This window comes from Runella sp. SP2, from assembly GCF_003711225.1.
Classification (GTDB): domain Bacteria; phylum Bacteroidota; class Bacteroidia; order Cytophagales; family Spirosomataceae; genus Runella.
In genome coordinates, this window is the sequence record NZ_CP031030.1 from 3801941 (window position 1) to 4032626 (window position 230686).

A 230686-nucleotide genomic window follows, 5' to 3' on the forward strand; every position below is an offset into this window, starting at 1 on the left:
CCTACGGTGCCTTACGGCTAATCGACTATTGGGAAAGCCTTATTGGGCCAATGGCGAAAGGACAAACTTTATTCCTATTGTTTGATTTATCAGACCAGTACGTCGGAGGATTTCGAGTTACGAAAGTAAAATATGGGTATCAGTTTGAAGAGGTCTTTTCTGAACAAACAACAGGCTACGCTATCAATAAATCGACGCTTGACTCCGTTCTTCCTCTAACATCGCTTCAAACAAGCAAAAACTCTCCTGCTGGATGGCTGATTAGTGAAGAAAGGCTGCGAGAGGGGCTGAATTGGAGTAGAAAAGAAATTTTAAATTAAAATCCCTGACCAAAGTTTTTGTTTTAACGACATTTGTTGTATCTATTTGTAAAATCTTTTCTTTCAAACTATATCCTCTGTTATCCCAATGAAATCAGACAAGAAAAAAGCAGTGACCGATATTGCGCAGAAAATATCAGCTGCCCTTACCACCGAAAATGTTTCTAAAAAAATAGCCAAGGCGATTGAAAAAGCCTCTGAGAAATTGGCTAAAAAGCTCCTAAAAATCAGCAAAGAAGCAAAAAAAGCCCAAGAAGCTGCCGAAAAAGAAGCGGCAAAAAAAGCGAAGAAAGCTGCCGAAAAGGAAGCAAAAAAGGCTAAAAAAGAGACAAAGAAGAAAAAAGAACCAAAAGTAGTGACGCCCAAAGTGGAGGAGTCTGTAAAAGCCGTCACTCCTGAAGTGGCACCTGCTGCTCCCAAAGCACCAAAACCTGCGGCTGCTAAACCTGCGGCTCCTGCCAAACGCCCCGCTCCGAAGAGAGCCCCTGCTGCTTCGAAGCCAAAAGAATCGGATACGCTAGCCGAAAGCTAGTTTTCTCATTGACTTCTTAAAGACGGTCTGACTATCGTCTGACCTGGTCGCGGTCAGACGATAGTCAGACCATAAAACCACAACAAAGGTCAGACGATAGTCAGACCGTAAAACCACGGAAGCCTCCCAAAGACAATGCATCGCATCAAACTCTTTGGGAGGCTTTCGTTTATTGTTACCTTTTTTATTCTTGTTTTGGCTTCTTCGGCACAAAAACAGGCTTAGGTCTTGCCCCCGTTCCCCCAATGGGGGCTGTTGCGTCAGATTTTTCTTCCGTCGGCGGTGGACTATCGACTATGGACGATAGTCAGACCATAAAACCACAACAAAGGTCAGACGATAGTCAGACCGTAAAACCGCGAAAGCCTCCCAAAGACAATGCATCGCATCAAACTCTTTGGGAGGCTTTCGTTTATTGTTCCTTTTTTATTCTTGTTTTGGCTTCTTCGGCACAAAAACTGGCTTAGGTCTTGCCCCCGTTCCCCCAATGGGGGCTGTTGCGTCAGATTTTTCTTCCGTCGGCGGTGGACTATCGACTATGGACGATAGTCAGACCATAAAACCACAACAAAGGTCAGACGATAGTCAGACCGTAAAACCGCGAAAGCCTCCCAAAGACAATGCATCGCATCAAACTCTTTGGGAGGCTTTCGTTTATTGTTACTTTTTTATTCTTGTTTTGGCTTCTTTGGCACAAAAACAGGCTTAGGTCTTGCCCCCGTTCCCCCAATGGGGGCTGTTGCGTCAGATTTTTCCTCCGTCGGCTGTGGACTATCGACTGTGGACTGTGAATTAGATTTTTCTTCCGTCGTCGGTGGACTATCGACCGTGGACTGTGGACTTGAAATTAGCTTCTTCGGCACAAAAACTGGTTTCGGGCGAGCAGCAGGCTTTTCTTCCATCGTCGGTGGACTATCGACTGTGGACTCTGAATTAGATTTTTCTTCCGTCGTCGGTGGACTATCGACCGTGGACTCTGGACTTGAAATTGGCTTCTTCGGCACAAAAACAGGTTTCGGGCGAGCAGCAGGCTTTTCTTCCTTCGTCTGTTGACTATCGACCGTGGGCTCTGAACTTGAAATTAGCTTCTTCGGCACAAAAACTGGTTTCGGGCGAGCAGCAGGCTTTTCTTCCGTCGTCTGCGGATTTTCGACTATGGACTGTGAATTAGATTTTTCTTCCGTCGTCTGCGGACTATCGACCATGGACTGTGGACTTGAAATTAGCTTCTTCGGCGCAAAAACTGGTTTCGGGCGAGCAGCAGGCTTTTCTTCCGTCGTCTGTGGACTACCGACCGTGGACTGTGGACTTGAAATTGGCTTCTTCGGCACAAAAACAGGTTTCGGGCGAGCAGCAGGCTTTTCTTCCGTCGTCTGTTGACTATCGACTATGGACTGTGGACTTGATATTGGCTTTTTAGGTGCAAAAACTGGTTTCGGGCGAGCAGCAGGCTTTTCTTCCGTCGTCTGTTGACTATCGACAGTGGGCTCTGAACTTGAAATTGGCTTCTTCGGTGCAAAAACTGGTTTCGGGCGAGCAGCAGGCTTTTCTTCCGTCGGCTGTTGACTATCGACTGTGGACTGTGAATTAGATTTTTCTTCCGTCGGCGGTGGACTATCGACCGTGGACTGTGGACTTGAAATTGGCTTTTTAGGTGCAAAAGCAGGTTTGGGACGAGCAGCGGGGGTTTCTTCCGTCGTCTGTGGACTATCGACCGTGGACACAGGATTTGCCTTTTGCTTTTTCAACTCTTCCTTCTCCCGCATGAATTGCTCATACAAAGCTTTCTTTTCGTCAGCTTCCTCGGGCGAGAGATTTGAGTAATGATAATTCATGTCTCGCACATCAAACTCGCTATAATCGAAGGTTTTGGTCATGGTCAAACACTCCGTGGGGCAAACTGTCGTGCACAGGCCACAATAGCAGCATTTGGCCATGTCAATGTCAAACTTGGCCGCGTACAAGCGAATGGGTGAGCCATCAGATGCTTTTCCGACTTCTCCCGTTGCTTTAATTGGCTCAATATCAATACAATCGACGGGACAAACCTTGGCACATTTATCACAAACAATGCAATCATCCATTTCATTGTGTAAGCGATAGCGGCCATTATCGGGAATAGGCATCACCTCAAGTGGGTACTGCAACGTCACCATTCCTTCCTGTTCATTAAAATAACCACTTGTACCAACATTGTGGTTGCTTCGACGATTTCGCGCTTGCCACAGGTGCCTAAAGGTGAGCTTTAACCCTCCCAGAGTCGTACGAATACCGTCGTTGATATGTTCAAAATATGTTTTCAAAGAATTTGTTTTTAACTTTTCCCAAATCGTTTCAACCAATCCATTAACCTTTCAACATCAGCGCGGAGAAAAAGTTGCGTTCCTTCGTTCATGGTCGCAGCCGAACCGCAAGCCACCCCCCAGCGAATCATTTCGGAGTAAGTCAGTCCTTGGGTCAGTGCCCACGTCATTCCTGCTACCATGCTATCGCCCGCACCTACCGTACTGCGTTTCTGAACGGGTGGAGCGGGTACGTGCTCACACAGGTCTTTCGTCACCAAAATAGCTCCTTTAGGCCCCATTGATACAATCACAACTTCACATTTTCCGTCCCCAATGAGCATTCGAGCGGCATCATCCACGTCGTCGATTTGCAAATCTTTCGCACCGACCAACGCTTCCAGTTCTCCGATGTTGGGTTTCAACAAAAATACACCTTCGTCACAAGCAGCCCGAAGGGGTTCTCCCGAAGTATCTAACACCAGCCTTGCTCCTATTTCTTTGCTGATAGCCGCTACTTTTTCGTAAAAATTGACGTCCATTTGTGGAGGCAAGCTTCCACTTGCTACGATGTACTCAGCTTTTGATTGCCGTAATGTTTCCAAAACCGCCTCAGTTTCAGCCTCACTCAAAGCAGTTCCAGGCATCCCGAAACGATATTGAGCGTTGGTGGAAGTTTCGGCAACAATAAAATTCTCCCGCGTCCATTGTTCGGTCTGAATCACCTCACAATCAATCCCTTCTTGAGATACTAAATCGCGGAGAACTTGTCCTGAAGGACCACCCGTCGTAAAAATAGCGGTACTTTTTCCTCCCAATCGCTTAATCGCTTTGGAAACGTTAATACCTCCCCCTCCCGCATCAAAACGTGGCGTGTCACAACGCAGTTTTTGTTCTGGAATCAGTCGGTCGATGTGGGTGCTTTTATCTACCGCAGGGTTGACGGTTAGGGTGACTATTTTCATCGTGTGTTTTGTCGTTATTTTAGGATAATAGACTTATTTGGACGCCTTATTCCACTCCTCAATTTGAGCCAAAATATCTTGTTGCCCCACTCGTTTTTCCGACGAAGTAACAAAAATAAGCGGCAACTCTACCCACGTTTCTAAGAGGGTCTTTTTATAGTTTTCAAGTCGAGTTTGCAACTGGTTCGCAGTCAGTTTATCTGCTTTTGTAAACACCAAACAGAACGGCACGCCTTTTTCTCCCAGCTTTTGCATAAACTCAAGGTCTATTTTTTGGGGCTCGATGCGGGAATCAATAAGCACAAAAGTACACGTAAGGCTTTCACGGTTGAATAGATAATCGTCTATCATAATCGACCACTTTTGGCGTTCGGTTTGCGATACTTGGGCATATCCGTAGCCAGGCAAATCGACCAAATACCAAGCATCGTTTATCATAAAGTGATTGATTACCTGCGTTTTACCTGGCTTACCTGAGATTTTAGCAAGGTTTCCGTGGTTGGTAAGCGCATTGATAAGCGACGATTTACCCACATTCGACCGACCGATAAACGCGTATTCGGGACGGTCGGGCTTAGGGCATTGCTCATGCTGCGAAGAGCTTTTGACAAAAACAGCGGTTTTGATTTTCATAGTGCAAAATTACAAATAACTCACCAATGACGTCGGGATTTGTTTGTTTTGGCCAAATTAGTTTTCGTAAAACTCAATCGGAAGACCGTCGGGATCGGCGATAAAGAAAAAACGTTTGTGGGTAAATTCATCCACCCGAATCGCTTCACATTCAACACCTTTTTCGGTCAAATAGCCGTGCGCTTGCGAGACATCTGCCACACTAAAAGCCAAATGCCGCAGTCCAGCGGCTTCGGGGCGAGAAACCCGCGCAGGAGGATTCGGAAACGAAAACAACTCGATTTGATAATGGTCATTGATAGCCAAATCAAGTTTGTACGAATCGCGTTCGGCACGATACACTTCCGCGACTACCCTTAAACCCAACAATTGTGTATAAAAATGCTTTGAACGCTCATAATCGGAACAAATAATGGCTACGTGGTGAATGTTTTGAAGTGAAAGCATGTTGTTATTTTCCTTGTTTAAAACCTCGTTGGTTGTCTTTTGCTCAAATTTAAAAAAATTTAGCCATGCCCCATTTACCCGTTTACGACACTCGTCTGCAAGCCGCACCATTGGCCGAATACCTTCAAACACTGTATCCATTTTTAGACATAGTCGAAGCACGAATTCTCAAAACGGGTATTAATCATACGTACTTACTTCGCACAGCGACTGATTCGTACATTTTTCGGTTGTACTTTTATCAATGGCGCACTCGATTAGAAATCGAAGAAGAGGTTCGACTACTACTTCACTTAAAAGCATCAGAAGTACCTGTTTCCTACCCGATTGCCAACAAAAATGGGGTATATATCCAAGAAATAGAAGCACACGAAGGCTTACGTTTCGGCGTCCTTTTTTCATTTGCAGAAGGTGAGAAGGTTCGTTTTTTTAGCTCCGAACACAGCTACACCATCGGACAAGCGATGGCACGTTTTCACAAAGCAACTCAGAGCTTTGATTTACAACGCATTACATACAATTCTGAGATTTTACTCAAACAGTCATTGGGACGAATCCGAACGTTTTTTTCTCCCGATTCGGAAACCATGAAATACATTGAACGAATTGTTCCTTTGCTAACCGAAGTATTGGATTCAACCGACACAGCTTCGATTCGTGCGGGGGTCGTTCACCTCGACATTTGGTTTGACAACTTGAACATTGCTCCCGACGGAAAAGCGAGGTTCTTTGATTTTGATTTTTCGGGAAATGGCTGGCAATGCCTCGACTTAGCCTATTTCAACATTCAACTGTTTAATACCGAACCTGACACCCATCGCTACGAAGAAAAATTAGCTCGTTTTTGGGCGGGTTATGAAGCGATACAATCTGTATCTGACGAAGAAAAAGCGCTGATTCCTCCGCTTGCCGTGTGCATTTGGTTGTTTTACTTAGGTACCCAATGTCAACGCTACGACGACTGGTGCAACCTTTTTATCAGCGAAGATTACCTAAAACGCTTTATCGGCATGGCGCAGCGTTGGAGTGACAAGCATGGTTTGTTTGGAGAAGGGTAAATGGCAAAGGGGCAAGAGACAAAAGGCGAAGGGCAAGAGGCAAATAGGCAAAATTTTCTACTGTGTGAAGACTTTCCAAGTTTGAGTCTTGGAAAGTCTAAGTGAACAAAATAGCAAACAGCCAATCCTATTCTACCGAAAGCATTTTGGCATTCACTTCTTTTTCGATGGTGATATAGCCTGGGTAATTGATTTGTGAATTACCAATCCCTAAAGTAGGTCGTAGTTTGATGGTCAACTTAGAGGGTGTCGTGTTGGCTTTTCCAGACAAATTTTGCATCATATTGACGATGGCTTCGCGGGCTTTGCTGTCGGTAATAAACCGATACGCGTTGGTGGTCAGTTGCATCGGAACGCGGGTAGTTCCGCCTTTGGGTTGAACTTCAATACGTTGGTCGTACAGCCCCGTAAACAACTCATTTTCTGACAAAAACACCTTGTACTCAAACTGATTGATACCCGCCAAGTTTTTGGTTGGGTTGGTAATATCAAGGTTAAGACGGAGGTTAAGCGGGACATCTTTGGTCAATATCGCTAACCCTATTCTTGGCGACTGTGACAAATCAAGATTTTGTAGGCTTCTAACATCTACGCCTGCTAACGTAATATTATCGGCCGACGCAACAGTGTATCTGCAGTCGCCAAGGGTTTTTACTTCTGAAATCTGTTTCGTAACGGCGCAGCGCTGAAACAGGCCAATCAAGGCCAAAATCACTACCAAAAGGCTAATTCTTTTCATTCTAGTACGGATGTTTGATGTACCCAACGTTTATTAGCCCGTAAAATTGCGACCAAGAACAGTTACTGACAAATCTTTTGCAGCACTTTTTCCGTTGCCTCATCAAGTTGCTCTCGTTCCTCTTGGCTACGGTAAGTGGTTGCAAAAAGGCTGTCCATTGTTTTTGTAATTTTGTCGGCCAACTCTCCCGTCCGAATGGTATAACTTTCTTTCACCGAATCAATTTCTGCTATTTTCTCTGGTGACAGTCGAAGTTTATTTTTGGTCAACGAATCTTCCATAAACCGAATATCGTTGGCTACTTTAAAACGCTCTTCTTTCAATTGACGGGCTTGGCACTCCAATTGAGCCATAAGTTGAGCGTCGTTTTCCAGTTGGGCTTGGTTATTTTTTTGACAACCTAGCATCAACAAACTACCCAACATTACCCCCACTCCTATCAGTCTCTTCATCTTCATTAGGTGTAAAATACTATTTAACATTCTGTGGCCACTGAATCGCACTAAGTACATTGTTACCAATACCGCGCCCCATCAACAAGCCATTTTCGTTGTCCATTGCGTAGTGGATGCCACCGTACAAACGTGAATTGGCACATTCTTGGGCCATGGCTGAGAAGTTGGTAAACTTACGCGGCTGGAAACCATGCTGTACTTGCGAACGGTCAGTAAAGGTATAATTTCCGTCACCGTTGGTAAATAACTTGATAAAAATCCGCTCTCCAACGCCAATTTCCGTGGCATGTCCCGATGTGTAAGCAGGGAAAGCAGGAGTTCCAATCACCGTTTTAAAGGAAGGATCAATGTATTTTTGGATATAAGAAACTGGGCGAATCAAAGAATAATCGTATTTCGCTTTCCAACAAGCGATAAAAGCATCAATTTCGGCAATACCCAACATGGCATAGCCCACGACGGCCTTCTCAAGCGTAGCATTTGTTTCTTCCAACAGCTGAGTAAGAATGTTAAATGTGTGTCCCGTAGGCGTACAAGTAGCAAATGGATCATCGGCCCAAAACTTCGTAATTTCAACCTGCTCGGCCGTATTATTTTTCACCTGATTATACACGTCCAACGCTTCTTTGTAAAACGCAGAACTTTTATCTGTCGAAAAAGGAATGGGTTTTACTGGGTTGGCATAGGTCATATCAGAGGCCAAAATAGGGCGGCATTTAAACCAATAAGGACTCAGAGGCGTCGCATTGTTGGCATCAGTTGGCACCCATTTGTCCACCCCTGTTACGGGTGTAAAAGGTCGTGAAAACGGATTTAAGTACGAATCGTGCCCACCATCGGTCATCGAATATTCATAAATCGACTGCGAAACGGCCCGCCCATGCTTTACCGACTCATCAATCAACAACTTTGAGGTTGTTTTCAGAAAAGCCGCTAGGTTATCGGCTTCCATCTGGTTAATTTTTGCTAGGTTGTCGGCACTTAATTTTTTGTCAAACATCTTACGCATCATGTCAGCCACGGCGGCATTTACCACCGCCCCCCAATGATAACGTACATTGAGCGGAAGCGGCACGGGCATAGTTGCGGTCATCAAACGGTTGATTTGACCAGCCAACGGCTTTCCATTAGGAATTCCACTGTAAACAGCTTCGTAGGCTGTAATACCCACATACCCAAAAGCCCGAGAGGCTTGTGGAGGTAAAAAGCCTGCGGTCTCTTTCACAATTCGGCACTCAAGCTTCATCCACTCACGCAGAAAATCAGCCGAATAGTCCGACACGTTATTTGTTTTGGCGGGTTCTACCACCTCAGGCGTTGTTGTACATCCTGCCAACAAAGCCACAAAAAGCGCAAAGCATAGTAAACGTTTCATAATCATTAAAAATTTTTTATTTTCTCATTACAATTTCACACCGACCGACAGCGCCACACTGCGCCCATCCGAAGGCCAAATACCAGGCCCTGGGTAAAAAGTAGGGCGTTTGGTAAAATAAGAGGCGTTCAAAAGGTTGTTCACACTCAAGCGCACGGTGTATCGCTCGCTGAGTCGAATCGTCGAGTTCCAGTCGATAATGGTATAACTTGGAACCACTCCTTTCGCTCCGTTGGCCGAAGGCTGCACTGTATTGAGGGCGTCGGCAAACGTTTTTGACACATAACTACCCAACAATGTTGTACTCAACCAACGGTGGTTAAACTCAATCCCGTTGCGACTTGTCCACTCAGGCACCGACTCTACGCGGTTTCCCACAATGCTCTGGTTTTCTTTTCCGTTGCTCACTTTTCCTTTTACGTAACGGGCATCAATATAGGCCGTTGACGTAAATACCGACAAGCGGGTACGGCGGTTACGCAAAAACTCGTATTCTAAGTACATCTCAACGCCTTTGTTGAGGTTATCTCCAATGTTGGTACGAAAAATATACGAAGTGCCGTCGGGGTCGCTCAAAATCAGGCTACCAAGGCGATTTTTGTAGCTTAATACAAAGCCAGTGATGTCGTAATGTAGCTTGCCAGTACGGCCGCTCATTCCTACTTCAAGATTGTAACCTTGGGCATCTTTCAGATTTTTGTCAGCCCGCTCTAACACTGAGGCAGGGATAATATCTTTCAAAATCACGGGACGATACGCCTGCGACCAGCCCGCGTAGATGCGGTTTTGTTCGTTCAAACGGTACTGCGTACTAACCCCAAACAACGGAAAGCGGTGCGGAATGCTGTTGGGTACTACCTCAGGCTTGAGATAACGGATGTATCCCGAAAAATCGGTTTGACCACTCTCCAAACGGAAACTTGGCGAGACTGTCCAGCGGCGGGTCAAATACAATAAGTTTTCGGCAAATACTGCAACGTTCTTGGTTTTAAAGTGCATGTCACGTCCCCAGCCGTCGGTGCCTACGAGCGTCAGGTCGTAATCGCTACCTGTGGTACCTTTGCCCATTTGTCGGCGGTTTAGGTCGTTGTTCATCACTTGCACACCTGCGATAAGTACAGAACTCATGCTACCCACTTGATAATCGTGTGATAGTTTAAGTTCAGACGTAAAACTGTTAAACTTGTCAACATCGACTTGGCGGTTTTTGTACTGCAACGTACTGGCTTCGATGGCATCTTTGACCGTGGCAAAAGCATCAATCATCACGCTATTTCGCGCTCCAAGTACCATCGAGTTTACCCATTGCAAACGCGTCCGAGGCGTGATTTCCCAGCGCAACGTGAGCGAAGGCAGGTAGATGTCTGGTTCATAATAATTGCGCGAACGGGTGGACATTCGTGGATTGGCCAAAAACATACTGTCGGTCAGCGGCCCAGGAATTTGATACACATAATCGGTATGTCCTACTTCCGCTTTTAACGACAATTTTGGTATAAAATCGTATTGCAAACCAACGTACTGCGACTCCGATTCGGAACGGCTGTTCTGACGATAACCGTCTGACTTACGGCGGTGGTAATACGCATAATACGTCAGCTTTCCGACTTTTCCACCTATGGCATTGTAAGAACTCAACAAGCCAAAAGAGCCCAACGAACTGATATTTTCAAACCCAAACTTGCGGGTAGTATCAGCTTGCTTACTCACGTAATTGACCATTCCGCCAAACTGCGCTCCGTATTGGAGTGAGCCCGTGCCGCGCACCACCTCAATCCGCTCAAACGATTCGGCAGGGGGATTATAGTGGCTGGCAGGGTAGCCATACATGTCGGTATTGCCAATAACGCCATTGTAACGGACATTAAACTCCCAGCTACGGTGCGGGTCAAGCCCCCGCGTGGCAATGTTTATTTGGTTGCCCGAACCGTCCATGTCATACACAAAAATGCCAGGAATTTTGGCAAAAAGTTGACGAGGATTGCGTTCGGCGATGTTCGCATTTAGTCCCAATAAATGAATCACTTCGCTCTTTTTTCCTGCGGCAATCAGCATTTGATGCACGTCGGGTAAGCGTTCGATTTGGATTCGTTCACGCAGTCCAACCACCTCTACTTCTTTCAAGTTTTGAGTGGTGTCTGGCTTTGTTTTTTGGGAATAAGCCTGTAAGCTAAGGCACAGCCCCAGCCACAGGAATGATGTATTTTTTATCATTCAATAGCTCCCTAATAATTGGTTAGTAAACTTTTTTAGTTGGCACAAAGCCAAAAAATCACGCAAGTTTACCGAACTCGGGAGGGGGCGATAAAAGATAAAAAAAGGAATCTAAAGGTATTTGTGACGAAAAACAATAAACGGATTTAGGTAAATAACCCGCAAAAAGCAACGGAGGCCACGCTAACTCTGCGTTGGATACGTAGGTTTTGGATAATCCCAAAAATAACGCGATTGTCTTTTTCACAGGATTCAGTGGCGCTTTGGACGTAGCATCCAACGACTCCTGAATTTGATTGGAAAGTTCGGTAAAACGCTCGCGGGCGTCGTGGTTGGTTTTCAGGACAATATAAAGCGTATCGTCTTTGTGATACTGCTTCACGATATTATAGAAATCGCCATCTTTACGAATTAGCCCTTCCTGTTCAGCAGGGATTTCTTGGTAAGAAACGTACGGCAATTCTTGAAGAGGTATCTTAATTATATCCCATTGGTCATTTTTGGCGACGGGAGAAGCGCTTTGGTATTCATCTTCAAAACACAACAACGCCACCGACAGCCCAAACATGTGATAGAGCAGTACGATTAATAGACCGATGGAGAGTAGTTTTTTCAATGAAATTGCACAATAACGGGTACAAATTTAAGCTACCAATTATCATGCCAAAAATTATTTATACCTTTTTGTATCGGGATGAAACGTTTTCCAACTGTGCCAATACTCTTGGTACGCATTGGCTCTTTCCAAATCAGGGATACCTTTTCGGTGCGACTTGCCCAGCAAATCATACACACAGCCTCCCTCATCATACAGTGAATCGTTTTTCATACTGAGCTTTTGCCCAGGTGTTGCCCGTTGCAATGCCACAAAACTCTGTTTATCAGACGTAAGCACAAGCGTTACGGGCAAATAACCAATCATATCATTGATAATTTTTTCTTTCTGCAATTGATTCCAATCATACGCTTTTGTTCCTCCATTGACCACCACACCCACTACCCACGATTTGTCTTTCCACGAGCCAAAGTCACGTTTGGTCAATTCTCCTGTCCGTTTGCCCGTTTCGTATTTGCTCAATGAATCATATTTTTCTTGAAATTTCGCATCGGGTTGCATCACCAAAGTCGTTGGGTGCAACTCCATCCATTTCGCCAAAGTAACTTGCATCACAGGAATTTCGGGCAAAAATTTCCCTTTCAGCTCGCCCGCTATCGCCTCCCCGTTGGCCTGCCGCCACCAGCTACCCGTGGTTTTATCTTCAAACATGGCGTTGAAATGATCCATTCCCACCAATCGAAACATTTCCTTTTTGCCGTCCACTAGCGGCTCAAATACCCTACCCGTGCGGCAAACCGTGCAATAAGTCACGATAATAGGTTTTCCTCCCAACGTATCTTGTACTTGGTGGTGATACCCAATGTATTGTATCGGGTACGCCCGCGCTTGCCCATCGACTTCCACCCCTATCACTAGGCGTTCTTTAGCCACTTTATTATCTATTCTATTTTTCAGTGTCAATACTGAAGGCTGATAAAACATCGAATCGGCCGCCATTTTGAAATTTGCAATGTAAACAACCCCTGCCAACACCACAATACTCCCAAGTAAAGCCCCCATTGGGGGTTTGGGGGCTGCCAATAGCATTACCCCAAACAAAGCCCGAAAGACCCACCGCCACGTATGTAAAAAATAGGCCACGTCGATGCTGTTCATGCGTTGGCTGCCTGGCATGGGCATGATGAAATACACGTTGGCGATTTCAAAAAGAATCAGGCCAACAATACCGATGTAAAAAAGTTTTTTCATAAAGATTCTAAGGGTTAGGCACCATCAATTTGTTTGCCGAAATCTCACCGCTCGGAATAGGCCAAATGTAATTGCTGGCCGTGGATAAAACCAATGGGGCTGTCCCGATGCTTCCCGTTTTAGCGGGCAAGGTCAGTCCACGGCGTTGTAAATCATGCAGTCGAAAACCTTCGCCCAGCAATTCGATACGTCTTTCGTTAAAAATAAGGTTGAGTATAGTCGCTTTAGAAGTAAGCTCTGTTTCCGCAAAAATATGACTCGGATTTGACCGATTTCTCACGGCTTTGAGCAAGGCAACTGCCATTGGCAAATCGTTTGTTTGGGCGGCGGCCTCTGCATAGTTGAGCATCACTTCGGCATAACGAATTACAGGTACGTAATCGCGAAACGGCGCCGTAGTGATGTTGAATTTGCGTAATACTTTCTGACCAGCAGTGTTGGTACCAATCAAGCCCGTGCGGGCATCGGCAACATTGGTGAGGGCAGGGTCGCTCACAATCCCTGCCGTTGCCAAAAATAAAATAGGTTGCGATACGTAAGTAAAAGCCAACGAGCTCTGCGACGGGGGTGTTTCGGTGGTAGTGTTGGCAAAGGGAATCGAAAAAATAGCTTCAGTTCCCGTGTAACTACCTCCAAAAACAGCAGCAATGTTGGTTTCCAAACGATGCGTTAGCGAGCCAGTAGTGTATTGAAAAGGAGCGGTTTTAGGCACCAGTTTGGCTGCTTCTTCAGCCACTTTTTGAAATTCGTTTTGTTGCAAAAACACCCTTGTTTTGAGCGCAATCGCCGTACTTTTCTTGGCACGTGCGGTGTTCAACAAAGGCGTTGTATAGGATGCTGGCAAATCGACCTCTGCTTCATTTAAGTCTTTGATAATCTGCGCATAAACATCCGCAACAGAGCTACGCGCCAAGTCGTTGTTACCTTCAGTTGTGATGGCCTTGAGGCGCAGCGGTACACCCAATGCGTTTTTGTCCACGTTATAAGGTTTAGCGTAGGTTTGTATCAACGCCAGATACGACAATGCCCGTACAAACTTAGCTTCTGCCACGTACAGCTTGGCATCAGCCGCTGACACCACAGTGGTACCATTAAGCCGCTCCATAAGTACGTTTGAGGCGTTAATCGCCGAATAGGCCGCTCCCCACACGTTGTTGATAAATTCGTTGGTAGAAGCAACATTCTGGTTCCAAACCGCTGAACCTGTAGCGGCGTTACCATCGTTTTGTCCAAACTCATCGCCGCGCTGCTCGTTAAAAATGATGTATCGCCCCCCGTAAAAAGTCGCGTTTTGGAGTTGACCGTAGAGGTTATTGACCTGCGCCAGTATTTTGCCAGGGGTACTATATGCGGCCTCTTCGGCTACAGTAGTTTTAGGAACGGTATTGAGAAAACCATCATTACAAGCTGTCAAACAGACCGTTGCAAGCGAGAATACAAGTATTTTTGATTTCATTTTGTTCAATATTTGTGTTGTAGAGAGTGGATTTAGCCCCCTCTTACATCGGGGTGACAAAAGCTTTAAAACCCAACATTCAAACCTACCGAAAGCACCTGGGCGTTGGGTGGTACGTTTTGGTCTTTGCCCGAATGAATCGAGTTGCCGTTGATCGATACTTCGGGATCTGAACCACGGTACTTGGTTAGCGTAAACACGTTGGCCGCTTGCGCATATACCCGCGCCGAAGCCACCCTGCCGCGCAGTAGAGTGCTTTTTTGAACAGGAATAGTATATCCCAAAGAAATATTACGTAATTTCAGGTATGCGCCATTTTCTACTTTTGAAGTAGCCGCAAATGAAAAACCCGCCGACACATTGTCGCCATACTGCAGTTTCTGAATCTCAGTTACATCACCTGGCTTTTGCCAACGACTCAAAATGAACGTACCATTGTTAAAATACCGCTGATCAGAGTTGGTAGCGCGGGTACCATTGTAGAGTTTATTGCCCGCAACAAAGTTAAAAATCAAGTTCAAATCAAAGTTTTTATAGCTAAAACTATTGTTGAACCCACCAAACAAGCGCGGTAACGAGGGTCCTTGAATCACCCCATCTTTCAGGTTATCAATGGCTGGAGCTGCGGTACCGTCTTTGTATGTCCACCGTGGCGAACCAATGTGGTTGTACTGCACTTCACGGCCTTCGCTGTTGACAAACACCATCAAACCATTGTCGGGGTTTACGCCCACGGTTGGCACGGCAAAAATTGAACCGATAGAGTAGCCCACCCGCGTCATGTTTTGAACACCAAAAACACTCGGCACATACACATCACTCACGAGCGAAGTGACCTCGTTTTTGAGGGTTGAGAGGTTAAAGCCTGTATTCCATTTAAAATCACGATAATTGGTCACAATGGCACTGATGCCCAACTCAATACCACGGTTATAAAGGCTTCCGACATTGGCATTAATAACGTTGCCTGGGATGCCCGCCGACAATGCCTGCGGTGCTTTCAGAATCAGGCCGTCCACCTCGTTGTTGTAATAATCAAACTCAAACGTAAGGCGGTCGTTGAACATTGAGAAGTTGAGGCCAATGTCTAACTTTTTTGATGTTTCCCAGCGTAGGTTGGGGTTGGCTGCTTGCGAAAATGCCAAGGTGGGCATTCCGCCGTAGGTGTTTGAATTATAAGTGCCAATTGCAGGATAGTCCCCAATTTCACTGTTTCCCACTACCCCATAACTGGCCCTAATTTTGAGGTTATTAACAACGCGTGCTAGCTCACTGTTTTTAAAAAAATCTTCTTCAAAAATATTCCAACCTACCGAGCCTCCTCCAAAATTTCCGTACTTATTACCCGTCGCTAAGGCCGAAAGTCCATCGCGACGAAAGTTGAGACTCAACAAGTATTTTTTCTTGTAATCGTAGGTAATATTGGAAAAATAAGACAACAACGCATTCTCCATCAAGATATTACCACTGGGAGCAATGTTACTAAAACCACCTTGAAAATTGGTATAAGAAGGGTCTGTCACGTTGGTTTGTTGTGCTCCCCAGCCATCGGTAGTCGTTTTAATCACTTCATGGCCGAGCAAAACGGTTATGTTGTGCTTTTCGTTAATGCTGGTGCTATACAACAAGGTATTGACCCAATCGCTACGGTAAAACTTCGTAAAATTGTTGGTAGCGACACCATTAGAAGCAGCCCCTCCTCCGTGAATGGGATTAAGAAATGCCTTATTGGTCACTTGTAGGTTATTAAGCCCGTAGCTAGTTCTAAATTTGAGGTTTTTCAGGATATTCCATTCGCCATAGACATTGCCAATGAGGGTATTGTTTTCCGACGAACTCAAATCCAGCGTTTGCACCATGGCCAAGTTATAGGCATTGATGGTGCCGATTGTACTTGGGTTATTGGCACCATAGCCCACACTAATGCCGTTTTGGATGCTGTATGAGCCATCCGAACGGTAAACAGGCACGTTGGGGGGCAACACGTAGGTCATACGAGCAAGGGGTTCATTGGTGATGTACTGTGAGTTATAGGCCGACGATGACATCGAGTTGCTGGGCACTGCACCCGTATTAGGGCCGACATTGGTGCCATTGCTGTAGGTAATGTTGGCCCCAAATGTGATGGATTTATTGAGTTGGTGACTAAAATTCAACCGCGCTGCCAACCGCTCAAACGTATTGTTTTTGATAAAACTGTTTTGGTGCGTATATCCCGTCGAGAAGAAATAACTCGTCGCATCGTTCGCGCCTGACACGCTGATGTTATGGTTATGAGAAATTCCTGGACGAAACGCCACGTCGTACCAATCCGTATCTACCGTACTCCCATCGTCATTTTTCATCAGGGCATAGCCAGGTGCACGTCCCGAGTTGACCATTGCCTCATTTTTAATCATTGTATATTCCTCTGCCCCAAGCATTTTGGGCATATTGTAAGGCGTGCTACGACTCACCCAAGTATCATAACTGACTTTAGGTTTTCCTTTACGGCCTTTTTTGGTCGTAATCACCATCACGCCATTGGCTGCCCGCGAGCCATAAATAGCCGCTGCCGAGGCATCTTTGAGCACGTCAATCGCTTCAATGTCATTGGGGTTTATATCGGCCAAGGGGTTGTTGCCAATGCCTCCGCCAATGGCCCCCACAAAAACCGTTACCCCATCCACTACCACCAATGGAAACAAACCTGACGTGATGGTATTGATACCACGAATGCGCAACACAGGGGTAGCATTGAGGATGCTCGTAGGCTGAATCAAATCAATGCCCGCCGCTTGTCCACTCAATAGCTGATCAAAACTAACGGCAGGGCGGTTTTGTAGCTGTTTGGCTGCCACGCTCGACACTGCACCAGAAAACTCGCTCCTATTTTGAATCGTATAACCACTCGAAACGACCACTTCGCTCAGGCTCGTCACCGATTCTTGGAGTACAATGGCATTAAATGCCAACGAATTGACCACAATTTCTTTGGCTTCAAAACCAACTGAGCTCACCAATAAACGAAACGGTGGTTTTGGCGCATTGGACAGGGTAAACTCACCTTTGTTGTTGGTCAATACAAAGTCTTTTCCATTCTTTATTTGTACAGTCGCGCTCACCAATGGGTTCCCGCTTTGGGCATCGGTAACAATGCCTTTCAGGGTTGTGTCCTGCGCCAATACACGACCAACGCATAAAAGCATCAGCAATAGGCAGGCTATTTTTTGGGTAAAAAAATGTCTCATACTTAATGATTTGATAATTGGGTGGTACAATGACTTACAAACGCGTGGCGTTCAAATGACAAAACCCAAAGGTGTAATTTGGTCTTGTCTTTTTCATCCAAATGAAAAACTGTTCCGTCAATACCGATTTTGTGATTATCTAAAAAGTTGCCTTTCTCATCAAGCAAAAAAGAATAAAACGGGTTGTCTTTTGTCAAGTGTTGTTGTTGATAGTCAAAGGTTTCGTAAAATGAATGATTGGCTACACCCATAGAAGCGCGGGCGCCATCATTGGCATTTTCAAGCGAAAGTGCAGGTAATTTTGCTGGTTTAAGGCCACCTACGACCAAGCGCGTAATGGTCTCGGCGTCTTTGTTACTCACAAAAACATACTCTATTTCTAAGGCATCTTCTTTGGTAGGCGTTATGATTTGTCTTTCAATCACTTTGGTAAGCGTTCCCAACCGACTTAAATAAGTAACGCGGGGGTCTTTGGTGTCATAAAATCCAGGTTGAGCAAACGTCGCAAACCGTGTGCTATCGCTCAACAAATCGCCCATTTTTGTTACTTTTTTCGGATAGACAATGTTCTTGTATTTGCGCTCCAGTTCGCCCTTCAACGCGTACATTTCATCGTTGCTTGACACAAACGGAACTACTTTTTCGGATTTTACTTCACGTAACAAGCTCAGGTTAATATTTTTTGAAGGTGGGTCAACCCAATTTTCCAGTCCTGCACGGTAGGGTTCTATGCTTAGCTTATTGCGTTTTACAAATAGTTCTTCGTACAAATCTTTCGGAAAATCAAACCAGCATTGCCAATATAATTTATCCTTACCATCGGTATCTTTGGCATAAACCAACATTTCCCAGAGATACGCATTAAGGCAGTTTCGTGCCAAATCCACGCGCGAAATTTGGACTTCAGCTCCAGCTGTTGCCTCAAATTGCCCTACATTAAATTGCACTTGTTGACGATTCCATTCTTGATTTATGAGTCCGATGTACGTCAAATAATCATCTTTTTTAATCCAATCCACCGCAGTCGGCATCCATTCTAAGAGCGGTATGCCTTTGATTTTGATGGTTGGTGTTTCATTTTTTTGGGGAAGTAGCTCAAGGTCAAACTTGTCGTCAGCTTGTCTCTGAATGGCAATCGTTTTGTACAACACTTGTTGCGCCTTGGGGTGTCTGGACGTTAAATTGGGATTATCGGGATATTGTTCATCCGTCATTTCTTTTACAGGCATCTGCCACTTATCTGCTTTATGGCAGGCATTTAACAAACATAAAACAACAAATAGAGGTATAAGGTACTTCATTTCAGTTTGGGTTACTAAATTGGAGGCATTGCTGGAGGATTTTAAAAAGCCCCAATCAAGTAAATTGGGGCTTTCTGTTCACTCCAACCTATGATATAATATTTTCGGAAGTATATTTCCCTTCCGCCGAATATCCTTTTTCAACAACGCGGGTCGCTCTAGCGCGATATACCTCAGGGTTTTGAGGTGCAATTGTCGCCAACCCATCCACGTACCGATTAAACATACAAAAAGCGGCTGCAATGAGTACCGTGTCGTGGATTTCACGGTCGGTGGCACATTGCGCTTTTGCGGCCTCTACTTGTTCGGTCGTAACGTGTTTTCCACCTTTTTGTACGCTACCCGCAATCGCCAACAATGCCTTCATTTTATCCGAAAGTGCGGTTTGCTCGTAATCACATTTTACGGCCTTGACAAACGACCAGTCGTCGTCTCCCAAATACTCACTTGCCACCGCTCCGTGAATGGTTTGGCAGAAAAAACAGTCATTTTGGGATGAAACGAAGGTGGCTATCAATTCACGTTCGCCTCGGCTCAGACCTTCGTCGGTTTGAAGCAGCGCATTGGCCAGTGCATTCATCGGTTCGGCCGTATGTGGGCTAAAATTCATGGGACCTAAAATCCCTGGTAAGTCGTTTTGAAATTGTATATGTGGCATGGCCAGTATTTTATTTAGCGGTTTACAACTTTTAGACCTTATAGGTTTTTGAAGCCTATAAGGTCTAGGCTTGTGGCTTAGGCGGCACATAGCCAAGCGTCCCCATACGTTCACCCATTGGGATATAATCAGCAACATCGGTAGGTGTCACGGTCGCCAAGCCGTCCACGTAGCGATTGAACATGCAAAACGTAGCCGCAATCAGCACCGTGTCATGGATTTCGCGGTCGGTGGCTCCGAGCAGGCGAGCATTCGCTACTATTTCTTCCGAAACGGTGCGGGCGTCTTCTTGAACGCATTTGGCAATGGTCAGCAACGCTTTCATTTTATCCGAAATCGGTGCGGTGTGGTAATCCGCAATGACTGCATCGACGACGTCTTGGTTGCTTTCAAACAGAAAACGGGCAGCAGCAGCGTGGCTGCACGTACAAAACGTACATTGATTGAGCGACGAGGTAAACGTGGCAATCAACTCCGCGTCAGCTTGCGAAAAGGCCGAATCGCCCCTCAAAAGCGCTTCCGCCAGCGCGTACAAAGCCGCCCCCGTATCAGGACGATAAGCCGCCAAACTACGGATTCCAGGAAAACCTTCGGGTAATGAAATATGTGGCATAGATGTATTTTAAGTTAACAAGGGTTGTTTTTTGAATAACTTTTTACGCTTATTTCCGCCAGCGTAACGCGTTGATATTCTGGCCAATTTTAGTCCCTTCTGCGAGGCCAACGTCATTATCATGACGCGTATGAATCCCGCCTTTCAGGCGCGACTCCGCACATTCTTTGGCTGCCTCCCAAAATGAGCGATAGTGGCGTGGCTGAAATTTTACTTCTTTTTCAAGGTACTCGGGCATATAATCTCCCATTGCTAACAAATCTTCATATTTGGCAGGAAGCGGTTTGACTACGTAGTAACGTTTGGGACTGCGCCCCGCATGAGTAGCGTCCGTGAATGAAAAATTTTCGCCGTACATTTCGGTCAAAACAGTAGCCGTGGCTGCCGACTGCACAGCATGACCTGAATAAAACGCAGGGAAAGGTGGCTCTAAAAAGAACGGCAACCAATTAATCATTTCTCCTGGATACCGCTCCTTTTTCCGAAGAGTTTGCCTGATAAACGACGACGGGCGCTGAACCATGTAGGAAAACTTTGCTTTCCAACAACAAATAAACGCATCTGCCACGGCCATCCCGACGCGGGCGTAAGTTTCGGCCGCTTTGATAGCATCAGCGTTGCTGTTCAGAATGGCGATGGTCGCCAAATGATACGAATGCCCTGGGGGTGAGCACGTTTCGGTAGGATCATCGCCCCACCACATGACTATCGCTCGGTCTTCTTCCGTTAGTTTTCTTTTTTGTTCTGCTACTTCGGTATATTGTTTATAATACTCACTGGTGGTGTCTGTTGAATAAACCAAAGGCTCGGGTAAAGGCAATTGGGCATTTTTTGCCGAAAAAGTACGGTTCTGTCCCCACGTTGGGTGCATGGGAATTTTAGAATTTGATTGACCAACGGTAGGCGGCACCCACTTTCCTTGTCCCTCTGGTCGCTTATAATCTTTGGGGAAATTTCTCAAATACCCCTCATGCCCACCGTCTAACTTGGCCCATTCATAGATACGGTTCGCCAACGCCCGACCGTAAGCTACCGAAGCGGCGGCGACCGCAGGCGAAACATTGACAGAGTATTGTTGGTAAATGGCATTTTCCAACGAGTCGATGCCGCTCGTTTTTTGAGCATAGCCATAAAAAGCCTTCACAATCTGCGCTTGGCCCGCATTCAGGGCTAGTTCCCACGAATATTTTTTACTGGGTTTGGCCAGCGACAATGTATCACAAAGCGATTTCGCAATGGAACGATGCGTTGAAGACGCAGGCACCAACGTTTCGTACATCGTAAGCCCAATGTACCCCAATGCCCTGGAGCCATACGTAGGGGTATTGTTTTGCGCTTGCGCCATTATTTGCACGGTCATTTTAGCCCATGCCGTAGGCAGCGAGGCATCTTTTAGGTTGCCTTTATCTCTGTTTTGAGCCTGAAGCAATGGCGTCACTGAAAGGATGATTCCCAAACCCAACCAACTGCTTACTTTCGCTATTGTCTTCCGTTTTTTATCCATTTTTACCAAACGTTCTACTTATTAGGTTTTGATAAAAAACAGGCTTATCAGGCGATAAGCCTGTTTAAGTCATCAATTACCTATCAATTATTTTGTATTGTCTTTGACGCTAATTCACTGGCTTCCATTTTATTGCATTCACTTTTCGACCCACATTGTACCCCATTCTCAGCCCTTCGTCGCAGTCCATGCGGTAATGCACCCCGAGCAAAATCCGTGAGATGGCATTTTCATAGGCCATCTCGTTGAAGTTGTGGAAGCTCCGAGGTTTCCCAATAAACTCCACCCGAAATTCATGGCTTCTATCGGTCATTTCATATTTATAGCCAAAGATGTTTGACAGTATCTCGGCAGCCACCGCCCCAAACGTCGAGTGCCCCGACGGATAGGCGGGAAAGGGTGGCGTCACTCCCTTTACTTTTTTGACAGTATTGTCAAGCAGCGTTATCCATTTCGGATTGATGGAGCGATTGATGTAGGAAATCGGGCGTTCTACGTTGTAGAGGTATTTAGAATTCCAACAAGCCACACCCGCATCACTCAGCCCCATTCCTAGTTTGGCATAGGTATAAACGGCCGTTTCGAGGTGGGCTTTTTCTTGTATCATCACTTGATTGGCAATCGCAATCCAACGGGCTGCGGGCTCGAACGTCTGCTCAAAAATATCATCGCTCCAAAACTCACCAATCCATCGATTTTCGTAATTATCTGGAAACGAGCATACTTCCAGCGCTTGCGCAAAAAACTGCGACGTGATTTGCGAACTAAATTCGATGGGTGGCTTCGCTACTTTGTCTTCGGCCGTAATGGCAAAAGTGCGCGTGCGCCCCCAGTAGGGCAACAAAGCCCTCGTAAAATCGGGTTTGGTGGGCTGCCACTTTCCAACTCCCACGGGTGGTACATAATCCGTTGGATGCGGATTCAAATACGCCTCGTGTCCGTTTTTATCCGTTTTTGAATACTCAAACATGACCGAAGCCACGCTTTCGCCCAACGCCCTCGAACGCGCAAATGTTTCTGCATCGGTTTCTGCCTGAAACTCCTTGAAGAGCGATTCGCCCAACTGATTTATTTTTGCTTTTTGGTCAGTGCTCACGTGCGAAAAAAACTTCAACATCATCGACTGGTACGAGGCATTCACTGCCGTTGGCCAATGGTACGCTTTTCCCGCTTCGGCTTTTGGTATGCTTATTCCAGCATAATAAGGTGCAAGCGATTGGTATTCTTTTGTGCCCGACACCACTGTTTCGTAAGCCGCTAGACCAATGTAGGCAAAAGCCCTCGCCGCCACGGGCGGACGGTAGCCTGGCGCATAGCGATCAAGTTCTAAAAACAACTCCCCCCATTTCAGCACGACTTTCGCGTCGTATTCATTCAGTTGTTTTTGGGGAGTAACGTCTTGGGAGCGATTACAGGCGGCCACGACCGCCATTAGCATCATCCAAGCTATCCATTTTTTTATCAATGAGTTCATAATTGATTCTTTTAGATTTGAGTCATCAAATTCTGTATCAATTATTTATGGGTTATAAAGCAACCCCTGTTCGTCATCTATTTTTATTGAGAATAGCCCCCACCAAAGCGACTACAAACGCCGCTGAGAATGTCAGTAGGGCATTGCCTAAACCTCCCAAAAAGGAGACCATCGCCCCTACAAAAAAGACGGAGGTTGCCGTAAAAAATCGGCCAATGTTAAAACAAAAGCCCGTGGCTGTGGCGCGTACTGCAATCGGAAAAAGCAAGGGAATATAGCTCGAAAGCGTACCTTGACTTATCCCAAAGAAGAGCGACAAACAGGCCATTTCGATATATACCAATTGACTAAAATGCCGATTGGTCAAAAACAATATCAAAGACAGAATAGCGCATCCCAAAAACGTTAAAATTAAGGTGGAGCGAACGCCCAGTTTTTTGATTAAAAAACCCGATAAAATCCCGCCAACGATGCCTCCCGAACCGAGCAACATCATGGTGACACCACGTTCTTGCTGACCGCTTTGTCCTTCGGGTAGCAACGACTGAACCCAAGTTGGAATCCATGAAAAAATCCCCCAAAGTCCAATCAATACCGACCCGAAAATGACCATACCCATCAGCAGATTATAACGATTTGACGTACTCCACAAGGGGGATTGTGAGGTGGTTGAAGTCATTTTTGATTCTCCCCAAGCCCCTGATTCTGGAAGCCACAGCGACATGGCAAGCGCCGTTCCGAGGGGAATCAGTCCTAGCCAAAACGCGTGACGCCATTCGTCAAAAAGTACGTTTAGACCACCCGTAGCTACAATGCCAATCGGGAAAGCCACCGCCAATATGCCCAATGCGATGGGGCGAGATGGTACGGGCCATATTTCTGAGATGTAAACCGTTGAAATCAACAACACTCCTCCAATGCCCATTCCCGCAAAAAAACGACAAACCATCAGCGAGTACCAGTCTGGAACAAAGGCTGTTAGCAAAGTGGCTATCCCATATAGCCCCGTCACCAAGGTCAATGATTTTGCGCGACCGATGCGGTCGCTTACCAAGCCCAAAAGTAGTCCTCCAAGCCCCCAACCGTACAAAAAAGCCGCTCCCACGTACGCCCCAATTTCGCCCAAGCGCGCTTCGGGAAGTCGGATTTCCCCCAATAGTTCTGGAATGGCCACGGGCAAATAGACCGACATGAGCGTAGCCGCCGTTCCGCCAAATAAATAGCTAATAAAACAGAGAAAAAAAGCACCCAAACTCGCGCTGTTTAGCGTTCCGATGGGAGCTTTTCCAACAAAAGTGCTTAAAGGTTGTATCTCGTTCATAATTTTTCGCATTTATTCCCCCATTGGGGGTTAGGGGGCTAACGTCAAACTCACGTAATACAAGCCCCCTACCGCTGGCGAACCAAACGCCTGCACCACGTAGTTGTTCCCCAAGTTAGAAGCGCCCAACTTGAGCATCGTTTTTAGCTTCGTCAATTTGTACGAAACCTGCGCGTCAATCAAACTGTAGGCGGGTACAGGCCCTGGGCGGTTTTCGGTGAAAGTACCGTACCACAAAAAGGCGTCTTGCCAATGCCACGCTACGCTAAAACCAACTTTATCGGTCAAGCGAGCATTGCTAAACGTGACGTTGGTTTTCCACTTGGGAGTGTTGAAAGCTGGAACGTTGTTGGGGTTGGCATCCAAAATATTGAACTGCGCCCAGGTGGCATTGGCGGCCAAGCGATAGCCTCTGTCCAACAACACCGTCACTCCCCCGCTGGCCCCATCGGTCGATACTTTATCAGCGGCATTGGTATATAATTGGAACGTTTGACGCGTAGTAGTGCTCAAAATTTCTTGGGCTGCGGCAGGATTAATGCTTCCATCGGCCGACAACACCGACGCTGAGTTGGGACGAATCACCACTTGGTTAATCAGGAAGTTGGTATATTTTCCGTGATAATAGCTTACATCAAACAACAAACGATTGTTAATCACACCTTTATAACCAATTTCAAACGCCTGCATTTGCTCAGGGCGAATGTAAGGAACATTCGACTTTACCAGTTTGTCTTTGTGCTTCGCAACGGCCTGAGCAAACGGTGTACCTGCCGCTGTTTCCTGTCCAAAAGCCGCTCCAAAAGCGCCCACCGAAGCTGCCGTGAAGGAGTTTTCGTAGGCGTTGAGTCCTGCCGAGTTAGAAGGCGCACCGCCCAACAAAATCAATGGACCGACGTTCAGTTTAATATATTGGTCAACGACCGTTGGGTTACGAAAACCCGTCTGGTAACTTACCCGAAAATTGTGGTTGGTATTGGGTGAAAAAACAGCCGAAGCGCGGGGAGTAAAGTTACCCGCAAAACTTTGGTTTTTATCGTAACGACCTGAAACAGTCAACTTTAACTTATCTTCAAAAAGCGTTTTCGAAGCTTGCACAAACGCACCGTATTCTTTGACCCGCACCTTATTTACTTTGTCGTCAAACAATGTACCATTGGTATTCATGTCGTAATAGCGCAAGTTCCCACCTGCTTGGATACTCACCCACTCAAAGTGCGGCGTAAAATCGTACAAACCTTCTACGTGGTACATTTTGCACAAACTCAATACACCTGCGCCTTCCAAACCGTACAAGTGGCTGTACTTATCTTTGGCCGCGTCAAAAGCAGGTGTTCCTGGCAAAATTCTGCCTTCATCGGCAAATGCCCGTGCCGCCGTGTGGTTTTGGGAAGTAATCCCGTTGACTTTCCCGTTGTAGGCCGCTCCATAACGCTCAAACCAAGTGGCATCTGCTTTCCCGATGGGCACCACGTTTCCGCTCAAATCTTTTACCCAAGTACGGTTGATAAACTGCCCCAACGAGCGAGTATTGTACGCATTTTGGGAGTTTTCAGCCACCGAATAAGCTCGAATAAAGAAGTTAGCTCCTTTCAACTCCAAACGCTGTTGCGTAAAACGGAAATCGCGCAACATATTACGGCTACTACTGGTGTAATTGGCCGTGCCTTGGTTGACGTTGATTTGATAAATGGCCTCAATTTTTTCCGAAATGCGGTAGTGAAGCGCGGCATTGGCTTTGAGGCTATACACATCGTAAGTGGTTACGTCTTTTTCCAAATAACCCGTACGAGATACGCGCCCGATGCCTGGTAAGGTCGAAGCTACTTCGTCTCCGTAAACGTTTAGCCCGTTTTTTCCTGGGTTATTAACACCTCTATTTTCAACGGGTGTATTGGGGTCAATGTCGCTATAATCCGTTGCGTACCAATCAGTTCCTTTGATGTACGAAGCATTCAATTTAAACGCGAAACGGTTGTTAAAGGCTTTGGCATAACGAATTGCCGTTTCAGAAAATGGCTTCGCTCCTCCTCCGTTGGGGTCATTGACGTGGTTGATTCCTACTTTTTGTTGCACCGTAAGTCCTTGAAAATCAAACGGACTTTTGGTTTTTGTCATCAACAAACCATTAAACGCCGTCGGGCCGTACAGCGCCGACGCCGCTCCAGGAATTAGCTCAATCGACTCCACATCTAGGTCCGAAACCCCGAAAAAGCTACCCGCTGCAAAACCCAAACCCGCCGATTGGTTATCGACGCCGTCGGTAAGCTGTAAAAAACGACTATTTCCGATGTTGTTAAAACCACGGGTATTCACTTGGCGTAGCGTGAGTCCACTAGTGACCATGTCCACACCTTTTAGGCTGTTCAGGGCTTCGAAGGCCGTGGCCGCAGGGGCTTGTTGAATGGCGCGGGCTTCCATTTTTTCAATGGTTACGGGCGTTCTTAAACTGCTTTCTTCCACCCGTGAGGCCGACACAATCACTTGATTTAGCTCAGCCACGTCCGATTTTAGGGCAATCGCCAAGGGCTGATTTTCTTTCACCACTACTTCTTGACGTTCGTAGCCTACCATCGAAATCACCAAGGTGGCTGGCGTGGCCGTAGCCAATTCAAAACGCCCTTTGGCGTCGGTCACCGTCCCGATTACTTTGCCTTTCACCGCTACCGACACTCCCACCAACGGCTGCTGATTTTCGGGGTCAGTGATTGTGCCTGTCAGGCGCGTTTGCTGGGCCAATAATAAATTGGTAGTCAATCCGAGACAGCTCAGAAAGACTAAAAATGATATATATTTTTTCATTGAATTTAACGATTTTGACAAAGAGGGTACATTATTTAGGCGCCACAAAACCACCTGGTGGACGGGTATAACCACGTCCCACAATCCGTTCACCCAACGTTTGATAGAATGCTGGATCAGATGGCGCGACCGTTGCGAGCCCATCCACGTACTTGTTGTAAAGGCAAAACAAAGCCGCAATCAACACCGTGTCGTGAATTTCAAGGTCGGTAGCCCCCGCCAAGCGAGCGCGTTCAACCGCTTCGGCAGTTACGGATTTTCCGCTTTGTTGCGTCAAGGCGGCGATGTTCAGCAAAGCTTTCATTTTGTCGCTCACGGGAGCGGTTTCAAAATCTTGCTTTACCAAACGCGCCGTTTCCGATTCGCCCAGCAGCAAATCAGCAGCTTTGGTATGGGCAGCCTCGCAAAAATTAGTGCAGTTTCGGGAAGAAACCAACGTCGCAATCAGCTCGCGTTCGCCTTGCGTCAGAGTAGAGTCTCCGCGCAGCAAAATCTGCGTAAGGTCACGAATCGGCAGCGCCGTGTCCAAACGGTATTCGAGCAGCCCTGTAATACCAGGCAAATGCTCAGGAAGAGGAATATGTGGCATGAGTTAATGTCATTGATTTTCAGGAAATAGTCAATACTCCACCCAATACCCTACAAAGGGCAAAGGGAAACGAGCAAAACCAATAAAAGCTAAAAATCAAGCCAACTCGGGGGGAGGAGAAACAACTCGCAAAGCGCGAGTCATAAGAGAAGAAGTGTTGTTTTCTAACGGTGTGGAGTCGGTCAGCCATTCTACGACGTAAAATACGTGTAAACGTTGAAACGATACGTATTCTTTTAGCCACTGCCCAGCCCAAGACTTTGACGGTTTTGGAAGTTCAGTAGTCTGGTTTTTAATGTGTTGATCAATGTGTTCTGACAACGCCTCAAAATTGGCGCGGGCGTCACGGTTGGGTTTACATTTGATAAAAAGTGTATCATTGAGCATGATTTGCTCCACCATTTCGTAAAATTCGTTACCAGCTTGTATGGTACCCTGAACAGGTTCGGGAGCGGTCCAATCGGTTTGATACGGCAGCGAAACGGGCACTTTTACGGTGACAAAATCGCCTTCTTGTACAGCAGAAAGAGGTTCGTCTTTTTGTACTTCAAGCGCCACATTGCCCCCCAACCAATAGACTACCGAGTAGCCTACCATGTTGTAGAGCAAGAGCCCAAAAAGTAGTATAGAGACGAACCTTTTCACTTTGTTAGTGCCTTGTTTTTAGTTATTTTTTCTCAGGAAAGGCCGAAACGTGTTGTTCGATAATGAGCCATTTTCCGCCTCTTTTTTCATATACAAATAAATAACGGACGGGCTTTTTTTCGCGGCTACCGTCGGCGGCATTCACGTCAAACATCCACGTTCCTGAGCTTGTAGCTACATCCCCAAAAATGCGAATCCGTTGGTCATTGTTAACAGCAGCTACGGGCTTTTTGGCAATCAAGGTTGTCAAGAATGCTTTACGCGCTTCGGGGGTATTGGCACTATTGATAAAAGTCGGAAAAAAGACTGCGTCGCTCGCATACATTGCGTTTACTCCGTCTAAGTCTCCTTTTACCAAGCCATTGTGCCAGTTGGTCAATAATTGTGAAATTTCTGAAGGTGTGGTTTGGGCTGCTACAAACGTGTAACTAGCTACCGTCAAAAGTAAAGTAACGATTAGTTTCATTGGTTTTTTATGACATCGCTTCATCAAGCGAGTTTTTAAAATGAGTAATAAGGTGAGTTTTTCATAGAGCGTTAAATAAGTCTTTATAAGCCAGAACCGTCGGCTTTTCCGCGAGCAATCGCATACTCACCGATTTTACGACCGTGTACCAAACCTAACTCACAGTCGATACGGTAGTGAATCAATCCATAAATGCGAGATTCAGATGCTTCTTTGGCTTGGGCGTTAAATTTCTCTGCTTGGTCTGGGAAAATATATGCCAATACCGTAGCCGCTGCCGCCGAAAACGTAGAGTGCCCCGACGTGTAAGATGGGAAATTAGGTAATCCCACTGAGGTTTTTAGGCCAAACTGCTGAGGACGAGGCGTATAGTAATAATATTTTGTTTCCCAACAGGCAATACCCGCGTCCATTTCGGCCGTTCCGACCAAAGCTAAAGTACGCGCCATTTTGATTTCGCTAAACTTAGCCTCGTGCGCTGCATTGGCAGCGGCACGGTGCCAGTGACCTGGCGGCGTGTAGCTACCTGCTCCGTCGGCCCAATAGTTGGCGATGCGCGCTTGTTCGCGCGTTTGTTTGTTTTGGATGCTCTTCAACTCATCCAACTCTTTCTGCCATTCTGCCGAACCTACCACGTACGGCATTACTGGACGAATTTGCTCCAACGTTTTACGGTCAAAATTCCACGTTTGTACTGCTCCGAAGTTAGGCAACATCGGCGGACGAGCAGGCGCTTCTTGGCTTACCCACGGCTCTTTGATACCACGGCTTTTGGCCGCTTCAATCATACCTGCGGTCAGTGCCTGGTTGTTGGCAGCACCCATTCCGTCGGTTCTAGCACGACCCATTACTTTGGCCGCTACGGCATTGCCGAGGTTGGTGCCTGCTGTCAAATCAGAGGTAACGTTCATTCCTGCCCACTGACGACTTGCCAAATGTTCCTTTAATTTTGCATCCAAATAGGGTACTTCACCAGGAAACATCGCCTTTAAAATCGTCACCGAAGCCGCCGCCACCACCGCATCTTCGGAAGGGTAACTTGGCAAAGCCGATACGGGCAACGCTGCGGGAATACTTGCATCCACTTTTGAGGGAGCAGAGCGCTTAAATTTGTACTTAAAATTCCACGCCGACACCAACGCATCGTACTGAGCTACTGACAAATACGCCAATGCACGCGACGTATAAGGCGGGTTAGCAAACGGAAACTTAGGGTCAGCCAATGGATTTGCCGCATCAGGCACAGGGTATTTTCCGTCGGCATTAGACGCTGGCGGAATGTTATAACGCGCCGCTAACTCACGGGCGATTTCGTTCCAACGATACACCGCTCCAGCTCCCCAATACACCACGGCTTCTTTTTGCTCTTGGCTCAGGTTACTGGCCAAACCTTTCAAAGCGCTTAATTCCGCCACATAATCCGACGACGTCACGGCCGTAGGTGCAGGTACACTGATTTCCTCAGCAGAAGCTAACAAATAGGTTTTCCACGCCCCTGCTTTTTCATCGACACTGGCAGGTGCATAGCCTACTCGTTGTGGTTCTTCGATGGTTTTGTCGCAGGCAAACACACCTACTAAAATTGCCAACGTAATGCCGCTATACTTCAAATATGGAAAATATTTTTTCATGGCCATTATTACTTTTTGAAATTAAACAAATACAATACCCCTACCATTATGCTCGTACTTTGTCCCATGTTGAGGCCGTTGGTTACGTAGCTTACGCGGGCATTCATACCCAAAGCCTTGGGCTGAAGTTTTCCGTACCAGCCCACAGTAGTTGCCTCCATTTTATTAGTTGGGAAAGGCATGTCATTACGGCGAATGTTATCCCCGTTTACACAAGAAAAGTTTTCTACAAATACTTCCGTTTGCCATTTTCTTTTCAAAATCCCTACCCTTGCGCCCCAATCCGTGGCATTAGGAACACTCACTTCGTTGGTATTATAGACACGGTCATCGGCCTGATACGCATCACGATCCACGTAAATATTGCTGCGCCATGAGTACGTCCAATGCCCCGTCACATACGCACCTGATTTGTGCTGAAAACTAGGCAAAATACGCGCTGACACCGTACGGCACTGAAGCCCAATCGACATAGGTAGAAAATCGGGAACATACTTGCTTACTGGAATTGAAGCTCCAATTAAACCATTTAAGGAGAATCCTTTCACATCAACAGCTTTCCACTTAAGCCAGCCCGACAAATCTTGTAAACCTTTCTGCCCCATTAAGTTACCAGCCGATGTTTGTGTCCAAACATAAGGCAAAGCCAACATCACGTTTAGGCGGTTAGTAATACCAATGGCAGGCATCACCATCACGCTCTGCGTGGTATGTGTCCCAATGTTGAGGTTTTCGCGCTTGAGGGTATTTTCCCAATATTCTTTCCAAGAACTATTGGTGTACATGGTAGCTACACACACTTGGCCTTTCGACATGTAAATCGCGTCGTTGGGCATTTGAGCCATGGACGACAATGAGAAGCAAATAGCTGCTATCGTCGATAAAAGAGGCAACTTTTTCATTCGATAATCTATTGTTATGTAATTGTAATTCATCAAAAAAGATAACGCTTTATCTATACGTTAGAACCAACGCGTTAAATTTACCGACACCGAGTAATCAGCAAAGGCCGCATCGCCGTGGCGTACACCAAGCGGATCAAGGCGGTCAGAATAACTCTTGGTGCGGTTGCGATAAAGTGCATAAGGAACGTTAACGGCTGCCGAAAATTTACCTTTCATGTAAGCAACCCCTGGTTCAACCGAAACGATATAGCCAGGACGACGGAATCCTTTGCTTCCACCGATGGCATCAATGGCTGGTACGCCTTCTACCCGTCCGCCCAACATTACCGAAAGTCCTTTCCCAATGGATTGGCTGATGCCAACACGGCCCGCAAATTGGTCAGCTACCGAAAAGTATCCCGTTACTAAGTCGATGGTCGTTGCTTCTGGGCTACGTAATACGTTGTTGGTTTCTTTAGGATTGAACAAATAATAGCCATTAAAATAAGCAGTAGTCGTTTTAGTAAGCTGGGCATACCCTTGTAGTTCGAGGCTGAATCCTACACCGCCGTCGCCCAATTGAATCGACTGGTCAACGGGCTTATTGATAACGTAGTCTTGTTTTTCTTTGTTTAATTTATGAAAATCGCCCGTCACGCCTGGGTTTCCAGTAGGAAGTTTAAGTCCAGCGCCCAAGGCAAAATTAAATTTCGGTAATTTATAAGGATTGAGCATCCAATAACTAGCCGTCAGGCGCATGTCGCCAATGCCTTGCGAATACGTATGAAAACGTTTTTGGTCAGGATTGGCCGAAACCGCATTACCATAATGCTCATAAAGCGACGAGCGGTCGTTGTATTGAATAGGTAAATTGATACCAAACGACAACCGCGCACTGGGCTGGTAGCTAATCCCTAAATCTAGGGCATGGGAAAGATTGATTACTTCGGTATTTTGTTCCAAGCGTTCGTGTTGCTCAGCATCGCCTTTATAGTGACGGAATGACCGAAAATAGCGGTAGCCCATACTTACCTGCCACTGTCCATTTTTTTGTTGAAAAAACTCTGAAGAAGTTGCTGCATTTGCCGCAGTACAACTCATGTGACGAACCGCTACGCAACCTTGCGAGAAGCTTTCATTGGCTAAAAATAAACCGATTAGAGAGTATATAATTTTTTTCATCTGGTTATGATAATCTTAGGCTTCCGTGTAAAAACGAAAAGCTACGTCAGAAAGCAATTTGCTCAATAACGATGGGCTTTCGTCAGCTTACGAAAGGGGTTGTTGAAAATGATTTGTTTTCAACCCAGCATTAACATAGATGAATTTGTTACAGGAGCATTACTGTACTACCTTTTCTAGCTGCGCCATTGGCAAAGCACACCCCACTGGCGGTATGTCTTTTACCGATGCTTCACTGGTTGTTGAAAGGCTAAACGTACGAACTTCGTTCGGACGAGTACATAATTGCGCGCTTTTACTAGACCACTTTTTAGCTGCTTGCGTATCTCTACAGGTAAGCAGAGCCGTAGCCAATAGTAATAGTACCCCTATAAGTGTCTTCATTATGAGCTTGGGTTAATGAAAAATGGTTGTCAATAGGCGATAAATAGCCTATTTGAATGAGCTACCCTTAGGGCAGTCTTCACCCACAAATTTCATTAAACTTGCTCTGGAGGCGGACAATGAAGCAATAAGACAGCTTGAAGTAAAGAATGCGTAGGAGTGGCGTAGTTTTCTTGGCTTAAAGCTTTAACCACCTGAGCAGCAGGCCATTCCATGATAGAAGTGGGAAGATAAACTTTCAATAAATCGGACAAGAGCTTCACCGCTTTCCCCATTGGGCTATCGGGCGACTGCGCCGTTTGGTCAGTCATCTCTTGAATTTGGTCGGCCAACTCAAAAAAGCGATCACGCGCTGTTTGGTTGGTTTTCATGGTTACGTACAAGGTATCATTTTCGTGACGTTGTTCGGTCACGTTATAAAACTCATCCCCGTGTCTAATTAATCCTTCTTGCCCTTCCGCATTTTCCCAGGTTGTATTGTAAGGAAGCGTCGGCAGGTGCATTTTGAGGGTTTGCCACTCGTCGTTTTCGGCGGTCGGCGATGCTGTTCTAAAATCCTTGTCAAAAAGCAAAACGGTCACTGTCAGCCCAAACATATTGTAGAGCAGCAGTAGTAAGAGACCGATTGCAGTTAATTTTTTCAAGGAATAATGAAATTTTACCCCAAAGGTATTGAAAACTTTAAAATACTATCATACAAACAACAACAATTTTCGTGCCTAACTTCTCACAAATACCACCAATATTGAATATCATTCCAATTAATTGTGTGGTAAATATTAAGTTGTAGCAAATTAAACAAACGGTAGTCTTGGGCTTTATTACGTACCAAAGCTTGAAAACAATATCCCAATTCTGCCCGAGTAAGTCCAAAATTATATCCTCCGCCGAGGTGCATCCAGTTTTCCGAAACCAACGATCCATTGCGTGAGCTCACTGGGCCGTTTGTCGCTCCTTTAAAGTATAAAAATGCTTCGTTAGAGGCCGACAAGAAAAAGCCTTGTTTTTCTTTTTTGGGATCGTACAAAGGCAAGGTTGCCCATACTTGATAACGACCAATGGACGCCTGAGAAGTGATACGGGTCTGTAAGTTAGTGGGTTGCCGCCACTCGTAGCGACCACGGTGGGTGATGATAAAATTACCAAGTTTGTGTTGGTAAGTAGCTTGTGCAATTAAGCGGTGTTCATTTTCACGGAGTCCAAAAATATTGTGTCTCCCAAAGGCGTATCCAGCGGCAATCGTTAGCGGTTTTGAAAGCTGATAAGTTGCCAATCCGTGTAAAACAAGGTGCGTATGCCCACTTGGAAAACGTTTTCCATCGACGGTTTGGCTAAAGGCGTTCATCACCGAAGAGGCGTTTATATTGTACCCTAGCTTTTTGGTAAATTTCCCTGCTTGGGAATAACTGGGCGAAATTCCGTACAACATTAAATCTTGGGCTTGAGTAGCAATGCTCAATGCACACCCTAACACTAGAAGTAGCTTTTTCATCAAATAATGGGTCTTAAAATGGTATAGAAACCCCTTCACAAAGAGCGTGCCAAAAAACTCCGCGATTCGTTTGTATCTTTGCCCCCATGAGAATCTTGAATATTTGCGCTTATACCTGGGCCATCGGTGGCCCCGCCCGAATCATTTACGACCATACCACGGTGGTGCTCAAGCTAGGGCACGAAGTTGATATTTTGAGCCCGATTACACCAGGCGACAAGGTGTATCCTGCCCCCGAAGGTGCTCGCGTCATCGTGTGCAAGCGCACTACGCCCATAAGCCGCTTTTTTCCCGAATTCTCGCTCGAAGCGTGGGATTATCTTCGACAACACATTCACGAATACGACGTGGTGCATTGCCACGGAATTTGGCACTTTGGAAGTGTTGCGCCGTTTTTGTTTAAAAACAATACCCCCAAAGCCATTACCATCCACGGCTTGCTCGACAAATGGGCGATAAATCACGGTTATTGGAAAAAGAAGTTGTTTGGAATCCTGTTCCAAAAACGTTTTTTGAAAAAAGCGCAATTGATTCAAATCAACAACCACGACGAGCTCAACGACTTGCGCCAATTTTTAGGTTTTCAGCATCCCAACGTAGCTATTATCCCCAACGGTATGCAGTTGGATGAATTGGCACAATTGCCTCCAAAAGGGACATTCCGAAGCCAATTTAACTTGCCCACTGATAAAAAACTGGTTTTGTTTATGGGACGCTTGAACATCAAAAAAGGCTTGGATTTGTTGTTACCTGCGTTTAAAAAATATACCGAAAAACATGACGATGCTTTACTGATTTTGGCAGGCCCCGACGACGGCTACCAAGCTGAAACGGAGCGTTTTATTGCCGAACATCAATTGCAGGATAAAATGATTATGGTAGGGATGCTGACGGGTGAAGCCAAAAAAGCAGCTTTGGCCGATGCCGATATTTTTACGCTTCCCTCCTACTCCGAAGGCTTTTCTATTGCCGCCCTCGAAGCCATGACGGCGGGCGTGCCATCACTCGTTTCAGACCGCATTGGGTTTGACGGGACAGTGGCAAAATACAATGCCGCCCACGAAGCCCCACTTACCGTCGAAGATGTTTACGAGGGATTAAGAACAATGCTCCAAAACCCTAAATATGGCCAAATACTAGCCCAAAACGCAAAAAAGATGGTATGGGAGCTTTACGACATCAACATTGTGGCGGGGAATTTGGCCAAGGAATTTGAGAAAATTCGTCGAAAATGAGCCAACTTTCGGGAAGCTTCGAGCTTCCCGAAAGTTTTATACGTGCAACACCCCGTCGAGTCCCAATTCAGCAATTGGCTGGAGGTTTTCTTCTACGATGCTATCGGGAACGAAGATAAATTTTTTGTCAAAAATCTTACTGCCGACGTAAAAACTTACCCAATACTCGTTGTTGAGGTGAAACACGTCGGGCATGATGGTTTCTACTTGAACCCACTGCCCCGCCCCGATTTCAGTAAAAAAGTGGCGTAAGGTAGAGGTTCGTTCTTGGTCGGCTTTCGATTTAGCATCATCGCCCGAATACCCTCTGGAAGTCACAAAAACGTTGGTGATGATCGTTTCATTCTGATTGATCAAATACACGCCCCACTCGGCTTCGTTTAGTTCGTTGGTACGGCGGGCAATGGTCACCACAACACCCGCAACGGGGGTAAAATCGATGTCTTTTTTCATTTTTCTTGGTAAATAAAGCCTCAAAATTAACCCTTTTTGGAGCTACATTCCAAGTGATGAGAGAGGAGTAATGAACGATGAGTGCTTTTATTTTTGGGGAGAAAGCATTCTGTACTGTCTCAAATCAATAAAGTATTCTGTGGGAGAAAGGCTTTCCAACTTAAAAGTTCCGTCGGAGACAATCAACTGGTTTTTAGGCAAATAGCTTGGATAATCTATCTGATTAAAAATGGGTAAATAATGCTCAATACCCAACAAAAAATTGTAGGCATACAACGGACGGCAGTCAAATGGTACGGTTGACAAAAATACTTCTTGGGTCATTCGTCCTGCGTTTATTTCAAATAATTGGGCTTTGAGCGTAGGCCAGCCGTAGTTGTTTTTTCCAAAAACTTGGGTTTTCCCCAACGCTCTTCCACTCACTTTTGACGTATTTTTTCGTGCTAATGGCATGTCAAAAGTTTGACATATTTTGTGGTCGCTGTCATCTATTCCACCAACCAAATACCTCCCATTAGGATAAGCCACCACAAACTCTAAACCATCGGCTGTACCTTCAAAACTATCGGCATTAGTAAATAGCCAAATCGAACTACGGCGGTCGAGGTACACACTGAACTCCTTCTTTTGCCCCTCTTTTTGGTACGAATAAGTAAGCTGTTCGGTAAATTTCAAGGTTTTTTGGGCGAAGCCTACGCAAGTAATGCCAAAGCATAGCATTATTAAAACAGGGAAATAATTAGCTTTCATCAGTTAAATACAGGGCTTGAAGAGAACAAAGCGTTAAAGTTGGCGGGAATGGTTTCTTTGATATTTCGGACGCTTACACCTCCAAACATTTTGAGCGGGAATCCTCTCATAAAGTGATCCACACCCATGCGCAATTGGCCCGTGTTGAGCGGCACAAACAGCCCTAAATCAGAAAACCGCAAGGGGATTTCGGTGGTGGAGTCCCAACTGATTCCTCCTTTGAGCACGTAGCGTTTTGCTAAATACTTGCCCTGATAGAGGTAAGACCCTTTGATATTTTCTTTGTCAAATTCTCGCTTGCCTTTTCGTCCCCCCCAAAATGCCTTTTCGGTGGTCAAATGAGTACCATCGCTCAATTCTTTGAGATTTTTCTTGGTTTCGTTGGCCGCTTTGCGACCTTCTGCCAAGTATTTTTCTACTTGGGGAATCACTTCTTTTAATTCCGCTTTCCGCTCGGGCGGTGTGGCTGGATTACGAAGCTCGGCTTTTGCTTTTTCAAGCGCCTCTTCATTCATTTGATCCATCACGGGCTCGATTTCTTCCATTTTATTATAAATCGTTCCCGCCCAGTTTTTAGGAATGGTCAAATTTTTCACCCCTTCCTCATCTTTCGATACAACGTGCATAAACGCGCTATTTCGCTCAGAATAGGTTTTTACCCAGCCGTCTTCCGTACGCACTACCGACACGATGCTATCGCCTTTGACGTAAAAGCGAATGGCTTTGTTAGGCTCAGGGTCATACGTCCAGTCAAAGGTCAAATCCATACAACGGGCGGGGGCATCATCAAATACGCCCACGGCATACCATGCGTGCTTAACGCGGTGCGTTTCGGTAGCGCACTTCCCAAACATCTGTTCAGCCGTTTTGACGGTCGCTTCCGCAAAACGTTCAAAGTTGGTGTAGGGCGTCAGGCTAAAGAGCGTTTGGTACACCAATTTAGCTGCTTTTTGGATACCAATTCCTTTTTCAATATTGTAAGGCTGATTATGGTCGTTTGTGCCTTTGCCCCCTTCCGACAACAGATAAAACCAGTGCGAGGCAACCGTGCTGTTGTTATGAACCCAACAATTACCATTTTTTTTGTCTGCTATACAGCCATTCGTATCTTGCCAATACTTCCCTTCGTAGGTATCAGGGTGCGGGAGAGATGTTCTGCTTTGAAAGGTTGTTTTAGGCCATTTTAGGTTTCGGATACCATTGGGCAAGACATACGGCGCAATCACCCAATCAGGCGTAGCGGGATATCCCCAATGTTTGATGGCAATCCCCAGCATATCAGCAACGGCTTCATTGAGCGATCCAGACTCTCCTTCACTGATAAAATCGGCCACTCCCGAGCGTATAACCCCATGGGTAAACTCATGTCCAATCACCTCCAACGTTACCAAGGGTTTATCTACATAATTTCCAAAACCGATACGATTTTTCTCAACTTCCCAAAAAGCACCTTCCCTTAAATTGCCATCCTCATCGTAAGCCCGACGTAATACAAGCATAGAGCCTTGGTCATCAAAACTGTTACGTCCTAGTTGCGTTTTGTAGTAATCTATTGTTTTTTTCCCCGCAAAAGCCGCATCAGCAAGCCCTTCTTTGGTGAGGCGCGGATCAGTCCATTGGGTAGTAGGATAGTTGACAACCCATTTGGCCGTATCATACACTGACACAAAAGGTTCCTTGTGTGATACCAATATATATTTAGCAGAATCGTTATTGACGTGAATTTCGATGTTTTGAGGCCCATAATGGAACGTTTGCATCGTCGTAATCGTGGGCTTTTTATCTTCTTTACGAGTGGGTGTGTGTGAATCAAGACATTCTAAAATGAGCGACTCACTCCGTACGACATCCCCTCGATACGCATCCAAATAGTACCTCGTTTTTCCTGCAATAATTTGGTGCGCAAGGCGCAACTTTTGGGTAGCTACATTCAGACGCTCAGGGACAATGATTAAACTTTCGTAAATAGGAGCCGCAATTTTGGACTCTTTGGGCAGCTTTTGAAAAATTTGATTTTCATTAATCATTTTTCCCGTAAGCTCAGGCCAACGCGTTTTATCAAAAGCATCGCCCGAGGCAAAAAGGGCTTTACCGTTTGTCTCGTGTCTTACCTTAAAATAAGCGCCAAAAACGGGGTAATCTTCGATAAACTGCTGAAATGTGGTAATTTTTGAACCCGTTGGGAGTGCAACCGTCTTTTGTTTTCGTAGTTGAACTCCGTATTTTTTCTGCATAAAAGCCGCAAAGGTTTCAATCGTCACTTCGCTTTCCCGATAAAACTGAAACGACGAAGGAACTTTAGAATACGGGCTTTCCACTTCATCAAAATTGGTTGGTACGGGCTGTTCTACTGACTTAGGTGCGGGGGCAACTGTTTCGGTTGGTTCGCTTGGTTCTTCGGGTTGGGTGGGTGCAGGTGCTCCGCCCCCCTTGGCCATTTTAAGCATTTCAGCCCGCGCTTTTTCCAATTCCCTCAATAACTCAGGCGTGGCATGTCCCTTGGCTTTGAGTTCTTTGATTTGCTCATCGAACATCTTATTGATGTACGCAGGATCTTTGAGCTTGGCCATTTCGGCTTCGGTTTCTTTGACCGCTTTATCAAGTTCGGCCTGTTGTTGCTTCGACGGTTTTTGCTGCGCCAAAACCTCAACAGAAAGTCCCAAAAACATGACCATTAACCAAACGAGCTGTTTTGATTTCATGACTTTTATCGAAGTTTTGTCGCAGCCTTTAATTATAAATTGATCACAAACGTGCCCGATTGTATTACTGCATTTGCATTGAGGAAATCAGTCACTTGGGCGTCAAACGTTCCTTCAATTTTTTTGTTGGTAAACGTCGAGAAGCGTACTTTCCCACTTTTAGCAAACAAGGGACTATTCTGCCTTTTAAAGGCCAGATTGGCATTTTTGTTGGTTTCATTGGCAGGAATTTCAAACAAATAATCTACGCCCGTTTGGATGTCTTTTCCCACCATTTGAATGGAGATTTCGTTTGCATCGTCTATTTTTCCAGCGATAGTTAGCAACCCTCCAACTACGGCAACGCCTCCTGCTGCGGTCGTAGCTTTCCAACTTTGACCATCAACGGTCGCCGCAAAAGAGTTGGAGTTTCCCGATGGCGTTGGGTCGTCCTCTTTCGACGTCCCTAATTTACAAGCACTTACCAGCACCACTAAAGCTACCAGTGAGACAATAGATTTAAGATTTGTTTTCATTTTTGTGTGGTTTTTGGATAACTGTACGATTTTATTTTTCCAGCTTGGTCAACAACATCGACGACTGCTTTTTCCCTTTTTCGTCAAATTGATCTTGTTTTACAACCCCAACCCCTTTGGCCAAATATTCGGAGCAGACCAATTTTCGGTCGCCAAGAAGTTTCATTTTGGCATCCATGACATACGTAATTTTCAGGCACTCAAATTTTCCTGCGGGAGTTTCCACAGTCTCCATACTTTCCACTTTTCGGTTTGATATTGTGGCGTTGATATTGATGAGGTTCATGCCACTTGCCAACGTTGATGTGATATTTATGGCCGCATCGGGGAGTTTATCACCGACTTTCATTCCTGCGGGATACACCATTTTATCGCCGTCAATATTGAGTTTAATATCGGCCGATTTGGGAATCATATCGCTACTAATGTTACGAATATCAGTGACATAGTCGCCCTTGTTGCAAGTTCCAGATGCTTGTCCCTTAGCTAAAAGCCGCCCCTTGGTATCAAAAGTTTGAGAATCTAAAACCAACAACATACCACCATTAACGGGCTTCATGTCCACTACTTCGGTTTTCACGGTAGCGGTTGGTTTGTCTTTCTTGTCGTAGCTGACCATTTCAATTTTCATCCCTTTCGAGAGCTTGAAATATTCTGAACACTCTTGAGCAACCAGCTGATACGAACAAAAGAATGAGAGTAGGATTAGGATTTTTTTCATTGAAATAGGTTTTTTATTTACACTTAGCCAGCACTTCGGCGGCAAGTTTTTTAGCCAATTCGATATTTTCGTTGTCATTATTACTGATTTCCACACTCACTTGAAAGGTAATTTTACCCACCAACACCGTCAGTTCTTTTTCTTTGATACGCCATGAAGCTGCATCTCCTATCCCAGCAATTTCTTTAAACGTGATGTCATCGCCCGATAAGTCTTTGGCCATCTTCGTGGCGGTTTCGGTGGTTTTTGCATCATAGCCTTTTTCTTTCATTGACTCACCCGCTTTCTTCAAAGCGGCCTCCTTTTCGGCGGCGGTGGTGTTTCGATAAAATGCCCTGAAATTTTCCAAGGGAGTCGGTTTTCCCATGATTGTAAACAAGTCACTTCCTACCCATCTGAGACCTATTCGATTGGACGAAGGGTATTCTATTTCACGGCCCGAAATCATCATTTTCCGCACCCTGTCGCTATCCCACGTGTATTCGTAGGTGTCTTTGTCATGCTTTTTAGCCTCTGAGCGGTAGCTATAACTTTTCTTGGCCTGCGCAGGAATAGTGTAATGTTTCTTAATGACATCAAGCGGCAGCAGTTGGTCGAGCGTCCCTTTATCAGCATGTGATTTGAGGCAGTCAGCGTTTCCAGCAGTCGAAACAGCCTCCGTTTTCTCTAATTCGCTGACACTTTTTTCGGTGCTGTTGGCCGTAGTGTTGTTACAAGCTGTGATGGCAAAAGCCACAATAACAGGCAGAAGAATGGATGATTTCATGGTTTATTCGCAGTCAATGTCTTTGATTTGATCTTCATATACTTTTCGCTGGGCGGCTGTATAAACACTACACGACCGAATAATGTCGCTCAACGATTTTTTGACAGCTTCGCATTTTGTCTTATTGCCAAGGTCTTGCGACCAGGCGGTGAGTACCTTTTCATACTCGGCAGAGGCTTTTTCGCAGGTAGTACCCGTTGGGTCTAAAGCCCCTTTTTTACAGGACAACACTGCCAACAAACAGATGAAAACGATGAGTTTTTTCATAGAATTTTAAGTTTTGTTAGTATAGAAATGGATTACCGGTGCTGATACGTAATGACAAGGCTATGAAATCTGAGTGTGTCTCCCGTCCAGTTTCCAACCGACGAGATATTGACATAATACGAGTTGTTCTGATTGTCCACCGTTTCTGTCACCGACGCGGCTACACTTCCAATCGTGGCCACGTTCGTTGAAGTCTGCGCCGTTGCGATGGTTGTAAACGCATTGGTCGTGTGCGTGTTTCTACTAAATACAAAAGAGATATTAGAGGCTGAGTTGTCCAACACGTACATTCTTACGTTGGTAATCACGACGCCATCAGGGAGGTTTACGGGCAAATACATGGTTTTTCCAGCGTTTGTCGAATTAAACCACGCGTAGCCACTTCCTTTGCGGAGTTGGTCGTCCCAGTCCTGTGCTTGTACGCTGCTAAAATTGTAACTCTGGTAGTAGTTTGACGTATTGGAGACGCGCAGAATCCCGTCTTTGTCAGCAAACACAGGGCGCCGTTCGCTATCGGACACTTGGTTAAAATCAAGCTCCCTTGAGCGGATGGTTCCTATCCCATTGGTTCCATCTACGTCCAACGCCGCTTTAGACTTCCCAGATTCTCCCACAAAGAAGCTCCCAAATTCAAAGTGAGCCGCTGGAATATCATCAATCTGAAATTCCAGTCCTTCATACCCCCAAATTTTCAATAGCTTATCTTGCCCATACATCCCGCCAACAAACGTGTTGTTTTTGGTATATAGTGGTAACATGATGAAACTCTGATCACTTTGTAAGGTCAAAGGCACGGAGCTTTTTCCGCGAATGACAACGGAATCCGAAGTGCTATTGTGAAGAAATGTGCTTTTAGAGGGGCTAATGACGACGCTTTGGGCGTAGGCAATTTCTCCTAAAAAAAAGAAAAAACACCCTACCCAAAAACAACGAACTACCGCAAAAATGCCAACACTTTTGTTTCTATTTTTCATTGAATATAAGCCGTTTACTTACGCTTAAACGTAAAGTTCGTTGTTACTTCGCAGGCAGCTTGGGTCGGTATCTGAAACGATACGTGGAGTGCTCCTTTGATTTCTTTGGTAGTGACTACCTCAAAATCATAAACACTTTTAATCGTTGGCTTCGTTTCGGGCAAAATAATTGCCTTGTAGCTATTAGGGGCATTAGTAACCCAAGGTGTTTTGGGTGGCAATAAGTCCTCGGGCGTAAAAGGTTTTTTAAATGTTTTATTCCCACTTTTTAGTCCTGCGGTACTTTTTAGCTGGGTCGCGAGTTGAGGGGAGCAGTTCTTAGTAACAGCGGGTTCGGTAATGGCCACCCAATTCCCATCTTCGGGCTGAATCACCGCCTCAAACGGAACGGTTCCACCCTTGGCCACAGGAGGCTCTCCTTTTCCTCCAAAATACGCGTGTAACTCCTTCAAATTACGTTTTGTATCGGGATAATGTACATCCTGATTTTGCTTATTTTTGAAAAAAACCAACGTGCCTTTGTCCTTCTCAAAAGTTCCCAAGTAATTAAACATTCCATCGAGCTGGGCGTAGGTGTATTGGGTTTGGTAAAACTTACAACCTCCCCCCAACTTACAGTACGCAATCGTCACTTGGGCACGAAGCTGCATCCCTAACGCTAAAGTAACGGTAAGTAGTAGAGCTATTTTGTTGCGTGTTTTCATGGCGCTGAATGGCTATAGTTTGACAAACTCCACGCGGCGGTTATTCGCTTTTCCTTCAGCAGTCGTATTCGGCGCAACGGGCTGCGACTCGCCTTTGCCATCCGTTTCCATGCGAGCGGCTTCAATGCCAAACTCCGTTTGAAGGGCGTTTTTGACCGATGCAGCTCGGCGTTTCGACAAGTCTAAGTTTTTGGCATCTTCGCCATCAGAATCAGTATGACCGATGATGCGGACTTTAACCGTGGCGTTTTCTTTTAATACCGTACCCAATTCTTTTAAAACACCGTACGATTCGGGCTTGATTTTATCCGAATTGACGTCAAACAATATCCCCGTCGTGCTAAATTTCCCTTCGGTGATGAGCTTGGAGCGGGTATCAGGAGCACCCACGGCTACGCGCAGGTTGGCTAGATAAACCGTTCCTTCAAAGATGCTGGTCGCAAAAAGCATTGAGTATTTGAGAGAAGAATCAAACGCCTTCGGCAAGTCCCATATCTTGGTTTCGTTTACGTAAATCCGTAAGCGGGTTTTCTGTTTCCAGATAGACACGCGGTTGGCAACGTTGCTTTTCCAAGCCAACCGATTGGTATTTTCTACCACCTTCTCACTGTTTTTGTCGAATACCCACACACTGCTGCTACTGCTTTCCCCGTCGGCCGTTGGGTGAATATCAATACCTGCCTGGGCTGATGAGTTGAAGTTTTGGTCGAAGGTCAATTTTCTTTCTTTAAACTCAGGAAAAAAAACTTTCAACCCTGACATATTGACGCTCAAGTCTTCAGAGGCCAACATATCAAACTCCATTGTAAAGTTCTCGGGCAGTTCTTTCACAAATTCAGGATAATAAACGCCACTTTTGGCAAACTGCAAGAACTTTGCACCTTCCATTGTCACGACCTCTCCACTGGCATTGGTATTCCATTTGGCAGGAAAATCGCCCACGGCATCTTGCGAAAAATCTTCGGTAGCGACGATTTTTTCGCCTGGCACAAAATCAAACTTAGAATATGCCTTCATAGCCAGCCCCCCCGCCCCCGATGGGGGAGTTTGTTTAGAAGTTTTTAGCTCGTCTTTTTCTGGTTGTTCTTCAGATTGAGCATCTTGTCCATCCGTTGTCTGTTTATTTTTGCCCCCATTGGGGGTACGGGGGCGTTTTTTAAAGATATTCCCAATCCCCTCTTCAACTTTATCGAGACCTTTGTTAATACCTTGGTCAATACGGCTATTTACCCGTCCTTCTACGCTTCGTTCAGTCGTTTTTTTGGGGTCTTCTACCCGAATTTGCGCCGTGGCCGAAATCGCCAACATGGCTCCAAAAAAACTACTTAGGCCAATTCCTCGAACCTTGAAAGCTACGTTGATTACCATAGTGTGTATGTGTTTGAATAAAAATCTGATGGGGCCAAAGTTGAGTAATCTCTTTTATACCATTTGGCTTCATTTCATACATCACGATTTTCGCTCCATCAAACCGCCATTTCAATCAATAATTTCAATTTTCAACGCCCATTGATTCAGACCGAGGCTTAATCAATTCAAAACCTACCTACATAGAGTGATAAAAGGAGATTGGAGAAAATTTGTCTTTCTTTGAGGATATAATTTGATTCGCTCTGCCACTATGTATCGTCGGTTTGTGTTTTGGGTGTTTTTTCTTGTGGGGTTGCCACTTTGGGGCAAATCCGACACCCTCTATGTCAGTCACATTCACGACCGTACGATGCTGTATGACATCGCCTACTGCACAACCAGTTTGCTCAGTAGCAACGAAGATTCTCTTCAGCGTTTGCTTCGGCAGCCACAACGTTGGCAACGGCTTACTTCAAAAACTCCCAGCTTTGCCCAACGTTCGCACTGGCTTCGCTTTTTCTTGACCAACGATACCGACACGACGCAGGCGTTTTACGTTTACCTCACCAACGCCAACCAACGGGTAACGCTCTTTTACGCCCACAACGGCCAGTGGCATTCTACCACCAATGGTACTATGGTTCCCACTTCGGCTTGGGCGGTGCCTTATTCTGACAACTATGTTTCGTTCAAAATTCCTGCTCGGGCTACCTTTACGATAGTAAGTCGAATTGCCCACGAACAAGGTCTGCTGCCTTTTTGGACGCATTTTGCCAATCCTAAACCCTCGTGGGGGCTTCAACTCCAAAAACCCGAATACCACGCCGAACGCATCCTTGATGAGTATCGTCGCAATATGCCTGAGTTTCAGTACCGAAGCTGGATTCAAGGAGCTTTGGCACTGGTTACGCTCTTTTTGGCACTGCTTTATTACCAATACCGCCACCGAATTTATGCCTATTATGGAGCGTATGTCTTGTGTAGTTTCGTATTTTCTTTGCTTAAAACCCGCGCTTATACCCCACTGGGTCAGGCACTTGGCGAGTGGCCGTTGCTCAAAACCCACCTGATGGAGTCGCTGCTGTGGTGGGGAATTGGAGCGTACCTTTTTTTTATGACGGAGTTGCTCGACTTGTCCAAAAACCACCCCACCATGAAAAAATGGTTTTTGCGGCTGGCGCTCGTCTTGAAAGGTTACGGGGCATTGTATTTGGTGGTAATGTTGCTTACCAACGACCTTGGTTTTCAGCAATTTTCGTTTTGGGGCGGACGTTTTGTGGCTTTCCCGATTTACATCCTCACACTTTTTTGGATTCGTCGCAGCGTTCGTTCTCCGATGGTGCCGTATGTCATTTGGGCCAATGTCGTCTTGGGATTTTTTGGATTATTGGCGTGGCTACGGGCGGGGCGGGTTATTTTGGAAGGGGTCAAACTTCCCGCCAACGTCGATGATTTGTTGACACTTTCGTTTGCCGTAGTGATGGAAATTTTGGTATTATCGTTGGCCATTGCGCATCGTTTTCGATTAAACGAAAAAGAAAAAACCGAAAGTCAACGCGCTTACTTTCAAGAACTTCAAAACAAAGCCGCCAACGAAAAACGCATTGCCGAAACCGAAATGCTGGCTTTGCGGTCGCAAATGAATCCGCATTTTTTGTTCAATAGCCTCAACTCCTTAGAATACCTGATTGTTGCCAACGACGAACAAAAAGCGACCCAGTACCTTTCTAAATTCTCCAAACTACTTCGGATGATTTTATCGCACTCGCGCGAAGAAGCCATTTCGCTTGATGAAGAACTAAATGCCCTCAATTATTATTTAGAAATCGAAGCTACTCGCTTGGGCGAAGATTTTACTTACCGCCTAGAGGTTGATTCTAGCATTGACACGGCTTCGGTGATGATTCCTCCGTTGTTGTTGCAGCCGTTTGTTGAAAATGCCATTTGGCACGGACTCATGCCCAGCGACGAGCCTGAAAAAAAATTGGCGATTCGGATTACGCAAAAAAGCGAGCAGCTGCTTGAGTTTGAAATTGAAGACAATGGCATTGGTCTAAAAAAAGCGACCGAAATCCGAAACCGTTCTACGATGCGTCGGAAGTCTCACGGGATGGAAATTACCCAACGACGCATTGAATTATTTAACCGAAATTACCCCAACCAACTCGCCATCGAAGTATTTGATTTGAAGAAAAACAACCACACAGGAACGTTGGTGAAGATTGGGTATAATTTGTAACTAATGTCAAACATGATACGCGCTATTCTCATTGACGACGAAAAACCTGCCACGGAGTTGTTGGAGCTTAAACTCAAACGACTCAACATGGGCGTGCAAGTCGTTGCTAAATTTAACCAGCCCGAAGCGGCCGTGGAGTTTATCCGAATAACGCCGTTTGACGTACTTTTTTTGGACATTGAAATGCCCCGCCTCAACGGCTTCGACTTGCTCGCTCAATTTGCTGATTTTCACTTTGATGTCATTTTTACGACGGCCTACGACCAATACGCCATTCGGGCGTTTCGCGTAAGTGCCTTGAGTTATTTGCTAAAACCCATTGAAGAACACGACCTCCGCGAGGCCCTTGGACGGTGGCAACAGAAACGCATCAAACAACTACAAACTCCTCAAATTCAACTATTTCACGAACATTCATCACCCAAACAAGCACCGCAAAAAATAGCCCTTCCGACCAACGAAGGGCACGAAATCATTGAGATTGCCAACATCGTTCGGTGCATGGCCGACGCTAGTTACACGCATTTTTACCTGAATGATGGCCAAAAAGTAATGATTTGCCGCACCCTCAAAGAAGTAGAACAAGCCCTCGACCCCAACGGTTTTGTGCGTGTACACCAATCCCACCTGATTAATCCTCAGTTTTTAAAGAAAATTGTCAAGCAAGAAGGCGGCTACTTACTGATGTCCGATGGGGCACAAGTACCTGTTACCAAACAAAAGAGGGATTGGCTCGTGGAACAATTTCATGGCCTAAGTCGGAGTTAAAGCCTTTGGCTTTGTTATCTGTTAGTCGTTATCAGTTAACCGTATTGATTGACTGATAATGTATTAAACATTTTTATGCCTTAAATACTTTTGGATAAGCGACCCGATAAATGCAAATAAAAATCCGTTTAAAATGGCAGCAATTAACACCATCCCTGGCGCTATTTCGTCGTTAGGTGGAATGGTTGGCAGAACAAACACTTTGAATACCAATAAGAAACCTGCTAACCCAAGTACAAATCCACTGATTTTGACAATGTTCTTTTTCATGGCTGTTGTTGTTTTGTGATTGATATGCAAAGGTAAATCAATTCACTTTGTTTTTCAAAGTACTTTTTATATTTTATTTTTCAACTCAAACGTTTTTTCGCAACGAATACGGTATTTCAGAAGGGTTTTGTACCTTTGCACCTTAGAAATACGTCTATGACCGAACAAATCCTGATTCTTGATTTTGGTTCGCAATATACCCAACTCATCGCTCGACGCGTCCGCGAACTAAACATTTACTGTGAAATTCACCCCTACAACAAAATTCCCGAAATTACGCCTGCTATCAAGGGAGTCATTCTTTCTGGTAGTCCTTGCTCCGTGCGCGACGTCGATTCGCCACGCGTTGACTTGGATTTATTTCGGAATAAACTGCCGTTGTTGGGTGTTTGCTACGGTGCCCAGCTCATGGCGCATACCCTTGGAGGCGAAGTAAATGCCTCTAAGCACCGCGAATACGGCCGCGCCATTCTCAACCATCCCGAACACTCACTTTTGTTGGATTCGGTTTCGCCGACTACCCAAGTTTGGATGTCGCACGGGGATACTATCACCAAAATTCCAGATAATTTTGAGTTGATTGGCTCTACTGATTCGGTGAAAGTAGCCGCGTTCAAATTGACGGGTGAACAAACTTACGGCATTCAGTTTCACCCAGAAGTGACCCACTCTACGGAGGGCAAAACGATTTTGAAAAACTTCGTGGTGGACATCTGCGGTTGTACGCAAAACTGGACGTCGGAGTCGTTTGTAGAAAGCACCATCCGTGACTTGAAAGAAAAACTTGGCGACGATAAAGTGGTGATGGCGTTATCGGGCGGGGTTGACTCTACGGTGGCGGCATCGTTGGTTCACCATGCGATTGGCAAAAACCTCTACTGTATTTTTGTTGACAACGGACTTTTGCGCAAAGACGAGTTTGAAAGTGTTTTGCACTCGTACCAAGACATGGGACTCAACATCAAGGGGGTTAATTCGAAAGACCATTTTTACGGTCTATTAGAAGGTTTGACCGACCCTGAAGCCAAGCGTAAAGCGATTGGAAAAGCATTTATTGATATTTTTGACCAAGAAGCACACCTCATCGAAGATGTAAAATGGCTTGGTCAAGGAACGATTTATCCCGACGTCATTGAGTCGGTTTCGGTCAAAGGCCCTTCAGCGACTATCAAGTCGCACCACAACGTAGGTGGATTGCCCGATTTTATGAAACTTAAAATTGTTGAGCCGCTCAACACGCTCTTCAAAGACGAAGTTCGTAATGTTGGACGTACCCTTGGAATCTCCGACAACATTCTCAAGCGCCACCCGTTCCCTGGTCCAGGGCTTGCGATTCGTATTTTGGGGGATATTACGCCCGAAAAAGTAGCCATTTTGCAAGAAGTTGATGCCATCTTTATCAATGGTCTCAAAACGCGCGGCCTTTACGACCAAGTTTGGCAGGCAGGCGCCATGCTCCTACCCGTACAAAGCGTGGGTGTCATGGGCGACGAACGTACCTATGAGCGCGTGGTAGCACTGCGGGCCGTTACGTCAGTCGATGGCATGACCGCCGACTGGGCTCACTTGCCGTACGATTTCTTGGCCGATATTTCCAACGAAATCATCAATCGTGTCAAAGGCGTTAACCGCGTTGTTTACGATATTTCGTCAAAACCACCCGCAACGATTGAGTGGGAATAAAGTAGGATGTCCACGGTCGATAGTTGATAGTCCACGGTTTTAAACCATAGACTATGGACTATTGACTATGGACTATCGACCATCGACTCCAATGTTAAGTTTCTTTCGCGTTAATGCTCCTTATCAAATCTTGAGTTTCATCGTAGTGTTGATGATACTACAAGTTCCTTTGTACATCAGTTCGCCTGACTTGTTAATTCCAGAACTCCAATGGATGCTGGTAGGCGAAAAAATGTCCCAAGGATTTATGCTTTATCGCGATGTGTGGGACAATTTGAGCCCGTTGTCGGCAGCCGTTTATTGGGGAATGGATGAGCTCTTTGGCCGCTCTCCTTTGGCACATCGAACGGTTGCCAATATTCTTATTCTTTTTCAGGCCATCTACTTCAATTATATTTCCAGCGAGCGACAGCTTTTTACCGAACGCAACTACGTCCCAGGAGTTCTCTACATTTTATTTTTAAACGTTTCTTTCGATTGTAGTACGCTGTCGCCTGCCCTGATGGGTACGACTTTTATTTTGCTGGCTTTCGGCACGCTCATTCGCCAAATGCAACGCGAAGGAGTGACCGACGAGGTTTTTGAAATGGGCTTTTACCTGAGTGTAGCTACCCTATTTTATTTGCCCATGGGGCTTTTTGCCCTTTGGACCTTGGCATCCATGCTTTTGTACACGGGCGCTACTTTTCGTCGGCATACCTTGGCATTTTTTGGATACATTTTCCCTTTAGCACTCTTATTGCTCTTCTACTTTTTCCGTAATGCACTGGATGATTTAAGTCAAAATTTGCTCACCTCAGCTTTTCGGACACGGCGTTATAATTTTAACGACTTTATTGGTGTGCTTGGCGTGTTGGGAGGCGTATTTTTGATGGCGGGCTTGGGCTTTTTTCATACATTAAGTTACCCTCGGTTTATCAACTATCAAACGCGTGTTCACCAAATCATGATGTTGTGGACAATCACTGCCGTGATTTCGATTGGCTTGATGCCGTTTATCGCTCCGATGCAGTTTTGTGTGTTTATACCGCCGCTGGTCATGTTTTCGGTTAACTTTTTTATGCTGATGAAACGTCGCTGGATGGCAGAGGTTCTTTTTTTTGGTCTTTTTGTCATCCTATTTTTCTTTCGTTATCAGTCAACATTCCTTGATAACGCATTCAGTATCAACGAATCTACGCGTCTGGAAAACCTAAAAATTCAACCGTCATTGTTGCCTGAACAAATTCGTCAGCAAAAGATTTTGGTGATTGGTGAAGATGAAGGTGAATACAAAGACAATTTTCCTGCAACGGCGTACCTCAACTGGGAACTTGCTCGTTACGATTTTGATAACTTAGATAGCTACGAAAGCGTAATTAGTATTTTTGATAATTTCCAGGCTGACCCACCCACCTACGTCATCGACAAAGAAAAACTCTTGCCTGTCTTGTTCAAACGCCTTCCTGAGTTGGGCGAGTTGTACCAACCCACCCAATGGAAGGGAATCTATCAGCGCAAATCTTCTAATCTTTCAAAGTAAAACGCACAGCGTACCTCACCACGTACCTGAGGTTGCTCACAGTACTCGCCTATATTCGCAGCAGCGTCAGGTTGTGAGCAACCTGAATCACCGCGTGCCTGAGATTGCTCATAACCTCAGTAATCGTCCATATTCGTAGCAGCGTCAGGTTGTGAGCAACCTGACCACAACGTGCCTGAGGTTGCCCACAACCTCAGTAATCGTCCATATTCGTAGCAGCGTCAGGTTGTGAGCAACCTGACCACAACGTGCCTGAGATTGCCCACAACCTCAGTAATCGTCCATATTCGTAGCAGCGTCAGGTTGTGAGCAACCTGACCACAACGTGCCTGAGGTTGCTCACAACCTCAGTACTCGTCCTCATCATTCGCAGCAACGTCAGGTTGTGAGCAACCTGACTCACGGCGTAAGAACCTGACTCACCTTAGCACTCCGTCATACTCAGAGCCAAGCCCGCTTCGGATGTCTCTTTGTATTTTTTGGACATATCACGCCCCGTGGCACGCATGACTTTGATAACACTATCAAACGAAATTTTTTGCATTTCGGGGTCAATCGTCATGGCCAATAAATAGGCATTGTAGGCTTTGGCAGCCCCCATGGCGTTGCGCTCAATACACGGAATTTGTACATAACCACCAATGGGATCACAAGTCATCCCAAGATGGTGCTCGATGCCAATCTCCGCCGCTGCTTCCACTTGGCCCATCGTTCCGCCATACGCATACATCAACATCGCCGCCCCCATGGCCGATGCCGTCCCGATTTCTCCCATACACCCCATTTCTGCTCCCGAAATACTGGCATTGTGTTTGACCAAAAAACCGATGGCCGCCGCCGCCAGCATCCCTTCACGCATCTTTTGAGGCGAGTAATGGAAATGGTTCTTCATCAAATACGTCAACCCTGGAAATACCCCAGATGCCCCCGAGGTTGGCGCCGTCACAACAATACTTCCTGCTGCGTTTTCTTCCGAAGCGGCCAAGCAATAAGCGTTTAAAAACATCAAAAAACTATCCGTTGTAGCGGCATGGAGTTTGGCTTTCTCGTATAACAAAGCTGCTTTCCGCTGCAAGCGAATACTGCCAGGTAACAGCCCTTTGGCACGAATTCCCCGCTTGACAGCCTTGTGCATAAACTCTAAAATCTGGTCGATTTTTCGTATAATTTCTTTTTCGGATACCCCCGTAATAGCCTGTTCATTTTGAATCATCAACTGCGCCAACGTCAGCTGGTGTGTTTTCAAATGTTTTTTTAATTCATCCATCGTACTGTAAGGATACTTAGGCTCACCTTGGGCTGCTCCTTCGGGCAATTGACCTTTTTGTTGGATAAACCCCCCCCCTACCGAGTAATATTCCCCTTCCAGTAACACCTCTCCTTGTGCGCTGCACAACCGCAAAATCATGGTATTTGGGTGCGGGAAGTTGGCTTTACCTTTATGATAAATGATGCTCTGCGCCGAAATGGGCACTTCTACTCCCTGAAAAGTGACGTAGTACTGTTCATCTTCTTTTTTCATCAGGTCGCTCAAGTTTTTCGGGTCACAGGTATGCGGTTGCCATCCCAAAAGCCCTCCTACGATGGCTCGGTCGGTACCGTGGCCTTTACCCGTAGCACTAAGTGAGCCATACAAGTGAATTTCGAGCGTGGCAGCACTTACGGCCGTTTCGATGGGCAATAAGGCTAAATCTTGTAAAAAGCGATACGCTGCCTTCATTGGGCCAATGGTGTGTGAGCTCGATGGCCCAGGCCCCACTTTAAATAAATCGAACAGCGAGGTAGTGATGGTATTTTTGGAAGACATATAGTAGTTTGTAAAATGAAGTGCGAGATTGTTGCCAAAAATACAAGAAAAAACGCGAACAAATCAGCTAGATTCGTTCGCGTTTTAAAGTATTAGATGCCTTATTTTTCTACTCTTCGATTCCTTCTTCGTAGGTACTTGTGCGTGAAAATATAGCATCTCTTAGTTTCTTTTGCTTCCATTTAGGAATAATGTTCGGGTTTTTGAAAATTACTTGCAACAATAATTTTTGCGTAATCGTCAAATATCGGCTCACTTTTGGTTGGTCCATCCCAAAGGTTTCGGCCAATTCCTCTTGCAAAACACCTCCTTTGAGGTACGTCAGCACGAACAGAAGTGCATCTCTCGAGTCACTGAAAATGCTGTTTTTACGGACAGAAATTTGCTTTCTTTGGCGCTGCTGCCCTGTAAATGTGAAAAAGTAGAAATACAATTGCCATTCTTCGCGAAAAGCATAGTACAAAGCCAAAAACTCTTCGTTTTTAAGCCCCGTCAGTCTCCTAAGACCTTGTTCATCGGCCTCAAGCTCGTTGTAGCGCCTTACTGGCATAAAGTTCATTGTCATGATGATGTAAAATTGAGAATGGGTGTGTTTGATTAATTTTTGAAAATGGGTTGATTATGAAATATAGGTTAGCTTGCGTTTCGTAACATTGTTGACGGGTTGACCAAAAACCTTTTCTTAAAAGCTTTATCAAAATTGGCCGTACTGGTATAGCCCAACTGCGACGCTATTTCTGAAATTGTCCACTTTTTTTCCAACAATTGGTTTTTTGCTTCGTCTAGTTTCAGGTTTAAATAATACTCATACGGGGAAGCACCAAATCGAATTTTGAAACACTTCTTAAACTTTGAGATACTCATACCCGCCTCTTTTGCCAAGAAATCAATCGAGGGTAAAACCTTGTTTGCTCCAAAAAACTGTGCCTCTATAGATTCTATTTTCTGTAAATCCTGCCCATTCAACTGGCAGGCAACCGACTTTTTTCCTCTCAACTGCGAACTTAAATCCGCAATTAACTGCAAGCACTTTGCCTGCAACATCAGTTTCCAGTTGAATGCCCCTACGTTATCAACCAAATCCTCAATCCAGTCGGGATAAGTACTGATGCACAAAAAACTCGCTGATTCTGACATCAATAATTCCCGTAACTTAGATTCATCAGGTTCGACCGACTCGCTAATTCCTAGTTGCTCGCACAGCCAATCCCTGTGTAGATTTACCGACAGTACACTGGTTTCTTGACTGGCCTCTAGCTCCAAATCGACAATCATACTTGAACTAAAAAAAACGCCAGAAGTACGTGATTCGATTACTCTTACCTCTCCTGATTCGTTTATTAATTCCAACTTGTGTTTTCGAGACGACTTGACTAATTGGAGCGTCCAATATTCATTTGTCCCAAAATTCTCCTTACAAAAACCCAATGGTTGCTGAGTCACCAATTTTCCAACAAATGGAATGAAGTTTTTGTTATAAGGCACCGTGTTGACCCTCAAAAAAGAGTCTTCATAACGAACTGTAAAGGTTGTCGCAGTTTCGGGGATTGTACCTAGCTGCATAGCGAGTTCTTCTAACCATTTTTCGGATGGTTGAATCTTAAAATTGATTTTCATTTTGGTACATACTTATGGTGCGTGAAACAAATGTGTTTTAAAACATAAATTTTCGACCAAAGTTCGGGTAAAGTATGTAGCACAAATGAACATACAAAAGCGCAACAAACACTCTAAAATTATAATTCTGAAGTAGATTTTATAGAATCTTTGAATTTTTTGGGAGAAAGACCCGTGTTTTTTTTGAAAACTGTGTAGAAAGATGACTCCGAATTGAAGCCAGAGTCAATCGCAATGGCAAACATAGTAGCTGTTTCGTTGCCAGGTTCTAACAACAACTGCTTGGCACGGTTGATGCGATATACATTTAGAAGTTCATTAAAATTAAGCTCCCATTCGCGGTTAATGATATAAGATAGGTGGTGCGGGTTCATGCCAATTTCTTTGGCAAAGTCGCTGAGAGATAACTTTACGTTTAGATATAATTCTTTGGTTTCAAGGGCTTCTTTTACGCGTTGTACGTATTCTTCTCGCAACTCTGGCGCTAATTCTTTTTTCGGACTAAGGGTATTGGTCGCACTGGCAATACGAACCGCGTGAAATCGCTCGTCTTTGACTTCAATAGGCAGCGATACCGCAGGAACCCCCGCCTGAAACCATTCCATTGTCACGGCCAAAATAGTCAGTGCACTTATCAAACCTACCACAGTTAAAGAGACATATTGGGGTACAACAAAGAATACCTCAACTCCCATAATTAAAATACATGTTAATATACCACCAATCTGTCCCTGAATACTATAAAAAAGTTTGTCTTTGGTAGCTATTTCGTAATGTTTAAATACCAAAGTCTCAAGGTATATGGCCGTACCGACATTGAACAGAAAAGCCCCTCCGAGTGCCGTAAAGAAGAACGTACTTTGGTAAAAATTATCGTGTTGAACCATTCCAGCAGCATACATATAAGAAAACGCCTTCACATACAAGCCCGCTGGTACCAACAACCACTTGGCCGAAAACGCCTCAGTCCGCCCCAATGCAGTCCGAACCGACTGTACAAGGGCCACAGGAATCAACAACAACAGCGTTTCGGGAATCCAGCGCATAAATCCTTTCATCATACTGATTGGAAGCAAAGAAAAAGCCTGGTGGATGCCCAAAATCACAAAAATAGCCCCTAAATAGTAGGGGTAGCTCTCTTTTTTAAAGCGAAAACAAAGCACACTCGCCCACAAGCACAGCCCAATATTGATGATGTTTGCTCCCATTTTCTGTGTAGCGTCAGCTATTTTGTATATAAAAAAACTTCGGTTTAAAGACGTTTATATTCCAAAATAAACACATTTTAATTAAATTTTCATGTTTTAATTTCTTTTTTTAACCTCTTGGGCTATTCATCTTCATTTTTTTTCAACAAAAATAAAGCCCCCTTTTCAGAAGGCTTTATTCATACTTCTCCTATCTTCAATGAACATTATTTATTCATCAGATAGTAATAATATTCGTTGGGGGAAATCAAGCCGTTTTCGTATGAACCCGACCCACCTTCGGGCTTAAAGTAATACTCCGCACTGGGCAAAAACTCATCCGAACTTCCACTCGCCACATGTACTGCTTTTTTTACTCCGTTTTTAAGGCTTGAAACCGTGATTTTATATTTTGTGGCGGGAATATCATTCAAATAATACGCCTGCCCAACCCCTGAAGCAATCGTAAATTTGCGCTCAATAGTTTTACCAACCGCCGATGTGCCGTCAAGGTATTTAGCTTCTGCTACGGGGGTAAACAAAACCGACACTTCGGTTCCTGCGGGCATCTCGTCGGTAAAGGCGTTGTAGTTGATAAATTTGATGGTACCGCCAAAATAACCTGTACCGTTTTCTTTGCTTGCGACCCTGTCAGGAATTCGTCCGCTCAGTTTCCAAACAAAATCTTTCGTTGTACCACTTGCGGGTACATTAAACGCGTCATAATCGCTTTCTTTTTCCATTCCCAACCTGATTTGGTAGAGTTGGTCTTCAAACACTGATTCTTTCCAAGCGTATATTTTGTACCCTCCAATAGCGCTGACCGTCACACTATACTTACCCGCCTCATTGGTAGTGGCTGTATAGTGTATATTGTTTCCGTTTGGGTTTTCGACTCTAATCCTCGCTCCTCTTATTGGGTTGCCAGCGGCATCCTTTACAGTACCGCTAATGGTGTAAGGTTGTGCATTGTCGGGGTTCATGGGAGTAACCTCGCAAGACATTACTAATAATCCTGCTAACAAAAAAAAGAGTGCTGTTAATGTTGACTTTGTCATTGTACGTTAATGTTTTAAAATTTTGTAAATACGGTTGAGCAAGCTTTCATTGTCTCAACCAGTTGATGGCTGCTTTTACTATTTCATCCTGCATCAATTCCTGAAAGGACTCTTGACCGTGGATGGGGCTATTGGGGTAGATGGTCTCTGGGAAACAAACCTTCGACGCATCGGCAATACGAGCGGTAGAAATAAGGAAATAAGTCTTGTTGTCGTTGAAAACAAATCCATTGGTGGCATTCGCTAGACCCGCTGTAGGCGCTCCCATAAGTACGGTGTTGGTGCGTTTGCTGAAAACTGCCGCAGTTATCTCACCTGAACTGGCAGTGCCTGGCCCTATCAGTACGGCTACTTTCGCAGCTGGAAGTTGGACCATTTTGTCTTTGATAATCGCCTGCACTTGACCATCTATCAAAAAATCACCATTTTTAAACGATGCCTCGTCACTAGCTTCCCCATTTTTACTGATATAATAACTGACGACCCCCTCACTAAAAAATGGAGCCAAGCCTGCTAACATAGGTCGAATATTCCCGCCGCTATTCAGACGTAGGTCTATCATCCATCCTTTGGGGCGTTGTTTGTGGAGTTTGGCCACTTCGTCATACAACCAGTTGGCATACCAGTCAATCTGCTTTTGCCCTTTTGCCCCCATAAAGGGTACTACAAAATAGGCAAACCCATCAATCATTCGGGGGGCAATCTGCGGCCCGCGTTTCCATGCTGCTTTGAGCGAATCCGAATACCTTTCAACCAGTGCTGCATTGTCTAGCCTAAACGAGTTATCCTCATGGTAGAAAGCCGCGTGCATGTCACCTAGTGATTCAAAAACTACTTTCAGCGCCTCGAAGGCTTCTGCCTTTGTTTTGGCTTTTGCTCGTACTTCAGCTTCTTTTTCCTTCCAATTGACACGATTGGCATACAAGGCGTTGTTTTTCAATACGATCAGGCAGGTATCAAGGTACGTTTGCACCGAGTCAGGCATCTGGGCTTTCCCTTGGTAGGCAAGGACAGTCAGCAATAATACCGTCATCAAGCAGTTATATTTGCTTCGCATACCAGCCGATTAAATGGTCTTTTTAAATCTAAATTTGCCAGATAGGCTTTTGCTCGAAGGTTTTTGGCAATACCCAAAACTAAACAGTGTGACCGTAAACTCCCCCTCAAAATACTCTCCTTTTCTGTTCGGAACCGCTTTCATGTTTAGAGCTCCAGGTGAAAAATAGAGTTCTGGGTCTTTACCGCTACAGTCTTTGGGGCGCATTACAATCATGCCACCTTTTCCCTCACTTTGTGTCAACTCAATGACCGCAGCCCCTGGCGTACCGTGAAGATTGTATTTAAACCCTCCCACGCTTCCGTCATAGGTATATAAAGAAAGATTATAACCATTAGGAAAGTGAGCGACAAGCTGCGAACCAACTAGCTGTATAAATTCGCCCGAAAAATCAAGCGCTGACATTTCACTCCCGTTTTCACTTATTATAAAATACCCCTCTGGATAAATAACCACGGGCTGAATTATCTGCATTTGCTGCACGGTATTTCCGAGGTTATCTTTTCCAAGATCTCCATTGAGTGTAACATTTATATAAACCCGCTCAATCTTATCTACTTTTGCAGGGGCTTCATAAACGATGGATGCTGCACCAGAGTTAACCATCAACTTGCCCTTTTTAGGGCTGTAATCCCAGCTTGCTTTCTTTATGACATGACCATAACCTACATCAGGCAACTGAATCTGACTGTAATCCTCATCATATTTATCTTGAAGAGTAGCTTTCAATTCGATGGCGATTTCCTCTCCCTGATCAAGACTTATTTCCCCGTTCAGAAGTTTGTTATCTGAGTACAAATCATATTGTGAATAAAAAGTCCAATCGCTGAAGTGCGACGTTTGTACCGTCAACGTTTTATTTTGACGGTTGCCTTTGGTTTTATTGGCCCAATAAAAATTCCCATCCTTATCTTGGTAAGCCAAAAACAACATATCGGGATTGGTACCCTCCATCGAGATTTTATCGTAATGATAGGTAAGAGTAACAGGTTTTTTGAAGTCCACATTCTCGGGCAACAACCTAAAAGACTTGCTCCTAGATTTGAGGACATTTTCAACTTCTTGTACGCTAAAAGTCGTGGCTACATCGACAGCACCCGCAGGAACCTCAATCGTCATGGTACCGTCTGTACTGGTCAGTATGCCACCCTCTTTACCTATCTGTGCCGTGGCAGTTTCACCGATAGGCTTGCCATGTGGCAGCTGCAAAGGAGGACTAGGCGTGTCTGGATTTTGGGAATTGATGTTGTTTCTCTCGCACGAAAAACAAATAAACAGTGCACACAAAACACTGAAAGAGAAGAAGAAAGCACGCCATAAGCTGGGCTTTCGGGGAGTTGTTTTCTTGGATTTCATACCTATTTTTTTTGTACAAAATTATGCCCATTGCCACTCAGCAGCAATGGGCATATCCCCTCAAATTCATAGGTAGTAATGCTTATAATTAGGCACTTATGTGCTCAATAGCAAAGCGAAGTAGGCTATTTTTGCCGCTGAGATCCAATTTTTTGGCAATATTCATTCGGTGGTTGGAAACCGTCTTTTCACTGATAAACAACTCTTCGGCTATTTCTTTGGTGGACTTATACTGCGCCACTTTTTCCAAAATATTCATTTCGGAAGGCGTGAGCGATTCGAGTCGAAAAGAGACATCGTTTCGGTTTCGGTTTTTGTGTTTCAACAAAAAAGACGACATTTCTGGACTGATGTACGATTGATAACGGTTGACGGCAGCAATGGCATTGATGATGTCCACCACTGCATTTTCCTTTAATACATAGCCCGACACCCCTATTTCCAATGCCTTCAAAAAGCCATCCCTTGCTTTGTGCATGGTAAGCAAAATAATAGCGACCCCAGGTTTCTTGGCCAGAATCTGCTCCGCTACTTGCAATCCATTAGCCCCAGGCATGTCTATATCTAAGATAGCCATGTCAATATCATAAATCAGGGCCAAACGAATAGCCTCTGTGCCATTATCTGCTTTACAAACCACCTCCAATTGGGGTTTGTCCTCGATCACTTCCTGCAACCCTTTCAGAAAAATCGGGTGATCGTCAGCTATCAGAATTTTGATTTTTTCATTGTCCATAAGAAGTATCAGTTAGCAGTGGAATGACAAATTCAAACAGCGTTCCTTTGGGCTGCTTGGTGGTCACGGTCATTTTTCCTTCTAAAATTTGTAAGCGCTCTTTCATCCCTTTTAGTCCGAAGCCTGCGTGATTGAGATTATCATTAAAACCGACCCCATCATCGCTAATCATAATTTTAACTTCGCCGCTTTGGCGTTTGATATGAACATATACCTGGGAGGCATTCGCATGTTTGACGATGTTGTTGACACATTCTTGAATAATTCTGTAAATGTTAATCTGTGCATCGTTATCAAAAAGCGAATCAACATTGTCTAAATAAATTTCGTAGTCTATCTGCGCAGCGTCAAGCGTCTCTTCAACCAGACTATTTATAGAACTACTAAGTCCCAGCAAATCAAGCTGATAAGGTCTCAACCCGTATGAAATATCCCTCACTTCCTGTATTGCCTCAGCGACATTCTGCGACAATGCCTCGCCCGACAAGTGAATAGAAGCAGCTGCCCCTGGCTGCGCCGCTCGTAGTATTTTATTCTTAATCAGAATCAGTTTTTGCCCCAGTCCATCGTGCAGTTCGGAGGCGATTCTTTTTCGTTCAGCTTCCTGCATACTTATCAGTTCCCGAGCAAAACGGGTCGTTTGGCGATAGGCTTCTTGCTGCAAGCGCTCCTTTTCTTTTTTGTAAAAATTGAATTTGTCGGCAAGCGCAAAAGAAAGAATGACCGCCTCTATGGCTGCGCCTATAAAGAGAGAGGAGTCTGTCCAGTAGCTTTCCTCCAGCCAACCTTTCATTTTTAATTCAAACACCACACTCATCAGTACCAACGCTCCAAAGCCAATGATGTAGAAAATTGCGGGCGCAAAGCCCTTGCTATACACCCAAATACCCGCAATAAGCCAGTAGATAAAGAGGATAAAAATAAAAATAGCGGCCAAAAGGATTGCCATTTTATAACTCTCAACGGCATAAAACACCAGCGGTAGCAGGCAGATAGCAATCAAAGGCCATCGGATTTTGTAAATGAAAGGGGCGTAGGTTTGGGTCTGTAAAAATGAGTTGGTAAACAAAATACTAAAGAAAGAAATAACAGGGAGTATCGTGGTTGTATTCAACACATCAAGCCAAGGCAGAAACAATTGTACATGACCAGCCACTAAATTGGTATGTAAAATCGCCGTAGATATATACCCAATGTAGTAGAGATAGACTTTTTCTCGCAAAGAAAAATAAACAAACAAATTGTACAACAACAAAGCGACTGCTACCGCCGTAAAAAAGCCATCTCCGTAAGAAATACGGATATTGTCTTCATACAATTTCTGCATTGTATTCAAACTCATAGAGGTCCGAATCAGCGTTTTACTGGTGGCCCGAACGTAGATTTTCAATTTTTCGCCAGAAGCCACAGGAATCGGAAAAACGAGGTTATTTGAAAACACGGGTCTCGACCGAAAATCGCCATCACCGCTTAGCTTTAGTGCCTGAAAAGCGCCCGTTTTATGTTGCTGATAGACAGTCAGGTGGTGCATAAAACCTCCCTTAATTTCAAGATACCAATCGGCGGTCTTGCTTTTATTTATTACATCAAATCGGTACCAAATTGCTTTTGAAAAATTCCCAAGAAAATCGGGGACTTTGTCTCTTGATTTGATAAACCCTTCTTTTTCAACCTGTTTGACTGTAAAAGAAGCACTAGGATCTTCTAGGTACGAAGGATACGAGATGTCATATTTTTGAATGGTATCCGACAACGTAATCACCTGCGCAGCAATGCGCAGGCTACTTACCAAAAACAATAGAAATAAAGCGGATATTCTCATAGTTTCAAATATAACAAGTATTGTAGCTAGGAGTGATTAATTTGCCAGTTTCGTGGCAATTTCTTCCATCATCGCTGCAATCTTTTCCAACACAGGCCCTCCGAGTTCAGCACCCGCATTGACACCAATAAAAAAGCTAACGTCCGTTTTTGGATTATAGAGTAAGAGCGTTCTTCCCCCAAAGCTACTACCAGCATAGCCGTACATTTTAGAGCCATTTTTCTCATAAAATTCTAATCCTAAACCATATACATCTGCATAGTCATTTCCAGCATATTCCTTTTTCATCTCCGAAAAAGATTGGGCGTTGAGTAACTTACCATGCGAAAGACCATGAATAAAATCTACAAAATCTTTGGGTGTTGCAAAAATGCTATTGCTTCCTGATTCGTTGCGAAATTGCACATACGACAAATCCGTAAAGTCGATTAGCCTACCCGCCCCTTCTACGTCAGCATACAAACGTGGTGTATCTTTTACCAAGTTAGTAGGTAATTCTTTATAGAAAGTATCCGAAAGTTCGAGTGGATTATAAATGTATTTAAGAAAGGATATTTCGTGCCTCTGATTGGTGATGTGGTCGATAATGAGCGACAAAATAAGGTAATTGGTATTGGAATAATACACATCTGTTCCTGGCTCAAAAAATCGTCTCTTACCTGCCTCCAAGTAATCGCCCACCTCGTAGGTACGGGCGGGGTTTTCCACGTAACCCTCAACATACTCAGAATTATGCCAATAGTCTTCAATGCCAGAACTATGATTCAGCAGCATTCGGATGGTTATTTTGTTCGCATCAGGAATTTTGGAGAGCAAATTGGCTGGTAAGCAAGTATTGATTTTTTGATCAAGCGAGATTTTTCCAAGTTCAGCGAGCTTTAAAATAGCGGTGGCGGTGTACATTTTAGTGATACTGTAGCCAGGCCATACTAGGCAAGGTCTCATGGGTTTCCCCGAGTCTTTGTTCAGTACTCCACTGTTGTACTGCCAATATTTATCTCCTTTCCGTGCCAGAAATGTAATCCCTGGAAGTTGATTGGACGTATAAGAATCAATAATAGTTTTCACTGCCGAAGCAGGAATGATTCCCTCATTAATCGCATTTTCCGCTAGGCATGTCGTAGTCGGATTAGGATCTACATTGTTGTTTTTGCAACCAGTAAACATCAAAACTGGTAGGATAATCATCAAATAGCGTTTCATATTTGTATTGCTGTAAAAATTATGAGCGCAAAATTACTTGATGCCAAAACCCTAAAACATAGGCAGAAATAGTCAATTTCATAGGTAATATTGCCCAAATAGCTGACTGCCGCTACTGGTTTTACTTTAAATCTGTAGTCAAAATAAATTTTTACACAAAAAATACCGTTCGGTATTTTTTATCCATTATATTTGCATCATCATGAATGAGACACTATCCAAAGCAGAAAGGACTAGACAATTTATTATTGAAAAAACGGCTCCTATTTTCAATGAAAAAGGGTACGCTGGGACATCCATCAATGACCTTACCCAAGCGACAGGTCTAACGAAGGGTAGCATTTATGGAAATTTTGAAAATAAAGATGAGGTTGCGCTGGCTGTTTTTGATTATAACCATACGAAAGTCAATGACTATATCAAAGAAAAATTGATGGCAACCGAAAATTCCATTGAACGATTACTTGTTTATCCAGCTATATACCGTAATTATTTAAAAATACCTTTTTTACGGGCTGGTTGTCCTATTTTGAATACCGCAACTGAAGCAGACGACACTCATCCCCTTTTGAAAGAAAAAGTTACCAATGCCCTTTCTTTTTGGAAAGTATCGGTAGAAAATCAGGTTAAGCGAGGAATAAACCGAGGTGAAATAAAACCAGACACCGACCCTACAGAAATTGCGGTTATTCTTATATCACTGATTGAAGGGGCATTTATGCAAGCGAAAGTAACTGATAGTTTAACAGAACTTAAGATTGCGATGAATTTTTTAGAAAAAATAATAGTGAGTTTGAAAGATTAATTTTTTTAGCCAAACGAGTAGCCTCACTGGATTTATCATAACACTTTCTGACCAAAAAGATGAAAAAAATAGGGCTTTTAGGCGGTATCAGTTGGACTTCAACGCTGGATTATTACCGATTTATCAATGAAGAAACCAATAAAAGATTAGGCCATCTAAATTTTGCTGAATGTATTATTTACTCGGTCAATTTCGAAAATTTCAGCACATACAATGCTGATTATAACTGGGAGGGCACATTTCAGTTATTGTCAAACGCTGCATCAAGATTAAAAGACGCGGGTGCTGAAGTTATCCTACTTGGTGCAAATACTGCCCATATTGTTGCCGAACGAGTTGCCCAAAAAGTGGGCTTACCACTTATCGACATCAGAGTAGCCACTGCCAATGCCATTCATAAAAGACAGTTAAAGAAAGTCGGCTTGCTGGGTACGGTTTACACCATGGAATTGGATTTCTACAAAAAGAAACTTTCCGAGGAAGGATTGGAAATAATCATACCTGCTACCAAGGCAGAAATAGATTTCATTGAAGAAACCCTTCTGCACGAATTGGGCAAGGGTATTCTTCTTCAACGTACAAAACAAGAATACATCTCCATCATAAACAGGCTTATTGAACAAGGTGCAGAAGGTATCATATTAGGTTGTACCGAAATTCCCTTACTCATTTCTCAAGAAGACATTTCTGTCCCTGTTTTCAACTCTACCCTGATTCATGCACAGGCAGCCGTTGAGTTTGCTTTAACAACCACCTAGCTTGGTTTATCGGATAAAACAAAGCCCAAGTAATCTATGAACAGCAAGGCTATTTTCATCGTTGGAGCTGGCGCCATTGGAAAAGCACTGGCCGCTTTTTTAAAAAGTGAGGGCAAAGAAGTTGTTTTACTTCGCGGACATCTCGACGACCATTCGGCTTACACTGAGCAAATTGAAGTTGTATTAAAAAACAGCGAAGTGATAAAAGCAGAAGTCCCCGTAAGCACAATAAGCAATTACTCAGAACTGAATGGCCTTGTGGTTTTAACCAATAAGTCGTACGGAAATGCGGCTATTGCTCAAAGGCTGAAGGCAAAAATCAATGCTACTCCAATCGTAATTTTACAGAATGGGCTAAATGTGGAAAAACCATTTATCGAACATAAATTTCCACAAATCTACCGCTGTGTTCTTTTTGCAACATCCCAGCTTCTGTCAGAAAACAAATTACAGTTCATGCCAGTTTCAGATTCTTCGGTGGGCATTATTTCTGGAAACACCGAGGGGTTACTTAGCATAGTTAATGAAATAAATACGCAGCATTTCAAGTTTAAAACGGAGCCGAATATATACGCTAAGATATGGTCAAAAACCATTGTTAATTGTGTCTTTAATTCCGTTTGCCCACTATTGGAAATTGACAATGGGATTTTCTATCGTAACTCAGAGGCATTAAGTATAGCTAAGAGAGTAATAAACGAATGTATTGCGGTGGCAGCCACCCAAGGCATCTTATTGAGTTCCGAAGAGGTCATAAATAGCCTCTTGCTAATCAGCCAACATTCTGACGGCCAGTTGATTTCTACTTACCAAGACATCATTAACAAACGGGCAACGGAGATTGACACATTAAACGTCGCCATTGCTACTATTGCCGATAACTTACAAGAAAAGAGACTGGCCAAGGAAACAAGTCTTTTGGGCGAATTGATACAAATTAAGTCTCAAATAGCGTTGTCTTCTCTGTCTTCTTAAACTGCACCCAAAAAACAATATAGCCCTCTAAACGGCAGACTATCTTGTTGGCTTCACCGTATTCGATGCTACAAAAAAAATGAAGCTACCAGCAATGCCAGTAGCTTCAACGAGTACAACAAAACCACAGTCAATAGGGCATGCCCTCTGTGGTCTCGTTGTAACTTTTCTATTTGGTTTTTAAGCTTCTACCAAGAATTCATCGTGTTGGCTAATATCCAACCCAACTTTCTCGTCTTCTTCTGATACACGAAGTGGCTCGATGAAGTCTGTAATCATTAAAATAACGTACGACATTACAAAAGCGAATACCGACACCAACACAAGGGCAATCATGTGGTTTTTGAAAAGGGTAAATGTGCCGTATGCCAACCCTTCGTCAACTACCGCTCCGTTTACACCTTTTGAAGCAAAGATACCCGTCATGATCATACCCATCATACCACCTACACCGTGGCAAGGGAATACGTCAAGCGTATCATCCAAAGTAGTTTTTGTACGAAGGTGTGCCAAGTAGTTTGATACCATTGATGAAATTGTACCGATAAAAATCGACTGAGGAATCGTAACGAATCCACATGCTGGTGTAATAGCAACCAAACCTACAACGGCTCCAATTGAGAACCCAAGAGCTGATGGCTTTTTGCCTTTTGCTGTATCGAACAATACCCACGCCAAACCTGCTGCGGCAGCTGCGGTGTTGGTAGCAGCCAATGCTGAAACTGCCAATGGACCTGCACCTACTGCCGAACCTGCGTTAAATCCAAACCATCCGAACCACAACAAACCTGTTCCTAACAATACGTATGGGATATTGGCTGGTGGCAAAAAGTTTGCTTCTTCGTGTGAACGACGACGCTTCAAGTACAACGCACCCGCCAACGCTGCCCAACCTGCCGACATGTGTACTACAGTACCACCAGCAAAGTCAAGTACACCAAGCTTAAACAAGAAACCTTCTGGGTGCCATGTCCAGTGTGCCAAAGGAGCATATACGAAAATGCTGAACAACACCATGAACAAAATATACGAACGGAATTTGATACGCTCTGCCAGCGAACCTGTAACAAGTGCAGGCGTGATTACCGCAAATTTCAATTGGAAGAAAGCAAACAATGCCAATGGAATAGTAGGAGCCAATGACCAAGGCTTTCCGTCTAATACACCATTGAACATGAAGAATGTCATAGGGTTTCCTACCCAGCCACCGATTGAATCACCGAAAGCCAAACTAAAACCAACTACAACCCAAACGATACTGATTACGCCCATTGCAATAAAGCTCTGAAGCATTGTTGAGATAACGTTTTTGTGGTTTACCATACCTCCGTAGAAATAGGCCAAGCCAGGTGTCATCAACAATACGAACGCCGTAGCAACAAGCATCCAGGCCATATCGCCTGAATTTAACCCTTCGGTTACAATTTGGGTTGGGATAGCTGGCATTAAGACTCCTAAGAGGCTAACTACCAGCAAAATCACGAGTGGGATTAAATTTTTCATAGATTTACTTGACTGGTTTTGGTTGTACTTTTATAATTATCAAGGATTTTAAGTGGAGGCGTTGAAGGCTCCACTTAAAACTAGGAATCAATTATTAGAACTTGTAAATGAGTGCGAGACCAAGCGTTGACTGTGAATTTTTAGTGAAAGCACCTTTTGAATCTTCAAATTGCTGCTGTCCGCTTTCGCCAGCACCTGTCAATTTTTTGTATGAATCCATGCGGAACTCAGGCTTGATCAACAAGTGACCATCAGCAACGGTAAAGTTTCCAGTAAGAGTCAATGAATTTACCGATGTTCCATTTCCAAGGCGGTTGAGGAGCGCACGAGCACCTGCCGTGTTATCGAAGTATTCGTAACGCGCACCAATGCTGAACAAATCAGAAGCGGCGTAGCTCAAGTAACCCGCTGCACCACCCCAAGGTGTTGACTCTGTCAAGACAGCGCCACCTTGGTAAGAACCTTTTTGTGAACCAAATGCTGCGTTTGCACCAATCAAAAGCTTATCAGTTGCTTGAAGTGTCGATACAAAATCAAATACGCGATAGTGAGCATCTGGCGTATTTCCTTGGTCATCAGTGCTTGCTTCGTTGCTGTTAATGAAGTTAAGATATACATTCCATCCTTTAGCAGGATTCAAAAACAACTGTGACACAAGCCCTTTTTTACGGTTGTTATCGTTTAAGTTATCTACGTTGTTTACCAAACCAAGCATCAAAGACACTTTGTCAGAGAAAGCGTACGTACCTTTCACCCCAACGTGGTAGAATGGACCGTTGTTGAAAAGGTTTGACAATGAATAGTTGAAGTTTACTGGAGCATCAATTACTTCATAACCGATGTGGGTACCAAACTGACCCGCCGTGAGCGTCAATTTGCTAGATGCTTTCCAGTTAAAATAAGCTTGTTTGATGGCCAATGCTGTACTTCCTGAACCAAGTGGCCCGAGCAAGTTTCCGTAGTTTCCAAGGTCAGCATTTGGACCGAAAGTCAAGTCAACAACTACATCTGACTTTTCGTTGCTGTATTGCATTTTTGTTTGTACCAAACCCAACGAAATTTGCCCCGACTTCTGATCAAACACGCGGGCATAGTACGCACCCAAGTTTGAACGTGAAGCTGGTTTGTTGAAATTGGCACTATAGTAAGAATCGATATATCCCGAAAATGTAAACGACCCTTTCTTCTCTTCTTCTCCTTCCGTTTTAGCTTCGGTCTTAGCTTCTACTTTAGCTTCGGTCTTAGTTTCTGTTTTAGCGTCTGACTTTTTCTCCTCAATTCCCTTAGGAAAAGCCAAAAACGTCGAAAACAAACATAAAACAAGTAATTGTAGCTTTTGCATAATATTATTTTGTTTAAGGTGGGCAATACGTGGTTTTGTTTTCCGATACAAACATGGAGCTATTTTTGTAAACATCCAAATTTTTAGTATAAATTTTGAGTATTTATTAGTAAAAAACTGCAAAATTTTGATTTTTAAGTTTATTTACGTTGAATAATTTAAGATTATATCGAAATTATTATATTTTTTATTTTATTCTGTTTTTAAGCATTTTATCAAAATATTATTTCTAAACACCCAGCGACTAAAATCAACAAAACATTCAAATAATTATATTTTATTCATACTAAACCCATAAGAGATAGATATACCAAAACACAAAAAAGCCCAGCTACCGAAGTAACTGGGCTCTGAAAGGCGTTAAAACGCTCGAAAACTAGAGGTTTTTCTTCTTCAATTCATCTACTGCAAACTTAGAAGCACGTGCCGTGAAAGCCATATAAGTCAATGAAGGGTTCACGCAAGAAGCCGAAGTCATAAATGCCCCGTCGGTCATAAAGACGTTTTTGCAATCGTGCAATTGGTTATTTTTGTTCAACACCGACGTCTTTGGATCTTTACCCATGCGCGCCGTTCCCATTTCGTGGATACCGATACCGAGGTTTTTGCTGGTATCATCGTACGAACGAACGTTTTTAAGTCCTGCCGCTTCGAGCATTTCTGCGGCATCGTTGGCCATGTCTTTACGCATCTTACGTTCGTTTTCGCCGTAAGCAGCATCGAACACGACAATTGGCATTCCCCATTTGTCTTTTTTGGTTGGGTGTAATGTAAAGCGGTTGTTTTCGTTTGGCAATACCTCTCCAAAACCACCAATACCCATCGACCAACCGCCGACTTTGCTCAAATCGTCTTTGAACGAAGCACCGAAGCCTTCCATACCTACGCCACGTCCCCAACCGCTACGGCTTGCACCACCTTGGTAACCAAATCCGCGTAAGTAGTCGCGCTTGTCGTTCCCCCAGTTGCGATAGCGAGGAATATAGACTCCGTTTGGACGACGTCCGAAGTAGTATTGGTCTTGGAAACCATCAAACTCGCCCGAAGCACCTACCCCAAGGTGGTGATCCATGATGTTGCGGCCTACCTGATCGCTGTCGTTGCCCAAACCGTTGGGGAAACGGCTCGATTTTGAGTTAAGCAAAATAGACGCCGACGGAATCGCCGAAGCGTTCAAAAAGATAATTTTTGCGTAGTATTCTTTTACTTCGAGGGTATTTTGGTCGATGGTACGAACGCCCGTAGCACGGCCTTTTTTCTCGTCATAAATTACTTCCGATACAATCTTATTGTTAACCAACGTCAAACGCTTGGTTTTCATCGCCGCTGGCAACGTCGCCGACTGCGTACTGAAATAAGCTCCAAACGGACAGCCACGCATACACATGTTGCGGTACTGGCAAGCGGCGCGTCCAAGGGCCGTATGCCAGCTTTGTGGTTTTGAAAGGTGAGCTACCCGTCCGATGGTAATCGTACGGCCCATTTTCTTCATCACTTCCGACTTCACGTGTTTTTCGAGACAGTTAAGCTCCATGGCTGGCAAAAATTGCCCATCAGGTAGTACCGACAGGCCGTCTTTTGAACCGCTGATTCCTGCAAAACGCTCGGCGTAGTCATACCAAGGTGCAATTTCTTTGTAACGTACTGGCCAATCCACTCCGATACCTTCTTTTCCGTTAGCCATGAAATCTTCTTCGTTGAAACGGTAGCTTTGACGTCCCCACAACAACGAACGACCTCCCGTGTGGTAGGCACGGATCCAGTCAAACGGGCGGGTTTCGAGGTACGGGTTTTTGCTATCATTTTCAAACAAGTAGCGGTGTTCTTCGTTGGCCGTATAGCCCGTACGCATTCCTGCCCAATATTCTTCGGCAGCCATGTTATCGGGGCGGCCACGGTGAGCAAACTCCCACGGCGCTTTCATGGCCGTTTCGTACCCTTCAACGTGCTTGATGTCGCGACCGCGCTCAATACAAAGCACGCGCAAGCCACGCTCAGTTAATTCTTTGGCAGCCCAGCCACCACTTATTCCTGATCCTACGACGATGGCGTCGTAAGTCATTTCTTTTTGTGCATCTATATTCAAATACATTGGACTCTTGAATTGAAATTTGGAGAATGTGAAAATTAAAGCGCGTAGGCTTTTTGGCCTGGTTTGAGCGGAATACACGCATCATAACGCCCAGGAATAGGCACATATTCAAGGGCTTGAGTCGCACCTTGTTCGGATGTGAAGTAGCCAAATAGCGTTAATTCTTTCAACAAACGCCAGAACGGTGTTCCTTTGAGTTTTTTAGAACTTACCACTTCTTTGTCCACGTTATCACCGACCTTTACTTGCTGAACGTTGGCGCTCTTCATCAATTCAATCGTATCTTTTTCGACTTGCTTCAAAATCGCGACTTGTTCGGCCGACGAGGTGTCCAAAAATTTCTTTCCGTGCGCTTTGGTTGCTCTTTCGTCAAGGTCTGCCAAGCCGTCCAAAAAGTTTTGTTGCTCTTGCGGTTTGTAGCAATCCGCCAACATCATTTCAATAAAAGGCCCTACGCCTGCTTCTTTGGCGCCTGGTGTGCTTGTTTTAGGAATAATGTGCTCTGCGATTTCAGCAACGAGGGTTTTCTGCGCACTCGTTAGGCTAAAAGCAGCGCCTACCACCTGTTTAGCGGAGGATCCTTCGCCAAAAGCCATCAACGAAGGCGCCGAAAGAGTTCCTCCCATGAGAAGGGCCACCCGCGCGATTGCGTCTCTGCGATTCATCATAGTTTTTAAGGTTAGTTGTTACACGTTTAATTATTGGGCAGGTGTAAAATTACATACGAAATGTACAATTTTTACGCATTACAAACGGTTTTTTCTCCAAACCCATATACATCTACGGTATTAAAGTTTTGAATTTGAGCGCATTTACTTGATTTGCTGCTATCTACGGCTTTTTAATGCAGTTAAAAAAAATCCTTTTTTTTCTTTTGGTAATACGCAATAAGCACCCTCCAATCCTTCTGACGATTTCCCTTTCATCCATTTTATCTTTTGTTTTATGGCTTCCCAACCTTTTACTTTCGCTTTCGCACTAATTGTTGGTTTGACTTTGAGCTTTTCACTCTTCGCCCAACACCAGCCTATTGCCTCAGGGGTATATGTATGGAAAGACCTGCCTGTATCGAAAAAGGCTTCCGTAGAACAACGTCAAATTTTAGAAGGAACAACGCCTGCTTTCAAACACCTCAAAGTTCATGCAACAACCCTTAAACCTCAACAAGCGCCCCACCCTAGCCACAAACACAGCGACGAAGAACTTGTGATTGTAAAAGAAGGAGAACTGACGGTGACGATTGAGGGAAAAACCGAGACGCTCGAAGCGGGTAGCATTGCGCTCATTATGCCTGACGATGAACATGGATTTGAAAACAAAACCAATGCCCCTGTCACCTATTATATCATGCGCTACGAGGCCGTAGAAGGAGCAGATTTGGAGCGTGGCAAAAAGGCGGGAGGTTCGTTTGTGGTTCATTGGAACCAAGTAGAGTTTAAGCCACATGATAAAGGAGGGCGTCGTAATTTTTTTGACCGAGCTACTGCCCACGCCAAGCGTTTTGAAATGCACGTGACGACACTCAACGAGGGTTTGATGAGTCATCCGCCGCATACCCACAAAGCTGCCGAGATATTACTACTCACTCACCAACAAGCGGAAGAAAGTATTGATGGAAAATGGCTTAGTTCGGACGTAGGTGACATTATTTTTTTACAATCAAACGTCCCTCACGCCTTACGAAATACCAGCAAAGGCAGCTGCACTTACTTTGCTTTTCAATTTGAGTAACAAATGGCATTTTTTCCCCGCAGAACACGCAGATTTAAAAGCGCTGACTTTCACAGAAAATCGGCGCTTTGTGACCCCGTCTGCGTTCATCTGCGGGCAAACTTTACAAACGAAGTTGCGTTAACGCTTCTGCTGTTTAAGGAAATCGGCGACATCCACCAAAGGTGCTACCCAAATGTCTTTTTCGTGTTGTTTGAGGAAATGTACTAATTCGCGGTGCGCCGCCAACGAAACATCCAGCGAATGCTCCCCTCCTACGCCGTGAAACACAAAAATCAGGAGCGTATTGGTTTGCATTGCCTTTTTTACCAAAGAGGTCATTTTCTCCCCTGAGTCGTTGTTGACAATATACCCATCGGTGTAGTATAAATCAATCTGATCTACTGGGTGCATTTCACCCCGTACGCCACGCGCCGCCATCAATTCCCCCTTGAGGCCATCCATAAAAAACTGCGTTCCCACTTTGGCATCGCCGCAAGTATAGGCAAACGTCCGACTTTTTTTGCCGTCAATGGCTTCTAAAAGTACATTAGTCACTTTGATTTCTTCGGTGATGCGTTTGAGGGTGTATTTACTCAAATCATTTTCGGGATTAACCCACTGACGGCCAGGCAAGGACGCATCACAGGGATGAAACAGGGTGTGATTTCCAAGTTCGTGGCCGCGTTGAGCCGCCTTTCGCCAGTCTTGAAGGCGCTGGGTAAAACCTGGAAAAGAGCCTGAAATGTAAAATGTTCCTTTAAACCCCGCCGAATCTAAAGCAGGAATGGCATTGTTGAGGTGGACGTTTAGAGCATCATCGTAGGTAAGTACGACGGCGCATTTTTTGCCATTCCAAGGTTGTTGAGCAAAACTCGCAAGTGATACGCCTAAAAAAAGACAAAGTAAGCGGATAGAATTCATGATTGTTAGTGATGAGTTATGAGAGTTAAGTGATGAGGAGGACGGTGCAAAGGGAGTGTGGAGGGTTTCTCAAAACCCGATTGTGCAAAGGGTTTCTCAAAACCCGCTTCGTCGCATCGTGAAGACTTAGTAAGTTTCAAAAACTTACTAAGTCTAGTTAGCGTTTTGCAGGTTCATCCGTTCGGAAGGGTGACGCAGGAAGTCCTTCTTTGTTATAAAAATTGACATTTTCGGGGTTATCGGCCCACGCATACCGCACGTACAAAGGTGCAGAAATAGTGTCGTTCCAAACGACAATTTCGTTTTTTCCTTCAATGCGTGCTTGCGCCCACACAAACTTTTTATCGGCTCCTGCTATGGAAAACCAACGCAGTTCTTCATCGTCTTTGGAAATAATACCACTGCCTACTTGGTCAAAACGTAGTCGAATTTTACCGTTTTCTGGCGTGACTGAACTTAAAATCGGCCCCGAATGCACCACATTTTGGTCGCCGTAGGCTAGTTTTTGGGCAGCCAATGATAAACGATACCCAATGTCTTTTTTGTTCAACGGATGAATATCATTCCACTCACCGAGGTCAATCGTAACGGCCAAAGCGGTATTGGGAACAGATAATAGGTTCAACTGTCCTTCACGTAACACCGCCCATTGACTTTCGGATGGCAAATAATCGACCTCCATAAAATTGGCCAATTGTACCCCAAAGAAAGGCAAATCACCCAGTCCCCAGTGGCTACGCCAATCCTGCACCAAGGCAGGAAGTAAGTCACGATAAGGCTCGGGATTTCCCGTATTAGACTCCCCTTGATACCACAAAAAGCCCTTGGCGGCGGTAGATACCAGCGGCGCTATCATGGCATTAAACAAGGCAGAAGGCTGATTTTGAGCCGAAAAATTCATTCCATTTTCCTTTACAGGAGAGAAAACTTCGCCCACTTTACACCACCAATCCCCCTTGATATCAACTACTTGGCCATTTGCAGTCAATGAATAGTTTTTATCAGGAACAAATCCACCTTTCCCCGACTGATTAACCACGCGCACGACAATGGTATTTTTACCTTCTTTCAACACCCCCGCAGCAATTTCGTAACGACGAGGAGGGTATTGATAGGTAATGTTTCCTACTTGTTTGCCATTGATATAGGCAATATCCGCGTCCACGATTCGCCCCAAAAACAGTTTAGCAGGCACGCCCGTCATGGAGGCAGGGACGTCGATTTCTTTACGGTACCATACCACGCCATTGAGGTCTTTGATGCCTTGGTCTTCCCAGTAGCCAGGCACGTTCATGCGCCGCCATCCTTTCGGAACGTAGTCTGCTGAATACCAAGGGACAGCTTCGCTCATGCCTTTGTCTTGCGATTTTCGGGGGGTATTGGCCACTGCCATTTGTTTCAGCAACGACTTTATGTAAAGACTGTCTTTATTTTTCTGTAAAGTGGCCGTCAACTCTGGAAACTTCTCCAATCCTTCCTCGCCAATCCACGCTTCGATGGGTGTGCCGCCTACGCTAGAGTTTATTAAACCAATCGGAATGTGGTATTTTTCGTATAAATTTCTTGCAAAAAAATACGCAACGGCCGAAAACTGAAGCACATCTTTTGGATTAGCCACTTTCCAGCTTCCCGACGGAAAATCGTCCCGTTTTTTTTGCAAATCAGTCAAAGTAGCTACAAAAAACAATCGAATTTCGGGGTAATTGGCCGACGCAATATCTTCGGGATATTTTTCTTTTACGCGTTCCATCGGTATCACCATGTTCGACTGCCCCGCACAAATCCAAACGTCACCAAAAAGTACATTGCTGACTTTCACTTCATTTTTTCCCCGAAAAAGCAAATCGAACGGCCCTCCTGCGGGTTGAGCTGGCAGCTTAATTTCCCATTTGCCCGTGGCGTCGGCTTGGGTTTTGTACTGTTTATTTTTAAACAAAAGGCTTACTTTTTCTTGGGGAGAAGCCCAGCCCCACAGCCGCAGTGGTTGCTCACGTTGAAGCACCATGCCGTCGCTAATGAGGCGCGGCAAACGAAGTTGAGCCACACACAGGGCATGGCTCAACAGCAAAATTCCAAGGACGATTTTTAGTATCCTCATGGTTTGAATAGTACGATGGCCTCTCGCAAGTGGATGACTTTCCAAAGGCCGTTAACGATAGGTTAAAGAAACGAAAGTAAGTTTATTTGTAAGGCTCAATTGTCTGAATAGAGCCATCCGAATTGTGCTTTAATTCAGTGACTTTGATGTTGCGCAGGTGTGTTTTTCCCGTAAGTTGTACGTCGTGATAAAACAAGTACCACTTCCCTTTAAACTCCACAATCGAATGGTGATTCGTCCAGCCTTGCACGGGTTTTAGAACAATTCCTTTGTACGTAAAAGGGCCATAAGGCGTATCCCCAACGGCATACGCAATGTTGTGCGTGTCGCCCGTCGAATACGAAAAGTAGTATTTACCGTTGTACTTGTGTACCCAAGCTGCCTCAAAAAAACGTTTCTCTTTATCGTCTTCCATGAGTAGTTTGCCACTTTCGTCCAAAATTTTCACTTCTTTCACCTCCTCGGCAAAGCTTTTCATATCAGCCGACAATTTAGCCATCCGTGGTAATAAAGCGGTTTCTCCTTTTTTGGGATAATCCGTTTTTCCCAAATACGTATTTCCTTTCCAACGTTGCAGTTGTCCACCCCAAATTCCGCCAAAATAGAGGTAATAGTTCCCGTCAGTGTCCTTAAAAACCGACGGATCGATGCTATAACTTCCTTTGATTGGTTCTTTTTCGGCTACAAAAGGCCCTTCTGGTTTTTTGCTCGTCGCTACACCGATACGAAAAACATCTTCTTTGTCTTTGGCAGGAAAATAAAGGTAATACGTCCCGTTTTTAAACTCCGCATCGGGCGCCCAAAGCTGACGACTCACCCAAGGAACGTCTTTGATGTCAAGCGCCACGCCGTGGTCTGTCACCTTGCCGTCGATGGCATCCATGGAAAAAACGTGGTAGTCTTTCATGTCAAAATGCCCACCATCGTCGTCACGTTTGGTGTCAGATTCAATATCGTGCGACGGGTAAATGTAAATTTTACCGTTAAAAACGTGAGCCGAAGGGTCAGCCGTAAACAAATGAGACACCAACGGTTGCGAAATTGGCGTTTTTTTCTGCGCTTGTCCTGTCAAAGCTCCTGCCAAAAGCAGCGAAATTCCAACGTACTTGAGTTGCATTATTTATAGTAAAAGGGTTAGTTGTCAATCAGTTTTAATAGCTCGTTCAGGGTATCAGGTGAGCTTGGGCGTGGCGCGTCGGGCGCAATGATTTTACCATTTTTATCAATAATCACGTAGCGAGGAATACTCGTCACCATCAATTTACGCAACATAGCCGCGTTATCAGCGGGTTTTACGTGGCCATTTTCACCCTGGAGCTGCAGTTGTTCCAATGCTTTTTTCCAAGCCTCTTCTTTTTCATCAATGGAAGCATAAAGAAACACGATTTTCTTTTTTTGCTTGTCGGTCAACTTCTCTTGCATGGCTTTGGAATGAGGAAATTCGGCACGGCACGGTCCGCACCAACTCGCCCAAAAATCAAGATAAACGACCTTTCCTTTAAAATCTGACAAACGAAACGTTTTTCCTTCGGCATTTTGCATGATAAGTTCGTCTTCCTTCCCTGCCTTCGAAGCTACCTCGGCTGGTTTCTTTTCCTCTTTGCGGGTAAGCACCTCGTTACATTTCTCGGTTGCCAAACGCGCGTATTTTTCCGATTGAGGCGTAATTTTCAACAAATCCAACGTACTTACTACGGCATCTTTGGGGGTATTGGCGCAGGTTTCGCGCATGAGTCGGCACAAATAATAGGGCAATGCCTGCGAACCCGCAAGGTATTTTTTGGCAAAAGCCGCTTTGTCGTTCATGGCCGCCCCCATGTCGGAGTATTTATTAAAGGCATGGTCACGCGAGTTGAAATAGGTCACAAAAACCACCAAAAAATCACGGTACGACGCCGTCAGGAAGGCTTCTTCGTTCGCAATTTTTTTAGGGTCCAACGCTTCGGTCATAACGGCGGGCAACGACGACATTTTCAAGTTTTTGGTATCGGCATTGCTCCGTGCCACGGCGTGGTTAAGCACCCAATACCAATAATTCCAACGAATGGTGTTTTCGACGTAGCGTTTGAACGGATCCGAAAGCTTGGCCGCATCAGGGTAGTTTTTCAGGAAATCTTGTTGCTTACGGCGTTGGTTGAAAAGGTCAATTTCTCGTACGTCAATGTTCTGAGAAAAAAGCAATTCGGACTGTTTTTTAGTATCAAAATCTGCCGCAAATTTCTGTTGAAACTCATTCCAAAATGACTTGTGAGCAGCGTCATTCCAAAGCGCGTTGTATGCCTCCAACACCGAAGCAGGCGCTCCTTCTTTAAAAATATCCAACGAATCTTTGGCCGCAACGGCTACCGTGGCCTGCGCCAAAAGCGTTTGTGCCCATAGTAGCAAAACCGATAGTAATAATCCAATTCTCATGAGATGGTCAATGGTTGTAAAAGTGACTTTACCCACCTAAACGCATTTTTCGTACCAGAAGTGCAGAAACGCCTAAAAACCAATCGAATTACCACCGTCCACGGGCAAAGATACCCCCGTCACGTACTTGGCTGCGTCCGACGATAGATACACTGCCGCCCAGCCAATGTCTTCGGGTTTGCCAAAATAACCCATTGGGGTACGGTCGAGGGCTTTGTTCATGCGGTCGGGATCGCTGCTCATGGCAGTTTTCATCATGGCCGTTTCGATAAAGCCAGGCGCAATGGCATTGACACGAACGTTGAACTTCGAAAATTCGGAGGTAAGCACCTGTACCATTCCCTCCACCCCCGATTTGGAAGCACCATACGCCACCACGCGGTCGATGCCGTAATAGGCCGCCATGGATGAAATCATCAAAATAGAACCGCTTTGGCGTGCTACCATGCGCTTGGCACAAGCCCGCGTGAGGGAAAAAACCGCACTTAGATTGGTATGAATGATTCGGTGGAAATCTTCGTCTGAAACCTCCAGTGCTGGTTTTTTCATGTTGATACCTGCGTTGTTGACCAACACATCAATGGGGCCAATCGTGGTTTCGATGTGTTCTACTAGCGCCTCTAATTGCGACAAATCGGTAACGTCGTTTACCACATAATGCGCTTTCTCACCCAACTCTGCCACGGCTTCTTGAAGTGGGGTTTCGCGGCGGCCAGTTATTACGACGGTTCCTCCTGCGACAATCATACATTTTGCGATGGCGTTGCCAATGCCACTACCACCGCCAGTAATGAGGGCGATTTTGCCCTCTAATGAAAAAATCGGGTTCATTTATTTGGTAATTTTTTGGATTCGGTTTGACATCTGTGGGATAAAAATTTCAAGAACAAAACCTTTATCGTAAATGATAAATCTCCGTCAGCTTTTTGACGTCATCTAAGGTTCGGGTAGGAGGTACAAGCGGCTTTGGAATCGGTAGTTTTGAAAATTCGCCGAAGTACAACACACAAGCATCTCGCCACCACAACGCCTCTTTTTCTTGGATTTTCAAACGCCCTTTCACGTCCTCAAACGTCTCTTTATCAACGTCTGACTTCACACTCTCCCAAGCCGATTGCAGCTTCCCGACTTGCCCAACCCCATCATAATAACGGTGACAAAGTTCGTCCCAAAGAGTACGTCCAGTGCTTAGTTTTTGGGTCCAAGATACGTGATGAAACCAAAGCAAATAGTCGAGCGGACATTTTTCAGGATTCCCCCAAAGTTGCTGAACTTCGGGGCTATACAACTGAAGCGCATTGCTCACTTTGCCCGTTCTGTCAAAGCCCAAACCCATCGAATCGGCACGGTGATAATAAATGGAAGTCCAGTCGGGGCGGGCGGCTTTGGTAAGCCACGGTTCGGGTCCGTAGTGGTGCCCCTCTCCCATCATGTGCGACGTTCCCAACGGGTAAGTATAACTCACGTATATCGGGTGCGACTTGAGCATAATGTCCGTAATTTTTTGCACCGACTGCGGCTTTTGGGTCAACGTCATGCGCGTCCATTCTGTCGCAATTTGTTCCGACGACAGTGTGTAATCCCACGCCAAGCGACCAAATGCGTACCAATTGCTTTGATTAAACGGATGACCGCACCAGTTGGCGTCCGAACCTGTGTTGGCTACCCCAGCCATGAGCGAAAGTGAGTGATTTTCAGCACTCCCATCCACAATTTTTGCAACTGTCGTGCCTTTTCCTTTCACGTAAGTATCCGTATCCAAACATTCTTTGAACATGGGTGCGAGGTAGGTCAAGTGCGTTGACTGTCCCAAATACTCTTGCGTAATCTGAAACTCCATGCCTAAGGTTGTTTTTGGGAAAGCCCCAAACATCGGGTGAAACGGCTCGCGAGGCATAAAATCAATCGGACCGTTTTTGACTTGGACAATCACTTTGGGGTCAAATGTGCCATCCAAAGGCTTAAATTGGGCATAACCTTCTTTAAAACGGTCGCCTTTGGGGTCAGCATTATAGACAAACGCCCTCCAAATTACAATTCCGCTAAACGGTCGCATGGCTTCGGCCAGCATATTGGCCCCGTCGGCGTGGGTACGCCCGTAGTCCTGCGGCCCTGGCTCGCCTTCAGAATTGGCTTTGACCAAATACCCCCCAAAATCAGGGATATAGCGGTGAATTTCTTTGGTTTTCTCGTTCCACCACTTGCGCACTTCGGGGTCGAGGGGGTCAGAAGTTTTAAGCCCTCCCAAGGTACGAGGCGAACGGAAGTTGACCGAAATAAATACTTTGATACCATAGGGGCGAAGTACGTCCGCAACGGCTTTGATTTTTTCGAGGTATTCTTCGGTCAAAAAGCGTGAACTTGCATTGACGTTGTTAATAGAGGTCGCATTGATGCCCAACGAAGCATTGGCGCGGGCATAGGTAATGTAACGAGGGTCAATCCGAAACGGGAGTTCAGTCCACTTCCACATCGACGAGCCTGCATAGCCCCGTTCGACGGTTCCGTTGGCATTGTCCCAGTGATTCAGCATCCGTAATTTGATTTTTGGGCTGCTTTTCATCGAAAGATTTGTCAATGATTTCCCCGTTTGCAGGTGACGAAGTAACTCAAACGCACCGTACAATACCCCCGCTTCTGATTTAGACGAAATGACGATATTTCCTTTTTCCGAAAACAACTCAAAGCCATCCTGAGGCAAAGTGGAAGGGGAATTGGGGGCAACATTCAAGATAATTCCGCCCGATTTGGTAGCGGTTTGCAGAAGAGCAGGTGCTTTTCCCAACAAACCTTTTAAGCCCATTTCCAACTCCTGTACCGCTACTTTGATGGTCGGGTGCGAAGAATTAGTCGCCACAAACTGCGTCGATTTTAAGTACGTATCACGCTGTTGGGCATCGGCCAAAAGGTCATATTTGAGCCAAAGGCGAGAGCCATCATCGGCAAAGGCACATACCGAAGATAGCAGGAAAAATAGAAACAAATATTTTTTCATAAGTAAACAGTTACCTAGTTTTTACCCGCAGAATACCGCAGATTAAAAAACGCTGATTTTCGCAGATTAAAACAAAATCAACGTTTCTCTGCGGCTTTCAATCGGCGTAAATCAGCGGGGAATGGTTAACAATACACTAAACCTGAAAGTAATTTAAAGCATAAGCCCTTTTTCAATGGCCATTTCTAAGCCTCTCAACTCGGCCAATCCTTTGAGGCGGCCAATCGCCGAATACCCAGGATAGGACTTATGTTTGCCTGTTTTATTCAAATCATCCAGTATCTGATGGCCGTGGTCGGGACGCATCGGAATCTGGGCATCCTCTAAGCCTGCTTCGCTTCTTTTTTTACTTTCCAACACAAACGCTTTCACCACTTCATACATATCCACGTCGCCCGTAAGGTGGTTAGCTTCGTGAAAAATCAATTGATTATCAGGCGATTTCTCTCGCTTTGTAGCTCGTAAATGAACAAAATGAATTCGGTTTCCAAAACGCTCGGCGATTCCTGCCAGGTCGTTGTCGGCACGCACTCCCAACGAGCCTGTGCAAAAAGTAATCCCATTGGCACGCACATCGCAAGCTGCCATCAATTGTTCCAAATCGCTTTCGGTGCTCACTACACGCGGCAAGCCCAGCAGCGGCATCGGTGGGTCATCGGGGTGAATACACAGATTGACACCAACTTCCTGCGCTACGGGAGCGACTTGCTGAATAAAATAGTAGAGATTCTGACGTAACTCTTTGTCACCTATGTGTTTATAATTGTTTAACAGCCCTTGAAAAGTAGCCAACTCAAAAGCCTCGTTCGAGCCTGGCAAGCCTAACAACACCGTATTTTGCAAGGTAGCGACTTCTTCGAGACTCATTTGCGCAAATTTAGCGCGGGCTTTGGCCTGAATTTCTTCTGAATAATCGGCTTCGGCGTTGGGTCGTTTTAAAATACATAAATCAAAAGCCGCAAAATCTTCCCACACAAAACGCAACGCCAGTGAGCCATTGGGCATTTGATAATTCAAATTGGTGCGCGACCAATCGAGCACGGGCATAAAGTTATAACAGACCGTTTTGATACCACAAGCGGCCAAATTACGCACCGAAATTTTGTAGTTTTCGATGTATTTTTCGCGGCTGGGGAGTCCTTTTTTGATGTCTTCGTGGACGGGTAAACTTTCTACAACATCCCACGTAAGGCGGGTATAACGATGATTATCTGCTTCAATGAGTTGAATGCGTTGTTTGATTTCTTCCACACTCCACACTTCCCCAACGGAGATTTGGTGAAGCGCCGACACTACGCCCGTACACCCTGCCTGACGAATATCCATCAACGAAACGGGGTCGTTGGGGCCAAACCAACGCATAGTTTGAATAAATGCCATAAGTATTGTATTTGCTTGGGTCAGACGATAGTCAGACTCGAAAGATTACTTTGTTGTGGTCTGACTGCCGTCTGACCATGGTTTATTCACTTTTATATTTTTCAAATAACTGAGCGACGTTGGCCGCTTTGTAATCGCCAGCATGGACCAAAACGCGGTAACGCAACGCTAACTTATCGCCTTTTTTTAAGACCGTAGCTTTATCGTCTTGCGGCCAATACATGGGCGTTGGAGAAAAGAAACCATAGTCACGCGTAAACCAAGGCGATGGATACCAAGGATTAGAAGGATGCTGCATAATAGTCATTCCTTCTACTTTATCGCCACGTTTGCCATAGCAATCAATCCACGGTGATTTCACGCCAAATGTCCCCTTTTCTCCCGTGTTTCCTTCGGCGTTCACCATCGTTCCACCATTGATAACAGCCAAATCGGGATCCATTCGCCCACTAAAAAGCGAGTGATTGGTTTTCAAAATTGTCACATCCATCAGCATTTCCATCGTCACGTCGAAATCAATTTGGTATAGCTCCTTTGAGGGTGCTGTGATGGTAATTGTACGAAAATCTTTTACGGGCGCATTGGCGTTGGGACGACGCCAAATGCACTCATTTTCAATCACAACTTTTTCTCCACCCGACTGCACAATATCAGTACGGAGCGCAATGATTTGCCCTTTTTCCAAACCTTCTTGCCAATAATTACCCTCATTGACTCGGTCGCACCCAAAAAACAAAGAGCTATGGTGCGGATAGTTCCCATTTCGCATCGACGTTACACTGGCATTTGAAGGGCCATTGACGGGGAAGAAAAAAGGATATTTTTCATCCTGCGAAAAAATGTAACTCGTGAAAAAGTTATTATTAATCGTAATGTCAATCTTCGAATTATACTTCGTAGCAGTAATTTTTGTTTGAGAAATCGCTACGCTACTCGCCAACATAAATGCTGCTATAAACTGGTAGAAATGGGGACTTTTCATTTTCATCGCGTAAACCTGTAAGGTTTTTGAAACCTTACGGTTTGGGTTTTACTTTGTTAAGGTAATTTTTTGGGCATTTTTCTGCGCTTTGATGGCCAACTCCATTGCCAAAAGACAATGAGCTTGTGGCATAGCCGTTTCAGTACGGTTCAGAACGTCGTCCACCAACAATCGACCATAAGGTAAATCTTGCTGCGTACAATCAATGTATCGAGTCTCTTTTTGATCCACCAAAAACAAGTGATTTCCTCCCGAACGACCGCCAATGTCGGTATTCTTACGAATTTCAATGAAGCCTTCCGTTCCTAAAATCGTCAAGCGGCCATCGCCCCACGTATTGAGGCCATCGGGGGTAAACCAGTCCACGCGAATGTAGCCCATCCCGCCGTTTCCGCGTAACATGACATCGCCAAAATCCTCAAAATTAGGATATTGAGGGTGGTTCGTATTTCCAATTTGCGAAGCAACAATTTCGCCCTGCGTAGAACCCGTAAAAAACAAAAATTGGTCAAACTGGTGAGACGCAATGTCACAAATGATACCGCCAAACTGTTCTTTATTAAAAAACCACTCAGGACGCGTTTTGGGGTTCATACGGTGTGGCCCCATTCCAATGGTTTGAATGACTTTGCCGATTGCCCCTGCTTTTACCAGTTCTCCCGCTTTTACGGTTGCTCTATTTTCAAGACGCTCGCTGTACATGATGGAATAAATACGACCCGTTTGCTTCTGCACTTTACGCACTTCAGCCAGTTGCTCAAGCGTCGTAATGCCAGGTTTATCCGACATATAATCTTTGCCACTTTTCATTACCCGAATCCCCAACGGAGCGCGTTCATTGGCAATGATGGAACTCAATACCAACTGAATAGACTTGTCGTCCAAGATTTCTTTTTCGCTTGACGCCAGCTTTGCCTTGGGGAAACGTTTTGCAAACGCCGCTACCAAATCAGGTTCTTTGGCATAAAACGAAACCAGCTCTCCGCCTCCACGAACTACCGCCTCTACTTGACCATAAATATGGCCGTGGTTCATGCCAATGACTGAAAATTTGATACGCGGCGTATCGTATTGAGGAACAACTATGGGGGCAACCGTCTCGGTGATTATATTTCCGTAAGCCATTGAAGGAAGCATCGGTAAAGCCATCATCCCTGCGGCAGAAGCAATGGATTCTTTCAAAAAGGTACGGCGTTGATTGGTTTTCTTTTTCATGTTCTTTATGCTTAAATAGTCGGGTTTTGAGAAACCCAACGCACGTTACATTTTAATATTTGTAGTTCCGTAAGGTTTACGTTGAGAGCGGCTCAACATCGCGTTGGCTTCTTTATCGTTCACAAAACGTTCGGTTTTAGGATCCCACTGCAACTTGCGTGGCAATTTCATCGCAATGTGGCTAATGAGGCACACCGAACAAGCACGGTGGCCAATTTCTACGGGCGAAATCGGTGCTTTGCGCGTTTTGATACATTCAAGCCAGTTGCCGTGTTGCTCATCGCTTTTATAGAGGTGAATTTCGTTTTCGCCAATCACCGAGGTAAGAATCTTAGGATCGCTGGCGTCAAGGGCTTTGCTGCTTTTTTCTCTCGATACTGGGTCGCTCGCCGAAGCCACATAGTCACCACGGGAAACCCAAATCCAACCTTCAGTTCCTTCGTAACGAATACCGTTCGGGAAGCCTCCGCTGGTGTACATCGTGATGCCGTTGGCGTATTCGGCCTTCACCATAAAGTCGCCGTGAACATTCCACAAACCTGATTTTGGAAACTCTGCCACGGCTTGTACCGAAATGGGACCCGTCAGTTCGGTGTCCATTCCCCACGCTGCCGAATCGAAGTGGTGTTGCCCCCAGCCCGTAATCATCCCCGCGCCGTACTGCTCAAGACGCAACCAACCTGGGCGTCCGTAGCCTTTTTGAGGATGCACGCCTATTTCAGTATATGGAACTTCGGGGGTAGAGCCTAGCCACATGTCATAATTGAAGCCCACTGGCACAGGCATCGCAGGAGCTGCTGGCCCTGATGGGTCGCCTGGAAGACCTACTTTTACGGTGTGAAGTTTTCCGATACGGCCATTCCGAACCAACTCCGCCGCAATCCGAAACTGCGGAGATGAGCGTTGTTGCGTGCCCACCTGAAGTACCGTACCTTTTTTCTGAATAATATCGCTCAACATCCGTCCTTCCGCAATCGTCAACGACGTTGGTTTTTGCAAATACACATCTTTTCCTGCCAAAGCCGCTTCAATCGCAGGTTGCGAGTGCCAATGGTCGGGCGTACTGATAATCACCGCGTCAATGTCTTTATTGAGCAACATTTCACGATAATCGTCGTACATTTTGGCGTCCACGTAGTTGGCATTGCCCGTCTTTTTGGCGTAGTAACTTTCAACCAACTTTTTACCATCCACCAAACGGTTTTTATCCAAATCGCACACCGCAATCATCCGTGCGGCATCGTGCTGCATCGTACCAACCATGTCGTGGTCACGGCCAATACGTCCACAACCAATTTGGCCAATGTTGATTTTATTACTCGGGGCATTTTTGCCAAAAACCGAAGCGGGTACAATCGTTGGCACGCCAATGACCGTTGATGCTGCTGCTCCTTTGGCAGTCAGTTCAAGAAATTTTCTTCTTGAAACAGAGGGTTGAGATGTGGTTGACATAAAAAGGCTTGGGATATAAAGGTATTTTCTAAATCGACTTCCTGAAAAAATACAATTCAGTACAGAAAAGCACTGTGAAAGAAACGCTTGTTGCAAATCACACTCGTTTAATTCTAAGCTAATGTTACTACAACAAGCCCATTTCACCAACTTATTTACTGTGTTGTTTTGAAAAAAAGCCTAAAATATCTATCGAAAACGTTTCCGAAAACGCCACCGATAGGTATTTTTTTATTACTAAATTTATATATTTTTGTGCAATTAAAGTATTTAACCACAACGTCAGCCATAGCGTAATCGCTAGACCCATTTTGCGACTAACTAGAAAAAAGACAATTATATGGTGGAGTGCAGACAATGCCAATCGGCAGCCGAAGTAGTGAAAGCTGGTTTTTTAAGAGGGCGCCAAAGATTCTATTGCAAGACGTGCCAAGTACATTTTACGGTAGAATTACCTTCCGTTTCTCCTCAGAAAGTCGTTCGCCAAACTACCATCATCGACATTGCAAAATCGCTCGGAGTCGCTCCTTCTACCGTCTCGCGGGCCTTAAATGGTAGCACCGACATCAATTCGTTGACGCGGCAAGAGATTCTACGGGTTGCCAACGAAATGGATTACCGACCTAACCTACTGGCGCAGAGCCTTCACCGTGGCGAAACCCACACGATTGGAGTGGTGATTCCTAACATCGAACGGCCTTTTTTTGCGGGAGTTTTAGCAGGGATTCAAAACGTAGCGACGGAAGCTGGCTATCGCGTGATGATTTGTCAATCAAACGAATCACATTCGACCGAAACCCTCAACGTTCAGGCGTTAATTGCCAGTCGGGTGGATGGTCTATTAATCAGTCATTCCAAAGAAACAACTTCGTTTGAACACATTCGTTTGCAGCTCAAAAAAGGACTTCCGATTGTTCACTTTGACCGTGTTTGTAACGAAGTGGAGACGGCCAAGGTGGTTCAAGAAGATTTTGAAGGAAGTTTTGCGCTGGTCGAGCACCTCATCCAGCAGGGTTGTCGCAGAATTGCCGTTTGTGCGGGGCCACCCCAATTATTAATCAGTCAAACGCGCTTAGAAGGCTACAAAGCTGCCCTAAGATACTACGGGCTTCCTCTCGACGAAACGTTAATTTACCACACCGAATTTAAGCAAGAAGAATCGTTGGCAGCACTTAACCATTGGCTTTCACTTCCCAATCCTCCCGACGGAATTTTTGCGGTTCATTACGGCAATGCCATTGAGCACTTGGTGGAACTCAAACGTCGTAAAATTCAAACTCCCGCCGAAATCGCCGTTGTAGGTTTTGGAGACGAACTCATTGCCGAACTCATTGAGCCTTCATTGACGGTCTTTCACCTTTTTCCGTTTGAAATGGGCGAAACGGCCGCATCATTATTGATTGACAACATCATTCACCGCGATACCTTTAGCCCAATCATCAAAAAAATGCGAGGGGAATTACGGATTAGAAAATCGTCATCGCGGCGGTAAACCACAAACGCCACAAAATGTATCGTCAAAGTATGGCCAATAGTTTGATAAATTGGCCCATGGAGACAATCGTAGTATTTTGATACGTCTCTAAACTCAGTAAATCATCATCGCCTGTCACCAAAAAATGGGCATCACAAGCATCACATACTCCTAATAAGTAGTCATCCTAACTACAGAAGGTATTGAGGAAATTTTTACTTCTTTTAGAAACAATGTTGCTAAGGAGATAAATCTCATTACCTGATTTGGTAGGATAGTTTTTGAAAATTTCTTTCGCGAAATAACCCCTTCAAACTCACGCAACAGTTCTTTGGAATAATACACTTGTAGATGTGGATTTCTAAAAACTCTGTAATACAACGTCCTACGAGAATTTTTACTGATACAAGCCGAAATGTACCAGTTAGCATCAACTACTACCCTAATTTTTTTTCGCATTACGGAATGCTTTTATCTCCTCCTGAATCTCAGCAGTTGAAATATCCATATCTGGCAACTCAGCATCTAATTCGTCAAAAAGCACATCTGCCATTTGCAACTGGATTTTTTTTGCAATTGCCAATTTTTCTTTTGCTGAAAAAGCATTAAATGTTTGTATAAATTCAACTTGTGTCATTGCCTTCATGTCTTTCTACCTTAGATGATACTTAAACAAAAATATCATTTTTTACCCCAATTCTCAAACCACCCAAGTTATAACCCCCGCGGCTCTACCATCACTACTTCTTCTTTGTCTAGCACTACTTCACCTTCTGGCAATCCTTTGGGCTTACGCACAAATTTTTTGGGCGTGACAATCACGGGGCAAAGCGTTTCCGTTCGCCGCTTTGAGTACCAAGCCGCCAACTGCGCTGCTCGTTCGATGACACTGTTCGGAATTTTGCGCCCTGCCTTGTATTTCACCACCACATGCGAGCCCGATACGTCACGGGCGTGCAACCACAAATCTTCTTTGTAAGCGTATTTTTTGGTCAATAAATCGTTGTTTTTTGCATTTTTTCCAATCAAAATCACGTAGCCTTCAAACTCAGTATGTTTAAATAATTGGGTAGGAGAAAGGATAGGCGCATCGGTCAGCAGGCTATTGTTTTTCAAATACTTCCGCAGCAACTTCAACGATTCAAACGCTTCTATTTCTTGTAAATGGTTCTTCAAGTCCTCTAGTTCTCCCTCGCGCAACGCGATGTTTTCTTGCAGTTTTTCAATTTCAATCCGTTCGTTTTTCGCTTTTCGGTAATACGTTTCGGCATTTCGCTGGGGCGAAAGGTCAGGCTTTAACTTAATGTCAATATCTTTATCTCGGTAAAAATCAAATAAAGTAACTCGTTCGGCACGCTCAGGAATTTGATGAAGATTGGCCATCAAAATATGCCCAATTTCCTCATTTTTCACATCTCCATCCACCGTTACCAGTTTTTGGAACGCTTCCTCCAAATAATTTTCGGTGCGTTGAATTCGCTTTTGAAGCATCCGAACCGCTTCCGATTTTTCCTTGGAAATGACCCCAATCCGATTGTAGGTCAAATAAAAATCGTTGAGGGCCTCAATCGGGTTGGTATGACTGCGAATGACCTCGCCCAGCGGCACCAACGAAAACGTAATTTGGTACTGCCACGTAGCAATGTAATACGTTGGATGCTCTAGCTTCTGAAGTACGTCTTGAATCAATGTCCACTTTTCTAAGCCAACTGACGGCTGACTAGTGAGTGCTGACGGCTGCTCTAAATACGCATTGACTTCCTTCCCAAAAGTCGGAAATAGCTTTCGATGATCGTACCCAGCCGCTTCAAATGCCTCCCAAGTTTGGTCGAGTTCGCGGTCGAGTTTGGATAGTTCTAATGTGTTGTCCGAAACGAGTTTGTTATGAAACAAATCAATCACGGTTTCTTCCTGAAACAACACCGCATTGGAACGATTTCCAAAGAGTTTAAAGACCAAGGTATAATTATTTTCCAGCACCAACCCAAAGGCTCGTTCGTTTTTAAACTGCCGCACGTCAACCACTTCCAAATCGTACAATATCTCAAACAAATCAACGCTGTTGTGGCGCGCGCGGCTAAAATCCTCGGGAAAATGCAGGCAAGCAAAGTCGGGACGCAGGGTAGCACGGAGAAAAAACGGACGGTAATAGTTGTTTTTGCCTCGGGCGTGCGCCAAGACAATCACCAACTCGTCTTTCTCTTGGCTGAAACATTCCATGAACTTCAACCCAACCACCAACGGCCGCAACGCTTGGCTCAACTGCCGCAAAAAATGATAATTCTGATACATACCGCAAAGGTAATGAGGAGTTGGCAGTTTACAGTAAATAGCCCAACTTAGCCAACGATGTTTTGGTCAAAAAACAAAAAACGCCAGTAGGCTTACAACCCACTGGCGTTCATTACAAAGAGGTTAGCTTATTTCTCTCTTACCAAAACTTCGTCGATAAGACCGTACGCTTTTGCTTCTTCGGCGCGCATCCACTTATCGCGATCAGAGTCTCTTTCGATGGTTTCAATCGTTTGTCCTGTGTGATTAGCCAAAATTTCGTACAATTCACCACGTAACTTCACGATTTCGCGGGCAGTGATTTCGATGTCAACCGATTGCCCTTGTGCTCCACCCGACGGCTGGTGAATCATGATGCGAGCGTGTGGAAGTGCCGCACGCTTGCCAGCAGCACCACCCGCCAAAAGCACGGCTCCCATCGACGCCGCGAGGCTCGTACAGACCGTGGCTACGTCAGGACGAACGTACTGCATCGTGTCATAAATACCCAAACCTGCATACACCGACCCACCTGGGCTATTGAGGTACATCAAAATATCTTTCTTAGGGTCAGCCGATTCCAAAAACAACAATTGTGCTACAACGATGTTCGCGATTTGGTCATCGACAGGCATACCAAAGAAAATGATACGGTCGGCCATTAAACGCGAAAATACATCTACTTCACGGAAGTTCATGGGGCGCTCTTCGATGATAGCGCGGGTCATATTTTCGACGGTGTGGTTCATGTATCCATCTACCGTAAGGCCATTCATGCCGAGGTGTTTTACTGCGTACTTTCTAAATTCTTGTCCGTGATTCATGGTAACTTAACTTTATATGTTTATTTTGTGTTTACTGAACATAAAATGCAAACGCTTGGTTCGACAGGCAAAAATGCAGAATTTAGCGTTTGCTTGTTGTCAGTTAAACCAACAAATTATCGGTGGAAGCGAGATTAGCGATGTGGAACATTCTGGAACGTCATGTTCCAGCCCCTTCTGTAGCCTATTGTTACGACCTATGGGAACGTTATCAGTTTGATTTTGTGGTGACTCGTCCGCGACACACCCGTTTGGGCGATTTTACGGCAAAACCCAATCAACGTGAGCGAATTACGGTCAATAACAACCTCAATCCTTATAATTTCCTCATCACGTACCTTCACGAAATCGCCCACCTCGAAGTGCATCGTTCGTACAAACGTCGCCAGCCTCCACACGGAAAAGCGTGGAAAACGCATTTTCGCGCATTATTACTGCCTACCCTGAACGAACAAACATTTCCCGCATCGATTTTGTCCCCGCTTACGCTATATTCTCATAACCCAACCGCCTCTACGGGTACTTTCTTACCACTCATGCAGGCCATCAAAAACGTGGATGCACCGCATTCGGATTTGGTCATGGTAAGTGAGTTGTCGGAAGGACAAGCGTTTCGATTACAGCAAAAAGTCTTTATCCGAGGCACGCAGCGCCGCACTCGCATCGTTTGTATTGAAAGAACCTCGCAAAAAAAATACTTAGTCGCCGCCCACGCTTGGGTAGAACGGCTGTAGTATTCTTTGGGAAACGATATACAAAAGCAGCATCTTATTCGTGAAATTTTTACTCACATATCGCTTTATTGGAAAGGTGCTAGGCGCGCTCCTCCTATCCTTAGTATTATTGGCTACGACAAGTTGGGGGCAAAATCAAAATTCGGTTCTTGCAAGTGGAAAGTGGTTTAAAATTGGAGTTACGCAAACGGGAGTCTATCGACTTGATGCGCCATTTTTTAAAAAACTGGGAATTCCTCTCAACGAAATTAACCCAAAAAACATCCGTTTGTTTGGAAATGGCGGGTATATGCTTCCTCAATCAAACGCCCAAAACAGGGCAAGCGATTTAACCGAAAATGCTGTTTTCGTTAAGGGGGAAAACGATGGCAAATTTGACGAAGGTGACGCCCTTTGGTTTTGGGGACAAAGTCCGCACGAAATTCGCTACAACACAGCCGAAAAACGCCTTAAACACCAGCTCAATCTCTACGCCGACACTACTTTTTACTTTTTACAACTAGACGCTACCCAAGCGGGGCTTCGACTATCGACCTATCCCTCAGGAAATTCGGGAGCGATACAAACTACCTTTGACGATTACGTTTTTCGGGAAAGTGAAATTTATAATCGGGTGCAATCGGGACGAGAGTGGTGGGGTGAGTATTTTGGCAATCAAACACGTCAAGATTTTTCGGCCGATTTGGAAGGTTTACTTCCTAACAGCCCCGTTAAAGTGACGGTCGCCAGCGTAGCCGCCGCGCAAGTCACGACCAAATTTGTGGTGGGGATCAATGGGCAAACCTTAGGCGAACAAACCATGGGAACGGTCACAACTTATCGCTACGATTCCAAAGGTTTGCGAACCCAAAAAACCTACGATGGCCAACTTTCAAACGCAACCACGAGAGTCACTACCTCCCTGACCTTCGACAAAGCAGGACAAGCCAATGCCGAAGGGTATTTAGATTTTTTTGGATTGCAAATTCAGCGCAGCCTTCGTTTATACACCCAACCCACTGTTTTTCAATCCCTTGCTTCGTTAACCCAAGATTCAGTTCGCTATCAGATAAGTCAGGCCAATGCTCAAATGCAACTTTGGGACGTGACCAATCCGCTACGTCCTGCCGCCCAATCATTTCGCTTATCGGGAACAGAGGCTATTTTTGGTACTTCAGGAAAAATACTTCGTCGGTTTGTGGCTTTTTCGGAAACACAATTGTTGACTCCAATTTCTGCACAAGCTGTTTCCAACCAGAATCTTCGCACTCTTTCAACTCCTAACTTACTCATCATCACGTCACCCATCTGGCTTAAACAAGCACAACGGCTCGCTACTTTTCGCCGTCAAAACGATGGGTTGGATGTCATCGTCGTCACCACAAATCAAGTCTATAACGAGTTTGCATCGGGGCAAGCTGACCCGACCGCCATTCGTGATTATGCTAAATTATTGAACAATCGCCAACCCAATACCCTCAAGTATTTGTTGCTTTTTGGTGATGCAACGTATGATTATAAAAACAACCTCAAGGCATTTTCACCGCTTGAAATGACCTATTTTGTGCCGTCTTACGAAAGTCGCGAGTCGGGGCACCCTGTACTGAGCTTTACGTCCGACGACTATTTTGGGTTTCTTAAACCTACCGATGGAGAATGGATTGAGGATTTTAGTGGGAATCATTTGCTCGACATTGGCGTAGGACGTTTGCCCGTCAAAACTACTGCCGAAGCCGAAACTGTAGTGGATAAATTAATCAGATACGTAGCGAAACGAAGTAGAGGAAAGTGGCAGCAAAAAATTGCGTTTGTCGCTGACGATGGCGATGCCAATTTGCACCAACAAGATGCCGAAAACTTATCGACGCAAATTGCTTCGAAGACAACCTCTTACGAACTTCAAAAGGTCTATGTCGATGCTTTCCCCCAAATTGGCACTCCCGTGCACGCCCCCGAAGCAAGCAAAACCATCGACAAACTGATTGACGAAGGCGTTTTGATTATGAACTATACAGGTCACGGTGGCATTTCCATTTGGGCTGATGAACAGATTGTTACGCTTCAAAATATCCTAAACTGGCGAAATCTCGACAATCTGCCGTTGATGATTACGGCCACCTGTGAATTTGGCCGATACGATAACCCTGGCGAAGTGTCAGGCGCCGAATTGGCCGTTTTGAGTCCAAGGGGTGGCGCCATTGCCATGCTGACCACCGCACGCCCCGTGTATGCCAGTACCAATTTTTTATTGAATGAAGCATTTTACGAAAGCGCCCTCGAACGCACCAGCGGGGATGTACCGCGCTTGGGAGATTTGATGCGAATGACCAAAAATAAAAGCTTCAGCGGCATTTTTAACCGAAACTTTACGCTTCTCGGTGATCCTTCATTGCGCCTCAACTACCCCGATTTTGACGTTGAAATAACAACACAGGACACCCTAAAAGCAGGCGGAAAGGCCCGAATAAGCGGCCAAATTAAACTTGGGAATGCCATCGTGAACGATTTCAATGGAGTGGCAAGTATCAGTGTCTTTGACAAAGAAAACCAGCTAATGACACTCGGTAGCGAAGATAGCAAAATGCCTTACAAGCAGTTTAAAAGTAAGATTTTTGAAGGAAAAGTAAGCATTAAAAATGGCTTATTTGCCGTCGATTTTGTTGTCCCCAAAAACATTGACACAAAACTCGGAAACGGGCTGGTACAAGTCTATGCCATCAACGCCGACAGTAGCGCCAGTGCCTTGGGAGGAAGCCGTAAAGTAGTGGTGGGCGGAATCAACACCAACCTCAACGACACCCAGCCTCCCGTGGTTCAGCTTTACCTCAACGACGAAAACTTTGTGGAAGGCAGCCAAGTTGATGACAGCCCACTTTTCATCGCAAACCTTTCCGACGACAACGGAATTAATGTGCTGCAACCTATGACGTTAACCCTCAATGACACCCTTTCTGTAGTGGTAAACGATTATTTTTCGGCTAGTCAAGACAATTTTAAACGCGGTACCATTCGTTATCCCTTAAAAAAATTACCTACAGGTGACTACCTCCTCCGACTAAAAGTCGCAGACACATATACTAATTGGAACGAAAGTACGTTAAGTTTTAAGATAGGCAAAGAATCGGCTATTGTGAAAAACATCATCGCCTATCCTAATCCATTTGTAGAACAAGCCACCCTACAAGTAGAGCTGGTCAATGAAGGAGAAGATGTCGAAGTAACAACAACAATTTTCGACGTCAGTGGGAATTTGGTACGAAGCGAAACACAGACCATTTACAATTCGGATGATATCCTAACCACCATGACTTGGAACGCCGCTACGCACTACCGCCAACCCGTACCCGCTGGCGTTTATGTGTATCGAGTTACTGTGAAATCACTTACTCGCCAACAGGCTCAAACCGTGGGTGGTAAGTTAATAAAACCAAAATAGATTTTGAAAATAGGAATTACTATCTTTGCGTGTTTTAAAATAAATGTACGTCTCTTGACACAGTCACATTTCTTCCATTTCCTTATGCTAAGAAAAACCTCTCCCGTCGTCGCTTTGGTGGGTCTTTGTATTTCTTTCATCTCTTCGGCTCAAGGTCCAACTACTGCAGGCCAAGACAGTTCTGGAATTAATCCAGTAATTGCTTCCGTTCCCTTTGCGGCTTTTACCCCTGATGCTCGTAGTGCTGCGTTGGGAGATGCGGGTGCTGCCCTAAGCCCAGATGCAAATGCTATGTACTGGGGTGCGGCTAAATTAGCTCAAGCAACCAAAAACTACGGAGTCTCTTTTTCATATACACCATGGCTTCGCAACGTAACTGAAGATATGTATTTTGCGTATCTATCTGGCTTCAAAAAAATTGGCAAAAACCAAGCAGTGGGTGTTAGCCTTATGTATTTTGACCACGGCATGTTTCAGGCGCGTAATACCTTTGGAACTTTGCTAGGCAACTATTACTCTAACGAATTTTTTGCCTCAGTAGCCTATTCTCGTAAACTTTCGGATAAGTTTTCAATGGGCTTGAACCTCAAATACATCAACTCCAATCTTGGGGGAGGTGTTCAAGTAATGGGGAACTCTGCCCTTAAACCTGGTACAACTGCCGCGGGTGACTTGAGTGCTTTTTACCAAACTGAAGACATTGACCCTGGAACTGGCAAAGGCTGGGGTTATTCGTTCGGCTTAATGCTTCAGAACATTGGGGGTAAGGTAAACTATGGCGGTACTGATAGTGGCTTTATTCCAACGACCTTTAAATTCGGTGGGGCAGCAACTCGCCACATCGACCCTTACAACAAGATTACCTTCACCATGGATTTGAACAAGTTGATGATTCCAACGCCCCCAATTCGTGACGCGTCAGGAAGAATCACGTCGGGTAAAGACCCCAACCGTAGCAGCATTGCCGCCATGTTTAGTTCATTTTCGGATGCACCAGGTGGCACAAGCGAAGAACTTCGTGAGTTTATGATTTCGGCAGGAGCTGAGTATTGGTATAACGAAGTATTTGCCGTACGGGCAGGATACTTCAATGAAGCTAGAACCAAAGGAAATCGCAAGTACTTTACCGTTGGTTTTGGGGCACGTATCCAACAGCGTTATGGTATTGATTTTGCTTACTTGATGCCACAAACACAAGGTAGCCCATTGGCCAATACCTTCCGCGTATCACTCATCGTAGATATGTTCAAAAAAGCCGCCGATATGGCGATTGATAACAACGAAAGCGAGAACTAATCATACTCGTTTTTCAAAAAGAAGCCGCTTACGAAATCGTAAGCGGCTTCTTTTTTTGGGGTTATGAACAACCTTCGGCGCAGAATTCGGGTTGTGAGCAACCCTCAACACAGAGCGAGCAACCCTCAGCACGGGTGGCGCGGTTTGCTCACAACCCGCGCTTCACCCGAATTTCTGTCTTGATATAATGCTCCGAATGACTGATTACCCAGCGCTTACACGCTTCTTTTTTTCCGTAAAGACTTGAGTACCATCCCTCTTCTTCCGAAATATCCAGTAAATTACTTTGTTTATCAAAAGCAGTCAACTCAACGCTGTTTTCGGCTATTTCCGACGGATGCCAAATTTGGTGCATGGGTAGGTCGGCAGGTGCATTTTCTAGCCAATCTTCGATTACCCAGACCAATTCACCTTGTTTTTTCTGCACTGTTCTACGGTGAATAATACCTTTCCCTACCTGCGCAAAAGCTTCTATTTGTCCTTCAAAAATCCATGTTTCGTCTTGTTGTTTCCAAGAAGCCTTGGCTTTTTTCACCCAGTCATACCACACAAAACGAGGCCCTTTTTGCATTTGGTCGTGGAGTCCAAGCATCACGGTGTTGTGCGAGGCCGTTCCTGCAAAATAACGCGTCCATTTTTCATCGGTATTGTACAAGTAAGAGCCCGCATCGCGCAACAGGTTTTGACCGTTGACCCAAATATCTAAATGCAAGTTATCGGCTTGAAAAGGGCGGTCTTTGTACGCTCCGCAACGAATAAACGTCACACTCTCATCCACATCGCGCACGACGTAGTAACCTCCTTTTTCAAATGAAAAAGTACCTGTAAACGATTTTTGAGCGGGTTGAGAAATCATCGTTATTCCAAACCAAAAGCAGTCTTCTGTCATTTGAGTTGGAACGCCCAATACTGCTTCCAGCGCCGACAATTGCGGTCGGTAGTCGCGGTAGTACGCCGAATTGAGCGGAAAAAACAAAGCGCCATCGTTATTGCCATAATTGGGCAACCAGCCCGTTTGGGTATCCTGGCACGTTTTTAAAAAATGCAACGACGCTTTGGCACGGTGATACACCACTTCAGAAAAAGTTTCCCCGTTGAGTTCACTCAAACGTATGGCCCACGTAAGCAATTGAATCACAACGCGGTGGTAGTTCATCGAAAACTGCAAAAACGTTCCGTCTTCGTAGATTTGGTAAGTAATTTCTTCTTCAAACCACTTTTTTCCAAGTTGTTTCCAGCGCCGAGCTTCGGGGAAGAACGGGTACAAAAGCCCTACAAGGTACAAAGCCAAAGTTTCGGTAATAGCGTGATTATTACGTACGGCAATGCGTGAGAAATTTATATTTTCTTCCACGTGCCGCATTTGCCAATACAACACGTGCATTATTTTCTCAAAACGAGCTTCCGTCAGACTTGGTGAGTTTTTATAATAATGCAACGCAAAAGTCCAGTTCAGCACCCGCAGCGAAATTTCTTGGCTACAACGCCAGTTAGGGCCACAGTTGATAGGATTGGCGTCTATCCAACTTTCAATTTCTTGAAAAACCGTTTCAGCATTGTTTTCTCCCAAATGAAAATCACCGCGAATCAACGGATATAAAAACGCGAATCGTGATTTTTCCCACACGTATTTAATGTCTCCCGCTACGGGCGACAAATCAGGAATGTCTGTCCAGTGTTTAGTGGCGTCGTAGCGGTAGCCGTTGGATGGGTTGGTTAGCCAATCATTCACTTCGTAGTACGTCGCGCTGAACATCAAAAAGCGACCTTGTCGATATTCGCGAAGGTGGTCAATCAACCGTTTTTGTTCTTCTTTCGAAGGTTGAAAAGCCTTGTTTAGGCCCTCTTTCCCTTCAAAAAGGAAGCGAATCTTAGACTCTTTCCAAGTCGCCAACGAAGCCCATCTTCGATATGGCGGTTGCTTAGGAAAAGCTGCTTTGAGCAGACCAGTTCGGCGGCGGGCTTCGTACCACAGCCGAAAAGCTACGTATCTCGGGCCCATATTGGCCAACATATTGAGTACTTTTTTCATAAAAATTCCTCAAAAGAAAAAGCCGTGATGGATGTCACGGCTTCTACGATTTTTTGCTAGTCGCTTACTTAGCTTCTTCTTCGGCAGCTTCAGCGGCTGGTTGTTCTTCGGCTGCTGGCTCAAACACTTGAGGTACTTGAACCAAAAGAATGTTGTACCAAGAAATAATCTTACGAATATCTGAAAGGTAAACACGCTCGGTATCGTATCCTGGCAACACACCACCCATAAAATCGACCAATTGATAGTCTGACATCGCTTTAGGGTCAAGGGCTTCGCCTTGGTATTTGCTGTGAATGTTTTCAAAAACAGTAGCAAGCGGCGTCGCTTGGTCCGAATCTGCCATGAAGATGGAAATATCTTTCAACACAGAAACACGCGCCGAAGCTCCAATCATTGATTTTTCACGCTTTGCGTCCAAACTTTCTACGATTACTCCTCCGCGTCCTGGTTTTAGGATGCGATACAAACCCGACTTACCCGAGAAGTTGGCAATCTCTTTCAACAATTCCATATGTCACTAATGATTTTTTCGGTAGTTATTTTTCAGAATGAGGCCACAAAAGTAATGCTTTTTCTTGAAAAACACGAAAGTCGTCGGCTGCTTGAAAACAACTGACGACTTTTTCGTTTTGGAAACTTAACTTCACTAAAAATGGCTGTAGGATACAATTATTTTCGGGTCTTTGTTTCAGTTACTCCGTTGGTAGTCACTGTATAAGTACGGTCGCAAGCTCCATCCCCATAATCCACAATTGTTTTTGGTTTCTCTGGACGACTAATCTCGATGGTTCCCGCCACAGGAAAACCTCCGCTTGTGGCCTTACACGCTATTTTTACGATAATTGATTTGGTAATGGTAGAAGAAAACGTTTTTCCATCGCTGCCAGTAGCGGTAGTAGCACCTGTAATGACGATTTCGTCGTCGCTGAAATTTAACGGTGTGCCTTTAGTATCCGTTTTTCTGGTTTTGGTACTGTTAAATAAGATTGTTTTGCCGTTTTCGGTTGTGATGGATGTTTCGGTAAAACTCTCTTTGGTGACTAATTTACCATTTTCTAACACCAAACTAACCACATGTTTCCCCGTAATTGTTCTTGGGCCACGTTGAAAGTTTTCGTAGGTAATGGTCTGTGTCAACAACCCCGAAGCATTGGTAGCAGGTCGAAGAGGCATCTGAATCGTCATTTTTCCACCTACTTTTCGTCCGTCACATTCTTTGGAAGTTCCATAATCTACAACGACGGTTATGACGCCATTGGCTTGAGTTCGAGTGATGGTCGCGCAGTTGTCTTTTTTGAGAGGACGCATTCCCACACCAGTGCTATCAGTTCCCGTAGTAGCCGCCTCGCGTGCTCCCGAAAAACCACCGAAGAGGTCTTCATTGTACGTAAAAACGGCTTCGGTTTCATCCACAATCGCCTGATTATCTTCGGCAGTTACGTTTTCAGTTTCAGGACTTACGGATGAATTGTCCTGATTACAAGCTCCCATTGTAACGATAAGTAAACAGATAGTGGCAAGTTTTTGCCCATTCAGATTCAGTTTCATGGAACTTTTGTTTTTGGATTTAACATTTGTTTTTTGACTGTTTGTGTCCACCTTTGTCAGGGTTCACTGGTACTTAGAATTTTTATCCTATCAAAGGTTTAATCGCCTCGTTAACAAAATTTAACAAAATATGCTTACGCCCGAAGAACTGAAACGTTATAGCCGACATTTGCTCATTCCTGACTTGGGAATAGAGGGCCAACAAAAGCTAAAAGCGGCCCGCGTTTTGGTCGTTGGGTGCGGTGGACTAGGCAGCCCTATTTTGCTGTATTTGGCGGCGGCAGGCGTAGGTACAATTGGAATAGTGGACGGCGACCGCGTGGATGATAGCAACCTACAACGTCAGATTATGTACGGCAGCGAGTCGGTAGGAAAACCCAAAGTGGAAGAAACTCAGCAGCGGTTACAATCGCTCAATTCGTTTGTGCAGGTAAACCCGTACTTTGAAAACCTGACCTCTCAAAATGCCCTTTCTATCATCGAATCGTACGATTTTGTGGTGGATGGTTCCGACAATTTCCCGACGCGCTATCTGGTCAACGATGCCTGTTTACTTCTTAACAAACCCTTAATTTACGGTGCTATCTACCGTTTTGAGGGACAAGTAGCGGTTTTTAATTACCAAAATGGCCCCAATTACCGCGATTTATTTCCGACTCCTCCCCCACCCGAACTCGCTCCCAACTGCGCCGAAGCAGGGGTATTGGGCGTACTGCCTGGCATTATCGGCTGTCTGCAAGCCAACGAAGCCTTGAAGTTAATCACGGGGATTGGAGACGTTCTTTCGGGGAAATTATTCATTATGGATGCCCTCACGATGATTAGCCGCACGATTCGGATTCCCAAACTACCCGAGCGGCCAACTGTCACTCAACTGATTGATTACGAAGCTTTTTGTGGAATCACAAACGATATAGAAAGCGATATTTCGCCTGAAGAATTCCAGGAGTTGATTACTAACGGCATTGATTTTCAACTGATTGATGTCCGCGAGCCTCACGAATATGAACTAGATAACCTCGGCGGTGAGCTTATGCCGCTTTCCAGATTGGAAGAATTTGTGCCCATGATTCAACGTAATAAGCGGGTTATTGTTCATTGTCAAAGTGGAATGCGCAGCCAGAAAGCAATTACCCGACTGAAAGATAAATTCGGATTTACTCAGCTTTCCAACCTAATTGGAGGAATTGTAGCGTATCGAAAATTGTAATTGCTTTTAATTGTAAGAAAAGTTTATTTTTGTACAAACAATCACTATTATGACTCTTGTTATTCCTGACGAAATCCTGTTAGAGGCGCGCTTATCACCTTCCGAATTAAGGGTAGAATTGGCCGTGTACCTCTATGAAAAAAAACGGATAAGTATTGGCAAAGCGCGTAAAATGGCTGGCTTGAGTCTGATTGATTTTCAAAAAGCGCTCACCCAACGCAACGTTTATATTCACTACGACGTGATAGAATTAGAAACTGATTTAAAAAATCTCAATTTGACGTAATGCTAATTGTTAGCGATACCTCCCCAATTACCAATCTTATTCAAATTGATTTACTTCCAATTTTGAAAGACATTTATGGAGAAATCATTATTCCTGAGTCGGTTTACCAAGAACTCTGCGAAATTGAAAATCAACAAGCAGTGATTGATCAAATGTCTTGGATTCAAGTAATTACTCCTCACGATTTTAATTTAATCAAACAACTTAAACAGGAACTAGACCAAGGGGAGTCCGAATCTCTTGCACTTGCTATTGAACTAAATGCCGATTTTGTTATTATCGACGAACTTAAAGGGCGTCAAAAAGCACAGGCTATGGGTATCAAAGTCATTGGTCTTTTAGGTACACTTTTAAAAGCGAAACAGCTTGGTATTATTCCTTTTATCAAACCTGTCATTAACCAACTCATTGAAGAGGCAGGCTTTCACATAAACCCTCAACTTAAAGCACATATATTAAGTCTTGCTTCTGAGTAATAAAATGACCACTCAACTTGTCCTTACTGCTGACGGGTCCCATACTTTGCTCAATGAAACCCTGAATGTTCATTACCACTCCATTCACGGCGCGCTACAGGAGTCGCTACACATTTTTATCAACTTGGGTTTCAAAGAAATTCTTCGCCAACGACAAGAAGTTAATTCAAAAGCCCCAATTTATGTCTTTGAAATGGGATTTGGAACTGGGCTAAATGCCCTACTTACGTGGCTCGAAGCCGAAAAAAACAGCATTCCTGTTCATTATGTGTCTATTGAAGCCTTTCCTATAGCTCCTGAGCAAGCACTCCAACTTAACTATGACGGGCTCCTTTCTAGCACCCAACTTGCTCATTTACACCATGCTCTTTGGGGAAAAGCGGTTGACTTATCGCCTTATTTTACAATAGAGAAACACCTAACTACGCTCCAAGATTTTGAGCCCCTACATTCATTTGATGCTATCTATTACGATGCCTTTGCCCCTACGGCTCAACCTGAACTTTGGACGGAGGACATTTTTCAGAAACTAGCTCCTTGGCTGAAACAAAACGGGAACCTAACTACCTATTGTTCTAAGAGTTACATACAACGTAATTTAAAAGCCGCAGGATTAACCATTGAAAAGCACCCTGGCCCCAAATACAAGCGAGAGGTGATTCGGGCGGTGAAATAATGTAAAACACCAACTTCCCGAAAGCTTTACAACAAAAAAACTTCCCGAAAGCTTAAAGCTTTCGGGAAGTTGGTGCCTACTACGCTTTACCCGTCAGGATTCTATTCCAATACAACCAGGGTAACACGTATTTTTTCAGCACCCACATGCTCCATCTCGGTACTGTTTGATCAAAAGGGAAGGTCATTTTAGGGGTGTTGCTGTAATCAAATTCCGCCAGCATCAGTTTGCCATATTGCGTCGGAATCGGACACGCGCTGTAGCCATCGTATTGTTCTTTGAGGCTTTGTTGTTTGAGGTAAGAAAGCAAATTACTAACCACCACAGGTACTTGCTTACGAATCGCCGCCCCCGTTTTACTGCAAGGAGCGTTGGTACAGTCGCCGCACGCAAAAACATTAGGAAAGCGACTGTGCTGCATTGTATTTTTATTAATTTCTACGTAGCCAAACGGATTATTAGGGTCGGCAAGTGGGCTATTTTTGATAAAATCAGGCGCCGATTGTGGTGGCACGGTATGGCACAAATCAAACTTTATTTCCTTACGAACCGTTTCGCCTTGCTCATTTTTTGTTTCATAATACAGCGTTTGATTTTCTCCATCAACCTCCACCGTATTACTCAAAAAATGGGGCTTAATATTGTTACGATTTACGACGCCCGTCAGGGTTGCGGCGTATTCTTTTACGGCAAAAATAGCTCCCACGCCCGAGATATAATGAACATCACATTTGTCTAAAATTCCTTTTTTACGCCAATAATCGCAGGCCAAATACATGATTTTATGGGGAGCGCCACCGCATTTGATGGGGCTAGAGGGGTTGGTGAAAACGGCCGTTCCGCCCTCAAAGTTTTTGATTAACTCCCACGTATAGGGAGCGGAATCGAACGAGTAGTTACAAGAAACATTGTTCTTCCCCAGGGTATCTTTTAACCCTTTTATTTTTCCCCAATCCACCTGAATTCCTGGCGCCACAATCAGGGCATCATAGGTATATTTTGTACCGCTTCGGCAAGTTACTTGGTTTTGTTCGGGTTGGAATGTCGCCACCGCATCTTTGAGCCAAGTCGTTCCTTTGGGGATAAAATCGGCTTCGTCTTTTTCGGTATCTTTAATATCAAACTCACCTGCCCCAACAAGCGTCCATGCGGGTTGGTAATAATGTTTTTCGGAAGGTTCAATGATACCAATTTGCAGCGATGGGTTCTTACTTAACAACTGAGAAGCTGCTGATAATCCTGCATTGCCGCCACCAACGATAAGGGTTTGGAAGTGTGTAGTAGTCATGGGAAAAAGAGGAAGGTTGTTATTGAGGTCAAAAATCAACATTCCCTTCTCTTTTCTTTGTAACAAATATCACACAAGCAAGAAATTTAATTCATTTTTCAAGAAAAAACCCTTCTCGAAAGTTTTAAAACTTTCGAGAAGGTTGGGAATCGACTCTATTCGGGTTTTAAGCAACCCTCAACACGGTATTTGAGCAACCCTCAGCACGACAAAAAACCTCTCGAAAGTTTGAAACTTTCGAGAGGTTGGCTAATTGATACTTTCTTTTACTTTTTTTGATTTGTACTTCACAAAAATATTTATCCAAATACGCCGTCCTATCCGAAAATACAACGGCATCAACAAAATAAGTGCTGGAATCAAAAAGGCCAAGAGTCGTAGCTCATCTCCGCCGAGTAACACCACATAGCCCAAAAATGACGTCACGATGGTCGCCACATATAGCCCATAACTGGTGTACATAGCTCCGAAATAAAAACCTGGCTCTCGCTCAAAATCTTCGTCGCAGTGCAAGCAACGTTTGTGCATTTTATCGAAGTTTTTGAGATCGTAAGCCGTTTTTGTTACAAAAAAATCTCCTTCGTGGCAGCGTGGACACTTGTTGAAGAGAATACTGTATAGTTTGGTTCCTTTTAGCATAATTGTACCAGTTTTTGGATAATTCATCGGGTTGTGAGCAACCCTTAGCACGTTTACACGTTTAGTTCGGCAATCTATCTTTTAAGAGCCCGTACGTCCAAGTTCCTGCAATCGCACTCAGGAGGGTTACAATCACCGCCACGTAGCCACTTCCGATTTGGGCAAACAAAGGTCCTGGACAAGCCCCCGTGATTCCCCAACCTAAGCCAAAGAGCAATCCGCCGTAGATTTGTCCCCGCATAAATTTCTTAGGGTGGAACTGCACAGTTTCGCCCGAGATGGTTTTAATGTTAAATTTTTTAATCAGAAAAACCGAAATCATCCCTACCACTACCGCCGAGCCAATCACGCCGTACATGTGAAAGCTATGAAGACGAAACATTTCTTGAATACGAAACCACGAAATGATTTCCGCTTTGACGAACACAATGCCAAACATTACCCCCACCACCAAATACTTGAGGTTGCCGAGGGTGCTTTCGCGCTTCACCATGTCGTTGGGCGCGTCGCATACTAAGTGTTCAGGGAAAGATACTGTATTTGTATTTGTTTGATTCGTTGCCATGAGATTCGTTGATTGAAGGTTAGAAAAGTTTGAAAATGAAAGGAAGAAGTACTTGTACCATCACAAAGCCGCCAATCATAAAGCAACAAGTTGCAATCAGCGACGGGAGTTGCAGGGTTGAAAGCCCCATAATCGCGTGGCCTGATGTACAGCCACCTGCCCAGCGCGTACCAAAACCTACCAAGAAACCACCAAACACAAAGAAAATAAAGCCTTTGAGCGACAAAATATTTTCAAGTGCAAACAAATCGGCGGGCATCAAACCTGCAAAATCACGAATACCCAGCTCTTGCAAAGCGGCAATGGTTTTTTCCGAAATCACCATTTGGTTAGGATTTGCAAGAAATTGAGTGGCTAAAAATCCGCCGATCAATACACCTGCCACGAAGAACAAATTCCAGACTTCTTTTTTCCAATCGTATTTAAAAAAAGAAATGTTAGCAGGAAAACACGCCGCACAGATATGGCGCAAAGACGACGAAATCCCGAATGATTTATTGCCAATGAGCAACAAGGTTGGCACTGTCAGGCCAATCAACGGCCCTGCTACGTACCACGGCCACGGTTTTTTAATGAGCTCGATTAATTCCATAAGTCAGAGAATGAGTTAAATATGTAAATGAATGATGATTAATAGTGATAATTGAGAATGAAGTTACAGTGCGTCAGATTTACCTTGTTGAACACGTAGCGATCATTGTCGTAAGTAGTTCCGATGTTATCTTTCCGAACAATCAAAAGCTGGGCGTCTAACCCTTCCAAAAAACCTTTGAATTGATAGATTACTCCCATATTTAGCTGTGAATAAGAAGGCAATCCGTACTTGTTTAATAACACGTTTTTAACGTCTGAAAGTTTATAATAGCCCCAACTTACTTCCCATTTCAAATTTGGCTTTGGTTTATAAAATGCGTTCAAAGAAAACGCATTGACATCTCCCATCCCTTCGTTTCGTTCGCGTGGCATAAACGTATAAAACGGTTCTCGCCCCCATTCTCGGGGCATCAAATAGCGTCCTTCGGCTGTAATGCGCGTCGCGTTTATGTTGACATCGTATTTGGGCGAACGATACCCCACTCTTCCCGAAAAAACGGCCGAACGGCTATCTGGTGCCATATAGGCTTTGGTTACGTCATGATTTCCTCCGTCTCCGACCGACTGCTGACGAACGGCTTGAAAGCCTGCCACCCAGCCATGTTTATTTTTAAACTTCGACTTCCAATCAACTTGCAAGAAAGCGGTATTGAAGACATTTTCAACGTAAGTATCCCACGCCTGAACCGTCACAGAACCAATCGTTTGGGTGATGCCGCCTACCAATATGCCCTTTGATTCTACGTTGTTGGCATAGGTAGAAGGTTTTCCATCCACCCCCACTCCAACGGGATAAATTCCCATACTTTCTCCCACTCTAAACCACTCAACGGTCGAACGAGGCGAAATTCGGAAGACGTATTCTAGTTGAACTTTGGTATTTTTCCATTCATTAAACTCTACAACTGCGGCTTCCGTCAGTGTTGGGCGCATTCGGCCATCCTGCGGATTGATGAAAGGCGTGCGAGGTACTTGTCGGCCAACGGTTATTTTCGACTTTTTTCCAAAATGATAGCGAAGATATAATTCTTCCAAGCGGTCTAAATCCTCGTGGTCATTAGGCCGTCGAATGTCAAACAACCCCACTTCGTAGCGATTGGTTTGCCCAGTTTTAGCATCAGGTTTGGCTAAGTCAGAAGACATCAAGTTGAACATAAAAAAACCGCTTAGTCCTACTTGAAAACGGTTTAAAATCCGCGGAGTTTCGTACCCAATTCCAGCTCCTATTCCCCAGGCATAGAAATCGCTTAAACCACCTACATTGTTTGTTGCCATGAAGTACGAACGAGCATGTCCATGAAAATGGCCTTTGGCAAAAAAATGGTTTAGGTCTCTCGTTGAGTCTGCGGGAGTTGTCTTGTGCTTATATTGCTGGTCACTATGTACTTGAGCAATTGCTTCATGGAAGACACAAAAGACACTCAACAGCGGAAGTAAAAACGGTACTTTCATACAAATTGCGAGAATTTTATACAAAAGTACCGCCTCTTATTCCCCTATTCCGTGACAATTGTTACACTGTCACAAAAATTGATAATCAACCCCGTGAACCTGCGATAAGAGCGTCTGAGGGGCATCCAAGACCTTCGCTGCTTGTCTCATTTTTGGACTTACGGGCGAAAACTCTTTTAAATATTCTTTCATTACACTATGAAGCGTATAAGAGGTATTCGAGGCTGCTTTCACACCTTTCATGCGGCAAAGCATATCCGCAGGGTCGCCGTCACGCTCGCAGGCGGCAATCGTATAGTTTTTTTCTAATTCAAGTGGTTTGCCGCCAATCATGACTTTTTTTACCCGTTGCCCCACGCGTTCAAAGGCTTTAAACTCTACTTCCATGCCCTTGAAACGCACCACCCATCCGCCAAAACGCTTGGTAGCATCTTGGGCAAATACGTTTTGAAGTTCTTTTTCTAGCCAATCAACCAGCTGCTGACCCGTGGCTTTCCCCACGCGCACGGTCGCATCGACAGGCAACATATCAAAAAGATAGCCTTCCGTAATGGCCACTTTCCCCGAAGCATCAGGCACGCGCGGCGGACAGAACCGAAAGCCATTAGAAAGCACCACTTCGGTATTAACTTTCCATTTGAGGGCATCCACGATGAGTGTATCAATCGTATTTTCAACCACCATATTTCGGTACAAAGGCTCGGTGCTATAGCCAATCACTTGATTGATTTGGTCGTGGTAAGGTTTTTCAATTTCCTCCACCAACTTTTTAATTTCGGGTTTGGCGGGGTATTTTTTGGGATTGACTTCAATAAGTTCGTATTTCTCTCCCACAATTTTTCCGTCAGTTACTTGCAAATCAAGACGCCCAATAAATGACCCAAATGCCCCAGGTTCTACGACTTTGGCATACTCACACTGAATTGGTTTTCTAACCCGCTCGTGGGTATCGGCACCAAAAACATAATCCACTCCTTTGGCATCGGGGTGATTGGCTAAAGCGATTTGCTGCGACAACCCAATGTGCGCCAACACTATCACAAAATCGCACTGTTCTTGCTGCTTCAATACCTCTACCCAGTACTTGATGTTGTCTTCGGGTTTGGTATAAATAATACCTTTGCTATAATAGGGCGACTGTCGAATAGGTACGAGGTGGTCGGTGTAGCCTAAAAAGCCAATTTTAACGCCCAGTTTATGAATAATATGATACGGCTGAAAAACCAGTTCTCCCTTTTTTCCCTCGCCTACATCGTGGTACATGTTGGCGCAAACTTTGGGCGCCATCAAACCTCCCATCAGTTTTTGCATATTTTGTTTGTAGTACACCACTTCCCAGTTGCCAGGCAAATACAAATCATATCCAATGGCATTGAGTAAAGGTACAAATGCCTGTCCCGACGTTTTTACCGAAAGCATACTCCCCTGGAACATATCTCCAGTGTCCATCACAAACGTATTCTCAGGGTTTTGTTTTCGGAGTTGGTCGATGGCCGTCGCTAAATGGGCGTAGCCACCTGCTTTGCGAAAAGCGAGTTGATTATTTTCCCAAAAAAGCTCATCGTGTGCATGAAGTTGGCAATGCACATCGGTGGTTTGGAGCAACGTAATGGTTCCATTTTGGGTCAAAAATGGTTTCATTTCGCTCTTTTTCTCGGCCAATACCTCCGAGCTTTCCGTTACTAATCCAGCCAATAGGCTTGCTTGAATGAATTTTCTTCTTGAGTGCATAAGGTTAGGGTTTAGATTTCTCGTACCTCGAAATGACAAATTAACTCCCTAAAACCCCGCTTTGATATACGCCCAGCCTTCCTCTTGTTTTAGGACTAACTCAGCAATACCAACGGGTACAAAAACCGCACCTGGCAAAATCTCCGATTTGTCGATTTTACGTTGTTTCAAGGTATTTTCACAGACTGCGAACGTCACACCTCGGCCTTTCAATGCTTCAATTTCTTTAGCAGTTTTGGCCTCATTTTTTTTCATAAAACCAATTCCATTGTTATGAACGACCACTTCAATTTGGGCATTTTTCCAATAATCCAATACATTAGCCACTTGTTTGGCCAATGCTTTATGAGCTAACGTATCGCTGGTAGCTAGGTGAAATACTATTTTGTGAACTTTATCGGTTTGTTGGGCAAAACTTTGGTTAACAAAAGCCAAAACGACAACTAATAAGGCAATTAGGTTCTTTTTCATTGAGAACTATGTTAGAGGTTTACGATTTCTTCTTGTGTTTTTCTTTCCACTCTTTGATGGGCTTAAAAGGGCCGTATTTATGTTGCTGTTCCGAAAAAGGGTCGGCATACGGACCAAAAGGATGGTCGAAGGGCTTTCCTGCAATATTGGGCCAATCTTTACTCAAATCTTTGCTAGGACGCGGCATCGAATTGACAAAAGCCGCCACGTCCCACGCTTCTTCGTCCGATAATTGAGGGCGTTCGTAGGTTGCGCCAAAAGGCATGTTGTATTTTACATAGCCCGCCAAATTGGAAAGGCGAAACAAACCTGCACCGTTGTTGTAGCTATGCTCACCCCATAGCGGCGGATAGGTATATGCTCGTCCATCTTGCACCATCACTCCCTCGCCGTTGGCTTGGTGACAGCTTTCGCACTTTTGTTCATACACTACTTTCCCTTTATCTGGGTCGGCGGCGCGCTTCATTAGTTTGAGTTTGTAAATTCCCGAGCCGCGTGGGGTATATTTTTTAGGAACATCACCTCCAATCCATTTGATATAGGCCAAAATTGCTTGCATTTCGCGGCTGGTAGAATCGAGGGCTTTCCCATTAAGGCTACGTTCAAAGCAATCATTTACTCGTTTTATTTGGTTTTCAACCGTTCCTGAGCGTTCACGAAATTTGGGGTAATTGGCTTGTACCGCAAAGTAATTATTGCCCCACGGTTGCGTGCCCGCATTGAGATGGCAGTTTTGACAATTCATCCCGTTGGAGCTTGCTCTTACTTTTCCTTTAGGCCCAAGGTATTCGGCGGTGTGCGCAATTAGCTCTCGGCCATATTCGATTTTTTGTCGCTGCTCGGGTGCGAGTTTTTCCAAACGCCAATCGGCAGGCTGCGTCCAAAGCGCGTGGAAGTTGGTATCATAAGGAGCAACGGCGGTGGTATCTGCCGTTGCGGAGGAGGCAGTATAATTTTTTAGCCAATCTGACGTGCCCAAAATATACGAGCCAATAAGACCTACCGCATACAAAGCGACAGCGATAATTAGCACGGTAAGTACGCGCACAACGTTAAGCAATTTCATACGAACGAATGAGGTTGTAATCGAGGTTGCTAAATTCTATATAATTTTATCCTTGAAATGTGACATTTGTTACAATCAACAAAAAAAGGTGGCCTCTACTAGAGAGACCACCTTCTAAAATAGTGATTTACTTGCTATTTATTAGTAGCTATCGTTTTGTTTAAGATACCCTACTAGGTTCGACGCTCCGTCGATGGCCGTTTGAGGAATCGGGAAAATACGTTTTTTCGGGTCATTGTTGGTCTTTTCAGTCCAAGTTCCTTCATATTTACCGAAACGAATCATGTCCGTACGGCGTTGAGCTTCCCAGTAAAACTCAAATCCACGTTCACGGAAAAGTAAATCGAGGGTCATGCTGGTCAAAGCTGGTGCAGGCGTACCTACTGCCGTGCGAGAAGCCCGTACGGTATTTACATCTGCCAAAGCTCCAGCGGCATCGTTGCTCTTGCGAAGTTTGGCTTCAGCACGCATCAAATACGCATCTGCCAAACGGAAAATCACGAGGTCAGCATCACCAAGGTTACGACCAGACGATGATTTTTTGCTAAACTCATACTTTAATACACGATAGCCAGTGTTGTAATCGCTACCTGCCACGGTAAAGTTTACTTGTTCTGTAAAGTTCACGGCCAAAGTTGGGCGATTACGCGTTACGTTGAAAAGTTTGCCTACTCGGTAGTTGTTTCCACAACGAACAAAAGCACCATTCACGCGAATCAATCCGTACTGCGTTCCGCGCAAAATTCCACGGTTCATTTCAAACTTATCCGCTGCAATACACGAGTCAGCTGGCATTGTCCAGTTTTGCTTAAAAAAGCGAGGATCAATGCCCGCAGGATCCTTTCCTCCGTTTGCCTGAACCCAAGTTTGGTAAAAATCAGAGGTAATGGCAGGGCCGTCGGTTCCGTTTGCAGCAGGGAAAGCAGGCAACGGGAACTGGTCACCCGACAACGAGAAATACGCCATACGGTTGTGTCCGTTGAGTTCGGCGCGTTGTTCTCCTACAAAAATCAACTCTTTGTTCGTATTATTATTTGAGTTAAACATCGAGAAATAATCAGCCGACAAACTATACTGACCTGAGCTGATGATTTTGTCGGTATATTCTATTACTTTATCCATGTCCTCAGATTTGAACTGGAAGCTGGTAGCGTAGCGATCACGATATACAGCGGCGTTGAGGTGCAAACGTGCCAACAAACCCCAAACCGCGCCTTTGGTAAGACGACCTGGGCCGACAGTTGTCAACAAACTCGGTTCAACAGCCAGAAACTCCGCTTTCAAGTACTCAACCGCTTGCTCTCCACGCAAAATCACCGAAAGGCCATTAGGGTCTTCTTTTGAGAAAACCAAGCCAAACAAATCCAACAACAACAAATTATAGTAGGCACGCATCCCACGGGCTTCGGCGATGTAGGTCTTGGCGTTGGTGTCGTTGATATTTGGCAACGCACTCATGGCCGTTACTGCACGTGAAATCCCTTGCGTAAGTAGCAACCAAGTATTTCTTAGGTTAGGATCTGTGCTGGTGTGCGTGTGCTGGTGCATATTCACATAAATTCCATTGTCACCCCAGTCGGTACCTCCCCGATAAGGCAAGATGGCTTCGTCGGTCGAAATTTCTTGGATGGCAAAGTAGTTGGTATGCAAGAAAATGTTAGGCAACTGTGCGTACACAGGGGCAAGGCTACCGTCGGCCGCTTGCTTGTCGGTCAAGCCCGATGCCGATGATTCATCCAGTACTTTTTCAACCAAATCAGTACAACTGTTGAGGGTTAAAAGCGCACAAGAAATGAAGGATATGATGAGTATTTTTTTCATGTTCTTAGAAAGTTAAATTCAGGCTAAAAATAAACGAACGGGCTTTTGGATAGCTCAAATAGTCAATACCAAACGACGAAATACCATTTACCGTACGATCGGTATTTACTTCTGGATCGTAGCCATTGTATTTCGTAATGAGCCACAAGTTCTGACCAGTAATTGAGAATCTCGCCGCCGAAATCCAGTTGTTGATTCCGATTTTCTTGGTGTCGAGGTTATAGCCCAATGTAAGGTTATTAAGGCGGAAGAATGCCCCATCTTTCAAGAAGCGCGTCGAAACTGGCGCGGCGTTGTTGATAGATTCGTTAGGCTCACCTGCCGATTCTGCAATCCCGTTCAAGTTTTTCACCAAACGAGCTTTGTAGAAATACGCGTTTGCGGTGTTGTCATAGATTTTATTCCCTGACACCCCGTTAAAGTTCGCGCCTAAATCAAAACCTTTGTACGCAATACTGGCGTTTAAATTAAACTGACGCGTCGGCAATGCGCTACCCGCTGCGATACGGTCTTTGTCAGTACCACCTGTACCGTCACCGTCGATATCTGCGTATTTGCTCACGCCTTTATCATCAATTCCGATGTACTGACGCAAGTAGAACGTACCAATAGGCTGTCCATTTACATAACCGTTCACGGTAGCAGATGTCAAACCTGGCCCAGTTGCCGAGCCTGAAGTAATCACGGTGTAAGGCGAGTTGTTTACTACGTTTTTGATAAAGGTGATGTTACCACCAATGTCGAAACGAAGGCCACTTTGGGCAATGTGGCGATAGTTCACATCCAACTCCACCCCTTGGTTGGTGATGGTCATGTCAGGAACGTTTGTCCAGTAAGTTGAAGCAGGCTGAATAGGGTCAGCAGGGATAACTTCCAACAAAATTTTGCTCGATACTTTACGGAAATAGTCAACAGACCCCGTCAATGCACCTTTGAACAAACCAAAATCAAGTCCTAAATCCATTTGAGAAGACACTTCCCATTGAATGTCTGGATTGGCTAGGCGAACGAAAGTTGTTCCTGCTGGATAACTCGTTGAAGCATCCAAAGGATAACTTGTGTTTGCCGCTGTACTTGAAGTAAATAGCGCTTGCGTAATTTTTGAGGGAATCTCTTGGTTACCCGTTTGTCCCCAACCTGCGCGAAGTTTCAAATCAGTAAAAGGGCCTGACTGCATGAACGACTCTTCTGACAAGCGCCATCCTGCTGAGAACGACGGAAATACACCGTATTTGTTATTGGCTCCAAATTTACTTGAACCATCAGCACGCACGGTCGCAGTAAATAAGTAGCGGTCTTTGAAGGTATAATTCAAACGAGAGAAAAACGACTGTAATTCGTTGATAACCGCAAAGCCTCCTGGGCGGTTGGTTGCCAGCGTCAGTTCTTGTCCTAAACCTGGGTTATTGGCAGGCTCGATGGGCGAAACTGCAAATTTATTGATACTCCAGTTGCGTCCTGCCAATGTAAACTTCTGGTACGAGTGACCCGCTAAAGCATTGATGCTGTGGTCTCCGAAAGTTTCATTGAACGTAAAATAGTTCTCTACCAACACGTTGCGGTTGTCCAAATAAGTAGCATCCAAACGACCATCTTGCTGCGGCACTGTGCTTGGGAACACCTGTACGTCACGCGTAGAGCTTGAGTTGTCCACCCCAAGGTTCAGTTTATACGTCAAATTTTTCAAGATTTTGAACGAAGGCGAGACACTTCCTACGATACGATTAATCGTAGTAAGGTCTTTGTTCAAATCTAAGGCCAACAACGGATTTGTAAATGCCTGATACCTAGCTGGCAGACCATTTGCATCGCGTGCAGGAAAAGTAGGATTGGCAGAAAGTGCCGAACCTAAAATACTCTCTACTGGAGGCCGATTTGTAATGGTTTGTGTTGCTGTCAGGTTCATATCCACCACTAAGCGCCCATCCATCATTTTCTGCGAAGCATTAAAACGACCAGTATAACGCTTGAGCGAGCTATTTTTAATAATACCTTCTTGGTTTTGAGCCCCCACAGAACCATAATAAGTGAGTTTGTCCGTACCTCCACCAAACGACAAGTTATGGTCTTGGGTAATGGCCTGGCGTGTAATTTCTTTCTGCCAATCGGTATCTGCTTTGAGGTCCTCAAGCGCCCCACCCACAGCCACTACTTGCTTGCGGAATTCATCGGCAGTAAACAAAGGCAAAGCCCTTGCGACGTTAGAAACACCGATGTTTGACGAAACCGAAATGTTAGCCGTTCCTGCTTTTCCTTTTTTGGTAGTAATCAACACCACTCCGTTGGCACCACGTGCACCGTAAATGGCCGTTGCCGACGCATCTTTCAATACGTCAATGGCTTCGATGTCTTGCGGGTTAAGGAAGTTCATTGGGTTGGTCGAGCCACCCGTGCTTGAGTTATCGAGAGGGATTCCGTCAAGTACAAACAACGGCGTACTTCCCGTACGAACCCCACCAGGCCCACGAATGGTAATTGACTGACGACCACCTGGTTCACCACTTGCCGAAGTAACGTTTACCCCTGCCACACGACCTTGAAGAAGTTGCTCAGGAGAGTTGACAATACCACGGTTGAAGTCAGTGCTTTTGAGGGTTTTAAGCGCCCCCGTTGCGTCTTTTTTAGTGGTAGTTCCGTACCCAATTACCACCACTTGCGAAAGCTCCGACGCCGACGATTTGAGAGCTACCTCTACATTGGTGCGGCTTCCTACGGCAATTTCTTGTTTTTCATAGCCAATAAATCCAATCACGAGCACTGCTTTCTCGTCCGAGACCACAATGCTAAAATTTCCGTTTGCGTCGGTATTGGTTCCTTTTTGAGTACCTTTTACCACCACGCTACATCCCACAAGCGGTTCTTTGGTGTCCGCATCCGTCACACGGCCTTTGACAGTGATGTCAGCCACGGAGCGCGGTGCTGCTACGGGCATGTTGGCCTGCACATTGGTAGAAAAAAGCCCCATACATCCTAGCATCAGAATGCTCAATAGAAGCTTTAAAGGAGGAGAATCGAAAAAGTGTTGCATAAAAAAAGGGTTGTTTGAAGTGTTGAATAAGATAATAATAAAAACTTCGCCCATTTGAGGCCGCAAAAGTGGGCAATATTACCCACTGAGACTATCCCTGAGATGTTATGAAATCTTTAAATTATGATTTGTGTATGACAACTGGCTCAATGTCAAGCCATGCCAGTACGGGCATAGCGAAGTACGTTCAAAGTAGGTAATCACAGGGTCGTTTTTGGTTAAATCAGGCACAATGATATAATAATATTTTTTATACGAAAAGCAACATCGTCCTATCTCAAGATGCAAACGTTTGCAATTTTTATTCTTTGGCAAATTGGCATATTCCTCAAAACACAAAACCCCAGTACTACTGCCTAGGCGGCTAGTAATACTGGGGAAAAACTAATTGTTCCCTAAAACCTTACTTTCTAGCTATTTTTTTATCCCTTTATATTTCTACAACTTCTTCAAAGTACTTGGGCACACGTAGTCGGTCAACGTAAAGCGACCCGATTTTGAAATCGCTGCGAAACCGCCAGCAATGTCAATAAGATTGTCGTACCCACGTGACTTGAGAATCGACGAGGCAATCATCGAACGATACCCACCCGCACAGTGAATGTACATGGTTTGGTCTTTTGGAAATTCTGCCATTAACTCACTGATGTAGTCCAACGGTAAGCTTTTAGCGCCGTCAATGTGCTCGGCTGAAAACTCGCCTGGGCGACGAACGTCAATGACCATCACTTTTTCCTCCGCGATTTTATCCGCAAGCTCATCGGGCGTAATCGACGTTATCGTGTCCACTTCTTGTCCTGAGGCCACCCAAGTTTCGATGCCTCCTTCAAGGTAGCCAATCACGTTATCGTAGCCAACGCGCGCCAAACGCAAAATGGCTTCTTCTTCTTGACCTACTTCCGTCACCAGCAAAATTTCTTGCTTCACATCGGGTACCAATGCACCTACCCACGGAGCAAAATCGCCTTTAAGACCAATATTAATAGAATTTGGAATAAACCCTTTGTTGAACACTTGGGCACCGCGCGTATCGAGAATCACCGCACCCGTTTCATTGGCAGCAGCTTCAAAAGCTGCGGCACTCAATGCTTGGGCACCACGCTCCATCACGACGTCAATGCTTTCGTAGCCTTCTTTGTTCATCTTCACGTTTTGCGGAAAATATTGAGGTGGTTTTGCCAAACCGTTGGTTACTTCTTCAATAAACTCCTCTTTGGTCATATTTGCCCGAAGTGCGTAATTAAACTTCTTCTGGTTTCCTAGCAAGTCGGTTGTTTCCTTGCTCATGTTTTTACCACAAGCTGAGCCTGCACCGTGCGCGGGGTAAACCACCACGTCATCGGGTAATGTCATTACTTTGTTCCGAAGTGAATCGTACAGATGACCAGCTAAGTCATTAATGGTCAAATCTGATTTTTGTGCCAAGTCAGGACGACCCACATCCCCAATGAAAAGGGTATCTCCGCTGAACAACGCTTTTTCTTGGCCGTTTTCGTCAATCAACAAATAACAAGTTGACTCCATGGTGTGGCCTGGGGTATGTAACACTTTAAACTTCACTTTTCCCAGTGGAAACTCTTCGCCATCGGTAGCAATGTGTGCCTCAAAACCTGTTTTGGCATTGGGACCATAGACGATTGGCGCTCCCGTTTTTTGAGACAAGTCCAAGTGCCCCGAAACAAAATCGGCGTGAAAGTGTGTTTCAAAAACGTATTTAATTGTTGCGCCGTCTTTGGCTGCACGCTCGATGTACGGTGTCACTTCACGAAGTGGGTCAATCACGGCTACTTCGCCTTCACTTTCAATGTAATAAGCTCCTTGGGCTAAACAACCCGTATAAATTTGTTCGATTTTCATGCGCTTTTGAGAATGTTATTGTTTGTGATGTAAAATTCCAACTTTTATTCGTCTTGTACCGTGACATTGGTCACACAAGTATTTTTTTTAACTGAACATGAGTTCTTTAGCAATGATATATACCCCCATTACCAATACAAACCATCCAAAGGACTTTTTAAGTTTCTCCCCAGGAATGTATTTTGACATGTAAGTCCCGACAAAGATACCCACCACTGACAATGCCGTAAATTCGAGCAAAAAGGGCCAATCGACTTGCATGTTAGACATGTCACCTACGAAACCTATGAGTGATTTGGCTGCAATAATGAGCAACGACGTCCCCACGGCCATTTTCATGGGTAAACGTGCCAATAACACCAAAGCAGGGATAATTAAGAAGCCACCACCCGCTCCAACAATTCCCGTCAAAATTCCTACCACACCGCCTTCAAGGGCAATCAAGGGGTAATTAAATTTCAGTTCTTCAGAATCATTTCCTTTGGCTTCTTTTTTATCTTTAATCATAGAATAAGAAGCAGCCAACATCACAAGGGCAAAAAAGACCATGATGGCAATATTTTTGGTCACTTCAAAGCCGCCTACTGTAAACAATGAACTCGGAATCGAAGGCACCAAATACTTACGTGTAAGATAGACTGCAATGAACGACGGAATCGCGAAAACAATCGCCGCACGGTAATTGACCAACTCCTTACGCATGTAAGAAAACGAACCGACCAACGACGTTGACCCTACGATAAACAGCGAATAAGCCGTTGATGTAACTGGGTTAAGATGAAGAAGATACACTAAAACGGGAAGGGTAAGAATACTACCTCCTCCTCCGATAAGACCAAGGCTAACCCCAATCAAAATAGAGGCTCCAAAACCGAAAATTTCTAACGTGCTCATACGCTTGCAGAAGGATTGAATGATGCTGCAAAAGTAGAGCGACGCTTACGGGCAGTAAGTGATAATTATCACAAAGGCTCTTTTTTTTACAATAATTCAATTTTATTGCGTGAAAGCTTTACACGACCGAGTTTTTCGAGTTGTTTGAGCAAACGTGAAATTACTTCGCGCGACGTAGCCAATTCGCCCGCAATTTCTTCGTGCGTTACCGTAAACACGCTGCATCCGCATTGTTTTGATTTGCGTTGCAATAAGCTCAAAAGACGTTCATCGAGCTTTCGGAAGGCAATTTGGTCGATGGCTCCCAACAAATCGTCGAATCGTTTTTGGTAAGTAGAAAACACAAATTGTTTCCACGAGGAGTATTTCGACACCCATTCTTCAACTTTCTCGACGGGAACAGAAATTAGTTTTGTTTTTTCTTCCGCTACGGCGGTGATTTCACTTTTACGACGGTTCAAACAACAAGTTAATGACATCGCGCACGAATCCATTCCTCCTAAATAATATAGCAATGCCTCTCGACCGTCGGTATCCGAACGCAAAATTTTGATAGAACCACTCAAAATAATGGGTACACTACGAATATAAGCACCTGGGCGCATCAGTACGTGCCCTTCTTCGATTTCCATGTAGGTGCCTACTTGGGCTAATTCTTTGAGCATATTTAGCTCAAACAAACCGTTAAAACGCGAGTGAAGAAATTCTATGTCTATTTGCATGAAATTTGCGATTGGGGTGTTTTTTATCAATAACGCCGTTCGCAAAATAATTAACTTTTTTTGATTTGAGTTCCAAAAACAGCCTTGTAGAGTCTGATTTCCTTTCCCAACTACTCATGCGGTCTGACCGAGACGGTGGTCAGATGACAGTCAGACCACCCCAATTTGCAAGAAACACTCATGCGGTCTGACTATCGTCTGACCACCCCGATTTGCAAGAAACTACTTATGCGGTCTGACTGTCGTCTGACCGAGACGGTGGTCAGATGACAGTCAGACCACCCCACGCACTACATCGCAGGAGCTTTCACAATGGCATCAAAAATCCCCGTCAAAACCTGCCCGTTTCGCTTGATTTGCAAGAAAATACGGTATTGTCCTTCCTTGGGAAAAGCGTACGGGAACACAATTCGGTTTTCGTGTTTCATGCTGCCCATTTCGTGCGCGTTCATGCCCGTCATGGTTTGCATCAACAATTGGTCACGCTCCGAAGGTGTCATTGCCTTGAGGCTTGCCACGTAGCGGTCGATGCTATCTCGGAAAATCTTAGGAGAAGTTGTAACGCGATAAATTTTGGTTGTATCAGCAATTCGACTCTGCATACTTTGTTGGGCGGCCATTGAGTACGTTCCTACAGGATGCAAATGAATATACACTTTCCCGTCCGACTTCACAATAGCCGCGTGGCCGTTCATACCCAAATACGGCTCCAAAACCGCAGCTTTTCCACTAGGGTCAAACACTTCAAATGCCAATTGGTAGGGTTTTCCTGCTTCAAAAGCGACGTTCGATTTTCCCTCCCACACGACCGTAGAGCCATCTTTTAGCTTGGTGCTTGTTCCAGGTTTTCCGCATATTACCACGTTTTCATCCACAGGAATCCGCTTGGGGTTGTTCAGCGGATCCGATACTACGTATGTATCTTCAGGGTCTGTTTTGGGAAAAATGTTTCCTTGAATGGCAGGAATTTCGACTGTATCGGTGATGGTTTCCGTAAATCCCGAGCGTTGCACAATATCGGCATAGACGAGGTACTTACCTCCGGGAAGTTTTGGCAAATACGCCTCAAACGTAGCAGTATCTCGTCGCTCGGGATGAAGATGGGCAAAGGCGTCTAAGGTGTGTTGACGTACCAAAAATAAGTGCATCAATTTCCCGTGATCGGGTATCAAAAAACTCAGGGTGGTTCGTTGCCGCGTTTTGAGTAAATGCGTCGTATCAATTTTGAGCTGGAAAAGTCGCTCACCGCTTTGGTTCACCACCACAGCTTTCCCTTCTAAAGGTTTGTACAAATGTTGTTTATAGTCATCAGCCCAGCTACTCCACCAGCTACTTCCGCCGTACAAAATGAGCGTACAGGCCACCACAGCAACGCCCATATTGATTAATCGAGCGCGTTTTTGCTTGGTCGTCAACGATTCTCCTGCTTTCAATAACCCATCGCTGGCACTGGCGCCGATTGTAGTTACTAGCAGCACCACCAACAACAATCCCAGCACGCTCAACAACACCCCCAAACCCGCAGGCATCTCGCGTTGAGCCGTTGAAATAGCCGCAATGGGCACCACCAATTCACTTTTCCCTTTATCTCCTTCGATGGTGATTTGGACACTTGACGCCCCTCCCGCCATCAACCACACAACACCCTGAAATTGACCAACTTGACCAGCAACAGCCGAAAGTTCATCGGCCGAAGGAGCGCCTTCATCTCCCGTTCGGAAATAAATCGGGCGCGCCATTACTTTTTTGGCATTTCCTTCTTCCACGTACACCGTCACATTCGCCGTTCCTGGAATCACATCGGGTGGCATCAAACTCACCAACACCCGATACCCACCTGCTTGTCCTTGGTACAACACACCCGAACTTCCAACGTGCGCCTGCACTTGCATGGCTAAAAACAGGGCAATAATGCCGAAAAAAGCAGCAACTTTTCTAATTTCTATCCTTTTCATACGTATCTTCTCCCCTCTTTTATCGTTGAATAGTTCGCATCCATTTTCCCCACGCCAAGCCAATCCGAGACGACACGTAGCCGAAGCCCAACGCATATACCATTCCCAGCGCAAACTGTGAAGTGGTTTGTAATGTCCAAGGGGCAAATTTGTAGCGGTATTCCCAGTTGGGGTCGTTCCCAAAATAATAATAGTGTGTTCCAAAAATCCAGTTACGAGAATAGGGAGATTCGCGTAAAAAGCTCCCAAAAGGCCATTGTACCAACAACAAAACAAGTACAAAGGCCAGGCTCATAAGGGCGGCCAACTTCCAATCGTTTAGGTATGCAAAGCGGTGCATGAGCCAGTCCATCGCTAATGCAGGCAGTAACAACAAAATTGGGAAAGCGAATCCTTGGTAATGGTCAAAGTGATTCCAAATGGGACCTAATTTAGGTTCAGCAGGAAACAACGGAATAATCCAGAGCGTCAAGCACATCAAAGCAGTGTAAACGGCCGTCACGGAAGTCATCGCCCAACGTCCACCATTGCCCCGCCCTAGTGCCAGCAAAAAGATAGGAAACGCCATGGCCGACAATTTATAAAAACTCGCGTTGTGCATTTCCCAGCTCCCAAGTTCTTCCGACAACAAAGTGTACCACATCGTCATCAAAAAACCGCCCGAAAGCGCAAACATCAGGTTGAGGCGTTTAAGCCGACGTTGTGAAAAATCTGTGTCTATTTGCCCAGTTTTCATCTGGTTTTTAACCGACATCACGCTCACAATTGCTCCAAATTGCACCCCAATGATTCCCAAAGCCAATACCGTATGTGGCGGGGAGAGAATCTGAACATCTAGGCCGTAAGTATCGTGCCACCAATCATCGAAAGGAGCCGATGTAAGCATCATCATCGCCCCCCAAATACAAAACAACGCCCCCAATGAGCTGTAGAAAAAGCCCCAAATCTTAACGCTTTTGGCTTTTTCGCCTGTACTGCCCTTGAAAGTAGTATATAACACTTGGTAGCCCGAAAAAAGCCCAGACACAACCGCTCCCACGTAAATCACCACGTGCGGAGGCGACAGCAGCCCATCGCGGCCAATGCTCATGTGCCAACAAATGTCCCAAATCAAGCCCGTAATCACACAGAGCGACGAAAACACAACGGCGTATAAATAAGGGGGAATGTTAAGAAAAAAATCTCGGCTCGAAACAGCGGATTCATAACGAGAAGATTCGCCTGCGGCAGGCGACAAAGAACTGTCCATAACTGCAAGGGTTGTTGTTAGGTGTTATTGATGAATACTGGCTCTAAACAGAATTAGGCCATGAAACTACGAAAAACCTACGACAACTCTGTACGGTTATTCCCCCATCCAAAGCCGAAATTCTCCCGATTTATCTCGGCTGATAAACACTTCTTCGACAGTAGCGGGTTTTAAGTCGAGTTTTAGGCGGCTATTAAAATGTAGGTGGACCTTATCCACGGCTTTGGCACAAAGAATAATCTGGCGGTTGGCCCGAAAAAAACAACTAGGATTGAGGATACACTCTAATTCATCCAAAGTATAATCAATCACGTACGAACGTTCGTCCCAAGTTTTAACAAATGTCAGACGTTCTTGGCTGTAAAAATAGGCAATATCTTCAACCGCAATAGGAACCAAGCGAGAGCCTTGTTTCAACAAAAAACGTTCGCGATAGTCGGTTTGCGGCAGCTTCGTTTGTTTAATTGCATTCACCAGCTCATTGATGCTCAACGAATTATCCGACGTATTTCCGTAGAGTTTTTTTAGTTCCTTAAATTTTTGCAAACTGCGTTGAAGGGCTTTTTCATCAATGGGTTTAAGCAGATAATCAATGCTATTGACCCGAAATGCCTGAATCGCGTATTCGTTGTAGGCTGTCGTAAAAATGACGGGGCTTTTTACTTCTACTTGATTGAAAATCTCAAAACTTTGCCCGTCCACCAGCTCAATGTCCATCAGCAACAAGTCAGGGCTTTCATTGGCCTGCAACCACGCCACCGACGCCTCCACGCTGTCGAGCATGGTCAAAACCTCGATGCTTTCGTCGCATTCTTGTACCATGGCCTTTAGTTGTCGAGCCGCCAAGGCTTCGTCTTCAATAATGATTACTTTCATAGTCGGTTACACTCAATACATTGCCCCCGCTGTCACAGCTACGTCGATGAGGGGGAGTTTCACTTCAAACACATCTTCTTTCTTGTATATTTGAACCTGTGGTTGGCGCAGGAGGCTGTATTTAGAAGTAATATTTACCAACCCTTTTTGGCTCGATGGCATAGCATTATTGGGTTTACACTGCAAGTTATTTTGCACCACCAACTCCCCCATCTTATTCGTAAATATTTTGATATGCAGAGGTTTAGAAACCGAAACGATGTTATGTTTTACGGCATTTTCAACCAAAAGTTGCAGCGTCAAAGGTGGAATGTGCGCGTACCGAAAAGCGGGGTCAATATTAACCTCAAGCGAAATACCATCTTCAAAACGGGTTTTTAACAGCCCAAAATAGGCGTGAGTAAATTCCAGCTCTTTTTCGAGCGAAATCAGCTGTTGTTCATTGCTTTGTAACAAATACCGATACACCTGCGACAAGTCTCCGATAAACTTCACCGCCGTTTTGTTTTCGTTGGACTTCACCAACGCTTGAAGCGTATTGAGGCTATTGAATAAAAAGTGTGGTTGCACTTGGTTTTTAAGCGAATCGAGTTGCATTTCTAAGTTGGCGCGGCTCAATTCTTCCGTTTCTCGCTTGCTAATCAACCATTCACGAAAGAAATAACGGCTTTCATACACCGCAAAAATGATGGCCAAATAAAACAAATTGAGCCCAACCATGAATAAGGTTTCGGGGTGAAGCCAATCAAATTTAGGATAATTGCTATAGACAAAATAATCGAAGAAAAGTAAACGCTGAATCACCAAAACAACCACCGCAGGGATACTCAATAACCCCAAAGCGATAAGTCGTTGTCGTACTTTTTCTAGCCCTGGATTTCGGTGCCGCACCGCTACAATGAGCCAACGACCCATAAACCACGAAAAATAAACCGAAGCAAGGCTTGCCATCAAAAACTTCGCGGCCGTCCAGTTGTCTTTGCAAAGGGTAGGTAAATTAAAAAAAACCGTCGCCACCGCCCATAGTACCAAGGGGCCGAGAAATAGGAGTTTTCTATCGTTTAAGCGGGTTCTCATACGGGTGAATCAACGGTCATTAACAAAAATAAACACTTGCGCGCGCAAGTCTCGTTGTTTGCGTACGAAAGTGCTAATTTAGAAACTGAACCGTCGTAAATACTAAATCAACGGTTAGATGATGGGTCGAGTACGGGGACAACGTTCGGGTGTCTTTTTACAACAAACCAAGTCCCCCTCTTTGCATTTAGGCGTTGACGATTTGATGGCCGACTGATGCAGGATTTCTTTGAGCGAAACCGATTCGGAACTAATACTACAGCTACTAATGAAAAGTACGCCGATGAATAGCCAACTTTTTTTCCAAGGTAGTTTTTGAGCCATGGACGTATCGTTTTGGGTTGTAAGAATCTTATATATGAACGTACGCTTTACGCACAAAAGTACGCGATTGTCGCAATTATTTCACCATAATTTGGTGGAATGAGCTAATTGGTTAAGTCCACCATTTTTAAAAAATCAAACGAAGTATCATAGACGTTGTGTTTTTTGACAAGCGAAATCAACTCTTTCTCAATACCATGATTATCAGCAATATTAGAAAAATATAAAAACAAATACTTCCGACTAGGAACGATTAACACGCCATTGCTAAAACCACACGTACTTCCTGTATGGTACAAAGCCAGTGGTTCGGTTTCATTTTTCTGGAAAAACCAGCCCAAGCCATATTGCCCTTTCGAGGTACTTGGGAGGGAAATAGCCACTTTTTCAAGCTCTGAATCCAAAGGAATCAACTTATTATTTATCAATCCATTATACCATTTATAATAATCTTCGAGCGAGGTATAAACACAGCCATCACCTTTGGTCGCGCTGGTAATACTTTGGTCAGACGCGATGGGTTTTCCTTGTTTATTTTTGGCATACCCCATGGCTCGGTGCGGAATACTCTTCCCTGCTTCGTAGATTCGGGTGGAAGACATACCAAGCGGTTTAAAAATGTGTTTTGTTATAAATTCCACGTACGATATCCCTGACGCTTTTTCGACAATTTGTTCCAACACGCAAAAACCCGAATTGCTGTAACGAAAGGTTGTCCCAGGCTCAAAATACGTTCGGGTTTCTTTGCTCAACATTGCCACTACCTCGGCATCCAAAATTTGGGCAGTACGCTCCTGGGGCAGGCTAGTTTCATAGTCCCATATCCCCGACGAATGTGTCAGCAAATGCCGCACTTTGATTTTTTTTCCTACAGTTGGCTCAAAATCAGGAAAAAATCGAAGCAAATTATCTTCATAAGAAAGACGTCCTTGCTTGGCCAACAACATGATACACATGGCCGTAAACTGCTTAGACACCGACGCCATCCGAAAGTTAGACTGTGAACTGAGCGGTTCTTTGGTATCCACATTGGCCATTCCTACTCCTTTTTTGTAAAGCACTTTTCCCTCCTTAACCACCATTACGGCGATACCCGCTTGGTTCTTGTCAAACCGCTGGTGTAGGAGTTGGTCAAGGTCTTTTTTGAGGCTCATTTGGGCAAAAAGCATATTATCTATGAATAACAATAAAAAAAAGAGGATTTTTCGCATTTCTGTGGCCTTTAATAGCTTCCTATTAGTATATTGTGAAAGTACAAAAGTAAGCCGACGCATACTCATCTCCTAAACCTTTCCGTCTTCATGAATTCAACTCCCAACCTCCGCTACGCGTGGTACGTAGTAGCGGTGCTCATGCTTGCCTACATCTCGTCGTTTATCGACCGCCAAGTACTTACCTTGCTTGTCAAACCCCTCAAACGCGATTTTAACGTCACCGATACCCAAGTAGGACTGCTCATTGGTTTCAGCTTTGCCATTTTTTACACCTTTCTCGGCATTCCCATTGGCCGCATGGCCGACCGAAAAAACCGCAAACGCATTATCGTTTGGGGAATTACTATCTGGAGCATCATGACTGCCCTTTGCGGAGTCACGGGTAGTTACAATCAGCTTTTCATTGCACGGGTGGGCGTAGGCATCGGCGAAGCTGCCCTGTCTCCCGCCGCTTATTCACTCATTACCGACCTTTTTCCACGGCAAAAGCTGGGTACAGCCCTCGGTATCTATAACATTGGTGTTTACTTAGGCTCAGGTTTATCAATTTTATTGGTCGCCCTCATCCTAAAACTCGTAAGCGTCGAAGGGACTTGGAGCATCCCTTTCTTTGGGGATATTTATCCGTGGCAAAGTGTGTTTTTCATTGTAGGTCTCCCTGGGTTACTGATTGTTGCCCTCATTGCCTTCACTATCAAAGAACCCGAGCGCCAAAACGCTTCCAAAGCAGCCGTATCGGCTAAAGAAGTTAAACGGTATTTTGCCGCCAATCGCCAAGCGATTTTATGTTTGTTTTTCGGTATTGCCTTCATGGCTTTTGGCTCGTACGCTACTACCTCTTGGACACCGACTTTGCTCGTTCGCCACTACGGCCTCACCGAAGCCCAAGCGGGGTTGTTACTTGGTAGTATCGTTACTGTTTTTTCCACGGGAGGCGTTATTGTAGGCGGCCGTTACAGCGATCGACTTACCCAACAAGGCAAAGCCGACGCCAAAATGCGAGTAGGCTTCATCGGAATGTCTATTGGGCTATTTTTAGCCTTGATTGTCCTTGTTTTTTTCACCCTTACACCTGCTCCCATCCAAGGGTTTGTGGTGTTATTGGCGCTATGTTGTTTTGCTACCTCCATGCCCTACGGCGCAGCTACAGCGGCGGTTCAGGAAATGATACCTGCGCCCATGCGGGCTACTTTCTCCGCTTTGTTTCTGTTTGTGGTCAATTTACTTGGCTTGGGCGGTGGTCCACTCATGGTCGGGCTTCTCAACGATAAGCTCTTTCACGACCCCAATCAAGTGCATTTGTCTTTCGCCATCACGTTGGTCATGGCTACTGGACTTTCGTGTTTCCTTTTATATACAGGGCTAAAACCTTTTGTTCAAAGTATCGAAAATGCCAAAGCCGAAAGCTAAACAGCTTTGCCAAAACAAACAACCATGGCCGCCAACGCATAGTGATAGACATCCGTAGGATTGAAGGGGAGGTGGTTATTGGCTACTTTGGTCGCCAATCCAATAATCATCACCCCTACCACAATCCAAACTGCTTTTTGGTATTTTTTCATTAGCCCAAAAACCGCGATAAGCATGACCAAAAGCATAGAAAACGCTTGTATCACCGACCCAAACACTTCGTAAGCGGGATCGAGCAACGTCACAAAAATCAACAACCCTACTCCTACCGAGCTTACCACCACCCACTTCGACATGCTTTGACGCATCACCAACGCCCAAATAGCTACTACCACTGCCACTAACCCTACACTTCCTGCCAACGTAGAAAGCGAACGATGCGTAGCCGTCAAATCTTTGACACCCAAATACCTAAAAACACCAGCCGCCGCTGCCAGTGCCGTCGTGACCAAAAAAATGCCCCAAAGGATTCGATTATAAAAAGGTTGCCGAGCAAAAAAGCGAAAAAAAGCAACAATACACACAAGCGCTAAAACGGCGTCGGAAATGGCATTGGAAAGATGTAGCATGAAAAAAATAAGTTTAGGCTAGGTTCAAAAACCGTTTAATACAAGGTTCTGACGTAAAAAAACTACCCAAAATCCCTGTCTCAAGGGCTTTAACAAGGTAGGGGATATTCTCCATTTTCGTCGCTAATTGGAGCGTTTTTTTTTGAATTTAAAATTTTTCTTGACGAATAACTTTTGTACTTTCTTCATTTAAACCTACTTTTACTGGAAAATTTTAGACTTCTGTCTTGAATAAAATAAAGTTAACATCTTGAATCACGCAATTTTACACTAACCACCAATGAGCGTATTAGTCAATAAAAATTCCAAGATAATTGTACAGGGATTTACAGGTTCGGAAGGAACCTTCCATGCTCAACAAATGATTGAGTACGGTACGAATGTTGTCGGAGGCGTTACTCCAGGTAAAGGAGGACAATCTCACCTTGAGCGCCCAGTGTTCAACACGGTCGCTGATGCTGTTGCAACAACCGGCGCTGATGTCTCAATTATTTTCGTTCCACCTGCATTTGCAGGCGACGCTATCATGGAAGCGGCTGATGCGGGTATCAAGGTGATTGTTTGTATTACCGAAGGTATTCCTACCAAAGACATGATGATGGCCAAAGAGTACATCCGTACCAAAGAATGCCGTCTTATCGGACCTAACTGCCCAGGTGTTATGACTGCCGACGAATGTAAAGTAGGTATCATGCCTGGTTTTATCTTCAAAAAAGGGACGATTGGTATTGTGTCTAAGTCAGGTACGTTGACTTACGAAGCCGTTGATCAGTTGAGCCGTGTGGGCCTTGGCCAAACCACTGCCATCGGTATTGGTGGTGACCCAATCATTGGTACAACGACCAAAGAAGCGGTTGAACTACTTATGAATGATCCTGAAACAGAAGGTATCGTCATGATCGGTGAAATCGGTGGAAGCATGGAAGCTGACGCAGCTCATTGGATCAAAGAAAACGGAACAAAACCTGTCGTTGGTTTCATCGCAGGCCAAACGGCTCCCAAAGGTCGTCGTATGGGTCACGCGGGTGCCATCATCGGTGGAGCAGACGATACCGCCGAAGCAAAAATGCGTATCATGCGTGAGTGTGGTATCCACGTAGTAGAATCTCCTGCACTTCTTGGCGAAACGATGTTGAAAGCATTGGGCAAAGCCTAATAAATACCGTCAAAATGTATAATTTTGCAGGCAATTATCGCAAACGATAGTTGCCTGTTTTTTTATTGTCTGATTATATCATCGACAAAAGCCGCCCAAACACGTTGATTTTTTTAACACATAGTACTTCCAACTATTCAAGCTTAGGAATATTTTCTTCCTTGGTCAAATCGCGTGTTTTTTACCCAAAACGCTGCTTTTTTCTGCTTTTTATTCTTTTTTCATTGACTGCTAAGGCCGAGGTAGGCCCCAACAAGCAGTACTTTTTGGTCAAAGACTTGACTCAAGATTGGCTAGTGTATGACCAACGCGAAAAAGAATACGTTCCTTACGTAGCCGAGCAGCACAATACCCAACTTTCCATCAATACCATTGTTGACATTGAAAGTAATCGGCATTATGAATTATTAATATATGTCGATAAAAACAATTATTTGTTTTTGAATAGCTCCTTGAAACAAAACCTAAAGGGCGGGCAATGGTACGTAATGAGCATTGACAGTTTGTACAAAGTATATCGCCGTCCGCAGTTAATGCTTACACTTTACGGCACACCAGGGCAAGTTGGCAAGACGATACTCATTGGCCATAAAAAAGCTGCTATCGAAAAACTCATCACCATTGAAGAAGAGTCTTTCTTAAATCTTCTTCCCAAAGAAAACGACCGTATTTCCAACTTTTTTATTCTTGGAATGTTGTTTTTGCTCTCCTTTGCGGCCTTTCTTTTCAACGGTTATCCGCGCGCCTTCGAACGGCTTTATAGTCTCCCCGATTTGTTTCAGGTAGATGTCCGTGACGAATCGTTTTTAATCAACAAGCCTTTTAGTCGGGTCAACTTACTGTTTGTCGTATTATTGTGTTTGGAACTTGGTTATCTATACATTTTTACCCAAGACAAACAATATAATTTATTCTCTTCCAAAGAACTCATTCTCTCTGGTCAATCGCTTTTTGATACTTGGGTTGATTACGTCAAAGTCATCTTTATTTGCTTGGGCTTACTGTTTGCAAAATACGCGGGTCTGTACATCCTTGGCTCTTTATACAATTTAGAAGGAGTGGCTAACATCCATTTTTTCAAAATCTTGCAATCCTCCCTGTTGTTTTACAGCAGCCTCCTTCTTTTGGCAGCTTTAACGTCATTTTATGTTGCTGATTGGACTCTTTTAGTACGTTCTATGCTGCTTATACCAGGTGTAATTTTCTACGTTTTGAGGATAATTCTCATCTTCTTTACAATTAGCAGGAGCACAACTGTTAAAAGTTTATATTTAATTTCGTACCTTTGCATCGTCGAATTAATCCCCCTCATCATCGGGGTTAGGTATGCCCTGTAGGAAGTTCTGATATGAGTGAAACGATTTTGATGCAACAAGACCGATTGAATAAAGTAGAGAGTATTCTTGTCTCACAAGCTCGTCCAAGTGACGAAAAATCCCCTTATTTCGAGTTAGCGCGCCGGTACAACCTCAAGGTTGACTTCCGTCCGTTTATAGAAATACAAGGGGTATCCTACAAAGATTTTCGTAAACAGAAAATCAACATTATGGATCATACGGCTATCATCTTTACGAGCCGTAACGCTGTTGACCACTTCTTCCGAATCTGTAAGGAGGCCAAGCTCGAAATGCCCGCAGAAATGAAATATTTTTGTGTGACTGAGCAAACTGCCAACTATTTGCAGAAATATATTCAGATTCGGAAACGTAAAATTTTTGCGGGTCAAAAAACAGCAGCCGATTTGCTTGACCTTATCAAAAAGCACAAAAACGAAAAGTTTTTATTTCCGTGCTCTGATAAGCGTCGCAACGATATTCCTGAGTTTATGGGCAACCATGAATTACACCTGACTGAAGCAGTCATGTACGAAACCGTGTCAGCCGATTTATCTGATTTGACCGATGTGTATTACGACATTTTATGCTTTTTTAGTCCGTCAGGAATTACGTCGTTGTTCCGTAACTTCCCTGATTTTGAGCAAAATAAAACCCGTATCGCTGCCTTTGGCCCAACAACCGCCAAAGCTGTAACAGATGCAGGTTTGATTTTAGACATTGAAGCGCCAATGCCCAACGCTCCTTCCATGACAGGGGCACTCGAAATTTACATTAAAAAGGCCAATAACCTTTAAAAGTAAAAGTAATGCAACACCATTTCCAATGAACTCTTGGGGGGTGTTGCAACATTAGAATCATTTTATGCGTTTAGATAAGGGTTGAGTCTTCAACCCTTTTTTTATATCAAATTTTTTTCCCTAATTGTCGTTTGTATTGAAAATACCCCCTTTTTCTATATGAAATACCCACGGCTACTTCTATTAAGCATTATAAGTTGGTTAGGCCATTCTACCATCTCACACGCCCAGCAGGACGCACAGTTTACGCTTTTTCCTTTCAACCAGCTTTATTTTAACCCAGCTACGGCAGGAGAAGACGGAACTACGCGGTTTCAGCTTATCAACCGTATGCAATGGCAAGGTTATCAAACCTCCAGCGGCGAAGGTGGCGCACCCAATACCCTGATGTTTACGGGAAGCGTGCCGCTTAATTTTATTAAAAGCGCCATTGGGGTCAATTATGTAAACGACCGACTTGGTGCCATGGGTAGCCAAGAAGTACAGTTGTCGTATGCTTACAAGATGAACATCAACGATAATACCTTAGCGCTTGGCGCTCGCGTTGGTTTTCAGAACCGTTACATTGATTTTAATAAATTAATCTCGCGTGACCCAGGAGACCCACTGATTCCGACGGGGCGGCTAGGACAAAGCCAGCCAGATATTGCCTTGGGAGCTTTTTACGATGCTACCACCTTTTATGTAGGCGCGAGTATCAATCACCTCAATCGTCCGAAGTTTAGTTTGAGTGGGGATGCTCAAAATGCCTTGGAACCCAATGCTTATCTGACCGCAGGTTATCGTTTTGAACCCATTTATGGTCTAATTATTCAACCGATGGTGCTTGTAAAAACACCCGTTAATTTCAGTACCAAAACCCTTTCTATTGAAGGAGGAGCCATGGCGACTTGGAATGACTGGGTTTTTGGAGGCATTACCTACCGCTTACAAGAATCTGTTAATTTGCTTGCGGGAGTCAATTGGCAATCATTTCGATTGGGTGGTGCGTTCGATTTAACGGGTTTTGGTAGAGCAACCAAAGCTCCTGCATCGTTTGAAATGATGTTATCGTATGCCTTACCTCCGTTTGTAAAGCGCAAAGCAATGCCCGTTCGCACACCACGATTTAGATATTAAAAACAATCGTAATTACCCTATTTATCAACTGTATTCTACTATTTGCTGAAACTTTTTTACTACAACAAGCCATTTGGCAGAATTATTGTTAGACCACCAGTACACGTTTGATAAAAAGTTATCGCTTTTTTAGTAATTTTGGGCTGTTTTTAGAATTTTTAGGGCTCAGTAGCGAACTAATTGCGATAATAAACAACAGAAATTTAAAAACAAGCACACAATAAACTCATAGAACTTCGTTTCTATACTGAAATTTTGAATCTAACGGGAATAACCATGAACAAAAGGGGATTTTTCGGCTATGCCACCAAAGGAGCTTGGATTGTGATGGTAGCAGTCATGCTACAAAGCTGCGGTTTTGTCAAAGACAAATTTGGCGGTAAAAACAGCAAAGGAGGAAGTAAAGGTGGCAAAAAAGGAGCCAAACAAGAGGTCGGTGTTCGGAATGGGGAAGTCATTGCAGCTGGTCGTAAAGATTACAAGCAAGATACACCCTATGGTATGGTCTTGATTCCTTCGGGCTCGTTCATGATGGGACAAGCTGATGAAGACGTAGCAGCAACGCAGGTAAACTTTAACCGCCGCGTGACAATTACTTCTTTCTACATGGACGATACTGAAATTACCAACCATGAGTACCGCCAGTTCGTAAGTGCGTTGATGACTGACTCGCTTTCTGTCCTAGGTGAAGAAGAAATCATGGCGAAATATCACCCAGATACGACAGTATGGCGGAAAGACTTCACCTACCACAATGGTGACCCGATGACCGAATACTACTTTTCACACCCAGCCTTCGACACGTATCCTGTTGTAGGTGTTAGCTGGAAAGCCGCTCGCTATTTCTCAACTTGGCGCTCTAATCTGTACAACGATTATCGTTCAAAAGAAGGAAAATACAGCTCACCTAAATTCCGCCTTCCTACCGAAGCAGAATGGGAATGGGCAGCGCGTGGTGGTCGTGCGTCGGCCAAATACCCTTGGGGTAACCCTTACGTAGCCAATGGCAAAGGTTGTTTCCTTGCTAACTTTAAACCACAACGTGGTAACTACGACGCCGACGGTTATCCTTATACCGCCCCTGCAAACGCTTACAACGCCAACGATTATGGCCTTTATAACATGGCAGGTAACGTTGCAGAATGGACACTCGATGCCTTTGCTGACAATGCCACTGTTGTAAACTGGGATATGAACCCGATGAACGACAACCCTGACGAACCACGTAAAATTATCCGTGGTGGTTCATGGAAAGACGTCGCTTATTTCCTCGAAACAGGTACTCGCAGCTGGGAATACGAAGACAACAAACGTGCTTTCATCGGTTTCCGTTGCGTCGTTGAAAACCTAGCAGGCCGTGCGGCTACTGCCCGCGGAGGACGTAAAAGATAGTCCATCAAAAAGATTTTACTGAATTGGGGTGCTGCCCATAAAGCGGCACCCTAATTTTTGTCCCTCTTTCTATAGTAAAAACAAATAAATTCTAACTGATCTCATAACCAATTTCTGATTGAATCATGGCAGCACAAAAGCAAGGTGTTTTCTGGAGTAAAATAGTTCCAACTGCTTATGCGCTCGGAGCAGCCGTCGTTATTGTAGGTGCTTGGGCAAAAATTACGCACATCGAAGGTGCAACTACCCTATTAACCGCAGGTCTTTTGACAGAGGCCGTCATTTTTATTTTGTATGCAGTTCAAAGTTTTCTGTATCCTGCTGCCGACGAATACGCTTGGGAAAAAGTATATCCTGAATTATTAGATGATTCGGCACCTGTAGCCGCTCCTCGCAAAGAAGAGAAAAAAGGTACTGGTCTAACAGCCAACATGGACAAAATGCTTGCTGAAGCAAACATCACTCCTGAGATTTTCCAAAATTTGGGTAAAAGTTTCAAGAGCTTGACGGATAATGTATCAAAAATCGGCGATTTGACCGACGCAACCGTAGCTACGAACGATTACGCTAAAAATGTAAAAACAGCATCTGGTGCAATCAACGAGATGAATAAATCGTACGGAGTAGCTATCAACGCCATGTCATCAATGGCGGATGCGACCAAAGACGCTCAACAATACCGTGAACAATTTCAGCTCATTACCAAAAACATGGGCGCTCTTAATGCAGTTTACGAACTAGAATTGCAAGATACTACGAAGCATTTGAAAGCAATGAACGCCTTCTACGGTAATTTGACGACTGCTATGTCTAACATGGCTGATGCAACCAAAGAATCGCAGCAGTTCAAAGCCGAAATGTCTAAGTTGACTACCAACATCACGTCGCTTAACAATGTGTATGGTAACATGCTTGCTGCCATGCGTGGCTAAAACGTGTTCTTAGGTGTCGTACCAAGAGCAAGTATCTGTAATACCGTAAACTAAAACTGTAATCTACAAAAATGGCAGGAGGAAAAGAGTCACCCCGGCAGAAGATGATCGGGATGATGTATCTAGTACTAACAGCGATGTTGGCCTTGCAAGTGAGTTCGGCGTTATTGGAAAAATTCCAATTGTTGAACACAAGTATGGAAGGTTCGGCAAATGCTGCCAATAAAATAAATCAAAGAACGGTTGAAAGCATCCGCGACAAAGTAGAAAAGTCTGGAAACCGTGCGTTTGAAGTCGCTATCGTAAAACAAGCCGAAGAGGTGCGCAAAATCGCCAGCGGGATTGTATCAGAGATAGATGCCATCAAAACAAAACTTATCGACGAAGCGGGCGGTGGAATTGACCCTGAAACGGGCAAAGTAAAAAACCCCAACGAAGAAGATAAGGTGGCTATCTACATGATTGGCCCTGGCAAAAATGGAAAAGCGTATGAGCTTAAAAGCAAGTTGAACGGTTTCGTTGACCAAATGAACAAGCTTGCTGGTACGAACTTTGCTCCGTTGGCACTCGACGGCAAAGACGACCCTCTCGCTAAACGTGATGCAGATCAGCGCAACAAAGATTTTGCAGCTATCAACTTTGAACAAACGCCAGTTCCAGCAGCGTTGGCGGTATTGAGCCAGCGTCAATCGGAAATCCGCCGTTTGGAAGCAGAGGTGTTGGATGCCCTCGCCGCAAAAGTAGGGGCAAAAGACATCAAATTTGATAAAATTTTGGCCATGATTAGCGCCGAGTCTAAGGTTGTTGTGGCTGGGACGAAGTTCAAGGGCGAAATGTTTATTGCCGCTTCTTCTAGCGCCCTTACCCCACGCATGAGCTTAGGTGGTTCTCCAGTACGCGTTCAAGACGGAAAAGGAATCATTGAGTTTACGGCCCAAGGTGGTTCATACGACAAAGATGGTTTGGCTACGAAAGTATTGCAAGGGGTTATTTCATTCCCAACCCCAAGCGGGCGTGACACTTCTATTTCAATGAAATATGAGTACAAAGTAGCTCGTCCAACGTACCAAATTGAAACAGGTACATTGCCTCCGCTTTACCTTGGTTGTAAAAACGTGTTGAGCGTACAAAGTGCCGCACTTGGTGCCTTGTGGAATCCATCATTTGGTGGCGAAGGTGCTGAATTTATCAACAACGGTAAAGGAAAAGTAATCATCGTACCAAACAGCAGAAATGTAACCCTAAGCATCTCAAACCAAGGAAATGTAATGGGTAATGAGCCATTCCGCGTTACACCAGTTCCTCGTCCAAGTCTTGAATATTATATCAATGGAGCTTTGGCAGATGAGCGTAAAGGTGTTCAGGCAAGTATGGCACGTAACATCCGCGTGGATGCCGTTGCTGACCCTAGCTTTAAAGCTTTCTCGCCTGAAGACGCAAGTTTCCGCGTTTCAGAAATGACCGTTCGACTTGTACGTAACAACCGCCCTGTTGGTCAGCCTGTGGTTATTAGTGGCCCAAGTGGTTCTATTGCACCATTGGCATCACAAGCTCAATCTGGTGACCGTCTTTTCATCGAGGTTTCGGGCGTTCAACGTAAAAACTTTAAAGGAAGTGTAAACGATGCGGGGTTACCTACCCAATTGAGAAACATTCCTTTGAACTAATATTTTTGCAGGAAACAAGCATATCGTTTTCAACAAATTGTTCGTTAATACCCTAGCGAATTAAATACAAAATAAAATGAACAGAGTCAAAACCTTATTGGGATGCGTAGCATTAGCTACTGTGAGCTTAGGAGCGTTGGCGCAGGAGAAAGATAACCGTGGGGTTAATCCGCTCTCAGTACGTGAATTTAATGATGCAGACATCATGATGAAACGTACACTGTGGCGTCGGTTGGATTTGAAGGAAAAGCAAAACCAGCCCATGTTTTCAAAAGGTAACGAAATCACAAAGTACATCATGGACGCCGTGAAAGCGGGGCTTTTGGATGCTTACGTTGACCAAGATATGACCAAGAAAATGACGATGGATGATTTTGTCAAAAAACTCCAAATCCCTAATCAAGGTCAAGTACTAACAGAGGAAGAAAAGAAAGCTGGTTTTGGGCTTGACAACGCTACTACAGGTACAGATGGCTGGGGCGATACCAAAAAGGATGACAAAAAAACGGCAGCCAAACCAGCCGATGATGGCTGGGGTAGCACTCCTAAAAAAGAAACACAGCCCGTTGACGATGGATGGGGAACTCCAACTAAAAAGAAAACCACTAAAGGTAAAAAAGGAGCCGTTGTAGCGAAAGTTCAACCTCCAAAAGTGGATTCTACAGAAATCAAGAAGAAGATGGCCGAAGAAGCTGCTGCAAAAGCCGCCGCCGAAGCTACTGCGCTTGCTGAGAACATGTATTTCCCTGATCAACTTTCTGTCTTAGAAATAAAGGAAGACTGGGTGTTTGACCGCAAACGTTCTCGTCAATACTATGACATTCAGACTGTTACGATTTACATACCTGCCGATGTACACCCAGCTGGTCTTGAAATGCCCGTAGCTACAATTAAGTACAAAGATTTGGATAAGCTTTTCCGCAGCGACCCGAAAAAATTCATTTGGTTTAATGAATACAACACCGCACAGCATAAAAACTTAGCCGATGCATTCGACTTGCGTTTGTTTAACGGTCGTATCACTAAACTTTCAAACCCGATGGATCGCGACCTTATCAGTATCTATGGTAGCGAAAAATCAGCGCTTTGGAAATCAATTCAAGTTGAAAACGAGTTGATGGAATTAGAGCACGGTTTGTGGGAATACTAATCAAACGAAAATAAAAAAGGCGGCCCGAGGGTCGCCTTTTTTATTTTCCAACTTTTTATTTTTTAAGAAGGATATTCGATGTGAGCCCCCGTTTCACGGTGCGTTTTACTTTCAAATAAGCGTTTCCAACCTTCTTGAATAAACCCAAAACCGTATCCAAACAACTGAACGAAGGCCGCGATGACGCTCAAAAAGCCAACTTTTACACTTTTGGATTGGCGGATTGCATCCATAAAAAGGAGCACAACATAAAGACACAAGAAGCCAGCACCCAAATAAAACAACCACGGATGAATCAACCCTAAAAAAGGGATACTCAGGCAACCCAACGTAAACAACAACGGAAAGGTGTGTACCAATTTCAGCTCAGTAGGATAAAATCGTCCAATATTGATGCGAGCACGGCCAAAAAAACGCAATTGTCGAAAGAAAGCCGCAAAGCCTGTCCTTCGTTTATGGTATATAAATGCTTCGGAAATAAGGGCTGATTTGAAACCGAGTCGTAGTGCCGAAATACTAAAAATAATATCCTCCCCCATTCGGCTGATTTGAAAGCCACCCGTTTTTTCCCACACTTTTCTCGACAATCCCATATTAAAACTTCGCGGGTGAAAAGTACCGCCAAGATTGCTTTTCTTGCCACGAATCCCACCCGTCGTAAAAACGGAGGTCATCGAGTAGCTAATGGCTTTTTGAATGGGTGTAAAACTCGGATGGTCGGTATCAGGGCCACCGTACAAGTCCACATAATCGGTATTGAGTCGATTGTCAACGATGGCTAAGTAATTAGGTTCTAAGAGAGCATCCGAATCTAAGAGAATAAAATAATCTCCTTTGGCACGTTCAAAACCATAGTTTCTCGCAAACCCTTGCCCGCCGTTTTCTTTGTAATAGTAAGCAATTTGCAAGTGTGACTTAAAGGAATCAACAACGTCTTTACATTTGATTTTGGAGCCATCTTCCACCACCACAACCTCAAAATTTTTGAAGGTTTGTTGGACAAGACACTCAAGTAGTTCCCCCAACTCATCGGGGCGATTATAAACAGGAATGATAATACTGTAGTTGCGCATATCGCATGATTTACCACGGCAAGTTACTATAATTTTCAGCAAGATTGACCAACCGCCCCTTTGAACATGACTTTTGAAGAAACAGAGTACAGCACCTCACGACGCATTTTAAGTTGGGCAGAAGAAGACCGTCCCCGCGAAAAGCTATTGTTAAAAGGGAAAGGGGCACTATCCGATGCCGAACTCATTGCCATTCTAATTGGCTCAGGCACGCGGGAATTATCGGCCGTTGATTTGTCAAAAATTATCCTTCAAAAAGCGAGTAACAACCTCAATGAGTTAGCCAAACTTAGCTTAAAGGATTTAATGAAAATCAAAGGAATTGGCGAAGCAAAAGCCATTTCGATTGCCGCAGCATTGGAATTAGGAAGGCGTAGAAAAGATAGCGAAGTAGTGCGCCGCCCCAAGATAACTTCTTCTAAAGATGCTTATGAACAAATCAGGTCGTACTTGATGGATTTACCCCACGAAGAATTTTGGATTTTGCTCCTCACCCGTTCCAATGAAGTCATCCGACCAGTTCAAATTAGTCAAGGGGGCATTTCGGGTACGGTTGCTGACCCCAAAATCATCTTTAAATCAGCTTTAGAACACCTTGCGAGTTCGATGATTTTGGTACATAATCATCCTTCTGGCAACTTAAAACCAAGTGAGGCCGACAAAGAGCTTACCCGTAGGCTGGTAACTTCAGGCAAATTACTTGACATTCCGATTTTAGATCATTTGATTATCTCTGAACTTGGCTACCTAAGTTTTGCCGATGAAGGGCTGTTGTAAACAAATGTCGAATTTTCTCTATAAAAAACCTCCGTAGATGCAAAACATATCACGCCTACGGAGGTTTTTATGGATTTTGTGCTCTTAACCTTACTCCACCTTCACCACCTTCAGCGTCGCTTGTTGGTCAGGCGTCGCCACTTTCAAGAAATACATCCCTACTGGTAACGCACTCACCCCAAATTCCTCTTGGTGGGTGTTCGTTTCGGGCACAAATTGACGGTTCAAAACGTCACGCCCTGCGGCGTCGGTCAATGTAGTCTGGACTACTTTACCCTTACTCTCTTGCACTTTGAGACGGAGGATGTTAGTCACGGGATTGGGCAGAACGGTGGCGAATACCCCTTGTCCTTCGCCCCTTGCCCATTGCCACTTGCCATTTGCCCCTTCTCTCGCTGCTCCCACACCTACCCCGTCTTTCGACTGGATTCTGAACCAATATTCTTGATAGGCCAACACATTTCCTTGTGCTTTCCGCGTCGAAGGATAAATACTGCCCCAACCTTTTTGATCCCAATAACGGATACCCAACTTGTACAATCCTTTGGGTAAACCTGCATCGTAAACGTTACCGCCTGCGCCATTATCTTGGTAAAAGCCGTAGGCTGGATGGTTTTGCGCGTACAATTCTGTCCAGCCTTCACGGTTAGCGTACATAAAATACGGCGCGTTGTTTTCATGCGTGTTGAAGGAACGAAGTACGCCCATTTCGGGTGTCGCTAACATGTCAAACGTCAATGAGCCATCGGTGCTTAATCCACAGGCTTCTACATTAATCGTCCAGTAGCGAGGCGCTTGTTTATTGGCGTTTTCTACGTAATACAAAGTCGGATTTACCTGCGTACTTTGTTCTAATTCGGGGCCACCATCGCGCGTGATGAATTGACTACTCCACGCCGCGCGGTCGTTTACCTTCACCGCTGATTTGCTTTCGCCAATGTTAATCAACGTCACTACGAACGCGTTCCAGTAAACATCCTTGCGAACACTTTCAGCACTTTGGCAACCACCCGAAAAAACACACTTCGCCCAGTAACTCTGCTTCGTCACGTTGCTGAACGACACTTCAAAACTTGAAGTAGTTACACCCGTGTTCCAAAACGTTTGACTGCCTGCGGGGCAATTGGCTGAGATTCTCACTGTCGTGCCTGTACAGACTATCTCTTGAGACACCGTAATGATTGGCGCTACTTGGGTTGGTGTTAAAGTGAATGTCACCACATTGCTTTTCTCACTCACACAACCATTTTCAGTTTGGCAACGAGCGTAGTATGACGTCGTTTGGCTGGGTACTGTCGATGGAAGACTTGGCAAAGCAACGTTGGTCGTCGCATTGTACCAAATCGTGCGCAAACTCCCGCATGACGATTGTCCACTGAAACTGGCCGATGGATTACAACTGCTTGTCGAGGACAATGACACTGTCGGTGCCGATGGAATGACCACCAATTTTAACCGCATCACACCTGATTCGCTTTCTACACAAGAAACTATCCCTCCCGATTGACGACAGCGTACGCGATAATTATGATACTGATTATCAACCAAACCAACAGGTACGCCTGCGCTGTATTCGCCACCATCTACTGAATAAACAACCACTTCATTTGCCCCACAATTGGTAGTAAATGTAAGCGGCATATTCACTAAACTGCACACTTCCTTCGTCTCCCCTACGGCCACTGTTACGCCATCCACTAGCAGTGACACATTCTGCGGTACGGTAGAACGATAATTAATTGTCAATTCAATCGGATTCGTGTACGTCACGGGGCAACTCGCATCGCAAGCCGCTTGGTAGCGGTGAACTTGGTTATTGGACGATTGGGATACTGGGGCATTAGGTGACCAGTTGCTCCAAGAGCCACTGCCTACTTGTACCCGCCAAACGGGATTGCCCGAAACACACAAACCCGAAACCGTAAACTGTAAACCGTTCACTGGATTCGCATCCGTGTCGCAGAAAGTTTGACTGTTGCCTTCGTTTAACGTTTGTTGCAACGTCGTTAGCGTAATCGTAGGTTTACTTTGGACTTGTACCGTCGCCAAAGTTGAAGTTGCTTGAGAACACGTTCCATTTTTTACAGTGGCGCGGTAATACGTCGTTTGCGTTAAGTTGCTAGCCGTCAATTCTGTCGTCGTGTTTGATATATCCGTCGCCCCGCTAAAATCTGAACTCAAAGATGATTGCCATTTTTGAATATTACCCACTTGACCTGATAAAGTCAATTTAGTACTGTTTGTCCCCGAACACACCGTCGCTGAACCTGCAATGCTGCCGCCCACGCTCACGGGGTCAACTGTTACCGTCGCCGAAACTGAATTTGCTTGCGAACATACCCCGCTCTTGACAATGGCGCGGTAGTACGTCGTTTGCGTTAAATTGCTCGCCGTCAATTCCGTCGTCGTGTTAGCAATATCCACCGCGCCACTGAAATCCGAGCTCAACGACGATTGCCATTTTTGAATATTACCCACTTGACCTGATAAAGTCAATTTAGTACTGTTTGTCCCCGAACAAACCGTTGCCGAACCTGAAATGCTACCGCCTACGCTCACTGGATCAACCGTCACTGTCGCCGAAACTGAATTTGCTTGCGAACATACCCCGCTTTTTACCACCGCGCGGTAGTACGTCGTTTGCGTTAAGTTGCTCTCTATCAACTCCGTCGTCGTGTTTGAAATATCCACCGCGCCGCTAAAATCTGAACTCAAAGACGATTGCCATTTTTGAATATTGCCCACCTGACCCGACAAAGTCAATGTGGTGCTGTTTGTTCCCGAACACACCGTCGCTGAACCTGAAACGCTGCCTCCCACGCTCACGGGATCAACTGTTACCGTCGCCGAAACTGAATTTGCTTGCGAACATACACCGCTCTTGACAATGGCGCGGTAGTACGTCGTTTGCGTTAAATTGCTAGCTGTCAACTCCGTCGTCGTGTTTGAAATGTCCACCGCGCCGCTAAAATCTGAACTCAAAGATGATTGCCATTTTTGAACATTGCCCACTTGACCCGACAAAGTCAATGTGGTACTATTTGTCCCCGAACACACCGTCGCTGAACCTGAAATGCTGCCTCCCACGCTCACGGGGTCAACCGTTACCGTCGCCGAAACTGAATTTGCTTGCGAACACACGCCGCTTTTCACCACCGCGCGGTAATAGGTCGTTTGTGTTAAATTGCTCGCTATCAACTCTGTCGTCGTATTGGCAATATCCACCGCGCCGCTGAAATCTGAACTCAACGACGATTGCCATTTTTGAATAGTTCCCACCTGACCCGACAACGTCAATGTCGTACTGTTTGTGCCCGAACATACCGTCGCCGAACCTGCAATGCTACCGCCTACGCTTACGGGGTCAACCGTTACCGTTGCCGAAACTGAATTTGTTTGGGAACATACCCCACTTTTTACCACTGCTCGGTAGTATGTCGTTTGTGTTAAATTACTCGCTATCAATTGGGTCGTTGTATTCGAAACATCCACCGCGCCGCTAAAATCTGAACTCAACGACGATTGCCATTTTTGAATAGTTCCCACCTGACCCGACAACGTCAATGTCGTACTGTTTGTGCCCGAACATACCGTCGCCGAACCTGCAATGCTACCGCCTACGCTTACGGGGTCAACCGTTACCGTTGCCAAAACTGAATTTGCTTGCGAACATACCCCGCTCTTGACAATAGCTCGGTAGTAGGTCGTTTGTGTTAAATTGCTCGCTATCAATTCCGTCGTTGTGTTGGCAATATCCACCGCGCCGCTGAAATCTGAACTCAACGACGATTGCCATTTTTGAATAGTTCCCACCTGACCCGACAACGTCAATGTCGTACTGTTTGTGCCCGAACATACCGTCGCCGAACCTGCAATGCTACCGCCTACGCTTACGGGGTCAACCGTTACACTGCCCTGAATAATATCTGACACACAGTTCGTCGTTGAATTTTTCACCGTGAGCGTAAAAGGAATAGAACTTCCTGAAGCAGGTCCGCTCAACTGCACCATGATTGGGTTGGTCAAATCACCATCACTCACCGTGGTGATGCCCGTTCCCGTAATAGAATATTTGCTGGGTGAGTCTGTCGGATTGCTGTAAGGAATCGTAAAAGTCGTGGCATCAGCGCAGATAGCAGGAATGGTTCCTAGCGTCAGGCTTGGTTTGGCAGGGTCTTCAAGGGTTGCCGTTACCGCATTGCTAACGCAAGCTCCGTACGTAGCTACAATCTCCGTATAATTTCCCGCCGCCAAGCCCGTCAAGGTAATGACTCCGCTGCCATTGGAGGTAAAGTTAGCCGCCGAAACCGCCACATTGTTTTTCTTGTACGTAACCGAATAAACAGTAGTGTTCAAAAATCCGCTCAACGTAATGCTACCCTCTGAGCCTCCACAAGTCGTGGGATTTATGCTGCTCAATGTTGGAGTAATGGCAGTTGGTGGAGCTGATTGGTACTCATACGCACCTAAGTCCACCCTTCCGTTGTTGTAAAACCGCGCATTTCCTCCCAAATCTAAACTCCCCACTGTAGCTGATGTAGTAGCAGGGTCTCCCGCATTAATGGCGGGAGAACATTGTTGTAGGCGAAAGTTTCCGTTGGCGGGGTTGATGAAAAGTGGATCAGCAGACAAGTTCCCCGTGCCAGTATAACCACCCTGCACAATGGAATGACTAACCTGTGGTGCTACATTTGAATAGTCTATTTGGTTTGAAAGTGACGCTGGTTGATTGCCCCAAAAATTACCCCATAAAATAGAATTTGACAGTAGAACAGTAGTTACACTCAGATTACTCACAATTCCTCCTGCATCAAGACGCGTTGATGAGTTTTCATAAAAAATACAATTAACGAAAGAATAAGTCCCACCTTCTACAAAAACAGCACCTCCAAGAGCACTTGCTTTATTGCGAACAAATACACAATTTATAAAGACTGGAGAAGAATCATAGGCATACACCCCTCCTCCATTCTGATTGGAAAAATTGTTTCGAATGATACAATTACGAAATAATGGTGAGCCATTGACGTTTCTTATTCCCCCACCTTCGTTACCGCTCCCTGTATTAGGATTGTAAGCATCCTGTATGGTAAAGCCATCCAAAATGGCGGTATTATTTAATCCACCTCCGTTGTTAAAAATTATCCGATAACTATTATCTGTATTCTCTCCTGCATCACCAATGTTGCCACTCAAAATCGTAGGATTTATATTCCAATTTCGATTGGCCATTGTACCAGAACCATCATTAGGAAACCCCCCATAAATCGCCACCCCATTTTTCATCACAAAGGTCTTGGTACGAGGGTCGGCTGGAGATGTATTTCCAGAAGGATCAGCCGTGGGTTTGTACGTACCTGCCGCGACCCAAATCTGAGCTCCGCTGCAAGCCACCGCCAACGCATCTTGTAGCGAAGTATAAGCATCCGCCCATGAGCTACCATTGTTGGCACCCGATGCGTTGGCTTTGACGTAGAAAATACTGTTGCAAGGTGCTGTGTGCGTTTTAGCAAAAGTAGTTTGCCGAAATAGCAAAACAGTCAACCAAAAACATACAAGTCCAAGGCGAAATAGTGAGTAGGGTAATGTTCGAGTATTCATAAGTTTAAAGAGTAATTGTTTTAAAGGTTATCAAAGTAGGAGTCGTTGAATGCTGGTCGTAGTAACTGTACCATCGATCAATGCGTTTTTGGGCGTTGAAATGCAGGCAGCAGTTCAGGTTCAGCGTGCGCGTGTGGCCATCCACGTAACGCAATTCGCCCCGAAACATCGAAATCACATATACCCCCGCCACACCCGAAAAAGGTAGCGCTTGGTGGCTATGCACAGGAATGTGATTGAAGTGGCTAAACTGCCACGATTGAAGATGCGCCCGCTGAGGCTCATTGCACCAATAAGCCAACACCGCCGCCTTCCCCACCAACGGGCGGGAGCTCTCGGGCAAAAAATACTGCACGTCGTCGGCTAGTAAATCCGCACATGCGTCCCAATCGAAATCCGATTGATAGGTCAATGCCTTTTCGGCCAAAACCGCGTAGTTGTCGGTCGCTATCGTATAGTGAATCTGACTTTCGGAAGAACTTTGCTCGGTCGATGAACATGCCAACGACCAGAGCCAAAGTCCGATGCAGAGTAGGGTAATGTGCGCTATGGAAAACACCTTTTTCATTGATAGTAATTGAAAAATGATGTCCCAAAAGTAGGTCTAAACCACCTTGACCATGTTAGAAAATACGGTCAAAAACTTAGACAATACGGTCAAAAACTTAGAAAAACACGAAAATCTTATTCAAAATTATAAATTTCACCCTCAAAGCACTTTCACCACCTTCAATGTCGCTTGTTTTTCAGAAGTCGTCACCTTCAAGAAATACATCCCCGTCGGTAACGCACTCACCCCAAATTCCTCTTGATGCGTGTTCGTCTCGGGCACAAATTGGCGGGTTAAAACTTCACGGCCTGCGGCATCCATCAACGCCGCTTGCACTACTTGCCCCTTGCTACCTTGCACCTTCAAGCGGAGGATATTGGTGACAGGGTTGGGCAGAACGGTGACGAATGCGCCTTGCCCTTCGCCCTTTGCCACTTGCCCACTGCCAGTTGCCACTTGCCTCGCTGCTCCCACACCTACCCCGTCTTTCGACTGGATTCTGAACCAATATTCTTGGTAGGCCAACACATTGCCTTGAGGTTTGCGCGTTGAAGGATAAATGCTACCCCAACCCTTTTGGTCCCAATATCGAATCCCTAACTTGTATAAACCTTTGGGTAAACCTGCATCATATATGTTACCACCTGCACCGTTGTCTTGGTAGAAACCGTAGGCAGGATGGTTTTGGGCATAAAGCTCCGTCCAGCCCTCACGGTTGGCATACATAAAATACGGCGCGTTGTTCTCGTGCGTATTGAACGAACGTATCACCCCCATTTCGGGCGTCGCCAACATATCGAAGGTCAATGAGCCATCAGTGCTTAATCCGCACGCTTCTACGTTGATTGTCCAATAACGAGGGGCTTGCTTGTTGACATTTTCTACAAAATACAACGTCGGATTTACCTGCGTACTTTGCTCCAATTCGGGGCCACCATCGCGCGTGATGAATTGACTACTCCACGCCGAACGGTCGTTTACTTTTACCGCCGATTTACTTTCACCAATGTTGATTAACGTTACCACAAACGCATTCCAGTACACATCCTTGCGAACACTTTCGGCGCTCTGACAGCCACCTTCAAAAAGGCACTTCGCCCAGTAGGTCTGCTTGGTTACGTTGCTGAAAGCTACCTCAAAACTTGGCGCTGTTACACCTGTATTCCAGAAGGTTTGGCTGCCTGCGGGGCAGTTGGCCGAGATTGTGACGGTTGTGCCTGTACAAACGATGTCTTGCGAAGCCGTAATGATTGGCGCTACTTGCGTTGGTGTTAAAGTGAATGTCACCACATTGCTCTTCTCACTCACACAACCATTTTCCGTCTGACATCGAGCGTAGTACGACGTCGTTTGGCTGGATACTGTGGCGGGAAGACTTGGCAAAGCAACGTTCGTCGTGGCATTGTACCAAACTGTCCGCAAACTTCCGCATGACGATTGTCCACTGAAACTAGCCGATGGGTTACAACTGCTCGTCGATGATAACGACACCGTTGGCGCTGATGGAATGGCCACCAATTTTAACCGCATTACACCCGACTCTGATTCCACACAAGAAACCGTCCCTCCTGATTGACGACAACGTACGCGGTAATTGTGATATTGGTTGTCCACCAAACCAACAGGCACGCCTGCACTGTATTCTCCACCATCTACTGAATAAACAACCACTTCATTTGCCCCACAATTGGTAGTAAATGTAAGCGGCATATTCACTAAACTGCACACTTCCTTCGTCTCCCCTACGGCCACTGTTACGCCATCCACTAGCAGTGACACATTCTGCGGTACGGTAGAACGATAATTAATCGTCAATTCAATTGGTAAGGTATAAGTCACGGGGCAACTCGCATCACAGGCCGCTTGGTAGCGGTGGGGTTGGTTATTGGACGATTGGGAAACTGGGGCATTGGGCGACCAATCACTCCATCCGCCACTGCCAACTTGTACCCGCCAAACGGGCGAACCTGTAACACAAGAACCCGAAACCGTAAACTGTAAACCATTAACAGGATTCGCATCCGTGTCGCACAAAACTTGACTGTTGCCTTCGTTTAACGTTTGTTGTAAAGTGCTGAGCGTAATCGTCGGCTTGCCTTGAATCGTTACCGTCGCACTACCACTTTGTACTTGGCTACAAGCAGTTGAAGAACCATCTGATACACTTACCAAACTGTACACAAATGCTCCTGCTGTTACCGTCGGCACTGCCACCGTCACGCTATTGCCACTCGTAGTCGTCACCGTTTGTTCAGGACCGTTGTTTATTTTATACGTAAACTTGTAAGGTGCCGTCGCATTCGAACCCGTGAAAGTAATGTTGGGTGAGGCGCTATTTTGGCATACCGTCGTCGTACCCGAAATGGTGGCCGTTGGCAAAGGATTTACCGTCACCGTCGCACTGCCCGTTTGTACTTGGCTACAATTATTTGGATTTGATACCGATTCTAATGTATAGTTAAACACCCCCGAAGCATTTGTAGGTACGGAAACCGTCACGCTACTGTTGCTTCCTGATGTTTGAATGTTTTGAGATACCCCCTGGTTGATTTTGTAGGTAAAAATATAAGGAGTAATTCCATTTTGCCCCGTAAACGTAATGCTCGAAGAGGAGCCATTTACGCACAACACTGCTGTACCTGTCATCATTGCTATTGGCTTGCTAGGGTCATTTATGACCGCAGAAACGGCATTACTCACACAAGCTCGGTAGGTCGCTACTATTTCGGTATAATTTCCCGCACTTAGCCCCGTGAGCGTAATCACCCCACTACCATTGGAGGTGAAATTGGCAGCAGCAACCTCCACATTATTCTTTTTATACGTCACGCTGTACGTAGTGGCATTTAGGAATCCACCCAGCACAATGCTACCATTACCCCCCCCGCAAGTAGTTGGGTGAGTTATACTGACCGACGGGGTGATTGCGGCTGGCGAAGCGGACTGATATTCATACGCACCCATGTCCACGGTTCCGCCTACAATACGCGGATTACCTGCAATATCGGTTGTGGGAGCGTTGGTATTTTCACCTGCATTGATAGCGGGAGAGCAAGTCGAAAGTATTAAACCATCATCGGCCGTTCCGAATTGATTATCAGCCCCGTCAGGGTCGGCGGCATTGACAAAGAACGGATCTTTGTTGCTATTATTCGTACCAGTATAACTACCCGTAGTCTGTTCGATGATAGAATTAGTAACCGTTGCAGCATCGCCCTCTATGCTACTAATCGTGTTGCCCTTTTTATTTCCCCAAAAAATAGAATTTTTGACCACTGGCGTGGAACTCGTTATGTTATACACTCCACCACCATTTCCACTGGCAGCATTGTCAAAAAAAGTCACATTAGTAAGGCTTGGGGTAGAACTAGCACTTGAATTGAAGAGTCCACCTCCGTTGCTAGCACTATTCCCCGAAAAAATAACATTACTCAATTCTGGAGAAGAACGGATGTTGTACATCCCTCCCCCGTTGACAGCAAGATTACGTGAAAAAGTTACGTTGGATAGCTTGGGAGAGGAATCAATATTACCCAATCCGCCACCAAAACGACCATAATTGCCCGTAAAAATAATATTATTCAGGCTTGGAGATGCGTCAGTATTCGACATACCACCACCACTATTATCGCTCGCATACGCCCCCGTTAGGGTGAAGCCATCTAAAAGCGAATTATCATTAGTTAGGCCATTGTAGAAATTCACGACAATCTGGATGCTATTCTCCCTGTTATTGGTAATACTTAAAGTACTACCACTTCCCGTTATTACATCATCCCCGTTTAAGTCGCCACTAAGAATAGTAACATTTGTTTTCCAATTACGATCGGCCATCGTTGGGGTACCTGTTGCAGGGAAGCCACCATAGATTTTCACCCCCGCTTTCATGCGAAAATAGGCACTACTTGCGGTACCTGGCTTGTAAGTACCAGCTGCCACCCACACTTGTTCTACGCAATTTGCATTAATCATCGCTTGCAAATCTCCTGAGGCATCGGCCCACGAACTACCCGTCCCCGTAGCTCCTGCTTTGACGTAACGGATGGTAGGCAGCGATTTTGGCGCGACCCAGTTTGACGTGCTTCCGTTTAGGGCAAAACCATTTAACGTACCAGCATAAACGTTGGGGTCGGCCGAATTAACCAGTTTTGAAATATTTGTATTATTGCCGTTGGCAACCCCGTGGTCAAATTGATAATACATTAATAAACCCGTTTGGGGAAGAGACAAACTTCCACACAGTCCCGCCTGTATCTCCGCTTGCGTTCGAGCAACATTCCAAATTCTTAGCTCATCAATACTACCATTTGTGTACTCTGGTGTTGACGAAGAACCGTTGTTATTTCCTAACGTCAGGCCTGTGTCAAAGGCGGTCAGCGGAAAAGCCATTCCAAATTTTTGTTCGACCAATTCACCGTCCAAATACGATTTAAAGCCGTTTTGATCGAATCTTTGCCATGTCATCGCAATGTGATGCCAATTTCCGTCGGTAGCAGCCTGGCCTACCGATACGCCAACACTACTTCCTCCAAAACCAATAGTATGGGTATAACTACCCGCTGAGCCATAACCCGAACTGATAAACTGATTTCCCGCTTTAAGAAACACCGCCGAACGAATGTCCGAACCTTTGAACCAATATTCAATGGTAAAGTTATCACCAAGGTTCAAAGGTACAGACGTACAGTTGGCAGCGTTGGTTGTGGAGATAGACACAAAGTCGTTGCTACCGTCAAAATTCAGGGCGTTGTTGGTAGTGAAGGCAGGAAGGTTGGGTGTGGCGGCTTGCTTATCTCCTTGAAGCTCAAACGCTCCCATGTCCACTGTCCCTCCGTTGAAAATACGAGTAGCGCCTGCTCGGTCGGTGGTAATGCCAGACGGCACACTGCCATTGTTACCTGTATTGATGGCACAGGACTGCGATTGTAGCCGAAAATCTCCGCTGGCGGGGGCTACAAACAACGGTTCAGTGTTTAAATTGCCATTTCCAGCATAACCTCCCTGCACGATTGAATTGTTGACACTGACGGCACCACCAATTTGCATAATTTCGTTGGTACCGTTGCTGTTATCCCAAAGGATATTGTTGCTCAAGGTAACGTTAGTTGAGAAGGTACGAAGTGCTCCGCCGCTGCTAGCGCTATTGCCCGTAAATGTATTGTTAACCAACAACATACCTCCCCCAAAGAAGGTGTGTAAACCGCCCCCATCTCGGGACGAATTACCCACAACGAGGTTATTAACCAGCGTATTGGTTCCGTTGTAAATATAGGCTCCTCCTCCGCTGTTTGACGACTTGTTTTCCGAAATGGTATTACTTTCCAGCGTAATGTTGCTGTCTCTTGTATAAACACCACCGCCATTTGACGATTGATTTTTGGTGATGGTGTTATTTTTCAGCATGGTTGTTCCACCAAAAATATATATCCCACCCCCATCACTCCGATTGACTGATTGGCCATTGATACTTACCGAAAAACTACCAGTTGCATTTCCTCCTCTAATGGTGAAGCCATCCATTTCTGTGGTAGGCGTAGTAGTCGAAAAGGCAGCGACCACGACGTGATATGTATTATCGTCGGTATTAGCAAAATTAGCCCCGTCGTTCCCCAAAAGGTCGCCGCTCAAAATGGTAGGATTGGCTGCGATGTTTCGGTCATTCACCGACGTTTCAGTTCCTGCAAACCCTCCGTACAATTTCACTCCATTTTTGAGTAAAAAATAATAGTCGCGGTTCGTATCACAATTAGTACATCCTGACGAGCTACTGGGCTTGTACGTCCCTGCGGCCACCCAGACTTGTTCTACGCACGCGGCGTCAATCATCGCTTGTAGATTTCCCGAAGCATTTGCCCAATTACTTCCATCGCCCGTACCTCCTGGTTTGACATAACGTATAGGGGGGCCTGTCGGAGCAGCTACCCAGTTCGAGGTACTTCCTTCCAACGCAAAACCATTCAACGTACCTATATAGGAATTATTAGGATCGGCAAGATTAGTCAGCTTGTTCACATTTGCGTTATTACCGTTGACAACACCATGGTTAAATTGATAATACATCAATAAACCCGTTTGGGGAAGTGATAAATTACCACATCGCCCTGCCTGTATCTCCGCTTGTGTTCTGACTACGTTCCAAACTTTTATTTCGTCTAAGCTACCGTTCATAAATTCACCCGCTCCATTCAACGAGCCCAAAGACAAACCTGCACTAAAAGAGGGCAAATCGGTGTTTGTGGCATTTTTTTGTTCTACCAATTGGCCATCTAAGTAAGACTTGAAACCGTTAGTAGTTCCTTTTTGCCAAGTCATGGCCACGTGGTGCCAGTTGCCATCGGTAGCAGCTGCCCCTACGGCTACGCCATCGGTGCCTCCGCTGTTGGAGAGAATGTGCTTAAAGTTACCAGCCGTCCCCCAGCCCGAACTGATGTAGTTAGCACCGCTTTGAAAACGCACCGCCGACTGGATATTGGTTCCTTTAAACCAATACTCGATGGTGAGGGCATCGCTGAGGGTAAGGGTGGCTGAAGTACAATTAACAGGGCTTACGGGTGACAGACTGACGTAATCATTGGTACCGTCAAAATGAAGGGCGTTGTTAGTAGTTATGATGGGGGATACAATTTGTCGTGTACCTTGGTACTCGTAAGCACCCATATCAACCGTACCGTTGTTATAGATACGCGGGTTTTTATCAAAATCCGTTTCTCCCGAAACAACAACCGAATTTGTTCCGCCATCAATGGCACACGAAAAAGGACTTACTTTCAAATTTCCGTTGGCGGCATCCAGAAAATCTGGGTCACCACCGAGATTACCCGTTCCAGCATACCCACCCTGAACGATTGAATAACTAATACCAGTGCCTCCTCCCGTATTGGCTACTGGGGCATCGTTCCCCCAAATAATACAATTGGCGATGGTAACACTCGCACCCGCTGCACTCTCAATGAGACGAGTAGTAGTACTGTGGAATGTACTGTTTTTTAGGTTGGGGGATGAATTTTCAAACTTAATAGCCGAAGTATTACCGCGATTATTATAAAATTGGCAGTTGGAAATCGTCGGATTAGAGAAGGCTACCGCCATACCGCCAGTGATTCTACCAAAGTTATTTCTCAGAATACAGTTTTGAATGACGGGTGAGTTGCCATAAATATAAATTCCCCCTCCAACATTATACGAATTGTTAATATCATTTCTATCATCGGCATAGCCATCCGAAATGATGAACCCGTCAAGCGTTGTTGGGTTTGGAGAACTACCGCCGATGTCAAGGATGGAGACGACATGAAATGAATTATCTCTTTCGGAGCCAACAGTTCCAATATCGCCGCTCAAAATGGTCGGATTAAGTACCCAGTTTCTGTCGGCCAACGTGGGGTTGTTGGTAGCAGGAAACCCACCCAAGAGCTTCACGCCGTTTCTCAGAGCAAAAGTAACACCCACATTGGCTGTTGCCGTGGTGGGTTTGTAGGTTCCTGCGGCTACCCACACTTCTTCCACGCAACTGGCATCAATCATGGCTTGTAAATCACCCGACGCATCGGCCCACGAGGTACCCGTTCCTGATGCCCCCGCTTTGACGTAGCGGATTTTTGAGGTCAATTTACCTGCCACATAGTTGGAGGTGTTTCCACTGAGACTGAAGTTTTTCAATTCTCCCAACAACTGATTTCCATTGACACTGTTTAGGAGTGCGTTATTTGCCGAATTGGTGCCACTTGCCGTACCGTGATTAAATTTATAATACAGCACTAGGCCCGTCTGAGGCAAACTCAATTCCCCACAAAGCCCCGACTGTATTTCGGATTGTGAACGTGCTACATTCCACACTCGCACCTCATCTAAGCTGCCATTCATAAATTCATCTATTCCATTGAATGAACCTAAGGTTAGCCCGCCGCTAAATGAAGGCAAATCTGTATTGGCTGCGTCTTTTTGATCTACCAATTGCCCATCTAAGTAGGATTTAAAACCATTAGCAACGCCTTTTTGCCAAGTAACGGCTACATGGTGCCAGTTACCGTCGGTAACGGCTGTTCCCACGGCTACCCCATTAGTACCTCCGCTGTTGGAGAGAATATGCTTAAAGTTACCAGGCGTCCCCCAACCCGCACTGATATAGTTAGTGCCGCTTTGGAAACGTACTGCCGACTGGATATTGGTTCCTTTAAACCAGTATTCGATTGTAATAGCATTGCCGCCAGCCAGCGAAACAGGCGTACAATTAGACGTGTTTACTCCTTGAATTTCAACAAAGTCGTTTACCCCGTCAAAATAAAGGCTATTATTGGTAGTTTCGGCGGGTAAGGATTTAGCTTGATAATTACCTTGAAATTCATACGCGCCTATGTCCACCGTCCCATTGTTGAAAAAGCGCGGATTTCCCCCCGCATCTGTCAACACATCCGAAGGCACCGCTGAGTTGTTGCCCGCGTTAATCGCACAGGACGAAGCTTGTAATCGAAAATCTCCGTTAGCAGCATCCATAAACTGGGGGTTACTGCCAAGGCTGCCACCGTCCCCTCCCTCAATAATTGAATTGGAGATAGCAAGCGATCCTTCCTGTCGAGTAATACCGCTGTTACCATTCCCCCAAATAATACTATTACGGATACTTATATCAGAAGATGAGCCTTCTAATGCAGCCCCGCTACCCGCATAATTACCGACCATTGTTACATTAATAAGGGTTGGGTACGCCGTATTATTACTGATTCCTCCCCCTAAACTTTGGGCATAATTTCCCGTAAATACCGTATTAATGAAGGTAGCCTGTGTGTAATGATTGACGACTGCCCCTCCCCATTCAACAGCATAATTTTTTTCAAACTGAGTATTTATAACTGTACCAGGGCTAAAACTCGAATACAACCCGCCCCCTCTTCCTGCTGAATTTCCGATGAAAAGGACATTTTCAATTGAAGTGTAGGCGTTTTCGGTGAGTATTCCACCACCACTATTTTGAGGGGACGAACTCCCATTTGCATTGCCTCCTTTTATAATAAAACCATTCAATACTGTCGTATTTGTTGTCCCACTCAATAAAATCACCACATGACGGCTATTCTCGTCGTTGCCTGTGATACTCAACGTACTACCACTTCCAGTAACCTGATCGTTATTATTCAAGTCACCACTTAGAATTGTTGGGTTGGTCTTCCAGTTACGGTCAGCCATCGTTGGCTCACCAGAAGCAGGAAAACCTCCGTACATTTTCATCCCTGATTTTATGGAAAAAGAGACGTTACGATCGCCTGTGCTACTGGGCTTGTAGGTACCTGCGGCCACCCACACTTGGTCGCCATCAGCCGAGGCATTAATCATCGCCTGCAAGTCGCCTGAGGCATTGGCCCACGAAGAACCGTTGCCTGAAGCCCCTACCTTCACGTAGCGAATGGTCTGGGCATGGCTGTTTCCCACAATAAGTAAAGTGAATAAACTACTCAACAAAAGTAGCGAGCATCGAAAAAGTAAATGACTTTTCATCTTGAGTAAGGCAAAGTATGAATAGTCACAAAGAAAAAAGGCGGCGTGCAAAGCCATGTTGCAACCAAGGTACACGCAGGTTTCAGAAGGGGTACAGGTGTTGCAAGTAGGGTACACGAATGTTGCAACCTACGAAACGCCTACAAATAAGAAGAGGGCAGTCTGCCAAAACGCCGATGAAACTGCTGCGAAAAATGCTTCACCTGCAACAACCCCACCGCATAGCAAACCGCTTTGACTGACTGTTCTTGCCTGGTTTCTAGCAAATACAAGGCTTGCTGCAAGCGTACTTCTTGCAAGTATTGCTGAGGCGAAAGCCCCGTTAAATTTTTAAGTTTGCGAAACAACTGCGTGCGGCTTAGTGCCATATCATCCGCCATTCGCTCCACCGAATAGTCGGTTTCTTTGAGATGAAGTTTCACGCGACTTTCCAATTGTGCCAACCATACCATGTCATTTACCGATACCACAGGCGCGACGTCAGTTTCTGAACTATTTCCCAAAGCAACCTCTTCTTTTTCAACGGTAAGCGGCTCCGTTGCGCGTTTTTGGGCGTACTGCAAAAGGTTACTCATCCGTACCAAAAGCTCTTCTTCTTCAAATGGTTTTACCAAATAATCATCGACCCCGATACGCAGCGCCTTGAGTTTGTCCTGCAGTTCGGCACGGGCAGTTAGCATAATCACTGGGATGGTACAAAGGTCATCGTCCGTTTTGAGTATATTCACCAGTTGGTATCCGTCTAGCACTGGCATCATCACGTCTGTCAGAATCAGCGAAGGCTTGGGGTATATTTTCAGCTTTTGCATCGCTACTTGGCCGTTTTCTGCTTTTAAAACCTTGTATTTATCCTGTAAAATCAGTACTAAATACTCCCGCAAGCTTTGGTTGTCTTCTACGATTAGAATCGTCTCTTTTTGCCCTTCCTCAATGGGTGTAGCAAACGTCATTACTCCTAAATCTACTTCTTGAGTCAACGGAAGTGGCTGTCCTATTTCGTACGCTTCGGCATCATTGATGGTCGTCAATACCTCTTTCTTGGGGAAATAAAATGAAAAGACGGAGCCTTCCTTTAGAACACTTTCCACTTGCAACTGACCGTCAATGAGCTTGGCTAGTTCGGCAGACAGCGAAAGTCCGATTCCAGTACCTCCCTCCACGAGTGCATCGGCTTGATTGGATTGATAAAATCGGTCGAAAATGCGCGGTAAATCCTCAGGGTGGATTCCTCGCCCCGTATCCGCGACTTTGATACAAATCCGATGTTGGTGTTCCTCTACCGTGATTGTTATCGTACCGTTTTCAGCCGTAAACTTGACTGCATTTGACAGCAAATTGTTTACTATTTTTTGTACTTTATCTTTATCAAGAAGGAACTGCAAATACGTATCAATTCTATACGTAAAGACAAAACGGATGTGTCGTGCCGCCGCCGCTGATTCAAAATTAGCTGCAATTCGGCGGATAAAATTATAGAGCACCACTGGTTCTTCGCGTACTTCTAATTTACCCACTTCTAGCTTGTTCAAATCCAAAATCTCATTAACCAGCTTCAAAAGATGCTCGGCATTTTGCCGTATCAAACCAACCAACCTTTGATTTTTGGTATCTAATGTCCCACTTTTTATAATCGTACTTAGAGGCGCGAGCATCAAGGTCAGTGGCGTCCGTAATTCATGCGAAACATTGGCAAAAAAACGCGACTTGGCCGCGTCCAATTGGTGAAGGGCTTCCGACTGTTGAGCAATGATTCGCTGTGCTCGTCGGCTTTTTAGGTAAAAAAAAGCCAACGAGCACACTAAAATCACCAATAAAACAACCGAACCAATCAGCATTTTACGTTCAAAAGCTTGCTTAATCTGCGCCTTTGCTTTTTCTTTTAAATCATACTGAATTTCAAGTTCTTTAACCGCATTATGATGGTTTATATCTAACCGTTTTACCGCTTCGGCAAGGAATTTTTTCTGAGCTTCATACGCATTCTTAAAGTCTCCTTTTTTCTCATAAGCATCGGCCGTATAGTGCCAAATATCGTAATCCGTCGAATGAATATTCAGCGATTCTCCAAGGGCTAACGCTTGCTTGTAGTAAGCAATAGCCTCATCATTGTTTCCTCTTAAAAAATAAATATGTCCCAGATTGAACAGCCCCATTTGCCCATGGTGGGAGTTTTGAAGTTTGTATTTTTCCAATAATCTCAAATACTCACTTGCATAAGCCTGAGCAATCTCCAGTTGCTTCAGTGTTTTATGGTAATTGACCCGTATCCCCAAATAACTCAACTGAATCATCAAAGGCACTTCTGGCAATAACGGTTCAATTTTCTCAAGGTATAGTTTGGCCGAGTCCATTTGGTTCTCCACAAATTTCAAGTTATGAAGGCTCATGTAAATTGAAGCCCTCCTCTGCAACGATAACTTATCGTCCTTCGTCTGGTAATACGCAAGACTTCTGAGCAAACAAGCTCGGCCAAACTCTTTGCCATCCGTTGACTTTGCGTAGTATCCACCTAGCCCAAATTCATATTCTGCTTTGATAGCAGGGTCATTATTATCTTCAATCAGCGCATTTGCTTCTTTAAACACATCTCGATCTTGGGTTTTATAACCTGCCCACCCTCTATCAGAAATCCTATACAATACCCTATATTTCAGAATATTACTGTTTATCATTTTACTATACCTTTCAGCGGTAAGCAACGCACTGTCTTTTTGAGCGGGAATGAGCTCATAAGAAGCAAGTTTTAGATAGGCCTCTATCAGTTGTGTGTACGACTTACTGGGCTGTTTCTCCAAAACGGTAAGCGCTTTTTTTGCGTAATAAAGCGTACTGTCGTAGTTAAACTGTGGTTCATACCTAAACCACTCCGCTTTTTCGAGGTATAGTTGCGCTTTTTTGAGGTCTTCAACCCTTGTTTTTTGCTGTGCAAAAGAATTCAAGCATCCCAAAAATAACACAAAAAAGACACAGCTTATCGGTATATATTTGGGGCTTAAATTCAAAAAAATATTCATAAACAAAAGGCAACACTTGCTAAAAAGTAATTACTAATCATCAAGAGCAAAGATATATATTGTTGCCTTTAAAAAAAATGCAGAAGGGGTAGGTCTCTATTAACTATATAGCCCATCTTTTTGAAACACTACTCCATTTTCACCACCTTCAGCGTCGCTTGTTTTTCAGAAGTCGTCACCTTCAAGAAATACATTCCCGTCGGTAACGCACTTACCCCAAATTCTTCTTGGTGGGTGTTCGTCACAGGCACAAATTGGCGACTCAAAACTTCACGACCCGCTGCGTCCGTCAACGCCGCTTGCACCACTTGCCCCTTACTATCTTGCACTTTCAGGCGGAGCGTATGTGTGACTGGGTTGGGCAGAACGGTGGCGAATACCCCTTCTTCGCCCCTTGCCTCTTGCACACTTGCCCCTTGCTCCTTGCCCTTTGCCACTTGACCACTGCCATTTGCCCCTTCTCTCGCTGCTCCCACGCCTACCCCGTCTTTCGACTGGATTCTGAACCAATATTCTTGATAGGCCAACACATTTCCTTGTGCTTTCCGCGTCGAAGGATAAATGCTGCCCCAACCTTTTTGGTCCCAATATCGAATGCCTAGTTTGTATAAGCCTTTGGGTAAACCTGCATCATATATGTTACCACCTGCACCGTTGTCTTGGTAGAAACCGTAGGCAGGATGGTTTTGGGCATAAAGCTCCGTCCAGCCCTCACGGTTGGCGTACATGAAGTACGGCGCGTTATTCTCGTGCGTATTGAAGGAGCGTATCACACCCATCTCGGGCGTCGCCAACATGTCAAATGTCAACGAACCATCAGTGCTTAATCCGCACGCTTCTACGTTGATTGTCCAGTAACGAGGAGCCATTTTGTTGGCGTTTTCTACAAAATACAAGGTTGGATTTACCTGCGTACTTTGCTCCAATTCGGGGCCGCCATCGCGCGTGATGAACTGGCTCGACCACGCTGCACGGTCGTTGGTTTTTATCGCTGATTTGCTCTCGCCAATGTTTATCAATGTCACTACGAACGCGTTCCAGTAAACATCTTTGCGAACACTTTCCGCACTTTGGCAACCACCCGAAAAAACACACTTCGCCCAGTAAGTCTGCTTCGTCACGTTGCTGAAAGCTACCTCAAAACTTGACGCTGTCACTCCTGTATTCCAAAACGTTTGGCTTCCTGCGGGGCAATTGGCCGAAATTTTTACCGTTGTGCCTGTACAAACGATGTCTTGACTCACCGTAATTACAGGGGCTACCCCAACAGGTATTACGGTGTAAGTCACCACGTTGCTCTTTTCACTTAAACAACCACCGCCCGCTTGGCAACGAGCGTAGTACGATGTCGTTTCCGTCGGTGTTTGATTCGGCAAGCTTGGTAAAGCTAAGTTCGTAACGGCATTGTACCAAATCGTTGTCAACGCTCCGCAGTTGGCCGTGCCACTAAACGTCACGGGACTGCCACAGCCGCTCGTCACGTTCAAACTCGCCACGGGGGCTACCAACGAACTGCTCACGATTCGCAAACGCATCACTCCCGATTCGGTCTCCACACAGGAGACCGTCCCATCCGACTTGCGGCAACGTACGCGGTAATTGTGGTACTGACCATCCACCAACTGTACTGGAAGCGTGCTGCTGTACTCGGCTCCATCCACCGAATAAAGAAGAACTTCCCCCAATCCACAGGTCGCATTAAAAGTTATCGCATTGCCTTCAATATTACATACTTCTTTCGTCTCACCTACCGTTACACTCACCCCATCAGCAACTAGCGACACATTCTGTGGCGTCGAAGAGCGGTAGTTAATCGTCAATTCAATCGGATTCGTGTAAGTCACGGGGCAACTCGCGTCGCAAGCCGCTTGGTAGCGGTGGGGTTGGTTATTGGACGATTGGGAAACTGGGGCATTGGCTGACCACTCACTCCATCCGCCACTGCCCACTTGTACCCGCCAAACGGGATTTCCCACCACACACGAACCCGAAACCGTAAACTGTAAACCGTTTACAGGATTCGCATCCGTGTCGCACAAAACTTGAGAATTACCTTCGTTTAACGTTTGTTGTAAGGTGCTGAGCGTAATAGTGGGCTTGCCTTGAACCGTCACTGTTACGCCACCCGTTTGGGTTGTTTGGCTACATAGCGTCGAAGAGCCATCTTTGACACGCACTAAATTATATTCAACTATTCCTACTTGACCCGTCGGGGCATCTAAGCTTACGCTATTGCCACTGGTCGTGACGATGGTTTGCTCTGAGCCGTTGTTAATTTTGTACGTGAACGTATAAGGCGTTGTACCACCCGCTCCCGTGAAAGTGATTTTTGGTGAAGTTGCATTCTGACAAACTGTTGTTGTTCCCGTAATCATCGCCGTAGGCAATGGATTCACCGTCACCGTGCTGGTTGCGTTCAGGCTTACAAGGCAATTATTCTTGGTAACGCTTACGAGTGTGAGCGTCACGTCTGCCGTCGCATTATTGGCCACAATCGCCTGATTCGTCCCGTCCAAAAGCAACGTTTGATTACCCGTCAGACCCGTTAGCGTATAAGTCAGCGTTGCGCCAGTAGTGCCGTTGACGCTGAAAGTCGCATTGTTTCCCGAACAAATTGGGCTGTTGCTGCTCGCAATCGTCGCCGTAGGCAATGGATTCACCGTCACCGTGCTGGTTACGTTCAGGCTTACAAGACAATTGTTTTTGGTAACACTTACCAGCGTAAGCGTCACCTCTGATGTCGCATTATTGGCCGTAATCGTCTGAGTCGTCCCGTCCAAAAGCAACGTTTGATTACCCGTCAGACCCGTTAACGTATAAGTCAGCGTTGCGCCAGTAGTGCCGTTGACGCTGAAAGTCGCATTGTTTCCAGCACAAATCGGGCTGTTGCTGCTTACAATCGTCGCCGTAGGCAATGGATTCACCGTCACCGTGCTGGTTGCGTTCAGGCTTACAAGGCAATTGTTTTTGGTAACACTCACCAGCGTAAGCGTCACGTCTGCCGTCGCATTATTGGCCACAATCGCCTGATTCGTCCCGTCCAAAAGCAACGTTTGGTTACCCATAAGACCCGTTAGCGTATAAGTCAGCGTTGCGCCAGTAGTGCCATTGACGCTGAAAGTCGCATTGTTACCCGAACAAATCGGGCTGTTGCTGCTTACAATCGTCGCTGTAGGCAATGGATTCACCGTCACCGTGCTGGGCGAGTTCAGGCTCACAAGGCAATTATTCTTGGTAACGCTTACGAGTGTGAGCGTCACGTCTGCTGTCGCATTATTGGCCGTAATCGCCTGATTCGTCCCATCCAAAAGCAACGTTTGATTCCCCGTCAGACCCGTTAAAGTATAAGTCAGCGTTGCGCCAGTAGTGCCGTTGACGCTGAAAGTCGCATTGTTTCCCGAACAAATTGGGCTGTTGTTGCTTGCAATCGTCGCCGTAGGTAATAGATTCACCGTCACCGTGCTGGTTGCATTCAGGCTCACAAGGCAATTGTTTTTGGTAACACTTACCAGCGTAAGCGTCACGTCTGATGTCACGTTGTTGGCTGTAATCGTCTGATTCGTCCCGTCCAAAAGCAACGTTTGGTTACCCACCAGACCCGTTAGCGTGTAAGTCAGCGTTGCGCCGTTGGTGCCGTTGACGCTGAAAGTCGCATTGTTACCCGAACAAATTGGGCTGTTGTTGCTTGCAATCGTCGCCGTAGGCAATGGATTCACCGTCACCGTGCTGGTTGCATTCAGGCTTACAAGGCAACTGTTTTTGGTAACACTTACGAGTGTGAGCGTCACGTCTGACGTCGCATTGTTGGCCACAATCGCCTGATTCGTCCCGTCCAAAAGCAACGTTTGATTCCCCATCAGACCCGTTAACGTATAAGTCAGCGTTGCGCCAGTTGTGCCGTTGATACTGAAAGTCGCATTGTTACCGCTACAAATCGGGCTGTTGTTACTTGCAATCGTTGCCGTAGGTGGAACAGGGGCTTCAAGGCTCGCCGTCACCGCATTGCTAACGCAGGCTCCGTACGTAGCCACAATATCGGTATAGCTTCCTGCTCCTAAGCCCGTCAAGGTAATGGCTCCACTGCCATTGGAAGTAAAATTAGCTGCCGAAACCGCCACATTGTTCTTCTTATACGAAACTGAATAGGTAGCATTATTCAAAAATCCACTTAGGCCAATGCTACCATCGGAACCGCCACATGTACTGGGATTAGTAGTGTCCAGTGTCGGAGTAATGGCAACGGATGAAGACGACTGATATTCGTACGCGCCTAAATCAATAGTACTTACCTTGCGGTTGTTGGCGACCAAATCGGTGGTGACGGTGTTATCTGCATCATTGCCCACATTGATAGCAGGAGAACAAGGCCACAGGCGCAGGTCGCCCGCTGTGCCGACCCCTACAGCAGGTTGATTAACAAAGAGAGGATCTTCTGTACCTTGAAAGCCGCCTATAATCATGCCTTTGACAAGCGTCTTGGTGTAGCTAGGAACAGAGTTATTAAAGTTCTCTACTTCGCTGCTGTTTCCCCACAGAATACAGTTTTTAAAGCTCGGTGCAGCCAACAAGTTGTTGCATATCGCGCCGCCGTACCTGTTTGCCTGATTGCCCGCGAAGCTACAGTTCACATAGCTCGGTGAAGATTGTTGGTTATACATCCCGCCGCCATTATCGTTTGCCCGATTGCCTGAAAAGACACAATTTACAAGACTCGGTGAGGAGTTTTTGATGTTACACATCCCGCCGCCAACAGTGCCAGTCTGATTACCCCTGAAGCTACAATTCACTAAGCTCGGTGAGCAGCTATCGTAATTATGCATCCCACCGCCATTATCGTTTGCCTGATTGCCCGAAAAGACACAATTTACAAGACTCGGCGAGGAGTTGTTACTGTTATCCATCCCACTGCCAGTGACGTTGGAGTAATTGCCCGAGAAAGTACAATTTATAAGACTCGGTGAGGCGTAGTCGTTGTTATGCATCCCACCTCCAAAACCGCCCACATTACCCGAGAAGATACAATTTACAAGGCTCGGTGAGGATTTTTTGTTGTGCATCCCGCCACCGTTGCTGTTTTCCCCTCCTCCATTGGCATTCCCGCCCGTGATGGTAAAGCCATCCAAAAGCGAATTGGCCGTGGTTAAGCCGTTATCATTATTATAGATGACGTGATAACTGTTTTCAGCATTGCCCGTGGTGGCATCATCATCGTTTAAATCTCCACTCAAGATGCTTTTATTGGCCACCATCACGGCGAAGGTACGCTCTGAAAGGGCGGTTTCCACGCCTAAAAAACTGCCGTAAATTTTCACCCCATTCTTCATCACAAAGGTTTTGGTTCGGGAATTAGCAGGAGACGTATTGCCATAAAGATCAGCGTTAGGCTTATACGTCCCCGCTGCTACCCAGATTTCGTCCCCACTCGATGCAACGGCCAAAGCACTTTGCAAGTCCTTAAACGCACAATTCCAACTTGTCCCATTTCCTGGCGTACCTATTGCCGCATTAACGTACCAGCGGGCCGTCGTTGATAAAACTCCCTGGTATTCGTACGCGCCTATATCCACCGTACCACCTCCTCCAATCGCATTCACCCGAGCGTTACCTTCTAAGTCGGTAGTGGGAATACCCTGATTTGTTCCTGCATCGATGGCTAGTGAACAGCCTTGCAGGCGGAGGTCACCTGTTGTACCCAAACCTATGGATGGTTGACTGATGAACAGTGGGTTAACGTTTAAGTTGCCAATACCAGGATATACCCCGCTTCCCTGCTGCACAATGCAATAACTCGCCGCCACCGTTCCATTCTCATTGACAATTTCACCATCATTCCCCCAGAAAATGCAGTTCTTGAGCGTAGTGCTTACATCTACGCTTACCCATAGTGCCCTACCTTCATTTCCCGAAAAACTACAATTATTGAAAATGGGTTGGGTAGTACCATCCGAGATTAAACTACACCCTCCCCCTTTCATACTACTTTTGTTTCCCAAAAAGATACAACTATTAAAAGTGGGAGTTCCCCCAGAGACGCTAACAGCTCCCCCAAAGCCAAATCCTAAGTTACCAATAAAACGGCAATTCGTGATTTGTGGCGAAGAGGTACTCCCCTGTATATAGATAGCACCGCCTGAATTAGTCGGGCCCTTTGCAATGTTACTTTGAAACACACAATTGATAATGTTAGGTGAGGCATTCCTTATCTGCATTCCCCCACCAAAGAGTGCTGTGTTTCCAATAAAAGTACAGTTACGAATGGTAGGTGAGGAAGAAATATTGCGCATTGCTCCAGCATCTGGGTTAGTACTGCTCACTCCAGTGATGGTAAAACCATCAAGTATGGCTGTTGCAGTCAGTCCGTTATTGTTATTATTGATAACACTGTAACTATTATCATCGCTGTTACTCGTACCAATGTCTCCGCTCAAGGTTGTTACATTTGTTTGCCAGTTGCGCTCCAAAAGCTGCGTTTCTATCCCATCAAACCCTCCGTAAATCGCCACCCCATTGACCATCTCAAATGCAATAGTAGGGTCATTGCTTTGAGTAGGCTTATACGTCCCTTTCGCCACCCAAATTTGGGTAACTCCGCAGTTTTTAGCCGCAAACAAAGCATTTTGCAAATCAGTAAAGGCGTTTGCCCATGAGTTACCAAGGTTGCTACCCATGGCAGCCGCATTGACATAGGCAATATTATTGGGATAAGCTTGGCAAGAAATGTTATAATAACAGCCTGTTGATGCATCACACCCCGCCCACATAGTATTGGGATTATTGTCGTCGCATTGAATGAGTGTAAAAACGCACTGCCCATTTGCTGGATTACAGGCATCAACGGTACACTCGCTATTATCTGAACAAATCTTAGGAGTATTAACACATGCCCCTGTAGCTCTGTCACAAACATCTGTTGTACACGCGTTGGAGTCATCGCACGTTTTGGGATTCTTTCCTATGCACACACCACTTTCACAAGCATCCGTTTGAGTGCATGGGTTCCCATCATTGCAAGACGAGCCATCGGGTTTACCACTGCATTGAGCGTCGGCTGTTTTGGCGGCGGTTGACGGCGGAGTATTACACTGGGCTTCATTGGCCGCGCCCGTCGTTGATAAAGGCATGATTTTCCCTCGGTATTTTTCGCCATCCAACAAAACCGTTGGAGAAGCATAGATTTTTTGCTCCATGGAAGGGCGTATCGCTTCCAATAGCCATTGCTGCCCTTCTGCACTTGCCATTGTTTCTTCTACTACTTGTGGAAGAATCCCCAACGGCTGGGCCACACTTTTCCAATCATTACTCTGGTAATTTTTTGCGCGCGCCAGCAAGTACCTTGTAAGAAGCGCGGGGTATAACTTGGCAATGACGACTTGTCGAAAATTTTCATCTACTTCCGTCTGGCCGTGCATACTTTCAATGCGCTGATTTTGATCCAACCATCCCACAAAGTGAAGTTTGAATTCAACACGCTCGCCCAATTCACTCACCAAAGGTAACAGCGTCTCTTCGGCCCTCACCCCAAATGGGCACTGACTCATAACAAACAAATCAAGTTTGATTTTGTCTTTGGTTTTGAGTTTTTCAAGGAGTACTTCCCGTAAGGGACTAACGGGTTTATGGGTTGTAGTTGTGCTTTTTTGTAAACTAGGATTAACAAAAGTTTGCTGCGCCCTAACATTTAATAGAACGATAAATAACAACAAAGTAAGAACGGTAAATTGTCTTTTTTTCATTTGGTTAAACATTAAGATTGCTTTGAGTAATTTGTTAAAACCATTCTTTCAGTCTGTATTGGAACGTAGTAACAATACCATCGGTCAATGCGTTTTTGGGCGTTGAAATGAAGGCAGCAGTTTAGGTTCAGCGTGCGCGTATGACCATCCACGTATCGCAGTTCGCCCCTAAACATCGAAATCACGTACACCCCCGCCACACCCGAAAAAGGTAGCGCTTGGTGGCTATGCACAGGAATGTGATTGAAGTGGCTAAAATGCCATGATTGAAGATGCGCCCGCTCGGGCTCATTGCGCCAATAAGCCAACACAGCTGCCTTGCCCACCAGCGGGCGGGCGCTCTCGGGCAAGAAATATTGCACGTCCTCGGCCAATAAATCAGAGCATCCTTCCCAATCGAAATCCGATTGGTAGGTCAATGCCTTTTCGGCCAGCACCGCGTAGTTCTCGGTCGCAATAGTATAGTGAATCTGACTTTCAAATGAACTTTGCTCGGGCGATGTACATGCCAACGCCCAGAGCCAAAGTCCAATGCAAAGTAGGGTAATGTGCGCTATGGAAAACACCTTTTTCATTGATAGGTAATTGAAAAATGATGTCCCAAAAGTAGGTCTAAACCACCTTGACCATGTTAGAAAATACGGTCAAAAACTTAGACAATACGGTCAAAAACTTAGAAAATACAGTCAAAAACTTAGAAAAACGCTAAAAAATCACCCTTTTGAAGTAAAATCGTTCTTTTCTTTTAGAAAACAAGCTTAGATAGGCAATTTGAAGTTCACTAAGCCAAACTGTTGCAATAAGGCATTAAATCGCGCCTCACCACGCAAGAAATGGAAGAAGGGGGACACCTTAACGTCGGTAGGAGTTTTCCCCAAAGAGGCCATTTTCTCAAGATAACGAAGACAATTTTGTTTGTCGTTTAGCCCTGCATATACCATCGCAATAAAGGTATAATTGTCGGGTGTTTCGGGTAAAGTCGCCAGATACGTTTTGGCCGCAGGTACCTGCCCTAAACGGGCTTTGGTATAAACAAGAGCGGCCTCTAACCCTTTGACGCTGGGATTGAGTTGTCGTGCTTTGGTCAAATCCCGTAGTGCGGCAGGATAGTCTTTTATTTCCAAATAGTGATAGCCCGTTGACCAGTAAAATAAAAAGGAATCATTGAACAACAACTTTCCGTTCTCAATGACTTCTTTGGTCATTTCTTGCTTATTGGCATAAGAACAGTTGCGGATGTGTCCGCCCAAAATCACGGGCGAGAGCGGATCCAACGCCACGGCTCGGCTGCTGTACTTCAAAGCTTCCTCCAACAGCCCCAACGAACGCAGCATCAGGCTATACCAATAATTGACTTGTGCGTTGTTTGGATTGCACCGTAAAGCAATCTGAAACGTAGAGTTTGCTTGTTCCCAGCGGTATTCATCTCGGTAAACGGCGGCTAATAATCCGTACGCTTGGGCATTGTCAGCATCTAGTCGAATGGACTTTAGTACTTCTCGCTCGGTCATTCTAAAACTTGAGTCGAGGTCAATGTGGCTCAAATTTCCCAAGCTAAAATACGCACTCGCTTTACAAGCGTAGGCATCCGAAAAATTTGAATCCAAGGCGATTGCTCTGTCAAATTTTGTGATGCTTGCCAAGAGTTTCTCTTTGGTTCGAGTCGCCAGCAATTGTTTTCCCTGCAAATATTCATTGTAGGCTTGTGGGTTATCGGTTGGCATCTGGTTTGACTTGGCAGCCAGTGATTGTGAAGGCTTTAACTGAAATCGTTTAGTGATGTCTTGGGCTATTTTATTAATCAAGTCAATAATTTCGCTCGCTTTACCTTCGTACTGTCTTATCCATACCACCCGATCTTCCGATGCTTTTACCAGCTCCATCGTTATCCGCACACGCGCTCCATTGTGGGTTGTCGTCCCGCCCAAAACATAGGCTACGCGCAGTTCAGAAGCGATTTGAGGAACTGTTTTTTTTGACTCTCTAAAGAGCTCTGATGAATTTTTAGAAATAACTTTTAGGTGCCTTAGGGTGGCCAATGAGCCATGGATTTGATCAGTTACGCCCTCAGCTAACAACACCGCCTCAGAATTCCCGTTGCTTTTGAAAGGCAAAACCGCAATGGAATTTTCTGATTCGCTGAATGCCCCGCTCCCTTTAATAATCCAAAACCCCACTGCTACGAGCACAATCACCAGCAAAGCCAACGCCATATACTTGTATTTACCTTGCTTATTTGCAACAGGTAACGCACCCTCAACCACCTCCTCAACATCCTGACTATTAGACACTTGAACAACCTCTAACTCCTCAGGCGAAGTTTCCTCAAAGGATTCTTTTTCTCTATTTTTACGGTATTCGGAGGGAGAAACGCCAAATTCTTCAGTAAAATACTTGGTAAAAGTTTGGGGGCTATCCAAGCCGATTTCGTATGCCACTTCGGCTATTTTGTGGTCGGTAGTTTCAATTAATTCTTTCCCTTTCAACAAACGCCGACGACGGATATAACGCGAAATAGAGAGGTCTGTCTCCTCTTTTACGAGCCGAAACAACTGAGAACGGCTCATTCCTAGTTCAAGGCATATATCATCAATAGAGTAATCACGGTTTAGAATATTTTTATCTATGAGTTGATTAAGTTGTTCAATAAAGTTTTTATCCGTTGGGTACATTTTTCAATCCTATCAAATCGGATTGCAAGTTAAGGCAAATAACTGAAAAATCCTGTTACCAAAATTGATAACAGGATTTTTAGGTATATCCTCAAGTGATGCTATATTAATGCACCTTCACCACCTTCAACGTTGCTTGTTTTTCAGAAGTCGTCACCTTCAAGAAATACATCCCCGTCGGCAATTCACTCACGCCAAATTCTTCTTGGTGCGTGTTCGTTTCGGGCACAAATTGGCGACTCAAAACTTCACGCCCCGCTGCGTCCGTCAAAGACGCTTGCACCACTTGCCATTTGCTCTCTTGCACTTTGAGACGGAGCGTATGCGTAACAGGGTTGGGCATTACATTGGCGAATACTCCGTTATCTGTTATCTGTTTTCCGTTATCCGCCCATTGCTCCTTGCCCTTTACCACTTGCCCACTGCCATTTGCCCCTTCTCTCGCTGCTCCTACACCTACCCCGTCTTTCGACTGGATTCTGAACCAATATTCTTGGTAAGCCAACACGTTGCCTTGCGGTTTCCGCGTTGAAGGATAAATGCTACCCCAACCCTTTTGGTCCCAATATCGAATCCCTAACTTGTATAAACCTTTGGGTAAACCTGCATCGTACGAATTCCCGCCCGCACCGTTGTCTTGGTAAAAGCCGTACGCGGGATGGTTTTGAGCATATAATTCCGTCCAGCCTTCGCGGTTAGCGTACATAAAATACGGCGCGTTGTTCTCGTGCGTATTGAACGAACGTATCACCCCCATCTCGGGCGTCGCCAACATGTCGAACGTCAATGAGCCATCGGTGCTTAATCCGCAGGCTTCTACATTAATCGTCCAATAGCGTGGAGCTTGTTTGTTAGCGTTTTCTACGTAATACAAAGTCGGATTTACCTGCGTACTTTGCTCCAATTCGGGGCCACCATCTCGGGTGATGAACTGGCTCGACCACGCCGAACGGTCGTTTACTTTTACCGCCGATTTACTTTCACCAATGTTAATCAACGTTACCACAAACGCATTCCAGTACACATCCTTGCGAACACTTTCCGCGCTCTGACAGCCACCTTCAAAAAGACACTTTGCCCAGTAACTCTGCTTCGTCACGTTGCTGAACGACACTTCAAAACTTGACGCTGTTACACCTGTATTCCAGAAGGTTTGACTGCCTGCGGGGCAGTTGGCCGAGATTTTTACCGTTGTTCCCGTACAAACGATGTCTTGCGAAGCCGTAATTGCAGGGGCTACCCCAACAGGTATTACGTTGTAAATCACCACGTTGCTCTTTTCACTTAAACAACCGCCTCCCGCTTGGCAACGAGCGTAGTACGATGTCGTTTCCGTCGGTGTTTGATTCGGCAAACTTGGCAGAGCCACGTTCGTGACGGCATTGTACCAAATCGTTGTCAACGCACCGCAATTTGTTATCCCGCTAAACGTCACGGGACTGCCGCAACCGCTCGTCACGTTCAAACTCGCCACGGGGGCCACCAACGAACTACTTACGATTCGCAAACGCATCACCCCCGATTCGGTCTCCACACAGGAAACCGTCCCATCCGACTTGCGGCAACGTACGCGGTAATTGTGGTATTGTCCATCTACCAACTGCACTGGAAGCGTGCTGCTGTACTCGGCTCCATCCACCGAATAAAGAAAAACTTCTCCCACACCACAGGTCGCATTAAAAGTTATCGCATTGCCTTCAATATTACATACTTCTTTGGTTTCTCCCGCATTTACACTCACCCCGTCAGCAACTAGCGACACATTCTGTGGCGTCGATGCACGATAATTAATCGTCAATTCAATCGGATTCGTGTACGTCACGGGACAACTCGCGTCGCAAGCCGCTTGGTAGCGGTGGGGTTGGTTATTGGACGATTGGGAAACTGGGGCATTGGCTGACCATGCGCTCCAAGCTCCACTTCCCACTTGCACTCGCCAAACGGGATTGCCCGAAACACACAAACCCGAAACCGTAAACTGTAAACCGTTCACTGGATTCGCATCTGTGTCGCAAAAAACTTGGCTGTTGCCTTCGTTTAAGGTTTGTTGCAAAGTAGTCAGCATAATCGTAGGTTTACTTTGGACTTGTACCGTCGCCAAAGTTGAAGTTGCTTGAGAACACGTTCCATTTTTTACAATGGCGCGGTAGTACGTCGTTTGCGTTAAATTGCTAGCGGTCAACTCCGTCGTCGTGTTTGAAATATCCACCGCACTGCTAAAATCTGAACTCAAAGACGATTGCCATTTTTGAACATTGCCCACCTGACCCGACAAAGTCAATGTGGTACTATTTGTCCCCGAACACACCGTCGCCGAACCTAAAATGCTGCCTCCCACGCTCACGGGATCAACCGTTACCGTCGCCGAAACTGAATTTGCTTGCGAACATACCCCGCTTTTTACCACCGCGCGGTAGTACGTCGTTTGCGTTAAATTGCTCGCGGTCAACTCTGTCGTCGTGTTTGAAATATCCGTCGCGCTGCTAAAATCTGAACTCAACGATGATTGCCATTTTTGAACATTACCCACTTGACCCGACAAAGTCAAGGTGGTGCTGTTCGTTCCCGAACACACCGTCGCCGAACCTGAAATGCTGCCACCCACGCTCACGGGGTCAACCGTCACCGTTGCCGAAACTGAATTTGCTTGCGAACATACCCCGCTTTTCACCACCGTGCGGTAATAGGTCGTTTGCGTTAAATTGCTAGCGGTCAACTCCGTCGTCGTGTTTGATATATCCACCGCGCTGCTAAAATCTGAACTCAAAGATGATTGCCATTTTTGAACATTCCCTACTTGACCTGACAACGTCAATGTGGTGCTGTTCGTCCCCGAACACACCGTCGCTGAACCTGAAATGCTGCCACCCACGCTCACGGGATCAACCGTCACCGTTGCCGAAGCTGAATTTGCTTGCGAACATACCCCGCTTTTTACCACCGCGCGGTAGTACGTCGTTTGCGTTAAATTGCTCGCGGTCAACTCCGTCGTCGTGTTTGAAATATCCACCGCGCCGCTAAAATCTGAACTCAACGACGATTGCCATTTTTGAACATTGCCTACTTGACCTGACAAAGTCAATGTGGTGCTGTTCGTCCCCGAACACACCGTCGCTGAACCTGAAACGCTACCGCCTACGCTTACCGAGTTGACCGTCACCGTTGCCGAAGTTGAAGTTGCTTCCGAACATACCCCGCTTTTCACCACTACACGGTAATAGGTCGTTTGCGTTAAATTGCTAGCGGTCAACTCCGTCGTCGTGTTTGATATATCCACCGCCCCGCTAAAATCTGAACTCAAAGATGATTGCCATTTTTGAACATTGCCTACTTGACCTGACAAAGTCAATGTGGTGCTGTTCGTCCCCGAACACACCGTCGCCGAACCTGAAATGCTGCCACCTACGCTCACGGGGTCAACCGTCACCGTCGCCGAAACTGAATTTGCTTGCGAACATACCCCGCTCTTGACAATGGCGCGGTAGTACGTCGTTTGCGTTAAGTTGCTCGCGGTCAACTCCGTCGTCGTGTTTGATATATCCGTCGCCCCGCTAAAATCTGAACTCAAAGATGATTGCCATTTTTGAACATTGCCTACTTGACCCAACAACGTTAATGTGGTACTGTTTGTCCCCGAACACACCGTGGCCGAACCTGAAATGCCACCACCCACGCTCACGGGATCAACCGTCACCGTCGCCGAAACTGAATTTGCTTGCGAACATACCCCGCTTTTCACCACCGCACGGTAATAGGTCGTTTGCGTTAAATTGCTCGCGGTCAATTCTGTCGTCGTGTTTGATATATCCACCGCCCCGCTAAAATCTGAACTCAAAGATGATTGCCATTTTTGAACATTGCCTACTTGACCTGATAAAGTCAAGGTGGTGCTGTTTGTTCCCGAACAAACCGTCGCTGAACCTGAAACGCTACCGCCCACGCTCACGGGCTCAACCGTCACCGTCGCCGAAACTGAATTTGCTTGCGAACATACCCCGCTTTTCACCACCGAACGGTAATAGGTCGTTTGCGTTAAATTGCTCGCGGTCAACTCTGTCGTCGTATTGGAAATATCCACCGCCCCGCTAAAATCTGAACTCAACGACGATTGCCATTTTTGAACATTGCCCACTTGACCCGACAAAGTCAATGTGGTGCTGTTCGTCCCCGAACACACCGTCGCTGAACCTGAAACGCTACCGCCCACGCTCACGGGGTCAACCGTCACCGTTGCCGAAGCTGAATTTGCTTGCGAACAAACACCGCTTTTCACCACCGCACGGTAATAGGTCGTTTGCGTTAAATTGCTCGCGGTCAACTCTGTCGTCGTATTTGAAATATCCGTCGCGCTGCTAAAATCTGAACTCAAAGATGATTGCCATTTTTGAACATTGCCTACTTGACCTGATAAAGTCAATGTGGTGCTGTTTGTTCCCAAACACACCGTCGCTGAACCTGAAATGCTGCCTCCCACGCTCACGGGATCAACTGTCACAGTGCCTTGAATAATATCTGACTCACAAGTAGTCGTTGAATTTTTCACCGTGAGCGTAAAAGGAAGGGAACTCCCCGAAGCAGGGCTACTCAACTGCACCGTGATTGGGTTCGTTAAATCACCGTCACTCACCGTAGTAATGCCCGTTCCCGTAATAGAATATTTACTAGGCGAGCCTGTCGGATTGCTGTAAGGAATCGTAAAACTCGTGGCATCAGCGCAGATAACAGGAATGGCCCCCGGCGTCAGGCTTGGCTTGGCAGGGTCTTCAAGGCTCGCCGTAACCGCATTACTTACGCAGACTCCGTACGTCGCTACAATCTCCGTATAATTTCCCGCCCCCAAACCCGTCAAGGTAATCACTCCGCTGCCATTGGAAGCAAAGTCAGCCGCTGAAACCGCCACATTGTTCTTCTTGTACGTAACCGAATAGGTCGTATTGTTCAAAAATCCACTCAACGTAATGCTACCCTCAGCACCTCCGCAGGTCGTAGGATTCGACGTTCCCACCGTCGGCGTAATGGCAGTTGGTGGAGCTGATTGGTACTCATACGCACCTATGTCCACCCTTCCGTTGTTGTAAAACCGTGGATTGCCGCCCAAGTCTAAACTACCCACCGTAGCTGAAGTAGTAGCAGGATCTCCTGCATTAATGGCAGGCGAGCAAGCTTGAAGCTGAAAGTTGCCGTCTGCTACGTTCACGAAGAGAGGGTTAGCATTGCCATTTCCACTAGGGCAGTTGTTACATAGATCGTACCCACCCTCTACAATACTATTACTGATGCTGGCATTGGCATTGTAAAAACTAAGCGAACTCCCCAAAAAAACACAATTGGAAATGTTAATAGCTATATTGCAGTGGATGCTTTTTGGTGAATTACCCGAAAAAGTACAGTTGGTCAGGGTCATGGATTTGAGCTGGCTAAATAAGCCCCCTCCACCTGCGAAATACGTAGAATTATTATGGATAAAAAGACAATTAGTTACAATGGGCACACCGCCAAAAGCATTTGCCATCCCTCCCCCATAATACGATGTATTGTAGGATAAAGTGCAATTCGTGACAACAGGGGAAGAATTATTACAAGCCAAACCACCGCCAAAATAGGTACTTGAATTTCTGGTGAGTAAACAATTAGTGATAATCGGAGAACTGTTATTCACATATATACCTGCCCCATAATCTGCGCCAGCCGCACCAGTCACCGAGAAACCATCAAGAATAGCCGTAGCATTTAAACCAGAACCAACAACTACTACAATATAGCTGTTGTCAGAATCCTCAGCCGCTCCAATGTCTCCACTCAAAATCGTAGGATTCGTATTCCAATTTCGATTGGCCATTGTGCCTGTTCCATCATTAGGAAAGCCTCCATAAATTGCCACGCCGTTGACCATTGAGAAAGAAATACCACGATCAGTACCAGAGGTAGGTTTATACGTCCCCGCCGCGACCCAGATTTGAGTTACGCACGAAGGATAATTCCGAGCCAAAGTGAGTGCCGATTGTAAATCCGTGTAAGCATTGGCCCACGAACTCCCATTATTGCTACCTCCCGAAGCCGAAGCATTGACGTAAACAATTCCTCCAGCAATGTTATTACAAGCCGAGCAAACATCATACGTCGTTTGGTACTCATACGCCCCCATGTCCGTATTGCTCACTCCCGTCGCATTAAACGGGCGCGCATTACTCCCAAAATCACTGGCTGGAGCATTAGTATTCGTACCCGCATCTATTGCGGGTGAACATTGCTGCAAGCGAAAATCTCCCCCTGCCGCATTCTCAAAACGGGGGTCACTGCTTATATTCCCTGTTCCATCCACACCACCCTGTACGTTCGAATACGTTACCGTTCCACCCGACACTCCTCCTGAATTTCCCCAAACAATACTGTTACTAATGGAAGTAGCTGACTTCTCGTTGATAATAGTCGTCGAACTTGTATTACCATAAAAAGTGCAGTTTACTACCTGCACCATATCCGTACCTCCCCCATTGGAAATACCCGACCCTGCAGTCGTTGCCGTGTTGTTGAAAAACAAACAGTTCGTAATGTTTGATGAGGAGTTATCATTGAATATCCCACCGCCAGACGTCGCATAATTGTTACGAAACACGCAGTTTTGAACTTTTGGAGAAGCATACGCATTCCACATGCCGCCCCCCAAATTAAACGGAAAATCGCCAGTAGCATACCCTTTTTCAACAATAAATCCATCCAATATCGCCGTATTGTTCAACGGAGCACCCGACGTAAATGTATTGTTGATTACTCGATAGCTGTTGTCGGTATCTATTCCTGTATCACCAATATTTCCACTCAAAAGCGTGGGGTTATTGCGCCAATTTCGAGCGGAAAGCTGGGTCTCTGTACCAATAAAACCTCCATAAATAGCCACCCCACTGACCATCGAGAAAGAAATACCACGATCCGTACCCGAAGTAGGTTTATACGTCCCCGCCGCGACCCAGATTTGAGTTACGCAAGAAGGATTGGCACGAGCCACGCTAAGCGCCGATTGTAAATCCGTGTAAGCATCCGCCCATGAACGGCCGTTGTTGCCCCCAGAGGCCGACGCATTGACATAGACAATACCATTATTACTGATACAAGCGCACACATCATAGGTAGATTGATACTCGTAGGCGCCTATATCCACAGTGCCACCACCCGAAACAGCATCCACACGGTTGTTGCCATCTAAATCAGTCGTTGGGGCATCGGTAGAAGTCCCCGCATCTATCGCGGGTGAGCATTGTTGTAGGCGAAAATTGCCGTTGGCGGCATCGACAAAGAGGGGATTGGCATTGATATTTCCTGTACCTGTGTAACCACCTTGAACGATAGAATAATTAATTGAGATAGTGCCAGTACCTGCTATTTCATTGCTATTATCCCAAAAAATAGAGTTAGAAACAAATGTTGAGGTATTTGAGGAATGGTAAATTCCGTTACCACCATTCGAGGCTGAGTTGTTATAAAAACTACAGTTGAAAATAATAGGGTTAGTAGAACCATTTAAACTAATAGCGATGGCTCCCCCACGACCACTGGTAGAATTACCCAAAAAAATGCAGTTGGTAAAACGTGGAGCTCCTCCTCCGATATGTATCGCACCACCAGCAAAGCCCGAACTATTAGGAGCGGAGTTACTTATGAATTGGCAATTGCTAAACGTACCTGACGCTCTAGTAAAAAGAACCGCACCACCAGCACTTCCACCATTCATAGCAATGTTATTTGTAAAGTTACAATGGGTTACTGTCGGGTTCGAAGAATTTAGGTTAGCCATTCCTCCTCCATTACTAGCCCTGTTATTAGTAAAGATACAATTAGTTACCGTGGGAGAAGCATTTTCATTTACCATAGCGCCATACCCGTTTAAGAATGTGACTCCATTAGTCTTTGTGAGAGTAAAACCATCAAGCACCGCAGAATTATTGAGTCCAACGTTGAAAAAAATATTATTTGAATTATCACTATCATCATTCGGCGTACCAATGTCACCACTTAAAATTGTAGGATTCGTATTCCAATTTCGATTGGCCATTGTACCAGAACCATCATTGGGAAAACCGCCATAAATAGCCACGCCGTTGACCATCGATAAGGAAGCTGCTCGATCCGTACCTGATGTAGGTTTATAAGTCCCCGCTGCCACCCAAATTTGAGATACGCACGAAGGATAGGTACGGGCTAAAGTAAGCGCCGATTGTAGGTCTGTAAAAGCATTGGCCCAAGAGCCACCAAGATTATTGCCAGAAGCTGAAGCATTAACGTAAACAATTCCTCCAGCAATGTTATTACAAACCGTACAAGCCTCGTACGTAGATTGGTACTCATACGCGCCTATATCCACAGTGCCACCACCCGAAACAGCATCCACGCGATTGTTCCCATCAAGGTCAGTCGTTTGGGCATCCATAGAGGCTCCCGCGTCTATTGCAGGAGAACATTGCTGCAAGCGAAAGTTACCGTTAGCAGCATCTACAAAGAGGGGATTGGCATCAAGCACGCCGTTGTTTATGATATTATTTGAACTGATATCCACAATAGCGCCCGTACCTCCCTGCAAAAGCGTGTAATGAAGTAGTAGGGTGGCTGTGGAATTACCAACGCTTATCTGATTACCGCCTGAACGGGCGGCATTGTCCCATAGAATACAGTTACTTAAAGTGAGAATAGAGGAGCCTGCATTAGCCCCGGCATGGATTGCGCCGCCATTTACCAAGGCTTTATTCTGGCTGAAGGTACAATTATTCATGGTAATCGTTACGTTGTTAAAACAGAACATTGCTCCGCCGAACAAAGCCTGATTTTGGTAGAAAAGGCAGTGGGTAAAAGTAGGATTACAAGTACCATTTTCTCCGTAGTTCGCTACCGCTGCTCCTCCAAATTCAGCTATATTATGCCGAAACACGCAGTTAACAAAAACTGGATTACAAATGCCATTGCTCCCATCGTTAAGGACCCCACCGCCCCACGGAGAGTTATTGTTATTCCCCCCCGATACGATGAAGCCATCTAAGCGGGCGGTATTGTCGGTGGTGTTGCCGTTGCGGATAATGATGTAGCTATTGTCGGAAACATTACCAATCACAAGGTTAGTACCTGTACCCGTAAAGGTATCGTCACCGTTCAAATCCCCACTCAAAATGGTCGGGTTGGTAGCCTGGTTACGATTCGCCATCGTCCCAGAGCCGTCGTTGGGAAAACCGCCAAAAATAGTGACCCCGTTTACCATACCGAAAGAGACATTCGGGTCAGAGGCATGGGGTTTATAAGTACCCTTGGCCACCCAGATTTGAGTTACGCACGAAGGATAATTTCGAGCCAAAGTGAGCGCCGATTGTAAATCCGTGTAAGCATTGGCCCACGAACTCCCATTATTGCTACCTCCCGAAGCCGAAGCATTGACGTAAACAATTCCTCCAGCAATGTTATTACAAGCCGAGCAAACATCATACGTCGTTTGGTACTCATACGCCCCCATGTCCGTATTGCTCACTCCCGTCGCATTAAACGGGCGAGCATTACCCGCAAAATCATTGGCTGGTGCGTTGGTATTTGTGCCTGCATCTATTCCAGGAGAGCATTGCTGCAAACGAAAATTTCCGCCTACTGCATTCTCAAAACGAGGGTCACTGCTGATATTCCCCGTGCCACTCACGCCACCCTGTACAGTACAATAGGTGACAGTCCCCCCAGAAATGCCTCCGCCATTTCCCCAAACAATACTGTTACTAATGGAAGTAGCTGACCTCTCGTTGATAATAGTCGTCGGGCCTGCATTACCATAAAAAGTACAGTTTATCACCTTCACCATATCCGTACCACCTCCGTTGGAAATACCCGACCCCGCAGTCGTTACCGTGTTGTTGAGAAACAGGCAGTTCGTAATGCTTGATGAGGAGTTATCGTTGAACACACCACCTCCGGATACCGCAAAATTGTTACGAAACACACAGTTCTGAATCTTTGGTGAAGCGTAAGCATTCCACATTCCGCCCCCCAAATTAAGTGGAAATCCACCGTTGGCATAGCCTTTCTCTACAATAAACCCATCCAAAATGGCAGTATTGTTCAGTGGAGAACCCGATGTAAAAGTATTGTTAATCACTCGGTAGCTGTTATCGGTATCTATTCCTGTGTCACCAATATTTCCACTCAAAATCGTGGCATTCGTGCGCCAATTTCGCTGGGAAAGCTCCGTCTCAGTACCGTTAAAACCCCCATAAATAGCCACCCCGTTCTTCATCACAAAGGTTTTGGTTCGGGCGTTGGCTGGGGCCGTATTGCCAGATGCATCGGCGGTAGGTTTATACGTTCCCGACGCTACCCAAATTTGTGCGCCTGAACAGGCCGCCGCCAACGCATCTTGCAGCGAGGTAAAAGCATCCGTCCACGAACTGCCGTTGTTGACTCCTGAGGCATTGGCTTTCACGTAAATAGTGCCCGTTAGTTTGGGCGTAAGTGTATAAGTTTGGTCGGTAAAAACGTCAGGATTGTACTTGAGCCGAATCCGTACCGTGTATGTACCCACCCCAGTGCCTGTTCCGGTAGCCACGATAAAAGGTTCGGCCGTAATGCTTGTAAACGTAGGGTTTCCAGAAAAACTGCCCCCCGAGACAATGGCGTATTCGACATCACCATTGGTGTAGCCATTGAGGTCACCTGTCAAATCAACACTTACACTTCCCTGATTGGAAGCGCAGGTAGGTTGCGTAGGGGTAAGCGTAGCCGAAATGGCCGCCGTACCGAGGCATTCAATAATAACTTGGCCGCCACCGCTATTACTGCCCGCAGTATTGTTTTGGTTCAGGCCAATGTTGTAGGATCCACCACCGCCACCGCCGTTCCAACCATTGCCACCATCGCCACCTTTATACCCTCCCCCTCCTCCTCCGGAAAAATCATTGGTGGATTCGGCACAGCCCAAGCTACATACATGCCCACCGCCGCCGCCTGCTCCGAAACCGCCGCCTCCAAACCCTGTATTACCGCTACCAAAACCGCCTGTTCCATTAAATCCGCCCCCGCCGCCGCCACCAGAATATCCACCGCTGCTGTTTTGGCCGTTTCCGATGTAGCCACCACCGCCGCCACCGCCTTTACCCGCTCCACCACCGGTCGTACCTGAGTTAGTGACGACAGCTGGCCCTCCAGCACCCGAGTTTAGTTCATATCCAGCCCCTCCCCCTCCGCCAGCCAATATCAGTAGCGTGCCAGCAGTGCGAATCTGAACTCCCGAACCACCTCCTCCTCCGCCAGTTAATACCTTTGATTGACCCGACGCTCCTGCCATAGCATCAAGAACCTGTCCTGAAGCGACAAAGAATTCACCATTCATTGCAGCACCTCTTCCACCAAGGTTCAGCCAGTTTTTTGAAACATCCTTTACAGCATCTCCCCCAGCGGCTCCTTTGACTGTGATTCTTACCTTGAAAGCACCACCCGCAGGCACCGCCCAAGAGCCAATTGTACCGCTTGTGTTGGGTGTATTGGCAGTAATATTCAGCACTTCACCCGTGCAGGTTTGGGCGTGGCTGCGCATACAAAACGCCCCGCACAAAATCAATAAAAAAAGTTGAAGAGTTGGTTTCATAACTTACTTGGTAAATAGGTTGAAAAATTGAGTAGGGTATTGTTGATAGCTTGATTGCAGTTGGCGGGTTTGGCGATTGATCTCTTGTATTTTGGCATCGTACCATAGCCATATAAAAAGCAAGCCCAAGAAGAGCAACAACAGAATGGCAATCAGCCACAGAATTGATTTTGAAGGAGTGAGTTTATTCATGAGCATCTGAAATATGCAGTGCAATGCTCCGTGAATTTGACTATTTCCCCAAGTTTGGGGCGTGACAAAAGCGTGACAAGGCTGTGACAAAGTAGTTACAAAAAAATAAACCCCTGTTTTGCAGGGGTTTATAAAACAACACAATCACCTTCGCCTTAAAAGGCTAAATATTTTCTATCAGTTCTTCCAAGCTCGTTTGTTCGGAAAGTTGGAGCTTTTTTCGCAACCTACTTTTGTATTGACGGATGGTATCCGACCCAACGCCCAAAGCCGTAGCCATCTCGTTGTTGGAAAACTTTAGTTTTGATAACACCACAAATCGAATTTCGGCTGGACTCAATTCTGGATATTTTGTTTTTAAACGAAGCAAATAATCGGTATGCACTTTATCAAAAAGTCGCCGAAATCTATCCCATTCCTCTTCTCTTAGTAGCGTAATTTTCTGCAATTGATTGATGATTTCTGCGTTTTCTTCACCCGATTTTTTGGCCAAAGTCTCAACCAGTTGATTATTGTCCATCAGTTTTTTCGCGAAGTCGTTTAGTTCAGCAGTCGCCTCTTCCAGCTCTTTCTGTGCTTTCTGTAAAGCTGCTTCTTTTTGCTTCGATTTTTGAGATTGCCAACGATATACCCACACCGCCGCTATCATCAGTAAAATCACCATTACAATCAGCGCATTGCGGATAAAAAGGCTCACACTTTTCTCATGTTCGAGTTTTAGAACTTCTGCTTTGTGGATTTCCAAATCCGTTTTTTGCTTGGCCCGCATGATTTGAAGCGCATTGAATTGACGGGCAAGGCTATCTCTGATAATCAAGGCCGAGTCCAGATACACCGAAGCTAATTTACTGTTCCCCTTGGCCGATTCCAAACGTGCCAGCTGCGGATAGAGCAGCTCAAAACGCTTGTATTGCCCCGACAAAATGGCACATTTTTTTGCCTTGCTCAAGTATTTTTCGGCTAAAGCCACATCCCCCTCGTCCAAGGCAATCGCCCCCAACGGTGTAAGCGACCCAACCGCCAATCCGTAATCTTTGAGAACTTCAATGGCTGATTTCGCATCCAACTCCAACAAGGGTTTCGCTTTTTGGTACTGCTTCGTCAGGTAATAACTATACCCAATATTTCCGCTCGATATTGCTTTCCATACCCCTTTTTCAAAGCAACTTGGCTCATAAAACTCGTACGCTTTTTGAAAATAATAATTGGCTTTGTCGTATTGCTTCAACTTTTGATAACACAATCCAAGCGTGTTAGCCGTGTGCGTCAATTGCCTTTTGCAATCCTGCGTATAGGGTGGCACAGTCAAGGCCAATTCAAGGTACTTGATGGTCGTCAAATAGTCCGAAAAAAAATAATACGCTTCTCCGATTTTGTAGTAGTACAACAACTTATCAGGAATTTCGATGTCGGGAGTATTGGCCAGAAGCTCCGCCAGTTTTTCAAAGTGGATAAACGCCTGTTCGTAATTACGCACAGCATTAAAATAAATAATCCCGTACAAATATTCCAGTTTGATTTCTAGCCATCGCCACTTTTTGTTCGTATTAAATTGATACACACTGTCAATAAAACCCAACGATTGCTTAGTAAACTCTGGATGATAGAAATAATCTCTGTGTATTAAAATATCCGTTTCTACGGTTAATTCTTCGTCTCCTTCTTTTTCGGCTATTTTTTTGATGTTTCCAACGTAAGCTTGATACTGCTTGACAGTTAGACCAGGAGGATTTCCGTTATCCAGGTCAAACATGGTCGGAAACCGTTGGGCGTAGGTCTTGTGTAATAGGTATTTATAATTCAGTTGTCCCAAGCCATTGAACGACAGTAGAACAAGTAACAGGTACAAGAGTTTTTTCATTATTAACAGCTTCCAATTTATCTACACGCAAATGTAAGAACAGACACTTATAAAAAAGTCCTGTGATGATATTTTCACAGGACTTTTGGTATATAATCTACTTACGTTCTCTTACTCCACCTTCACCACTTTCAGCGTCACTTGCTGATCAGAAGTCGTCACTTTCAAGAAATACATCCCCGTCGGTAACGCACTCACGCTAAATTCCTCTTGGTGCGTGTTGGTTTCGGGCACAAATTGGCGGCTCAAAACTTCACGGCCTGCGGCATCCATCAACGCCGCTTGCACCACTTGCCCCTTGCTATCTTGCACTTTCAAGCGGAGGATATTGGTGACAGGGTTGGGCAGAACGGTGGCGAAAGACACGTTATCAGTTATCTGTTTTCCGTTATCCGCCGCTTGCCCCTTGCCCTTTGCCACTTGCCCACTGCCAGTTGCCACTTGCCTCGCTGCGCCTAGTCCTACCCCGTCTTTCGACTGGATGCGGAACCAATACTCTTGATAGGCCAACACGTTGCCTTGCGGTTTCCGCGTTGAGGGATAAATACTGCCCCAACCCTTTTGGTCCCAATATCGAATCCCTAACTTGTATAAACCTTTGGGTAAACCTGCATCGTAGAAATTTCCACCCGCACCGTTGTCTTGGTAAAAGCCGTAGGCGGGATGGTTTTGAGCATATAATTCCGTCCAGCCTTCACGGTTGGCGTACATAAAATACGGCGCGTTGTTCTCGTGCGTATTGAAGGAGCGAAGCACGCCCATTTCGGGCGTCGCCAACATGTCGAACGTCAGCGAACCATCAGTGCTTAATCCACACGCTTCTACGTTGATTGTCCAATAACGAGGAGCCATTTTGTTGGCATTTTCGACAAAATACAACGTCGGATTTACCTGCGTGCTTTGTTCTAATTCAGGGCCACCATCGCGCGTGATGAATTGGCTACTCCACAGAGATTTGTCGTTCACTGGCTTTACTGCCGACTTGCTTTCTCCAATATTTATCAACGTCACCACGAAGGCATTCCAGTAAATGTCTTTACGAACGCTTTCTGCACTTTGACAACCACCTTCAAAAAGACACTTCGCCCAGTAACTCTGCTTCGTCACGTTGCTGAACGACACTTCAAAACTTGAAGTAGTTACACCTGTGTTCCAAAACGTTTGACTGCCTGCGGGGCAATTGGCTGAGATTGTCACTGTCGTGCCTGTACAAACTATCTCTTGAGACACCGTAATGATTGGCGCTACTTGGGTTGGTGTTAAAGTGAATGTCACCACATTGCTCTTCTCACTCACACAACCATTTTCCGTCTGACATCGAGCGTAGTACGACGTCGTTTGGCTGGGTACTGTGGCGGGAAGACTTGGCAAAGCAACGTTCGTCGTGGCATTGTACCAAACTGTCCGCAAACTCCCGCAAGACGATTGTCCACTGAAACTAGCCGATGGGTTACAACTGCTCGTCGATGATAGCGACACCGTTGGCGCTGATGGAATTACAACCAATTTTAACCGCATTACCCCCGACTCAGATTCTACACAAGAAACCGTTCCTCCTGATTGACGACAACGTACGCGGTAGTTGTGGAACTGATTATCCACCAAACCCACTGGCACACCCGCACTGTATTCACCACCATCCACTGAATAAAGCGTTACTTCATTTACTCCGCAATTGGCATTAAAACTAAGTGGTATATTCACCAAACTACACACTTCCTTCGTCTCTCCTACGGCTACTGTTACACCATCCACGAACAGAGACACATTTTGCGGAACAGTCGAACGGTAGTTAATCGTCAACTCAATCGGTGAGGTATATGTCACAGGGCAAGAGCCATCGCAAGCCGCTTGGTAGCGGTGGAGTTGGTTATTGGACGATTGGGATACTGGGGCATTAGGAGACCAGTCACTCCACGAGCCACTTCCGACTTGTACTCGCCAAACAGGCGACCCCGAAACACATAAACCCGAAACCGTAAACTGCAAACCGTTCACAGGATTCGCATCCGTGTCGCACAAAACTTGAGAATTGCCTTCGTTTAAGGTTTGTTGCAACGTAGTCAGCGTAATCGTCGGCTTACCTTGAATTTTCACCTCCACGCTACCTAGTTGACTTTGGCTACACGTCGTTGATGAGCTCTCTTCCACACTCAATAACGTATAAACAGATGTCCCCACTACTCCCGTTGGAGCTGATACCGTGACACTGTTGCCACTTGTCGTTGTCACCGTTTGCGGAGCACCATCGTTGATTTTGTAAGTAAATTTGTAAGGTGTTACCCCTCCATTACCCGTAAAAACAACCGTAGGGGAAGCTCCATCTTTGCACGCAACACCCCCACCTGTAATCGCCGCCGTAGGCAGTGCTTTCATCGTCACTTGAATTGACACCGTCTTAGGACAAGGGTTACTCGCATCATTGACTGAGAAATACATCGTTTGAGTACCCGACAGCGCCACATTAGTCAACGTGAATGTATTGGATGCTTGGTCATACGTACCCGCTTGGATAGTGAGCAGGGCGTCACTGTACCACGTACTACCCGCCGTAAAGTTATTGGTGCCACCGATTTGAAGGGCAGAAGTGCCTATTGTTCCACAAACCGACATTGGAGCTACAATCATATCATTGTTAGTGACATTCGGCACTGAATTACCTTGTGGATACTCAATGACGCCATCATTGGTCAATGCCGAATTGGTGTGCGTTTGCACAGTATTAACCGTAAACAGCCCTGCGTTGGTAAATGTACCCGCATTGTTGAGGTTATCAAAAATGGTGAGCTTGGCGCAAGCATTATTGTTAAAGATTGAACCAGCCTCATTTTGTACCCCGTCTATTGCCGTTTGTTTAATACTAATTTCGCCACCTGCATTATTAAACACGGCATTAACTCCTTGTACATTGGCGATACCACTACCTGTCAAAGAGCCATTTTCTCCCATCTGAATCAAACCTGCATTGGTAAACGCACGGGTAGAAACAATGCCGCTCTGCACTTGGTCAATGTAGATTTTTGCACCTGTGGTATTGGTAAAAGCTGTCGTACTCAGAATACCCGTGCTAAAACTTCCTTCACTAGCATTAAACACATTACTAATCGTGATTTTGCCCGCATTTTGGAAAGTGCCAGAGGAATTCCATATCCCATTGCCCCAAGGGTTAGCAATAGAAATGATTCCTGTAGCACTGTTGGTGAAGTTGGTAGAACTGCTACCAGTATTCAGAATACCGTCTTGTGCACGAACAAGTCCAATATTTCCAACGGTAATCACCGCATCGTTGGTGAAGGTTCCCTCATTCCGAATAGCGCCTATAGCGCTCGTATTTAAAATACCTATTCGATTGATACGTATCTCTCCCCCAACTTTATTCGTAAACGTGCAACCAGTTGCACTTCGAAGCCCCACTCCCCTAATATCCTTCTGACTCCCGATGTCAATAAGGGCTTCATTATTCATCACAGTACCCGTATTCAATAGGTAAATGGCATGGCTGCCCGTCCAATCAATATAAATCGCCCCCCCCGTTTTGTTATTAAAAGTATTACCCTCTAGTCTTATCCCCCCCCCAGTAACGGCTGCATTGCTACCAATTTTTATGAGGGCTTCATTATTGACTAATCCGTTTGAATAAAATGCTTGAGCCCCTCCCGCTTGGTCAATATAGATAGCAGCATTGGGTTTGTTATTAAACGTACCACCGTTGCGATGCACAATACCGATGGCTCCAACAGCACTGGTATTACCTACTCGGATGGTACCGTTATTGTCCAACGTACCATAGTTGTCTAATCCATGACGCGGTGATACTGCGCCGTTAATAGCAAGGCTTCCCGTAGCGTTTATTGTCAGTACCGCTCCGCCCAATACTAGCACCGACTTGGCCACGGCAGCCGTACCCGCCCCAATGACAGGGTCGTTTGTTACATTAGGGATATTTACATCATCAGTTGCCGTAGGAACGCTGCCATCTTGCCAGTTGCCTGCCGTCGCCCAATCGGTAGATACACAACCCGTCCAAGTATCGGTAGTGGTAACAGTAAAGGGCGAAGAAAGTACAACGGGATTGCTTGCATAAGTCGTCTCGCAACTTGGGCTGCCTTGAATACGTGCTTTGATGTTATAGTTCCCTGCGTCCAAGTTGTTGAAAGTGGCGTTGGTACTCCAAGTATCACCATTATTGATACTGTATTCTATTGTACCCGTTCCTGTGGCATTCACTACGATAGTCCCAGTTGGCACGGCGCAAGTAGGTTGGGTGACGGTGGGAGCAGTAATGTTGGGGGGAGTACAATTCATGGTAAAGTTCAAACACCAGCCTCCAATGCTTCCTGTATTAGTAACGGCATCATCTACTGCGTACAAATACCAAGTGCCATTGGGATTACTATTAATAAAAAGTGTTCCCAAAGACGTGGTGCTCGCGGAGGTATAGGGTCCCGCCGGAGCAGGAGAAGGGAAAGCATCGGTACCTACCTCAAAATCGGTCGGTCTGAAAGTTCCGCTGACCAATGTCGTGTTGTTCGGCAATTCACTTGATGCACTTGAGTCGAAAATCAAATCAAGGTTTGTGACGGCATTTGCCCCGCCGACATCAGACATAAAAACATATTTTTGACCGGTCGGAGAGTACAGCAGTAAGTCAATGTCATCAGGCGCGGTATGCGTTAAGTTTTTCAGCGTAATCGTTACTTTCTCAATCGTACCCGTTAGGCCCGATACATTAATGCGGGAGGGATAAGGCGTAGCCATCCCATTATCGTTGATTGTAATGCCGCCTTCGTTACAAAAGGTAGTACCATCTACAGTGGTGGCAGTATTGACCGTTTGGATAAGGGAGCCAGAGCTGCTGTTAAACCCAGCGGTTCCGTTGTAATGAACAGTAACCAAGTGGCCGCCCTCTGTCCAGTTAGATTTACTGAACGTGGCTTGTCCGCTGCCATTGAGCGACACATTCGTAGCTAAAGCTTGTGCGCCTTCAAAAAAAGATACGGTCCCCGTCGTAACGGGGTTTCCACTGCTGGTTACAGTGGCGGTAATAGTAACGCTATTTCCCGTAAAAGACGGATTCAGGCTTGATGTAAGCACTGTAGCGGTAGGCACATCGGCCCGCAGGAAAGTAGGGTTGGCCAAACCCAAATAAGACAACAGCAACAATGCAAGAAGTGGTAGTTTTAGTATTGCCCAACGTTGTACTGATGTACAGATTCCCCCCTTCAGGGAGAATAAAAGGAAAGAGAGTATGGAATGTGGCATAGTAGGGTAAAGGATAGTCATCTGATTTATCGACGGTTTGAGTAACAAGTATATTTTCGGCTAATTTTTGAAGCAATCCCGCCGCCAACAGCGCACTGAAGAGCCTTCTTAACGTAATGGTTGAGGGGGTAGTTAGCTTAGTTGATTTGAGGACGGAATACGCAGAAAAAATGTGCTGACCGACAGAGTAAAAATAGAGAGAATAAACAAAACAATGTTAGTCTATTCGTCCAATTACTTAGTCTATTGTTCCAAAATTTAGTCTATTGTTCCGTATTACTTCAAAAAAGGGGCAAAATGGAGAATATGAGGAGCTACTTACTCTACTGATGAAGTAGTGGGCAAGCCAAACTTTTTTAAAACGGCCTGGAAGCGGGGCTCTTTGCGAATGGCTCTGTACATGGGAGTCACTAAAATCTCGGAAGAGACACGCCCCATCGAAGCTGCCTTTTCCAAACAAATTAAACTGCTGTCTTTTTGACCTAAGCCAGCATAAAGCATGGATTTGCTGACAAAATCCTGCGCTTCGCTACCCATTTTATTCAGCAACGTACGAGTAGGGGCTGGACTTCCCAACCTAGCCGCGCAATACGCACTGCTTACATTCCCGTACTTCATGTTTGGATTGAGTTGTTCCATTTTCGTAAACTCCTTCAGGGCTTTATCGAACCGGTTGTGGTACAGCTCATACTCACCTCTCGCCATGTAATACACAAAGGAGTCATCAAAAATCAATTTTCCGTCGGCAAGGGCTTTTTGAGCTAAATCGTCACGATTGGCATACGCACAATTCCAGATATGACCAGAGAGAATTACGGGATACAATGGATCTAACGAAACAGCCTTGGTGCTATACCGCAGGGCTTCGTTCAGCTGGCCCATGGAGCGCAATAACAGACTGTACCAGTAGATAGTTTGGGCATCGTTAGGGCGATATTTGAGAGAGATTTCGTAGGCCGTTTTGGCTTGTTTCCACCTAAACCGTCCACGGTAAATATTGCCCAGCGTGGCATAGGCTGTACTGTTATGTTCATCCAACTGAATGGCTTTGAGCGCTTGCTCTTCGGCCAGCTCCATCGACGGCTGTAGCTCCCGATACCCCATATTTCCTAAAAACAAGCACGCACTCGCTTTGTAGGCTTGAGCTTCGGCAAAGGTGGAGTCTAGGGCCAGCGCCTTGTCAAAACGAAGAATACTTTCGAGCAATTTTTCTTTGGTACGGGTCAGGCATAAGGTACGTCCGAGCAAAAACTCCTGATAAGCTTCCTGATTTTGCGTAGGTACGCGTTCCAATTCTTGCAAAAGCGCGGGCGAAATTTTTTGTTTCAATTGCGCCACAATGCCTTGTATCATCTCATTCTTCAATCGGAAAAGTTGGGATAAATCCCCTTTGAATTGTTGACTCCAAACTTGATGTTCGTCCTGCGCGCGTATCAGCGACAGGCCTATTTCGATGGCGTTGTTCTGCTCCTTGACCGTTCCTTTTAATAGATACACCACCCCCAGTTCTTTCCCAATCTGCCCATTGGTTTTGTTGGAATCTCGGTACTGATTTGTTGAACCTTGGGCAATCACTTTTAGGTTTTCAATCAACGAAAGCGATGAATGCAGGCCGTTCAAAATACCGTCCGCCAAAGCGGGATTTTGGTTAAGACTTTTGAAAGGCAAAATGGCAACTGAATTGTCAAAATGCGGCAGGTAATCGTCGGAGGCGTTGGCCGTCGAAGATTTTAACATTCCCCAAAACACCCCGCCCGCCATTATAACCATTATTATTAGGCCAACAACGACCCAATTCCGACGCGTCATTGGGCTACTCGGCGGCGGCGGCGTTTCTTCAGGCAACAAAACCTCTTCTACAACGACCTCTACTTCCTGCGGAATCGGTAAATTATTTTTACTTTTTCGGTATTCCGTAGGGCTAATGCCATAGGCTTGAATAAAATACTTGCTAAAATTTTGGGGGCTATCTATACCTACCAAACCCGCGATTTCGGTGATACGCAAATTGGAAGAATCAAGCAGCGCCTTGGCTTTGTCAAGACGAATACTCCTAATATAAAGCGTCGTAGAAAGTTGGGTTTTATCTTTAACAATGCGATGAAGGCGCGTTTTACTAACTCCTAATTCTTTATAAACCGCCTCTAACGAAAGTTCGGAATTGCTTACATTATTTTCAATCAGCCGAGTTAGTTTTTCGAGAATCTCGCTATCCGAACGGTTCATAATAGACATATATCAATAATAGAGTAAGCATAAACGCTAGTAAATATATCCTTTTTGGGGTAAAAATTCCTAAAAGGTCAAACGTATATTCAGCGTTTTCCCTCAGAAAGAACCCAGATTTTCACCTCGTGTCTCCCCCATTTTCCTTCATTCTTCGGGTTCGGGCAAGCCTTCTTGAATAATAATCGTGTAAAATTGACACTTTCTAAGATGACTGAACATTTGTAGCGCTTATTTGGTGATTTGTGCTACTCTATTTTTGAGTCACCCCCTTTCTTTGCAGCAGTAATATCATATTATTTATCAAATAAATTATGTTTTCATTGATTTATGAGAAACATTAACTTCTACATTTCCACCACTCAGAAAAAGCTGTGCCTGGTCGTCTGGTGTGTATCGCTTTTGATTGGGTTTTCGGGCTTGTCGTTAAGAGCACAAACGACAAAAGCCCAAACAGTAAAAGGGACGGTGAAGTCCAACACGGGAGAAACCATCCCTGGCGCTACGATTGTCCTCAAGGGAACCACCCGAGGAGTAAACACCGATGCTTCGGGCGAGTTTTCAATCACTTGTCCACCCAATCAAACATTGGTTGTTAGTTATGTTGGTTACAAAACCAAAGAGGTCGTGGTTGGAGCTAAAACAACCATCAACGTCGTACTGGAAGAGTCACTGTCAGAACTGAACGAAGTCGTGGTAGTTGGTTACGGACGGCAGCGCAAAGAGGGCGTTGTAGCATCCGTTACCCAAACCACCAACAAAGAGCTTGAACGCGCTGGAGGGGTATCAAGTATTGGTGCGGCATTGACGGGTAACGTCCCTGGACTTATTACCAATGCCAGTACAGGACTTCCTGGCGCAGAAGACCCTCAGATTCTGATTCGTGGTCGTAGTTCTTGGAACAACTCTGAGCCACTTATTCTTGTCGATGGCGTTGAGCGTCCTATGACAAGCGTGGACATCAGTTCGGTTGAAACCATCACGGTCTTGAAAGATGCCTCAGCTACTGCCGTCTTTGGTTCGAGAGGTGCCAACGGGGTTATTTTGATTACGACCAAGCGCGGGCAAACGGGCAAGGCTTCCATCAGAGCCACCGTCAACACCATCGTGAAAGCGCCTTCAAAATTGCCCAAAAAGTACGATGCCTACGATGCCCTCAGAATCAGAAACGAGGCCATCGAGTATGAGCTTGCTACCCGTCCTGAGGGATGGAGAAACTACTTACCAGAGGCCATTCTTGACAAATACCGCAACCCTGCCAACCTAGAGGAGGCCGAACGCTACCCTAACGTCAATTGGGAAGAAGCCCTATTTAAATCTCATGCAATTTCTAACAACGCCAACCTGAACATCAGCGGGGGAACGAATTTGGTCAAGTATTTCACCAGCGCCGACTTCTTACAAGAGGCCGATTTGTTTAAAGTATATGACAACCGCCGTGGATACCAACAGGGTTTTGGCTTTAACCGCCTCAACGTACGTAGCAACTTAGATTTTCAGTTGACAAAAAGCACGGTATTGAAAACCAACCTTTCGGGTTCGTATGGCATAAGAAAGAGCCCATGGGGCTTTAGTGGAAGCCAATACGGCCCTTGGATTGATGCCTACAATGCTGCTCCTGACTTGTTTTTGCCCAAATATGCCGACGGTTCATGGGGTTTTTATGCGCCCAATCAAGCAAGGGCCGAAAACTCGGCGTTGAGCCTTGCGATTGGCGGTGTTCAGTACCAAACAACGGCCCGTATTACAACCGACTTTACCCTCGAACAAGACTTAGACATGCTTGTCAAAGGTCTGAGAGCAGCGGGTACAGTATCGTTAGACAACACCTTTGTTGAGTCGAATCGTGGGGTAAATGACCTTTACAACAACACTCAACGCAAATGGATTAACCCCGAAACGGGCGTAGCTACTTACCAACAAGCCGTGGATGGTATCACTGGTTTTGATTTTCAGGAAGGTATCAAATGGGCACCAGCCGCAGGAAGTATCGATGCCAGCCAACGCCGTTTGTTTTATCAGTTCCAACTGAATTATAACAAAACCATTGCTGACCGACACAACATTAACTTGATGGCTTTGACCAACCGAAACGTCTTTGCCAACGGTAACACCATTCCGTCTTACCGCGAAGACTGGGTGTTTAGAACAACCTATAACTACCACAATAGATACACCATCGAGTACAATGGTGCCTATAATGGTTCTGAGCAATTTGCGAAAGATTATCGTTTTGCTTTTTTCTCTTCTGGAGGCGCCAACTGGGTTATCTCAAACGAAAAGTTCATGAAACCAATTCGTTTTGTCAACTCTCTTAAACTTCGTTTGTCGTATGGACAAACAGGTTTTGATAACTTGGGCGTACGCTGGCCTTATTTAGAGCAATGGGCTTATGGCGGACGATCAAGACTTGGCGTAAACGGGGAAGGTGCTGAGCAAAGCCCCTATATGTGGTATTCTCAGTCAACCGTTGGTAACCCTACCGTACAATGGGAAGAATCTGAAAAATACAACCTTGGTTTAGATTTCGAGCTTTTCAAGGGTTTTGTCAAAGGGAAAGCTGATTATTTTCAAGACAACAGAAGTAAAATCCTCCTAACAGGTCGGTCCGACGTACCAAGTTACTTTGGGGCAGCCCCGCCAGTTGCCAACTTAGGTGCTGTAAAAGCCAATGGCTACGAAGTAGAACTTCATTTTAATAAAAATCTAGGCAAAACACGTTTGTGGGCTGACCTTAACATGACCCACACCAAAAACACCATCCTTGAGCGTGCCACGCCCGAATTGCTCCCCGATTACCAAAAACCCGAGGGAATGCAAATCGACCAAACGTATTCGTACGTAAACAAAGGAATGTACAATACTTGGGATCAGCTTTATGGTAGTACCATGCACAACGTGAATGACAACCAAAAGCTCGTAGGAAACTATTACTTAGTCGATTACAATGGCGACGGCGTGATTGATTCTCAAGACCGAATTCCTTACGGACATACTGGCTGGCCACAAAACACCTACAACGCTACTTTTGGTTTGGACTGGAAAGGTTTCTCGGCGTTTGTTCAGTTCTACGCGGTCAACAATGCAACTCGTCAAGTGGTATTTACAAGTTTGGGCTCACAAAGCACGACCGTGTATCATGAAGGCGAATATTGGTCACCTCAAAACCCTACAGGTACCCCCATCCCCCGTTGGCTCACTACCCCTTTTAGCGATTACCGAGGCAGTCAGTATATGTTCGATGGCTCGTATCTGCGCTTAAAAAATGCGGAAATCGCCTACAATTTCACGCCTGAACGTAGTCGGAAACTTGGACTTAGCAGCCTCAGAATCTATCTCAACGGAAACAACCTCATTGCTTGGAGCAAAATGCCTGACGATAGAGAGTCCAATTTTGCTGGAACAGGCTGGGCGTCGCAAGGAGCTTATCCTACAGTGAAGAGATATAATTTAGGTTTAAACATTACTTTCTAATAAATCAACCATGAAAAAGAGAATAAAACTTTTCTGCGTAGCGGCAGTTTGTTCCCTCACTTTTGGGGTTACTTCATGCTCACATTTTTTGGATCGTGACCCACAATCGCTTGTATCTGAAAAAGATGCATTTAAAAACTTTATCAATTTCCAAGGTTTTACCGAAGAGCTTTATCATACCATTCCCGATTTCTCTAATGGCTACTGGACCAACTCGTGGAACTGGGGCGAGGACGAAATCCAATCGACCGCCCAAAATTTTCACTTTGGAGTAAAAATCGAAAACGGCGACTTCTGGGGCTGGCAACGCAATTTTGACGGCTGGCAAGCGGGATGGATGGACCGCAACAACAACTCAACCAACGACGACCGCTTTACAAAATCGCTTTGGGGGTTGGGCTGGTATGGTATCCGCAAAGCCAATTTAGGACTTGCCAATTTGGATAAATTGACCGACGCTACTCAAGAAGAAAAAGACCTCATCAAAGGGCAATTGTTGTTCTTCCGTGGCTGGTATCACTTCATGTTTATGCAGTACTTTGGCGGACTTCCTTACATCGACAAAGTGCTTCCTGGCGATGAAAAACTGACCCTCCCTCGCCTCAAATACAGCGAATGTGCCGACAAAGCCGCCGCTGATTTCAGAGAAGCAGCCAACTTATTGCCTACCGACTGGGACAATACAACCGCTGGAAAAAGAACATTGGGCAAAAACCAATTGCGCATCAATAAAATCATGGCGCTGGGTTATTTGGGCAAAAATTACCTCTGGGCGGGCAGTCCATTGATGAATTCGGTGTCAGGTGGCGGTACTTCGTACAATGCTGATTATTGCAAAAAAGCAGCAGAAGCATTTGGCGAATTACTCAAATTGTGCGAAAGTGGCGAAGCGCCGCATAAATTAGTGCCTTTTGCTCAGTTCTATACCAACTTCTACACCACGGGTCAAAACTGGCAAATTCCAGGTGCGACGGAAGCGATCTTCCGTGGCCCTTATTATGGTGCCAATAGCTCAAACTGGGGAACAAGTAAGCAATACAGCCCACTAATTATCAGCGAAGGTGATGTGAAATTTTTGCCAACGTCCAATTACGTCAACTACTACGGAATGGCCAATGGCTTGCCTATCAAGGACATCACAAAAGCCGACCCTGAGTCAGGTTACAACCCCGAATACCCTTGGAGAGGCCGCGACCCACGTTTCTACAATGACATTGTTTTTGACGGTGTCCGAATGGTCGCAGGGAGCATTCCTAACGCCAGCGAAGCCAACAACCGCTACGCCAACTTACACACGGGTGGCTCCTACCGCGACATCGCCACGGGAAGCCGCACGGGCTACTTGTTGTTCAAATTTGTTCCACGTACGGCCAACAAATACGACCAAGGATACGGCTATGACAAAAGCTTGCACGTTCACCTACCGTACATGCGTCTGGCCGATATTTATTTGATGTATGCCGAAGCTGCGGCTCAGGGCTATGGCTCGTCGGCGGGTAAGTCAACAAACTACAGCAAAACCTCCGTCGATGCCATCAATGTCATCAGAGAACGCGCAGGAGTAGGCCGTGTAGATGCGCAATTCTTGGGTTCTTTGGACAAATACATGGAAGAACTTCGCCGCGAACGTGCCGTGGAACTTTCGTTTGAAGGTCACCGTTTCAATGACCTCCGCCGTTGGCTCTTAATTGCTAAAAGCCCTTATACGCTCAAAAAATCAATTGAATTTGACCGTGCTACTCCCCTTGACCCTGCCAAAGATCCGAAAGATAACCGCGTCTTGAACCTCCGCGAAAGTGTTATCCTCGAACGTAGGTTCACCGAAAAACACAACTGGTTGCCACTGAAGGTAAACGACGTGAATTTGTATTTGGAATTCCCGCAAAACCCAGGCTGGTAAGAGATGTGAAATTTCCCAAAACGAGATAATCAATTGATAAACGAATAAGCAATGAAGTTTATAAAAATATTTTTGGGCTTGTGTCTCCTGTTGGCTTTACCCAAAGCCAATGTCATGGGACAAAACACGGCGCCTATTAAAATCAAAGCCACCATCGTTGGCACCAACAAACAGCCCATCAGTGGTGCTGTGGTAAAAAGCTCCGATGAAATCGGGAAAGCTACTGTGACCGACGCCTCGGGTACTTTCACCATCGAAGTACCCAAAAACGAAATGCTCTCCATCGCTGCCCCTGGTTTTAAAACCAAATACATTACCTCAACGGGGCCAATCGGTGAAATCGTGATGACACCCGAAGAAGTCAACGAACAAGTACGGGTTGCTTTTCGTGATGTCGATAAAAAGGACTTACTCGGCGGCGTAGCCTCGGTCAATGTGCAAGAACTGCTCGCTAAAAATTATTTTACCTATACCCTTGCCGACATGGAAGCGCTGATTCCAGGTTTCAACGGCAACAGTAACTGGGGAATGGGTAGTTACTTGTTTATGATTGATGGCGTTCCTCGCGAAACGGGCAACGTAGCCCCCACGGAGATTGACCAAATTGTGTTTTTGAAAGGTGCCAACGCTGTTGCCTTGTACGGTAGCCGTGCCGCCAAAGGCGTGATCAATGTCATTACGAAACGAGGCGGAATTGGTCAAAACAAATTTGAATTGAGGGTCAACAGCGGCGTCAACACACCAAAAGCTTTTCCTCGCTATTTGGGCTCGGCCGAGTACATGACCCTCTACAACGAGGCACGCCGAAACGACGGACTCACCAACTTGTACTCTGAATTAGACATTTACAATCATGCTTCGGGTCTAAGCAAGTACCGTTACCCTAACATTGATTTTTACTCGCCCGAATACCTCAAAAATGCCTACGGCAGCTACGATGCAACGGCAGAAATTTCGGGTGGAAACGAGCGCGTGAAGTATTATACCAACTTAGGTTATGCGACTTCGGGTTCTCTCCTAAATTTTGGCGAAGCGAAAAAGAACAACAACTCTGACCGCCTCAATTTCCGTGGAAATATCGACATCAAACTGAACGAATTTATCAGCGTAAACGCCGATGCTACGGCCATTTTCTTTACGGGACGTGGGGTTAACGCTAACTTTTGGAACAGCGCCACCACGGTTCGTCCCAATCGCTTCTCTCCCTTGATTCCCATTGACCTCATCGAGAAAGAAGACGCCGCATCTCAGGTATTTGTTCAAAACAGCAACAACATCATTGATGGAAAATATTTACTTGGTGGTACCCAATTAGACCAAACAAACCCTATCGCTACGATTTATTCGGGGGGAAACAACCAATACGCAAACCGACAATTCCAGTTCAACACAGGAATCAAGGCCGACCTCAGAAACGTATTGAAAGGGCTTAGTTTCAAGTCGGCTTTTGCCGTTGATTATGCCACCGAATATACCTTATCATACAATTATTCGTATGCCACCTACGCCCCTACTTGGAATAAATACAGCGGTACTGACCTCATTAGCAACCTAACTGTTTATAACCAAGACGCACGCTCTGGTACTCAAAACGTGTCAGGCAACCGCTATCGCCAAACGATTGCTTTCTCGGGTCAGTTCAATTACGACCGCACCTTCAACGGCAACCATCATTTGTCGGCGATATTGTTGGCCAACGGGTTTCAGCAGTCAGAATCGGCCATTTATCACCGTACAAGCAATGCCAACTTGGGTTTCTTGGCCAGCTACAACTTTAAGCACAAGTACTACCTCGACCTTAGCGCGGCCTACATCCATTCGGCCAAACTCCCTCCGAGCAATCGTCAAGCACTCTCTCCATCGATTTCTTTGGGCTGGCGAGTGAGCCAAGAAGATTTCTTGCGCAATGCTAGTGTCATCGATGATTTAAAACTGACAGCCTCGGCCAGCATTTTAAATACCGACCTTGATATCCAAAACTACTTTTTGTACCAAGGCGTTTATACGGGCGCAGGCTCGTGGTATGGCTGGAAAGACGGTACGGGTATTCAGGCGACCGAGTCGAGAAGAGGAGATAACCCCAACATGAAGTTCCCCAAAAGAGAAGAAATCACGCTTGGATTTGAGGGTACATTTTTCAAAAAACTCTTGACACTCAATGGTTCGTTCTTCATCAACAAACTTTCTGGAAATATTATTCAAGCCTCTGTTTTGTTCCCAAGCTACTTTACCACAGGCTGGCCAGTGTCATCGTTTATTCCTTTTGTCAACTACAACGACGACAAGCGGGTTGGTTTTGATTTTGGCGCAAGTGTGAACAAAAAATACGGCGAAGTTCAGTGGACTATGGGTGTCAATGGTACGTATTATGAAGCTATCGCCAGCAAAAGAGCTGAATTGTACGAAAACTCGTACCAAAACCGTCAAGGCAAACCACTTGATACCATGTGGGGCTTACAAAGCTTAGGGATGTTCCAAAACCAAGATGAGATTGTGAATTCTCCTACCCAAACGTTTGGTCAAGTAAAACCAGGTGACATTAAGTACAAAGACCAAAATGGAGATGGCATCATCGACACCCGCGACGAGGTTTACCTTGGCAAAGGCGGCTGGTTTGGTGCTCCCCTTACGTTGGGGGTAAACCTGACGGCGCAGTGGAAAAAGCTAACGTTTTTTGCGCTTTGTACGGGTCGTTTTGGTGGAAATGCTATGCGCAATAGCGCTTATTTCTGGGTGGATGGTGAAGATAAATACTCTGAAGTGGTAAGAGGAAGATGGACCGAAGAAACAAAAGCGACGGCTAACTACCCAAGATTAACCACTCTAAACAGCGATAACAACTTCCGCCCGTCTGATTTTTGGATGTACAAAACCAACCGTTTTGACCTGACAAAAGTACAAATCACCTACGACTTGACAGGTCTCCTCAAAATGAATTCGTTTGTGCGTGAGTTAGGCGTGTATGCCAATGGTTTTAGCCTTCTGACCGTTTCTGAGAATCGTAAAATTATGGAAATGAACGTAGGAAGCGCCCCGCAAACACGCTTGTTTAATCTTGGGATAAAAGCCCAGTTCTAAATTTTTAAAACTTCATTTTTGACTGTTACACTATGTTCTGTATCAATAAAGGAATAGTAAAGATACTGGTTTGTGCAACTGTTGTATTGACAGGATGCCAAGACCTTCTAGAACCTGCCATTGAAAATAATAGGCAACTAGACGCCAGTGCGTACTTACCAAGTGATTCGAGATTTCCATTTGGTATTTTGCTCAATGGCTACAACAGGATTCCTACCAACTCGTGGTCGTTCAATGACGTTGCTACCGACGATGCCGTTAGTAATGACCAAAACAACGCCTACCTGAAAATGGCAACGGGACAATGGACGGCCAACAACAACCCCGCCAACCAATGGACCAACTGCTTTGCGGGTATTCAGTATCTCAACATCACCCTCGGTGAAGTCGATAAGGTACAATGGGTAACCGACCCCGTAGCAAATAAGTTGTTTTCGACCCGAATCAAGGGGGAAGCCTATGGTCTTCGTGCGTTGCTGATGTACCATCTCTTGCAAACACACGCAGGTAAAGGTGTGGGCGGGCAAATGCTCGGTGTCCCTATTTTGACCAAAGTGCAAACCACCAGCGATAATTACAACTTGCCACGGGCGTCTTTTGAAGATTGTCTCAAGCAAATTTATCAGGATTTGGACAGTGCTGACATTAAGCTTCCACTTGATTATCGCGACATTACACTGGGACAAGAATCACAGATACCCGCCAAATACGGCAAAGTAACGCTCGAACAGTACAACCGTGCCTTTGGCGTTACCTTCAGTGGTCTATTTACGGGACGCATTGCGAAAGCCGTGAGAGCACAAACCGCTTTGTTGGCCGCAAGTCCTGCCTTCAACAGTGGGAATGCCACCAAATGGACAGACGCAGCCAATGCCGCAGCAGCAGTATTGAACTTAAACGGTGGCCTCAGTGCCATTCCAAGCGCAGCCGCCAGCGGTCTCACTTGGTACTCGAATACCACCGAAATCGGCAACCTAAAAGACGGGGCAAATCCACCAGAAATCATCTGGCGTAACAACTGGGGTGAAAACAGAGACTTAGAACAAGCCAATTTCCCGCCTACTCTATTCGGCAACGGCCGCATCAATCCTACCCAAAACTTGGTAGATGCGTTCCCGATGCTCAACGGCTATCCGATCAACAACCCGCTCAGTGGCTATAACCCTGCCGACCCTTACACCAACCGCGACCCTCGTTTGAGAATGTTTATTTTGGTAAACGGGGCAACGGCGGGCGTCAACAACACGGCCATTAACACCACAGCCAACGGCACCACCAACGACGCCCTCAGTCGGGTTGAAACCTCCACCAGAACGGGGTATTATTTGCGAAAACTGCTGCGTCAGGATGTCAACCTAAACCCTACTTCTGCCACCAACCAGCGCCACTACAAGCCGCATATTCGTTACACCGAAATCGCCTTGGCCTACGCCGAAGCCGCCAACGAAGCCTTTGGCCCTACGGGTACGGGTGCCAACACCTACTCGGCCTACGATGTCATTAGAGCGATTCGTAGAAGAGCGGGGATTGGTCTTACCAACAACGACCCCTATTTGGAAAGCGCCAAGGCCAGCAAAGAAACCATGCGTCAGCTCATTCGGAACGAGCGCCGTCTGGAACTCTGTTTTGAAGGGTTTAGATTCTGGGACTTGCGCCGTTGGAACGCCGAGCTCACCGAACCCGCCAAGGGCGTGAGCATTCAAAATGGTGTTTATACCATTCTGCCCGCCGTCCAAGACCGAGTGTTCAAAACCCACATGAAATACGGCCCCGTTCCGTATTCAGAAATCTTGAAATACTCCGCACTTGAACAAAACGAAGGCTGGAACTAATCATCAACGATTCTTTTATCATTGACAAAATTTTTAAATTTATGAAGAGATTTGTTTTAATAATGGTACTGTTCACGGTTGGGCTTGCCTCTTGTAATCAGGAAAAGATTTTTCCTGATTACAAATTCCAAAACGTCTATTTTGCCTACCAATATCCCGTCCGAACCATCACTTTTGGCGAAGACACATACATCAATACTGACTTAGACAACCAGCGTAAGTGCCAGATATATGCGGCAACTGGCGGTGTTTACGAAAGCCGTAAAGACATATCAGTCAAAATAGCGGTTGATAACTCTTTGCTAAGAAATGGGATGTTGTTTGGGGCAGGTAGAGACGAAATACTCGCCATGCCTACCAACTATTACTCGTTGGCTTCTGATCAAATTATTATTCCCAAAGGAGCATTGTCAGGCGGGGTGGACGTGCAACTGACCGATGCGTTTTTTGCTGACCCAAAATCCATCAAAAACACCTACGTCATTCCGTTGAGAATAACCCAAACCAACGCCGACTCTATTCTTCCCACCAAAAATTTTGTTTTGTATGCCATCAAATACGTCAACCCTTGGCATGGCAATTACCTCAGACGCGGTACGGACGTTGTCACGGGCAGTGTAAACCAAACCATTGTTCGTCGGGCGCAGTTTGTTGAAAAAGACGAAGTGAATAGGCTCTCAACCAAGTCGATGAGTGAGCTTGAATTTCCTGTGGTCATCAAAGACAAAGACGGCAAAAACGTCAACGTCACGCTCTTGATGCGATTTGAGGGAGAAAACAAATGCACCATTACGTCGGCCTCAACCAGCTATACCGCAAGTGGAAGCGGCACTTTTGTCAAAAAAGGCGAGAAAAACAGCTGGGGTAATAAAGACCGCGATGCGTTGTACCTCAAATATGAAATTACAATGGCAGGCATGAAAGTAGCCACCACCGACACCCTCGTGATGCGTGACCGCACGGTGGCATTGGAAACTTTTACACCCGTGGCAAAATAACTCTTGAGCCCATTAGAACAGTAATCTTATGAAAAAAATACATAAACTCGTACTGGGACTTACCACCTGTGTAGCAGCCTCATGTACCACTTTTGAGCCCGTTGAATTCAACGTCAACAAGCCCGAAAGTGCCGCAATTCAGGAAAATATTGATGCTTATCCCGCATTAAAATCCTACATCAACCGCAGTGCCCATCCAAATTTTAAACTGGGGGTTGCCCTTTCTTTGGCCGACTACAACAACAAAAACGTAATGTATCGGTTGGCCAACAAAAATTTCGATGAAATTGTCCTTGGCTACGAAATGAAACACGGGGCTGTTGTGCAGTCAAACGGTAATTTAGCCCTTGAAAACGTGGGCAAACTGTTGGAAACCGCCAAAGCCGCAGGCGCATCGGTTTATGGACATACCTTGTGCTGGCATGCCAACCAAAATGCGACTTACTTGAAAAGTGTCATTGCCCCCGATATTTTGTCATCAACGGGGCCAGGTTGGGATTTAATTACTGGGGCTGATTTTGAAACCGATGCCGCTACCAATTTCCAGAGTAATGCCAATGCAGTAATATCCTACACTGCCGCTGGCCAAGGTGCCAACGGAGTGGGTAGAGCCTTAAAAATCACCAATGCCAGTGTGCGCACCAACGACTGGGAAGCGCAGTTTTTCGTACGTTTTTCTCCTGCAGCTGTGCAAGGAGAGAAATACATCCTTAAAATGGACGTGAAGGCCGATGTAGCGGCTTCTTACCCAACGCAAGCCCACGTAACGCCTGGTGCGTACAAACACTGGGACTTTTTTGGAACGATTGCCGCTACGCCCACTTGGACTACTTATACCAAAGAGATTACCGTTACTGCTGACATGGCTACCTGTGGTGCTATTGCTTTTAATCTCGGCAAAACGGCCACAAATTTTTATTTTGATAACATCTCTTTGACAAAGTACAATGCAACTGGAAGCGTTCAGACCAAGGAAAAAGCACCTGAAGTAAAGAAAACACTCATTACCAACGCTTTGGACAAGTGGATGTCGGGCATGATGAATGTAGCCAAGCCTTACGTAAAAGCCTGGGATGTTGTGAATGAACCAATGGACGACGGCAAACCATTTGAATTAAAAACGGGCGTAGGCAAAACCCTCAAAGGTGACGAATTTTATTGGCAAGATTATATGGGTAAAGATTATGCCGTAACTGCCTTTCAATTGGCAAGAAAATACGGTAATCCCAACGATATTCTTTTCATTAATGATTACAACCTGGAGTACAATCTGGACAAGTGCAAAGGAATCATCGAGTATGTGAAGTATATCGAAAGTAAAGGGGCAAAAGTGGACGGTATCGGTACCCAAATGCACATCGACATCAACTCGGACAAAACCAAAATTACGGAGATGTTTAAGCTATTGGCTGGTACGGGCAAATTGATTAAAATTTCGGAGTTAGATATTGGTATGGCGGGTGTAAAAACGGCAGCGGCTACCCAAGAACATTACAAAGCACAAGCCGAAATGTACAAATACGTGATTGATAAGTACTTTGAGATTATCCCAGCCGCCCAACGCTACGGTATCACCATCTGGAGTCCGTTGGACAGTCCAGCTAACTCAAGTTGGAGAGCCGACGACCCCGTAGGACTTTGGACCCAACAATACGTAAGAAAATTAGCCTATTCGCAGGTTGCGGAAGCGGTTAAGGCCAATATGAAGTAATCGTCAAAGCACGACGTCTTTTTCAATCCCCCACATGTAAAAAATGATGGGGGATTGCTTTCATTAGGTATGAACATGAAGAAGCTTTCCATTTTATTCGTCTTTTTGGGCCTTGTCCATTTGAGTTATGGGCAGCAGAAGGAGTATAAATTCATTAATTTTAGCAGTAAAAATGGTCTAACGTCCAATTCCGTCAATACCATCCTCAAAGACAAACATGGCTTTATGTGGTTCGGAACGGAAGATGGACTCAATCGGTTTGATGGCCAAAACTTCATTGACTATCACCACAACGACCGCGACAGTACGAGCATTGGCCGCGGGCCCGTCGTGGCAATGACCCAAGACAAAGCAGGTAAAATCTGGTTGGCCACCAACATCACCCTGTCGGTTTATAACCTTAACCTCGATTCTTTCATCAATTATGACTTTTCAAAATTAGGCTGGATTATCAGCCTATGTGCCGACCACACTGGCAAAATATGGGTAGGTACTTACGCTGGGCTTTTTATTTTTGACCCCGATACCAAACAAGTAAAGGCTTTTAAAGCCGACCCTGCCAACCGCACCAAACTCAATTCAAACATCATCAGGTGTATTTTTGAGGACAGTCGCCACGCCATGTGGGTAGGCACCGACAATGGGTTGCACCTTTATACCCACAAAAACGACCAATTCACCCGATTTCTCAGCGACCCAAACCGCCCAGATGCCATCTCGGGCAATCATATTACGTGCATTACGGAAGACAAAAATGGGCAGCTATGGGTAGGTACTAGCAAAGATGGGCTGAATGTGATGAAGGGAGCAAAAAATAGCTTTACCACTTATAAATCAGACGCCAACGATGTCAATACCCTTTCCAATAACCACATCCATAAAGTGGCGTTCGACAAAAAAGGACAGCTTTGGATTGGTACCGAAAGTAACCTCGATATTCTCAATCCCAAAACGGGCAACGTAACCCGCGTAAAAAGTACCTTTATCGAACAATCAAGTTTTACCCCAAGTATCGTGGGACGGTCGGTGCGGGATGTTTACATTGACGATACTGGCATCTATTGGGTGTCCATTTACCAAGGCGGAATCAACAAATACGACACCAATCTTGCCTTTTTTAATCATAAACCTTTTAAACAATTTGACCCCAACGGACTGACAGGCAGCTCGGTTATGTGCTTTGCCGAAAGCCCTTCGGGCGATATTTTTATCGGAACGGAAGGAACAGGAATCAATATTTTCAACCGCAAAACGGGGCAAATTAAGCCGTTCAGATTGCCTCAGCAACGGGCCAATGTGTCGTCTGTAATTGCCCTTGAAACCATTGAAAATACCCTCTGGGTGGGTACTTACCAAGGTGGTTTGTACAATGTGAATCTCGCCACGGGCACTTCTACTTACTTCCATGTTCCGAGAAGTAATACCGATACCAAAGATATCCCTGTCAATTGTTTTAAAACCGCCAAAGACGGGAAAGTCTGGATGGGTACCAACGGGATTGGAGTGGTTCGCTACGACCCTGCTACGCGTCAAATAGAAGGTAGCGAAAAGATTTTTGGGCTTACGGGTACCAAATTCCCCCTCAATAACTTCGTCACTGCCATCGAACAAGACAAATCTGGCAATGTTTGGTTTGGCTCAAATGGAACGGGAATTGCCGTTTTCTTTCCCCTCGAAAATCGTTTTCAAGTGCTAAATTATGGCAACAGTGGCCTACCAATCGACCGAGTTCAGACCATTCACTGCGACAAAATGGGCAGGATATGGGTAGGCTGTTTGGGCGGCGGACTGTGCTTATACAAGCCTGATACCAAATCATTTGAGCGTTTCGACGAAAGTTTTTCGTTGTCAAATGATGTTATTTATAAAATAGTAGAAGACGAAAAAGGGAAACTCTGGGTCAGTACCAACAAGGGAATCAGCTCTTTTGATATAGCAAAAAAAATATTTAAAAATTTCACGCCTTACAACGGCATCCAACAAAGCACTTTCAATATTGGGTCTGGTTTTATCACGGCCGATAAAACGTTGTTTTTTGGAGGGCTCAACGGCTTCAACTACTTCAAATCTGCCGATATTTTTCAGAGAAAGAATACGCCTCCTTTGGTCACAACGGTCTTAAAAATCAATAATAAGCACGTAAATGCGACTGAAAACGCTGAAATAACGGAGCCTATTCTAACGGCCAAAGAGATGGTTTTGAGCTACAAACAAAACTTTTCCCTCGATTTTATTGCCTTAAACTATACTGTCCCGCACGAAAACAGGTATTCGTATAAACTTGATGGATTTGACAAAGAATGGAACGAAGTTGGCACCAAAAACACCGCTGTTTATACCAATTTAGACCCAGGAGAATACGTCTTTAGGCTCAAAGCTCACAGCGAAGATGGCTCGTGGGAAACGCCCGAAAAAGTCATCAATATCACCGTAAAGCCGCCTTTTTGGAGTACTTACTATGCGTATTTTTGCTATTTTCTGCTGACCCTCCTTGCGATTTGGGCGATTAGAAGAAGCTCCATTCAAAAGCTAAAAAATGACTTCATGCGAAAACAAGAACGCCTAGAAATGAAGCATTTGATTGAAAAAGAGCGCCACGACGCCGAACAAAAAATGGAGCTTGAAAAAATCAAAATCAAGTTCTTAACCAACCTAAGCCACGAGTTAAAAACACCGCTTACGCTCGTTTTGAATCCCATCGAAAATTTGATGTTTCAGGAAAACAGTACTGAAAAGCTCGAAATGTTGAATTTAATCAGTCGAAACGCCAAAAGATTACTGAATTTGGTCAATCAGTTGTTGGATTTCAGAAGAATAGAAGCCAACGAACTCACCCTTCACAAAACCGAAGGCGATTTGGTGACGTTTATTCAAGAAATTGTAGATGCTTTTAAGTACATCGCTGTAAGAAAAAACATTGCCTTACATTTTGTAAGTGCCTTCAATAATTATAATACTTCGTTCGATAAAGATAAGCTCGAACGCATCCTGATTAACCTACTTTCCAACGCCATCAAATTTACGAACGATGGCGGAAACGTAAGTCTTCAAATCACTGGCGATGGCGAGGGGGGCGTAAAAATGATTTTACGCGACACGGGCATTGGGCTACCCGCCGACATCCGAGACAAGATTTTTGAGCGCTTTTTTCAGGCAAACAACCACGCCGATATTCTCAATCAGGGCAGTGGCATTGGGTTATCTATTGCCCAAGAATTTGTCAAACTTCACGGAGGTGCCATCAAAGTGGAAAGCGAAGAGGGTGTTGGTAGTGCATTTATCATTACCCTTCCGCTCACGCCTATTACTTTTGAGCAATCAGCCCCGTTACACTTACCCAAAGAAGAACTAAATTCGGTAGAAAGTTTTGCCAAAAAAGAGCCACCCAAGTTGGAGAAACCTGTTGTCTTAATCGTTGACGATGACGACGACTTGAGGGCCTATTTGGTGCAAAGTTTGAAAACCAAGTATAAAATTATCGAAGCGTCTGACGGACGGCAGGGTTGGCAAAAAGCGTTGGCCAACCACCCTCAGGTCATCATTAGCGACGTCAATATGCCAGGGGTGGATGGGGTTGAAATGGTTAGAAAAATCAAAAATGACACCCGAACCAAACACATTCCTGTGATTATGCTGACTGTTTTGTCGGAAGAAACCGAACAGCTAAAAGGGCTCGAAGCGGGAGCAAGTGATTATTTGACCAAGCCCTTTAGCTTCCATTTGTTGAGCATCAAAATCGAAAACTTACTCAGTTTGAACAGCTTGCTAAAAAATACGTACAGCAAACACATTCAGCTAGAAACGCCCGAAATAGAGGTAGAATCGGAAGACGAAAAGTTTTTGTTGAAATTTACGCGCTACGTCGAAGAGAACATCGAAAACCCCAACCTTTCGATTGAGGAATTGAGCAAAGCCATGTTTGTCAGCCGAAGTACGTTATACGCCAAGGTGTTGAATATCACGGGCGAAAGCCCCGTTGAGTACGTCAGGTCTTTGAAGTTAAAAAAGGCGTTATCCCTTTTACAAAAAAACGACATGAAAATAGCCCAAATCGCGTATTCGGTCGGGTTTTCTAACCCCAATTATTTTGCCAGGGCGTTCAAAGCCAAATACAACGTGTCGCCGTCTGAATACCTCACGCTCAATAAAAACGCGGTTGCGTAGCGATACTTTGCCTAATTGGGTGGCCATTGGCCTTGAGGATGCGATTTCGACGGTGATTTTTTATCCGCTGCTTTTTTCTTTTTCTTGAAGTATTTAAACGGCTTGAGCGAAAACTCAATGTCTAAGCCCGCAATGTAATTGGTCAACTGGTATTTTTTGTGCGAATAATCGGGTTGCCAAATGAAATAGGGATTCAGGCGTTGGTTTTTGAGGTATTCGTACTTGAGGCCAATGGAGCTTTGGATGTTATCAATTTTGGTACCCTTGTTGGTAATGGCAAAAAACGGCTCTGAGTACGTATAAACATCCCATTTTTTATTCAGTTTGTACTTAACCGTAAAACGCGGACGGAAGTAGGTATCGGTATCCGTCCGAAATTCATCATCGCCCGTAAAACGCTGGCTTTGGTACTGAATGGCGGGGCGTAACATCAACGTAAAGTCCCCTACTTTTGCCTTGGCCGCCACTCCTAGAAAGTACCGATGATACACACCTTCATCGACCAGCGCCAGGCGGTAATTGGTGATTGCCTTCAAGTGTTTATTAAACTCATACTCCACAGCACCAAACAGATACGAGCCTTTGTAATAAGTTGCGTTATCAATAAAACGGCTTCGGTATTGCACCGTTACTAGCCACTTTTTGGGCAAATCCAATTCTAAAGACACGCCAGGCCATACCTGAAAATCGGTTCTGTTTTGGGCAAAAGCAACTAGGCTACTCAACAGCAAACCAATGAGTGTATAGCCTGAACGTGTCTTGAATTTCATTATTCTAAATCTTTGATGGTATGTACGTGATGGCGATAGAAAAACCGATAAATAATCGGGAATATCAGTAAGGTCAGTACCGTGGCTGTTACTAGCCCACCAATGACAACAATGGCCAGTGGTTTTTGGGTTTCGGAGCCTATTCCCGTCGATACCGCCGCTGGCAGCAGCCCAATGGCCGCCATCAAGGCCGTCATTACAACAGGCCGAATCCGCGATTTTACGCCTTCTCGAATCGCTTTGTCGAGCGGCATTCGTTCGGAGGTATTTTTATTAAATACCGAAATTAGAATCACCCCATTTTGAACACAAATCCCAAACAAGGCAATGAACCCTACCCCCGCCGAAATACCGAAGTTCATGTGCGTAACGTGCAAGGCCAAAATTCCCCCAATCAACGCAAACGGTACATTAACCAATACGAGTCCTGCGTCTTTGGCATTGCCAAAAGTGATAAATAAAAGGACAAAAATGGCCACAATGCTAATCGGTACCACTTGTCCGAGACGTTGAGTAGCACGCACTTGGTTTTCAAATTCTCCCGTCCAGTCAATCGAATACCCTTTGGGCAATGCTTTCAAGATGGAAGCAACTTTGCTTTGGGCTTCGGCAATGGTGCTTCCCAAATCGCGCTCACGTACCGAGAATTTTACGCCGATAAAACGTTTATTGTTTTCTCGATAGACAAACGCAGGCCCTGTGACTTTACGCAGTGAGGCGATTTCTTTCAATGGAATTTTATTGCCTTTCAAGGTTGGTACCATCAAGCGAAGAATGTCGTCTTCGGTGCGGCGATACGGCTCTTGGTAACGCAAACGAATGTCAAACTTACGTTCGCCTTCGTACAAAATAGAACCCGTTTTTCCCCCAATCGCCATTTCTATCACCGCTTGGGCATCGGCGGTGCTGACGCCGTACAAGGCCATTTTGTGGTCGTGCAAAATCACGCTCATTTCGGGCTGACCCGTATTGCGCAAGATTCCCACGTCTTTCACCCCAGGAACATCCTTGATTTTTCCTAAAACTTCATCGGCCAACTCGTCCAATTTATCCAAATCATCGCCATAAATTTTGATGGCGTTCGAAGCTTTTATCCCCGCAGCAGCTTCGGCGACGTTGTCGATGATGGGCTGCGAATAATTAAAAGTAATCCCTTGTATTTCCGACAAATCATCGTTCAACTCTTCGATAATTTGGTCAATTGTTTTACCTCCTAATTCTTCTTTTGGCTTCAAATCGACTTGAAATTGGAGAAAGTTAAAACCGTTGGGGTCGGTGCCGTCGTTGGAACGACCCTCTTGCGAAAGCACCTGCCTAACTTCTTTGTGTTTGGCCACTTTGTCGCGCAAGACTTTCGCAATTTTTACACTTTCGTTCTGCGAATAACTCATGGGCAATTCGGCCGTTACCCACAAAGCACCTTCGTTAAGTTGGGGTAAAAACTCGGTACCCAGCCATTTTGCCGAAAACAAGGTCGTTCCCAAGAAAATCATGGCCGCCAAAACACTCATTTTTTTGCTTCGGTAACACCACTCGAATCCTTTAGAAACAACACGGTCGAAGAAATTGACAATCGGGTTGTTCTTCTCCCGAACGTTTTTCCGTAATAAAAACGAACACAACACAGGTACCAGCGTAAGGGTATAAAGCAACGCCCCCAACAACGCAAAGCCAAGGGTGTAGGCCAAGGGGCTAAACATTTTCCCTTCTACTTTTTGGAAGCTAAAAATGGGAATCAAGGCCGTGATAATGATCAATTTGGAGAAAAATACAGCCTTCCCAAGCTCTCCGCCCGTTTTCTTGATTAGCCCTAATTTGGCCAGTTTATTAAACCGCTCCATGCCTTTTTTGTGGGCAAGGTGGTCGAGCGACACAAACATTCCCTCCACCATCACCACCGCACCGTCGATGATGATACCAAAGTCAACCGCTCCCATCGAGAGTAAGTTGGCCGACATTCCCTTGAGCCGCAAACACATAAAGGCAAACAGCAGCGCCAACGGGATGATAATGGACACAATGACGGTGGTACGCCAGTCGGCCATAAACAAAAACACAATGACTGTAACGAATATAATTCCCTCAAATAAGTTATGCAGTACGGTGTTGGTACAGTACGTAATGAGGTTATCGCGGTCGTAGAAAGTGACCATTTTGACGTCAGGGGGCAAAATTTTAGTATTCAATTCCTCAATTTTTTCCTTCACCCGCGTTAGCACTTCGCTGGGGTTTTCGCCTTTGCGCTGCACCACAATTCCCTCCACCACGTCGTCGTTGTCGTTTAAGCCCACTTGCCCTACGCGAGGCAAGTTCGACTCTCTGACATCGGCCACGTTTTTGACCAAAACAGGATTATCGTCCACGTATTCGACAATGATATTTTCAATGTCGGGAATCGAATTGAGCAACCCAATCCCTCGCACCACGTACGCCTGACCATTTTTCTCAATCACATCGCCCCCCACGTTGACGTTGCTTTTGGTCACGGCTTCATAGACTTCGAGCGGCGTGATGTCGTATTTGGCGAGTTGCGTGGGGTTTACTTGGATTTCGTACATTTTTTCGCGCCCCCCAAACGCCACCACGTCGGCTACGCCTGGCACACTTCGGAGCTGACGATCTACTACCCAATTTTGGAGGGTCAACAACTCGCGGCTGTCACGGTCTTTGCTTTCTAATGTATAGCGAAAAATTTCCCCCGTAGGCCCGTATGGCGGTTGCACTTCGGGGTCAACGCCGTCGGGCAGCGATACCGTTCGGAGTTGGTTATTCACCTGTTGTCGGGCAAAAAAATCTTCTACGTCGTCTTCAAAAATGATTTTGATGATACTGAGCCCAAACATCGTCACACTTCGGACGTTGGTTTTTCGTTGCACGGAGTTCATGGCAACTTCGATTGGTACCGTCACAAAACGCTCGATTTCTTCGGCGCTTCGTCCGTTCCACTCGGTTACTACAATGATTTGCGTATTGGTTACGTCGGGAAATGCTTCAAGCGGTGTATTGAGATAACTTACCACACCTGAAATGACCAAAATACCCGTCATAAAAAAGACGAAAAAGCGGTTTTTGAGTGAAAAACCTACAATTCCTCGAATGAATTTATTCATAATTTAGTCGTTCAGTGCGTCGTACACTAATAATTGATTTTTTGAAATAACCTTCTCCCCTTCTTTCAGCCCTGCCTGCACATAAGCCACGTTGTTTAGCATTTTGTAAACAGTCACTTCACGGGTTTCGATTTGGGTGCGACTCTTAAACACCATCACCCAATTTTTACTACGGTCAAAAATGACTGCACTGGCTGGAATGGCCATCATACTCCCTCCTTCATCAAACTTGAGCGACACCGTCGCGTGCATTTCGGGCTTGAGTTTGTACCCTTTGTTGTCGAGTCGGATACGCACTTTCATACTTTTTGACTCGGGATCAAGCACATTGTAGATTTTATCAACTTTACCATGAAAGAGTTCATCTTTATAACTAATCGTCTGAATGTCAGCCATCATCCCTAATTTCACTTTGGGAATATCGCTTTCGTTCACGTTGGCCATTACCCACACTTCGCTGATTTGGCCCACGGTAAAAATCTGCTCGGCGTTGTCGGAACGAAGCTGCATTCCTGGGTTGATATTTTTGCTAATCACAAAACCGTCAATCGGTGATTTTACGACGTAATGCGTACTTTTCCCAAGGCCATAAATGCGAAAAACTTCTTTGATGCGGTTCAATTCGGCCTGGGCGTTTTCAACTTCTTTTTTGGCAACATTGACCTCTCGTTGCGAGTTGAGTTTGCTTTCAAACAGTTCTTCGGCAGCTTTTAAGTTTTTTTCGGCCACCAACACTTCCGACTGCGCCTGAATCATTTGTCGCTCAAAATCAGCCACTTCTCCCGACCGAATTGTGGCTAACACTTGGCCTTTGCGAACATAATCACCGAGTTCGACAGTAGCCGACTCCACATTTCCACCCACCAACGGATAGACCTTAATGACGCGGTTTTCGTCGGCACTGATTTTTCCTACCAGTGTCAGTTCGCTACGAACAGGTGCCATGCCCGCATCGGCCAACTCAATGCGTTTCATCATCGTATCCGACAATGAAAACGCCTTTTTTTCTTCCGTAGCTTCTTTTTTCTCTCCGCACGAAACGAGCACAACAGCACCCACCAGCACCAGTACTCCTATGATAGCTTTATTCATTTTTCTTAGTTGAAAAGTTCTTGTCCTACAGTAAAATTAAGTTCTTCGTATGCCCCTATTCGGTCGGCTTTGAGGCGGTTCAATTCCTTAACGCTCTCACTATACGTTTCGATGAGGTCGATAAATTCGAGCAGCGTAAGGTTACGTTTTTGGAAGTTTTCGACGACACCTTTGTTGAGTTGTTCAAATTGGTCGGTGAATTTGCCATCCACACTTTGCACCATGTTTTCGACGTAGCGCACCTTCTGAAATGCCTCGGCTACTTCGTTAGACACTGCGTTGGTTTTCTGGTTTTGCACTCCTTTTTGGTACTCAATCAAGCTTTTTGCCGTTTTGATATTCCCTTGGTTTTTATTGAAAAAAGGCAAGTCGGCTCCAAGGGTGATGCCCGTATAATGGTTCACATAACTGCCCGATTGGTCATACACTGCTCCCAAACGGAGGTTTGGCACCGCCAATGATTTCTGGAGTGTGTAGTTTAACTCGGCCTGCCGCTTGAGCGATTCCACCACTTTGACATCGCCTCGGTTTTGAAGTGCCAATTCACTGAGCGCTGCCACCGTGTAGCCATTGAGAAAATAGCGATTCAGCTCCGCTTCGTTTACCAATGGCACAATTTGAAGGTTGGTATTGAGCAAAGTTTTCAACCCTTTTTGCTTCTCCGCAATTTGAAAAAGAATTTCTGTTTTATCGTTATTAAGCTGAAATAGAAGGGCTTTGAGACGAAGTAATTCCCGCAAGGAGACGTTGTTTTTTTCGTACTGTTCTTCAAAAGCAGTGACCGTCGTCTGTAACGTATTGATTTGAAGCTGGTAACGATTGAGGGTATTTTGAAGAAAAAACACTTCAAAGAAACTGCTTCTCAACTCAAATTTGAGCGTGCGGAGTAAGTCCAAAAATTCGTATTCGGTCATTTGGGCATTTTCGATGGCCAAGGCTACCTGTTTGCTACGTTTACCAGCCGTCAGCAACACTTGCTCAATCGACACGATTTTTTGTCCACCTTTGGCCACGTCCAACACCCGTTTTTTATCAGGATTATAGGCATTCCATTCGGTAGAAAGGGTCGGATTATCCCACAAACGGACCTGAATGACAGCCGCTTTGCTGGCTTCTATCCTAAACCGCTCCGAAAGAAGGATGAGATTATTTTGTAAAAACAGACTATCGACTTGCTTGAGTGAAAGCCGAAGCGCGTCTTGGGCAAAACAATAAAAAGGCAGCAAAAAAGCTGCTAAAAACAGTGTACGCCTCATTTTGGTCTAAAAAGATTCGAGGCAAAACTGCGGTTGAAAGATTAATATGTCATTAATTCTGAATTAAAAACCCCTTAATGGATTGAATAGTAGTTTTTCAGCGATGATTCCTTAGATAAGAGGCCGCTTCAAAAGCAACAAACCTAACCTTTAGCCCCATGTCGCAACAACTACAAAAACAAATCACGCTTTTTAGTCTTACCATGATTGCCGTCGGGTCGAGTATAGGCTCGGGGGTTTTTCGTACACCGTCCGAAATCGCAGGTTATTTACCCACCACGGGCTGGATGTTGGGCGTCTGGGTAGTGGGTGGCTTCGTAGCACTTTGTGGGGCGCTTACCTTCGCCGAAATTTCTTCTTCCTTTCAAAAAGCGGGTGGTTTTTACGTTTTTCTCAAGGAAGCGTTTGGCGACCTTCCTGCATTTTTATACGGCTGGTCGATGCTGCTGGTCATCAATACGGGGTCATTGGCGGCACTTTCGTTGGTGTTTACGTCTTATCTTAATGAGCTCATTCCCATTTCAGAAAGTTCACAGCTCATTGTGGCCGTTATGACCATCACCCTGCTGACCATTATGAATGTACTGGGAGTTAAATGGGGAAGTTTTTTTGCGTCGGTTTTTACCTCTGCCAAACTTATCGGTATTGCCATTGTGGTCTTGATTGGGTTTTTGATGGCCACCCAAGATTTCAGTCTTTTTGATTTTACTTGGACTACCAATTCCTACCAATTACCCCTTGTCTCGTCGTTTGGATTAGCCCTTATTGGGGTTTCTTTTTCCTACGGCGGGTATCAGCACGCGACCTTCATTGCGGCCGAAGTAAAAGACGCCGACCGCGTAGTTCCCAGGGCGATGTTGCTCGGTATCGGCATTGTGTGTTTGGCCTACGTCACCATCAATGTAGCCTACCTCAAACTCCTCCCCATCGAAAAAATAGCGGCTTCAACGGGCGTGGCCTCCGAAGCCATCTCGACCGTGTGGGGCTTAGGCGCCAAATTTATTTCGTTTCTGATTGTACTTTCGGTCCTTGGCACGATTGGCATTTATATTCTTACGGCGCCTCGTATCTACTTTGCCATGGCCGAAGATGGACTGTTTTTTAAGCAATTTGCCCAAATTCACCCCCGTTTCCAAACGCCTTTCTGGGCCATTATTTTTCAGTCGTTTTGGACGATTTTGTTGCTTATCTTTTGGAAAACATTCTCTAACCTCATCACTTACGTTGTGTTTGTCGATACCGCTTTTTTCTTTTTGACAGCGGCTACTATTTTTACTTTTCGCAAGCGTAAACTTTCCCGCAATTACAGTACATTGGCCTACCCCATCACGCCATTGATTTTTATGGCCATGTCGGCATTTGTGGTAGTCAATACCCTCATCGAAAAGCCTGAGCAAGCCATCGCGGGTTTGCTATTTTTGGCCTTAGGCGGCGGTGCTTATGTATATTTTAAACGAAGCGGGAAGTAGCGAGGGGTAAAGGGCGAGGGGCAAGAGGCAAAGGGTAAGTAGCAAAGGGCAAACGCCCAAATGTGTTTTCGGTTGCTCACAACCGAAACAGGGGTTACTTATAACCCCGTGAAACGTGCAAAGGGTTTCTCAAAACCCAACCAAACCACAAAATCATATACCGATATGCTTTCAACAACCTTAACCGCGCTTTTTGAACGGGATTTACGCCGACTGAAAGCGGAGCTTTTGGCCTACAAAAACGAAGAAAACATCTGGAAAGTCGCTGAGCAGATTTCTAATTCGGCGGGAAATTTGGCGCTGCACCTCATTGGCAATCTCAATACGTACATTGGGGCTGAAATTGGAAAAACGGGCTACGTTCGCAACCGTCCGTTGGAATTTAGTGCCAAAAACATCGCTAGAGAAACAATTCTCAACGACATCGACACCACCATCGACGTCATCAGAACATCGTTGGCTACCCTTACCGACGAAGACTACCAAGCCGAATACCCGCAACTTGTGTTGGAAACCAAAACCACCACTGAGTACTTTTTCATCCACCTTGTCGCTCATCTTAGTTATCATTTGGGGCAGGTCAATTACCATCGGAGGCTATTGGAATGATGAGGGGCGAATTTTGATACCTTAGCCCCTCGTTTGTCATTGAAACTTTTGTCCTTCGGTTTTGCTTTTCCAGTCGTCGGTGCGGAAAGGCCCTGCGGGGAGTCCTTCTAGGTTAAACAAATTGGCATCTTCGGGAGCGTCAGCCCAAGCGTAACGCACCGCAATAGGCTTCACGCCTTTGGGGTGATATACCTCTACTTTATCGCCGATTATTTCGGCTTTGGCATAATGAAAAACTTTGTCTTCGCCCGCAATCTCAAAGCCTTTGACGTACCCAAACTTATCTTTTACCATCAGCCCTTCTCCCACGTTTTTGAAAGAAACAACGGCCTTGTCTTCGTCAAACTTTACCGAATCATACACGGGTCCAGTATGCAAAACATCTTGCCCGAAATCCATTTTTAAGGCATTAAGCGCCAGGCGGTGACCTACATCTTGTTTGTTGGTCGGGTGTATATCTTTCGGGTTACCAACGTCAATCGTCACGGCCATGCCCGTTTTGGGAAGGGAAAGTGCCAGGGTCTGTGCTTCGCGGAGTTCGGCCCAATTGCTTCCGTTGTTACTATTTTGATAGCCACCATAGCTTGATAATTGCACAAAATAAAACGAGAAATCGTCGTCCCACTGCTGCCGCCAATCATCAATCATCAACGGAAACGACTGTCGGTATTGGTACGCGCGCCCCGCATTCGACTCACCTTGGTACCAAAGCGCCCCCCGAATGCCAAACGGAATGAGCGGCGCAATCATGGCGTTATAAATCGTCGTCCCGACGTTGTTGCAACTGTGGTTATACGTATGAGGTTCGGCAAAAGAAGGCAAAAGATACCAATCGGCAGCAATGCTTACTTTGGCGGTTTTGGAGCTGACAAACAAATCATCAGGCGTACCATTTACCCCCAAACCATACCACGGTTGCTCAATCATATTCCCAAATTTTATGACAAGCCGATTGGCGCCAGCTTTCCACGCATCGGCGGGAAGGGCTATTTTGCGTACTCCTTGCATCATACCCGCATAGACCAGCTTGCCATTGATGTACATTTCGTTAAAACTATCTTGAATGCCCAATCCCAACGTCGTGCTTTGCCCTACCATATCTTCGGGGATGTCGATGGTTTTGGCCATAAAACCTTTGCCCCTAAACATCCAAATCCCTTTCCAGTCCCACGCCCCTAAAGGAGTCCCCGTTGAGCGCCATTTTGAGAAATCGTATCCCGCTTCGGTATATTTTTTTTCGTCGGCCATCGTAACCTCCGCCTCACTGCCTAGCAACTGTTTACGCGTTTGGCGGTCGAGTTGCGCATCGGCCTCTTCCCACGTTTTGGGGAGGGCATTGGCGTAGGGTTTCAGTTCGTCGTTGGTTTGCATGGCTTCTTTGCTAATCCACCCTTCGATTTGCGAACCTCCCCACGACGAATGAAGCAAGCCGATGGGTACGTTCAGCTTTTGGGCTAATTCTCTGGCAAAAAAGAAACCGACAGCCGTAAAATTGCCCACGTTTTCTTCGTTACTCACCTTCCACTCACCCGAGACAAGGTCGGTTTGCAGGTCCATCGTTACGTTATGTTCTACGTAAAAATGGCGTATTTGGGGAAAATTGGCATTTTTCTTCTCTTGGCGAAAATTATCGGCTTGTTTGACAGGCCATTCCATGTTTGACTGCCCCGAGCACAACCACACCTCACCCATCAACACATCCTCCACTTCGACTTTTCCAGTGAGCGTAGTAGCCACCAACCGATGAGGGCCACCCGCTTCCATAGGTTTAAATTTTACGCTCCATTTTCCTGCGTCATCGGCCGTAGCCAAAAGTTTTTGGTTGGCCAGCGTCACCGTGACTTTTTCCTTAGGTTTGGCCCACCCCCATACAGGAATTGGTTTTTGGCGTTGAAGAACCACGTGATTTGAAAATAAGCGGGCAAACTTTAACTGGGCAATGGCCTGAAATTGAAGAAGTACAAAGCAAAAAAGTAGCAGTCGTTTCATAACAAAAAGGGAGAATTCTAGGGGTTTAGATAAGCACCTAAAAATACGTTAAATAACCCACTCAAAGGCCATGCGGTTGCATAAAAAATTTAGCACAGTTTTTTACCCACAGAACATCGGCGCGCAAAACACTAAATCATTTTTTTCAAAAACTTCCAATTCCCTGAATTATATACTTTTACCCAATGAAGCCCCATTTTTTCGGACAAAAGTCGCTCGGCATAGTACCGTTCCCAGGTATCTGGATTGACCCAAAAAGTATGTGGAGGTGTCGCCTCCATTCGTTCAAAACCTAATCGTTCGTAACTTCTACCGTCGGACCAATCGCGGTCGGCGTAAGTCATAATATCGTCGGGTTGTAATTCAGTCACAAAGGCTTTCAGCAATTTATCCAATCCCCCTACCACCGTGCAGTCAAGATGATTGGCAAAACGAATCAACTCAAATGAGCGGAACGTTTTCCCTTCTCTTAGGATATTTTTTCCCCCGCTAAACGACGCTACAGCGACTAATGCTTCTCCTTGAATCGTCATTTGTTGGGTCAAAAACAGTGTTGCAGGGCTGTCATCTTTTAAAATGCGCTGGTAATTTTTAGGCAAAAAAAGACCGTATTTAAACTTCGCATTGGTCGAAACTTGCAAGTGATGAACGTCCATAAACCGCTCTAAGGTTGGTTTATCAATTCGGCGAACCTTTGTAAGACGGGCTGGAATGCGTTGAGAGATACCAAACGCCGCCCGCAGCCTCGACTGAACCACCTCTTTTTTGGAATGCCACACATCTTCCCACAAATGAATCACTTTGATGCCTTCGGCGGCCAAAACATCACTCAATTTTACAAAAGTATCAGGTGAAAGTAGGCTTGTTTTTTCCAACGAAATGAGGTGAATCGCCAGCAGACGTTCAGGAAAATAGAGCACTGGACAGGGAAACATTTCCCCCAAAACAGGTAGTTTTTGGCCTTTTTGGAAAGACAAAAAAGCGTTTACTTCCTCCTCAAATCGTGTTTGTGTTACCAAGTTCTTTTAAGTTTTGGGGAAATGATTGATTAGAAAACCACCCATTCAACTCTTTATAATAAGTTAACAATACAATAGCACAAAATTAGGCATGGTTACGGAAAAATGGCTCGACCAGAAAACAATTGTCGTCATTGGCGGTACCACGGGCATCGGGCTTTCGGCGGCGAGGGCGTTTATTCGGCACGGCGCCCAAGTGGTAGTTGTTGGCCGTAACCCCGAAAGTTGCGACGAAGCCCAAAGTCAGCTGGGGCCTTCGGCAATGGTAATCTCGGCCGATGCCACGCACGAAAGTACGGCTCCCTACGCCATTACCCAAGCGATTCATACCTTCGGGCGCTTTGATGGGCTGTACCACGTCGCGGGAGGAAGCGGACGAAAATTTGGCGATGGCCCCTTGCACGAGCTTACGCTGGAAGGCTGGAACAAAACGTTTGAATTGAATCTTACCTCGTTGATGCTTTCTAACCAAGCTGCGGTACGTCAATTTTTAGCCCAAAAAACGGGAGGTGCTATCTTGAATGTGGGTTCGGTACTCGGTTTTTCACCCTCTCCTACGTACTTTACCACCCATGCTTACGCGGCGACAAAATCAGCTATTATTGGCTTTACCAAGTCCATTGCGGCTTATTATGCCAAAGACAATATACGGGTCAACGTCCTCGCCCCCGCATTGGTAGAAACTCCCATGAGCCAACGTGCTTCTCAAAACACGCTCATCATGGATTTTATCAAAACCAAACAGCCCCTCGACGGCGGCCGCAACGGGCAACCCACTGACCTCGATGGGGCTGCCGTTTATTTTATGTCGGATTATTCTAAATTTACCACTGGGCAACTATTGTCGGTGGACGGCGGCTGGTCGGTGACGGAGGGAAAGTGGTAGCGTCTATTGATTTGGCAGCATTCTTTTTAACACATAGAATACAGTAGAATAAACACATAGTAAACATAGACATTTAGATTTGTGTGCTATGTGAAAATTCTATGTGGCCTATGTGTTTACCTTGAGTCATTGGTAACTTAAAAACAGGAAACCCAAAACTAAAAAAATGAAAACAGCCATCGGTATTGATTTGGGAGGGACCAATGTCAAGGGCATTTTGGTCAATGAAGCAGGAGAAATCTTGAAGCAACATTACGTGGCAACGCAAGACGATACCGAAGGGCTTTGGCGCGAAAATGTACTAGAAATGGTTACCTACTTGCGTAATTATTGGCAAGCCCCCGTTGATACCATTGGACTGTCGGCGCCTGGCCTCCCCGACGCCCATAATTCTTGTATTTCATTTCTTCCCAATCGTTTGGCAGGGCTAGAGAAGTTCGACTGGAGTACCTATTTTGGGCAACAAACCTATGTTCTCAACGACGCCCACGCAGCATTGATGGCCGAAGCTCGGTTTGGAGCAGCAAAAGGGCTTCAAAATGTAGTTTTACTCACTCTAGGCACGGGCGTTGGCGGCGGGATTCTTATTCAAGGAAAACTCTATCAAGGACTTAGTCAAATGGCGGGACACCTTGGTCACTTGTCCCTCCATGCCACCGACGACGAAGTAAGCATCGTCGGCGCTCCAGGGAGTTTGGAGTACGCCATTGGCAATTATTCCATTCAAAAAAGAAGCAAAGGAAAATTTGATTCCACTTGGGCGTTGGTCGAAGCCTACCGCCAAGGCGACGCTTGGGCGAGTTTGGTTTGGCTTTCGTCTGTCCAGAAATTAGCCGTGGCGTTGTCGTCGCTTGTCAATGCCTTATCCCCCGAACTCATCGTCCTCGCAGGAGGAATCACCTTATCTGACGATGCCTTGTTTGAACCTTTACGCCAATTTATGGACCTTTATGAATGGCGTCCTGGTGGCAAACAAACCCCCATCGTTCAAGCCGAATTTGGGGACATGGCAGGGGCGATTGGTGCCGCAGGCTTTGCATTATCATCCCTTTAACCCGTTCAATCCGCGTTCTAAACCTTATTTTCACATGACTGTTACCGAAGTTTATCTAAGTAAATGTCAGCACATTTTACAAACTATTCAACAACAACAACCCCACATCCAACAAGCTGCCCAATGGTTTGCCGACAGCATCCTTGCAGGGCGCATGGTACACGTTTTCGGTAGTGGTCACAGCCGAATTATGGTCGAAGAAATGTGGCCTCGTTACGGTTCTTTTGCGGGTTTTAATCCCATCGTAGAGTTGTCTCTTACTTTTCACAATTTGGTGGTGGGTGCCAACGGGCAACGCCAAGCCATGTTTTTGGAAAATGTTTCGGGTTTGGCCGACCGCATTTTACGAAATTTTGACTTATCCTCTCAAGATACCGCCTTGGTGATTTCGTCTTCGGGCACCAACATCGTACCCGTTGAAATGGCCGAAATTTTCCAAAAAAACGGCATTAAAGTTGTCGCTTTAGTCACTAAAGAACACTCCGAAGCCAGTTCATCAAAGCGCACGGATGGAAAAAAACTAACCGATTTTGCCGATTTGGTACTCGATACAGGCGCACCCGTGGGCGATGCTATGGTTACGGTTGATGGCCTTGACACACCCGTTTCTCCTGGTTCGACGGTAGGCGGGGCGGCGATTGTCAATTGCCTTAAAGCTGAAACTGCCCAACTTCTTACCCAGGCAGGGCGTCCACCTAAGGTGCTAAGTGCAGCGGCAGTTGTCGGTAGCGAACGCGCCGTCGAACTGTTTGAAGCAGCCTACGATGAGCACGCCCACCGCCTTGCAAAAATGTACCAACAAGTAGGCGTCCCTAGCTATGTAAGTGATTTACTCTAACGCCATGACCTTAAAAATTCGCCCCGTACTCCCAACCGATAAAGAAGCCCTTTGGAGTATTATTGAGCCTGTGATTCGGGCGGGAGATACTTACATGTACGCGCCAGACTCATCCCGTGAAAAAATGTTGGGGATTTGGTATGACTCCGAAAAATACGCCTATGTCGCCGAAAATAACGGCAAAATTGTAGGTACATTTTTTCTAAAAGCCAACCAGCCCGATTTGGGGAGTCACGTTGTCAATGCAGGCTATATGGTTCATCCCGACGCCCGTGGGCGCGGCATTGCTGAGCAAATGTGTCGCTTTTCAATCATTGAAGCCAAACGATTAGGTTTTCTCGCCATGCAGTTCAACTGCGTTATTTCGACCAATACAACTGCCGTTCGGTTGTGGCAAAAATGCGGCTTTGATATTGTTGGCACCCTTCCCAAAGCCTACCAACACGCCCAACTTGGGCTCGTCGATGCCCATGTCATGTACCAATGGCTATGAAAAAACAACCCGAAACAGTAAACCCTCAAACTCAGAAACATGCAACCTCATCCCATAAAAACCACCGTCGTTGGCTCGATGCCTTTTCCAGGTTGGCTCGAATTTGCGAGCATGAACCTCGACAAATTTGGCCCCGCCGACATCGCCGAAATGATTGACGATGCCGTGATTACAGCCATCCACGACCAAGTAAGCGCAGGACTTGACGTCATCACCGACGGCGAACAAACCCGTCTTGACTTTAACCTCTCGTTTTATGGTTTCATCAACGGAATCCAGAATGATAGCTCAGAAACCCGAAAATACGGTCCACCTGCCCACGATCAACGCGGCAAAAACAGCATCGTAGAACCCCTAACAGCTCCCAAAGGACTTGGAGTGGTGGAAGAATACAAACGGCTCAAACGCCTTGCCCCCGAAGGGCAACGGGTAAAAATGTCGATTCCTGGGCCTTATACGTTGTCGGGGCGGTTGAATCCAGGGCATTTGTACAAAGACCGCTGGGAAGTGACCGAAGCTATTTTGCCCCTTGTGCGGAAAGAAATTGAAGAATTGGTGGCACTGGGCGTTCCCGAAATTTGCGTGGATGAGCCGTCCATGAGTTGTTACGCTTACCGCGAAGATACCCAGCGATTTGTCGATATTTTCAACCGAACCGTTGCACCTGCCGTCGGGAAAACGCGACTTTCGATGCACCTCTGTTTTGGGAATTATAAAGGTCGGTCAGTAGGAAAAAAAACATTAGCTCCCATGCTACCCGATTTTTTGGATATGACCGTCGATGAACTGCATTCCGAAATGACCGTACTCAACTTTGCCGATGTGCATCTTTTGGAACGATTTGCTGAAAAACTAGACGTGGCCGTAGGTGTCATTGATGTAAAGAGTTATTACATCGAAACGCCCGAAGACGTCGCCGAGCGCATTCGGAAGGTATTGCCGTACGTCCCTGCCGAAAAACTAGCCGTTGCCCCCGACTGCGGCATGAGTCAGACGGCGCGCTGGGCGACTAAACAAAAATTAAAAGCCATGTGCGACGGCGCTAAACTCGTCAGAGCCAGTTTGTAGAGGCTTTTTGAATCGGGTTTCAACTGGCCCGATTCATTCATATTTTAAGCAACTTCAAGAATGAAGTTACCATCAATCCCCAATTTTGTATGAAGCTTTTTAGCTACTTCAAGTGTGATTTTGCGCTTCCCATTCAATATCTCTGAAACCCTTGACGTCTCTACTTCTAATAACTCTGCTAAATCTTTCTGTTTCAGTTTCATTTCATACATTTTGAGCTCAATCATTCCTGCAAGTGTGGTCGGTCGGGGAAACTTAATAAATTCTGCTTCATAGGCTTGAATAGCTTCAGCTACCCTACGAGCCTCAACTTTTTTTTCGGGATTTACAACCATTTCAGCCGTTAGTTCATCAAAAAGCAAAAATGCTTTTTGGTACTCATATTCATTTACAATTTTCATGGTTTATAATCAATTGTTGAAACATCAATTCTATCGTATTCATTATGTGTACCCACAAATTTGACATATACAGTTCGTATTGAAAAATGTATCAAAGCCACAAGTCGGTAGTGATTCCCTTTGATGTTAAACACATATCTATCATTTCCTACAAAATCAACAGAATTAAACATCATTCTAATGTCCATAAAATGACCCCAATCTGCCAACAATACAATATCATACCACTCCATTAATGGCACGAGAGCATTGGGATGTTTCTCTCCAAATTTTACCAATGCTAATTTTGCAATTACCACCATTTACAAATATATTCCAAAATATGTAATTTTATTACACAGAAGTAAATAAATCCTCTGCCTCACTTACGACTCACAAAGCGATTTCCTGTCACATAAAAACGGTACGGTAAATCAGCGCCTTGGGTAATGCCAATTCGGGTGGTAGTCACCATCTCAAACTCCTCTAGTACAGAAGGGTAAATCTTTAAATTACCCGTCAACAGCGACGTTCCATTGTGTTCTTCGATACTAATTCCCATGGCTTTCACTAATTTAGCGGGTCCGTTGCATAAGTGTCGAAGGGAGAGTGCAGGCTGTCGAATAGGTTTCTCATTCGACATTCTACCCTCTGCACTCGACACTCCATCGCTTCTTCTTTCTTCCATGAGTTCCATGCCTTCCGTTGGTTCCAAAGCTCGAATCAACACCGCCTCACCCACGCCCTCGTCGCTACTTGCGATGTTGACACAATAGTGCATTCCATAAATTTGATACACATAAACTGTTCCCGCAGGGCCAAACATTGCAGCGTTTCTTTTTGTTTTCCTTCGATACGCATGACAAGCGGGGTCGCCTGTCAAGTAAGCCTCCGTTTCAACGATGATGCCTGCGGTAGTGCCATCCTGGCTTTGATGTACCAACGTACAACCAAGCAACCTTTGGGCGAGAGTTAACGTATCGTATTTTTGATAAAAGTCGAGCGTAAGTGGTTGCATAAAAACTTAATAACTGGTTGGCTACTAACTGTTAGTAGATTTTTAGATACATTTGATTTTAATAATAGTCCTTAACCAAAGTAATGCGCAATCTTGTTGGGTTTTTTCTCGTTTTATTGGCCAGTTTTGGCTCGGCATACGCCCAACGTATTTACGGTGGACAAATAGACCGTCGTACCATCAATAATAATATTCCTTATGCTTACGGGGTAGGTTGCACTTTTTTTACGGACAAAGCAGGCTACGACGCCCTTCCCGCCCAGCTTCGGTTTGGGGTGTATCGTAAAAAAGACAACCAACTCATGCAAGAATATACGGCCGACAAAAGTAACGATGTCAGTGCTTCTAGCTCCTCTACCTCTTGTGATAAAAGTAAAAAAGTCGAGTATTTATTTGTCCGCTACAATTACAATTTGGTCTTAAAACCCCAAGATTTTAACGACCCCGAAGGCTACTACATAGTAAACAACCCCGTTGGCCCCCGCAATCCCACTGACAACATTGTTTCCTCCCAGATTGTTCTGTACCATTGGTTTTCGCCCGCTTATTTATGGGAATATTTTGAGCCTGCCGAAGCAGGAAAAACCACCCCGCAGTGGGTGCCCCAATCGTACAACTTTTTTTGTGCCAACCAAGAGACCAACTTTAGCCTTCAGGTGGTTTCAGAACCACTAAAATCGGGACTCACTCGGTCAAGCTTTAATTTAGTTCTCTCAAATACCGCCCCATTTACGGGAGCCAACGGCTCAATTCCTTACCAAAAAGTGGAATGGAAAGCAGGCTTTTCAGAAAATCAGATGCTCCCAGGAGGTAATTTTTACATCCCTTCGATTGCTCCAAATCTCTTTTCAAGAGATAATGGGCAAGTCGATATCCCTATTTCGGCCAAGCCTACCAAAGCGGGTGTCTATTCGATTGGTTTTTTGCTCCAACACAGTCGCTCGGGAGTAAAACTCAGCGAAACCTACCGTGAGTATCAAATTGAGGTCGAAGAATGTGCACCTATTCCCCCCGCAGTCATTCGCGTCTCCGAAGTCGGGCGGCCAAATGTAACAGCACCAACCACCCTCTGCGAAGGAAAATCGGTGCAGCTCAACGCGGGTACCAATCTTCCAAACACGTCATTTGAGTGGTACAAAGATGATCAACTTCTGCTAGGAAGCAAGGACTCGGTATTGGTTGTCAAAGACCAAGGCAATTACAAAGTAAAAGTCACCCGCAAAAGTGCTTGTAGCGCAGGAGAATCGTCGGTTACAGCCATCAAGATTGTACCCAATCCAAGCGTCGTTGCTACCTCTTCCAACCCATCTGGGCTATTTTGTCCAGGCACGCCACTCACTTTGACAGCAACCTCCTCCGAAAAAAATGTAACGTATCAATGGTTACTTGATAGTTTGCCTATTTCCAATGCCACCAACAGTTCTTTGATTATCAACCAAATAGGAAACTATTCAGTCAAAATCACCGACGCTAACAATTGCACAGGCCAATCTAAACCCGTAGAAATTAAGGCATTTACCGCTACTTCGATTGGGATACAGCCCATTCCTGTACGGTGTGGTAACGATACAACAGCCCTCATTTTGATTGCCACGCCCGCAGGCGGTACTTTCAGCGGAAAAGGGGTTGTTGCACCCAATAAATTTGTCCCACAACAAGCAGGCGCAGGAAAACACGAAATTACGTATTCGCTCAAACAGGCTGGTACGTGTGTAGATGGTTCGGCCACACACACGGTCGAAGTCTTAGCTGGGCCTACTTTAGAACTTGGCACCGACCAAGACTTAGCCGAGAATGGCAGCATTCAATTAAACAAAAATGGCGGCATTTCGGGCTACACCTACCAATGGAGCCCCCCCACTGACCTAGACAACACGCAAACTGCCTCTCCGACGGCTTCTCCCGACAAAACCACCACCTATACCCTCAAAGTAACCGATGCTAATGGGTGTTTTGCTATCGACAAAATTACCATTGGTATCATGAAAGGTATCCATATTCCTGACGCCTTTAGTCCCAACGGCGACGGCGTCAATGACACTTGGCTGATACGTGGTTTGGAAGAATTTCCCGAAGCGACGGTTTCTGTTTATAATCGTTGGGGGGAAGCTATTTTTTACTCTGATTCAGCCAAGAAAGCCATATTTGACGGCTTTTACAACGAAGCACCTTTGCCCGCTGGGAACTATGCTTTTATCATCCAAACAACTCCCCGAGGACACGCTATAAGAGGAAAACTCGTATTGATTCGCTAGGCCAACAACTCCAAAATATCTTCTTTGCTCAATGACTTCACGAACCCTTCTTCATTGGTAATCAACTCATTGAACAATTTTTGCTTACTTCGCTGCAAATCCAATATTTTCTCTTCTACCGAATTTTTGGTAATAAATTTATAGGTAAAAACCGTGCGCTGCTGGCCAATTCGGTGGGCGCGGTCAACGGCCTGGGCTTCAATCGCAGGATTCCACCACGGATCTAAAATAAAGACGTAGTCGGCGGCCGTGAGATTAAGCCCTACCCCACCCGCTTTCAACGAAATTAAAAACACCTTCACCGATTCGTCTTGCTGAAACAACTCTACTTGTGCTTGTCGATTGACAGTGCTACCGTCGAGGTAAGCATACTTTATTTTTTGATGATGCAAGGTTTTTTCCAAAATAGCCAAATGACGCACAAATTGACTAAAAATCAACACCTTGTGCTCCCCGCTGACCAATTCTTCCAGTTTCGCTTCTATCTCTTCTAATTTGCCCGATGCTCCGTCGTACGTTTCGTCCACCATACGGGGGTGATTGGCCAGTTGTCGGAGTTTGGTTAATCCCTGTAAAACCACCATTTGCGACTTGGCCATTCCTTCCTCTTCGATGTGTTCCAAAATAAAATTTCGGTAGTACGACTTTGTTTCTTCGTAGCGTTTTTCTTGTTCTTCCGACATTTCACAATAATGAACACTTTCCACTTTTGGTGGCAAGTCTAACGCCACCTGCGACTTATGCCGACGAAGCAAAAAAGGTTTAATCAGGGCATATAGCTTTTGGGTACGTTGCGCATCGTTTTGTTTTTCTATCGGTACCTGAAAATGTGAACGAAAATATGACTGGCTACCCAAAAGCCCAGGATTGGCAAAGGTCATCTGCGTCCACAAATCCATCGTCGTGTTTTCCAACGGTGTTCCCGTCAGAATCAGTCGAAAATTCGATTCCAACTGCATCACGGCCTTTGTCACGTGCGACGAAGGGTTTTTAATCGCCTGCGATTCGTCTAAGATGACGTAATTGAATCGGTAATATTTGAGAAGCTCGATATCAATACGAACAATGCCGTAAGATGTCAGAATGAGGTCATAATCATCAAAACGGGTCGTATCTTTCTCGCGGTAGGTACCTTTATAAACCAACACCCGCAGCTGCGGCGTAAACTTACGCGCCTCCAATTCCCAATTGTATAACAACGAAGTTGGCATCACCAACAACGACGGGCGGTCGGCCCCCATTTCTTTTTGTCGCTGCAACATGGCTAGGGTGGTCACGGTTTTTCCGAGGCCCATGTCGTCGGCCAAACAGCCCCCAAAACGGTACTGACTCAGAAAAATAATCCAATCGTAACCTGCCTTTTGGTATGGGCGCAACGTTCCTACAAACGCCTCAGGAAGTGGCTGCGCATCTATCTCATCAAAATCACGCAATTTTTCTAACTTCCGATTCATCACCACCTTGGCAAGGCTATCTTCGGCATACTCTTGCACCAACGCCAAATGGTGTTTTCGGAGCGTAAGCTGATGGTTTTCAGCATCGTATTCGGTAAAAGCAAACAGTTCAGAATACTTCGTTAGCCATGTTTCTGGAATGACCGCTACTTCTCCGTTGGGCAAAGTAAACTCTCGCTTTCGGGCTAAAATCAGGTTTTTGAGCTTCACAAACGGGATTTCAAATTCTCCAAAACGCACTTTGGCATACACATCAAACCAATCCCGCGATTCTTCAAACGTAATATCAATCGATGAATAACCCAGAAAATAGCGTTTGGCACTTGGACTCGTTGCCGTTTGCTGCAAAAGAATTCCTGCATCTTTCAACGTAATATTGTGCGCCTGAATCCACTCAAATGCCTGATTTTTAGACACAACACTTCGACCTTGCCCCATTACTAACCCCCATTCTTTGAGGCGAAGAAGGATATTTTTCTCAAACCCAACGTTCCGTCTTACTTTATGGAAAATGTAATCATCGCCTTGTTTTTCAAGGCTTACGTTGGCATGATTGGCAAAGCTGTCAAACTTAAAATTGAACTGACCGTACTGAAACGACAACTCAAAAACCACTTGGCTCTGGTCATAATCTTCGGCTACTAAGGCAGACTCCGAGTTGTCCTGCGCATTGAACATCGTCAACGACCCCAATTTAACCGACGTCGTTTGTTCAGTAATTGTTAATACAGGCACTACCGACTCTTTTTCATACCTGATTTCAAAGCCTTTCCCTTGGGCGTAAACCTCATAACTAGCAATCAGGGGGGCAACAAATTTTCGGTAATACTGTTCCTCTACATTTCGCGGAATAATAATATGGTTCTTTGAGAGAAACGGGCGGATTTTTTTTCCGTCCACGCTTTTATCAAAATGGTACAACTTATTGTCAATCAACAACCAAGCTGGTTCGTCACAAATCAACATGGCGTTGCGATGCCTAATTTGAAGCCGCTCTGTGTCGTATTTTAGAATGGGAAAATAATGCGTATTTTCTTCGTTTCGTACAAAATGAAAAAACACCTTGGCTTTGTCGGGCATTCGTTCAATGGGCATCCATGCAGGATTATTATCGCTCCCCATCACATATACCCGTTTCCCCGCCAACTTGTCAAGAATCTCAACTTTTCGCCGCTCAATGTAATCACTAATGGTCTCTTGCAGCAATTTATCCCCTTTTTGGGGGTCATATACCTTTTGAAAGAAGTCGAACGCCGACAGTTTTTTTGGATTGAATTTCTTGAGAATATGATCTTGCTGGGTATCTTCAATCAATTTAACTAACTCAAAATCAACAGTATCTAAACCAGCTGCAAATTCGTTGACATTTTTGGTAGAGACAATCTGATTCAGCAACGTCAGTTCATTTTTGGAATTGATTTGGACCATATATGAACCAAACAAATACCCAAGATACTGATGCTGAAACAGCGAGTAAACAATCGCAAATGGCTGACTTGTAGAGACTTTCATACACTCCTAAATGCAGTACAAACACCTTAACCAAGTGTTCATTATCCCCAAAATGGTAAGGGCACTTTTTGAACACTTACAAAGATACAAGTCAAAGCCAACATCACAAATTGAAGATAAAGGCCATAAAAAAAGCGGCCTAAGCCGCTCTCTATATCATCGTAGGTTTTTTGTGAGAAAAGTCAACATTTGTAATGTGATTGCAAATATCTGTAAATCCTAAACGAAATTATTATTCGTTTTTTGCCTTAATTTGTGCTTAATTATCATTTTGATACAAAGTGAGCGACAACCCGCGACAATCAAGCATGAAAACCGAGTACGAAAATATCACTCCCGACCGAGGCAGTTCGTTCAAAGTACTGCATTGGCGCTCGCACGAAGACCGTTTTTTTTGGCACCAGCACCCCGAATACGAGATTGTTTATATCCATAAAGGCTCTGGGAAACGGCACATTGGACAACACCTTTCGCATTTTGAAGAAGGAGAATTGATGTTTATTGGCCCCAATGTTCCGCACCTTAATTTTGGATACGGTGCAAACTACGAACACGAAGAAATTGTGGTGCAGCTGCGCGATACCTTTCTTGGTGAATCATTTCTTCAAAGTCCTGAATTACAGGACATCAATCGCCTTTTTGAATTATCTAAAAAGGGGCTAAACTTTTATGGTGAAACCCGACAAGAAGTCGCTAATCTTATGCTTACACTCCCCCAGCTCAGTCACTTTGAGCGCCTGATTCAACTGTTGATTATTTTGCAAAAACTTGCTACCTCTAAAGAATATAATCTACTAAAAATCAACGGCATTAGCTACGAGCACAGCCACCGCGAAGAAGCACGTATTCGGCAGATTTATGGGTACGTTGAGCAACATTATCAACGTGAAATAGATGTTCAAACTGTGGCTGATTTGGCCAACCTAACAGTCCCGTCGTTTTGCAGGTATTTCAAAAAAATCACCCAAATGACCTTTACCGATTTTGTCAACGAATACCGCATCAAACAAGCAAGCAAACTGCTCGTTCAAAACCAGTCTGTGACAGATGCGTGTTACAGCAGCGGATTCAATAACCTTTCTCATTTTACCAAAACATTCAAGGCTGTGACGGGCAAAACACCCCGCGAATACAAGAAAGCCAACGATTTGCTCTAAATCGCTGGCTTTCTTGATTTTGGTCGGGTTGTGAGCAACCCTTTTCACGGTTTTCGTCGGGTTGTGAGCAACCCTCTTCACGATTTAGCAACCTCTTCACGGTTATTGTTTTGCGGGGATTTTGGCTTTGGCGTCCTCAAACACCTTTTTCTTCGTTTCTAGGTCTGTTTGTGACGTTGCTACATCTTTCTGATTGATTTCTAAATCTTTCTTGAGATTAGCGAGCTCTTTTTCAGTTTTTTCAATGTCTTTTTTGAGTGATTCACCTTTGCGAGTTAGTTTAGAAAACGATTTTTCGGACTCTTTCATGGCTTCTTCTGCCACGCGAGCATCATCATACAAAATGGCATCTTCGGCAAATTTCTTCAAAAATGACTCAGCTTCTGCGTAGCCTTTGGTGCCTTGTGTCACGTACGAACCATTTCCCAAATCCAAGTAAATAAATACTTGTGAAAGCCCTTTCTTAGACGAAACTTGGCTCGACAAATTAATGGGCGACGACGAAACACTGCTGATATTAGCCGACGGTGCCCGATACACGCCTCCGCGAGAGCTACTGACTTTGCCGTATTGCTTCAAATACGACTCCCAGTACTGACCCAAGTATTTTTCTTCAATTTTGGTTGTGACATACAGCCCTTCAAAAGTGGACTTGTCAATGTCTTGTTTACCTGGCAATACTGTCTGTGCTTGTGTTGAGTAATTAGCCAACCAGGCCAAAATAGCTACTATTAGTACTTTTTTCATTGTTTTCGTATGTTTCTGTTGTGACGCAAAGTACAGGCTTTTTGTCACGATTTCATACGATTAAAATCATTTTCTATACTGAGTGTCGAGCTATTTTTATCGAACGTTAGAAGTTACGGCCGTAAGTATCTACCTTTACTTCAAAATTAAATTCTCTAAACCTCCATTAATGATTGTGAATCCTGCTAAAAAAATTCGTTTCGTTAACAAAGACAAAAACCAATTTTTCTCTACCCTCAAAAAAAGAGTTGACGCGTATTTCAAAGATCAAAATCTTTCTAAATATTCCAACACGACGCTGATTGTCAAAACAGTAGTACTTACGGCGATTTATGTCGTTCCATTTTGTTTGTTTTTACTCCTCCAGCCTCCGTTTGCGGTAAGTATGATGCTTTGGGCATTGATGGGGATTGGGCTTGCTGGGATTGGCATGAGTGTCATGCACGATGCCTGCCACGGTGCTTACTCAAAAAATGAAACGGTAAACGAATGGATGGGAGCTATTTATCTGACCATGCTAGGTGGCTCGCCTTTCAATTGGAAGTTGCAGCACAACGTCCTACACCACATGTACACCAATGTGATTCACTTTGATGAAGACGTTAAAGACAAACTTGTCCTCAAGTTTTCGCCACACACACCCATCAAGCCTTTCCACAAGTTTCAGTGGCTATACGCTTTTCTTTTTTACGGAATCTTGACCCTATACTGGGTAACCGCCAAAGATTTTGTTAACTTTTTTACCTATACCACCAACGGCGTCAATACCAATACCCGTACTCAAAACATCGTCATTTTAAGTAAAATTATTTTGTCTAAAATCGGTTATTTCGC

Annotated in this window: 161 protein-coding genes (2 of these 161 cut by a window edge); 47 read left to right on the plus strand and 114 right to left on the minus strand. The window is 45.3% G+C overall.

Annotation, left to right across the window (positions count from 1 at the left end; translation table 11 throughout):
* Window positions 1-320 carry the 3' portion of a hypothetical protein gene (locus tag DTQ70_RS15135; RefSeq protein WP_122931584.1) on the plus strand. 169 nt of this gene lie to the left of the window's left edge, so 320 of the gene's 489 nt are visible here — the last part of the coding sequence; its start codon lies off the left edge, out of view; its stop codon occupies window positions 318-320.
* An 88-nt stretch (window positions 321-408) separates the two neighbouring features.
* On the plus strand, window positions 409-852 hold the full coding sequence (locus tag DTQ70_RS15140) for a histone H1/H5 family protein, HCT subfamily (RefSeq protein WP_122931585.1): 444 nt from the start codon (window positions 409-411) through the stop codon (window positions 850-852).
* 668 nt (window positions 853-1520) lie between these two features.
* On the opposite strand, the gene DTQ70_RS15145 is transcribed toward DTQ70_RS15140, so the two are convergent.
* The 4 genes from DTQ70_RS15145 to DTQ70_RS15160 are packed head-to-tail and all read right to left on the minus strand — an operon-like array spanning window position 1521 to window position 5179.
* A complete protein-coding gene (locus DTQ70_RS15145) occupies window positions 1521-3155 on the minus strand; it encodes a 4Fe-4S binding protein (RefSeq protein WP_122934422.1) in 1635 nt (544 codons plus the stop codon).
* An 11-nt stretch (window positions 3156-3166) separates the two neighbouring features.
* Entirely contained in the window at window positions 3167-4099 is a 933-nt protein-coding gene (locus tag DTQ70_RS15150; RefSeq protein WP_122931586.1) for a 1-phosphofructokinase family hexose kinase, read from the minus strand.
* A gap of 33 nt (window positions 4100-4132) precedes the next feature.
* Window positions 4133-4732: a ribosome biogenesis GTP-binding protein YihA/YsxC gene (gene yihA / locus DTQ70_RS15155; RefSeq protein ID WP_028522953.1), complete on the minus strand. Its 600-nt coding sequence runs from the start codon at window positions 4730-4732 to the stop codon at window positions 4133-4135.
* 57 nt (window positions 4733-4789) lie between these two features.
* Window positions 4790-5179, minus strand: coding sequence for a VOC family protein (locus DTQ70_RS15160; protein WP_122931587.1), 390 nt, complete (start codon window positions 5177-5179; stop codon window positions 4790-4792).
* Between the two features lie 65 nt (window positions 5180-5244).
* Between DTQ70_RS15160 and DTQ70_RS15165 the strand changes: the two genes are divergently transcribed.
* Window positions 5245-6237, plus strand: coding sequence for a phosphotransferase (locus DTQ70_RS15165; protein WP_122931588.1), 993 nt, complete (start codon window positions 5245-5247; stop codon window positions 6235-6237).
* 127 nt (window positions 6238-6364) lie between these two features.
* On the opposite strand, the gene DTQ70_RS15170 is transcribed toward DTQ70_RS15165, so the two are convergent.
* The 24 genes from DTQ70_RS15170 to DTQ70_RS15285 form a co-directional block, all read right to left on the minus strand.
* Window positions 6365-6976 (minus strand): hypothetical protein, encoded by a 612-nt coding sequence (locus tag DTQ70_RS15170; protein WP_122931589.1) that lies wholly within the window; start codon window positions 6974-6976, stop codon window positions 6365-6367.
* Window positions 6977-7038: 62 nt separating this feature from the next.
* On the minus strand, window positions 7039-7428 hold the full coding sequence (locus tag DTQ70_RS15175) for a hypothetical protein (RefSeq protein ID WP_164490052.1): 390 nt from the start codon (window positions 7426-7428) through the stop codon (window positions 7039-7041).
* Between the two features lie 19 nt (window positions 7429-7447).
* A complete protein-coding gene (locus DTQ70_RS15180; RefSeq protein ID WP_122931591.1) occupies window positions 7448-8806 on the minus strand; it encodes a vanadium-dependent haloperoxidase in 1359 nt (452 codons plus the stop codon).
* Between the two features lie 27 nt (window positions 8807-8833).
* Window positions 8834-11020 (minus strand): TonB-dependent receptor domain-containing protein, encoded by a 2187-nt coding sequence (locus DTQ70_RS15185; protein ID WP_122931592.1) that lies wholly within the window; start codon window positions 11018-11020, stop codon window positions 8834-8836.
* Between the two features lie 58 nt (window positions 11021-11078).
* Window positions 11079-11636: a hypothetical protein gene (locus tag DTQ70_RS15190; protein ID WP_164490053.1), complete on the minus strand. Its 558-nt coding sequence runs from the start codon at window positions 11634-11636 to the stop codon at window positions 11079-11081.
* 54 nt (window positions 11637-11690) lie between these two features.
* Entirely contained in the window at window positions 11691-12827 is a 1137-nt protein-coding gene (locus DTQ70_RS15195) for a DUF3179 domain-containing (seleno)protein (protein WP_122931594.1), read from the minus strand.
* A 7-nt stretch (window positions 12828-12834) separates the two neighbouring features.
* The gene (locus DTQ70_RS15200) at window positions 12835-14283 is read right to left on the minus strand and encodes a RagB/SusD family nutrient uptake outer membrane protein (protein ID WP_122931595.1); all 1449 of its coding nucleotides are present in this window, start codon (window positions 14281-14283) and stop codon (window positions 12835-12837) included.
* 65 nt (window positions 14284-14348) lie between these two features.
* A complete protein-coding gene (locus DTQ70_RS15205; protein WP_122931596.1) occupies window positions 14349-17513 on the minus strand; it encodes a SusC/RagA family TonB-linked outer membrane protein in 3165 nt (1054 codons plus the stop codon).
* A gap of 2 nt (window positions 17514-17515) precedes the next feature.
* Window positions 17516-18814, minus strand: coding sequence for a hypothetical protein (locus tag DTQ70_RS15210; RefSeq protein ID WP_164490054.1), 1299 nt, complete (start codon window positions 18812-18814; stop codon window positions 17516-17518).
* 88 nt (window positions 18815-18902) lie between these two features.
* Complete coding sequence (locus tag DTQ70_RS15215; protein WP_122931598.1) at window positions 18903-19472, minus strand: carboxymuconolactone decarboxylase family protein; 570 nt, start codon at window positions 19470-19472, stop codon at window positions 18903-18905.
* Window positions 19473-19536: 64 nt separating this feature from the next.
* Window positions 19537-20085 (minus strand): carboxymuconolactone decarboxylase family protein, encoded by a 549-nt coding sequence (locus tag DTQ70_RS15220; RefSeq protein ID WP_122931599.1) that lies wholly within the window; start codon window positions 20083-20085, stop codon window positions 19537-19539.
* 49 nt (window positions 20086-20134) lie between these two features.
* Window positions 20135-21589 (minus strand): vanadium-dependent haloperoxidase, encoded by a 1455-nt coding sequence (locus tag DTQ70_RS15225; protein WP_122931600.1) that lies wholly within the window; start codon window positions 21587-21589, stop codon window positions 20135-20137.
* A gap of 109 nt (window positions 21590-21698) precedes the next feature.
* Complete coding sequence (locus DTQ70_RS15230; protein WP_122931601.1) at window positions 21699-23063, minus strand: vanadium-dependent haloperoxidase; 1365 nt, start codon at window positions 23061-23063, stop codon at window positions 21699-21701.
* Window positions 23064-23136: 73 nt separating this feature from the next.
* The gene (locus tag DTQ70_RS15235) at window positions 23137-24384 is read right to left on the minus strand and encodes an MFS transporter (RefSeq protein ID WP_122934423.1); all 1248 of its coding nucleotides are present in this window, start codon (window positions 24382-24384) and stop codon (window positions 23137-23139) included.
* Window positions 24385-24414: 30 nt separating this feature from the next.
* Window positions 24415-27186 carry a TonB-dependent receptor gene (locus tag DTQ70_RS15240; RefSeq protein WP_122931602.1) on the minus strand — a complete coding sequence of 924 codons (2772 nt, stop codon included), beginning with the start codon at window positions 27184-27186 and terminating at the stop codon, window positions 24415-24417.
* A 31-nt stretch (window positions 27187-27217) separates the two neighbouring features.
* Window positions 27218-27775 (minus strand): carboxymuconolactone decarboxylase family protein, encoded by a 558-nt coding sequence (locus DTQ70_RS15245; protein ID WP_122931603.1) that lies wholly within the window; start codon window positions 27773-27775, stop codon window positions 27218-27220.
* Window positions 27776-27871: 96 nt separating this feature from the next.
* Window positions 27872-28420 (minus strand): hypothetical protein, encoded by a 549-nt coding sequence (locus DTQ70_RS15250; protein WP_164490055.1) that lies wholly within the window; start codon window positions 28418-28420, stop codon window positions 27872-27874.
* Window positions 28421-28442: 22 nt separating this feature from the next.
* Window positions 28443-28886, minus strand: a complete 444-nt coding sequence (locus tag DTQ70_RS15255) for an SgcJ/EcaC family oxidoreductase (RefSeq protein WP_164490056.1) — start codon at window positions 28884-28886, stop codon at window positions 28443-28445.
* An 83-nt stretch (window positions 28887-28969) separates the two neighbouring features.
* Entirely contained in the window at window positions 28970-30517 is a 1548-nt protein-coding gene (locus tag DTQ70_RS15260; RefSeq protein ID WP_122934424.1) for a phosphatase PAP2 family protein, read from the minus strand.
* Window positions 30518-30525: 8 nt separating this feature from the next.
* Window positions 30526-31419, minus strand: coding sequence for a hypothetical protein (locus DTQ70_RS15265; RefSeq protein ID WP_122931606.1), 894 nt, complete (start codon window positions 31417-31419; stop codon window positions 30526-30528).
* 60 nt (window positions 31420-31479) lie between these two features.
* Complete coding sequence (locus DTQ70_RS15270) at window positions 31480-32583, minus strand: hypothetical protein (RefSeq protein WP_122931607.1); 1104 nt, start codon at window positions 32581-32583, stop codon at window positions 31480-31482.
* A gap of 159 nt (window positions 32584-32742) precedes the next feature.
* A complete protein-coding gene (locus DTQ70_RS15275) occupies window positions 32743-32967 on the minus strand; it encodes a hypothetical protein (RefSeq protein ID WP_122931608.1) in 225 nt (74 codons plus the stop codon).
* Window positions 32968-33062: 95 nt separating this feature from the next.
* Complete coding sequence (locus tag DTQ70_RS15280; protein ID WP_122931609.1) at window positions 33063-33611, minus strand: hypothetical protein; 549 nt, start codon at window positions 33609-33611, stop codon at window positions 33063-33065.
* Window positions 33612-33694: 83 nt separating this feature from the next.
* Entirely contained in the window at window positions 33695-34459 is a 765-nt protein-coding gene (locus DTQ70_RS15285) for a DUF2490 domain-containing protein (RefSeq protein WP_122931610.1), read from the minus strand.
* Window positions 34460-34545: 86 nt separating this feature from the next.
* On the opposite strand from DTQ70_RS15285, the gene DTQ70_RS15290 reads away from it, so the two are divergent.
* Window positions 34546-35694: a glycosyltransferase gene (locus DTQ70_RS15290; RefSeq protein WP_122931611.1), complete on the plus strand. Its 1149-nt coding sequence runs from the start codon at window positions 34546-34548 to the stop codon at window positions 35692-35694.
* 36 nt (window positions 35695-35730) lie between these two features.
* Here DTQ70_RS15290 and DTQ70_RS15295 read toward each other — a convergent pair whose 3' ends face one another.
* The 10 genes from DTQ70_RS15295 to DTQ70_RS15340 form a co-directional block, all read right to left on the minus strand.
* The gene (locus DTQ70_RS15295) at window positions 35731-36147 is read right to left on the minus strand and encodes a hypothetical protein (protein ID WP_122931612.1); all 417 of its coding nucleotides are present in this window, start codon (window positions 36145-36147) and stop codon (window positions 35731-35733) included.
* An 87-nt stretch (window positions 36148-36234) separates the two neighbouring features.
* Complete coding sequence (locus tag DTQ70_RS15300; RefSeq protein ID WP_122931613.1) at window positions 36235-36897, minus strand: hypothetical protein; 663 nt, start codon at window positions 36895-36897, stop codon at window positions 36235-36237.
* Window positions 36897-39599: a M4 family metallopeptidase gene (locus DTQ70_RS15305; RefSeq protein WP_122931614.1), complete on the minus strand. Its 2703-nt coding sequence runs from the start codon at window positions 39597-39599 to the stop codon at window positions 36897-36899. Before DTQ70_RS15305 ends, DTQ70_RS15300 begins: the two co-directional genes overlap by 1 nt.
* A 32-nt stretch (window positions 39600-39631) precedes the next feature.
* Window positions 39632-40114 (minus strand): hypothetical protein, encoded by a 483-nt coding sequence (locus DTQ70_RS15310; RefSeq protein ID WP_122931615.1) that lies wholly within the window; start codon window positions 40112-40114, stop codon window positions 39632-39634.
* 31 nt (window positions 40115-40145) lie between these two features.
* Entirely contained in the window at window positions 40146-40835 is a 690-nt protein-coding gene (locus DTQ70_RS15315; RefSeq protein ID WP_164490058.1) for a DUF3108 domain-containing protein, read from the minus strand.
* A gap of 13 nt (window positions 40836-40848) precedes the next feature.
* The gene (locus tag DTQ70_RS15320; RefSeq protein WP_122931617.1) at window positions 40849-41601 is read right to left on the minus strand and encodes a hypothetical protein; all 753 of its coding nucleotides are present in this window, start codon (window positions 41599-41601) and stop codon (window positions 40849-40851) included.
* A gap of 3 nt (window positions 41602-41604) precedes the next feature.
* Window positions 41605-41868: a hypothetical protein gene (locus DTQ70_RS15325; RefSeq protein WP_122931618.1), complete on the minus strand. Its 264-nt coding sequence runs from the start codon at window positions 41866-41868 to the stop codon at window positions 41605-41607.
* A gap of 32 nt (window positions 41869-41900) precedes the next feature.
* Window positions 41901-42842 carry a hypothetical protein gene (locus DTQ70_RS15330; RefSeq protein WP_122931619.1) on the minus strand — a complete coding sequence of 314 codons (942 nt, stop codon included), beginning with the start codon at window positions 42840-42842 and terminating at the stop codon, window positions 41901-41903.
* A gap of 14 nt (window positions 42843-42856) precedes the next feature.
* Window positions 42857-43546 carry a hypothetical protein gene (locus tag DTQ70_RS15335; RefSeq protein WP_122931620.1) on the minus strand — a complete coding sequence of 230 codons (690 nt, stop codon included), beginning with the start codon at window positions 43544-43546 and terminating at the stop codon, window positions 42857-42859.
* A 12-nt stretch (window positions 43547-43558) separates the two neighbouring features.
* Entirely contained in the window at window positions 43559-44914 is a 1356-nt protein-coding gene (locus tag DTQ70_RS15340) for an OmpA family protein (protein ID WP_122931621.1), read from the minus strand.
* Between the two features lie 253 nt (window positions 44915-45167).
* Between DTQ70_RS15340 and DTQ70_RS15345 the strand changes: the two genes are divergently transcribed.
* Both DTQ70_RS15345 and DTQ70_RS15350 read left to right on the plus strand, forming a co-directional pair.
* Window positions 45168-47135, plus strand: coding sequence for a histidine kinase (locus tag DTQ70_RS15345; protein WP_122931622.1), 1968 nt, complete (start codon window positions 45168-45170; stop codon window positions 47133-47135).
* Window positions 47136-47147: 12 nt separating this feature from the next.
* Window positions 47148-47903, plus strand: coding sequence for a LytTR family DNA-binding domain-containing protein (locus tag DTQ70_RS15350; protein WP_122934425.1), 756 nt, complete (start codon window positions 47148-47150; stop codon window positions 47901-47903).
* A 63-nt stretch (window positions 47904-47966) separates the two neighbouring features.
* Here the strand turns inward: DTQ70_RS15350 and DTQ70_RS15355 are convergent, their stop codons facing one another.
* Complete coding sequence (locus DTQ70_RS15355) at window positions 47967-48173, minus strand: hypothetical protein (RefSeq protein WP_122931623.1); 207 nt, start codon at window positions 48171-48173, stop codon at window positions 47967-47969.
* 156 nt (window positions 48174-48329) lie between these two features.
* Here DTQ70_RS15355 and guaA point away from each other — a divergent pair, with 156 nt between their 5' ends.
* Both guaA and DTQ70_RS15365 read left to right on the plus strand, forming a co-directional pair.
* Complete coding sequence (gene guaA / locus DTQ70_RS15360; RefSeq protein WP_122931624.1) at window positions 48330-49856, plus strand: glutamine-hydrolyzing GMP synthase; 1527 nt, start codon at window positions 48330-48332, stop codon at window positions 49854-49856.
* A 91-nt stretch (window positions 49857-49947) separates the two neighbouring features.
* On the plus strand, window positions 49948-51378 hold the full coding sequence (locus tag DTQ70_RS15365; RefSeq protein WP_122934426.1) for a hypothetical protein: 1431 nt from the start codon (window positions 49948-49950) through the stop codon (window positions 51376-51378).
* A 424-nt stretch (window positions 51379-51802) separates the two neighbouring features.
* Here DTQ70_RS15365 and DTQ70_RS15370 read toward each other — a convergent pair whose 3' ends face one another.
* From DTQ70_RS15370 to DTQ70_RS15415, 10 genes are all read right to left on the minus strand, one after another.
* On the minus strand, window positions 51803-53185 hold the full coding sequence (locus DTQ70_RS15370) for an L-serine ammonia-lyase (protein WP_122931625.1): 1383 nt from the start codon (window positions 53183-53185) through the stop codon (window positions 51803-51805).
* Between the two features lie 109 nt (window positions 53186-53294).
* The gene (locus DTQ70_RS15375) at window positions 53295-53744 is read right to left on the minus strand and encodes a transposase family protein (RefSeq protein WP_206019525.1); all 450 of its coding nucleotides are present in this window, start codon (window positions 53742-53744) and stop codon (window positions 53295-53297) included.
* Window positions 53745-53818: 74 nt separating this feature from the next.
* Window positions 53819-54802, minus strand: a complete 984-nt coding sequence (locus DTQ70_RS15380) for an AraC family transcriptional regulator (RefSeq protein ID WP_122931627.1) — start codon at window positions 54800-54802, stop codon at window positions 53819-53821.
* A gap of 119 nt (window positions 54803-54921) precedes the next feature.
* On the minus strand, window positions 54922-56010 hold the full coding sequence (locus tag DTQ70_RS15385; RefSeq protein ID WP_122931628.1) for an AraC family transcriptional regulator: 1089 nt from the start codon (window positions 56008-56010) through the stop codon (window positions 54922-54924).
* 206 nt (window positions 56011-56216) lie between these two features.
* Window positions 56217-57047: a carboxypeptidase-like regulatory domain-containing protein gene (locus DTQ70_RS15390; protein ID WP_122931629.1), complete on the minus strand. Its 831-nt coding sequence runs from the start codon at window positions 57045-57047 to the stop codon at window positions 56217-56219.
* Between the two features lie 46 nt (window positions 57048-57093).
* Window positions 57094-58104 carry a S41 family peptidase gene (locus tag DTQ70_RS15395; RefSeq protein ID WP_122931630.1) on the minus strand — a complete coding sequence of 337 codons (1011 nt, stop codon included), beginning with the start codon at window positions 58102-58104 and terminating at the stop codon, window positions 57094-57096.
* 9 nt (window positions 58105-58113) lie between these two features.
* A complete protein-coding gene (locus DTQ70_RS15400; protein WP_122931631.1) occupies window positions 58114-59460 on the minus strand; it encodes a hypothetical protein in 1347 nt (448 codons plus the stop codon).
* Window positions 59461-59548: 88 nt separating this feature from the next.
* The gene (locus tag DTQ70_RS15405; protein WP_122931632.1) at window positions 59549-60196 is read right to left on the minus strand and encodes a response regulator transcription factor; all 648 of its coding nucleotides are present in this window, start codon (window positions 60194-60196) and stop codon (window positions 59549-59551) included.
* Entirely contained in the window at window positions 60186-62018 is a 1833-nt protein-coding gene (locus DTQ70_RS15410) for a 7TM diverse intracellular signaling domain-containing protein (protein WP_122931633.1), read from the minus strand. Before DTQ70_RS15410 ends, DTQ70_RS15405 begins: the two co-directional genes overlap by 11 nt.
* Window positions 62019-62054: 36 nt before the next feature.
* Entirely contained in the window at window positions 62055-63221 is a 1167-nt protein-coding gene (locus DTQ70_RS15415) for a serine hydrolase (RefSeq protein ID WP_122931634.1), read from the minus strand.
* A gap of 202 nt (window positions 63222-63423) precedes the next feature.
* Between DTQ70_RS15415 and DTQ70_RS15420 the strand changes: the two genes are divergently transcribed.
* From DTQ70_RS15420 to DTQ70_RS15430, 3 genes are read left to right on the plus strand one after another with little or no spacing between them, the layout of a single operon-like run.
* A complete protein-coding gene (locus DTQ70_RS15420; RefSeq protein WP_122931635.1) occupies window positions 63424-64026 on the plus strand; it encodes a TetR/AcrR family transcriptional regulator in 603 nt (200 codons plus the stop codon).
* A 59-nt stretch (window positions 64027-64085) separates the two neighbouring features.
* Window positions 64086-64784 (plus strand): aspartate/glutamate racemase family protein, encoded by a 699-nt coding sequence (locus DTQ70_RS15425; RefSeq protein WP_122931636.1) that lies wholly within the window; start codon window positions 64086-64088, stop codon window positions 64782-64784.
* A 36-nt stretch (window positions 64785-64820) separates the two neighbouring features.
* A complete protein-coding gene (locus tag DTQ70_RS15430; RefSeq protein WP_122931637.1) occupies window positions 64821-65759 on the plus strand; it encodes a ketopantoate reductase family protein in 939 nt (312 codons plus the stop codon).
* Window positions 65760-65939: 180 nt separating this feature from the next.
* On the opposite strand, the gene DTQ70_RS15435 is transcribed toward DTQ70_RS15430, so the two are convergent.
* The 4 genes from DTQ70_RS15435 to DTQ70_RS15450 form a co-directional block, all read right to left on the minus strand.
* Window positions 65940-67262: an ammonium transporter gene (locus DTQ70_RS15435; protein ID WP_028522737.1), complete on the minus strand. Its 1323-nt coding sequence runs from the start codon at window positions 67260-67262 to the stop codon at window positions 65940-65942.
* 94 nt (window positions 67263-67356) lie between these two features.
* Window positions 67357-68604 carry a porin gene (locus DTQ70_RS15440; RefSeq protein ID WP_122934427.1) on the minus strand — a complete coding sequence of 416 codons (1248 nt, stop codon included), beginning with the start codon at window positions 68602-68604 and terminating at the stop codon, window positions 67357-67359.
* 376 nt (window positions 68605-68980) lie between these two features.
* Entirely contained in the window at window positions 68981-70696 is a 1716-nt protein-coding gene (locus DTQ70_RS15445) for a GMC oxidoreductase (RefSeq protein ID WP_122931638.1), read from the minus strand.
* A 35-nt stretch (window positions 70697-70731) separates the two neighbouring features.
* Window positions 70732-71364, minus strand: a complete 633-nt coding sequence (locus tag DTQ70_RS15450; RefSeq protein ID WP_310587994.1) for a gluconate 2-dehydrogenase subunit 3 family protein — start codon at window positions 71362-71364, stop codon at window positions 70732-70734.
* Window positions 71365-71641: 277 nt separating this feature from the next.
* On the opposite strand from DTQ70_RS15450, the gene DTQ70_RS15455 reads away from it, so the two are divergent.
* Window positions 71642-72427 carry a cupin domain-containing protein gene (locus DTQ70_RS15455; protein WP_122931640.1) on the plus strand — a complete coding sequence of 262 codons (786 nt, stop codon included), beginning with the start codon at window positions 71642-71644 and terminating at the stop codon, window positions 72425-72427.
* A gap of 120 nt (window positions 72428-72547) precedes the next feature.
* Here DTQ70_RS15455 and DTQ70_RS15460 read toward each other — a convergent pair whose 3' ends face one another.
* The 10 genes from DTQ70_RS15460 to DTQ70_RS15505 all read right to left on the minus strand — a co-directional run bounded on the left by DTQ70_RS15460 (window position 72548) and on the right by DTQ70_RS15505 (window position 85864).
* The gene (locus DTQ70_RS15460; protein WP_122931641.1) at window positions 72548-73330 is read right to left on the minus strand and encodes a polysaccharide deacetylase family protein; all 783 of its coding nucleotides are present in this window, start codon (window positions 73328-73330) and stop codon (window positions 72548-72550) included.
* A 157-nt stretch (window positions 73331-73487) separates the two neighbouring features.
* On the minus strand, window positions 73488-75428 hold the full coding sequence (locus tag DTQ70_RS15465; RefSeq protein ID WP_122931642.1) for a sialate O-acetylesterase: 1941 nt from the start codon (window positions 75426-75428) through the stop codon (window positions 73488-73490).
* Window positions 75429-75510: 82 nt separating this feature from the next.
* Window positions 75511-76545 carry a glycoside hydrolase family 43 protein gene (locus DTQ70_RS15470; RefSeq protein ID WP_122931643.1) on the minus strand — a complete coding sequence of 345 codons (1035 nt, stop codon included), beginning with the start codon at window positions 76543-76545 and terminating at the stop codon, window positions 75511-75513.
* A 17-nt stretch (window positions 76546-76562) separates the two neighbouring features.
* Window positions 76563-77840, minus strand: coding sequence for a TlpA disulfide reductase family protein (locus DTQ70_RS15475; protein ID WP_122931644.1), 1278 nt, complete (start codon window positions 77838-77840; stop codon window positions 76563-76565).
* 72 nt (window positions 77841-77912) lie between these two features.
* The gene (locus tag DTQ70_RS15480; RefSeq protein WP_122931645.1) at window positions 77913-78671 is read right to left on the minus strand and encodes an SDR family NAD(P)-dependent oxidoreductase; all 759 of its coding nucleotides are present in this window, start codon (window positions 78669-78671) and stop codon (window positions 77913-77915) included.
* Between the two features lie 64 nt (window positions 78672-78735).
* Window positions 78736-80835: an alpha-glucuronidase family glycosyl hydrolase gene (locus DTQ70_RS15485; RefSeq protein ID WP_122931646.1), complete on the minus strand. Its 2100-nt coding sequence runs from the start codon at window positions 80833-80835 to the stop codon at window positions 78736-78738.
* A gap of 153 nt (window positions 80836-80988) precedes the next feature.
* On the minus strand, window positions 80989-82215 hold the full coding sequence (gene uxuA / locus DTQ70_RS15490; RefSeq protein ID WP_122931647.1) for a mannonate dehydratase: 1227 nt from the start codon (window positions 82213-82215) through the stop codon (window positions 80989-80991).
* Between the two features lie 82 nt (window positions 82216-82297).
* The gene (locus DTQ70_RS15495) at window positions 82298-83197 is read right to left on the minus strand and encodes a PmoA family protein (protein WP_229599950.1); all 900 of its coding nucleotides are present in this window, start codon (window positions 83195-83197) and stop codon (window positions 82298-82300) included.
* 48 nt (window positions 83198-83245) lie between these two features.
* Window positions 83246-84412: a Gfo/Idh/MocA family protein gene (locus DTQ70_RS15500; protein WP_122931649.1), complete on the minus strand. Its 1167-nt coding sequence runs from the start codon at window positions 84410-84412 to the stop codon at window positions 83246-83248.
* Between the two features lie 45 nt (window positions 84413-84457).
* Window positions 84458-85864, minus strand: a complete 1407-nt coding sequence (locus tag DTQ70_RS15505) for a Gfo/Idh/MocA family protein (RefSeq protein WP_122931650.1) — start codon at window positions 85862-85864, stop codon at window positions 84458-84460.
* Between the two features lie 340 nt (window positions 85865-86204).
* Here DTQ70_RS15505 and DTQ70_RS15510 point away from each other — a divergent pair, with 340 nt between their 5' ends.
* On the plus strand, window positions 86205-87356 hold the full coding sequence (locus tag DTQ70_RS15510; protein ID WP_122931651.1) for a LacI family DNA-binding transcriptional regulator: 1152 nt from the start codon (window positions 86205-86207) through the stop codon (window positions 87354-87356).
* Between the two features lie 153 nt (window positions 87357-87509).
* On the opposite strand, the gene DTQ70_RS31315 is transcribed toward DTQ70_RS15510, so the two are convergent.
* The 4 genes from DTQ70_RS31315 to DTQ70_RS15530 all read right to left on the minus strand — a co-directional run bounded on the left by DTQ70_RS31315 (window position 87510) and on the right by DTQ70_RS15530 (window position 90433).
* The gene (locus tag DTQ70_RS31315) at window positions 87510-87797 is read right to left on the minus strand and encodes a putative toxin-antitoxin system toxin component, PIN family (RefSeq protein ID WP_122931652.1); all 288 of its coding nucleotides are present in this window, start codon (window positions 87795-87797) and stop codon (window positions 87510-87512) included.
* Window positions 87781-87975 (minus strand): hypothetical protein, encoded by a 195-nt coding sequence (locus DTQ70_RS15520; protein ID WP_164490060.1) that lies wholly within the window; start codon window positions 87973-87975, stop codon window positions 87781-87783. The genes DTQ70_RS31315 and DTQ70_RS15520 overlap by 17 nt, the downstream gene beginning before the upstream one ends.
* Before the next feature lie 77 nt (window positions 87976-88052).
* Window positions 88053-89630: an NFACT RNA binding domain-containing protein gene (locus DTQ70_RS15525; protein WP_122931654.1), complete on the minus strand. Its 1578-nt coding sequence runs from the start codon at window positions 89628-89630 to the stop codon at window positions 88053-88055.
* Window positions 89631-89758: 128 nt separating this feature from the next.
* Window positions 89759-90433, minus strand: coding sequence for a ClpP family protease (locus DTQ70_RS15530; protein ID WP_122931655.1), 675 nt, complete (start codon window positions 90431-90433; stop codon window positions 89759-89761).
* Window positions 90434-90555: 122 nt separating this feature from the next.
* Here DTQ70_RS15530 and DTQ70_RS15535 point away from each other — a divergent pair, with 122 nt between their 5' ends.
* The 3 genes from DTQ70_RS15535 (at window position 90556) to porV (ending at window position 95878) form a co-directional block, all read left to right on the plus strand.
* The gene (locus DTQ70_RS15535; protein WP_229599951.1) at window positions 90556-91167 is read left to right on the plus strand and encodes a sprT domain-containing protein; all 612 of its coding nucleotides are present in this window, start codon (window positions 90556-90558) and stop codon (window positions 91165-91167) included.
* Between the two features lie 40 nt (window positions 91168-91207).
* Window positions 91208-94582 (plus strand): type IX secretion system sortase PorU, encoded by a 3375-nt coding sequence (gene porU / locus DTQ70_RS15540; RefSeq protein WP_122931657.1) that lies wholly within the window; start codon window positions 91208-91210, stop codon window positions 94580-94582.
* Between the two features lie 84 nt (window positions 94583-94666).
* A complete protein-coding gene (gene porV / locus DTQ70_RS15545) occupies window positions 94667-95878 on the plus strand; it encodes a type IX secretion system outer membrane channel protein PorV (protein ID WP_122931658.1) in 1212 nt (403 codons plus the stop codon).
* A 148-nt stretch (window positions 95879-96026) separates the two neighbouring features.
* Here the strand turns inward: porV and DTQ70_RS15550 are convergent, their stop codons facing one another.
* The 3 genes from DTQ70_RS15550 to DTQ70_RS15560 form a co-directional block, all read right to left on the minus strand.
* On the minus strand, window positions 96027-97910 hold the full coding sequence (locus DTQ70_RS15550; protein WP_122931659.1) for an alginate lyase family protein: 1884 nt from the start codon (window positions 97908-97910) through the stop codon (window positions 96027-96029).
* Between the two features lie 64 nt (window positions 97911-97974).
* The gene (locus DTQ70_RS15555; protein WP_122931660.1) at window positions 97975-98424 is read right to left on the minus strand and encodes a DUF5606 domain-containing protein; all 450 of its coding nucleotides are present in this window, start codon (window positions 98422-98424) and stop codon (window positions 97975-97977) included.
* 158 nt (window positions 98425-98582) lie between these two features.
* Complete coding sequence (locus DTQ70_RS15560) at window positions 98583-99461, minus strand: hypothetical protein (protein ID WP_164490061.1); 879 nt, start codon at window positions 99459-99461, stop codon at window positions 98583-98585.
* A gap of 130 nt (window positions 99462-99591) precedes the next feature.
* On the opposite strand from DTQ70_RS15560, the gene moeB reads away from it, so the two are divergent.
* The 4 genes from moeB to mnmD are packed head-to-tail and all read left to right on the plus strand — an operon-like array spanning window position 99592 to window position 102109.
* Window positions 99592-100671, plus strand: coding sequence for a molybdopterin-synthase adenylyltransferase MoeB (gene moeB / locus DTQ70_RS15565; RefSeq protein ID WP_122931662.1), 1080 nt, complete (start codon window positions 99592-99594; stop codon window positions 100669-100671).
* Window positions 100672-100720: 49 nt separating this feature from the next.
* A complete protein-coding gene (locus tag DTQ70_RS15570) occupies window positions 100721-100957 on the plus strand; it encodes a UPF0175 family protein (protein ID WP_122931663.1) in 237 nt (78 codons plus the stop codon).
* Entirely contained in the window at window positions 100957-101433 is a 477-nt protein-coding gene (locus tag DTQ70_RS15575; RefSeq protein ID WP_122931664.1) for a DUF3368 domain-containing protein, read from the plus strand. Before DTQ70_RS15570 ends, DTQ70_RS15575 begins: the two co-directional genes overlap by 1 nt.
* Before the next feature lie 4 nt (window positions 101434-101437).
* Entirely contained in the window at window positions 101438-102109 is a 672-nt protein-coding gene (mnmD, locus tag DTQ70_RS15580; RefSeq protein WP_122931665.1) for a tRNA (5-methylaminomethyl-2-thiouridine)(34)-methyltransferase MnmD, read from the plus strand.
* A 79-nt stretch (window positions 102110-102188) separates the two neighbouring features.
* Here the strand turns inward: mnmD and DTQ70_RS15585 are convergent, their stop codons facing one another.
* The 19 genes from DTQ70_RS15585 to DTQ70_RS15675 form a co-directional block, all read right to left on the minus strand.
* Window positions 102189-103397 carry an FAD/NAD(P)-binding oxidoreductase gene (locus DTQ70_RS15585; protein ID WP_122934428.1) on the minus strand — a complete coding sequence of 403 codons (1209 nt, stop codon included), beginning with the start codon at window positions 103395-103397 and terminating at the stop codon, window positions 102189-102191.
* A gap of 249 nt (window positions 103398-103646) precedes the next feature.
* Complete coding sequence (locus DTQ70_RS15590; RefSeq protein ID WP_122934429.1) at window positions 103647-104036, minus strand: DUF983 domain-containing protein; 390 nt, start codon at window positions 104034-104036, stop codon at window positions 103647-103649.
* Between the two features lie 61 nt (window positions 104037-104097).
* Complete coding sequence (locus tag DTQ70_RS15595; RefSeq protein WP_122931666.1) at window positions 104098-104601, minus strand: DUF6691 family protein; 504 nt, start codon at window positions 104599-104601, stop codon at window positions 104098-104100.
* Between the two features lie 19 nt (window positions 104602-104620).
* Window positions 104621-105193 carry a YeeE/YedE family protein gene (locus DTQ70_RS15600; RefSeq protein WP_122931667.1) on the minus strand — a complete coding sequence of 191 codons (573 nt, stop codon included), beginning with the start codon at window positions 105191-105193 and terminating at the stop codon, window positions 104621-104623.
* Window positions 105194-105231: 38 nt separating this feature from the next.
* On the minus strand, window positions 105232-106647 hold the full coding sequence (locus DTQ70_RS15605; RefSeq protein ID WP_122931668.1) for an OprD family outer membrane porin: 1416 nt from the start codon (window positions 106645-106647) through the stop codon (window positions 105232-105234).
* 69 nt (window positions 106648-106716) lie between these two features.
* Window positions 106717-108378: a bifunctional UDP-sugar hydrolase/5'-nucleotidase gene (locus DTQ70_RS15610; RefSeq protein ID WP_122931669.1), complete on the minus strand. Its 1662-nt coding sequence runs from the start codon at window positions 108376-108378 to the stop codon at window positions 106717-106719.
* A gap of 48 nt (window positions 108379-108426) precedes the next feature.
* Entirely contained in the window at window positions 108427-108849 is a 423-nt protein-coding gene (locus DTQ70_RS15615; protein ID WP_122931670.1) for a DsrE family protein, read from the minus strand.
* Between the two features lie 19 nt (window positions 108850-108868).
* Window positions 108869-109915 carry a c-type cytochrome gene (locus tag DTQ70_RS15620; RefSeq protein ID WP_122931671.1) on the minus strand — a complete coding sequence of 349 codons (1047 nt, stop codon included), beginning with the start codon at window positions 109913-109915 and terminating at the stop codon, window positions 108869-108871.
* A 141-nt stretch (window positions 109916-110056) separates the two neighbouring features.
* A complete protein-coding gene (locus DTQ70_RS15625) occupies window positions 110057-111736 on the minus strand; it encodes a RagB/SusD family nutrient uptake outer membrane protein (protein WP_122931672.1) in 1680 nt (559 codons plus the stop codon).
* A 4-nt stretch (window positions 111737-111740) separates the two neighbouring features.
* Complete coding sequence (locus DTQ70_RS15630; protein WP_229600152.1) at window positions 111741-114701, minus strand: TonB-dependent receptor; 2961 nt, start codon at window positions 114699-114701, stop codon at window positions 111741-111743.
* A gap of 501 nt (window positions 114702-115202) precedes the next feature.
* A complete protein-coding gene (locus DTQ70_RS15635; protein ID WP_122931673.1) occupies window positions 115203-116621 on the minus strand; it encodes a rhodanese-like domain-containing protein in 1419 nt (472 codons plus the stop codon).
* Between the two features lie 87 nt (window positions 116622-116708).
* Window positions 116709-117515 (minus strand): sulfite exporter TauE/SafE family protein, encoded by an 807-nt coding sequence (locus tag DTQ70_RS15640; protein ID WP_122931674.1) that lies wholly within the window; start codon window positions 117513-117515, stop codon window positions 116709-116711.
* 86 nt (window positions 117516-117601) lie between these two features.
* Entirely contained in the window at window positions 117602-118237 is a 636-nt protein-coding gene (locus DTQ70_RS15645; protein WP_122934431.1) for a Crp/Fnr family transcriptional regulator, read from the minus strand.
* 290 nt (window positions 118238-118527) lie between these two features.
* A complete protein-coding gene (locus DTQ70_RS15650) occupies window positions 118528-120192 on the minus strand; it encodes a hypothetical protein (RefSeq protein ID WP_229599952.1) in 1665 nt (554 codons plus the stop codon).
* Window positions 120193-120211: 19 nt separating this feature from the next.
* Window positions 120212-121441 carry a hypothetical protein gene (locus tag DTQ70_RS15655; protein WP_206019527.1) on the minus strand — a complete coding sequence of 410 codons (1230 nt, stop codon included), beginning with the start codon at window positions 121439-121441 and terminating at the stop codon, window positions 120212-120214.
* 96 nt (window positions 121442-121537) lie between these two features.
* The gene (locus DTQ70_RS15660) at window positions 121538-122317 is read right to left on the minus strand and encodes a LytTR family DNA-binding domain-containing protein (protein ID WP_122931676.1); all 780 of its coding nucleotides are present in this window, start codon (window positions 122315-122317) and stop codon (window positions 121538-121540) included.
* Window positions 122318-122329: 12 nt separating this feature from the next.
* Window positions 122330-123394, minus strand: coding sequence for a sensor histidine kinase (locus DTQ70_RS15665; protein ID WP_122931677.1), 1065 nt, complete (start codon window positions 123392-123394; stop codon window positions 122330-122332).
* Between the two features lie 114 nt (window positions 123395-123508).
* Window positions 123509-123718 (minus strand): hypothetical protein, encoded by a 210-nt coding sequence (locus DTQ70_RS15670; RefSeq protein ID WP_122931678.1) that lies wholly within the window; start codon window positions 123716-123718, stop codon window positions 123509-123511.
* A gap of 104 nt (window positions 123719-123822) precedes the next feature.
* Complete coding sequence (locus DTQ70_RS15675) at window positions 123823-124929, minus strand: serine hydrolase (protein ID WP_164490062.1); 1107 nt, start codon at window positions 124927-124929, stop codon at window positions 123823-123825.
* Between the two features lie 90 nt (window positions 124930-125019).
* On the opposite strand from DTQ70_RS15675, the gene DTQ70_RS15680 reads away from it, so the two are divergent.
* Window positions 125020-126342 (plus strand): MFS transporter, encoded by a 1323-nt coding sequence (locus DTQ70_RS15680; RefSeq protein ID WP_122931680.1) that lies wholly within the window; start codon window positions 125020-125022, stop codon window positions 126340-126342.
* On the opposite strand, the gene DTQ70_RS15685 is transcribed toward DTQ70_RS15680, so the two are convergent.
* On the minus strand, window positions 126339-126911 hold the full coding sequence (locus DTQ70_RS15685) for a DUF6962 family protein (protein ID WP_028525216.1): 573 nt from the start codon (window positions 126909-126911) through the stop codon (window positions 126339-126341). The genes DTQ70_RS15680 and DTQ70_RS15685 overlap by 4 nt on opposite strands.
* Before the next feature lie 280 nt (window positions 126912-127191).
* On the opposite strand from DTQ70_RS15685, the gene sucD reads away from it, so the two are divergent.
* The 8 genes from sucD to gldN all read left to right on the plus strand — a co-directional run bounded on the left by sucD (window position 127192) and on the right by gldN (window position 136461).
* Complete coding sequence (gene sucD, locus DTQ70_RS15690) at window positions 127192-128067, plus strand: succinate--CoA ligase subunit alpha (RefSeq protein WP_122931681.1); 876 nt, start codon at window positions 127192-127194, stop codon at window positions 128065-128067.
* 224 nt (window positions 128068-128291) lie between these two features.
* Window positions 128292-129404, plus strand: coding sequence for a DUF4271 domain-containing protein (locus tag DTQ70_RS15695; RefSeq protein ID WP_164490063.1), 1113 nt, complete (start codon window positions 128292-128294; stop codon window positions 129402-129404).
* 11 nt (window positions 129405-129415) lie between these two features.
* Window positions 129416-130198: a uroporphyrinogen-III synthase gene (locus tag DTQ70_RS15700; RefSeq protein ID WP_122931683.1), complete on the plus strand. Its 783-nt coding sequence runs from the start codon at window positions 129416-129418 to the stop codon at window positions 130196-130198.
* Window positions 130199-130360: 162 nt separating this feature from the next.
* Window positions 130361-131320, plus strand: coding sequence for a type IX secretion system membrane protein PorP/SprF (locus DTQ70_RS15705; protein ID WP_122931684.1), 960 nt, complete (start codon window positions 130361-130363; stop codon window positions 131318-131320).
* Between the two features lie 276 nt (window positions 131321-131596).
* Window positions 131597-132712, plus strand: coding sequence for an SUMF1/EgtB/PvdO family nonheme iron enzyme (locus tag DTQ70_RS15710; RefSeq protein WP_122931685.1), 1116 nt, complete (start codon window positions 131597-131599; stop codon window positions 132710-132712).
* Between the two features lie 125 nt (window positions 132713-132837).
* On the plus strand, window positions 132838-133644 hold the full coding sequence (gene gldL, locus DTQ70_RS15715; RefSeq protein WP_122931686.1) for a gliding motility protein GldL: 807 nt from the start codon (window positions 132838-132840) through the stop codon (window positions 133642-133644).
* Between the two features lie 71 nt (window positions 133645-133715).
* A complete protein-coding gene (gene gldM, locus DTQ70_RS15720; protein ID WP_122931687.1) occupies window positions 133716-135311 on the plus strand; it encodes a gliding motility protein GldM in 1596 nt (531 codons plus the stop codon).
* Window positions 135312-135387: 76 nt separating this feature from the next.
* Complete coding sequence (gene gldN, locus DTQ70_RS15725) at window positions 135388-136461, plus strand: gliding motility protein GldN (RefSeq protein WP_122931688.1); 1074 nt, start codon at window positions 135388-135390, stop codon at window positions 136459-136461.
* A gap of 62 nt (window positions 136462-136523) precedes the next feature.
* Here gldN and DTQ70_RS15730 read toward each other — a convergent pair whose 3' ends face one another.
* Window positions 136524-137534, minus strand: coding sequence for a glycosyltransferase family 2 protein (locus DTQ70_RS15730; protein ID WP_122931689.1), 1011 nt, complete (start codon window positions 137532-137534; stop codon window positions 136524-136526).
* A 66-nt stretch (window positions 137535-137600) separates the two neighbouring features.
* Here DTQ70_RS15730 and radC point away from each other — a divergent pair, with 66 nt between their 5' ends.
* Complete coding sequence (gene radC / locus DTQ70_RS15735) at window positions 137601-138311, plus strand: RadC family protein (RefSeq protein ID WP_122931690.1); 711 nt, start codon at window positions 137601-137603, stop codon at window positions 138309-138311.
* A gap of 90 nt (window positions 138312-138401) precedes the next feature.
* Here the strand turns inward: radC and DTQ70_RS15740 are convergent, their stop codons facing one another.
* The 12 genes from DTQ70_RS15740 to DTQ70_RS15800 all read right to left on the minus strand — a co-directional run bounded on the left by DTQ70_RS15740 (window position 138402) and on the right by DTQ70_RS15800 (window position 188528).
* On the minus strand, window positions 138402-143912 hold the full coding sequence (locus DTQ70_RS15740) for a choice-of-anchor Q domain-containing protein (RefSeq protein WP_122931691.1): 5511 nt from the start codon (window positions 143910-143912) through the stop codon (window positions 138402-138404).
* Window positions 143913-143916: 4 nt separating this feature from the next.
* Window positions 143917-144480, minus strand: a complete 564-nt coding sequence (locus DTQ70_RS15745) for a nuclear transport factor 2 family protein (RefSeq protein ID WP_122931692.1) — start codon at window positions 144478-144480, stop codon at window positions 143917-143919.
* 141 nt (window positions 144481-144621) lie between these two features.
* Window positions 144622-153954: a LamG-like jellyroll fold domain-containing protein gene (locus tag DTQ70_RS15750; protein ID WP_164490064.1), complete on the minus strand. Its 9333-nt coding sequence runs from the start codon at window positions 153952-153954 to the stop codon at window positions 144622-144624.
* Window positions 153955-154094: 140 nt separating this feature from the next.
* Window positions 154095-156893 carry an ATP-binding protein gene (locus DTQ70_RS15755; protein ID WP_164490065.1) on the minus strand — a complete coding sequence of 933 codons (2799 nt, stop codon included), beginning with the start codon at window positions 156891-156893 and terminating at the stop codon, window positions 154095-154097.
* A gap of 203 nt (window positions 156894-157096) precedes the next feature.
* Complete coding sequence (locus tag DTQ70_RS15760) at window positions 157097-164701, minus strand: choice-of-anchor Q domain-containing protein (RefSeq protein ID WP_164490066.1); 7605 nt, start codon at window positions 164699-164701, stop codon at window positions 157097-157099.
* Between the two features lie 11 nt (window positions 164702-164712).
* Window positions 164713-165276 carry a hypothetical protein gene (locus tag DTQ70_RS15765; protein ID WP_122931696.1) on the minus strand — a complete coding sequence of 188 codons (564 nt, stop codon included), beginning with the start codon at window positions 165274-165276 and terminating at the stop codon, window positions 164713-164715.
* 183 nt (window positions 165277-165459) lie between these two features.
* Complete coding sequence (locus DTQ70_RS15770; RefSeq protein ID WP_122931697.1) at window positions 165460-167373, minus strand: helix-turn-helix domain-containing protein; 1914 nt, start codon at window positions 167371-167373, stop codon at window positions 165460-165462.
* Between the two features lie 106 nt (window positions 167374-167479).
* Window positions 167480-178978, minus strand: a complete 11499-nt coding sequence (locus DTQ70_RS15775; RefSeq protein ID WP_164490067.1) for a choice-of-anchor Q domain-containing protein — start codon at window positions 178976-178978, stop codon at window positions 167480-167482.
* 3 nt (window positions 178979-178981) lie between these two features.
* Window positions 178982-179170 carry a hypothetical protein gene (locus tag DTQ70_RS15785; protein ID WP_164490068.1) on the minus strand — a complete coding sequence of 63 codons (189 nt, stop codon included), beginning with the start codon at window positions 179168-179170 and terminating at the stop codon, window positions 178982-178984.
* Between the two features lie 163 nt (window positions 179171-179333).
* Entirely contained in the window at window positions 179334-181031 is a 1698-nt protein-coding gene (locus DTQ70_RS15790; protein WP_122931700.1) for a tetratricopeptide repeat protein, read from the minus strand.
* 111 nt (window positions 181032-181142) lie between these two features.
* Entirely contained in the window at window positions 181143-186293 is a 5151-nt protein-coding gene (locus DTQ70_RS15795; RefSeq protein ID WP_164490069.1) for an Ig-like domain repeat protein, read from the minus strand.
* A 318-nt stretch (window positions 186294-186611) separates the two neighbouring features.
* Complete coding sequence (locus DTQ70_RS15800; RefSeq protein WP_122931702.1) at window positions 186612-188528, minus strand: helix-turn-helix domain-containing protein; 1917 nt, start codon at window positions 188526-188528, stop codon at window positions 186612-186614.
* 321 nt (window positions 188529-188849) lie between these two features.
* Here DTQ70_RS15800 and DTQ70_RS15805 point away from each other — a divergent pair, with 321 nt between their 5' ends.
* The 7 genes from DTQ70_RS15805 to DTQ70_RS15835 all read left to right on the plus strand — a co-directional run bounded on the left by DTQ70_RS15805 (window position 188850) and on the right by DTQ70_RS15835 (window position 205676).
* Complete coding sequence (locus DTQ70_RS15805) at window positions 188850-191993, plus strand: TonB-dependent receptor (RefSeq protein WP_122931703.1); 3144 nt, start codon at window positions 188850-188852, stop codon at window positions 191991-191993.
* Between the two features lie 10 nt (window positions 191994-192003).
* A complete protein-coding gene (locus DTQ70_RS15810; RefSeq protein ID WP_122931704.1) occupies window positions 192004-193893 on the plus strand; it encodes a RagB/SusD family nutrient uptake outer membrane protein in 1890 nt (629 codons plus the stop codon).
* A 51-nt stretch (window positions 193894-193944) separates the two neighbouring features.
* Complete coding sequence (locus DTQ70_RS15815) at window positions 193945-196971, plus strand: SusC/RagA family TonB-linked outer membrane protein (RefSeq protein WP_122931705.1); 3027 nt, start codon at window positions 193945-193947, stop codon at window positions 196969-196971.
* Between the two features lie 32 nt (window positions 196972-197003).
* Window positions 197004-198803, plus strand: coding sequence for a RagB/SusD family nutrient uptake outer membrane protein (locus DTQ70_RS15820; RefSeq protein WP_122931706.1), 1800 nt, complete (start codon window positions 197004-197006; stop codon window positions 198801-198803).
* Between the two features lie 41 nt (window positions 198804-198844).
* On the plus strand, window positions 198845-199801 hold the full coding sequence (locus DTQ70_RS15825) for a DUF5627 domain-containing protein (RefSeq protein WP_122931707.1): 957 nt from the start codon (window positions 198845-198847) through the stop codon (window positions 199799-199801).
* 28 nt (window positions 199802-199829) lie between these two features.
* On the plus strand, window positions 199830-201512 hold the full coding sequence (locus tag DTQ70_RS15830; protein ID WP_122931708.1) for an endo-1,4-beta-xylanase: 1683 nt from the start codon (window positions 199830-199832) through the stop codon (window positions 201510-201512).
* Window positions 201513-201587: 75 nt separating this feature from the next.
* Entirely contained in the window at window positions 201588-205676 is a 4089-nt protein-coding gene (locus tag DTQ70_RS15835; RefSeq protein WP_164490070.1) for a hybrid sensor histidine kinase/response regulator transcription factor, read from the plus strand.
* Between the two features lie 11 nt (window positions 205677-205687).
* Here the strand turns inward: DTQ70_RS15835 and DTQ70_RS15840 are convergent, their stop codons facing one another.
* The 4 genes from DTQ70_RS15840 to DTQ70_RS15855 are packed head-to-tail and all read right to left on the minus strand — an operon-like array spanning window position 205688 to window position 211904.
* Window positions 205688-206446: a DUF2490 domain-containing protein gene (locus tag DTQ70_RS15840; RefSeq protein ID WP_122931710.1), complete on the minus strand. Its 759-nt coding sequence runs from the start codon at window positions 206444-206446 to the stop codon at window positions 205688-205690.
* Window positions 206446-209556 carry an efflux RND transporter permease subunit gene (locus DTQ70_RS15845; RefSeq protein WP_122931711.1) on the minus strand — a complete coding sequence of 1037 codons (3111 nt, stop codon included), beginning with the start codon at window positions 209554-209556 and terminating at the stop codon, window positions 206446-206448. The genes DTQ70_RS15840 and DTQ70_RS15845 overlap by 1 nt, the downstream gene beginning before the upstream one ends.
* 3 nt (window positions 209557-209559) lie before the next feature.
* Window positions 209560-210648: an efflux RND transporter periplasmic adaptor subunit gene (locus tag DTQ70_RS15850; RefSeq protein WP_206019529.1), complete on the minus strand. Its 1089-nt coding sequence runs from the start codon at window positions 210646-210648 to the stop codon at window positions 209560-209562.
* Between the two features lie 5 nt (window positions 210649-210653).
* Complete coding sequence (locus DTQ70_RS15855) at window positions 210654-211904, minus strand: TolC family protein (RefSeq protein WP_122931712.1); 1251 nt, start codon at window positions 211902-211904, stop codon at window positions 210654-210656.
* Between the two features lie 158 nt (window positions 211905-212062).
* Here DTQ70_RS15855 and DTQ70_RS15860 point away from each other — a divergent pair, with 158 nt between their 5' ends.
* Window positions 212063-213373 carry an APC family permease gene (locus DTQ70_RS15860; RefSeq protein WP_122931713.1) on the plus strand — a complete coding sequence of 437 codons (1311 nt, stop codon included), beginning with the start codon at window positions 212063-212065 and terminating at the stop codon, window positions 213371-213373.
* Window positions 213374-213538: 165 nt separating this feature from the next.
* The gene (locus DTQ70_RS15865; protein ID WP_122934434.1) at window positions 213539-213982 is read left to right on the plus strand and encodes a DUF1572 family protein; all 444 of its coding nucleotides are present in this window, start codon (window positions 213539-213541) and stop codon (window positions 213980-213982) included.
* Between the two features lie 36 nt (window positions 213983-214018).
* Here DTQ70_RS15865 and DTQ70_RS15870 read toward each other — a convergent pair whose 3' ends face one another.
* Together DTQ70_RS15870 and DTQ70_RS15875 are read right to left on the minus strand one after the other, a co-directional pair.
* Window positions 214019-215971, minus strand: coding sequence for a sialate O-acetylesterase (locus tag DTQ70_RS15870; RefSeq protein WP_122931714.1), 1953 nt, complete (start codon window positions 215969-215971; stop codon window positions 214019-214021).
* Between the two features lie 131 nt (window positions 215972-216102).
* Window positions 216103-216990 carry a hypothetical protein gene (locus DTQ70_RS15875; RefSeq protein ID WP_122931715.1) on the minus strand — a complete coding sequence of 296 codons (888 nt, stop codon included), beginning with the start codon at window positions 216988-216990 and terminating at the stop codon, window positions 216103-216105.
* A 91-nt stretch (window positions 216991-217081) separates the two neighbouring features.
* Here DTQ70_RS15875 and DTQ70_RS15880 point away from each other — a divergent pair, with 91 nt between their 5' ends.
* The 5 genes from DTQ70_RS15880 (at window position 217082) to DTQ70_RS15900 (ending at window position 221329) form a co-directional block, all read left to right on the plus strand.
* Entirely contained in the window at window positions 217082-217876 is a 795-nt protein-coding gene (locus DTQ70_RS15880; RefSeq protein ID WP_122931716.1) for an SDR family NAD(P)-dependent oxidoreductase, read from the plus strand.
* Window positions 217877-218042: 166 nt separating this feature from the next.
* Window positions 218043-218930, plus strand: coding sequence for an ROK family protein (locus tag DTQ70_RS15885; RefSeq protein ID WP_122931717.1), 888 nt, complete (start codon window positions 218043-218045; stop codon window positions 218928-218930).
* Between the two features lie 34 nt (window positions 218931-218964).
* A complete protein-coding gene (locus DTQ70_RS15890) occupies window positions 218965-219768 on the plus strand; it encodes a sugar isomerase domain-containing protein (RefSeq protein ID WP_122931718.1) in 804 nt (267 codons plus the stop codon).
* 4 nt (window positions 219769-219772) lie between these two features.
* On the plus strand, window positions 219773-220261 hold the full coding sequence (locus DTQ70_RS15895) for a GNAT family N-acetyltransferase (protein WP_122931719.1): 489 nt from the start codon (window positions 219773-219775) through the stop codon (window positions 220259-220261).
* A gap of 39 nt (window positions 220262-220300) precedes the next feature.
* Window positions 220301-221329, plus strand: a complete 1029-nt coding sequence (locus tag DTQ70_RS15900; RefSeq protein WP_122931720.1) for a cobalamin-independent methionine synthase II family protein — start codon at window positions 220301-220303, stop codon at window positions 221327-221329.
* 44 nt (window positions 221330-221373) lie between these two features.
* On the opposite strand, the gene DTQ70_RS15905 is transcribed toward DTQ70_RS15900, so the two are convergent.
* The 3 genes from DTQ70_RS15905 to DTQ70_RS15915 are packed head-to-tail and all read right to left on the minus strand — an operon-like array spanning window position 221374 to window position 222727.
* Complete coding sequence (locus DTQ70_RS15905; protein ID WP_122931721.1) at window positions 221374-221730, minus strand: type II toxin-antitoxin system HigA family antitoxin; 357 nt, start codon at window positions 221728-221730, stop codon at window positions 221374-221376.
* Window positions 221727-222032 carry a type II toxin-antitoxin system HigB family toxin gene (locus DTQ70_RS31270; protein WP_122931722.1) on the minus strand — a complete coding sequence of 102 codons (306 nt, stop codon included), beginning with the start codon at window positions 222030-222032 and terminating at the stop codon, window positions 221727-221729. The genes DTQ70_RS15905 and DTQ70_RS31270 overlap by 4 nt, the downstream gene beginning before the upstream one ends.
* A 59-nt stretch (window positions 222033-222091) precedes the next feature.
* A complete protein-coding gene (locus tag DTQ70_RS15915) occupies window positions 222092-222727 on the minus strand; it encodes a DNA-3-methyladenine glycosylase (protein WP_122931723.1) in 636 nt (211 codons plus the stop codon).
* An 83-nt stretch (window positions 222728-222810) separates the two neighbouring features.
* Here DTQ70_RS15915 and DTQ70_RS15920 point away from each other — a divergent pair, with 83 nt between their 5' ends.
* On the plus strand, window positions 222811-224982 hold the full coding sequence (locus tag DTQ70_RS15920) for a gliding motility-associated C-terminal domain-containing protein (RefSeq protein ID WP_122931724.1): 2172 nt from the start codon (window positions 222811-222813) through the stop codon (window positions 224980-224982).
* On the opposite strand, the gene DTQ70_RS15925 is transcribed toward DTQ70_RS15920, so the two are convergent.
* On the minus strand, window positions 224979-227948 hold the full coding sequence (locus DTQ70_RS15925; RefSeq protein ID WP_122931725.1) for a DEAD/DEAH box helicase: 2970 nt from the start codon (window positions 227946-227948) through the stop codon (window positions 224979-224981). The two genes, DTQ70_RS15920 and DTQ70_RS15925, sit on opposite strands and share 4 nt — an antisense overlap.
* A gap of 308 nt (window positions 227949-228256) precedes the next feature.
* On the opposite strand from DTQ70_RS15925, the gene DTQ70_RS15930 reads away from it, so the two are divergent.
* A complete protein-coding gene (locus DTQ70_RS15930; RefSeq protein WP_122931726.1) occupies window positions 228257-229105 on the plus strand; it encodes an AraC family transcriptional regulator in 849 nt (282 codons plus the stop codon).
* Between the two features lie 102 nt (window positions 229106-229207).
* Here DTQ70_RS15930 and DTQ70_RS15935 read toward each other — a convergent pair whose 3' ends face one another.
* On the minus strand, window positions 229208-229852 hold the full coding sequence (locus DTQ70_RS15935) for a hypothetical protein (protein ID WP_122931727.1): 645 nt from the start codon (window positions 229850-229852) through the stop codon (window positions 229208-229210).
* 169 nt (window positions 229853-230021) lie between these two features.
* On the opposite strand from DTQ70_RS15935, the gene DTQ70_RS15940 reads away from it, so the two are divergent.
* Window positions 230022-230686: the 5' portion of an acyl-CoA desaturase gene (locus DTQ70_RS15940; protein WP_122931728.1), read on the plus strand. Its footprint extends 457 nt past the window's final position; 665 of the gene's 1122 nt are visible here — the first part of the coding sequence; it begins with the start codon at window positions 230022-230024; its stop codon lies beyond the right edge, outside the window.

What these genes read in the sequence shown, in the direction of transcription:
- DTQ70_RS15900 (WP_122931720.1), top strand. Translation starts at nt 220,301, where the DNA reads ATGCAACCTCATCCCATAAAAACCACCGTCGTTGGCTCGATGCCTTTT.
- DTQ70_RS15570 (WP_122931663.1), top strand. Translation starts at nt 100,721, where the DNA reads ATGACTCTTGTTATTCCTGACGAAATCCTGTTAGAGGCGCGCTTATCA.
- DTQ70_RS15215 (WP_122931598.1), bottom strand. Translation starts at nt 19,472, where the DNA reads ATGCCACATATACAATTTCAAAACGACTTACCAGGGATTTTAGGTCCC.
- DTQ70_RS15665 (WP_122931677.1), bottom strand. Translation starts at nt 123,394, where the DNA reads ATGAGAACCCGCTTAAACGATAGAAAACTCCTATTTCTCGGCCCCTTG.
- DTQ70_RS15140 (WP_122931585.1), top strand. Translation starts at nt 409, where the DNA reads ATGAAATCAGACAAGAAAAAAGCAGTGACCGATATTGCGCAGAAAATA.
- DTQ70_RS15320 (WP_122931617.1), bottom strand. Translation starts at nt 41,601, where the DNA reads ATGAAATCATCCATTCTTCTGCCTGTTATTGTGGCTTTTGCCATCACA.
- DTQ70_RS15895 (WP_122931719.1), top strand. Translation starts at nt 219,773, where the DNA reads ATGACCTTAAAAATTCGCCCCGTACTCCCAACCGATAAAGAAGCCCTT.
- DTQ70_RS15305 (WP_122931614.1), bottom strand. Translation starts at nt 39,599, where the DNA reads ATGAAATCAAAACAGCTCGTTTGGTTAATGGTCATGTTTTTGGGACTT.
- DTQ70_RS15740 (WP_122931691.1), bottom strand. Translation starts at nt 143,912, where the DNA reads ATGAATACTCGAACATTACCCTACTCACTATTTCGCCTTGGACTTGTA.
- DTQ70_RS15225 (WP_122931600.1), bottom strand. Translation starts at nt 21,589, where the DNA reads ATGGATAAAAAACGGAAGACAATAGCGAAAGTAAGCAGTTGGTTGGGT.
- DTQ70_RS15290 (WP_122931611.1), top strand. Translation starts at nt 34,546, where the DNA reads ATGAGAATCTTGAATATTTGCGCTTATACCTGGGCCATCGGTGGCCCC.
- DTQ70_RS15675 (WP_164490062.1), bottom strand. Translation starts at nt 124,929, where the DNA reads ATGCGAAAAATCCTCTTTTTTTTATTGTTATTCATAGATAATATGCTT.
- DTQ70_RS15700 (WP_122931683.1), top strand. Translation starts at nt 129,416, where the DNA reads ATGAGTGAAACGATTTTGATGCAACAAGACCGATTGAATAAAGTAGAG.
- DTQ70_RS15415 (WP_122931634.1), bottom strand. Translation starts at nt 63,221, where the DNA reads ATGAAACGCTATTTGATGATTATCCTACCAGTTTTGATGTTTACTGGT.
- DTQ70_RS15235 (WP_122934423.1), bottom strand. Translation starts at nt 24,384, where the DNA reads ATGAACGAGATACAACCTTTAAGCACTTTTGTTGGAAAAGCTCCCATC.
- DTQ70_RS15820 (WP_122931706.1), top strand. Translation starts at nt 197,004, where the DNA reads ATGTTCTGTATCAATAAAGGAATAGTAAAGATACTGGTTTGTGCAACT.
- DTQ70_RS15920 (WP_122931724.1), top strand. Translation starts at nt 222,811, where the DNA reads ATGCGCAATCTTGTTGGGTTTTTTCTCGTTTTATTGGCCAGTTTTGGC.
- DTQ70_RS15645 (WP_122934431.1), bottom strand. Translation starts at nt 118,237, where the DNA reads ATGCAAATAGACATAGAATTTCTTCACTCGCGTTTTAACGGTTTGTTT.
- DTQ70_RS15850 (WP_206019529.1), bottom strand. Translation starts at nt 210,648, where the DNA reads ATGAATAAAGCTATCATAGGAGTACTGGTGCTGGTGGGTGCTGTTGTG.
- DTQ70_RS15530 (WP_122931655.1), bottom strand. Translation starts at nt 90,433, where the DNA reads ATGAATCACGGACAAGAATTTAGAAAGTACGCAGTAAAACACCTCGGC.
- DTQ70_RS15805 (WP_122931703.1), top strand. Translation starts at nt 188,850, where the DNA reads ATGAGAAACATTAACTTCTACATTTCCACCACTCAGAAAAAGCTGTGC.
- DTQ70_RS15785 (WP_164490068.1), bottom strand. Translation starts at nt 179,170, where the DNA reads ATGAATAAACTCACTCCTTCAAAATCAATTCTGTGGCTGATTGCCATT.
- DTQ70_RS15615 (WP_122931670.1), bottom strand. Translation starts at nt 108,849, where the DNA reads ATGAAAAAGAACCTAATTGCCTTATTAGTTGTCGTTTTGGCTTTTGTT.
- DTQ70_RS15855 (WP_122931712.1), bottom strand. Translation starts at nt 211,904, where the DNA reads ATGAGGCGTACACTGTTTTTAGCAGCTTTTTTGCTGCCTTTTTATTGT.
- DTQ70_RS15335 (WP_122931620.1), bottom strand. Translation starts at nt 43,546, where the DNA reads ATGAAAACACGCAACAAAATAGCTCTACTACTTACCGTTACTTTAGCG.
- DTQ70_RS15255 (WP_164490056.1), bottom strand. Translation starts at nt 28,886, where the DNA reads ATGAAACTAATCGTTACTTTACTTTTGACGGTAGCTAGTTACACGTTT.
- DTQ70_RS15345 (WP_122931622.1), top strand. Translation starts at nt 45,168, where the DNA reads ATGTATCGTCGGTTTGTGTTTTGGGTGTTTTTTCTTGTGGGGTTGCCA.
- DTQ70_RS15180 (WP_122931591.1), bottom strand. Translation starts at nt 8,806, where the DNA reads ATGAAACGTTTACTATGCTTTGCGCTTTTTGTGGCTTTGTTGGCAGGA.
- DTQ70_RS15635 (WP_122931673.1), bottom strand. Translation starts at nt 116,621, where the DNA reads ATGAAAATCGAACAAATTTATACGGGTTGTTTAGCCCAAGGAGCTTAT.
- DTQ70_RS15890 (WP_122931718.1), top strand. Translation starts at nt 218,965, where the DNA reads ATGACTGTTACCGAAGTTTATCTAAGTAAATGTCAGCACATTTTACAA.
- DTQ70_RS15710 (WP_122931685.1), top strand. Translation starts at nt 131,597, where the DNA reads ATGAACAAAAGGGGATTTTTCGGCTATGCCACCAAAGGAGCTTGGATT.
- DTQ70_RS15405 (WP_122931632.1), bottom strand. Translation starts at nt 60,196, where the DNA reads ATGGACAATGAAAAAATCAAAATTCTGATAGCTGACGATCACCCGATT.
- DTQ70_RS15470 (WP_122931643.1), bottom strand. Translation starts at nt 76,545, where the DNA reads ATGCAACTCAAGTACGTTGGAATTTCGCTGCTTTTGGCAGGAGCTTTG.
- guaA (WP_122931624.1), top strand. Translation starts at nt 48,330, where the DNA reads ATGACCGAACAAATCCTGATTCTTGATTTTGGTTCGCAATATACCCAA.
- DTQ70_RS15340 (WP_122931621.1), bottom strand. Translation starts at nt 44,914, where the DNA reads ATGGTAATCAACGTAGCTTTCAAGGTTCGAGGAATTGGCCTAAGTAGT.
- DTQ70_RS15845 (WP_122931711.1), bottom strand. Translation starts at nt 209,556, where the DNA reads ATGAATAAATTCATTCGAGGAATTGTAGGTTTTTCACTCAAAAACCGC.
- DTQ70_RS15585 (WP_122934428.1), bottom strand. Translation starts at nt 103,397, where the DNA reads ATGACTACTACACACTTCCAAACCCTTATCGTTGGTGGCGGCAATGCA.
- DTQ70_RS15620 (WP_122931671.1), bottom strand. Translation starts at nt 109,915, where the DNA reads ATGAAATTGCTTAACGTTGTGCGCGTACTTACCGTGCTAATTATCGCT.
- DTQ70_RS15915 (WP_122931723.1), bottom strand. Translation starts at nt 222,727, where the DNA reads ATGCAACCACTTACGCTCGACTTTTATCAAAAATACGATACGTTAACT.
- gldL (WP_122931686.1), top strand. Translation starts at nt 132,838, where the DNA reads ATGGCAGCACAAAAGCAAGGTGTTTTCTGGAGTAAAATAGTTCCAACT.
- DTQ70_RS15485 (WP_122931646.1), bottom strand. Translation starts at nt 80,835, where the DNA reads ATGAAAAAATATTTGTTTCTATTTTTCCTGCTATCTTCGGTATGTGCC.
- DTQ70_RS15655 (WP_206019527.1), bottom strand. Translation starts at nt 121,441, where the DNA reads ATGGACAGTTCTTTGTCGCCTGCCGCAGGCGAATCTTCTCGTTATGAA.
- DTQ70_RS15610 (WP_122931669.1), bottom strand. Translation starts at nt 108,378, where the DNA reads ATGCACTCAAGAAGAAAATTCATTCAAGCAAGCCTATTGGCTGGATTA.
- DTQ70_RS15745 (WP_122931692.1), bottom strand. Translation starts at nt 144,480, where the DNA reads ATGAAAAAGGTGTTTTCCATAGCGCACATTACCCTACTCTGCATCGGA.
- DTQ70_RS15475 (WP_122931644.1), bottom strand. Translation starts at nt 77,840, where the DNA reads ATGAGAATTGGATTATTACTATCGGTTTTGCTACTATGGGCACAAACG.
- DTQ70_RS15210 (WP_164490054.1), bottom strand. Translation starts at nt 18,814, where the DNA reads ATGAAGTACCTTATACCTCTATTTGTTGTTTTATGTTTGTTAAATGCC.
- DTQ70_RS15480 (WP_122931645.1), bottom strand. Translation starts at nt 78,671, where the DNA reads ATGAACCCGATTTTTTCATTAGAGGGCAAAATCGCCCTCATTACTGGC.
- DTQ70_RS15795 (WP_164490069.1), bottom strand. Translation starts at nt 186,293, where the DNA reads ATGCCACATTCCATACTCTCTTTCCTTTTATTCTCCCTGAAGGGGGGA.
- DTQ70_RS15520 (WP_164490060.1), bottom strand. Translation starts at nt 87,975, where the DNA reads ATGACACAAGTTGAATTTATACAAACATTTAATGCTTTTTCAGCAAAA.
- DTQ70_RS15245 (WP_122931603.1), bottom strand. Translation starts at nt 27,775, where the DNA reads ATGCCACATATTCCTCTTCCTGAGCATTTGCCTGGTATTACAGGGCTG.
- DTQ70_RS15300 (WP_122931613.1), bottom strand. Translation starts at nt 36,897, where the DNA reads ATGAAAGCTAATTATTTCCCTGTTTTAATAATGCTATGCTTTGGCATT.
- DTQ70_RS15440 (WP_122934427.1), bottom strand. Translation starts at nt 68,604, where the DNA reads ATGCAAAAGCTACAATTACTTGTTTTATGTTTGTTTTCGACGTTTTTG.
- DTQ70_RS15930 (WP_122931726.1), top strand. Translation starts at nt 228,257, where the DNA reads ATGAAAACCGAGTACGAAAATATCACTCCCGACCGAGGCAGTTCGTTC.
- DTQ70_RS15385 (WP_122931628.1), bottom strand. Translation starts at nt 56,010, where the DNA reads ATGGGAGCAAACATCATCAATATTGGGCTGTGCTTGTGGGCGAGTGTG.
- DTQ70_RS15165 (WP_122931588.1), top strand. Translation starts at nt 5,245, where the DNA reads ATGCCCCATTTACCCGTTTACGACACTCGTCTGCAAGCCGCACCATTG.
- mnmD (WP_122931665.1), top strand. Translation starts at nt 101,438, where the DNA reads ATGACCACTCAACTTGTCCTTACTGCTGACGGGTCCCATACTTTGCTC.
- DTQ70_RS15200 (WP_122931595.1), bottom strand. Translation starts at nt 14,283, where the DNA reads ATGAAATCAAAAATACTTGTATTCTCGCTTGCAACGGTCTGTTTGACA.
- DTQ70_RS15230 (WP_122931601.1), bottom strand. Translation starts at nt 23,063, where the DNA reads ATGAACTCATTGATAAAAAAATGGATAGCTTGGATGATGCTAATGGCG.
- DTQ70_RS15285 (WP_122931610.1), bottom strand. Translation starts at nt 34,459, where the DNA reads ATGAAAAAGCTACTTCTAGTGTTAGGGTGTGCATTGAGCATTGCTACT.
- DTQ70_RS15730 (WP_122931689.1), bottom strand. Translation starts at nt 137,534, where the DNA reads ATGCGCAACTACAGTATTATCATTCCTGTTTATAATCGCCCCGATGAG.
- DTQ70_RS15685 (WP_028525216.1), bottom strand. Translation starts at nt 126,911, where the DNA reads ATGCTACATCTTTCCAATGCCATTTCCGACGCCGTTTTAGCGCTTGTG.
- DTQ70_RS15765 (WP_122931696.1), bottom strand. Translation starts at nt 165,276, where the DNA reads ATGAAAAAGGTGTTTTCCATAGCGCACATTACCCTACTTTGCATTGGA.
- DTQ70_RS15185 (WP_122931592.1), bottom strand. Translation starts at nt 11,020, where the DNA reads ATGATAAAAAATACATCATTCCTGTGGCTGGGGCTGTGCCTTAGCTTA.
- DTQ70_RS15295 (WP_122931612.1), bottom strand. Translation starts at nt 36,147, where the DNA reads ATGAAAAAAGACATCGATTTTACCCCCGTTGCGGGTGTTGTGGTGACC.
- DTQ70_RS15600 (WP_122931667.1), bottom strand. Translation starts at nt 105,193, where the DNA reads ATGGAATTAATCGAGCTCATTAAAAAACCGTGGCCGTGGTACGTAGCA.
- DTQ70_RS15830 (WP_122931708.1), top strand. Translation starts at nt 199,830, where the DNA reads ATGAAAAAAATACATAAACTCGTACTGGGACTTACCACCTGTGTAGCA.
- DTQ70_RS15860 (WP_122931713.1), top strand. Translation starts at nt 212,063, where the DNA reads ATGTCGCAACAACTACAAAAACAAATCACGCTTTTTAGTCTTACCATG.
- DTQ70_RS15525 (WP_122931654.1), bottom strand. Translation starts at nt 89,630, where the DNA reads ATGTATCAGAATTATCATTTTTTGCGGCAGTTGAGCCAAGCGTTGCGG.
- DTQ70_RS15905 (WP_122931721.1), bottom strand. Translation starts at nt 221,730, where the DNA reads ATGAAAATTGTAAATGAATATGAGTACCAAAAAGCATTTTTGCTTTTT.
- DTQ70_RS15555 (WP_122931660.1), bottom strand. Translation starts at nt 98,424, where the DNA reads ATGGAATTGTTGAAAGAGATTGCCAACTTCTCGGGTAAGTCGGGTTTG.
- DTQ70_RS15430 (WP_122931637.1), top strand. Translation starts at nt 64,821, where the DNA reads ATGAACAGCAAGGCTATTTTCATCGTTGGAGCTGGCGCCATTGGAAAA.
- DTQ70_RS15435 (WP_028522737.1), bottom strand. Translation starts at nt 67,262, where the DNA reads ATGAAAAATTTAATCCCACTCGTGATTTTGCTGGTAGTTAGCCTCTTA.
- DTQ70_RS15410 (WP_122931633.1), bottom strand. Translation starts at nt 62,018, where the DNA reads ATGAGAATATCCGCTTTATTTCTATTGTTTTTGGTAAGTAGCCTGCGC.
- DTQ70_RS31315 (WP_122931652.1), bottom strand. Translation starts at nt 87,797, where the DNA reads ATGCGAAAAAAAATTAGGGTAGTAGTTGATGCTAACTGGTACATTTCG.
- DTQ70_RS15590 (WP_122934429.1), bottom strand. Translation starts at nt 104,036, where the DNA reads ATGCTAAAAGGAACCAAACTATACAGTATTCTCTTCAACAAGTGTCCA.
- DTQ70_RS15370 (WP_122931625.1), bottom strand. Translation starts at nt 53,185, where the DNA reads ATGTCTTCCAAAAATACCATCACTACCTCGCTGTTCGATTTATTTAAA.
- DTQ70_RS15170 (WP_122931589.1), bottom strand. Translation starts at nt 6,976, where the DNA reads ATGAAAAGAATTAGCCTTTTGGTAGTGATTTTGGCCTTGATTGGCCTG.
- DTQ70_RS15445 (WP_122931638.1), bottom strand. Translation starts at nt 70,696, where the DNA reads ATGTATTTGAATATAGATGCACAAAAAGAAATGACTTACGACGCCATC.
- DTQ70_RS15705 (WP_122931684.1), top strand. Translation starts at nt 130,361, where the DNA reads ATGAAATACCCACGGCTACTTCTATTAAGCATTATAAGTTGGTTAGGC.
- DTQ70_RS15835 (WP_164490070.1), top strand. Translation starts at nt 201,588, where the DNA reads ATGAAGAAGCTTTCCATTTTATTCGTCTTTTTGGGCCTTGTCCATTTG.
- DTQ70_RS15310 (WP_122931615.1), bottom strand. Translation starts at nt 40,114, where the DNA reads ATGAAAACAAATCTTAAATCTATTGTCTCACTGGTAGCTTTAGTGGTG.
- DTQ70_RS15220 (WP_122931599.1), bottom strand. Translation starts at nt 20,085, where the DNA reads ATGCCACATATTTCATTACCCGAAGGTTTTCCTGGAATCCGTAGTTTG.
- DTQ70_RS15510 (WP_122931651.1), top strand. Translation starts at nt 86,205, where the DNA reads ATGGTGGAGTGCAGACAATGCCAATCGGCAGCCGAAGTAGTGAAAGCT.
- DTQ70_RS15750 (WP_164490064.1), bottom strand. Translation starts at nt 153,954, where the DNA reads ATGAAAAGTCATTTACTTTTTCGATGCTCGCTACTTTTGTTGAGTAGT.
- DTQ70_RS15395 (WP_122931630.1), bottom strand. Translation starts at nt 58,104, where the DNA reads ATGCGAAGCAAATATAACTGCTTGATGACGGTATTATTGCTGACTGTC.
- yihA (WP_028522953.1), bottom strand. Translation starts at nt 4,732, where the DNA reads ATGAAAATCAAAACCGCTGTTTTTGTCAAAAGCTCTTCGCAGCATGAG.
- DTQ70_RS15880 (WP_122931716.1), top strand. Translation starts at nt 217,082, where the DNA reads ATGGTTACGGAAAAATGGCTCGACCAGAAAACAATTGTCGTCATTGGC.
- DTQ70_RS15450 (WP_310587994.1), bottom strand. Translation starts at nt 71,364, where the DNA reads ATGATGAATCGCAGAGACGCAATCGCGCGGGTGGCCCTTCTCATGGGA.
- DTQ70_RS15595 (WP_122931666.1), bottom strand. Translation starts at nt 104,601, where the DNA reads ATGGCAACGAATCAAACAAATACAAATACAGTATCTTTCCCTGAACAC.
- DTQ70_RS31270 (WP_122931722.1), bottom strand. Translation starts at nt 222,032, where the DNA reads ATGGTGGTAATTGCAAAATTAGCATTGGTAAAATTTGGAGAGAAACAT.
- DTQ70_RS15455 (WP_122931640.1), top strand. Translation starts at nt 71,642, where the DNA reads ATGGCTTCCCAACCTTTTACTTTCGCTTTCGCACTAATTGTTGGTTTG.
- DTQ70_RS15550 (WP_122931659.1), bottom strand. Translation starts at nt 97,910, where the DNA reads ATGAAAAAAGTACTCAATATGTTGGCCAATATGGGCCCGAGATACGTA.
- DTQ70_RS15605 (WP_122931668.1), bottom strand. Translation starts at nt 106,647, where the DNA reads ATGAAAGTACCGTTTTTACTTCCGCTGTTGAGTGTCTTTTGTGTCTTC.
- DTQ70_RS15650 (WP_229599952.1), bottom strand. Translation starts at nt 120,192, where the DNA reads ATGAAAAGGATAGAAATTAGAAAAGTTGCTGCTTTTTTCGGCATTATT.
- gldN (WP_122931688.1), top strand. Translation starts at nt 135,388, where the DNA reads ATGAACAGAGTCAAAACCTTATTGGGATGCGTAGCATTAGCTACTGTG.
- DTQ70_RS15870 (WP_122931714.1), bottom strand. Translation starts at nt 215,971, where the DNA reads ATGAAACGACTGCTACTTTTTTGCTTTGTACTTCTTCAATTTCAGGCC.
- DTQ70_RS15815 (WP_122931705.1), top strand. Translation starts at nt 193,945, where the DNA reads ATGAAGTTTATAAAAATATTTTTGGGCTTGTGTCTCCTGTTGGCTTTA.
- DTQ70_RS15195 (WP_122931594.1), bottom strand. Translation starts at nt 12,827, where the DNA reads ATGAAAAAACTTTTTTACATCGGTATTGTTGGCCTGATTCTTTTTGAA.
- gldM (WP_122931687.1), top strand. Translation starts at nt 133,716, where the DNA reads ATGGCAGGAGGAAAAGAGTCACCCCGGCAGAAGATGATCGGGATGATG.
- DTQ70_RS15865 (WP_122934434.1), top strand. Translation starts at nt 213,539, where the DNA reads ATGCTTTCAACAACCTTAACCGCGCTTTTTGAACGGGATTTACGCCGA.
- porV (WP_122931658.1), top strand. Translation starts at nt 94,667, where the DNA reads ATGCTAAGAAAAACCTCTCCCGTCGTCGCTTTGGTGGGTCTTTGTATT.
- DTQ70_RS15640 (WP_122931674.1), bottom strand. Translation starts at nt 117,515, where the DNA reads ATGAGCACGTTAGAAATTTTCGGTTTTGGAGCCTCTATTTTGATTGGG.
- DTQ70_RS15175 (WP_164490052.1), bottom strand. Translation starts at nt 7,428, where the DNA reads ATGAAGAGACTGATAGGAGTGGGGGTAATGTTGGGTAGTTTGTTGATG.
- DTQ70_RS15495 (WP_229599950.1), bottom strand. Translation starts at nt 83,197, where the DNA reads ATGAAAAGTCCCCATTTCTACCAGTTTATAGCAGCATTTATGTTGGCG.
- DTQ70_RS15260 (WP_122934424.1), bottom strand. Translation starts at nt 30,517, where the DNA reads ATGAAAAAATATTTTCCATATTTGAAGTATAGCGGCATTACGTTGGCA.
- DTQ70_RS15810 (WP_122931704.1), top strand. Translation starts at nt 192,004, where the DNA reads ATGAAAAAGAGAATAAAACTTTTCTGCGTAGCGGCAGTTTGTTCCCTC.
- DTQ70_RS15380 (WP_122931627.1), bottom strand. Translation starts at nt 54,802, where the DNA reads ATGAAAATCAATTTTAAGATTCAACCATCCGAAAAATGGTTAGAAGAA.
- DTQ70_RS15575 (WP_122931664.1), top strand. Translation starts at nt 100,957, where the DNA reads ATGCTAATTGTTAGCGATACCTCCCCAATTACCAATCTTATTCAAATT.
- radC (WP_122931690.1), top strand. Translation starts at nt 137,601, where the DNA reads ATGACTTTTGAAGAAACAGAGTACAGCACCTCACGACGCATTTTAAGT.
- DTQ70_RS15355 (WP_122931623.1), bottom strand. Translation starts at nt 48,173, where the DNA reads ATGAAAAAGAACATTGTCAAAATCAGTGGATTTGTACTTGGGTTAGCA.
- DTQ70_RS15840 (WP_122931710.1), bottom strand. Translation starts at nt 206,446, where the DNA reads ATGAAATTCAAGACACGTTCAGGCTATACACTCATTGGTTTGCTGTTG.
- DTQ70_RS15315 (WP_164490058.1), bottom strand. Translation starts at nt 40,835, where the DNA reads ATGAAAAAAATCCTAATCCTACTCTCATTCTTTTGTTCGTATCAGCTG.
- DTQ70_RS15790 (WP_122931700.1), bottom strand. Translation starts at nt 181,031, where the DNA reads ATGAAAAAACTCTTGTACCTGTTACTTGTTCTACTGTCGTTCAATGGC.
- DTQ70_RS15325 (WP_122931618.1), bottom strand. Translation starts at nt 41,868, where the DNA reads ATGAAAAAACTCATCGTTTTCATCTGTTTGTTGGCAGTGTTGTCCTGT.
- DTQ70_RS15935 (WP_122931727.1), bottom strand. Translation starts at nt 229,852, where the DNA reads ATGAAAAAAGTACTAATAGTAGCTATTTTGGCCTGGTTGGCTAATTAC.
- DTQ70_RS15265 (WP_122931606.1), bottom strand. Translation starts at nt 31,419, where the DNA reads ATGAAAAAGTTGCCTCTTTTATCGACGATAGCAGCTATTTGCTTCTCA.
- DTQ70_RS15365 (WP_122934426.1), top strand. Translation starts at nt 49,948, where the DNA reads ATGTTAAGTTTCTTTCGCGTTAATGCTCCTTATCAAATCTTGAGTTTC.
- DTQ70_RS15275 (WP_122931608.1), bottom strand. Translation starts at nt 32,967, where the DNA reads ATGAAGACACTTATAGGGGTACTATTACTATTGGCTACGGCTCTGCTT.
- DTQ70_RS15770 (WP_122931697.1), bottom strand. Translation starts at nt 167,373, where the DNA reads ATGTACCCAACGGATAAAAACTTTATTGAACAACTTAATCAACTCATA.
- DTQ70_RS15160 (WP_122931587.1), bottom strand. Translation starts at nt 5,179, where the DNA reads ATGCTTTCACTTCAAAACATTCACCACGTAGCCATTATTTGTTCCGAT.
- DTQ70_RS15560 (WP_164490061.1), bottom strand. Translation starts at nt 99,461, where the DNA reads ATGAAACTGAATCTGAATGGGCAAAAACTTGCCACTATCTGTTTACTT.
- DTQ70_RS15680 (WP_122931680.1), top strand. Translation starts at nt 125,020, where the DNA reads ATGAATTCAACTCCCAACCTCCGCTACGCGTGGTACGTAGTAGCGGTG.
- DTQ70_RS15465 (WP_122931642.1), bottom strand. Translation starts at nt 75,428, where the DNA reads ATGAGGATACTAAAAATCGTCCTTGGAATTTTGCTGTTGAGCCATGCC.
- DTQ70_RS15925 (WP_122931725.1), bottom strand. Translation starts at nt 227,948, where the DNA reads ATGAAAGTCTCTACAAGTCAGCCATTTGCGATTGTTTACTCGCTGTTT.
- sucD (WP_122931681.1), top strand. Translation starts at nt 127,192, where the DNA reads ATGAGCGTATTAGTCAATAAAAATTCCAAGATAATTGTACAGGGATTT.
- DTQ70_RS15150 (WP_122931586.1), bottom strand. Translation starts at nt 4,099, where the DNA reads ATGAAAATAGTCACCCTAACCGTCAACCCTGCGGTAGATAAAAGCACC.
- DTQ70_RS15775 (WP_164490067.1), bottom strand. Translation starts at nt 178,978, where the DNA reads ATGAAACCAACTCTTCAACTTTTTTTATTGATTTTGTGCGGGGCGTTT.
- DTQ70_RS15270 (WP_122931607.1), bottom strand. Translation starts at nt 32,583, where the DNA reads ATGAAAAAAATTATATACTCTCTAATCGGTTTATTTTTAGCCAATGAA.
- DTQ70_RS15420 (WP_122931635.1), top strand. Translation starts at nt 63,424, where the DNA reads ATGAATGAGACACTATCCAAAGCAGAAAGGACTAGACAATTTATTATT.
- DTQ70_RS15670 (WP_122931678.1), bottom strand. Translation starts at nt 123,718, where the DNA reads ATGGCTCAAAAACTACCTTGGAAAAAAAGTTGGCTATTCATCGGCGTA.
- DTQ70_RS15390 (WP_122931629.1), bottom strand. Translation starts at nt 57,047, where the DNA reads ATGACAAAGTCAACATTAACAGCACTCTTTTTTTTGTTAGCAGGATTA.
- DTQ70_RS15825 (WP_122931707.1), top strand. Translation starts at nt 198,845, where the DNA reads ATGAAGAGATTTGTTTTAATAATGGTACTGTTCACGGTTGGGCTTGCC.
- DTQ70_RS15350 (WP_122934425.1), top strand. Translation starts at nt 47,148, where the DNA reads ATGATACGCGCTATTCTCATTGACGACGAAAAACCTGCCACGGAGTTG.
- DTQ70_RS15800 (WP_122931702.1), bottom strand. Translation starts at nt 188,528, where the DNA reads ATGTCTATTATGAACCGTTCGGATAGCGAGATTCTCGAAAAACTAACT.
- DTQ70_RS15240 (WP_122931602.1), bottom strand. Translation starts at nt 27,186, where the DNA reads ATGAAAAAATATATATCATTTTTAGTCTTTCTGAGCTGTCTCGGATTG.
- DTQ70_RS15460 (WP_122931641.1), bottom strand. Translation starts at nt 73,330, where the DNA reads ATGAATTCTATCCGCTTACTTTGTCTTTTTTTAGGCGTATCACTTGCG.
- DTQ70_RS15625 (WP_122931672.1), bottom strand. Translation starts at nt 111,736, where the DNA reads ATGAAAAAAATACTCATCATATCCTTCATTTCTTGTGCGCTTTTAACC.
- DTQ70_RS15505 (WP_122931650.1), bottom strand. Translation starts at nt 85,864, where the DNA reads ATGTCAACCACATCTCAACCCTCTGTTTCAAGAAGAAAATTTCTTGAA.
- DTQ70_RS15205 (WP_122931596.1), bottom strand. Translation starts at nt 17,513, where the DNA reads ATGAGACATTTTTTTACCCAAAAAATAGCCTGCCTATTGCTGATGCTT.
- DTQ70_RS15660 (WP_122931676.1), bottom strand. Translation starts at nt 122,317, where the DNA reads ATGAAAGTAATCATTATTGAAGACGAAGCCTTGGCGGCTCGACAACTA.
- DTQ70_RS15630 (WP_229600152.1), bottom strand. Translation starts at nt 114,701, where the DNA reads ATGGGGCTTTTTTCTACCAATGTGCAGGCCAACATGCCCGTAGCAGCA.
- DTQ70_RS15500 (WP_122931649.1), bottom strand. Translation starts at nt 84,412, where the DNA reads ATGAAAAAGAAAACCAATCAACGCCGTACCTTTTTGAAAGAATCCATT.
- DTQ70_RS15400 (WP_122931631.1), bottom strand. Translation starts at nt 59,460, where the DNA reads ATGAAATCCAAGAAAACAACTCCCCGAAAGCCCAGCTTATGGCGTGCT.
- DTQ70_RS15885 (WP_122931717.1), top strand. Translation starts at nt 218,043, where the DNA reads ATGAAAACAGCCATCGGTATTGATTTGGGAGGGACCAATGTCAAGGGC.
- DTQ70_RS15425 (WP_122931636.1), top strand. Translation starts at nt 64,086, where the DNA reads ATGAAAAAAATAGGGCTTTTAGGCGGTATCAGTTGGACTTCAACGCTG.
- DTQ70_RS15330 (WP_122931619.1), bottom strand. Translation starts at nt 42,842, where the DNA reads ATGAAAAATAGAAACAAAAGTGTTGGCATTTTTGCGGTAGTTCGTTGT.
- uxuA (WP_122931647.1), bottom strand. Translation starts at nt 82,215, where the DNA reads ATGGCATTTATTCAAACTATGCGTTGGTTTGGCCCCAACGACCCCGTT.
- DTQ70_RS15375 (WP_206019525.1), bottom strand. Translation starts at nt 53,744, where the DNA reads ATGAACTTTATGCCAGTAAGGCGCTACAACGAGCTTGAGGCCGATGAA.
- moeB (WP_122931662.1), top strand. Translation starts at nt 99,592, where the DNA reads ATGCTTACGCCCGAAGAACTGAAACGTTATAGCCGACATTTGCTCATT.
- DTQ70_RS15760 (WP_164490066.1), bottom strand. Translation starts at nt 164,701, where the DNA reads ATGAAAAAAAGACAATTTACCGTTCTTACTTTGTTGTTATTTATCGTT.